The 228,507-nt window shown below is 68.6% G+C and carries 180 protein-coding genes and 1 pseudogene (2 of these 181 only partly in view); 95 read left to right on the top strand and 86 right to left on the bottom strand.

Translation table 11 applies throughout. The annotated features are described in order from the left end of the window. The 3 genes from ACJMK0_RS01395 to ACJMK0_RS01385 form a co-directional block, all read right to left on the bottom strand. A protein-coding gene (locus tag ACJMK0_RS01395; protein ID WP_405235025.1) for a Na+/H+ antiporter subunit E crosses the window boundary here: on the bottom strand, nt 1–430 show its 5' portion. It extends 92 nt beyond the left edge of the window; 430 of the gene's 522 nt are visible here — the first part of the coding sequence; its start codon is at nt 428–430; its stop codon lies beyond the left edge, outside the window. A gap of 261 nt (nt 431–691) precedes the next feature. Next, nucleotides 692–1,078: a hypothetical protein gene (locus ACJMK0_RS01390; protein ID WP_405235024.1), complete on the bottom strand. Its 387-nt coding sequence runs from the start codon at nt 1,076–1,078 to the stop codon at nt 692–694. Nucleotides 1,079–1,275: 197 nt separating this feature from the next. Next, complete coding sequence (locus ACJMK0_RS01385) at nt 1,276–3,546, bottom strand: patatin-like phospholipase family protein (protein ID WP_405235023.1); 2,271 nt, start codon at nt 3,544–3,546, stop codon at nt 1,276–1,278. Between the two features lie 211 nt (nt 3,547–3,757). On the opposite strand from ACJMK0_RS01385, the gene ACJMK0_RS01380 reads away from it, so the two are divergent. Then, on the top strand, nt 3,758–4,840 hold the full coding sequence (locus tag ACJMK0_RS01380) for an NAD/NADP octopine/nopaline dehydrogenase family protein (protein ID WP_405235022.1): 1,083 nt from the start codon (nt 3,758–3,760) through the stop codon (nt 4,838–4,840). Between the two features lie 52 nt (nt 4,841–4,892). Here ACJMK0_RS01380 and ACJMK0_RS01375 read toward each other — a convergent pair whose 3' ends face one another. Together ACJMK0_RS01375 and ACJMK0_RS01370 are read right to left on the bottom strand one after the other, a co-directional pair. Next, complete coding sequence (locus tag ACJMK0_RS01375) at nt 4,893–8,183, bottom strand: WD40/YVTN/BNR-like repeat-containing protein (RefSeq protein ID WP_405235021.1); 3,291 nt, start codon at nt 8,181–8,183, stop codon at nt 4,893–4,895. Nucleotides 8,184–8,270: 87 nt separating this feature from the next. Beyond that, nucleotides 8,271–8,723, bottom strand: coding sequence for a nitrous oxide-stimulated promoter family protein (locus ACJMK0_RS01370; RefSeq protein ID WP_405235020.1), 453 nt, complete (start codon nt 8,721–8,723; stop codon nt 8,271–8,273). A gap of 175 nt (nt 8,724–8,898) precedes the next feature. Here ACJMK0_RS01370 and ACJMK0_RS01365 point away from each other — a divergent pair, with 175 nt between their 5' ends. Continuing rightward, nucleotides 8,899–9,636 (top strand): DUF748 domain-containing protein, encoded by a 738-nt coding sequence (locus ACJMK0_RS01365; RefSeq protein ID WP_405235019.1) that lies wholly within the window; start codon nt 8,899–8,901, stop codon nt 9,634–9,636. A gap of 39 nt (nt 9,637–9,675) precedes the next feature. Here the strand turns inward: ACJMK0_RS01365 and trhA are convergent, their stop codons facing one another. Next, the gene (gene trhA, locus ACJMK0_RS01360; RefSeq protein WP_405235018.1) at nt 9,676–10,353 is read right to left on the bottom strand and encodes a PAQR family membrane homeostasis protein TrhA; all 678 of its coding nucleotides are present in this window, start codon (nt 10,351–10,353) and stop codon (nt 9,676–9,678) included. Nucleotides 10,354–10,416: 63 nt separating this feature from the next. Beyond that, entirely contained in the window at nt 10,417–11,700 is a 1,284-nt protein-coding gene (locus ACJMK0_RS01355) for a thioredoxin family protein (RefSeq protein ID WP_405235017.1), read from the bottom strand. Nucleotides 11,701–11,850: 150 nt separating this feature from the next. Between ACJMK0_RS01355 and ACJMK0_RS01350 the strand changes: the two genes are divergently transcribed. Further along, nucleotides 11,851–13,311: a protein adenylyltransferase SelO gene (locus ACJMK0_RS01350; protein WP_405235016.1), complete on the top strand. Its 1,461-nt coding sequence runs from the start codon at nt 11,851–11,853 to the stop codon at nt 13,309–13,311. Between the two features lie 38 nt (nt 13,312–13,349). Then, nucleotides 13,350–14,570 carry a mechanosensitive ion channel family protein gene (locus tag ACJMK0_RS01345; protein ID WP_405235015.1) on the top strand — a complete coding sequence of 407 codons (1,221 nt, stop codon included), beginning with the start codon at nt 13,350–13,352 and terminating at the stop codon, nt 14,568–14,570. Nucleotides 14,571–14,600: 30 nt separating this feature from the next. Here ACJMK0_RS01345 and ACJMK0_RS01340 read toward each other — a convergent pair whose 3' ends face one another. Beyond that, complete coding sequence (locus ACJMK0_RS01340) at nt 14,601–15,098, bottom strand: DUF4920 domain-containing protein (RefSeq protein ID WP_405235014.1); 498 nt, start codon at nt 15,096–15,098, stop codon at nt 14,601–14,603. A 103-nt stretch (nt 15,099–15,201) separates the two neighbouring features. Here ACJMK0_RS01340 and ACJMK0_RS01335 point away from each other — a divergent pair, with 103 nt between their 5' ends. Further along, entirely contained in the window at nt 15,202–15,423 is a 222-nt protein-coding gene (locus ACJMK0_RS01335) for a hypothetical protein (protein ID WP_405235013.1), read from the top strand. Between the two features lie 43 nt (nt 15,424–15,466). On the opposite strand, the gene ACJMK0_RS01330 is transcribed toward ACJMK0_RS01335, so the two are convergent. Both ACJMK0_RS01330 and ACJMK0_RS01325 read right to left on the bottom strand, forming a co-directional pair. Then, the gene (locus tag ACJMK0_RS01330; protein ID WP_405235012.1) at nt 15,467–16,600 is read right to left on the bottom strand and encodes an META domain-containing protein; all 1,134 of its coding nucleotides are present in this window, start codon (nt 16,598–16,600) and stop codon (nt 15,467–15,469) included. An 84-nt stretch (nt 16,601–16,684) separates the two neighbouring features. Further along, nucleotides 16,685–17,095 (bottom strand): ectoine synthase, encoded by a 411-nt coding sequence (locus ACJMK0_RS01325; RefSeq protein ID WP_405226280.1) that lies wholly within the window; start codon nt 17,093–17,095, stop codon nt 16,685–16,687. Nucleotides 17,096–17,294: 199 nt separating this feature from the next. On the opposite strand from ACJMK0_RS01325, the gene ACJMK0_RS01320 reads away from it, so the two are divergent. Beyond that, complete coding sequence (locus ACJMK0_RS01320) at nt 17,295–18,518, top strand: ATP-grasp domain-containing protein (protein ID WP_405231071.1); 1,224 nt, start codon at nt 17,295–17,297, stop codon at nt 18,516–18,518. A 9-nt stretch (nt 18,519–18,527) separates the two neighbouring features. On the opposite strand, the gene ACJMK0_RS01315 is transcribed toward ACJMK0_RS01320, so the two are convergent. Together ACJMK0_RS01315 and ACJMK0_RS01310 are read right to left on the bottom strand one after the other, a co-directional pair. Then, nucleotides 18,528–19,652, bottom strand: a complete 1,125-nt coding sequence (locus tag ACJMK0_RS01315) for a histone deacetylase family protein (protein WP_405235011.1) — start codon at nt 19,650–19,652, stop codon at nt 18,528–18,530. Further along, nucleotides 19,639–21,651 carry a hypothetical protein gene (locus ACJMK0_RS01310; RefSeq protein WP_405235010.1) on the bottom strand — a complete coding sequence of 671 codons (2,013 nt, stop codon included), beginning with the start codon at nt 21,649–21,651 and terminating at the stop codon, nt 19,639–19,641. Before ACJMK0_RS01310 ends, ACJMK0_RS01315 begins: the two co-directional genes overlap by 14 nt. Before the next feature lie 137 nt (nt 21,652–21,788). Here ACJMK0_RS01310 and ACJMK0_RS01305 point away from each other — a divergent pair, with 137 nt between their 5' ends. After that, nucleotides 21,789–22,547 (top strand): hypothetical protein, encoded by a 759-nt coding sequence (locus ACJMK0_RS01305; RefSeq protein WP_405235009.1) that lies wholly within the window; start codon nt 21,789–21,791, stop codon nt 22,545–22,547. 68 nt (nt 22,548–22,615) lie between these two features. On the opposite strand, the gene ACJMK0_RS01300 is transcribed toward ACJMK0_RS01305, so the two are convergent. Continuing rightward, the gene (locus ACJMK0_RS01300) at nt 22,616–24,142 is read right to left on the bottom strand and encodes a mechanosensitive ion channel family protein (RefSeq protein ID WP_405235008.1); all 1,527 of its coding nucleotides are present in this window, start codon (nt 24,140–24,142) and stop codon (nt 22,616–22,618) included. Nucleotides 24,143–24,583: 441 nt separating this feature from the next. On the opposite strand from ACJMK0_RS01300, the gene ACJMK0_RS01295 reads away from it, so the two are divergent. Further along, nucleotides 24,584–26,218: a tetrathionate reductase family octaheme c-type cytochrome gene (locus tag ACJMK0_RS01295; protein WP_405235007.1), complete on the top strand. Its 1,635-nt coding sequence runs from the start codon at nt 24,584–24,586 to the stop codon at nt 26,216–26,218. 226 nt (nt 26,219–26,444) lie between these two features. Beyond that, complete coding sequence (locus ACJMK0_RS01290; protein ID WP_405235006.1) at nt 26,445–27,740, top strand: alkaline phosphatase family protein; 1,296 nt, start codon at nt 26,445–26,447, stop codon at nt 27,738–27,740. 188 nt (nt 27,741–27,928) lie between these two features. On the opposite strand, the gene ACJMK0_RS01285 is transcribed toward ACJMK0_RS01290, so the two are convergent. From ACJMK0_RS01285 to ACJMK0_RS01270, 4 genes are read right to left on the bottom strand one after another with little or no spacing between them, the layout of a single operon-like run. Beyond that, nucleotides 27,929–29,170, bottom strand: coding sequence for an NAD(P)/FAD-dependent oxidoreductase (locus tag ACJMK0_RS01285; protein WP_405235005.1), 1,242 nt, complete (start codon nt 29,168–29,170; stop codon nt 27,929–27,931). Then, entirely contained in the window at nt 29,158–30,108 is a 951-nt protein-coding gene (locus ACJMK0_RS01280; RefSeq protein ID WP_405235004.1) for an ATP-binding protein, read from the bottom strand. Before ACJMK0_RS01280 ends, ACJMK0_RS01285 begins: the two co-directional genes overlap by 13 nt. A gap of 10 nt (nt 30,109–30,118) precedes the next feature. Then, the gene (cooS, locus tag ACJMK0_RS01275) at nt 30,119–32,032 is read right to left on the bottom strand and encodes an anaerobic carbon-monoxide dehydrogenase catalytic subunit (protein WP_405235003.1); all 1,914 of its coding nucleotides are present in this window, start codon (nt 32,030–32,032) and stop codon (nt 30,119–30,121) included. After that, on the bottom strand, nt 32,019–32,648 hold the full coding sequence (locus tag ACJMK0_RS01270; protein WP_405235002.1) for a 4Fe-4S dicluster domain-containing protein: 630 nt from the start codon (nt 32,646–32,648) through the stop codon (nt 32,019–32,021). The genes cooS and ACJMK0_RS01270 overlap by 14 nt, the downstream gene beginning before the upstream one ends. Nucleotides 32,649–32,883: 235 nt before the next feature. On the opposite strand from ACJMK0_RS01270, the gene nqrA reads away from it, so the two are divergent. From nqrA to ACJMK0_RS01235, 7 genes are read left to right on the top strand one after another with little or no spacing between them, the layout of a single operon-like run. Further along, the gene (gene nqrA / locus ACJMK0_RS01265) at nt 32,884–34,239 is read left to right on the top strand and encodes an NADH:ubiquinone reductase (Na(+)-transporting) subunit A (RefSeq protein ID WP_405235001.1); all 1,356 of its coding nucleotides are present in this window, start codon (nt 32,884–32,886) and stop codon (nt 34,237–34,239) included. Further along, a complete protein-coding gene (locus ACJMK0_RS01260) occupies nt 34,239–35,384 on the top strand; it encodes an RnfABCDGE type electron transport complex subunit D (RefSeq protein ID WP_405235000.1) in 1,146 nt (381 codons plus the stop codon). The genes nqrA and ACJMK0_RS01260 overlap by 1 nt, the downstream gene beginning before the upstream one ends. Then, the gene (locus ACJMK0_RS01255) at nt 35,381–36,172 is read left to right on the top strand and encodes a Na(+)-translocating NADH-quinone reductase subunit C (RefSeq protein ID WP_405234999.1); all 792 of its coding nucleotides are present in this window, start codon (nt 35,381–35,383) and stop codon (nt 36,170–36,172) included. The genes ACJMK0_RS01260 and ACJMK0_RS01255 overlap by 4 nt, the downstream gene beginning before the upstream one ends. After that, the gene (locus ACJMK0_RS01250) at nt 36,169–36,825 is read left to right on the top strand and encodes an NADH:ubiquinone reductase (Na(+)-transporting) subunit D (protein ID WP_405234998.1); all 657 of its coding nucleotides are present in this window, start codon (nt 36,169–36,171) and stop codon (nt 36,823–36,825) included. The genes ACJMK0_RS01255 and ACJMK0_RS01250 overlap by 4 nt, the downstream gene beginning before the upstream one ends. Next, complete coding sequence (nqrE, locus tag ACJMK0_RS01245; RefSeq protein ID WP_405234997.1) at nt 36,825–37,433, top strand: NADH:ubiquinone reductase (Na(+)-transporting) subunit E; 609 nt, start codon at nt 36,825–36,827, stop codon at nt 37,431–37,433. The genes ACJMK0_RS01250 and nqrE overlap by 1 nt, the downstream gene beginning before the upstream one ends. Then, on the top strand, nt 37,433–38,662 hold the full coding sequence (gene nqrF / locus ACJMK0_RS01240; protein ID WP_405234996.1) for an NADH:ubiquinone reductase (Na(+)-transporting) subunit F: 1,230 nt from the start codon (nt 37,433–37,435) through the stop codon (nt 38,660–38,662). Before nqrE ends, nqrF begins: the two co-directional genes overlap by 1 nt. Before the next feature lie 15 nt (nt 38,663–38,677). Beyond that, nucleotides 38,678–39,082, top strand: a complete 405-nt coding sequence (locus tag ACJMK0_RS01235; protein WP_405234995.1) for a CBS domain-containing protein — start codon at nt 38,678–38,680, stop codon at nt 39,080–39,082. A 21-nt stretch (nt 39,083–39,103) separates the two neighbouring features. Here ACJMK0_RS01235 and ACJMK0_RS01230 read toward each other — a convergent pair whose 3' ends face one another. Then, nucleotides 39,104–39,652 (bottom strand): glutathione peroxidase, encoded by a 549-nt coding sequence (locus tag ACJMK0_RS01230; protein ID WP_405234994.1) that lies wholly within the window; start codon nt 39,650–39,652, stop codon nt 39,104–39,106. Between the two features lie 286 nt (nt 39,653–39,938). Here ACJMK0_RS01230 and ACJMK0_RS01225 point away from each other — a divergent pair, with 286 nt between their 5' ends. The 4 genes from ACJMK0_RS01225 (at nt 39,939) to ACJMK0_RS01210 (ending at nt 44,591) form a co-directional block, all read left to right on the top strand. Next, the gene (locus ACJMK0_RS01225; RefSeq protein WP_405234993.1) at nt 39,939–41,315 is read left to right on the top strand and encodes an MBL fold metallo-hydrolase; all 1,377 of its coding nucleotides are present in this window, start codon (nt 39,939–39,941) and stop codon (nt 41,313–41,315) included. A gap of 66 nt (nt 41,316–41,381) precedes the next feature. Further along, nucleotides 41,382–43,616 carry a phospholipase D-like domain-containing protein gene (locus ACJMK0_RS01220; protein ID WP_405234992.1) on the top strand — a complete coding sequence of 745 codons (2,235 nt, stop codon included), beginning with the start codon at nt 41,382–41,384 and terminating at the stop codon, nt 43,614–43,616. Beyond that, the gene (locus ACJMK0_RS01215) at nt 43,613–44,317 is read left to right on the top strand and encodes an endonuclease/exonuclease/phosphatase family protein (protein WP_405234991.1); all 705 of its coding nucleotides are present in this window, start codon (nt 43,613–43,615) and stop codon (nt 44,315–44,317) included. Before ACJMK0_RS01220 ends, ACJMK0_RS01215 begins: the two co-directional genes overlap by 4 nt. A 79-nt stretch (nt 44,318–44,396) precedes the next feature. After that, a complete protein-coding gene (locus tag ACJMK0_RS01210; protein WP_405234990.1) occupies nt 44,397–44,591 on the top strand; it encodes a twin transmembrane helix small protein in 195 nt (64 codons plus the stop codon). A gap of 15 nt (nt 44,592–44,606) precedes the next feature. Here ACJMK0_RS01210 and ACJMK0_RS01205 read toward each other — a convergent pair whose 3' ends face one another. Genes ACJMK0_RS01205 through acsA form a run of 6 tightly spaced genes read right to left on the bottom strand, consistent with a single transcriptional unit; the run spans nt 44,607 to nt 50,328 of the window. Then, a complete protein-coding gene (locus ACJMK0_RS01205; protein ID WP_405234989.1) occupies nt 44,607–45,044 on the bottom strand; it encodes a CBS domain-containing protein in 438 nt (145 codons plus the stop codon). Nucleotides 45,045–45,088: 44 nt separating this feature from the next. After that, complete coding sequence (locus ACJMK0_RS01200) at nt 45,089–45,337, bottom strand: acyl carrier protein (protein WP_405226360.1); 249 nt, start codon at nt 45,335–45,337, stop codon at nt 45,089–45,091. Beyond that, nucleotides 45,334–46,518 carry a dihydrolipoamide acetyltransferase family protein gene (locus tag ACJMK0_RS01195; RefSeq protein ID WP_405234988.1) on the bottom strand — a complete coding sequence of 395 codons (1,185 nt, stop codon included), beginning with the start codon at nt 46,516–46,518 and terminating at the stop codon, nt 45,334–45,336. The genes ACJMK0_RS01200 and ACJMK0_RS01195 overlap by 4 nt, the downstream gene beginning before the upstream one ends. After that, nucleotides 46,511–47,500: an alpha-ketoacid dehydrogenase subunit beta gene (locus tag ACJMK0_RS01190; RefSeq protein WP_405234987.1), complete on the bottom strand. Its 990-nt coding sequence runs from the start codon at nt 47,498–47,500 to the stop codon at nt 46,511–46,513. The genes ACJMK0_RS01195 and ACJMK0_RS01190 overlap by 8 nt, the downstream gene beginning before the upstream one ends. A 52-nt stretch (nt 47,501–47,552) precedes the next feature. Then, on the bottom strand, nt 47,553–48,554 hold the full coding sequence (gene pdhA, locus ACJMK0_RS01185) for a pyruvate dehydrogenase (acetyl-transferring) E1 component subunit alpha (RefSeq protein WP_405234986.1): 1,002 nt from the start codon (nt 48,552–48,554) through the stop codon (nt 47,553–47,555). After that, on the bottom strand, nt 48,547–50,328 hold the full coding sequence (acsA, locus tag ACJMK0_RS01180) for an acetate--CoA ligase (protein ID WP_405234985.1): 1,782 nt from the start codon (nt 50,326–50,328) through the stop codon (nt 48,547–48,549). The genes pdhA and acsA overlap by 8 nt, the downstream gene beginning before the upstream one ends. A 145-nt stretch (nt 50,329–50,473) precedes the next feature. On the opposite strand from acsA, the gene ACJMK0_RS01175 reads away from it, so the two are divergent. Further along, on the top strand, nt 50,474–53,152 hold the full coding sequence (locus tag ACJMK0_RS01175; RefSeq protein ID WP_405234984.1) for a bifunctional acetate--CoA ligase family protein/GNAT family N-acetyltransferase: 2,679 nt from the start codon (nt 50,474–50,476) through the stop codon (nt 53,150–53,152). A gap of 96 nt (nt 53,153–53,248) precedes the next feature. On the opposite strand, the gene bchE is transcribed toward ACJMK0_RS01175, so the two are convergent. The 5 genes from bchE to ACJMK0_RS01150 all read right to left on the bottom strand — a co-directional run bounded on the left by bchE (nt 53,249) and on the right by ACJMK0_RS01150 (nt 59,135). Continuing rightward, nucleotides 53,249–55,024 (bottom strand): magnesium-protoporphyrin IX monomethyl ester anaerobic oxidative cyclase, encoded by a 1,776-nt coding sequence (bchE, locus tag ACJMK0_RS01170; RefSeq protein ID WP_405234983.1) that lies wholly within the window; start codon nt 55,022–55,024, stop codon nt 53,249–53,251. Between the two features lie 2 nt (nt 55,025–55,026). After that, complete coding sequence (gene bchJ, locus ACJMK0_RS01165) at nt 55,027–55,674, bottom strand: bacteriochlorophyll 4-vinyl reductase (RefSeq protein ID WP_405234982.1); 648 nt, start codon at nt 55,672–55,674, stop codon at nt 55,027–55,029. Nucleotides 55,675–55,838: 164 nt separating this feature from the next. Further along, on the bottom strand, nt 55,839–56,705 hold the full coding sequence (locus ACJMK0_RS01160) for a transposase (RefSeq protein ID WP_405234981.1): 867 nt from the start codon (nt 56,703–56,705) through the stop codon (nt 55,839–55,841). A 135-nt stretch (nt 56,706–56,840) separates the two neighbouring features. Next, complete coding sequence (locus ACJMK0_RS01155; RefSeq protein ID WP_405234980.1) at nt 56,841–58,346, bottom strand: BCCT family transporter; 1,506 nt, start codon at nt 58,344–58,346, stop codon at nt 56,841–56,843. A gap of 93 nt (nt 58,347–58,439) precedes the next feature. Next, a complete protein-coding gene (locus ACJMK0_RS01150) occupies nt 58,440–59,135 on the bottom strand; it encodes a hypothetical protein (RefSeq protein WP_405234979.1) in 696 nt (231 codons plus the stop codon). 143 nt (nt 59,136–59,278) lie between these two features. Here ACJMK0_RS01150 and ACJMK0_RS01145 point away from each other — a divergent pair, with 143 nt between their 5' ends. Together ACJMK0_RS01145 and ACJMK0_RS01140 are read left to right on the top strand one after the other, a co-directional pair. Continuing rightward, on the top strand, nt 59,279–60,856 hold the full coding sequence (locus ACJMK0_RS01145; RefSeq protein ID WP_405234978.1) for a long-chain-fatty-acid--CoA ligase: 1,578 nt from the start codon (nt 59,279–59,281) through the stop codon (nt 60,854–60,856). A gap of 122 nt (nt 60,857–60,978) precedes the next feature. Further along, nucleotides 60,979–61,629: a class I SAM-dependent methyltransferase gene (locus tag ACJMK0_RS01140; protein WP_405234977.1), complete on the top strand. Its 651-nt coding sequence runs from the start codon at nt 60,979–60,981 to the stop codon at nt 61,627–61,629. Nucleotides 61,630–61,724: 95 nt separating this feature from the next. Here the strand turns inward: ACJMK0_RS01140 and ACJMK0_RS01135 are convergent, their stop codons facing one another. The 3 genes from ACJMK0_RS01135 to ACJMK0_RS01125 all read right to left on the bottom strand — a co-directional run bounded on the left by ACJMK0_RS01135 (nt 61,725) and on the right by ACJMK0_RS01125 (nt 66,027). Continuing rightward, a complete protein-coding gene (locus ACJMK0_RS01135; RefSeq protein ID WP_405234976.1) occupies nt 61,725–62,504 on the bottom strand; it encodes a superoxide dismutase family protein in 780 nt (259 codons plus the stop codon). A gap of 344 nt (nt 62,505–62,848) precedes the next feature. After that, a complete protein-coding gene (locus tag ACJMK0_RS01130; protein WP_405234975.1) occupies nt 62,849–63,925 on the bottom strand; it encodes an SMP-30/gluconolactonase/LRE family protein in 1,077 nt (358 codons plus the stop codon). Between the two features lie 101 nt (nt 63,926–64,026). Then, the gene (locus ACJMK0_RS01125) at nt 64,027–66,027 is read right to left on the bottom strand and encodes a tetratricopeptide repeat protein (RefSeq protein ID WP_405234974.1); all 2,001 of its coding nucleotides are present in this window, start codon (nt 66,025–66,027) and stop codon (nt 64,027–64,029) included. Nucleotides 66,028–66,168: 141 nt separating this feature from the next. Here ACJMK0_RS01125 and ACJMK0_RS01120 point away from each other — a divergent pair, with 141 nt between their 5' ends. Together ACJMK0_RS01120 and ACJMK0_RS01115 are read left to right on the top strand one after the other, a co-directional pair. Beyond that, the gene (locus tag ACJMK0_RS01120) at nt 66,169–66,459 is read left to right on the top strand and encodes a DUF5640 domain-containing protein (RefSeq protein ID WP_405234973.1); all 291 of its coding nucleotides are present in this window, start codon (nt 66,169–66,171) and stop codon (nt 66,457–66,459) included. 22 nt (nt 66,460–66,481) lie between these two features. Then, nucleotides 66,482–67,117 (top strand): hypothetical protein, encoded by a 636-nt coding sequence (locus ACJMK0_RS01115; protein WP_405234972.1) that lies wholly within the window; start codon nt 66,482–66,484, stop codon nt 67,115–67,117. A gap of 70 nt (nt 67,118–67,187) precedes the next feature. On the opposite strand, the gene ACJMK0_RS01110 is transcribed toward ACJMK0_RS01115, so the two are convergent. From ACJMK0_RS01110 to ACJMK0_RS01100, 3 genes are all read right to left on the bottom strand, one after another. Further along, the gene (locus ACJMK0_RS01110) at nt 67,188–69,080 is read right to left on the bottom strand and encodes a hypothetical protein (RefSeq protein ID WP_405234971.1); all 1,893 of its coding nucleotides are present in this window, start codon (nt 69,078–69,080) and stop codon (nt 67,188–67,190) included. A 193-nt stretch (nt 69,081–69,273) separates the two neighbouring features. After that, nucleotides 69,274–70,920: a hypothetical protein gene (locus ACJMK0_RS01105; RefSeq protein ID WP_405234970.1), complete on the bottom strand. Its 1,647-nt coding sequence runs from the start codon at nt 70,918–70,920 to the stop codon at nt 69,274–69,276. A 255-nt stretch (nt 70,921–71,175) separates the two neighbouring features. After that, nucleotides 71,176–73,350 carry an ATP-binding protein gene (locus ACJMK0_RS01100; RefSeq protein ID WP_405234969.1) on the bottom strand — a complete coding sequence of 725 codons (2,175 nt, stop codon included), beginning with the start codon at nt 73,348–73,350 and terminating at the stop codon, nt 71,176–71,178. Between the two features lie 175 nt (nt 73,351–73,525). Here ACJMK0_RS01100 and ACJMK0_RS01095 point away from each other — a divergent pair, with 175 nt between their 5' ends. From ACJMK0_RS01095 to ACJMK0_RS01075, 5 genes are all read left to right on the top strand, one after another. Continuing rightward, nucleotides 73,526–74,248 (top strand): response regulator, encoded by a 723-nt coding sequence (locus ACJMK0_RS01095; protein ID WP_405234968.1) that lies wholly within the window; start codon nt 73,526–73,528, stop codon nt 74,246–74,248. 214 nt (nt 74,249–74,462) lie between these two features. After that, on the top strand, nt 74,463–75,041 hold the full coding sequence (locus ACJMK0_RS01090; RefSeq protein WP_405234967.1) for a hypothetical protein: 579 nt from the start codon (nt 74,463–74,465) through the stop codon (nt 75,039–75,041). 16 nt (nt 75,042–75,057) lie between these two features. Next, nucleotides 75,058–75,864 (top strand): hypothetical protein, encoded by an 807-nt coding sequence (locus ACJMK0_RS01085; RefSeq protein ID WP_405234966.1) that lies wholly within the window; start codon nt 75,058–75,060, stop codon nt 75,862–75,864. Nucleotides 75,865–75,987: 123 nt separating this feature from the next. Next, the gene (locus ACJMK0_RS01080) at nt 75,988–77,322 is read left to right on the top strand and encodes an ATP-grasp domain-containing protein (protein ID WP_405234965.1); all 1,335 of its coding nucleotides are present in this window, start codon (nt 75,988–75,990) and stop codon (nt 77,320–77,322) included. Continuing rightward, on the top strand, nt 77,319–79,340 hold the full coding sequence (locus ACJMK0_RS01075) for a CocE/NonD family hydrolase (protein WP_405234964.1): 2,022 nt from the start codon (nt 77,319–77,321) through the stop codon (nt 79,338–79,340). Before ACJMK0_RS01080 ends, ACJMK0_RS01075 begins: the two co-directional genes overlap by 4 nt. Nucleotides 79,341–79,697: 357 nt before the next feature. Here the strand turns inward: ACJMK0_RS01075 and ligD (ACJMK0_RS01070) are convergent, their stop codons facing one another. The 3 genes from ligD (ACJMK0_RS01070) to ACJMK0_RS01060 are packed head-to-tail and all read right to left on the bottom strand — an operon-like array spanning nt 79,698 to nt 82,255. Then, a complete protein-coding gene (gene ligD, locus ACJMK0_RS01070; RefSeq protein ID WP_405234963.1) occupies nt 79,698–80,612 on the bottom strand; it encodes a non-homologous end-joining DNA ligase in 915 nt (304 codons plus the stop codon). A gap of 21 nt (nt 80,613–80,633) precedes the next feature. Continuing rightward, nucleotides 80,634–81,581: a non-homologous end-joining DNA ligase gene (gene ligD, locus ACJMK0_RS01065; RefSeq protein WP_405237864.1), complete on the bottom strand. Its 948-nt coding sequence runs from the start codon at nt 81,579–81,581 to the stop codon at nt 80,634–80,636. 56 nt (nt 81,582–81,637) lie between these two features. Then, nucleotides 81,638–82,255 carry a DNA polymerase ligase N-terminal domain-containing protein gene (locus ACJMK0_RS01060; protein ID WP_405234962.1) on the bottom strand — a complete coding sequence of 206 codons (618 nt, stop codon included), beginning with the start codon at nt 82,253–82,255 and terminating at the stop codon, nt 81,638–81,640. 114 nt (nt 82,256–82,369) lie between these two features. On the opposite strand from ACJMK0_RS01060, the gene ACJMK0_RS01055 reads away from it, so the two are divergent. Beyond that, on the top strand, nt 82,370–84,001 hold the full coding sequence (locus tag ACJMK0_RS01055) for an FMN-binding glutamate synthase family protein (RefSeq protein ID WP_405234961.1): 1,632 nt from the start codon (nt 82,370–82,372) through the stop codon (nt 83,999–84,001). Nucleotides 84,002–84,005: 4 nt separating this feature from the next. Here ACJMK0_RS01055 and pyrB read toward each other — a convergent pair whose 3' ends face one another. Next, nucleotides 84,006–84,998: an aspartate carbamoyltransferase gene (pyrB, locus tag ACJMK0_RS01050; protein WP_405234960.1), complete on the bottom strand. Its 993-nt coding sequence runs from the start codon at nt 84,996–84,998 to the stop codon at nt 84,006–84,008. 132 nt (nt 84,999–85,130) lie between these two features. Between pyrB and ACJMK0_RS01045 the strand changes: the two genes are divergently transcribed. After that, entirely contained in the window at nt 85,131–85,991 is an 861-nt protein-coding gene (locus ACJMK0_RS01045; protein ID WP_405234959.1) for an MlaA family lipoprotein, read from the top strand. A gap of 78 nt (nt 85,992–86,069) precedes the next feature. On the opposite strand, the gene lon is transcribed toward ACJMK0_RS01045, so the two are convergent. Both lon and ACJMK0_RS01035 read right to left on the bottom strand, forming a co-directional pair. Then, nucleotides 86,070–88,463: an endopeptidase La gene (gene lon, locus ACJMK0_RS01040; RefSeq protein ID WP_405234958.1), complete on the bottom strand. Its 2,394-nt coding sequence runs from the start codon at nt 88,461–88,463 to the stop codon at nt 86,070–86,072. Nucleotides 88,464–88,585: 122 nt separating this feature from the next. After that, nucleotides 88,586–89,332 (bottom strand): rhomboid family intramembrane serine protease, encoded by a 747-nt coding sequence (locus ACJMK0_RS01035; RefSeq protein ID WP_405234957.1) that lies wholly within the window; start codon nt 89,330–89,332, stop codon nt 88,586–88,588. Nucleotides 89,333–89,519: 187 nt separating this feature from the next. On the opposite strand from ACJMK0_RS01035, the gene ACJMK0_RS01030 reads away from it, so the two are divergent. Continuing rightward, nucleotides 89,520–90,221, top strand: a complete 702-nt coding sequence (locus ACJMK0_RS01030; RefSeq protein WP_405234956.1) for an NADPH-dependent F420 reductase — start codon at nt 89,520–89,522, stop codon at nt 90,219–90,221. A gap of 28 nt (nt 90,222–90,249) precedes the next feature. Next, the gene (locus ACJMK0_RS01025) at nt 90,250–91,983 is read left to right on the top strand and encodes a thiamine pyrophosphate-binding protein (RefSeq protein ID WP_405234955.1); all 1,734 of its coding nucleotides are present in this window, start codon (nt 90,250–90,252) and stop codon (nt 91,981–91,983) included. 63 nt (nt 91,984–92,046) lie between these two features. Here the strand turns inward: ACJMK0_RS01025 and ACJMK0_RS01020 are convergent, their stop codons facing one another. Further along, the gene (locus ACJMK0_RS01020) at nt 92,047–93,645 is read right to left on the bottom strand and encodes an FAD-binding dehydrogenase (RefSeq protein WP_405234954.1); all 1,599 of its coding nucleotides are present in this window, start codon (nt 93,643–93,645) and stop codon (nt 92,047–92,049) included. A gap of 283 nt (nt 93,646–93,928) precedes the next feature. Here ACJMK0_RS01020 and ACJMK0_RS01015 point away from each other — a divergent pair, with 283 nt between their 5' ends. Together ACJMK0_RS01015 and ACJMK0_RS01010 are read left to right on the top strand one after the other, a co-directional pair. After that, nucleotides 93,929–95,113 (top strand): efflux RND transporter periplasmic adaptor subunit, encoded by a 1,185-nt coding sequence (locus tag ACJMK0_RS01015; RefSeq protein ID WP_405234953.1) that lies wholly within the window; start codon nt 93,929–93,931, stop codon nt 95,111–95,113. Continuing rightward, the gene (locus ACJMK0_RS01010; protein ID WP_405234952.1) at nt 95,110–98,316 is read left to right on the top strand and encodes an efflux RND transporter permease subunit; all 3,207 of its coding nucleotides are present in this window, start codon (nt 95,110–95,112) and stop codon (nt 98,314–98,316) included. The genes ACJMK0_RS01015 and ACJMK0_RS01010 overlap by 4 nt, the downstream gene beginning before the upstream one ends. Before the next feature lie 16 nt (nt 98,317–98,332). Here ACJMK0_RS01010 and ACJMK0_RS01005 read toward each other — a convergent pair whose 3' ends face one another. Further along, the gene (locus tag ACJMK0_RS01005; protein WP_405234951.1) at nt 98,333–100,357 is read right to left on the bottom strand and encodes a LysM peptidoglycan-binding domain-containing protein; all 2,025 of its coding nucleotides are present in this window, start codon (nt 100,355–100,357) and stop codon (nt 98,333–98,335) included. A gap of 199 nt (nt 100,358–100,556) precedes the next feature. On the opposite strand from ACJMK0_RS01005, the gene ACJMK0_RS01000 reads away from it, so the two are divergent. Next, on the top strand, nt 100,557–101,975 hold the full coding sequence (locus ACJMK0_RS01000; RefSeq protein WP_405234950.1) for a WS/DGAT/MGAT family O-acyltransferase: 1,419 nt from the start codon (nt 100,557–100,559) through the stop codon (nt 101,973–101,975). Between the two features lie 6 nt (nt 101,976–101,981). Here the strand turns inward: ACJMK0_RS01000 and ACJMK0_RS00995 are convergent, their stop codons facing one another. Together ACJMK0_RS00995 and ACJMK0_RS00990 are read right to left on the bottom strand one after the other, a co-directional pair. Next, complete coding sequence (locus tag ACJMK0_RS00995) at nt 101,982–102,989, bottom strand: isoaspartyl peptidase/L-asparaginase family protein (protein WP_405234949.1); 1,008 nt, start codon at nt 102,987–102,989, stop codon at nt 101,982–101,984. Nucleotides 102,990–103,011: 22 nt separating this feature from the next. Further along, entirely contained in the window at nt 103,012–104,076 is a 1,065-nt protein-coding gene (locus ACJMK0_RS00990) for an energy transducer TonB (protein WP_405234948.1), read from the bottom strand. 146 nt (nt 104,077–104,222) lie between these two features. On the opposite strand from ACJMK0_RS00990, the gene ACJMK0_RS00985 reads away from it, so the two are divergent. Continuing rightward, on the top strand, nt 104,223–104,657 hold the full coding sequence (locus ACJMK0_RS00985) for a VOC family protein (RefSeq protein WP_405234947.1): 435 nt from the start codon (nt 104,223–104,225) through the stop codon (nt 104,655–104,657). Between the two features lie 7 nt (nt 104,658–104,664). On the opposite strand, the gene ACJMK0_RS00980 is transcribed toward ACJMK0_RS00985, so the two are convergent. Continuing rightward, nucleotides 104,665–106,047, bottom strand: a complete 1,383-nt coding sequence (locus ACJMK0_RS00980) for a nicotinate phosphoribosyltransferase (protein WP_405234946.1) — start codon at nt 106,045–106,047, stop codon at nt 104,665–104,667. A gap of 16 nt (nt 106,048–106,063) precedes the next feature. Next, nucleotides 106,064–106,666: a nicotinamidase gene (locus tag ACJMK0_RS00975; protein WP_405234945.1), complete on the bottom strand. Its 603-nt coding sequence runs from the start codon at nt 106,664–106,666 to the stop codon at nt 106,064–106,066. Between the two features lie 64 nt (nt 106,667–106,730). Here ACJMK0_RS00975 and ACJMK0_RS00970 point away from each other — a divergent pair, with 64 nt between their 5' ends. Then, nucleotides 106,731–107,711, top strand: coding sequence for a ribose-phosphate diphosphokinase (locus tag ACJMK0_RS00970; protein ID WP_405234944.1), 981 nt, complete (start codon nt 106,731–106,733; stop codon nt 107,709–107,711). On the opposite strand, the gene ACJMK0_RS00965 is transcribed toward ACJMK0_RS00970, so the two are convergent. Then, nucleotides 107,708–108,787 carry a hypothetical protein gene (locus ACJMK0_RS00965; protein WP_405234943.1) on the bottom strand — a complete coding sequence of 360 codons (1,080 nt, stop codon included), beginning with the start codon at nt 108,785–108,787 and terminating at the stop codon, nt 107,708–107,710. The two genes, ACJMK0_RS00970 and ACJMK0_RS00965, sit on opposite strands and share 4 nt — an antisense overlap. 92 nt (nt 108,788–108,879) lie before the next feature. On the opposite strand from ACJMK0_RS00965, the gene ACJMK0_RS00960 reads away from it, so the two are divergent. Genes ACJMK0_RS00960 through ACJMK0_RS00950 form a run of 3 tightly spaced genes read left to right on the top strand, consistent with a single transcriptional unit; the run spans nt 108,880 to nt 112,147 of the window. Then, a complete protein-coding gene (locus ACJMK0_RS00960; RefSeq protein ID WP_405234942.1) occupies nt 108,880–109,542 on the top strand; it encodes a phosphoribosyltransferase in 663 nt (220 codons plus the stop codon). Beyond that, nucleotides 109,505–110,926, top strand: coding sequence for an amidase (locus ACJMK0_RS00955; RefSeq protein ID WP_405234941.1), 1,422 nt, complete (start codon nt 109,505–109,507; stop codon nt 110,924–110,926). Before ACJMK0_RS00960 ends, ACJMK0_RS00955 begins: the two co-directional genes overlap by 38 nt. A gap of 45 nt (nt 110,927–110,971) precedes the next feature. Beyond that, nucleotides 110,972–112,147: a site-2 protease family protein gene (locus ACJMK0_RS00950; RefSeq protein ID WP_405234940.1), complete on the top strand. Its 1,176-nt coding sequence runs from the start codon at nt 110,972–110,974 to the stop codon at nt 112,145–112,147. Nucleotides 112,148–112,155: 8 nt separating this feature from the next. Here the strand turns inward: ACJMK0_RS00950 and ACJMK0_RS00945 are convergent, their stop codons facing one another. Continuing rightward, the gene (locus tag ACJMK0_RS00945; protein WP_405234939.1) at nt 112,156–112,575 is read right to left on the bottom strand and encodes a universal stress protein; all 420 of its coding nucleotides are present in this window, start codon (nt 112,573–112,575) and stop codon (nt 112,156–112,158) included. A gap of 18 nt (nt 112,576–112,593) precedes the next feature. Then, on the bottom strand, nt 112,594–114,201 hold the full coding sequence (locus tag ACJMK0_RS00940; protein WP_405234938.1) for a GMC oxidoreductase: 1,608 nt from the start codon (nt 114,199–114,201) through the stop codon (nt 112,594–112,596). A 119-nt stretch (nt 114,202–114,320) separates the two neighbouring features. Between ACJMK0_RS00940 and ACJMK0_RS00935 the strand changes: the two genes are divergently transcribed. Beyond that, the gene (locus ACJMK0_RS00935; protein WP_405234937.1) at nt 114,321–115,985 is read left to right on the top strand and encodes an acetolactate synthase large subunit; all 1,665 of its coding nucleotides are present in this window, start codon (nt 114,321–114,323) and stop codon (nt 115,983–115,985) included. On the opposite strand, the gene ACJMK0_RS00930 is transcribed toward ACJMK0_RS00935, so the two are convergent. From ACJMK0_RS00930 to cysK, 4 genes are all read right to left on the bottom strand, one after another. Continuing rightward, on the bottom strand, nt 115,957–116,607 hold the full coding sequence (locus ACJMK0_RS00930; protein ID WP_405234936.1) for a lysoplasmalogenase family protein: 651 nt from the start codon (nt 116,605–116,607) through the stop codon (nt 115,957–115,959). The two genes, ACJMK0_RS00935 and ACJMK0_RS00930, sit on opposite strands and share 29 nt — an antisense overlap. Nucleotides 116,608–116,644: 37 nt before the next feature. Further along, a complete protein-coding gene (locus ACJMK0_RS00925) occupies nt 116,645–118,051 on the bottom strand; it encodes a YfcC family protein (RefSeq protein ID WP_405234935.1) in 1,407 nt (468 codons plus the stop codon). A 94-nt stretch (nt 118,052–118,145) separates the two neighbouring features. After that, on the bottom strand, nt 118,146–119,039 hold the full coding sequence (locus ACJMK0_RS00920; protein ID WP_405234934.1) for a fructose bisphosphate aldolase: 894 nt from the start codon (nt 119,037–119,039) through the stop codon (nt 118,146–118,148). Between the two features lie 97 nt (nt 119,040–119,136). After that, the gene (gene cysK, locus ACJMK0_RS00915; protein WP_405234933.1) at nt 119,137–120,114 is read right to left on the bottom strand and encodes a cysteine synthase A; all 978 of its coding nucleotides are present in this window, start codon (nt 120,112–120,114) and stop codon (nt 119,137–119,139) included. Between the two features lie 127 nt (nt 120,115–120,241). On the opposite strand from cysK, the gene ACJMK0_RS00910 reads away from it, so the two are divergent. After that, a complete protein-coding gene (locus ACJMK0_RS00910; RefSeq protein WP_405234932.1) occupies nt 120,242–120,802 on the top strand; it encodes an ECF-type sigma factor in 561 nt (186 codons plus the stop codon). A gap of 145 nt (nt 120,803–120,947) precedes the next feature. On the opposite strand, the gene ACJMK0_RS00905 is transcribed toward ACJMK0_RS00910, so the two are convergent. From ACJMK0_RS00905 to ACJMK0_RS00890, 4 genes are all read right to left on the bottom strand, one after another. Beyond that, nucleotides 120,948–122,240 carry a DUF1302 family protein gene (locus ACJMK0_RS00905; protein ID WP_405234931.1) on the bottom strand — a complete coding sequence of 431 codons (1,293 nt, stop codon included), beginning with the start codon at nt 122,238–122,240 and terminating at the stop codon, nt 120,948–120,950. Between the two features lie 22 nt (nt 122,241–122,262). Further along, nucleotides 122,263–125,430, bottom strand: a complete 3,168-nt coding sequence (locus ACJMK0_RS00900) for an outer membrane lipoprotein-sorting protein (RefSeq protein ID WP_405234930.1) — start codon at nt 125,428–125,430, stop codon at nt 122,263–122,265. Beyond that, entirely contained in the window at nt 125,427–126,008 is a 582-nt protein-coding gene (locus ACJMK0_RS00895) for an acyl-CoA thioesterase (protein WP_405234929.1), read from the bottom strand. Before ACJMK0_RS00895 ends, ACJMK0_RS00900 begins: the two co-directional genes overlap by 4 nt. Before the next feature lie 124 nt (nt 126,009–126,132). Further along, nucleotides 126,133–127,311 (bottom strand): aromatic ring-hydroxylating oxygenase subunit alpha, encoded by a 1,179-nt coding sequence (locus ACJMK0_RS00890; RefSeq protein WP_405234928.1) that lies wholly within the window; start codon nt 127,309–127,311, stop codon nt 126,133–126,135. Between the two features lie 99 nt (nt 127,312–127,410). Between ACJMK0_RS00890 and crtD the strand changes: the two genes are divergently transcribed. Both crtD and ACJMK0_RS00880 read left to right on the top strand, forming a co-directional pair. Then, entirely contained in the window at nt 127,411–128,904 is a 1,494-nt protein-coding gene (gene crtD / locus ACJMK0_RS00885; protein WP_405234927.1) for a 1-hydroxycarotenoid 3,4-desaturase CrtD, read from the top strand. Between the two features lie 125 nt (nt 128,905–129,029). Further along, nucleotides 129,030–129,680, top strand: coding sequence for a hypothetical protein (locus ACJMK0_RS00880; protein ID WP_405234926.1), 651 nt, complete (start codon nt 129,030–129,032; stop codon nt 129,678–129,680). Nucleotides 129,681–129,959: 279 nt separating this feature from the next. On the opposite strand, the gene ACJMK0_RS00875 is transcribed toward ACJMK0_RS00880, so the two are convergent. Together ACJMK0_RS00875 and ACJMK0_RS00870 are read right to left on the bottom strand one after the other, a co-directional pair. Next, a complete protein-coding gene (locus ACJMK0_RS00875; protein WP_405234925.1) occupies nt 129,960–131,480 on the bottom strand; it encodes a phytoene desaturase in 1,521 nt (506 codons plus the stop codon). Further along, entirely contained in the window at nt 131,477–131,755 is a 279-nt protein-coding gene (locus ACJMK0_RS00870; protein ID WP_405234924.1) for a hypothetical protein, read from the bottom strand. The genes ACJMK0_RS00875 and ACJMK0_RS00870 overlap by 4 nt, the downstream gene beginning before the upstream one ends. 164 nt (nt 131,756–131,919) lie before the next feature. Between ACJMK0_RS00870 and ACJMK0_RS00865 the strand changes: the two genes are divergently transcribed. The 11 genes from ACJMK0_RS00865 to ACJMK0_RS00815 all read left to right on the top strand — a co-directional run bounded on the left by ACJMK0_RS00865 (nt 131,920) and on the right by ACJMK0_RS00815 (nt 141,400). Further along, nucleotides 131,920–132,768, top strand: coding sequence for a choice-of-anchor H family protein (locus ACJMK0_RS00865; protein WP_405234923.1), 849 nt, complete (start codon nt 131,920–131,922; stop codon nt 132,766–132,768). 85 nt (nt 132,769–132,853) lie between these two features. After that, nucleotides 132,854–133,096: a hypothetical protein gene (locus tag ACJMK0_RS00860; protein WP_405226534.1), complete on the top strand. Its 243-nt coding sequence runs from the start codon at nt 132,854–132,856 to the stop codon at nt 133,094–133,096. 157 nt (nt 133,097–133,253) lie between these two features. Beyond that, nucleotides 133,254–133,622 (top strand): hypothetical protein, encoded by a 369-nt coding sequence (locus ACJMK0_RS00855; RefSeq protein WP_405234922.1) that lies wholly within the window; start codon nt 133,254–133,256, stop codon nt 133,620–133,622. Next, nucleotides 133,603–134,310: a hypothetical protein gene (locus tag ACJMK0_RS00850; protein ID WP_405234921.1), complete on the top strand. Its 708-nt coding sequence runs from the start codon at nt 133,603–133,605 to the stop codon at nt 134,308–134,310. The genes ACJMK0_RS00855 and ACJMK0_RS00850 overlap by 20 nt, the downstream gene beginning before the upstream one ends. Beyond that, the gene (locus ACJMK0_RS00845; RefSeq protein ID WP_405234920.1) at nt 134,307–136,142 is read left to right on the top strand and encodes a V-type ATP synthase subunit I; all 1,836 of its coding nucleotides are present in this window, start codon (nt 134,307–134,309) and stop codon (nt 136,140–136,142) included. The genes ACJMK0_RS00850 and ACJMK0_RS00845 overlap by 4 nt, the downstream gene beginning before the upstream one ends. Continuing rightward, nucleotides 136,139–136,495, top strand: a complete 357-nt coding sequence (locus ACJMK0_RS00840; protein WP_405231243.1) for an ATP synthase subunit C — start codon at nt 136,139–136,141, stop codon at nt 136,493–136,495. Before ACJMK0_RS00845 ends, ACJMK0_RS00840 begins: the two co-directional genes overlap by 4 nt. A 1-nt stretch (nt 136,496) precedes the next feature. Next, nucleotides 136,497–136,790, top strand: coding sequence for a V-type ATP synthase subunit F (locus ACJMK0_RS00835; protein ID WP_405234919.1), 294 nt, complete (start codon nt 136,497–136,499; stop codon nt 136,788–136,790). 7 nt (nt 136,791–136,797) lie between these two features. Continuing rightward, nucleotides 136,798–137,484 (top strand): hypothetical protein, encoded by a 687-nt coding sequence (locus ACJMK0_RS00830; protein WP_405234918.1) that lies wholly within the window; start codon nt 136,798–136,800, stop codon nt 137,482–137,484. Continuing rightward, nucleotides 137,481–139,382: a V-type ATP synthase subunit A gene (locus ACJMK0_RS00825; protein ID WP_405234917.1), complete on the top strand. Its 1,902-nt coding sequence runs from the start codon at nt 137,481–137,483 to the stop codon at nt 139,380–139,382. Before ACJMK0_RS00830 ends, ACJMK0_RS00825 begins: the two co-directional genes overlap by 4 nt. Beyond that, nucleotides 139,372–140,793, top strand: coding sequence for a V-type ATP synthase subunit B (locus tag ACJMK0_RS00820; protein WP_405234916.1), 1,422 nt, complete (start codon nt 139,372–139,374; stop codon nt 140,791–140,793). Before ACJMK0_RS00825 ends, ACJMK0_RS00820 begins: the two co-directional genes overlap by 11 nt. Beyond that, nucleotides 140,786–141,400, top strand: coding sequence for a V-type ATP synthase subunit D (locus tag ACJMK0_RS00815; protein WP_405234915.1), 615 nt, complete (start codon nt 140,786–140,788; stop codon nt 141,398–141,400). The genes ACJMK0_RS00820 and ACJMK0_RS00815 overlap by 8 nt, the downstream gene beginning before the upstream one ends. On the opposite strand, the gene ACJMK0_RS00810 is transcribed toward ACJMK0_RS00815, so the two are convergent. Further along, nucleotides 141,381–143,327, bottom strand: coding sequence for a winged helix-turn-helix domain-containing protein (locus tag ACJMK0_RS00810; RefSeq protein ID WP_405234914.1), 1,947 nt, complete (start codon nt 143,325–143,327; stop codon nt 141,381–141,383). The two genes, ACJMK0_RS00815 and ACJMK0_RS00810, sit on opposite strands and share 20 nt — an antisense overlap. Before the next feature lie 189 nt (nt 143,328–143,516). On the opposite strand from ACJMK0_RS00810, the gene ACJMK0_RS00805 reads away from it, so the two are divergent. Then, nucleotides 143,517–144,476 (top strand): TolB-like translocation protein, encoded by a 960-nt coding sequence (locus tag ACJMK0_RS00805; protein ID WP_405234913.1) that lies wholly within the window; start codon nt 143,517–143,519, stop codon nt 144,474–144,476. 88 nt (nt 144,477–144,564) lie between these two features. Here ACJMK0_RS00805 and ACJMK0_RS00800 read toward each other — a convergent pair whose 3' ends face one another. Then, nucleotides 144,565–145,977, bottom strand: coding sequence for an amidohydrolase family protein (locus ACJMK0_RS00800; protein WP_405234912.1), 1,413 nt, complete (start codon nt 145,975–145,977; stop codon nt 144,565–144,567). A gap of 227 nt (nt 145,978–146,204) precedes the next feature. Between ACJMK0_RS00800 and ACJMK0_RS00795 the strand changes: the two genes are divergently transcribed. Next, nucleotides 146,205–148,193 (top strand): S9 family peptidase, encoded by a 1,989-nt coding sequence (locus ACJMK0_RS00795; RefSeq protein ID WP_405234911.1) that lies wholly within the window; start codon nt 146,205–146,207, stop codon nt 148,191–148,193. Between the two features lie 37 nt (nt 148,194–148,230). Next, a complete protein-coding gene (locus ACJMK0_RS00790) occupies nt 148,231–149,697 on the top strand; it encodes a WS/DGAT/MGAT family O-acyltransferase (RefSeq protein WP_405234910.1) in 1,467 nt (488 codons plus the stop codon). A gap of 29 nt (nt 149,698–149,726) precedes the next feature. Here ACJMK0_RS00790 and ACJMK0_RS00785 read toward each other — a convergent pair whose 3' ends face one another. Together ACJMK0_RS00785 and ACJMK0_RS00780 are read right to left on the bottom strand one after the other, a co-directional pair. Beyond that, nucleotides 149,727–150,686 (bottom strand): MBL fold metallo-hydrolase, encoded by a 960-nt coding sequence (locus ACJMK0_RS00785; protein ID WP_405234909.1) that lies wholly within the window; start codon nt 150,684–150,686, stop codon nt 149,727–149,729. 81 nt (nt 150,687–150,767) lie between these two features. Beyond that, nucleotides 150,768–153,320 carry a protein kinase domain-containing protein gene (locus ACJMK0_RS00780; RefSeq protein ID WP_405234908.1) on the bottom strand — a complete coding sequence of 851 codons (2,553 nt, stop codon included), beginning with the start codon at nt 153,318–153,320 and terminating at the stop codon, nt 150,768–150,770. 265 nt (nt 153,321–153,585) lie between these two features. Between ACJMK0_RS00780 and ACJMK0_RS00775 the strand changes: the two genes are divergently transcribed. Continuing rightward, nucleotides 153,586–153,984, top strand: coding sequence for a PH domain-containing protein (locus ACJMK0_RS00775; protein WP_405237862.1), 399 nt, complete (start codon nt 153,586–153,588; stop codon nt 153,982–153,984). A 603-nt stretch (nt 153,985–154,587) separates the two neighbouring features. Here the strand turns inward: ACJMK0_RS00775 and ACJMK0_RS00770 are convergent. From ACJMK0_RS00770 to ACJMK0_RS00760, 3 genes are read right to left on the bottom strand one after another with little or no spacing between them, the layout of a single operon-like run. Then, a complete protein-coding gene (locus ACJMK0_RS00770) occupies nt 154,588–156,006 on the bottom strand; it encodes a wax ester/triacylglycerol synthase family O-acyltransferase (RefSeq protein WP_405234907.1) in 1,419 nt (472 codons plus the stop codon). Next, nucleotides 156,003–157,853, bottom strand: coding sequence for a 1-acyl-sn-glycerol-3-phosphate acyltransferase (locus ACJMK0_RS00765; protein WP_405234906.1), 1,851 nt, complete (start codon nt 157,851–157,853; stop codon nt 156,003–156,005). The genes ACJMK0_RS00770 and ACJMK0_RS00765 overlap by 4 nt, the downstream gene beginning before the upstream one ends. Continuing rightward, nucleotides 157,832–159,277, bottom strand: a complete 1,446-nt coding sequence (locus ACJMK0_RS00760) for an HAD-IB family hydrolase (protein WP_405234905.1) — start codon at nt 159,275–159,277, stop codon at nt 157,832–157,834. Before ACJMK0_RS00760 ends, ACJMK0_RS00765 begins: the two co-directional genes overlap by 22 nt. 217 nt (nt 159,278–159,494) lie before the next feature. Between ACJMK0_RS00760 and ACJMK0_RS00755 the strand changes: the two genes are divergently transcribed. The 8 genes from ACJMK0_RS00755 (at nt 159,495) to ACJMK0_RS00720 (ending at nt 171,286) form a co-directional block, all read left to right on the top strand. Further along, on the top strand, nt 159,495–160,280 hold the full coding sequence (locus ACJMK0_RS00755) for an alpha/beta fold hydrolase (RefSeq protein ID WP_405234904.1): 786 nt from the start codon (nt 159,495–159,497) through the stop codon (nt 160,278–160,280). 13 nt (nt 160,281–160,293) lie between these two features. After that, the gene (locus ACJMK0_RS00750; protein WP_405234903.1) at nt 160,294–161,742 is read left to right on the top strand and encodes a WS/DGAT/MGAT family O-acyltransferase; all 1,449 of its coding nucleotides are present in this window, start codon (nt 160,294–160,296) and stop codon (nt 161,740–161,742) included. Further along, nucleotides 161,739–163,337 carry an AMP-binding protein gene (locus ACJMK0_RS00745; protein WP_405234902.1) on the top strand — a complete coding sequence of 533 codons (1,599 nt, stop codon included), beginning with the start codon at nt 161,739–161,741 and terminating at the stop codon, nt 163,335–163,337. Before ACJMK0_RS00750 ends, ACJMK0_RS00745 begins: the two co-directional genes overlap by 4 nt. Then, a complete protein-coding gene (locus ACJMK0_RS00740) occupies nt 163,334–164,284 on the top strand; it encodes a patatin-like phospholipase family protein (protein ID WP_405234901.1) in 951 nt (316 codons plus the stop codon). Before ACJMK0_RS00745 ends, ACJMK0_RS00740 begins: the two co-directional genes overlap by 4 nt. A 101-nt stretch (nt 164,285–164,385) precedes the next feature. Beyond that, nucleotides 164,386–165,069, top strand: a complete 684-nt coding sequence (locus ACJMK0_RS00735) for a zinc metallopeptidase (RefSeq protein ID WP_405234900.1) — start codon at nt 164,386–164,388, stop codon at nt 165,067–165,069. Between the two features lie 652 nt (nt 165,070–165,721). Next, on the top strand, nt 165,722–168,451 hold the full coding sequence (locus ACJMK0_RS00730; RefSeq protein WP_405234899.1) for a TonB-dependent receptor: 2,730 nt from the start codon (nt 165,722–165,724) through the stop codon (nt 168,449–168,451). A gap of 118 nt (nt 168,452–168,569) precedes the next feature. Beyond that, complete coding sequence (locus tag ACJMK0_RS00725) at nt 168,570–170,645, top strand: tetratricopeptide repeat-containing sulfotransferase family protein (RefSeq protein WP_405234898.1); 2,076 nt, start codon at nt 168,570–168,572, stop codon at nt 170,643–170,645. Continuing rightward, nucleotides 170,642–171,286 (top strand): sulfotransferase family 2 domain-containing protein, encoded by a 645-nt coding sequence (locus ACJMK0_RS00720; RefSeq protein ID WP_405234897.1) that lies wholly within the window; start codon nt 170,642–170,644, stop codon nt 171,284–171,286. The genes ACJMK0_RS00725 and ACJMK0_RS00720 overlap by 4 nt, the downstream gene beginning before the upstream one ends. Before the next feature lie 36 nt (nt 171,287–171,322). Here the strand turns inward: ACJMK0_RS00720 and ACJMK0_RS00715 are convergent, their stop codons facing one another. The 3 genes from ACJMK0_RS00715 to ACJMK0_RS00705 all read right to left on the bottom strand — a co-directional run bounded on the left by ACJMK0_RS00715 (nt 171,323) and on the right by ACJMK0_RS00705 (nt 175,086). Then, entirely contained in the window at nt 171,323–173,140 is a 1,818-nt protein-coding gene (locus tag ACJMK0_RS00715) for an adenosylcobalamin-dependent ribonucleoside-diphosphate reductase (protein WP_405234896.1), read from the bottom strand. 16 nt (nt 173,141–173,156) lie between these two features. Beyond that, nucleotides 173,157–173,825 (bottom strand): dienelactone hydrolase family protein, encoded by a 669-nt coding sequence (locus tag ACJMK0_RS00710; RefSeq protein WP_405234895.1) that lies wholly within the window; start codon nt 173,823–173,825, stop codon nt 173,157–173,159. A 115-nt stretch (nt 173,826–173,940) separates the two neighbouring features. After that, complete coding sequence (locus ACJMK0_RS00705) at nt 173,941–175,086, bottom strand: CapA family protein (protein ID WP_405234894.1); 1,146 nt, start codon at nt 175,084–175,086, stop codon at nt 173,941–173,943. Nucleotides 175,087–175,223: 137 nt separating this feature from the next. Between ACJMK0_RS00705 and ACJMK0_RS00700 the strand changes: the two genes are divergently transcribed. Next, nucleotides 175,224–175,766, top strand: coding sequence for a flavodoxin domain-containing protein (locus ACJMK0_RS00700; protein ID WP_405234893.1), 543 nt, complete (start codon nt 175,224–175,226; stop codon nt 175,764–175,766). Between the two features lie 11 nt (nt 175,767–175,777). Further along, a complete protein-coding gene (locus ACJMK0_RS00695; RefSeq protein WP_405234892.1) occupies nt 175,778–176,179 on the top strand; it encodes a GFA family protein in 402 nt (133 codons plus the stop codon). Here the strand turns inward: ACJMK0_RS00695 and ACJMK0_RS00690 are convergent. Continuing rightward, on the bottom strand, nt 176,176–176,880 hold the full coding sequence (locus ACJMK0_RS00690; protein ID WP_405234891.1) for a glutathione S-transferase family protein: 705 nt from the start codon (nt 176,878–176,880) through the stop codon (nt 176,176–176,178). The two genes, ACJMK0_RS00695 and ACJMK0_RS00690, sit on opposite strands and share 4 nt — an antisense overlap. Nucleotides 176,881–176,994: 114 nt before the next feature. Between ACJMK0_RS00690 and ACJMK0_RS00685 the strand changes: the two genes are divergently transcribed. Beyond that, nucleotides 176,995–178,767, top strand: coding sequence for an ABC transporter transmembrane domain-containing protein (locus tag ACJMK0_RS00685; protein ID WP_405234890.1), 1,773 nt, complete (start codon nt 176,995–176,997; stop codon nt 178,765–178,767). Between the two features lie 92 nt (nt 178,768–178,859). On the opposite strand, the gene ACJMK0_RS00680 is transcribed toward ACJMK0_RS00685, so the two are convergent. The 3 genes from ACJMK0_RS00680 to ACJMK0_RS00670 all read right to left on the bottom strand — a co-directional run bounded on the left by ACJMK0_RS00680 (nt 178,860) and on the right by ACJMK0_RS00670 (nt 180,609). Further along, entirely contained in the window at nt 178,860–179,129 is a 270-nt protein-coding gene (locus ACJMK0_RS00680) for a DUF2061 domain-containing protein (protein ID WP_405234889.1), read from the bottom strand. 105 nt (nt 179,130–179,234) lie between these two features. Then, nucleotides 179,235–180,137, bottom strand: coding sequence for an alpha/beta fold hydrolase (locus tag ACJMK0_RS00675; RefSeq protein WP_405234888.1), 903 nt, complete (start codon nt 180,135–180,137; stop codon nt 179,235–179,237). A gap of 121 nt (nt 180,138–180,258) precedes the next feature. Then, nucleotides 180,259–180,609, bottom strand: a complete 351-nt coding sequence (locus tag ACJMK0_RS00670; RefSeq protein WP_405231300.1) for a helix-turn-helix transcriptional regulator — start codon at nt 180,607–180,609, stop codon at nt 180,259–180,261. Nucleotides 180,610–180,753: 144 nt separating this feature from the next. On the opposite strand from ACJMK0_RS00670, the gene ACJMK0_RS00665 reads away from it, so the two are divergent. After that, nucleotides 180,754–181,419 (top strand): Bax inhibitor-1/YccA family protein, encoded by a 666-nt coding sequence (locus ACJMK0_RS00665; RefSeq protein WP_405221801.1) that lies wholly within the window; start codon nt 180,754–180,756, stop codon nt 181,417–181,419. A gap of 50 nt (nt 181,420–181,469) precedes the next feature. Here the strand turns inward: ACJMK0_RS00665 and ACJMK0_RS00660 are convergent, their stop codons facing one another. Beyond that, complete coding sequence (locus tag ACJMK0_RS00660; protein WP_405234887.1) at nt 181,470–181,787, bottom strand: sodium:calcium antiporter; 318 nt, start codon at nt 181,785–181,787, stop codon at nt 181,470–181,472. Between the two features lie 220 nt (nt 181,788–182,007). Here ACJMK0_RS00660 and ACJMK0_RS00655 point away from each other — a divergent pair, with 220 nt between their 5' ends. The 6 genes from ACJMK0_RS00655 (at nt 182,008) to ACJMK0_RS00630 (ending at nt 189,954) form a co-directional block, all read left to right on the top strand. Then, nucleotides 182,008–184,488 carry a Lon protease family protein gene (locus ACJMK0_RS00655; RefSeq protein WP_405234886.1) on the top strand — a complete coding sequence of 827 codons (2,481 nt, stop codon included), beginning with the start codon at nt 182,008–182,010 and terminating at the stop codon, nt 184,486–184,488. Further along, entirely contained in the window at nt 184,472–185,263 is a 792-nt protein-coding gene (locus ACJMK0_RS00650; RefSeq protein WP_405234885.1) for a hypothetical protein, read from the top strand. The genes ACJMK0_RS00655 and ACJMK0_RS00650 overlap by 17 nt, the downstream gene beginning before the upstream one ends. A 95-nt stretch (nt 185,264–185,358) precedes the next feature. Then, nucleotides 185,359–187,365: a protein-L-isoaspartate(D-aspartate) O-methyltransferase gene (locus ACJMK0_RS00645; protein WP_405234884.1), complete on the top strand. Its 2,007-nt coding sequence runs from the start codon at nt 185,359–185,361 to the stop codon at nt 187,363–187,365. Nucleotides 187,366–187,472: 107 nt separating this feature from the next. Beyond that, complete coding sequence (locus ACJMK0_RS00640) at nt 187,473–188,456, top strand: DnaJ C-terminal domain-containing protein (protein ID WP_405234883.1); 984 nt, start codon at nt 187,473–187,475, stop codon at nt 188,454–188,456. An 18-nt stretch (nt 188,457–188,474) separates the two neighbouring features. Next, the gene (locus ACJMK0_RS00635; protein WP_405234882.1) at nt 188,475–188,807 is read left to right on the top strand and encodes a chaperone modulator CbpM; all 333 of its coding nucleotides are present in this window, start codon (nt 188,475–188,477) and stop codon (nt 188,805–188,807) included. A gap of 91 nt (nt 188,808–188,898) precedes the next feature. After that, nucleotides 188,899–189,954: a c-type cytochrome gene (locus ACJMK0_RS00630; RefSeq protein ID WP_405234881.1), complete on the top strand. Its 1,056-nt coding sequence runs from the start codon at nt 188,899–188,901 to the stop codon at nt 189,952–189,954. Between the two features lie 6 nt (nt 189,955–189,960). On the opposite strand, the gene ACJMK0_RS00625 is transcribed toward ACJMK0_RS00630, so the two are convergent. Further along, nucleotides 189,961–190,617, bottom strand: a complete 657-nt coding sequence (locus tag ACJMK0_RS00625; RefSeq protein ID WP_405234880.1) for an outer membrane beta-barrel protein — start codon at nt 190,615–190,617, stop codon at nt 189,961–189,963. Between ACJMK0_RS00625 and ACJMK0_RS00620 the strand changes: the two genes are divergently transcribed. Both ACJMK0_RS00620 and ACJMK0_RS00615 read left to right on the top strand, forming a co-directional pair. Then, on the top strand, nt 190,616–191,611 hold the full coding sequence (locus tag ACJMK0_RS00620; RefSeq protein ID WP_405234879.1) for a DMT family transporter: 996 nt from the start codon (nt 190,616–190,618) through the stop codon (nt 191,609–191,611). The genes ACJMK0_RS00625 and ACJMK0_RS00620 overlap by 2 nt on opposite strands. Before the next feature lie 111 nt (nt 191,612–191,722). Then, entirely contained in the window at nt 191,723–191,938 is a 216-nt protein-coding gene (locus ACJMK0_RS00615) for a hypothetical protein (RefSeq protein WP_405234878.1), read from the top strand. 97 nt (nt 191,939–192,035) lie between these two features. Here the strand turns inward: ACJMK0_RS00615 and ACJMK0_RS00610 are convergent, their stop codons facing one another. The 3 genes from ACJMK0_RS00610 to ACJMK0_RS00600 are packed head-to-tail and all read right to left on the bottom strand — an operon-like array spanning nt 192,036 to nt 198,623. After that, the gene (locus ACJMK0_RS00610; protein ID WP_405234877.1) at nt 192,036–195,110 is read right to left on the bottom strand and encodes an efflux RND transporter permease subunit; all 3,075 of its coding nucleotides are present in this window, start codon (nt 195,108–195,110) and stop codon (nt 192,036–192,038) included. Beyond that, the gene (locus ACJMK0_RS00605) at nt 195,110–196,252 is read right to left on the bottom strand and encodes an efflux RND transporter periplasmic adaptor subunit (protein ID WP_405234876.1); all 1,143 of its coding nucleotides are present in this window, start codon (nt 196,250–196,252) and stop codon (nt 195,110–195,112) included. The genes ACJMK0_RS00610 and ACJMK0_RS00605 overlap by 1 nt, the downstream gene beginning before the upstream one ends. Then, entirely contained in the window at nt 196,239–198,623 is a 2,385-nt protein-coding gene (locus tag ACJMK0_RS00600; RefSeq protein ID WP_405234875.1) for a TolC family protein, read from the bottom strand. The genes ACJMK0_RS00605 and ACJMK0_RS00600 overlap by 14 nt, the downstream gene beginning before the upstream one ends. Before the next feature lie 38 nt (nt 198,624–198,661). On the opposite strand from ACJMK0_RS00600, the gene ACJMK0_RS00595 reads away from it, so the two are divergent. Continuing rightward, complete coding sequence (locus tag ACJMK0_RS00595; protein WP_405234874.1) at nt 198,662–202,117, top strand: mechanosensitive ion channel domain-containing protein; 3,456 nt, start codon at nt 198,662–198,664, stop codon at nt 202,115–202,117. 15 nt (nt 202,118–202,132) lie between these two features. On the opposite strand, the gene ACJMK0_RS00590 is transcribed toward ACJMK0_RS00595, so the two are convergent. Further along, a complete protein-coding gene (locus ACJMK0_RS00590; RefSeq protein WP_405234873.1) occupies nt 202,133–202,702 on the bottom strand; it encodes a thioredoxin family protein in 570 nt (189 codons plus the stop codon). Between the two features lie 184 nt (nt 202,703–202,886). Between ACJMK0_RS00590 and ACJMK0_RS00585 the strand changes: the two genes are divergently transcribed. The 9 genes and pseudogenes from ACJMK0_RS00585 (at nt 202,887) to feoB (ending at nt 215,300) form a co-directional block, all read left to right on the top strand. After that, on the top strand, nt 202,887–204,185 hold the full coding sequence (locus ACJMK0_RS00585; protein WP_405234872.1) for an NAD(P)/FAD-dependent oxidoreductase: 1,299 nt from the start codon (nt 202,887–202,889) through the stop codon (nt 204,183–204,185). Beyond that, a complete protein-coding gene (locus ACJMK0_RS00580) occupies nt 204,154–204,909 on the top strand; it encodes a DUF1365 domain-containing protein (protein WP_405234871.1) in 756 nt (251 codons plus the stop codon). The genes ACJMK0_RS00585 and ACJMK0_RS00580 overlap by 32 nt, the downstream gene beginning before the upstream one ends. A 94-nt stretch (nt 204,910–205,003) precedes the next feature. Next, nucleotides 205,004–206,281: a class I SAM-dependent methyltransferase gene (locus tag ACJMK0_RS00575; RefSeq protein ID WP_405234870.1), complete on the top strand. Its 1,278-nt coding sequence runs from the start codon at nt 205,004–205,006 to the stop codon at nt 206,279–206,281. Nucleotides 206,282–206,312: 31 nt separating this feature from the next. Beyond that, nucleotides 206,313–208,322: a DUF1329 domain-containing protein gene (locus ACJMK0_RS00570; RefSeq protein ID WP_405234869.1), complete on the top strand. Its 2,010-nt coding sequence runs from the start codon at nt 206,313–206,315 to the stop codon at nt 208,320–208,322. Nucleotides 208,323–208,390: 68 nt separating this feature from the next. Further along, nucleotides 208,391–209,509: a YCF48-related protein gene (locus ACJMK0_RS00565; RefSeq protein WP_405234868.1), complete on the top strand. Its 1,119-nt coding sequence runs from the start codon at nt 208,391–208,393 to the stop codon at nt 209,507–209,509. Continuing rightward, nucleotides 209,506–211,935: an efflux RND transporter permease subunit gene (locus ACJMK0_RS00560; protein WP_405234867.1), complete on the top strand. Its 2,430-nt coding sequence runs from the start codon at nt 209,506–209,508 to the stop codon at nt 211,933–211,935. Before ACJMK0_RS00565 ends, ACJMK0_RS00560 begins: the two co-directional genes overlap by 4 nt. A gap of 558 nt (nt 211,936–212,493) precedes the next feature. Continuing rightward, nucleotides 212,494–212,577 (top strand): annotated as a pseudogene (locus tag ACJMK0_RS00555) (50S ribosomal protein L17); the annotation flags it as partial. 279 nt (nt 212,578–212,856) lie between these two features. Continuing rightward, on the top strand, nt 212,857–213,108 hold the full coding sequence (locus tag ACJMK0_RS00550) for a FeoA family protein (RefSeq protein WP_405234866.1): 252 nt from the start codon (nt 212,857–212,859) through the stop codon (nt 213,106–213,108). Next, nucleotides 213,105–215,300, top strand: a complete 2,196-nt coding sequence (feoB, locus tag ACJMK0_RS00545) for a ferrous iron transport protein B (protein WP_405234865.1) — start codon at nt 213,105–213,107, stop codon at nt 215,298–215,300. Before ACJMK0_RS00550 ends, feoB begins: the two co-directional genes overlap by 4 nt. A 36-nt stretch (nt 215,301–215,336) precedes the next feature. Here feoB and ACJMK0_RS00540 read toward each other — a convergent pair whose 3' ends face one another. From ACJMK0_RS00540 to ACJMK0_RS00515, 6 genes are read right to left on the bottom strand one after another with little or no spacing between them, the layout of a single operon-like run. Continuing rightward, nucleotides 215,337–215,813, bottom strand: coding sequence for a TspO/MBR family protein (locus tag ACJMK0_RS00540; RefSeq protein ID WP_405234864.1), 477 nt, complete (start codon nt 215,811–215,813; stop codon nt 215,337–215,339). Between the two features lie 10 nt (nt 215,814–215,823). Then, nucleotides 215,824–217,014 (bottom strand): geranylgeranyl diphosphate reductase, encoded by a 1,191-nt coding sequence (locus tag ACJMK0_RS00535; RefSeq protein ID WP_405234863.1) that lies wholly within the window; start codon nt 217,012–217,014, stop codon nt 215,824–215,826. A gap of 13 nt (nt 217,015–217,027) precedes the next feature. Continuing rightward, entirely contained in the window at nt 217,028–218,374 is a 1,347-nt protein-coding gene (locus ACJMK0_RS00530) for a BCD family MFS transporter (protein ID WP_405234862.1), read from the bottom strand. Continuing rightward, nucleotides 218,371–219,285 (bottom strand): chlorophyll synthase ChlG, encoded by a 915-nt coding sequence (gene chlG, locus ACJMK0_RS00525; RefSeq protein ID WP_405234861.1) that lies wholly within the window; start codon nt 219,283–219,285, stop codon nt 218,371–218,373. The genes ACJMK0_RS00530 and chlG overlap by 4 nt, the downstream gene beginning before the upstream one ends. A 3-nt stretch (nt 219,286–219,288) precedes the next feature. Then, complete coding sequence (gene ppsR, locus ACJMK0_RS00520) at nt 219,289–220,755, bottom strand: transcriptional regulator PpsR (RefSeq protein ID WP_405234860.1); 1,467 nt, start codon at nt 220,753–220,755, stop codon at nt 219,289–219,291. Continuing rightward, a complete protein-coding gene (locus ACJMK0_RS00515) occupies nt 220,755–221,657 on the bottom strand; it encodes a cobalamin B12-binding domain-containing protein (RefSeq protein ID WP_405234859.1) in 903 nt (300 codons plus the stop codon). The genes ppsR and ACJMK0_RS00515 overlap by 1 nt, the downstream gene beginning before the upstream one ends. Before the next feature lie 307 nt (nt 221,658–221,964). On the opposite strand from ACJMK0_RS00515, the gene bchF reads away from it, so the two are divergent. The 4 genes in view from bchF to ACJMK0_RS00495 are tightly spaced (at most 1 nt apart) and all read left to right on the top strand, a layout consistent with a single transcriptional unit that may run on beyond the window. Then, nucleotides 221,965–222,483 (top strand): 2-vinyl bacteriochlorophyllide hydratase, encoded by a 519-nt coding sequence (gene bchF / locus ACJMK0_RS00510; RefSeq protein WP_405237860.1) that lies wholly within the window; start codon nt 221,965–221,967, stop codon nt 222,481–222,483. Beyond that, nucleotides 222,480–223,763, top strand: coding sequence for a ferredoxin:protochlorophyllide reductase (ATP-dependent) subunit N (locus ACJMK0_RS00505; protein WP_405234858.1), 1,284 nt, complete (start codon nt 222,480–222,482; stop codon nt 223,761–223,763). The genes bchF and ACJMK0_RS00505 overlap by 4 nt, the downstream gene beginning before the upstream one ends. Before the next feature lies 1 nt (nt 223,764). Then, a complete protein-coding gene (bchB, locus tag ACJMK0_RS00500) occupies nt 223,765–225,351 on the top strand; it encodes a ferredoxin:protochlorophyllide reductase (ATP-dependent) subunit B (protein ID WP_405234857.1) in 1,587 nt (528 codons plus the stop codon). Then, a protein-coding gene (locus tag ACJMK0_RS00495; RefSeq protein WP_405234856.1) for a magnesium chelatase subunit H crosses the window boundary here: on the top strand, nt 225,326–228,507 show its 5' portion. 541 nt of this gene lie beyond the right edge of the window; only the first 3,182 of its 3,723 coding nucleotides appear in the window; the start codon lies at nt 225,326–225,328; the stop codon falls past the right edge of the window. The genes bchB and ACJMK0_RS00495 overlap by 26 nt, the downstream gene beginning before the upstream one ends.

Below are 228,507 nucleotides of genomic sequence, written 5' to 3'. Positions count from 1 at the left end.
GCGCGTGGACCACCAGTGCGTTGCCCTCGAGATCGGCGCTGAGGGTGCCGGGCAGCATGCTGATCACGTTGGCGAGCGCGATGCGCGACGCCCCCTCCGGCAGCCGCAGTTCGTGCCGGACCGTGCCGGGGTAGAGCGGCATGGCGGGATGCAGGGCGCGTACGGCCACGTCCACGGCCCCGGCCAGGGACTGGCGGGCAAACCAGGGCAGGAACCGGAGCAGCCCGCTCAGGGACAGCAGCGGGCCCTGCCAGAGCCGCAGGCTCAGCAGCGTCGCTGCGGCAACCGCCGGCGCGCCCACCGTCCAGCTGGCCGCGCTGCCGCCGCCGAGAAAGACCCACAGCAGGCAGAAGAAAGCCGCGCGCCGAGCCCCGCGCAGCCAGCGGTTGCCGCCGGCGATGTGCACTGCGGGACTCGGACGCTCGGGCATCGGTATTCCCTCGTATCCCCCGAAAAGTCTATCGTCACCCCGGTGCCCCGGACAGCGCGGTTTACCGCAAGTTTCTAGGGCCTGTTAGCGTGATGAGAGCGCAGAAAAAACCCGGCCCGCGGACTGCCGCGACCGGGTTTTTCGCCGGCGCGTGCCGACGGGGATCATCGGACGGAGATGGTCCGACGGCGATGGTCCCACGGGTTCCTGCGGCGAGAGCCGGGCGTCGCCCGGTCTCGCGCAGCGCCGGATGCCCGGACATCAGTTCATGGTCTGGACTTCGGCGCGGATCACCGCATTGGTGTCCAGCCTCTTGGCCGGCTCGAGGGAGATCTCCTTCGCCTCGACCCGCATGCAGTCGCCGCTCTCGATCATCGCGCTGCTGTCGTCATACTTCACCTTCAGCGGCACGAGATGACGGCTGTCGCCGGTGCAGATGCGGACGATGTGCTCTTCCTTGTAGTCGAGGATCTGTTTGCTGTCGTCCTCGAAGAAGTAGTACTCGTCCGGGGCCGTGTACATCCAGGCCCGGTACTGGAGGATGGACTCGTAGTTCTCCGCCTCGGCCTGCGCCAGCGCGGGAGCGGCGGTGAACGTCGCTGCCACAGCGATCAGGAATGCAATTGCGGTCGCGGTTGCGTATCTCATGCTTCCTCCTTGTTGCGTCGGTTTCTCTCTCCCGGAATGAGGCAAGAACCGTACCGGGTTGCCGCAAAGCGCACGCGCCGGGGCCTGCGGCGCGACGCGTGCGGCGGGGACGACCGGCGGCGGCGCAGTCGGGAGTGGGGGGAGGGAAAATGCTGCAGGGGTGCGCTGCAGAATCTGCAGCGGCGCCGGCCCGGCGCTCAGTGAGTCTCGTCGAGGAGGGAGCCTTCGGAGACGGGACGGCCCAGGCTGAACTGCAGCTGCCAGCGGCCGTCGTCCGCGAAGCCGAGCGACAGCAGCACGGGACCCACGGGCGTGCGTCCGGCCAGGGAGCCGGCCAGGCCGTACAGCGTCTCCTCGTTAATGCCGTCCACGCGGCCCTCCGGACGCCCGGCGTGCAGTCGCAGACCGGCGTACAGCGCCTGACCGAAAACGGGCGAGATCTCGGCGACCCGCCAGTAGTAGCTCGCGCCGGCGAACCAGTAGCCGCTGCCCCGCAGCTCCCCCGGCCGCAGGCCCGGGAAGGTGCGGATGCCGCCGAGCCGGAACTGGCGGTTGGGCGGGAGCTCGCCGGACAGGCCGGCGCCACCGCCGAGCGTCAGGCTGAGCGAGTCGCCGCGCCAGTCGAAGGCCCGGCTGTAGACGCCCTCCACCAGTTCGTAGTTCTGTTCGCCGCCGAGCCAGTCGCCGGAATGGAGATAGCGCAGGTTGACGTAGGTGCCCCGGGTGGGCAGTGCCACTGCGTCCCGGGTGTCGTAGATGCCGCCGAGCACGATCGCCGAATCGCCGAGATCGTCGATTTCCGGCAGGAACGAGAGGCCCGTGTCGATGTCCACATCCAGCTGGCCGTGGTGCAGCCCGGCGCGCAGCTGCGCGCGGGTACCGAGGTTCACGCCGAAGTCGAGCTGGCCCCACGTCTCCGTCAACTGGTAGGTGGCGATGCGGTTCTCGCCCAGGAACACGTCCTGCAGGTCGCTCTCGATGCGGGCGATGGCCTGGAGGAAGAAACGCTGCCGGATGTCCAGCGGCTGATGGAAGTCCGTATGCAGCAGACTCTGCTGGCCCACCTGCAGCGCGCTGTGCCACTCGCCGCCCCGCCGGTTCAGCCAGGTGCGGGTGTAGTCGGCCCGCACCAGACCCTGAAGATCGTCGGGCTCGTTGGCGGTCAGGCCGAGGTCGAAGCGGAGATAATCGGGACCCCAGGACTTTTCCACCGGGCCGATGGTGAGCACACTCGCGCCGGGCGGGCCGTTTACCTCGTAGCTCACCCGTTCGAAGTCGTCGAGGGCGAATATCCTGTCGGTGTCTTCGGCGATCTGGTCCATCGTCACCTTCGCGCCGGGAGTAGCATGCTGCAGCTGCGCTCGCACGTAGCTTGCGTTCACCCGCTCGAGACCCTCGATCCGGACTTCCGCCAGTTGCAGCGTCCGGCTGCCGCCGCGGCTGATCGATCTCCGCCAGTGCGCGTACCGTGCCTCCGTGACCGCATAGCGCTGCAGTGATTCCCGCATGCGTTCGGCCGCGGCCCTGCCCGCATCGATGGCCTCCGGCACCCGGTGGAAGTCCGCGGCCGTGATGTCTCCGATTGGTATCTCGATGCCGACGTCGCGCTGCGTCAGGCTCGCGATCTGCTGGTTCTGGTTGGCGACCACTGCCACGTCCAGGGCGCGTCCCAGCAGCGAGATCGCCGAGCCGAGTTCGTCCGGCTCCGGCTGCGGCGTCGACAGCCAGACGGCGATCACCACGTCGGCGCAGAAGTCGCGGGCGATGTCCACCGGCAGATTGCGCATCATGCCGCCGTCGGCCAGCACCTGCCCGTCCCGACTGACCGGAGCGAAGACTCCCGGCACGGCCATGCTTGCGCGCAGGGCGAGCGACAGGTCGCCGCTGCCCAGCACCACCATCTCGCCGGCCACCATATCGGTGGCGATGGCGCGGAACGGGATGGAGAGATCGTCGAAGTCCGTGGTAAGCCGCCCGGAGGAGACCAGCTTCCGGATCATCTCCTCGATATTCTGTGTGCGCAGCAGGCCGCCGGGCGTTGTGAGTCCGCGGCGGCTGACGCCGATCTCGAGGGAGTTGGTGTAGCTGCGCGTCGCCAGCTTCTCCTGGATGGGCGTGCGCCGGCGCAGCCCCTTGCCGCCGACGGTCCGCGACCAGTCGGTGCCCCGCACGATGCTCTCGATGCGCGCCGGCGGCATGCCGGCGGCGAGCGGCGCCCCCACCAGCGCGCCCATGCTGGTGCCGACGATGCAGTCCACCGGGATGCGCAACTCGTCCAGCACGCGCAGCACGCCGATGTGGGCCGCGCCCTTCGCGCCGCCGCCGCCGAGCACCAGCCCGATGCGGGGGCGTCCGGCCGGCAGTGCGTCGTCAGCCGTCGCCGCCGGCTCTGCCGCGGACACGCTCGATGGCAGCGCCGCGACGATAATCATGGCAATTGCCATGGCGGTCGCCATTCCGCTTGTCATGACCGCCGCCGCAATCGTCGCCTTCGGGACGCGCAAGATGCGAAATACGTTGTGATTCGGCTTCCTCATCGCTACCGGGACAGGGGCCACGCAGGGCAATCCGGTATCGTAGCATCGGCCCGGGGCGGTCAGAGCGGACCGCGTGATATGCGGATATCGGCCGCCGGCCGGAGCCGGCAGAATGGGCGCCGATACGGATCGGGAGTCCAGGATGAGAATTGCGGTACTCGGCTCGGGCGCCGGCGGCACGGCCGTCGCCTTCGATTGCGCCTTCCACGGTCACGAGGTGCGACTGTTCGACTTCCCCCGCTTCGCGGAGAACATCGACGCCGTCGCGGGCGCGGGCACCATCACGGCGGACGGCGATATCGCCGGAACCGCGCCGGTGGCTTATGCGGGTCACGACATCGGCGAGGCGCTGGACGGCGCCGATCTCGTCTACGTCGTCGGCCCGGCCTATTCCACCGAGCCCTTCGGCGAGGCCGTGCGCGGTAGGCTCACGGCCGGCCAGACGGTAATCGTTTCACCGAGTTCCTGCGGCGGTGCGCTCGCCTTCCGCCGGGCGGCGCGCCTCGGCCGCGGGCATGATGGCGTGCGTCTCGCCGAGACGTCGACGCTGCCCTACGCGGTGCGGGTCGTGAAACCCGGCAGCATCCGGGTGTTCCTGAAACTGCGCGCAGGCAATCTGCTGGCGGCGCTGCCGGGTTCCGAGACGGCTGCCGTGCTGGAGAGCATCGCCGACGTCTATCCGGGCATGGAACCCGCGCGCAACGTGCTGCAGACGAGCCTGCAGAACGCCAACCCGGTCATCCACCCGGCCGTGACGCTGGCCAATGCGGCGCGCATCGAGGGCACCGGCGGCGACTTCCTGTTCTACGAGGAGGGCGTCACCGATTCGGTGGGCCGGCTGATCGCGGCCCTGGACGGCGAGCGCATCGCCATCGGCCGCGCGCTGGGGCTGGACATCCGGCCGGACCCGGAGATGGGCGTACGCCAGGGCTACATGCGGGAGGCCAACTACGGTTCGGGCTACCGCGAGGCGCCGGGCTTCCGCGGCATCGGCGCGCAGCCCGCGCTGGACCACCGCTACCTGAACGAAGACGTGGGCTACGGGCTGGTGTTCATGGCTCGCCTGGGCGACCAGGTGGGCGTCGCCACACCGATGATGGACGCCGTCATCCGGCTGGCCTCCGTACTGATGGCCCACGATTATGCGGCCGAAGGCCGGCGCACGCCGGAGACGCTCGGCATAGGCGCACTCGGCCCCGACGAGCTGGGGAAGAAGCTGGGCTAGACGGGCATCCCGCGCCGGCGTCGGTTCTCGTGCCGACGCCGGCGCGGGACATTCACCGCGTCTGCCAGTCCGGCAGCCGGCCCGGCGTCCAGGGCGCGCCCAGGCCTTCCAGCCGGTTCTCGATTGCCTGCAGCTCGCCCCGCACGGCCTCGAGTTCCGACAGGGCAGCCGAGAACTCCCGTGCCGCGATGTCGTAGGACGTCTCGTACTGCGCCGGCACCGGGAACTGAGTCCATACCTGGGAGGTGTAGATGGTGTTGACCCGGCTCGCCACCGGCATGGCCACCGGCTCGTTGCGCGAGGCCACGGTGGTGTCGCCGGTGAGGGCGACGGCTACGTCGGCCAGCCGGTTGGACAGCCGCACCAGTTCCTCGAAGTCGGCCGGCGACCGGGCAGGTGTCTCCAGCAATGCCGCCTGCAGGTGGTCGATGCGCGCGCGGTATTCCTCCACGGCCTGCACCGCACCCTTGACCGCCCGCTGCAGCTCGGCGGCCTTCAGCTGGAAGGCCTGCAGGGCGCGCCGGTCGTCGGTGATCTCCGGGCTGTTCTCCAGCGGTTTCACGGTGAACGCCTCGGGCAGGCCGACCGTGGTCAGCTCGCCGTTGACGAGCCGCGCCAGCTGCACGCTGTACTGACCGGGCAACGCCAGCGGCCCCACCGGGTCGGACTCCCAGTACATGCGCTGCTCGGGCTCGCCGAGCACGATAGGATCCGGCGGCGGCAGGCGCAGGTCCCAGGCGCTGCGGTGGAAGCCCTCGGCGGTGTCGCCGGCTATCTGGCGCACCAGCCGGCCCTCGGCATCGCGCACCAGCAGGAGCAGCCGGGGTTCCTCCTCCCGGTCCTCGGCGCGCAGCACCTCCCAGTCCGGGTAGGGCGTGTCGCCGCCCTCGATCTCCACCTCGATCTCCCGGCGACGGCGCTCCTTGCGCGCGGGCAGGAGCGGCTCTTCCAGGTGGTAGCTGAACACCGCGCCGTAGGGCGGGTTCGGCGCGGCATAGAAGCCGCTCCCCATCGAGCCCTTCTCCCGGTCGTCCCAGATGTAGCCCTCGATGTAGAGCCAGGGGTCGCGCACCGGGAACAGCTCGGCATCGCCGAGTTCGCCGGCCGGGGTCCTGAGCGGCGTGTAGTCGTCCAGGATCCAGATGCCGCGGCCGAAGGTACCCACCACCAGGTCGTTCTCCCGGCGCTGGATCTCGAGATCGCGCACGGCGATGGTGGGGAAGCCGCCGCCGGCGAGCTCGTGCCAACTCTCGCCGCCGTCCTGGGTGAAGTACAGGCCGAACTCGGTGCCGACGAACAGCAGGTCCGGGTTCACGTGGTCTTCGGCGATGGTGTGGGCGGAGCCCCGGGCCGGCAGGTCGCCGGTGATTGGCCGCCAGCTGCGGCCGCGGTCCGTGGTCTTCAGGACGTAGGGCTTGTAGTCGCCGCGCTTGTGGTTGTCGAAGACGGCGTAGGCCACGTCCGGGTCGTGCACGGAGGCGACCACGTCCTCGATCAGGGACATGTCCGGCACGCCCGGGAAGCTGGTCGTGCGTCTCCACGTCTCGCCGCCGTCGCTGGTGACGTTCATGACGCCGTCGTCCGTACCCACGTAGATGACGCCCTCCAGCACCGGACTCTCGCTGAGGCCGATGGCGGCGCCGTAGATGGAGGTGGAGTCATTCTTGGCGATGGTGTCCACGCTCCAGACCCGGCCCATCACCTCCAGCTGGTTGCGGTCGAGCTGGCGGGTGAGGTCCGGGCTCACCTTCTCCCAGCTGTCGCCGCGGTCGTCCGAGCGGAACAGGTACTCCGCCGCGTAGTACAGCCGGTGCGGGTCGTGGGGGCTCACCAGCAGCGGCGTGTTCCAGTTCCACTTGTAGTTCTTCTCGCCGCTCTCCGGCAGGGGCGTGATGGCGATGCGCTCGCGGGTGCGGCGGTCGTAGCGCACCAGCCCGCCGTACTGGTACTGGGCGTAGATGATGTTGGGGTCGTTGGGGTCGAACTGGGGCTTGTAGCCGTCGCCGCCGAGCACGAAGGTCCAGTCGGAGTTGGTAATGCCGTGGATGACGTCCGTGCGTGACGGTGCGCACAGCGAATTGTTGTCCTGGGTGCCGCCGCAGACGTTGTAGAAGGGCTCGGCGTTGTCCGGGTGGATGCGGTAGAACTGGGTCACGGGCAGGTTGCGCACGTGGCGCCAGGTGGTGCCGCCGTCCCAGGTCTCATAGATGCCGCCGTCGCCGCCGATGTAGAGGTGGTCGGTGTTCTCCGGGTCGATCCACAGGGCGTGGTCGTCGACGTGGCGGAACTCCATGCCCAGCTGGCGCCACGTCTTGCCGCCGTCCTCCGAGACGTGGGTGACGGTGTCCAGGGCGTAGACCTTGCCGGCGTCCAGCGGATCGATCACCAGCTCGTTGTAGTACTGGGGGCTGGTGGTCATGTGATCCGAGCGCTTCTCCCAACTGTTGCCGAAGTCAGTGGAGCGGTAGACGCCCTTCTCCTCGTCGTTCGCCTCGATGATGGCGTAGAGGATGTCCGGCGCCGACGGCGCCATCGAGATGCCGATCTTGCCCATGTTGTCCTCGGGCAGGCCGGCGGTGATCTCCGTCCAGGTCTCGCCGCCGTCGCTGGTCTTGTGGATGCCGCTGCCAGGGCCACCGTTGATCAGCGTCCAGACGTGGCGGCGGCGCTGGTAGGTCGCGGCCACGATGGTGTCCGAATCCGCAGGGTCCACCACGAACTCGTTCACGCCGGTGTGCTCGTCGATGGCCAGGATGCGGGTCCAGGTCTCGCCGCCGTCCGTGCTGCGGTACAGGCCCCGGTCGCCGCCGTCGCTCCAGAGCGGCCCGTGAGCGGCGACGAGCACGATGTCGCTGTCGTCCGGGTGAATCCAGATGTGGCCGATGTGGCCGGAGTCCTTCAGGCCCATGTGCGTCCAGGTGTTGCCGCCGTCGATGGACTTGTAGACGCCGTCGCCGTAGCCGACGCTGCGCTGGGCCTTGTTCTCGCCGGTGCCGATCCACACGGTCTCCGGGTCCTGCGGGTCGCGGGCGATCACGCCGACCGCATAGGCGCCGTAGTCGTCGAATACCGGGGTCCAGGTGATCGTGTCGTCGGTGGTCTTCCAGAGATTGCCCGAGGCGACCGCCACCAGGAACTCCTGGGGTTTGTCCGGGTGGAAAGACAGATCCGAGATGCGGCCCGAGCTGATGGCGGGGCCGATGGTCCTCAGCGGGATGGAGGCAAGCGGATGCGCCTGCTGCTCGTCGGCGGCCTGCACGCCCGGCGGCACGGCCAGAGCGGCGGCGAGGGCCAGGACGAATGCGGTGGCAGATCGGCGTGAGCGAGGGATTCGGGGATGCATCAGGGTTTTACTCCTTTGCGAATGCGGCGTGCGGCAGCCGCGGCCGGACCGCCGGTCGAAGAGGCAGGAGTATAACCGCCGCGCCGCTCAGCGGCCGGCGGAGCGCTTGCGGCGGAGTTCGAGCGGATGGGGGACGCGGCGGCGTCCGTCCACGAGGTGCATCAGCGCCAGCCAGGGGTGGCGCCACATCATGCGCGGTCCCGAATAGCGCATCACCGTGCGGGCGAACTCCCGGGGCTCGCGCTTGTAGCAATGGATCGGGCAGTTGGCGCAGGTGGGCTTGTCCACGCCGTAGGGACATTTCTGCAGCCGCCGTGCCGCATAGTTCAGAAAGTCCCTGCACTCGGCGCAGGGTGCGCCGCTCCCCGGCGGACTCCCGGACTGACGCCCGGACTGACGCCCGGTCTGACGCCCGGTCTGACGCCCGGTCTGACGCCCGGTCTGATGATGGTCGCGGCAGTACAGGGCCACCATGTGGCGCATGGTTTTCTGCTCCCGGCCGAGGCGGCCGCGGAGCTGTGTCTGTTCGCGCTGTGTCATGGCAGTGGCTCCCCCATGGCGTGTGATGATGACAGCCGCGGCGGGCGCGCCCGATCCGTAGTTGCCACTATCTTCGGCCGCCGACCGCGCCCGGCACCCGACTTGAGTGGCGTGCCGTCGGCGCGTAGCCTGCGGTGACGGATCGAAGCGCAGTAATACCGACAAGGGGACCGAAATGAGCAGCGCAGCAAGGAAGACCCTGATCGCCGTCGCCGCCATCGTGGTCGTGATCGCGGCGGGACTCGTCTATGTCTACACGCAGCTGGATACCATTGTCGCCGGCCTGATCGAGGAGCAGGGTTCGGCGGCGACGGGGACGCCGGTGCGGGTGAGCGGCGTGTCCATCGATCTCGGCGAGGCCCGGGCGGAGATCGCCGGGCTCACCGTCGGCAATCCGGAGGGTTACGGCGGCGACGCGATGTCGCTGGGCCGATTCGTGATCCGCATCGACCCGGCCACCGTCACCGAGAACACCATCGTGCTGAAGGAGGTCACGGTCTCCGGCGCCACCGTGAACCTGATCCAGCGGGCGACCGGCAGCAACCTGCGCGAGCTGATGAAGACCCTGGAATCCGCCGGCGGGGGTCAGCACCAGGCCGACGAGGCAGGCCCGGGCCGCAAGCTGATCATCGAACGATTCGTGCTGGAGGACGCCAGCGCTTCCGTGTCTTTGCCGGATCTCGACGAACAACGCTCCGTCGACATACCGCGCATCCAGCTCACCGACATCGGCCGCGCGTCCGGCGGCGCCACCGGCACGGAGGTCGCGCGCCAGGTGCTGGAGCCGGTGATCGAGCGTGTGCTGCAGTCGGCCGCGACGGAGTCCTTGAAGGACCGGGCCAAAGAGAAGCTGGATCAGTTCAAGGAAGGGCTGATGAACCGCCTCGGCGGCGACGAGGAGGAGTCCGGCTGACCCGGCGGGCCCGACCCACGTTCCCGGCCGCAGGCCGGATCAGGCGGTGCTGACTTCCGGCAATACGTACAGTGCCACCGCCAGGAAGTGGCAAACCCCGCCGGCGAGCACGAACAGGTGCCAGATGGCATGATGGTAGGGGATGCGTTTGGCGGCATAGAAGGCGGCGCCGAGGGTATAACTGAGGCCGCCGGCTACCAGCCAGGCGATGCCGCCGGCCGCTACCGTATCGAGCACCGCGGGCGTGGCGAGCAGCACCAGCCAGCCCATGGCCAGGTAACCGGCGAGTGACAGCCGCGGGAAACGGTCGCGGAACCAGAGCTTGGTGATGATCCCGGCCATCGCCAGCGTCCAGATCGTGCCGAACAGCCACCAGCCCACGCTGTCGCGCATCGCCACCAGCAGGAACGGCGTATAGGTGCCGGCGATCAGCAGATAGATCGCGCAGTGGTCGAGCGTGTGGAACAGGTTGCGGGCCCGCGTCGCATATAGGGCGTGATACAGGGTGGAAGCGAGGAACAGGGCCACCAGACTGGCGCCGTAGACGGCGCTGGCGACGATGCGCCACGGGTCGGCGATCACCGCCGAGACGTAGAGCATCCAGGTGAGTCCCGCGATGCTGAGCAGGGCTCCCACGCCGTGGGTGACCGCGTGGACGACCTCTTCGGCGAGGGTATATTGGTGCGGGGTGGCATCCATGTCTGGCGACCGGGTCATACGTATATGCACGGTGACACAGGCCGGTCGACTGCGCCAGCGCGGCGAGCGGTCGGGCCGCGGTCAGATCAGACCCCGCCTCTTCATGACTGCGTGTATCAGGGAGGTGACGAGCACGGCCGCGGCCAGCAGGCCGATGGCGATGCCGGCGTTATTCAGCGACATCGGCGCGAACAGCATGACGGCGCCCAGCCCGAGCATCATCATGCCGGACATCAGCTTCAGCAGCCGTCCCTCGCTCTCGCCCAGCTTGCGCGAGCCAAACTTCATCACGAACAGCCCCACGATGGCCAGCAGAGGGATCACGTACACCACGTTGTAGAACACGAGATACATGTAGAAGACGAAGCTGTCCGCCTCGCGCAGGGTCAGGATGCGGGTATAGACCATGGGCAGCCCGGCGGTGCACAGGAGTTCGTAGCTGTTCACCACGATGGCCAGTACGGCGGTGCCCGCCAGCATCGCCAGCACGCTCGGGGCGGCGACCAGGTTGCGCATCCGCTGATACATGCCCGGTTTCTTCGAATCCGGGATGGACAGCGAGGGGCCCGACTTGAACCAGAAGTAGTCCTTGATGTTGACGGCCGCCAGCGTCACGGCGACCAGGCCGGCGATCATCGTCACGATCCGGAGCTCGCCGATCCAGAGGAACACGTTCAGCCACGCCGCCATGAACACGAAGTAGATGAGGCCGGAGAAGAGCACGAACGTACCGCCCACCAGCAGCATGCGCGCCCGGCTGCGCGCGTGGACCATCAGGCTGAGCAGGAACAGCAGGACGAAGAAGGCGCAGGGGTTGAAGGCGTCGAGCCCGGCGATGACCGCGGTCAGTATGGGCAGGCCCCAGTTGGACGGGTCGATGGTGCCTACGAGGGGTAGCTGCAGGCCGCTCACCTCCGCGGGCTGCGGCGTCGCCGTCTCCTCGGCGGGCGCGAGGTAGCTGTCCGGATCCGCCCGGCAGGCGCGCAGCTGCTCGAGCAGGCGGGCGCCGGTGGTCTCGGCCTTGTCATAACCCGTCTCCAGGGTCCCGCAGAACAGGAACCCGGGGACGCTGCGGGCCTTCTCGCCGATGCTGGCGGCGATGTCCCGGTAGAGCAGGCCGTTCTCCCGGTTTTTGGAGATCTCGTACTGGCGCAGGTCTATCCACTCCATCTCGCCGAGCCCGGCGACGAAGGGCTTGGCCTCCTGGCAGTGGGGGCAGCTGTCGGAATAGAAATAATAGAGGACGAGGCCCGGCTGACCGTCCGGGCCGTCGGTGAGCCATTGCACCTCCGTCGAGGCGGACGCGGGCGCGCAGAACAGAGCTGTGAGCAGCGCGACGGCGCGCGCCAGACGGACTGGGGACATGGAACCTCCGGAGGGTCAGACCGCGAAAATTTACTGTCGGTTCCCCGTGGCGGCAATCGTGGTAATCCCCAGCACCGGCGGCGGTCAGCGCCGCTCGGCCGGAACGCCCGCCGCCTGGACTCCCGCGCCTCATCAGGTAATCTTCGCCGGATGAACGCGGACACCGCCGACATCCGGCTCGAGAACTCCTACGCCCGTCTGCCCGGGCACTTCTACGCCCTGGTGGAGCCGGCCCCCGTGCCCGCGCCCGTGCTGCTGGCGTGGAACGGGCCGCTGGCCGCCGAACTGGGGCTGGAGGAGCTCGGCGGCGACGAGGAGCGCCTGGCGAGGCTGTTCGGCGGCAACGAGCTGCCGCCGGGCGCGGAGCCGATCGCGCTGGCCTACGCCGGCCATCAATTCGGCCGGTTCGTCCCGCAGCTCGGAGACGGCCGGGCGGTGCTGCTGGGCGAGCGCGTGGACATCTCGGGCCGGCGCCGCGACATCCAGCTGAAGGGCTCCGGCCGCACCCCGTTCTCCCGCATGGGCGACGGCAAGTCCTCGCTGGGTCCGGTGATCAGGGAGTACCTGGTCAGCGAGGCGATGCATACGCTCGGCGTACCCACCACCCGGGCGCTGGCGGCGGTGGCCACGGGCGAGCGGGTGTTCCGGGAGGAGGCCCTGCCCGGCGGGGTCTTCACCCGGGTCGCGGCCAGCCACGTCCGGGTGGGCACCTTCGAGTACTTCGCCGCCCGCGGCGACGCCGACGCGGTGCGGACCCTCGCCGACTACGCCATCGATCGTCACTACCCCAAGGTCCGCGAAGAGGAGGAGCCCCTGCGCGCGTTCTACCGTGGTGTCGTCGAGGCCCAGGCACGGCTCGTGGCTCACTGGATGGCGCTCGGCTTCATCCACGGCGTCATGAACACCGACAACACGGCCGTCTCCGGCGAGACGCTGGACTACGGCCCCTGCGCCTTCATGGACGAGTTCCATTACGACAAGGTCTTCAGCTCCATCGACCACTACGGACGCTATGCCTACGGCCAGCAGGCGTCCATCGCGCAGTGGAACCTGGCGCGCCTGGCGGACTGCCTGCTGAGCGCGGGCGGCGACAAGGCGGCGCTGGAGGAAGAGCTGGGCCGCTTCCCCGGGCTGTTCGAGGAAGAGTGGCTGGGCCGGATGGCTCGCAAGCTGGGTCTCACCACGGCCGGGCCCGACGATGCCGACCCGAGTGCCGATTTGATCGCCGACCTGGTAGGCGACTGGCTCGCCCACCTGCAGCGCGAGGGACTCGACTACACGCTCAGTTTCCGCGAGCTGGCCGCCCGCGCCGGTGCGAGCGACGAGCCCCGGTTCGGGGAGTTCGAGCTGCGCTGGCGGGAACGGCTGGCACGCCAGCCGGGGACGGCAGACGAGGTGCGGGCCTCGATGGAGGCGGAGAACCCGCTCTACATCCCCCGCAACCACCAGGTGGAGCGGGCCATCCGGGCAGCCATCGGCGGCGACCTGTCGGTCTTCCACGAACTGCGGGGGGTGCTCGAGCGGCCCTTCGAGGAACAGCCCGGCCGTTCCGGCTATGCCGAGCCTCCGGCCCCGGAGGAGCGCGTGGTCCGCACCTTCTGCGGCACCTGAGCCAAAAAGGATGAGCGAGACGCGATGAAAGAGAAACGATGTTAGAGCGGCTCGAATCCGTCCATCCCCTGGCGCCGCCGGCCCTCGGGCTCGTCCTGCTCCTGGTCGTCGCGGTGACGGTCGACCTCGTGGCCAAGCGCGTGCTGGTCAATGCGGCGCGGCGCGTCGCCGCCCGCTCGCGGGTCACCTGGGACGACGCGCTGGTGGCGCACAACGTCTTCGGCCGGCTGGCCCAGGTGTTGCCGGCACTGGTCGTCTTCCTGGCCATCCCCTTCATCCCGGGCCTGCCCGAGACGGTGGTGCGCCTCGCGCGTAACGTCGCCACCGGCTACATGGTGCTGATGCTCACCATGACGCTGACGTCGCTGCTGAGTGCAGGGAACACGATCTACTCGGCGCTGCCGGTCGCGAGAGAACGGCCGCTGAAGGGCTTCGTGCAGCTGGTGCAGATCGTGGTCTGGGTGCTGGGCGGCGTGCTGATCGTCGCCGCCGTGCTCGACCGCTCGCCGCTGCTGCTGATCAGCGGCTTCGGCGCAATGACCGCCATCCTGCTGCTGGTGTTCAAGGACACCATTCTCTCGCTGGTGGCGAGCGTCCAGCTCACCGCCCAGGACATGGTACGGGTGGGCGACTGGATCACCATGCCCCAGTTCGGCGCCGACGGCGACGTGATCGACGTGCAGCTGCACACCGTGAAGGTGCAGAATTTCGACAAGACCATCACCACCATCCCCACCCATCGGCTGATTACCGACTCGTTCCAGAACTGGCGGGGCATGAGCGAGTCCGGCGGGCGGCGGATCAAGCGCGCGCTGTATTTCGACGTCTCCTCCATCCGCTTCCAGAGCGACGAGGAGATCGAGCACTTCAGGCGCTTCGTGCTGCTGACCGACTACGTCGACGCCAAGCGGCGCGAGCTCGAGGAGTACAACGCTCGGCTGCAGGGCGTAGTGGCCGCGGACGTGAACCGCCGCCGGCTGACCAACATCGGCACCTTCCGGGCCTACGCGTTCAATTACCTGAAGAACCACCCCCGCATCCGCCAGGACCTGACGCTGATCGTGCGTCAGCTGCCCGCCGGGCCCGACGGCCTGCCGCTGGAGATCTACTGCTTCACGGACACGACGGCCTGGGCGGAATACGAGGGCATCCAGTCGGATATCTTCGACCACCTGATCGCCATCGTGCCCGAGTTCGGGCTGCGGCTGTTCCAGCAGCCGGCGGGGGCCGACGTGGCGGCGCTGCGCTCGAACGACTGACGGCCCTCGGGACCGGGCGCCGCGGGCGCCTCAGCCTCTGGGGATGCGGACCGCCGTTGCCACGATGTGGTATTCGGGGCCGGCGGCGGGCCCGGCTTGCGCCGAGTCGCCCAGATCCTTGCGGTAGTGCTCCGCCTGGGCCGCGCTGATCTCGCGCCGCTCGAAGGTACCGTTCAGCAGCACCTCCTTGCCGGCCGAGTCGGTCGGGATGAAGAAGCCGTAATCCTTGAAGGTGATGCGCGCCATCGCGTCGCCGTCCCGGGCGATGAAGAAGCAGCCTTTCTTGCGGCACACCTTGGCGATGCGGGTGGTCAGCGTGATCTCGCGGCCGAGGTACTCCTCGCCGGCGCCCACGAGTTCGCCCAGCGGAATCGCCGACTCCGCGGCGACGACCGGGGCGCCGAACTCCTCGTAGTCGTCCGTCACGGTCACGGGCTCCGACAGGCGCACGGCGCCTTCGTCGCCGGCCGTCGCCAGCGCGAACGGAGCAAAGGCGAGGCAGAGCAGGAATCGGGCAAGTCGGGTCATGGCGGGTCTCCTTCCGTGGTCCGGCGGATTCTATCGCCACGGTGCCCCGCACGGGAAGTTCGGGGTCGCGCTATCATGAGCCGGGGTAGAAAGGAGAAGCAAGATGATGAACGGAGATATGGTCGGCGGCGGTTACCTGATGATGCTGGTGTGGGCCGCGATCGTGGTCGTCCCTTTCTGGCGCATCTGCCAGAAGGCGGGTTACCCGGGAGCGCTGGGCCTGCTGATTATCGTCCCCGTGGTGAATATCCTATTCCTCTACTATCTCGCGTTCGCGGCCTGGCCGGCGCACAAGGGTGCCCCGCCGAGCGGGGGCCCCGTCTGAGCCAGACGAATCAGGGGCCGACTGCGGCCGCGGCGCCCGCCGTTCAGGGCAGGTACACGGCCTCGAAGACCGCGATGCTCGTCCCTGTCCGGCCGAAAAACTCGAGCACCTGGCCGTTGATGCGCCAGGTGTGTGTGTCGGCCAGCACGTTCTTCAGTCGCGTCTCCCGCGCATCCAGCGGCGGCGGGCAGGCCATCAGCGTGGAGGCGCCGCCGGTGAATGTCAGCCGGTCTCCCTCCACGTCCCAGGTACCGATGAGCTGATTGCAGCCGACGGTGGCGGCGTAGCGACTCTCGCCGCCGCGCAGGATCAGATGGGGTTCTCGTCGGTCGTCGACCACGGGCACGGGCTCGCCTTCCAGCTTCACGATGCGCCAGTAGGTATTCGGCAGGGCGGCCTCGCTCATGGCTCTCTCGCAGCTCTGTGACGGAAACAGGCCGATGAAGCGCCGAACCACCACGGTGGGTATCAGACGCTCGCCCTCCATTGCCGGCCGTTCCGTGATCGCTCCCTCCAGCGCCGCCAGGATCGGAGCGCCCGGACCCAGCTTGTCCGCCGCGAGATAGGCGCGCTCCAGTTCGATATAGGCGCCTTCCATGGCCACGGGGTAGGAGCGTCCGGTGAGGCATTCCTCGAAGCGCGGCGCGTCCGCCAGGTAGGTGAACATGCCGCGCAGCGGCAGCTCTAGTTCCAGGCGTTCGAGCTTGCCCGCGCTCGTGAGCTCGTAGGGCAGGTCGGATTCTATGGGGCGGCCCTCCACGTCGAGCTGACGCAGCGTACGCGGACCCTGCACCGAGAACTGCATCGGAATCTCGTGGCCGCCGTAGAGCAGGATGGCGTTCCTGGCCGGGTCCTTGCGCCAGCGGCCGACATCGGACTCCGCGAAGTCCCGGTCGAGCCACGCCCGGTGCAGGTGGAAGACACCGTCCGGCCAGAGGTTCAGTCGGTGACGGATGCCCGGGCAGTCGGCGCAGGGCAGGGTGCCCGCGAAGGTGGCCGGAAGCTCGAGCCCGGCGGCGAGTTCGCCCGCCGGAGTCGCCGTGCGCGTTGAGTCCGGCATTTCCGCCGCGGCCGCCCCGTCCGTCGATGTGGGCACGCCGGCATCCGGTCTGCCGGTCACGGTCGTACAAGCCGTCGCGCCGAAGGCGAGGAACGCGAATACGACGATCCTGGTCATGGCGGTCTCCCGCATTGTCCGCATGTTGTTCACACGGCCGGGTCCGCGGAGCGTGCCGCCTGCCGAGCGCCCGTTCCGCTCCGGTCAGTCCTGAGGTTCGATGGCGTCCTGTGGATTGAGGATGTAGGCGCCTTCCTCATCGTGAATCTCACGACCGGTTACCGGCGGGTTGAATGCGCACACGAGCTTGAGTTCCTCGATGGCCTTCAGCGTGTGCTTGTCGTGCTTGTCCAGAGCGTAGAGCGTGCCGGGCTCGATCGTGAACTTCTCGCCGGTATCCCGGTTCGTCAGCTCCCCCTTGCCCTTGTAGCAGTAAACGGCCTCCAGGTGGTGCTTGTACCACATGTCGAACTCGAGCCCCGGCGGGAAAGTGGTCTCGTGGAAGGAGAAGCCCATGCCGTCCTTCGCCAGGAGGAAGCGCACGCTGGTCCACCCGGCGGGGCTCTTCACCTCCTGATCAGTACCTTCGAGGTCCTTCAGACGCACGATCTTCATGTTGTCTCCTTTCTGTTCCTGAGCGGTTTCCGCGCCGGCAGGTCGCCGTCATGGTGGCGCGAAGCGGCTTTCTATCCTGTCACACGCGAGCCCGGTCTTCAAAAGAGCTTGCCGGGATTGGTCGCAATCTGGACGCCAAAATCAGCCATTTAGCGGATATGTTAGGGTAATAGACCCCCTTTGGCAGCATGGAGGATTCGTGGAAAAGAACCCGGAAAAAGGCTACGTGGCGCTGCTCGGCTGGAGCCTGGGCGCCGTCGAGGCCGCAGACCGCTTCGACCGCCGTTATGTGGTCGTCGCGCCCGACTGGGCCGAGGACTACTGCAAGAAAAACGACATCCCCTACATTCCCTGGAATTTCGAACGGCTGAACGATCGCTCGCTGGAGATCGCCGAGCGCCTGAAGGAGGAAGGCGTGGACGTGGCCATCCCCCTGTTCGAGGAGACAGTGGAGTGGGCCGGCGCCATCAACTCGGTGCTGATGGGCAGTCCGCGGCTGCATGGCCAGGCCGTGCTGTTCCGGGACAAGGCGCTGATGAAGCGACGCGCCCAGCTGGGCGGAATCCGCGTGGGCATCTTCGAAGAAGCCCATGACAAGGATGACGTCGTGCGTTTCCTGCGCCGGGTGAATCAGACGCTGCTGAAGCTGGACGGCGACCCCGACGACCCCATCCACCTGAAGGCCTTCGACAAGGCCGGCTGTCTGGGACACCGGGTCATCCGGACACCGGAGGAAGTGGACGCTATCCCGGAAACCGAGTTCCCGCTGCTGATGGAGAGCCATCTGGACGGCTGGGAGTTCGCGGTGGAGGCATGGGTACACGACGGCAAGATCCGCTTCCTGAACATCTCCGAGTACGTGACGCTCGGCTACTCCGTGTTCGTGCCGGCGACGCCGGAACTCGAGAGCTGGCGCGCCGCCATCACCGAGCAGATCGAGAAGCTGATCAAGACCTTCGATATCAAATTCGGCCAGATCCATCCGGAGTACTTCGTGACCAGCGACGGCACCATGTACTTCGGCGAGGTCGCCTACCGGCCGCCGGGGTTCAAGGCCTTCGAGCTGATCGAACGGGCCTACGGTTTCAACGCCTACCAGGCCTCCATCCTCGTCTTCGACCCGAAGAGCACCGAGGAGGAGATCCAGGCGTTTTTCCCGAAACCGGTCGAGGACGCGAAGGGCTATGCCGGCTGCTTCGGTGTCTATCCGCGCCGCCGTGTCGTGAGCAAGCTCGAGATCCCGCGGGAAACCGAGGAGCACCCCTACTTCGACTATCACGAGCTGACGCAGCCGATGGAGGAGACGGTCACGAAGCGGACCGCATTCGGCACCCACTGGGGACTGGTGTTCTTCTTCGGCGACGACCCGCACAAGCTGCGGGATCTGCTGAAACACCAGGAGGAGCTGGACTTCTACGTCTGAGCGGACTCGTCAGCGTCCGGCGGCCTGCCGGTGGAAGGCCGCGGCGGCATCGACGGCGGCGATGCCGGGGTCCTCTGCCAGCGTGTTCAGGGTGTCGGGCAGCGATCCGGCAAGGGCCGCGACGGTGGCGTGGGCGCTTGCCGCCAGCGCGTCGGCGTTGTAGCCGCCTTCCAGGCACAGGATCAGACGGCCGCCCGCGTGCCGGTCCGCGATACCGCAGAGCCCGGCCGTGAGCGCGGCGAAGCCGCCTTCGTCCATTGCGAAGGTCTGATCGTGCCAGTGTCCGTCGAAGCCGGCCGAGACCAGCACCAGGTCCGGTCGGAAGGCCTCGGCCGCCGGCACGATGATCGTCTCGATCGCCCGCAGCATCGCGGCATTGCCGCTGCCGGGGGGTAGTGGGATGTTGACGGTGGCCGCCGATCCGGCGCCCGTCCCGGTTTCCTCGAGGGCGCCGGTACCCGGATAGAACGGCGCCGCGCAGTGGGTGTCGACGAACAGGACGTCGCCTTCGGGATAGAAGATATCCTGGGTGCCGTTGCCGTGGTGCAGGTCCCAGTCGAATATCAGAACGCGCTCCATCCCGAGCGTGCGGGCATGGGCGGCCGCGACCGCGACGTTGTTGTACAGGCAGAAGCCCATGGCGCGGGCGGCGCTCGCGTGATGGCCCGGCGGCCGCGTGAGGCAGAAAGCGCGCCGGGCCTCGCCCCGGGCTACGCACTCGACGGCGGTGATGCCTGCGCCGGCGGCCAGCTTGGCCGCCATGACGCTGCCCGGTGAGACGGCGGTGGTGTCCCGGTCCAGCCAGCAGGCGCGGCCGATCAGGCTCTCGATGAAGGCCACGTGTTCCGCTGTATGCACGCGTTCGAGTTCCGGCGGCTCCGCGGGCTCGGTGGCCAGCCACCGGGTGCCGGGCACGGGCTGCTCGGCGAGCCGCCCGGCGATGGCCGTGATCCGTTGCGGGCGCTCCGGATGCACGTAGCCCTCCTCGAAGTCCTTGTCCGGGTACTGCTCGGCGAGCAGCGCTTTGACGGAGCTAGTCCAGTCCGGGCGTTCCGGGTCCCACCCGGTCGGGTCGTGGGCCAGCATCCGCTCGTCGTGGACAAGCAGCACGTCTGCGGCCTCAGCCGTGGCCACGGCTGATCCAGTCGCGCTCCCCGGCCCAGCTTTCGGCGATGCCGTCCAGGATCGCCGCCACCGTCTGCTCCGGCACGCTTTCCTCGTCGCCGAGCTCACTGCGCTTGTAGTGGAAGACGTAGAGGCGCATCAGGAACTGCTCGAAGGGCAGTGAGGACTCGCCCTCCCATTCGCCGTTGTTGGACGTGGACGTCACGATGCCGTGGCCCCAGTTCTGGCCCTTGTCCCGGTTCGGGTTGAAGAAGTAGACGCGCCAGACGCCCGCGGGGTCTCTGGCCACCCGCTGGATGGACACGGCGTGCCAGCCGACGAACTCGCCGGCGGCGCTTACCGAGACCACACCGCAGGGCTGTGCGTACACCAGGTCCCTGCCGCCGTTGTAGTCGGGATGATAGGCGGCATGGAAGCGGCGGACGAAGCCCTCGGCATCCTGGATGGCCTCGGTCGCGGGATCCACCAGCGAGGCGAAGCCGCGGTAGACCCACCAGCCGTGGAATTCCGGGTTCACCCACTTGTGGCCGTCGCCCTGGCGGCCGATGGTGCGCCGGCTCATCTCCATATAGATGCGGTCGAGATGCGGCGTCAATACCAGCGAGACGGCGTCGAGCTCCGTATGCAGTTCTCCGGCCAGGCCGGCGGGCAGGTCCGAGGAGCGAATGGTGTCGCCCTCGAAGTGCATGACCACCTCGTTCTCGCCGGCGGCGCGCGCGATCAGCTCCAGCAGGTAGCCCACGTCGTTCAGCGACCACAGGCTGATCCCCCGGGCGGCCTGGCAGGTGGGGTTGTGGCCCTGGTCCACGCCCCGGGGCTGGCCGATGACGCTCAGCGTGGCCGCTAGCAGGAGCGCGTTCGCGGGAGGGGGATCGTCCAGCTGGCTCGCGGAGCGCAGCAGTTCCGCCACTGCCGGGTCGATCGTGAGGACGGTCAGGTGCTGCAGCCCCGGCGCCACGGGCTGGAAGAACAGGATGCCCCGGTTCAGCAGCCGCGACAGCCCGTAGATGCACCGCGCCGTATCCGGCAACACGGCATGCTGGATGACGAGGCCGATGAGATACCGGAACTCGGCGAGACACGTCCGGCCGATACGGTTCAGCGCGAGGGCGTCTGCGAGGAGATCGTCGCTGCTGTCCGCCAGCTGGCGCAGCAGCACCGCGTGATGCCGGCTCACGAGCCCGGTGCGGTCCATACGCTCGCCGAAGACCCCGGCCTCGGCCTCGAGCGACTCCTCGTCGAGGTCGGCGAGGGCGACGGCGTAGTCCTCCGGATCGGGATGCCGGCGAGCGAGTTCCGAGGGGCCCCGCAGCGCCTCGATCAGCCAGCGGGTAAACCGGATCGACGGCGACTCCTCCGCTGCCGGCGGCTCCGGCAGCACGTGCTCCGCGGTATGCAGCATCTCCTCGGCGCGCTGCACCATGATAGGCCGCTGCAGGAGTATGCGCTCGCACTCGGCGACCAGCGCATCCAGGATGCCGTCCATGCCCAGGTGCCCGAGCAGGAATCCGTAGAAACGCTGCAGGCGCTCCGTCATCAGGCTGTCCTGGCGGGTGAACTCCGTCGCTTCCGGGAACGGGAAATCCAGGTTGCGCGCCAGCACATCCTCCAGGAACGCGCGCGCGTCCGCCGGGTCGAGGGCGGGGTGCGTCACGCGGCCGGAGGCGATGGCGAGAAAGCGCAATTCGCTGAGGCACTCCAGCGCAGGGAAGTCGCCGCCGGCCATCAGCGTATCGCGGACGAGGGACGGCTCGAGCTTGTCGGGCTCGTCCCAGTCTCCGCCCATGAACAGCCCGGCGCTGTCGAAGCGCGGCGCGTAGCCGTATAGCGCCTCGATGCCCTCGGCGGTGTTCAGGAGCTTGCGTGCGATGGACAGCAGGCGCTGCTGATGCAGTGCCTTGCCGAAGGGGCGGGCCTGCTCGAGTTTCTCCAGTGTCCGCTCGAATTCCTCCGCAGCCGGCGCATAGAGCGCCGGATCCGACGGTGTCTGTGGCGAGGATGTGCTCAAACCGTGTTCAGGCCTTCCGATTTCCAAGAGGAGACCCTAACATGCGGGGCCGGAAGCGGCGCGGTGCACCGAGCCTTTGCCAACGGCGGGCGGCTGCCCGGCGACCCCCCCCCCTCATTGCCTTCAGGAGCGAATCGATGCGCTTGCCCGGCTTCATCCCCGAAGAACTCCGCCAGCTGGCCCGCTTCGTGCCCACCACCGGGTGGGACGCCATCGAGTGGCGGCCCATGCTCTCCGCCATGCGGCAGGTGAGCTGGCAGTTCATGACCGGCCGGGGCGTGCGCAATCTCCGCCGGGTGACCGCCGGGACGGTCTCCGCGGTCACGTTGACGGACGACCTCTACGACGCCGAGCCCCTCCAGGACGTGCAGGATCCGGACCGGCTGCAGGCGCTGGGCGACGACATCCTGCATCTGTACTTCGGCCAGTGGCTGGTGGACGACGGCCTGTTCCTGGATCTGCGCCCGGCGCGTTTCGGCGTCCGCGACGACGAGCTGCTGTACGAGCCCAACGGCCTGTGGATACGGCTGCGGAGCGAGTTCCGCGAGGGCATGGTGGCGCTGTACCGTTCGTTCTACAGCGACGACGACTCCGCCTTCGAGGACGCGCTGCGGCAGATGGGCATGCTGAAGCCCGGGCTGTCGCCGTCCGCGGAATCGGAGCTGAAGGAACTGCTGCACGCGCACTTCGGCGTCGACCAGAGCGCCCAGGTGTTCCGCATCGACGACTTCAAGGCATCCTTCGACGAGCTGTTCGCGTTCTTCATCGGCAACGACTACAAGCTGCACAGCGACTTCGTATTCGTCGGCTTCTATCTGATCACGCTCTATCTCACGCTGGAGCAGGGCGGCCAGCCCCACGATACCCAGCGCATCTGCTCCGACGTGATGCTGTAGGCACCACGGGCCCTGCCCGTCCTGCCGGTATTCCCGGTCCTCCGGGGCACGCGGGGGCAGTGCGGCCGTCAGTCGCCGGCCGCCTCGCCCGCCGGCGCGTCCCGCGCCACGTGCAGCGGCGGCGGCATGCCCTCCTTCGGCTCGCCGAAGTACAGCGTCGTGTGCGGGAACGGGATCTCGATGTTGCGCTCGTCGAAGCGCTTCTTCATGCGCCGGTTGAACTCCCGGCCGACGGCCCACTGGCGGATCGGCTTCGTCTTCATGCGCGCCTTGATGATCACGGCGCTGTCGGCGAACTGATCCACGCCCAGGATCTCCAGCGGCTCCAGGATGTCCGGGCCGTAGTCCTCGTCCTGCTGCAGCTCGTCGCTGAGCTCCCTCAGTACCTCGCAGACTTCGTCCGTGTCTTCCCGGTAGGCCACGCCGATCTCGAACAGGTAATAAGAGAACTCCTTGGTGAAGTTCTTTATGGTGGTGACGTCGCTGTAGGGCACCAGGTGGACGTTGCCGGCCAGGTCCCGCAGCTGGATGACCCGGATGCGCATCTCCTCCACCACTCCGGCATGCCCCGCCACCTCGACGACGTCGCCCACGGTGGCGCCGTCCTCCAGCAGGATGGTCACGCCGGTGATCAGGTCTTTCACCAGCGTCTGGGCGCCGAAGCCGATGGCGAGACCGAGGATGCCCGCGCCGGCCAGCAGAGGGCCGATGTTCACGCCCAGTTCGGAGAGCAGCAGCAGCGCGGCCAGCACGCCGATGGTGGCCTGCAGCACGCTGCGCAGCAGCGGCACGAGGGTGTCCAGCCTGCGCGCCGTGCGCTCCCGGTCCAGGCTGCGGGTGGCGACCCGCAGCAGCCGCTGAATTACCAGGTCGGCGGCATTCCAGAGCACGGCGGTGACCATCAGGATCAGCCCGATGGCGACCGCCGTCTCGGCGAGCCTCGAACCGATATCGGTGGCCAGCAGTCCGCCGATGCCGGCGCCCCAGGTCTCGGCGATCAGGATCACCGCGGCGACCCCGATGATCAGCGTCAGCAGGCGAGTGAGGGTGCCGGGCGGCTCCACCCGTTCCGCCTCGGCGGCTTCCCGACGCTTCTCGTCCCCGGCTCGCTCCGTATCCGCTTCCTCACCGGTGGCCGACGACGATGCGGTTTCCACGTCAGTCCTTCGGCCGGAGCCGGTGAGCCTCGCGTAGAGCTTGCGCATGAGCACGAGCAGCAGCCAGCGCAGCAGGAAAGCACCGATCAGGATCGCGGCGCTCACGGTGCCGGCGATCAGCGCACGACGCGGCTCGATGGCCAGCACCCGGTCCCGGACGTCGGCGAAGATCTCGCCCGCGAGGTCGACGAGGCTCGCCGGCTCGGGCAACGGCCCTTCCGACTGCTGCTTCTGCGCCTCGAGCAGGACCTTCAGCTGACCGATGAGTTCTTCCCGTGCCTGCGGATCCTCCAGCGTCCTGACCAGTTCCTCGATGTCCTCGGTGTCGGCCGGGGCCTGGTCCACGACGGTCTCCGTCGCCGCAGACGACTGTGCTGCGGCCACGGCGCCGGCGAGCAGGCACCAGGCGGCGAAGAGTACGGGCAGGAATCGGGACATACGCTCTCTCCGGTGGCTGGCATCCACCCATAGCCGGAGACCGGGGACCCTGTCAAACGGCGTGCCCGCGCGGCCTGGTATACAAGACTGTGTATAAGAGGCCCCGAATATGCAGGAAAACCGATTTAGAATTAAGAGCTGGTATACCATCTAAATAAAGCAATCTTTCACTACCAAAATAATTAAAGCTAGGATATTTACCTACCTAATCCGTGCTCCTAACGTATATATTTCCTTGCCGCAATGCACAACACTTGCCCCTGAAGAAGCCGGAATCCGATCAATGCGGGGGCGGTCCATGACAGTCTCGATTCTCGACAGCGCGGCTCGTCCACATTGCCCGCCTCTGCGGCGGTCGGCTCCGGTTCTTCGCGAGGAGGGTCCGGCTGCTTCGCGCCGATTCAGCCGCCCGGATGATTATCCGATCAGGAGGCACAAAGGATGAACGCACTGACGCACGGGAAAACCCGGCTCTTGGCCGTTCTCTCCATGTTCATGCTGGCATTCGCGATGGCGGGCTGCGACGGGGACGACGGAGCCCCCGGCGCCGACGGCGCGGATGGCGCTGACGGAGCAGACGGCATCAGCTGCTGGGATCTGAACGAAAACGGCGTTGCGGATCCGGAAGAGGATCTGAACGGCGACGGCGTGGTGGACGCCACGGACTGCAACGCACTCGCCAGCGACGCCTATGCCCCGGTGCAGCTGCACAAGGGCTACTTCGCCGAGAATCCCTACGAGGGCACCCAGTCGTGCCTGAACTGCCACGGCACCATCGGCGACGACATGATCGACAGCGCCCACTTCAAATGGGAAGGCCTGGCGACCAATCTCGTCGGCTTCGAAGGGGAGATCCACGGCAAGAACGACATCATCAACAACTTCTGTGTGGCAGTGCCCAGCAACGAGGGCCGCTGCACGCAGTGTCATACGGGCTATGGCTACGCCGACAACACCTACGATTTCGGCAACCCCGAGAACGTGGACTGCCTCGTCTGCCACGACCAGACCGGTACCTACTCCAAGGCGCCGACCACCGCGGGCCTTCCGGCTGCTGGCGTCGACCTGAACCTGGTCGCGCAGAGCGTCGCCGAGAACGGCGGTGTGCCGACGATCGACAACTGCATCGACTGCCATGCCGGTGCGGGCGGCGGCGACAACGTGAAGCACGGCGACCTCTCGCTCTCGCTGGCCAACACCACGCGTGAGTACGATGTGCACATGGGCACCGACGGCGCCGACTTCGAGTGCACGGCCTGCCATACGGTGAAGAAGAACGTGGACGGCGAGGCCATCGACCACGGCATCGGCGGCATGCCCTACCACTCCGTGGACGAGGGCACACTGAGAGCCTGCACCGACTGCCACGGCGACCGCTTCAACATCCACGTGGGCACGGATGTGCAGAACATCGTCGAGACCCACACCACGCTCGCCTGCCAGGTCTGCCACATCCCGACCTTCGCGCGTAACCAGTCGACCAAGACCGAGTGGTACTGGGAAGATGCCGGTCAGGACATCGACCCGATCCCGGTCGATCCGGCGACGGGCCGCGCGACCTACGACAAGAAGAAAGGCACCTTCGTCTGGGCCAACAACGTCCGGCCGACGCTGCGCTACTACGACGGCAAGTGGAACAAGGTGCTGATCAACGAGAACGACCGGTACACCTCGCTACCGGCGGTGCTGGCCGAGCCGGTCGCAGACCACACGACCCAGGGCGCGATGATCTATCCGTTCAAGAAGATGATCGCAAACCAGCCCGCGGATGCGAACAACAACACCATCCTGGTGCCGCATCTGTTCGGCCCGAACGGCGGCCCGAACGCCTTCTGGGCGAAATACGACTGGAACCTCGCCCTGGAGGAGGGCGCAGCCTATGCCGGCCAGACCTACACGGGCGACTACGAGTTCGTCGACACCATCATGTACCTGACGGTGAACCACGAGATCGCCCCCGGCGAAGCCTCGTTGGGCTATGACGGCAACTGCGTGGACTGCCACGGCGGCAACAAGTACGACTGGACCGAACTCGGCTGGACCAGAGACCCGGTCGAAGGCGGAACCCGCCCGTAGGAGGTGTAGGAGGTGCCGGACCGAACTTTCGGAACTTTTCCAACTTATGGGGTATCGCCGGGACACTCCCCCCGCCCCGGCACCCGGCGCCCGCAGGCGAGTCCTGCGGGCGCCTTTTCTTATCCGCGCCGGTCTGGCATAACCTGACCCGCCATCGGGGAAGCCCTGCGCCGCCGGCGCTCCCGGCCGTCCCGACCGGCATCCACCCGCGCCCGAGGTTACCGACTTGAGATTCGCCCGAACCCGTTACGCAGCCGCCCTCCGGATAATCGCGATAGTCCTCGCCGCCTCGCTGGCCCAGGCAGGCAGCTTCAATGCGCCGGAGCATGCCGACAAACCCTACGTGGTCCTCGTCTCCATCGACGGTTTCGGGCGCGACTTCCGGGACAAGACCGAAACCCCGGCGCTGGACGAACTGACCGCCACCGGCATCAGCGCCACGTCGCTCGTGCCCGTCTATCCCACACTGACCTTCCCCAATCACTACTCGATCGCCACCGGCCTCTATCCCGCCGATCACGGCCTCGTCGCGAATCACTTCCCGGCGGCCGACGGCGGCAGCTGGTACCGCATGTACGACCGGGACGCGGTGCAGGACGGCAGCTGGTACGGCGGCGACCCGCTCTGGGTGGTGGCGGAGCAGAATGACATGCTGACCGCCGCCTTCTTCTTCGTGGGCACGGAGGCCGACATCGAGGGCATCCGGCCCACCTACTGGTACCCCTACGACGGCTCCGTCCCCGGCGAGACCCGGGTGGACCAGGTACTCGACTGGCTGGCCCTGCCGGCGCCGGGCCGTCCGCACCTGGTGACACTCTACTTCGACGAAGTGGACCTGGCGGCGCATCGCAGCGGCCCGGATTCGGCGGAGACCCGCGCGGCGATACGGCGGGTGGACGGGCACCTCGGACGGCTGCTCGAAGGCATCGAGCGGCTGCCCGTCGCAGATCGGGTCTTCGTCATCGTGGTCTCGGACCACGGCCAGCTCGCGACCGATCGGACGGCGCTCCCCTATGTGCTTTCCGATCACGTGGACCTGACGGGGGTGACCACTCGCGACGGCAGCAGCCACCTGAATCTCTGGCTCGATGCACACGACGCCGCGCGGGCCGCTGCGATCCGCGATCGGGTGAATGCCACGTGGGAGCACGGCCGCGCCTGGCTAAGGACGGAGAGCCCGGCGCACTGGCGCGTGCCGGACGACGACGCGCGCTTCGCCGATATCGTCCTGATGGCCGAACCGGGTCACACGGTGGTTTCGCGTCCGGACCGGGTGGCGAGGATCAAGGCCGGCAACCATGGCTGGGACCCTTCCGTACCGGCCATGCACGGCATCTTCGCGGCCCGCGGGCCCGGACTGCCGGCGGGCGTCAGCGTCGGCGAGCGGCACGTAACCGACGTCTACCCGCTGGTGACGGCCATCCTCCGCCTGCCGGATGCGCGCGGCGAGCTGCCGGTCATCCGCGACCCGCGGATCGTGGTGCAGCGCTGGCGGGAGGCAGCGGCCGACGGTACCGATTAGTTGCCGTAGTCAGGTGCCGGACCGAACTTTTCCAACTTTTACAACTTATTGAGCTTCGAAGGCCCGACGGCGCCTTACGGGGCCCCGGGTTTACCTCTTCAATGGAGAATCGTGCAGGAGTTCTTAGCCTGTCGAATCCTGCAAACAAGTTGGAAAAGTTGGAAAAGTTCGGTCCGGCACCCCCCCCTTCAGGCGGCGGTCTGGAGGAAGGGGTCGGCCAGCCGGCGATCGATGAAGGCCGGGTCGGCCAGCCCCTCTCCGTAGGCGCCGACGTCGATGCGGCGCAGCATGAGGGAACGATAGACGCCGGCGCCCCGGATATCTCCTGCGAGCCTGAAGCCGACGATGCAGCCGTCGCGGAGCACGATCCGGCGCAGTGAGTCCGCCGTCGAGCGCACGGCCTCCGCATCGCCCGTCAGCTCGCCCATCGCCATCACGGGTACGCCCAGGTGGCGGAGGCTGTTCATGGTCTCGGCACCCTCGTACAGGGTCTCGAAACCCATGAGCTGCTCGGCCACCACGCGCCCCTGATTGATCGCGTTCGGGAAGATCGCGTGCACGAACCGCTCTCCGGTCATCCGGTCCCGCGTCTCCGCGCAGTCCCCGGCGGCCCAGACGTCGGCGACGCCGGTGTGCAGGCGATCGTCCACCCGCACGCCCCAGCCCACGTCGAAGCCACCGCCGTCGACGTAGTCGATGTTCGGCTTCACGCCGGTGGCCGCGATGCAGGCGTCCGCGGTGATCACGTCGCCGCTGGCCAGCACCACCGCCCGCGCCCGGCTGTCGCCGGCGAAGGCACTCGCCTCGGTGTCGGTGAGGACGCGGACGCCGCGCGCGACCAGCGCCCGCCGTACGATCTCCGCCGTCTCCTCGTCCAGCATGCGCGGCATCACCCCCTCGTCCTGCTCGACCAGCGTCACCTCCAGCCCGAGGTCGGCCAGCACCAGCGCCACCTCGACGCCGATGAATCCGGCGCCGACGATGGCGGCCTTCTGCACCTCGCCACGGCGAGCGTGCTCGACCAGCTCCCGTGCCGCCGACAGCGACTTGAAGTTGTACACGCCCGGCATCGTTGCGCCCTCGACGGGGGCGTGCAGGCGGCTGCCGGTGGCGATCACCAGCCGGTCATAGGCGAGCGGCTCGCCCGCGGCCAGGCTGACGCGATGGGCCTCCGCATCGATCCCGGTCACGATGCTGCCCGGGTGATAGTCGACCTGCAGCCGCTCGCAGATGTCGCTTCCCTTCCAGTACAGCCGCGACTCGTCACCGGTCAGGAAGTGGTCCGCCATGGCCGGCGGCGAATAGGGCGGGAAGGGTTCCGCCGAGACCATCGCTATCTCCGGCGTGCAGCCGGCCAGGTCCTGCAGGTCACGGATGTTCTCCGCCACGGATATGCCGGCCGGTCCGGCACCCAGTATCAGGATGCGCATGTTGCCAGTCCTCGTCTCGTTCTCGTCTCGTCACCGACCAGCGCCTGCAGCAGGCCGTCCACGGCCGCCGCGAGCGCGGGGTCGGTTGCCTCGTCCAGCGCCGGAGCCACCAGGGGCTCGGAGCGCCGCAATGTCTCGTCCCAGGGCAGCCGGTGGCTGCTCGCGAAGTCGAATCCACCCGCCTCGTCGACCCTCTCCAGGGCATGTCGGTACTCGTCGTCGTCACGTACACCATTGATCACCAGGTGGATCGCGCCGATGTCCAGTTCGCGGGCCAGCCGGGCCGCGTGCAGGGCGGCCTGCACGCCGTTGAAGGTGGGATCGGCCACCACCACCGCGTGGCGGAAGCCCCGCGCCAGCGCCCGGCCGAAGTGCTCGAAGCCCGCCTGGGTGTCCATCAGGATGGCCTCGCCCTCACGGAGTCCGATCGCGTTCACCACGGCGGCCAGCAGCGCATTCTCGGGGCACAGGCAGCCCGCCGCGGGCTGCACGGTGTTACCCATCACCAGCAGCCGTATCCCCTCGGGCGTCACGGTGCCGTACCGGTCCACCACGTCGTCCACCTTCGGGTTCAGGCGGAAGAACAGACCCCAGCCGTCGCCGGGACGCGCACCGGTGGTCTCCTCCACGTAGTCCGCGTTCTCCGACAGCGGCGTCAGCGCCTGCGCCTCCTCGGCGGGCAGACCCAGCGCCCACGGCAGGTTCACCTGGGGGTCCGCGTCCAGCGAGAGCACCCGCAGGCCGCGGCGTGCGAGGCGCAGCGCGAGCAGGGCGGTGAGGCTGGTCTTGCCCACGCCTCCCTTGCCCGTCACGACGACACGGAAGTCCTCGGCCTTCGCGTTCGCCGGCAGGTGCGAGTGGCCGTCCTCATGGCCATGAGAGTGGCCATGAGAGTGGCCGTCCGAATGGGTATGCGCGTGTCCGCATGTCTCGCACATGGCTGCCTCCTCAGGCCGCTGCGCCGATCTCGGCATCCTCGAGGTGCGGCAGGCCGAGCCCGGCCCGCTTGTGCTCGATGTGCCGGCGGATCAGCAGCGCCGCCTTTTCGGGATCGGCCTCGACGGCGAACTTGGCCCCGACCACGTCTTCCAGGCCGTCGGCCAGCAGGTTCACGACGTTGGGGCTGCCGAAGATCGCCGGCTGCACGCCGAGCACCGTGTAGATGCCGCTCGCCACCACGTAGGCGCCGATGGAGATGGCCTTCTCGGAGTACCACTCCGGCGCGGCGCCCGCCAGCGGCAGCTGCGCGATATCCACGCCCAGGTAGTTGCCGAGCGCGGCGGCCAGCGCGAGCACCCGCGTGTTGTCCACGCAGGAACCCATGTGCAGCACCGGCGGGATGCCCAGCGCCTGGCAGACGGCCTTCAGACCCGGGCCGGCCATCTCGGCCGCCTCCGGCATCATCTGGCCCGCCTTGCCGTTGGCGACGGCGGAGCAGCCCGTGACCAGCACCAGGATGTCGTTCTCGATCAGGCGTTTCGTCAGCGTCACGTGACCGTGGTCCTGTCTGATCTTCGGGTTGTTGCAGCCCACCACCGCGGCGGCGCCGCGGATGCGCCCGTCCTTGATGGCCTCGACCAGGGGCTCCGGCGTGCCGCCGAGGGCGCCCAGGATCGCCTCCACCGAGAAGCCGGCCATCATCTCCACCGTGCCCTCCGGGATGCGCACCCGTTCCGGGTTGCGGTTGCCGTAGGCCTCGATGCCGCGTCCGATGATCTCCTTCGCGATCTCCAGACCGCGCTTCGGATCGAACGAGATGTGGGTGGCGCCCGTGAACTTGGCCTTGTCCGCCGTGGAGATGACCTCCGTGTGGAAGCACTTCGCCACGTCGGTGACCGACGGCATGATGCACTGGTAATCCACCACCATCGCGTCGAGCGCGCCGGTGAGCAGCACCAGTTCCTGCATCAGGTGGTTGCCGGCCATCGGGATGCCCTTGCGCATCTGCAGCTCGTTACCGGTGCAGCACAGGCCGACCAGGTTGATGCCCTCGGCCCCTTTCTCCTTTGCCAGCGCCACCAGCTCGGGGTCGTCGGCCGCCTGCAGGATCACGTCGGAGAGCACCGGGTTGTGTCCGTGCAGGGCGATGTTCACGCACGCTTCCTTCAGCGTGCCCAGGTTGATGCGCGAGGTCACCGGCTTCGGCGTGCCGAACATCACGTCGGAGAGTTCGGTGGCCACCATCGAGCCGCCCCAGCCGTCGGACAGGCTGGTGCGCAGCCCGTGCAGCAGCGTGTTCACGTAGTCGTTGTCCACGCCCATGTGGGTGCGGTGCAGCATCTCCACGTTCTCGCGGTCGATGCCGCGCGGCGCGATGCCGAGCTTCTTCCACAGCTCGCTGCGGGCCTCGGGCACCCGGTCGGCGAAGCTGAGATGTCCCTTGGCCGTGCCGTACTCGTCCATCATGGCAGCGGCCAGATCCCGGGCCACCTCGTCGCGCGGACGGCCGTCCGTCTCGATGCCCCATTCCCCGGCCAGGGCGCGGAGCTTGGTCTCGTCACGCAGCTCGTAGCCGGAACTCTCGCCTTTCGCCAGCTCGGCGAACACCTCGAGGATGTCGCGGCCGTGATCGGAATGGGCCGATGCCCCGGCGGCGATGCTGCGGCCCAGGTTGCGGGCCACGATGATGTCGGCATCCGCGCCGCAGACGCCTTTCTGCGGACCGTCGCCGAACGGATCCACCCGGCAGGGGCCCATGGAGCAGTTGCGGCAGCTCACGCCCATGGCGCAGTAGCCGCACTGGGGTTCCTGGGCGGCGAGCCGGTCCCACACGGTCTCTATGCCTTCTTCCCGCGCCCTGGCGATCATGGCGAGCGCGTCGTTGTTGATGCTGAACTGCTTCACATTGTCATGAGCGGCCATGAGCCACCTCCCGGTTTACGTGTGCCGCCTCCCGGCCCCAGGCACGCCAGCCGGTCACGCCGGCGGGCGCGGGCAGGGTCCCGGCCGAAGCGGCGGCGGAGAGCATCGCGCTCGCCTGCGTGGCGCGGCCCGCCGCGATCAGATCGTTCAGTTCGCCGTAGACCAGTGCGCCGACCTTGCAGGCCTCGACGCAGGCCGGCTGCCTGCCCTCCCTCACCCGGTCTATGCAGCCGTCGCACTTGGTGGCGACCAGCCGTGCCGGCGCCCCGTTTCCGTGCACGTGGAAGTCCACGGCATCGAAGGGGCAGACCATGGCGCACATGGCGCAGGTGATGCAGCGCTCCGGATCGACAAGCACCACTCCCTCGGCCTCGTCGCGGCCCATGGCGCCCGTCGGGCAGACGCCCACGCAGGGCGCCGGATCACAGTGCCGGCAGCGCGACGGGAAGGAAGTGTTGAATGCAGGTCCGGGCAGTACGTGGATACGGGTATGGGGTGCGGGCTGTTCGCCTATGGCTGTGGCCGGATCGTGGCTTCTCGAGTGCGCCACGGCACATGCGAACTCACATTGCCGACAACCGATACACCGCTCGGGGTTGATGAAGACCGTCTTCATGCGACGCCTCCCCCGGGGATCCCGGATTGTCTGTCGTCTCTGCGACCCCGTAGGAGGGGCTTTAGCCCCGATGCGCCGGGGTTGGTCGGGCCTGAAGGCCCTCCTACGTGTCACCAAAATCCTCGCCGCATCTCGTCACGGTGACAATTCTGGGATGTACCTAAGATGCAGCGTTCGAGCGCGATAGTGGAAGCTGCGTATACATGCCTGCGGGGTGCACCATAGAATTCGGTTAATGCCAGGCGCGCCCAGAGAAATTAGAATACGCCGGGGTTACGATCTGCCTATTGCCGGAGCCGCCGGTGATCGGCTGGAGCGCGGCCCCGCGGTGCGACGCGTCGCGGTGCTCGGCACGGATTTCCCCGGTGTGCGGCCGTCGCTGTCGGTGTCGGAAGGAGACACGGTCGCGATCGGCGAGCCGGTGTTCGTGGATCGCAAGCGCGAGAGCATTCGCTTCTGCTCGCCGGGCAACGGGCGGGTGACCGCGATCCGGCGGGGCCGTCGTCGCGTGCTGCTCGCCGTGGTGATCGAACTGGAAGACTCGGTGACCACCCGCTACGTGGACGTTCCCGGCGGCGCCATCGAGGCGAAGCGCCCGCAGGCCATCCGCGAGACGCTTCTGCGCTACGGTCTCTGGCCCGCCTTCCGAACCCGGCCCTACGGCCGCATACCGGACCCGGACGCCGAGCCTCACGCCTTGTTCGTCACCGCCATCGATACCGAGCCGCTGTCCGCCGAGCCGGCCGTGCTGATCGAGCCGCGGGCGGAATCGTTCCGCGCGGGCCTGCGGGTTCTCGCGCAGCTGCACGGCGGTCCGCTGTACGTGTGCACGTCGCCGGAGTTCTACATCGACCTGCCCGATGCCGCCGGTCTGCAGCACGTCCGCTTCCGCGGGCCGCACCCGGCCGGCCTCGCCGGCACGCACATCCACCATCTCTCGCCGGCTTCCGAAGCGCGGCCCGTCTGGCATATCGGTTATCAGGATGTGGTCGCCATCGGCCGCCTGTTCGTCGACCGGGTCATCGACACCGGGTCCACCATCGCCGTTGCCGGCTCGGCGCTGGGGCGTCCGGGCCTGATCGAAACACGTCTGGGCGCGAGCCTCGATGCGCTGGTGCGGGATCGCGGGCTGGCCGCCGACGCGCGCGTGATCTCCGGCTCGCCGCTGTCGGGCCGGGAGTGGACGACCGAGCAGCCGTTTCTCGGCCGCTATCACCGTCAGGTCAGCGCGCTGATGGAGGCGACCGCGCCGTCCGAGGGCAACGGCGAGGGGGGCGAGGGCTTCTCGGTGACGAGTCCGGTCACGAAACTGCTCGCACGGCGCCTGCGCCGGCTCGATACCCGCCGGGTGGGCCGCCCGGCCGGTCTGATGCCGTTCGAGGTCTACGAGCGGGTCTTCCCCTACGACCTGCCGGTGATTCCGCTGCTGCGCTCCCTGGTCGCGAGCGACGCCGAACGGGCCATCGAGCTCGGCGCCCTCGAACTCGAAGCCGAGGATCTCGCGCTGCTGAGCGCGGTCTGCCCGGCGCGATACGACTACGCCGACGCCTGGCGCGTCTTCGCGGCCGGCGAGCAGCGGGGCGGCGGATAATGGGCCGCTGGACGCCCCTGCTGCAGAGGTACGGCCCGCGCTTCGGGCTGCAGCCGCCGCTGGCGGCCACGCGCGTGACGACGCGCGCACCGTATGTGCGGGAGGCGATGTCGGTGCCGACGGCGCTGTTTCTGATCGTGGTCGCCACCCTGCCGGCCTGGGCCGTCGGCCTCTGGTTCACGGGCACGCAGATCGTCGCCGCCGCCGGTGCGGACCTGGCCGCGGCCATCGGGCCCTGGCGGGCCGCGTTCGCCGCCGCCGCGCCGGAGGCCGCCCTGCCTGCGGCGGTGGGTCTGGCTTACTTTCTGCCGTTGTTGTTCGTGGCGCTGGCCGCCGGCCTTGTCTGGGAGACACTGTTCGCCCGGCTGCGCAGCCGGCCCGTGGACTGCGGCATATTCCACACGGCGTGGCTGCTGGTGTTGCTGCTGCCCGCCGGCGCCTCGCCCGCCACGGTCGCGGTCGGTGCGAGCTTCGCCTTCGTGGTCGGCAGACTGCTGTTCGGCGGCACCGGCCGCTACCTGGTGAGTCCGGCGCTGCTGGGGCTGGTCTTCCTCCACTTCGCCTATCCCGGGACGCCGGAACCGGCGCTCGCGTTCCCGGTGCCGGGTGCCGAGATCGAGAGCGCGCTCGACGTGGCTCTCGCCGGCGGTACGGATGCGCTCGAGGCGGCCGGCCACAGCCTCGTGGCGGTGGCGGCGGGCGACGACATCGGTGCCTTCGGCACGACGTCGGCGCTGGCCTGCGCACTCGGCGCCGTGCTCCTGATACTGGGCGGGCTCGTCTCCTGGCGCATCATTGCGGCGGCCCTCCTCGGCAGTCTCGCGATGACGCTCTCGCTGAACGCCTGGGGGCCGGAGGATCCTGCGTTCGACCTGCCGTGGCGCTGGCACCTGGTCACCGGCAGCTTCGCCTTCCTGATCGCGTTCATCGCGACGGATCCGGTGGGTGCCTCGGTCACGCGTGCCGGGCGCTGGATCTACGGCTTCGTGATCGGCGCGGCGGCGATACTCTTCCGCGTCGCGAACTCGAGTCATCCGGAAGGCACGATCTACGCGGTGCTGCTGATCAGTCTCGCCGCGCCCGCGATCGATCACGCGGTGATCGCCTGGCAGATGCGCCGCCACCGCAGGAGGCTCGCGTCGTGAGCCGCAATTCCCTCACGCATACCACGGTATTCACGCTGAGCATCGCCATCGCCTGCTCGCTGATGGTATCGGCGGCCGTGGCCTGGCTGCGGCCCGTGCAGGAGCGCTATGCCTCCATCGACCGCGACCGGCGCGTGCTGGTGGCCGCGGGGCTGATCGAGGCCGGCGCGGACGCCTCCGCCCGCGAGGTGGCCGAGCGGTTCGAGGCGATTGAAGTGCGCCTGGTGGACCTCGACACCGGCCGTTACACCGACGCGGCCGACCCCCGGGAGTACGACTACCTGGCGGTCGCCGAATCGGAGACGCAGAGCGTCGAGATACCCCGTGCGGAGAACGCGGCGCGGCTGGGCCGCCGCGCACCCTACATGCCCGTGTACGTCTACCGGGACGAGGGGAGCCTCGAGCGCATCGTGCTGCCGGTCTATGGCCGCGGCATGTGGTCGACGCTGAAAGGCTATCTGGCGCTGGAGAGCGACCTGGAGACCGTCGCGGCGCTGACTTTCTACGAGCACGGAGAGACCCCGGGCATCGGCGATTTCGTGGAGCAGAGAGACTGGCAGGCACGCTGGCCGGGCAAGCAGGCCTACGACGAACAGGGTCGCCCGGCACTCGGCATCGCGCGGGAGTCGCTGGCGCCGGATGACCCGGCCCGCCGCTACCAGACCGACGCGATGAGCGGCGCCACGAAGACGGCGCGGGGCGTCACCGGCCTGCTGCAGTACTGGCTGGGCGACGACGGCTACGGGCCGCTGCTCGCGCGGCTGCGAGAGGAGGGAGACGCCTCATGAGTGACGGACGCACACTCGTCGATCCCATCGTGGACAACAACCCGATCACCATGCAGATCCTCGGTATCTGCTCGGCGCTGGCGGTCACGCGGACACTGTTCCCCGCGCTGGTCATGAGCGCCGCGGTAATCGCCGTGCTCGCGTTCAGCAACGTCGCGGTCAGCCTGCTTCGCCGGCAGATGCCCCATGCGGTGCGCATCATCATCGAGGTCACCATCATCGCCAGCGGCGTCATCGTGGTGGACGAGTTCCTGCGCGCCTATCTGCCGGACGTCTCGCGCATACTCTCCGTATTCGTGGGCCTCATCATCACGAACTGCATCATCCTCGGTCGCACCGAGACCTTCGCGATGGGCCACGGCCCCTGGCAGAGTCTGCTGGACGGCGTCGGCAACGGCCTGGGCTACAGCGTGGTGCTGATCGCCGTGGCCTCGGTGCGCGAACTGCTGGGTGCCGGCACGCTGCTCGGATACCCGCTCATTACCGTCTCCGAAGACGGCGGCTGGTATCTGCCGAACGAGCTTATGCTGTTGCCGCCGAGCGCATTCTTCATCATTGCGGCGATCGTCTGGTGGATACGAGTCGTGCGGCCGATGCAGCGCGAGCACACGGTCATGTCGGCGCCTCCCTCCAAATTCCAGGAGGGCGACTGATGGGTGAGTTGGCCGGTATCTTCCTGAGCGCGGTCTTCGTCGATAACCTGGCGCTGGCCTTCCTCCTCGGCATGTGCACGTTCCTGGCGGTGTCCAAGCGCGTCGGCACGGCGGTCGGTCTCGGCATCGCCGTCGTGGTCGTGCAGACCATCACGGTGCCGATCAACCACCTGATCTTCGACAACGTGCTGAAGCCCGGGGCTCTCGCCTGGCTCGGCATGCCCGACACCGATCTCACCCACCTGCGGCTCATCAGCTTCATCGGCGTGATCGCGGCGCTCATCCAGATTCTGGAGATGACGCTGGACCGCTTCCTGCCGGCGCTGCATCAGGCGCTCGGCATCTTCCTGCCGCTGCTCACGGTCAACTGCGCGGTGCTGGGCGCGTCGCTGTTCATGGTGGAGCGCGAGTACGGCCTGGCCGAGAGCACGGCCTACGGTGCCGGTGCCGGCGTCGGCTGGGCCGTGGCCATCATCCTGTTCGCCGCCATTCGCGAACGCCTGCATTACAGCGACATACCGGAGGGCCTGCAGGGGCTCGGTCTCGCTTTCGTGGTCACCGGCCTGCTCTCTCTCGGCTTCGCCGGACTCTCGGGGCTCGCGTTCTGATGGGGAGCGTTCTGCTCAGCGTCGCGACCTTCACCCTGCTGGTGATGGCGATGATGTACATCGTCCTGCTGGCCCGCCGGTGGCTGGCGCCGGGGGGCAGTGCGGAGATCACCATCAACGGACAGCGGACCATCGAGGTGCCGATCGGCACCCATCTGCTGACCGACCTCGGCAACAACGGCCTCTATCTGCCGGCGGCGTGCGGCGGGCGCGGCACCTGCGGCCAGTGCAAGCTGAAGGTGCTGGAGGGCGGCGGCGACCTGCTGCCGACCGAGCAGAACCACATAGACCGGCACGAGGCGGAGGAGGGCTACCGGCTCGCCTGTCAGGTCAAGGTGCGCGGCGACATGAGCGTGCGGGTGCCGGATCAGCTGTTCGGCGTGAAGCGCTGGACCAGCACGGTGCGCTCCGCGCGTCACGTGGGCACGTTCCTGAAGGAGATGGTGTTCTCCATGCCGGAAGGGGAACGCCTCGATTTCGAGGCCGGCGGCTATATCGTCCTGGAGGCGCCGCCCTACGACGTGAAATTCGCCGATTTCGACATCCCGGAGCAATACCGCGCCGACTGGGAGCGATACGGTCTGCTGCAGCTCGAGTCACACGCGGATTCGACCACGACCCGCGCCTATTCGCTGGCCAACCACCCGGGCGAGGACGACGTCGCCATGCTGGTCGTGCGGATCGCCGTGCCGCCTCCGAATGCGCCGGAGGGAACTCCGCCGGGCAAGGCATCGTCCTGGATCTTCAGCCTGGCGCTCGGCGACGAGGTAGTGCTCTCCGGCCCGTTCGGCGAATTCCATGCCAACGAGTCCGATCGCGAGATGGTGCTGATCGGCGGCGGCGCCGGCATGGCGCCGATGCGCTCCATCATCTTCGATCAGCTGGTGAACCGGCGGAGCGGCCGGCGCATCCGCTTCTGGTACGGCGCGCGCAGCCTGCGCGAGCTCTGCTACCAGGACGACTTCGACCGGCTCGCCGCCGAACACGACAACTTCGACTGGCAGGTGGCGCTGTCCGACCCGCTGCCCGACGACGACTGGGACGGCCCGGAGGGCTTCGTGCACAAGGTGGCCTATGAGCAGTACCTGAAGGATCACCCGGCTCCCGAGGAGCTGGAATACTATCTCTGCGGACCGCCGGTGATGACCGCGGCCGTCATCCAGATGCTCGACGAGCTGGGCGTCGACCGCGACAGCATCTTCCTGGACGACTTCGGCTCCGGCCGCTGAGGAGGGGGGAACGCGATGGAGACGATGAAAGTGCGGGACTACATGACCCGCAACGTGCTGACACTGCGCCCGGACATGGAGATTCTCCGCGCGCTGTCCATCTTCGTGGACAACGACGTGGCCGGTGCGCCGGTCACCGACCGCAGCGGGCGGCTCGTGGGTATCCTGACCGAGGGCGACTTCATGAAAGTCGCCCTGCACGGGGCCTACCACGGGGAGCCGGGCGGCCGGGTGGACGAGTACATGCACACCAACGTGGAGACGGTGCGCCCCGGCGACAGCATCTTCTCGCTGGCGGAGCACTTCCTGGAGTCTCCCTACCGGCGCTACCCGGTGGTGGACAGGAGCGGCCGGCTCGTCGGCATCATCGCCTGGCGCGACGTCCTGCGGGCCCTCAAGTCCCGGATGGGCCAGTACTGAGGGCTCCGGCCGGCGCTCGCCTCATCCGGCGGGTTCGGCCAGCGCGGATTTCAACGCCGCAACGACGCTCTCGTCGTAGGGCTTAGTGCGCGGGCTGAACTCGGCGATCAGCTTGCCGTCGCGCCCGATCAGGTACTTGTGGAAGTTCCACTGGGGATAGGTGCCCGCTTCCTCCGCCAGCGCGCGGTAGAAGGGATGGGCGTTCTCCTCGCGCACCGTGATCTTCTCGAACATCGGGAATTTCACGCCGTAGGTGGAGCGGCAGAACTCCTGGATTTCCTCCTCGGTGCCCGGCTCCTGGCCCATGAAATCGTTCGAAGGGAAGCCCAGCACCACCAGGCCCTCCTCGCCGTATTCGTCGTAGAGCCCCTCAAGGCCCTCGTACTGGGGCGTGTTGCCGCATTTGGACGCCGTGTTCACGACCAGGACGACCTTGCCCTGGTAGGCCTCGCACAGGTTCACTGATTCGTCGGATGCGAGGCGGCGGAAGTCCTGGTTCAACAGGGAGCCATCGCAGGCCGTTGCCGGTGCGGCGACAGCGAGGAAAGCGGCGATCAGAAGTGTGCGCATGGTCTGTCTCCGTCGGGTGGGCTTGGATATTCGGATGACGGCCTCATACGGATGCCGGCAGCGCGAGCAGGATGGCGACTACGAGGCTGACAGCGGGCAGGGCAAATCCGGCCTTTGGTTGCGTCTATCTTTCGTCGCGAGCATGATTACACATTGTCTCTACATCCGGCAGCAAGTCCGGGACCCCGGCAATCATTGCCAGCCGGCGTTGATATCCCGCATTGATTCCTGCACGGCACGGCCTAGTTTAGAGGCAGTACAGGCGGATAAGGGCAAGGAGACCGGGATGTTTCTGGAGAAAGTCAAAAGCGAAGGCCTGGCGCACCTCTCCTGGGTGATCGGCAGCGACGGCGAGGCGGCCGTCATCGACCCCCGCCGCGACTGCGATGTGTACACCGACATCGCCGCCGGCAACGGGTGCCGTGTCACACGCATCTTCGAGACCCATCGCAACGAGGACCTGCTCTCGGGGGCGGCCGTGCTGGCGGAGCGCACCGGCGCCACCGTGTTCCACGGTCCGAACGCCGCCGGCGACGTGGTTTATGCGGAGACGGCGAGGGAGGGCGACGAGTTCCGCATCGGCAGCATTCTCGTCCGCGTGCTGGAGACCCCCGGCCACACCGACGACAGCCTCTCCTTCGCCTTCTATGACCCGGCGTTCGGCGACGATGCCGTCGGCGTGTTCACCGGCGACGCGCTGTTTATCGGAGACGTGGGCCGCACCGACTTCTATCCGGACCGGGCGCGCGAGGTGGCAGGCCTGCTGTACGACAGCCTGCAGAAACTCTGCGCACTCGGCGACCAGGCGGTGCTCTATCCCGCCCACGGCGCGGGCTCGGTCTGCGGCAACGCCATGGCCGACCGGGAGGTGTCCACCATCGGTTACGAGCGCCGCAACAACCCGCGCCTGCAGATTACCGACCGGGGCGAATTCATCGAGGCGAAGGTCGCCGAGCACCACCGCCAGCCGCCCTACTTCCGCTATATGGAGGCATATAACCTGGAGGGTGCCTCCGCCATGCCGGAGCCTCTGCCGCCGCAGGCGCTGGCCACCGAGGAATTCCTCGCCGCGGCGGCCCGGGCCACGGTGCTGGACGTGCGCAGCGCGTCCGCCTACCTCGGCGCGCACCTGCCGGGCAGTATCGCGATCCCGGAGCACATGCTCGCGAGTTTCGCCGGCTGGTTCTTCGAGCCGCAGGACGAGCTGGCCCTGGTGGCCGAGGATGCCGACCAGGCCGCCCGCGCCGCCACGGCGCTCGCCCGCATCGGCTACGACCGCATCGCCGGCTTCCTCGCCCCGTCTCTGGCAGGCTGGGCCGCTGCGGGGCAGGCTTTCGGCAGCCTTGCCGTTGTCGACACCGACGCCGTGAAGGACCGCGTCAATTCCTCGCCCGACGACTGGCTGCTGCTGGACGTCCGCGACGACGACGAAGTGGAGGAAGGCCGCGTGCCGGGCGCGAGGCATGCCTACGTGGGCGACCTGCCGGAGGCGCTGAAGACGTTCGACCGCAGCAGGCATTACACCGTGATGTGCGGCAGCGGCAGCCGGGCCACCATCGCGGCCAGCGTGATGCGGCGCGAGGGTTTCGAGCACATCGACCTCTACCTCGGCTCCATCTCCGCCTGGACCGGCGAGGATCTCGGCCTCGAAGTGGCGTCCTGACGGGCGCGGCCTGACCGGCGCGCCGCCCCCCGGCCGAGGCCGCCGGCTCTGCGCTATAGTGGCCGCATGACGAACGGTGATGACGACGCCGGTGATGAGGACGCCGGCGAGGCCGGCCCCGGGAGCCTGTTTACTCCCGGCGGGAACGTCTGGCGTGCCGCCCGCGCCGAACGCTTCGGCTGGCTGATCGACGGCGAGGATTATTTCCGGGCCGTCCGCGAGAGCATGGAGGCGGCCGAACGCGAGATCCTCATCGTCGGCTGGGACATCGACAGCCGGCTCGAGCTGATTCGCGACGAGGACCACCCGCTGTACCCGAGTCCGCTCGCCGAGACGCTGCAGGACCTGGCGGAGCGCAGGGACGGCCTGCAGGTCTATGTGCTGTCCTGGGACTTCGCCATGGTCTACGTCCTGGAGCGCGAACTGCTGCCGGCGGCCCAGTTCGGCTGGCAGGACCACGACCGCCTGCATTTCCAGCTGGACGGCGAGCACGCCACCGGCGCGAGCCAGCACCAGAAGTTTATTGTCATCGACGGGCAGCTCGCCTACATTGGCGGGTTCGATCTCACGAAGAGCCGCTGGGATACCCGGGCACACGCCGTGGACGACCCCCGGCGGGTCAATGAGGCCGGCGGCAGCTACCGGCCCTTCCACGACGTGCAGGCGCTGGTCACGGGCGAGCCGGCCCGCCACCTCCGCGACCTCGGCTCCTTCCGCTGGAAGAACGCCACCGGCCATGCGCTGCCGACGCTGGATGCCACGGGGGGCGATGCCGCGGAGGCGCTGTGGCCCGCCGCCTTGCCGGTGCGGGCGAGCGATGCGCCCGCCGCCCTGGCACGCACCTGGGCGGAGCAGGACGGCAGCGAACTCATCCGCGAAGTGGAGCAGCTGTTCCTCGACATGATCGCGGCCGCGGAATCCTCCGTCTACATCGAGAACCAGTACTACACGTCGGGCGCCGTCACGCGCGCCCTGTGCGAGCGGTTGGCGGAGGCCGACGGGCCGGAAGTGGTCATCGTCCTGCCGGGGGAGACCTCCGGCTGGCTGGAGCAGGCCACCATGGACGTGCTGCGCAACCAGGCGCTGCAGCGATTGCGTGAAAATGACGGGCACGGCCGCCTGCGCATCCTGTCGCCGGTCTCCGACGAGCTCGGCGATACCTGTATCAACGTGCACGGCAAGGTGATGGTCGTGGACGAGCGCTGGGCCCGGATCGGCTCGGCCAATCTCAGTCGCCGCTCCATGGGGCTCGACAGCGAATGTGACCTGGTGATCGAGGACGCCGAGGCGGCCGCCGGCCTGCGCGCGGACCTGCTGGCCGAGCATCTGGGAGCGGAGGTGGATGAGGTGGCCGCCGGCATCGCGGAGCATGGCCTGATCGCCACGCTGGACCGGCTGGGCGGCGGGCCACGGCGGCTGGAGCGTCTGGACAGCGACAGCAGCGATATCGACGGCATGCTGGAGCCCATCGCCCGGATCGCCGACCTGGAGCAGCCCGTGGAGCAGGCCTGGGACGAGCTGCTCGACGGCGTGACCGGCTCGGGCTCCCATGACGCCGGCACCGGCGGGGCCGATGCGGACGAGGGGGCCGAACCGGAACCCGGCACGGCGCGGCGGCGTTATCTGCAGGTGCTCACGCATCCCTCGGTGGGCTGGGGTTTCCTGGCCGTACTGATACTCCTCGTCGGCGGCCTGGCCATCTGGCAGGCGCGCACCGCCGGCGAAGGCTTCGACCCGATGGCGCTGCTCGCCACGCTGCGCGAGAGCGCGACGCATCCGCTCGCGCCTTTCGCGGTGATCCCCGCCTTTATCGCCGGCAGTCTGGTGGTGGCGCCGGTCACCGGCATGATCGCGCTCTGTGCGCTCCTGTTCGGTCCCTGGGTGGCGTCGGTATCGGCCATCGCCGGCACGCTGGCGGCCACCGTCGTCAACCATGCCATCGGCCGTCGCCTGGGCCGGGCGGTGGAGGGTCGCGCGCCCCGCGCGGTCACCGTACGCATGAAGGCACTCGGACGGTCCTCCGATCCCTGGTCCCTGGCCGGGCTGCGGCTCATCCCGATCGCGCCGTTCACCGTCATCAACCTGCTGGCGGGCGCTTCGCAGGTGAAGCTGAAGGACTTCCTGCTCGGCACGCTGCTCGGCATGGGGCCGGGCACCGTGCTGATCTGCTTCAGCGTCGACCGGGCCCGTGCCGCCCTCGCCGGCGAACCGGTCTTCGAGCCCTGGGTGCTCGCGGTCATCGCCGCCGCCGGCATTACGCTGATTGCCCTGCGCGTGCTGCAGCAACGAAGGAAGCGATGACGGATCGGTCGATCCGTATCGTGAGCTACAACGTGCATGCCTGCGTCGGCCGGGACCGGCGCTTCGCGCCTGATCGCATCGCGGCGGTGCTCGAAGACGTGGATGCCGACTTCATCGCCCTGCAGGAGGTGGAGGATCGGCCCTACCGGGAGACGACGGTCACCGACTACCTGGCCGGGCGCCTCGGCATGCACGCTCATCGCGGGGCCACGCTGTACCGCGGCGATGCCCGTTACGGCAACCTGCTGCTCGCCCGGGAGGCCGCCGTCGCACACCGGCTGCACGATCTCTCCGTCGGCTCCCGGGAGCCGCGCGGTGCCATCGAGGCGGACTTCGTCGTCGGCGGCCGGACGCTGCGGATCTTCGTCACCCATCTCGGCCTGAATGCCGGGGAGCGGCGCAGGCAGATTGGCCGGCTGCTGCCGGAGGTGGATCGGGACGATGCTGACGTGCGGGTGCTCGCCGGCGACATCAACGAGTGGCGGCCGGGGGCCGCAGCGAGCCGGCTGCTCGCCCGGAGTCTCGGCCGGGCGCCGGGACCACGCACCTTCCCGGCCGCTGCCCCGGTCTTCGCCCTGGATCGCTTCTACGTGACCCCTCGGGACGTCGTCGCCCGCGTGCATCCGTTCAGGTCGCCGGCGTCCCGGCAGGCCTCGGATCACCTGCCACTGGTCGCGGACCTGGAGATACCGGCAGGCTGATCCGTAGTTGCCGCCATTGCCTCCCGGCCGGCTCGCTCCTAATCTGGATGCGACCATTCCGCAGACGCAGGAGGGGTCGATGAGTCTTGTGAACCTGATCGTGTTCGTCGCGCTATTGGCCGTGGTCGTGACGCTGGTGCTGGGCCTGCGCTCGATGGGCCGCGGCGGCGAATACGACGACACTCACGCCGAGAAATTCATGTGGGAGCGAGTCGGCCTGCAGGCGCTGGCCGTCGTGCTGCTCCTCGCGGCGTTACTGTTGATGAACGCCTGACCCCGCGCCGGGGTCTCAGGCCTTGTCGCCGGACTCCTTCACCCGCTCGTGGAGTCCGACGAGCAGATCCGTGCGCGCGATGATGCCGACGACCCGGTCGCCGTCCACGACCGGCACGGCCTTCAGCCGGCGCGGCACCATCTTCTCCAGCACGTGACTGAGCGGCTCGTCCGGGGCGACGCTCACGCAGTTCTTCGTCATGACGGCGCTCACCGGCATGGCCAGGATCTCGTCGAAGTGGGGGATCATGGAGGTCGGTCGCAGCAGGCAGGCCTCCAGCAGGTCGAACTCGCTGACCATGCCCACGAGCACGTCGTTGGCCACCACGGGGAACGAGCCGAAGTGGGTCTCCTCGAAGCGCCGGCGCAGTTCGGCGAGGGTGAGCGAAGGGTCCACGGTGACCGGGTCCGGGCTCATGACGTCGCGTGCGCACAGGGAAAGGAAAGGGACCATGCGGGGCTCCTGGTTTGCCGGGCAGAGTATATCGGGCGGGGCGGCTATTCGCCCACACGCGTCTGCAGGTACTTGACGGCGCTGGCGAGCGTGGCCAGCCGCGGATAGTCACGGGGCGGGATGTCCACGCCCAGGGTCTCGTGCAGGCCGATGGCGAAGTTCAGGAAATCCATGGAGTCGAAGTCGAGCTGATCGCGGAAGCTCACCAGCGGATCCAGTTCCACTTCGGCCGCTTCCGGGGCGATGCCGGTCAGGACCTCCAGAACGGTCCTGCTGAGTTCCTGCTCGTTCATAGCTGCTCCGGTGACTGCAGGCATGCGGCCAGCTTCTCCAGGAATAACGCGCCCCGGCGGCCGTCGCTGACCCGGTGATCGCCCGCCAGCGTTGCGGTGATCGTCCGGCGGGCCACCACGGCGTCGCCGTCGACCCGGGGGCGCTTCGTCAGCTGACCGAAGCCTACCATGGCTGCCTGGGGCGGCTGGATAATCGGGTAGACCCAGTCGACGGCCCGGTCCCCGAGGCTCGTGACGGTGAGGGTGCCGGCGGTGATCTCCGAGCTGCGCAGCCGGCCGGTGCGCGCCCGCATCACCAGCTCGCGGAAATGGCGCATGAGCTCGCCGAGCGGCAGGGTCTCCGCGGCCGCGATGGCGGGCGCCACCAGGCCGCCGCCGTGGCGCAGCGCGATGGCGACACCGAGGTCCACCGATGCCGCCGGGTGGAACTCGCCGTCTTTCCAGCGCCCGTTCAGCTCCGGCACCTGCAGTACCGAGACCGCGACCGCCTTCAGCAGCAGCGCCGGTGCGATCAGTTGCCGGTCCGGCGTCCGGTCCCGGTTGTACTCGTCCAGCCACCGTGCGGCGGCCTCGAAGTCGATGGTGCTGCCGAGATAGTAGTGGGGTATCTCCCGGTTGGCCCGGCTCATGGCGCTGGCGATCGCGCGGCGCATGGGTTCGGGGCCCTCCTCCCCCTCGCCGGCCGGCGAGGCGCCGGCGGCCTGCTCGACGTCCTCCACCGTCACGCTGCCCTGCACGCCGGTGCCGTGGACCGTGGCCGGGTCGATGCCCAGCTCCCCGGCGCGCCGGCGAGCGGCCGGGGAGATGCGTACGCGCCGATGTGCCTCTTCGGCCGCCGGAGTGACGGCCGCGCCGGCTTCGGCCGAGGATGCCGGCGGCGTTGCACGCGGCTCGATGGCCGGTTCGCCCGAGTCGCCGGGTTCGCCGGGTTCGCCCGGCTCCTCACCCGCCACGTCGATGATCGCCAGCGGCGTGCCGACGGCGGCCTCCGTCCCGGGCTCCACCAGGAACTCCCGCACCGTCCCGCTCTGGTGGCACTCGACGTCGATGGCGCCCTTGTCGGTCTCCACCACGGCGATGACGTCGCCGCGCTCGATGGGGTCGCCGGGCGACACCTCCCAGGAGACCAGCGTGCCTTTCTCCATGTCCGCGCCGAGCGACGGCATCCGGAACTTACCCATTGCCCATCAACCTCCGTGCCGCTGCCACGATCTTCTCCGGCTGGGGGATGGCGGCATCCTCCAGGTGTTTCGGGTAGGGGATCGGGACCTCCTCGGAGCAGACCCGTGCGACGGGCGCATCCAGGTCGAAGAACGCCTGCTCCATGATTCGCATGCCCACCTCGGCGGCCAGGCTGCCGGTGCGCCAGCCCTCGTCGACGATCACCGCCCGGCGGGTGCGCCGCACGGCCGTCATGAGGGTCTCGTCGTCCAGCGGCCGCAGGGTGCGGAGGTCGATCACCGTCGCCTCGATGCCTTCGCCCGCCAGCGTGTCCGCCGCCTCCAGGGTCTTGTACAGGCTGCCGCCGTAGGTGATGAGCGCAATGCTGTCGCCTTCACGGCGCACCACGGCCCGGTCGATGTCCGTGGCGCCCGCGTCCGCCGCCAGCTCACCCTCCCGGTTGTAGAGGTTGGCGTTCTCGAAGATCAGCACCGGGTCCGGGCAGGCGAGTGCGGTCGCCAGCATGCCGCGGGCGTCTTCCAGCGTGGCGGGTGTGACGATGCGCAGGCCCGGGATGTGGGCATACCAGCCCTCCAGGCTGTGGGAGTGCTGGGCGGCGAGCTGGCGGCCGGCGCCGGTGGCCATGCGGATCACCAGCGGGATCTCGAACTGGCCGCCGGACATGTGCCGGATGGTCGCCGCGTTGTTCATGATCTGGTCCAGCGCCAGCAGGCTGAAGTTCACCGTCATGATCTCGACGATGGGCCGCATCCCGCCGAGGGCGGCGCCGATGCCGGCGCCCACGAAGGCGGACTCCGACAGCGGCGTATCCCGGATGCGCTCCTCGCCGAACTCCTCCAGCAGGCCCTTGCTGACCGCGTAGCAGCCGCCGTAGCGGCCCACGTCCTCGCCCATGAGAAACACCCGCTCGTCGGCGATCAGCGCTTCCCGTATGGCCTCGCGGACGGCCTCCCGGTAGGTGATCTTCCTCGTCCCGTTCATCGCCTCTCGCTCATCGCCTCTCGCTCATCGTCTCTCGCTCTTTGTCTTTCGCTCAGAGGCTCGCGTAGACGTTATCGGCCAGCTGCTCCACCGGCTCCAGGGTGCCCTGTTCGGCGAAGTCCACGGCCGCCTCCACCTCGGCGGCCACCTCGCGCTCGATGCGCTCCAGCGTCCCGTCGTCCAGGTGTCCGCGCTCACGGAGTACCGCGGTGTAAGTGACGATGGGGCAGCGTTCCCGCCAGCGCTCCACCTCGGACTTGTCCCGATAGAGCTGGGCATCGAACATCGAGTGGGCGCGGAAGCGGTAGCTGCGGCATTCCAGGAAGCACGGCCCCGCCCCGGAGCGAACGAGCGCGGCGGCCTCGCCGGCGGCAGCCAGCACGGCCTCCACAACCATGCCGTCGATCGCGCGGGCGGGTACGCCGTAGGAGGCGGCCTTGGCGGCGATGTCCTGCACGGACTCCGAGCGCTCGAGTGCCGTGCCCATGGCATAGAGGTTGTTCTCGCAGACGAACAGCACGGGCAGTTTCCACAGCGCGGCAAGGTTCATCGACTCGTGGAACTCGCCCTCTGCCACGGCGCCCTCGCCGAAGAAGCACGCGGTGACCGAATCCCGGCCGAGCATGCGGTCGGCGAGTGCGAGCCCCACGGCCAGCGGCAGGCCGCCGCCGACGATGGCGTTGCCGCCGTAGAGCCGTTTGCCGGCGCTGTAGAGGTGCATGGAACCGCCGCGGCCCCGGCTCACGCCTTCCCGGCAGCCGTAGAGCTCGGCCATCACCTCGCCCATGGAGATGCCGCGGGCGATGGCATGGCCGTGCTCCCGATAGGTGGCCACGATGGCGTCGCCGGCCCGCAGGTTCGGCATCACGCCCGCCGCCACGGCCTCCTCGCCGTCGTAGAGGTGCAGGAAGCCGCGGATCTTCATCTGCGTGTACAGCGCCGCGGCCCGCTCCTCGAAGCGGCGGATGCGGATCATCTCCCTGAGCAGGGCCAGCGCTTCTTCCCGGCCGGGTGTCATCGGCCGCGTCATCGGCTGCGTCTTCGGCTCATTCATCGGCCAGGTCCCCGGTTCGGTCCTCGGCTTCCAGCGTGGAGGTGTCGCCCTCCGGCAGGCCGAGTTCCCGCGCCTTCAGCAGCCGGCGCATGATCTTGCCGCTGCGGGTCTTCGGGATGGTGTCCACCACGTCGATGGCGCGCGGCGCCACCGCGGCGCCGAGCCGCTTGCGGGCGTAGCCCAGCAGCTCGCGCACCAGGGCGTCGTCGGCGGTACGGCCCGGCGCGAGGCGCACGAACGCCTTCACCACCTCCATGGCGATCTCGTCCGGAACGCCAATCACCGCCGCCTCGGAGACGGCATCGTGTTCCATGAGTACGCTCTCCACCTCGAACGGGCTGATGAGGTGGCCGGCGGACTTGATGACGTCGTCGCCGCGGCCGACGAACCAGAAATAGCCGTCGGTATCCTGGCGGGCCAGGTCGCCGCTGAGATACCAGCCGTCGGCGAAGCAGCGCTCGTAGCGCTCCCGCTGGCCGAGATAGCCGCGGAACATGGACGGCCACCCCTTGCGCAGCGCGAGTTCGCCCTCGGTGTCGGGATCGTGCAGGACCGCGACGCCCCCTTCCTCCTCGCGCCGCGCGATCGCGGCCTCGATGCCGGGCAGCGGCTTGCCCATGGAGCCGGGACGGATATCCAGGCAGGGCAGGTTGGCGATCATGATGCCGCCGGTCTCCGTCTGCCACCAGTTGTCGTGGAAGGGCGTGCCGAAGGCATCCCGGCTCCAGACCACCGCCTCCGGATTGAGGGGCTCCCCCACGCTGGCGAGATGACGCAGCGACGAGAGGTCCCTGCCCGCCATCGGCTCCTCCCCGTAGCGCATGAGGATGCGGATGGCGGTGGGCGCGGTGTACCAGATGGTGACCCGCTCCTCCTCGATGATGCGGTACCAGCGGGCCGGCTCCAGCTCTTCTTCGTCCACGACGACGGTCACGCCGTTGGTGAGCGGCGAGATCACGCCGTAGGAGATGCCGGTCACCCAGCCCGGGTCCGCGGTGCACCAGTAGACGTCGCCGGCATGGAAGTCGAGGGCATAGCGGCCGGTGACGTGATGCGCGGCCACGGCGCCATGCACGTGCAGCGCGCCCTTCGGCGGGCCGGTGGTGCCGCTGGTGAAGTGCAGCAGGGCCACCTCGTCCGCATCGGTGAGTTCGGTGCGGTGGTCGGCGGCAGCCGCGGGCATGAAGGCGGCGAGGCTCATGGTGCCTTCCGGGGGATGCTCGCCGCCGTCGATCAGGATGACGTGCGCGAGGCCGGGCAGCTCGCCGCGGATGGACGCGACCTTGCGCCGGTAGAGCCGCTCGGTGGTGACCAGCACCTTGCCGGCGCCGCGGCTGAGTCGCGAATGCACCGGCTCCGGGCCGAAGGCCGAGAACAGCGGACAGAACACGCGCCCGCCCTGCAGGGTGCCGAGGACGGTCACGTAGAGTTCCGGGCAGCGGCCGAGCAGCGAGAACACCGCGTCGCCGCGCGCCACGCCGAGGGCGTCCAGCCCTGCCGCGAAGCGGTGACTCAGTTCACAGAGGTCGCGGTAGCTGTAGTCCCGGCGCTGCCAGTCCCGACCGATGAAGCGCAGTGCCGTCCGCTCGCCCTGTCCTTCCAGCACGTGCCGGTCCAGACACTCGTAGGCGATGTTGACCCCGCCGCCGGGCAGGCCGTGCAATGCGTCACAGGCCTCGCACCAGGAGAAAGCGTGCCGCTCTGCATCGTAGTCCGTGACGATCGGCGGTGGCTGCCGCCCTTCGAGCCGCTTGTGGATGACGGGCCAGGGCATGCGTCATCTCCATTGACCATTTCATCGTCCGTCGGCGGTGCGGCAACATCAATACGCAGTTGCGCCTATCCGGCCCACCGGTACCGGATTTCCGGCCGTGCAGCGGTTACCATTGGCATCAGGCCCATGGCTTCAGGAAGTAGCCGTGACCATCCGCAACCTCGACTACCTGTTCGAGCCGCGTTCCGTCGCGCTGATCGGCGCCAGCGGCGAGGACGGCAAGATCGGCCATGTCATCGCCCGCAATCTCCTCGGCTCGGGATTCGAGGGGCCGGTGTATTTCGTCAATCCCCACCGGGATCGGCTGCTGGAGCAGAAGGTCTGGGCGAGTGTTGCCGACCTTCCCGAAGCGCCGGACCTGGCGGTGATCGCCACGCCGCCGGAGACTGTGCCGGGCATCGTCGAGGAGCTCGGCAGCGCGGGAACCCGGGCCGCCATCGTGATCACGGCCGGGTTCGGCGAACTGGGAGACGAGGGGCGCGAGCTGCAGCAGCGGATGCTGGACGCCGCGCGGCCACACCTGCTGCGCGTGCTGGGGCCCAATTGCCTGGGCGCCGTCGTGCCCGGCCACGGGCTGAATGCGAGCTTCGCCCACCTGCGGCCGGAGCCCGGCAAGCTCGCCTTCGTCACCCAGTCCGGGGCGGTGGTGACCTCGGTGATCGACTGGGCTCAGGCGCGGGGCATCGGTTTCTCCCACCTGGTGTCGCTGGGCGGCGCGGCCGACGTCGACTTCGGCGACATGCTGGATTACCTGGCCAACCAGAAAGACACCACCGCCATCCTGCTCTACGTCGAGGCCATCACCCACGCCCGCAAGTTCATGTCGGCGGCGCGGGCCGCGGCGCGCATGAAGCCGGTCATCGTGGTGAAGGCGGGGCGCTACGAGGCCAGCGCCAAGGCGGCGGCCAGCCACACCGGCGCGCTGGCGGGCTCCGACGACGTCTACGATGCCGCGTTCCGCCGCGCGGGACTGCTGCGAGTGGACGAGCTCAGCGAGCTGTTCGGTGCCACCGAGATCCTGAGCCGGGTGCAGCGGGTGCGCGGCGAGAGACTCTGCATCGTGACCAACGGGGGCGGGGTGGGCGTGATGGCCACCGACGAGCTGATCGGGCAGGGCGGCGAGCTGGCCGAATTGTCCGAGGAGTCGCTGGCGGCGCTGGACGAGGTGCTGCCGGCCACCTGGTCCCGGGGCAACCCGGTGGACGTCATCGGCGACGCGGACGGCGAGCGCTACGGCCGGGCGCTGGACATCGTGCTGAAGGATCCCGGCGTGGACGCGACCCTGGTGCTGAACTGTCCAACGGCCGTGATCTCGGGCCGGGATGTCGCGGAGCGGGTGGTTTCGACCTGGGAGGCGCATGACCATCCGCTGCTCCTGACGAGCTTCGTGGGCGAGGTTTCTGCCGGGGAGCCGCGGGAGATCTGCGCCGAGGCCGGTGTCCCGACGTTCTCGACGCCCGAGCGGGCGGTGAAGGGCTTCATGTACCTCGTCAACTACGACCGCAACCAGCGCTCGCTGATGGAGACGCCGCCGAGCGTGCCGCGGCGCTTCACCCAGGATACGGAGGCCGCGCGGAAGATCATCGATGCGGCTCTCGCCGAGGGCCGGGAGTGGTTGCCGGAGGTCGAGGCGAAGGCGCTGCTACGCGCCTACGACATCCCGGTGGTGGAGGCCGTGAGCGTGGCGACGCCGGAGGCGGCGGCGGCGCGGGCGGCGGAACTGGACTGCGCGGTGGTGCTGAAGATCCAGTCGCCGGACATCGTGCACAAGAGCGACGTGGACGGCGTGGCCCTGGACCTGGAGGGGGAGACGGCCGTGCTGGAGGCCGCCCGCTCGATGCTGCGGCGGGTGGAGTCGCAGCGGCCGGAGGCACGGGTGGACGGGTTCGTGGTGGAGCCCATGGTGTCGCGGCCCGACGCCTTCGAGTTGCTGGTGGGCGCGACGGAGGACGCGCAGTTCGGGCCGGTGATACTGTTCGGCCACGGCGGCGTGGCGGCCGAGACCATCGCCGATACGGCCATTGGCCTGCCGCCGATGAACATGCGCCTGGCCAAGCGCGTGATGGAGCGCACCCGGGTCTGGCGGCTGCTGTGCGGGTACCGCAACCACGCGGCCGCCGATCTGGAGGCGATCGGCACGGTGCTCCTGCAGGTGGCCCAGCTGGTGGCGGACTTTGCCGAGATCGCGGAGCTGGACATCAATCCGCTGCTGGCCGATGCCGACGGCGTGGTGGCGCTGGATGCCCGGATGCGCCTGCAGCGCGAGGAGCGCGACGCGCGGGATCGCCTGGCCATCCTGCCGTATCCGAAGTCGCTGGAGGAGGAGGTGGAACTCTCGGACGGCCGCAAGCTGCTGCTGCGCCCGATCATGCCCGAGGACGAGCCGTCGTTGCACCGGGTGTTCGAGACCCTGAACGCCGAGGAGCTCCGGTTGCGGTTCCACGCGCCCATCAAGGTGCTCACCCACATGATGGCCGCGCGCTTCACCCAGCTGGACTACGACCGGGAGATGGCGCTCGCGCTGACCGAACCGGGTATCGCCGGGAAGACGCCCATATACGGGGTAGCCCGGCTGTTCGCCGACCCGGACAGGGAGCACGCCGACTTCGCGATCATCGTGCACCACGAGATGACCGGTCAGGGACTCGGCGTCTACCTGATGGAGCGCCTGATCGACTACGCGCGCAGCGTTGGCATCCGGAAGCTGGGCGGCGATGTCTTGAACGACAACAAGGTCATGCTGCACATCTGCAAGGCACTCGGTTTCCGCATCGCGCCGAAGCTGGAGGAGCGGGGGGTGAAGCGGGTGACGCTGGAGTTGTAATCACCCGCCACGCCGGCCTGTCGCCGCCGGGGGTGTTGCAGCCCGGGCCTCAACAAGTTGCGAAAGTTGCAAAAGTTCGGTCCGGCACCTATTTCACTATTTCACGGCTGAGAGCCGCTTTGCCCGGGAACGCTGTTTCGCGAAGCCGCGGGGGTCGAAGAACTCGTCGATGGGGGCCTCGCCCAGGAGGGCCGCCGGGTCCACGATCTCGTCTTCCTTCGGCGAGTAGGTGAGCACGTCGGCCGTCAGCGGGTCCGCGCCGTTGCCGTTGTGCCCGTTCTTGCCATTCGTCGCCGGGCCGCCGCCGCAGGCCAGTGCCGCGGCGCCCTTGGTCCCCATGGCCTGCTGGTAGCTGCTGCCCACCCGCTGGCGGCTGCTCTCGGCCAGCGCCAGCTCCTCTTTCGTGAGCACCCGGGACTGGTCGAACTTGAAGTCGATCTCCTTCTGGCCCCGGTAGTTGATGCGCCCCAGGTCGTAGAAGCGGCGCTCGAAGCCGGACTTCATCGCCGCCTTCAGGCAGCCGAGCATGTACTTGCGCTTGTACTTGTCCTTCAGCCACGGGTAGCTGAACAGGCTCTTGCGCATGTAGAAGCGGCGGTAGTTCTTCATGACCCCGTTGAACACTTCGCTGCGGGTCATCGCCTCCGGCTTCATGATGGGGGTGACGAAGTTGTAGCGGGCGTAGTCGCGCACCTCCACCTTGTCGCCGAGTTCCTCGAAGAGATCCGAGAACGGCCAGGGCGTGTACATGATCCAGTTGGCCATGTCGCAGTCCCAGTCCATGGCCCACTTGTAGGTGTCCTCGATGCTCTCGGCCGTCTCGTTCTCCAGCCCGATGATGAACTGGGCCTCGGCCACCATGCCGTTGTCGCGCAGCAGTTTGATGGCGCGCTTGTTCTCCGCGACGGTGGTCTCCTTGCGGAAGCGCTCCAGGTTCAGCTGGGCGGAGGCCTCCGTGCCGAGAGAGACGTGTACGAGGCCGGCTTTGCGGTACAGCGGCAGCATGTCCTCGTCGCGCAGGATGTCGGTGACGCGGGTGTTGATGCCCCACTCGATGCCCAGGTCCCGGTCGATGAGTTCCTGGCACAGGTCGATGAACTTCTGCCGGTTGATGGTGGGCTCCTCGTCCGCGAGGATGAAGAAGCCGATGTCGTGGTCGCGCACCAGCTTCTCGATCTCGTCGACGAAGTTCTTCGGCGAGCGCATGCGGTAGGAGCGCCAGAACTTCCACTGGGAGCAGAACGAGCAGGTGAACGGGCAGCCCCGGGCGAAGTTCGGGATGGCGACCCGCTTGCCCAGCGGCAGGTAGATGTAGTCATCCCACTCGAGCAGGCTCCAGTCGGGCTCGAGGTCGTCCAGCTTCTTGATCGGCGGATGGGCCGGCGTAGCCACGATCTCGTCGCCGTCGGCGAAGGCGATGCCGCGGATGCTGCGCCGGTCGCGTTCCAGGGAGCCGTTCTCGACGGCCTGGACCAGGTTCACGAGCACCTCTTCGCCCTCGCCGCGGGCGATGACGTCGATGTGCGGGGCTTCCTTCAGCACCTGCTCGTACATGAAGGTGGCGTGGATGCCGCCGAGCACCGTGACGGCGTCGGGGAAGACGGATCGGGCGATCTCGAGGGTTTTTTCGGCCTGATAAATGCTCGGGGTAATACAGGTGCAACCGACGAGATCGGCCGACCCGATCTGTGCCAGACGCGCACGCAGGGCCTCGTCGTCCAGGTGTCCGGTCATGGCGTCGATGAAGTGGATGTCCGTGTAGCCGTGCTTCTTCAGCGCCCCGGCCAGGTAGGCGACCCAGGCGGGCGGCCAGTTGCCGGCGATCTCGGCGCCGCCGGAATGGTAGTTGGGGTGGATCAGCACGATACGCATGGTTACTCTCCGCGGGCGCTCGCGCCCTCGATCTCGATGGAAAAGCGGCAGCAGGGGTCGCCGCAGGCCTCGCAGGCCGTCTCGTGTACCCGGACCCGGTCGGCCGCGAGCCGCAGCAGGCCCTGGAAGGCAGCTTCGTAATACGCGCCGGCCGCCGTCGCCTCAGGGGCGGTGCGGCAGGTGGGGCAGCTCTTGAGGATGATGTCGGCGGGGTGGCCGCCGGCGGTGTCGAAGCGGCCGCCGCCCGCGAACGTCCAGGCGTGGCGGCGGAACGCGGCCAGCAGCAGCGGCACGGCCAGCCTGGGCGGCAGTGCGTGCAGCAGCCGCCGGAAGAACTGCGGGATGCGGTTGGCGGCAACGTAGTCGGCGGTGTATTCGCCGGCCAGTCGCAGCACGGCTTCGGAGCGCGCCCAGGGCAGCGTGCGGCGCAGGCTCTCGACCAGCCGGATGAACAGGGCCTCCGGGATCATGTGGTCGGGGTCGGTGGCCGGGAGCGCGGCGCCGCGAGCGACGGCCTCGTAGCAGGCCGTGCCTTCCAGCTCGGCGATGGCACGCAGGGTCTGCAGCACCGCGTTCGGGCCGATCATGGCCCCGGGCGCGGTTGCGTCCGCGCGCGGCTCGGCCGGGCGGGAGAGTGGAATGCTCAGCATCCGTTTGCCTGTTTACCCCGAATGTCAGTCAAGCATGACAATCACTATGCCAACTCAAGTTGACACATTAGAGGATAACGGAGGGCCTGACGATTGCGGCAAACCGAAACGCTTTGAGGTGCCGGACCGAACTTTTGCAACTTTTCCAACTTGTTGCCGTGCCCTCAGCCCCTCAGCAACCGGGCGACGGCCGAGTCGGACCGATTGAGGCGTCGGGCGATCTCGGCGACGCTGGCGACGCCGCCGTCCCGCGCCTGTCGGGCGATCTCACGGCGCACGCGCACGAGGCGGCGCTCCCGGCTGGGTCCCGTGATCGCGGCCACCTCGTAGCCGTGACGCTCCGCGGCGGCGGCGATCAGGCTGTCGAGATCGCCACAGGCGAGCCTGGTGTCGACGGAGTCCTTCGGCTCCGACAGCAGCCGATCCGCGCCGGTCAGCCGTTCGTCGTCCGGGTCGCCCGCCAGGAGCTCCTCCGGCAACTCCGCGTCAGGATCGACGCCGACGAAGCGCCGATAGGCGGCGCGCGCCGGGATCCGGCGGCGTCCGAACATCGCGAGTATCCAGTCGGTCCGCAGCCAGGCTGGCGCATCCTCGCCGAGGTAGTAGCGGTGGCTGCTCCAGGGAAAGTCCGCCGGATCCCGGACGAGGCCGGCCTTGACCGGGTTCAGGTGGATATAGCGGACCAGCTGCAGCGTGTAGGCATCCACGTCCACCAGCAGCGCACGGTAGCGGCGCTCGAAGAGATGGCCGGTCGCCTCGCGCTGACGGTTGACGCGGAAGGCGTAGCGCGAAGCGATCCACTGCATGAGCCGGCCGAGCGGCGCCTCGCCAACCCGGATCGCCATGTGGATGTGGTTGGGCATCCAGCAATAGGCGTGCACCTCCGCTTCCAGGCTTGCGGTGGCTCGCCCGACCAGCTGGTCGAGATAGATGCGATCGGCCGGAGAGAAGAAGATCTCCTGCCGGTTATTGCCCCGCAGGATGACGTGGTACAGGCTGCCGGGCACGTGGAGTCGCCGTGGTCGGGTCATCGGGCATCCTCGGTCGCTGCCCGTGAAAGCTAGCGCGTCGGCGCCCGTCCTGCCTGCTCTAAAACTCCCCTTTCCCGATCAAAACCCCAAACAAGTTCAGAAAGTTGCAAAAGTTCGGTCCGGCACCTACTCCACCTACTCCTCCGACCGCAGCGCCCGCTGCAATCCGTACGCCGCCACCAGCAGAAAGATGGCGATGGGAATGCCGGTAGTGAGTGACGCCGTGCGCAACGCCGTCAGCCCGCCGGCGTAGAGCAGCACCGCCGCAACCGTCCCTTCCGATACCGCCCAGAACACCCGCTGGGCCTTCGGCGGGTTCGGGTGGCCGCCCGAGGTCACCATGTCGTCCACGAACGAACCGGAGTCCGACGAGGTGACGAAGAACACGATCACCAGCAGCGTCGCCGCGGCCCAGGTGACCTCGTGCCAGGGCAGCGCCTCCAGCACGGCGAACAGCGCGAAGGCCTCGTTCTCCTGCACCGCCTCGGTGATGCCGCCGCTGCCGAATATCTCCATGTGCAGCGCGGTTCCGCCCAGCGCGGAGAACCACAGGAAGCTGCCCAGGCTCGGCACCAGCAGCGCCGTGAGGATGAACTCCCGCAGCGTGCGTCCCTTCGAGATGCGGGCGACGAAGATGCCGACGAACGGCGACCAGGAGATCCACCAGCTCCAGTAGAACAGCGTCCACTGCTCGTGCCAGCCGTCCGTCGACCCCGGCTCGGTGTGGAAGCTCGTCGCCGGCAGCTTCTGCAGGTAGTAACCCAGCCCCTCCAGGAACAGCTCCAGGATATACACCGTGGGTCCGGCCAGCAGCACGAAAGCGAAGATCGCCGCCGACAGCCCGATGTTGAACTGGCTCAGGAACCGGATCCCCCGATTCAGGCCGGAGACCACGCTGATGGTGGCCACCAGCGTGATCCCGCCGATCAGCGCGAGCTGGGAGCCGATGCCCTGAGGCAGCCCGAACAGACGCTCGAGCCCCGCGTTGACCTGGATGGCCCCGAGGCCGAGCGAGGTCGCCACGCCGAACAGCGTCCCCACGGTGCACAGCACGTCCACCGCGTGGCCGATGCCGCCGTAGATGCGATCGCCGATCAGCGGGTAGAGCAGCGAGCGGGGCGCCAGCGGCAGGTTATGGCGGAAGTGGAAATAGGCGAGCGGCAGGGCGAGGGTCGTGTAGATCGCCCAGGGGTGCAGGCCCCAGTGATAAAAGGTGAAGCGCATCGCCTCGCGCAGTGCCTCCGGCGTGCCCCCTTCCATGCCCGGCGGATCCAGATAATGAAGTACGGGCTCGGCGGCACCGAAGAACACGATGCCTATGCCCATCCCCGCGGCGAGCAGCATGCTGAACCAGGCGAGATAGCCGAATTCCGGCTTCGCCTCGTCGCCGCCGAGACGGACCCGGCCGTAGGGGCTGACCAGGAGCCAGAGCACGAAGCCGAGCAGCGTCGTGGCCGAGAGGATGTAGAACCAGCCGAGCTTCTCGACGATGGCGTTCTGCAGCGCGCCGAAAAGGTCGCGGGTGGTGTCCGTCCACACCGCCCCCAGGACGACGAACAGGATGACCACCGCCGCGGCCGGGAGGAACACCCAGGGTTCCATGCCCTGGACGAAGCGCTGCAGGAAGGTCTTCCTGCTCACCCGTTGCGCGGACGCCTACCGGCCTTGTCCGGCCGCAGCAAAAGGTTCAAAAGTTGCAAAAGTTCGGTCCGGCACCTATTTCCACCTATTTGCCTATTTGAGGGTGGTGTGGCAGGCGGCGCAGTTGGCCAGGAACTCGGCGTAGATCTCCGCTTTCTCGTTGCCGTCGCTCGCCATCATGCCGTTGCCGGCCAGCTGGTGGACACGCCGCGCCATCCTCTTGACGTCCTCCGGCTGATCGGCGCCGCCCTTCAGTTCGTGGGGCGTGAGCGGGGCCTCCAGCATCGCGTCGATGCCCCTGGACCAGGCCACCTCCGAGGGGCCGACGATGCCTTCCCACATGCGGTCGGCCGCCCACTGGTGGCGGGCCATGTGGGAGACCGTGTCCGTCTCGAAACCCGGCGGGTCGGAGATGTCGAAGCCCACCTCGATGCCGTTGTCCAAGTGGCAGCTGCCGCAGGCATTGCCCATGAGGCTCGTCGCCGTGGCCGCGGCGGTGAAGTCCTTCGCTTCGACGGCGGCTCGTGCCGCCGCGCGCATGGAGTCCACGTATTCCTCCCACTGGCCGGGCAGCGCCGCCGGCGTGGGGTGCGTGGCCAGGTATTCCGCCGGCTCGCGCACGGCGGCGAGGTCGCCGCGGATCAGTGCGGCCTGGATCTCGGTGATGCGCTCCCAGTGCTCGTGCATGTGCTCGGAGAGATTGCCGTCGCGCAGGTCTGCCGTTGCGATGCCGGCGGAGGCGCAGGCGAGGGAGGCGGCGAGGAGTCCGAAAAGTTTTCCCGATTTCATTTGAAGGAGTCTCCGTGGCTGGGCGTGATTCGAAAACCCCCGTTTTGCGGTAAGGTCCCGTGACGCCCTGGCGTCGATGCCGTCCATACCGCCGACGGCGGGATCGGTATACTCTGCGTCCGGATTCCAACGGGGGAGAAACTGTGAAGGAACTCGTCTACCACCAGCAATTCTTTCCGGCGCTGCGCCTGTACGGCGACCGGCACGTGATCGCCGACGGTGCCTACAGCGCGACGCTGGAGACGCATGCCGACCGGGTGTTCCGGCTCGGCCACGGACTGCGCAACCGCCTCGGCATCGGCAAGGGCGACCGCTACGCCGTCATGTCGATGAATTCCCATCAGTTCATAGAACTTTACCACGCCGCCTTCCTCGGTACCGGCGTGATCAACCCCCTGAACCTGCGTCTCGCCGGGAAAGAGCTCGACTACATCCTGCGCGACTCGGGCACCCGGGTGGCGTTCGTGGACGCCACCTTCGCGCCGCTGCTGGCCCAGGCCCGCAAGATCGGCGGCGCCGACTGTCCCGTGGAGCAGGTGGTGCTGGTGGGCGAGCCCGGCTCGACCGAGGCCCCCTACGACCTCACCTACGACGAACTGCTGGAGGCCTCCGAGCCGGAGCTGCCGCCCGAGCCCGAGGAGACGGACCCGGTCGTCCTGATGTACACCGGCGGCACCACCGGCCTGCCGAAAGGCGTCGTCTGCTCCCAGCGGGCGGAGATGCTGAACACCTACCACGTGGCCATGGTGATGGGGCGCCGTCCCGACGAGGTGAACCTCATGCAGACGCCCGTCTTCCACGCCGCCTCCATCGTCGGCTGCCTGGCCACGATCACCTCGGGCAGCAAGCTGGTCACGATGCCCATGTTCGAGCCGGGCGCCGTGCTGAAGCTCATCGAGGCCCACCAGGTCACCCAGACCACGATGGTGCCGACCATGGTCGGCATGATGCTGCAGCACCCGGAGTTCCGGCCCGATGCGTTGAAGAGCCTGCGCCAGCTCACCTACGGCGCCTCGCCGATGCCGGCAGCCATCCTGGACACACTCCTTAAAATACTGCCGGACCTGGAGATCCAGCAGGGCTACGGCATGACCGAGTGCTCCTCGGTCCTGTGCATGCTGACCACCGACGACCACCTGAAGGGCGGGCCGCGGCTGCGCTCCGTCGGCCGGGCCGTCCCGGGCGTGGATCTCTGCGTGCAGGACGCCGAGGGCAACGTGCTGCCGCCGAACGAGGTGGGCGAGGTCTGCGCCCGCGGCGGCAACTTCATGGAGGGTTACTGGAACAAGCCGGACGCGACGGAAGAGGCATTCCGCGACGGCTGGTACCACACCGGCGACGCCGGTTACCTGGACGAGGAGGGCTATCTCTTTCTTGTGGACCGGGTGAAGGACATGATCGTGACCGGCGGCGAGAACGTCTACTCGGCCGAGGTGGAGAACGCCATCTCCACCCATCCGGCCGTGGCCCAGGTGGCGGTCATCGGCATCCCCCACGACCTGTGGGGCGAGCAGGTGCACGCCATCGTCGTGCCCAGGGAAGGCGCCGAGGTCACCGAGGACGACATCATCGCCCACGCCCGGGACTCCATCGCCGGCTACAAGGCGCCGAAGTCGGTGGAGTTCCGTGCCGAGCCGCTGCCGCTGTCCGGCGCCATGAAGGTGCTGAAGCGCGAGCTGCGCGAGCCCTACTGGGAGGGGCGCGAGAAGCGGATTCAATAGCGGTCATCGCCGGCGGGGCGGGGGAACGGCGCTCGCCGGTCGGCGGCAACGTCTGTAGACTCTTTCGCCTCGGCGCGAGAGGAGGGCAGCGGCCCGCCGCGAGTCACCGACCCGGAGGCGCCATGTCCCTGATCCGCTACCGCTACCAGACGCTCGAGTTCGGCGAGCGGGACATCCACGTTCGCACGCTGCGGGACGTGCAGCAGTTCCACGACGAGGGCGGCGAGGCCGAGAAGCTGGGCATCTCCTCGGCGCTGTGGCCGTTGTTCGGCATCGTCTGGATCTCCAGCGAGGTGCTGGCCTCGCTGATGCAGGACTACGACGTCGACGGCAAGCGCATCCTCGAGGTGGGCTGCGGCATCGGGCTGGCCAGCCTGATGCTGGGCTACCGCCACGCCGACATCACTGCCACGGACTACCATCCGGCCGCCGCGCATTTCCTGAAGGAGAACGAGCGGCTGAACGGGCTCGATCCCATCCCGTTCCATCGCGCGAGCTGGTACGACGAGGAGACGGGTCTCGGCACCTTCGATCTCGTCATCGGCAGCGATCTGCTCTACGAGCGCCAGCACATCGATGCGCTGGCCGGCTTCATCGACCGCCACGCCCGTGAGCACTGCGAGGTGATCGTCGTGGACCCCGGCCGGGGCAACGCCACCCGCTTCACCCGGGCCATGCAGGAGCGGGGCTACACGCATCACCCGTCGCCGAAGGTCGCGCAGGAGTGCCCGAGCGGGCCGTTCGTGGGCTACGTCCTGCGCTACACCCGCTGATTGGTGTAGGAGGGCCTTCAGGCCCGATTCGTTTAATGAATCGGGGATAAATCCCCTCCTACATGCCCATCACGGCATCGGGCCTGAAGGCCCTCCTACTGCGCCTCGGGAGGGTCCGTGCGCGGCACCTCGACGATTACGCCGCAGGCAAGGCGGGCTCCCGCAGCGCCGGTGGGCTGGGTCTCGAAGTCGTCGGCGCCGGCGTGCACGATGACGGCACGGCCGAGCACGCTCTTCGGGCCGTCGTCCAGAGTCATCTCCGCGTCCACCACGTTCACCAGGGCGTAGCCTTCCTCGGTTGCCTCGATGTTGCCGAGGTCGCCCACCTGGTGCTGTGCGGGCGGGCTGTCCGGCGAGCCGTGCGGGTCGCCGTCGGGCGCGAAGTGGCCGCCGGCGGAGGTGCCGTCCGGCGCGGAGCAGTCGCCCTTTTCGTGGATATGCAGGCCGTGGAGTCCTTCCGGCAGGCCCATCAGCTCGCCGTCGATGACCACGGCGCCTGCCGCTCTGGAGAAGATCATCGTGCCGCGTGCCTCGTTGCCCTCGGTGGGCTCGAGCTCGGCACGGGCGACCAGCAGCGGTTTGCCCGTATCGCCGTCGGTCATGCCGGGCTCCGTGCTCAGCACGGCGCCCTGCTCGCCGGTCCCGGTATCCTCCGGCGTCGGTACGTCCGCCGGCTCGTCGTAGCCGCGGCGCTCGTCTTCCGGTGTCGGGACCTCGACGGGCTCGCGCCCGTCGTCGGGGTCCGGTACGTCCACGTCCACCGTCTCGTCGCCCGGGCCGCAGCCTGCGATCAGCAGCACTGCGGTCGCCAGCGCGGAAGCGATGAGGCGTGAATGTTCGCGTATCTTGCGTGTCCTGATCCGGTTGGTCTGCATGGCTGACTCCGGCGATTCCTCCCCTGTCTCTCTGCTAAAAAGTATCCGGACAGCGGCTGTGAATGCTGATGGGGGGCGGGGATGGGCGCAGGGTCACAGCCGCCGTCCGGGTACCCTTCTGCCTTGTCAGGCGCGCGTCCGGGCCGCGCGGGTACACGGGAGGTCATGCAACAGTGATGCCAGGATGGCCGCGACCGCGTGGCGAGGCTCAGGGAGCGGCGGCGGGGGCCGGGCGTGCAACCCTTACACGGCGGATGGAAAATCCTGCATGTAGGGGGGCCATGTAGGAGGGGCTTTAGCCCCGATTCATTTTTGACCGATCGCAATCGGGGCTAAAGCCCCTCCTACCAGTCGCGTTCGATTTTGCCCAGCGCCGTGCCGAACAGCGAGGTGAGGTAGAGCGCGTCCGGCGTTTCCAGGGCGCCGGTGACCGCCTGCAGCCGGGTGCCGTCGCCCTGGAGGTTTGCCACCACGTTGCCATCGGCGTCGATGGCGAAGACGTGGGCGAAGGGCTCGGCGGCCGGGCGCATGGCCTCGGGCAGCCGCTGCACGACCTTGCGGATGAATGGCTTGTCGGAGAGCGAGTCCAGCTGGGCGCTGCGCGGCGACACCAGGCCCACCCAGAAGCGGCCGTCCAGCCCCGGATTGATGTTGTCCGGGAAGCCGGGGAGGTTGTCGATGAGGATCTCCGTCTCGCCGGCGCTTGGCCCTGCCAGCCAGTGCTTCAGCACCCGATAGGTGCCGGTCTCGACCACCAGCAGGAAGCGGCCGGCGGGGTCCACCGCCACGCCGTTGGCGAAGTCGAGCCCCGCCATCACGGTGCCGGTCTCGCCGGTGGCGGGGTCGTATACCAGCACGCGGCCGTGGCTGCCGTGCTCCAGGATGTCCAGCAGGCTCGCGCCGTAGGTGCTGCCGTAGTCCGCCGCGCCGAATTTGGTGCTGGCATCCGAGAAGTAGATGCGCCCGTCCGGTGCGGCGTCCACGTCGTCGGCGTAGCGGATGGGCGAGCCGTTCACCTCGTCGGTGAGCAGCGTGACGGCACCGCCGGCATCCACGCTCTGCAGGCCCAGGTAGGCGTTGGCCACCAGCAGGTTGCCGTCGCCGTCGAACTCCAGGCCGAGCGGGCGCCCGCCGGTTTCGGCGAAGACGGATATCGAGCCGTCTTCGGCGGCGATGCGCAGTATCCTGCCGTCCTCGGTGCCGGTGTAGAGATTACCGACCCGGTCGATCACCGCGTCCTCGGGCCCGTGGTACGGGGCGATCTCCAGCCGCTCGAGATCGGCCAGCGCGTCGTTGGCTGCGAAGTCGCCGGTGTAGCCGGCGTCTTCGGGCGCCTCCCAGGCGACGGGGTCCACCGGCACGGGCCAGGTGAGCAGGTAGAGCGCGGCGGCCGCCAGCAGCACGAGCAGTATTCGGAGCATGGGATCCCCCTTCCCGTAGAGCCGCGGCCAGTATAACGCCGTTGATGTAGGAGGGCCTTCAGGCCCGATTCGTGTGTAATGAGTCGGGCCTGAAGGCCCTCCTACAGTTCTTTGAAATCCGGGAAGCGGGCATAGCCCGGGCACGTGGCCGTCGCCTTCGACAGCGCCTGCCGTGCCCGTTTCTTCTCGCCCCGGGCGAGCCATACCTGCGCCAGTCGGCGGTAGGCGGTGGCGTCGTTCAGGTCGTCCGTCATGGCCTCCAGGCTGGCGTCGATCTCGTCCATGACGGTATCCGGCACGGCGTCGGGGTCCAGCCGGCCGAGCATCGTGTAGTAGTACGCCCGCGCCGCCTGGTCGGCCGCCGGGGCGGTGCCCCGCAGATGGTCGCGTTCCAGAATCTCGGCGGCGCGCAGGTAGGCTTCCCGCGCCTTCCCGGTCTCGCCCGAGTGCCGGTAGGAATCGGCGAGTGCGCCCCACATCTGGTGGATCTCGGGCTCGCCGGTGGCAATGGCGTCGATGGCCCGCTGCCTGAGTTGCGCGGATTGCCGGTAGTCGCCGAGCACGTAGTAGACCAGGCCCAGAAACTCGTCGCCCACGTAGGATTGGGGTGCGAGCTCGCGGGCGCGGAGATAGGCGTCGCGACCGCGCTCGAAGTCGCCGCGGCAGACGTACCAGGTGCCCAGGTTGCTCAGCACGTATTCGTTCTCGTCCCGCGCGATCGCCTCTTCGCTGGCCGCGATGGCGCCGTCCAGGTCACCGGCGAACCAGCGCATGGTGGCCAGCGAGAACAGCGGCTTCCACACGGCCGGATCGCTGTCGGCGGCCGCGCGCGCGGCGGTCATCGCGCTCTCCAGCATCGCCTCGTCTCCGTGCTGACGGTAGGCCTCCAGCCGGCTCGCGGCCAGGCCGGCCAGCGCGTCCGTGTAGCCCGGCCGATCGGTGAGGATCTCCTCGTACAGCGCCATCGCCCGGTCGTTGCGCCCGGTGCGGCTGAGGAAGTGGGCATGGGCCGTCCGCACGGCCGGGTCGTCCGGCGCGAGCTGCAGCGCCTGCCCGCAGGTGCGCGCGGCGTCCTCCAGCGCCCGTTCCTCGTTGCCCATCCAGTGTTCGGTCAGCAGCGCCTCGCACAGTCCGGCGTGGGCACGGGCGTAGTTCGCGTCCTGGCGCAGCGCGGCCTCGAAGTGGCTGCGGGCGCGCTTTACGTTGAGTTCGTTGGCGGGGCGATCCAGGAAGTACCGGCCCTGGAGGTAATCGTCCTGCACCGGTGCCAGCGGGAAATGCGCACTAGCCGGGTCTCCCTCGTCTGCCCCTCCGACCGCCCGGCGCACGGCCACGGCCACACGCTCGGCGACTGCCGGCAGCGAGGCTTCCACTTCCGCCGCCGGCAGGCTCTCCGCCCAAAGCTGATGGCGCACGCCGTCGTCGGCCACGATCCCGAAGCGCAGTCCGGCCAGGCGACCGACGCGGACGATCTCGCCGTCGATGGCGGCATCGGTGCGCAGGCGTTCGGCGGCCTCTGCCGGGTCGAGGGCGCGCACGAGCACGGTGGCACTGCCCTCGGCGACGGCGAAGTATTCGCTCAGAAGGTCACGCAGCAGGTTCGCCAGCCGGGCATCCGTATCGCCCCCGATGGGCATCACCACGAGGCTCGCGGCGCCCAGCGTCAGCGGGGGCGGCCCCGACGCGGACGGCGCATCGCCGGGCGTGGAGTCGCGCTGCATCAGCAGCCAGCCGACGCCGGCCAGCGCCGCCATGGAGAGGATCACCGAGAGCGCGAGCCAGGCCGGCCGCGGAGCGGCCCGGGCATCGGAGCCCGCCGACGGTTCCGGCAGCGCTTCCTCGTCGGCGCTCCGGTACAGCGTCCATGCCTCCACCTCCAGCGCGCGGGCGATACGCTCCAGGGTCTGGAGCTCGACGGGGAGTTCGCGGAACGCGCGGCTGACCATGTCCTTTGGCGCGGAATCGAGCCCCTCCAGGTCCGCGATCCGCTCCGCCAGCGCCGCCTGTGTGCGCAGCCCGGCATCGGTCAGCGCCCGGGTCAGCCTGGCCCGGGAGGCGCGTATGCCCCGCCTGCGCTGGATTTCCTGTCCGGATGAAGTCACCGCTCTCGTTCTTCGTTATGGCGCGGTTTCGGCCTTATCCGCCCTCAATCGCCTCTATTTGACCCAAAAAGCCGTTAGCTGTCGATGCGGCGGCGAGGGTGCCGGGGCCACGATCCATGCTGGTTCCGTGGAGGGAGTGTGATGCAGCGAGCCCTGACGACGCTTTGCCTGCTGCTGGCGCTGGGGGCCGGCGGCTGCCGGGATGCCGCCATCAGCGGTACCTGGCAGGACCGCCAGGCGGAGACCATCTATCACTTCCGCGACGACGGCCGCGTCACCGTCTCGGTGCTCGATGCCAGCGTGCCCGCCGAATACACCGTGGACGGCGACCGGGTGCTGGTCACCAGTCCCCAGGGAACCGTCGTGCTGAAAAAGCGAGAAGACCGGCTGTACGGCCCTATGGGCCAGGAACTCGTACGGCAGGCGGACTAGACCGAGGAGAGGAGGAGACGATATGTCGAAACAGGTAGCACAAGGCCAGACCCTGGGGGCGTCCTGGGAGATACGCGTGCGCACCGGCACGGTGGACAGCACGGATACCCGCTCCGAAACGGAGGTCAGCGGGTCGTTCGGCGGCGGCGGTGGCATGACCGTGGGCGGAACCGGCGGCAACATGCCGGTCTCGGGCCAGGTGCAGTCGAAGACCACACGGTATCAGAACATCTATCTCACGGACGAGGAGGGGAAGGAGCATGCCATCGAGCTCGTCGACTTCCTCGTGCCGTGCAAGCAGGGCCACAAGCTGAGTCTGTACCTGCTGTTCACCGGCGGTTCCGACTGGGGCTCCTACTTCCGCGCCTACAACCACAATACCGGGCAGCACTACGAATACACGAAAGCCGCCAGGGACGAACTATTCCCCAAGCGGTTGTTCCTGATCGCCAGTGGCGCTCTGGGGCTGCTGTTTTTCCTGCTCGCTTACGGCGAGGACGGCACCGGCTTCGGCGAGGCGCTGTTCACGGCGGCGATAGCCGGCGGCCTCACCGCCGGCGTGTTCTGGGTCATCTGCAAGATCATTGCATATGCCCGTTCGTTACCCGTACGAAAGAACCCGACCTTCACGCGCCATCTCGCGGAAATGAGCCGGTAGGGCCATGTAGGAGGGCCTTCAGGCCCGATTGCTTGTTGAATCGGGCCTGAAGGCCCTCCTACAGTTGCCTCTAGCGGATGGGGCGGCGGCCGCGGAGATCGGCCAGATAGATGCCGGCCCAGCCGGCCTCTTCCGTGCCCATGCTCGCGGTCACGGCGAGCCAGCCGTTGCGGAAGGCCTCGCGTTCCAGCGCGAGACCCGAGATCGGCAGGGTTTCACCGGAGTCCGGATCCACGGCCTGCGGATCCAGCAGCGTGCCTGCCCATCCTGTCTCGAGCAGTGTGACGGTGCTCGCGCGCGATGCGCCGAGCGCCTCCGCGAGGTAGATGCCGTCCACCGGTTTCGACCCTGCGCGGCGGCCCTGGAACGCGACGCGGAACGTCGCGCCGGCCCGCTCGGACACGGATACGAACGCGGCGGAACGGAAGCGCGGCGGTTTGCCGCAGCCCTCGCTCTCGCCGGCACCCGGCGGGGCGCCCGAGTAATTCCAGTAGATGAAGTCCTCGTAGTCCTCGCCGGCACCGGCCCGGGCCATCAGCCGCAGCCGCCGGGTGCGGGTGTCGTAGACGAAGATGCCCTGGTTCACGGATACGGCCTTCTCCTGGTAGCAGCGCGGGTACAGCGGATCGTCGGTGTCGTCGCAAATGCTGTGCACGTCGCCGTTGATCTCGCCGTCCGGGCCGTCCGCGAAGTCGCCGGCATGGTTGCAGTAGTCGCGCCGGATGCGGTTGCCTTCCTCGGGGCAGTACAGCCGCAGCATCCGGGTCTCGTCGCCCCAGGCGCCCCAGAAGGCGACGAAACGGCCGTCGAAGGACAGGCCTTCGCCGATGCGGGTGAATCGGCCCGCGCCGCGTACAGGCACCCGGTCGTCGAGTCCCACCAGCGTGCGCAGCGGCGCCGCCGGCCGGCCCAGCTCGGACTGGTAGATGCCGCCGCAGCTGGGGTCGTCCTCGTTGTCGTAGCCCACGAAGACCACGCGCCCCCGGGCCGCGCTCGGCGGCGCGGTGGAGTCGAAGGTGATGTCGCCGCGGCAGTAGCGGTGATTCGGGATGACCGTATCGGAGTTCGCGATCAGCTCGATCGGCTCGAGCCCGCCGGCATAGTCGTCCGCCACCTTGCGGTAGAACACGCCGGTCTTGTCTTCGCCGTCCGACGGATCGGTGTAGTTGCCCTTGAAGGCGATGTAGCCCTCGTCCGTGACGGCGGGCGAGCCCGGGAACACCTCGAATCGGGTGGTGGCGGCCAGATCCGGCACGGCGAACAGATACGTGAGATCCACGTAGTCGGATGGGCCGACCTCACCGAGCAGGCTGGCGCCGGTGCGCAGCTCGCTCGCAGGATTGCCGGCTGCCGGGTTGAAGTACACGCCGGTGGTGCCGGCGCGGGACTCGTCCTCTTCCTCGCCGTACGTCCACACGGGCGGATGGTTGCCGCGGGTGGCCACGGCGTCGCGGTGCAGCGCGATGCGGGGGATCGACGGGAACTCGTTGAAGGTGGCCAGGAGCCAGTCCGGGCCGCCTCCGCCCTCGTCGCCGTGCCCGCCGCCCGCGCCGCCATGGGTGTCACCCGCGCCGCCGTGGCTGCCGCCGTCGTCGCCGTGGCTGCCGCCGCCGCCCGCCGGATATTCGGTATTGTTCGGGTCCGGCACCGCGGTGTCGCGGTCGGCGATCAGGCGAATTGCCGAGCCTGCCGTGCCCATGTCGCGGACGTAGATGCCGCTGATCGGCCCGCGCTGCCTTCCGGTGCTGCGGGCGCGGAACACCACCAGGGCGTTGCTGTTCACCGAAGGCGGGTTGTAGCTGTTGTAGGTACGGTTCGGATGGCCGGGGATGGCGTCGCCGTTGTTGACCACGACCTGCCAGGACGGGTCGGAGCGGTCGCCCGCCAGGCCGGTGCCCGCGAGGGCGGTCAGCACGGTGACGGCTCCGGCCAGCATCATTATGTAAAGCTTGTGTGTTCTCATTGTGGGGTACCCCTTGCCGGCATCATTGCCGCGTAGACCGGCCGGGGAGGGTCTGTGACCGCTCCCCGGCCGTCGGTGAGGTCAGCTGCAGGGCTCCTCCCTGGCCCGGCTGACCCTCACCTGGAGCCCCGTCCCTGGAGCCGCCTTCCCTGGCCGTGCCGTCCCTGGCAGTTTCGTTCCCGGGAGAGGCCGATCAGCGGTTGCGGCCTCCGCCGCTGCCGCCACCGCCACCTCCACTGCCGCCACCGCCGCCGCCGGCCTTCACGGCCGTTACGACGGTGGTCTCCGTTACCACGTCGTTCGATGCGTTGACGTCTTCCTCTGCCATGACTTCGGCCGTCCATTCGATGGTCGTGGCGTAATCCATGCTGAAGAAGAACGTCCAGCTGGTGGAGTAACCGGCCGCCAGAGTGAACGGTTCGGTGTACTCGGTTCCGGCGAACACTTCGGTCTCGGTGACGATCCCGCCTTCTATCAGGTACAGCGGTCCTACCACCGCGCCTTCGCTGTCGATGCCGGTGAGCTTCACGAAGCCGGTCGCATCAGCGGGTCCCGCGTTGGCGACGGTCAGCGTGCCTTCCCGGCCTTCGGTGTCGGCCACCATCCGCTTCGGCACCTGCAGCCCGGAGTCGGCGCTGATCGAGACGTCGTAGTAGACGTCCGCGGTGACCTCGCAGGGTACCGGTGTGGCGTAGTCGCCCGGCACCGGCCATACGTGCATGTAGTCGATCACCGCCCGGCTGTCGTCGGCAGCCGTAGCGAACGCGCCGACGTTCTCGCCGGGATAGCTCCCTGCGAGCTCGGGAACCACGTCGAGGATCGGTGCTTTCGCAATCTCGAAGTAGTGGTTCTGGGTATCGAACTCGTGCAGGTATTCGAAAATGCCGACATCCGTCCCGTAGGTATCCGAGTAGATGTAAGCCGGTGCCGGGAGGGCGCCGAATGTGGCGTTGCGGTCGTAGGTGTAACCGAGGACACCGCTTCCGTCATCGTAGCTCGAAAAATCCAGGAAGCACTTCTGGACGTGCTGGATGGCTCCCATCACCTCCTCTTTCACGCTAATGCATATCCTGTCGAGCACTGCACTTTCCGGAGTCTCGGTGAGGCCGAGGATCTCGTTCAGATAAACGACAAGATCTACTCCGACGAAACCGGACTTGTCCGACGCCGCGCCGAGGCTGGTCGCTGCCGCGTCGATCCAGGACCGTCCGAGGTCGATGTTATCGCCGAGCGCGCCGTTCATCATGAGCGCCTGGTACATGGCCAGGTGCTGCAGCGGGGAGTCGATGGTGGAGGTCTTCACGTAGCTGTCCTCCACGACCGGTGTCTCCGGGTTGTCACCGATGATCACACTGGACGCGACCGGCCGTCCGGCAGGGTCCAGGCTGATACAGCCAGCGGTCGCGAGGGTCAGGCTTGCTTCCTCGAGCTGAGACTCGAACACGGAGTCCGGCGATCGCGACTCGTTGATGCGGCCGAAATCGACTTCCTGTGTGTAGATGGAATAGGGCCCTTCCGCGGAGCAGGTAGCAGGATCAACCGGAATCAACAGGCACTCGCCATCCAGCGGGTGGCCGGGATTCTCGATCATCCCACAGCCATCGAATGTCTCCGCTGCCAGCGGCTGCTGGCAATCGTCGGCCGTCAGGATGGGAACGCCCCACGCATCCCGGTACAGGATGAACAGGTCGCCGTAGTCCGGCGGCTCGTTGCCGCTGTCGTGACCTCCGCCGTTGCCGCCGCCGACGCCCGGTGGCCGTTCGGCCATGGCGCCACTGCTGAATGCGAACAACCCGACGAGGATTGCTGCCAGCACGTAACACATTCCTTGTTTCTTCATGACAGGCTCCTCCTGCCCCCAATGCATGCCGCGGGCGGTTGCTGCGGGGCGCTGCAGCTGACGTCCCCCGAAGGGGGCGGAGCACCGCGGCCGGAGGTGAAGCGAGGAAGTGGTCGTGTCGCGCCGTCTTTTTCGGTTCTCGCGCATGGCACCTTCTCCTTGCCTCCTGGGTTCCATGCTAGGGCCCGCGTTTAAAGGGCTGCGTCACCGTCGGTAAACGGCACGTAATTCCGTTGTGAACTTTTGTAAGCGCCGTCAACCGGGCGCGGCGACGGAATGGGAATCGCTCAGCGCTTGCCGGACGGCGGCGAGGAGACCGGTCTCGCCGTAGGGCTTCGCCAGGATGGAGTAGCCGCCGTCGACGGCGCGGGAGGCCTGGTCGCTGTAGCCCGTGGTGAGCAGGATGCCGGTGCCCGGGTAATGACGGCCGACCCAGTCGGCGAGTTCGAGGCCGCTCGTACCGCCGGGCATGACGATGTCGGTGAACAGCAGAGCGACTTCCGTGTGCTTCATCAGCAGTTCCCGGGCCGCGACGACGCCGGATGCTTCCAGTACCCGGTAGCCGGCAGCGGACAGCGTGCGCGCCGCGTAGCGTCGCAGCCTGGCCTCGTCTTCCACCACCAGGATCGTCTCGGCGGCCGGCGCCTGCGGCGCCGCCGCCCGTACGGCGTCGTCATCCAGTTGCGTTTCCGCCGCTGCCGGGAAGTACAGGGTGACGGTCGTGCCGCCGCCAGGCTCGCTCTCCATGCGCAGGTCGCCGCCGGACTGGCGGACGAAGCCGTAGACCATGCTGAGGCCGAGTCCGCTGCCCTTGCCCGGGCCCTTGGTCGTGAAGAACGGCTCGATCGCTCTGGCCAGCACTTCGGCACTCATGCCTTCGCCGGTATCGGTGATACTCAGCGTCACGCAGGGACCGGCGGCCATGTCGAGGCTGCTGCCGGCGCGGATCTCCTCCCGCCGTGCCGCGATCCGGAGTCCGCCGCCGCCCGGCATCGCGTCACTGGCGTTGATGGTCAGGTTCAGCAGCGCGCTCTGCAGCTGCTGGGTATCCGCCTGCACGGGCAGCGGCCCGGTGTCGGTGTCGAGCGCAATCTCCACGCCGTCTGCGGCCACGCGCTCGAGGAAGCGGCGGTTGTCGCGCAGGAAGACGCCGAGGTCGATGGTCTCCGGCTTCAGGGTCTGTTTGCGGGAGAACGCCAGCAGCTGCTGGATGAGGCCGCTGCCGTCCTCGGCCGCCGAAATCGCGTCGTCGATCAGCTCGGCCGCTTCGCCATCGCCGGACCGCACGCGGCGCTGCAGCAGCCGCAGGTTGCCGAGTATGACGGTGAGCAGATTGTTGAAATCATGCGCGATGCCGCCGGTGAGCCTGCCCAGCACCTCCATCTTCCGGGCGTGCGCGAGCTCGAGTTCCCGCTCCCGGCGCTCGGTCGTGTCCACGAAGCTGACCACCGCGCCGATGATCTCGCCGTCGCGGCGCATGGGCTGCGTACGGTACTCCGCCGGGAAGCCGGTGCCGTCGGCGCGCCACAGCATCTCGTCGTCGAGCCGCAGCGATTCGCCGTGGGAGATGGCGCGGGCCGCAGGGCATTCCTCCCTGGGGTGGGGGCTGCCGTCGGGGTGAGTGTGGTGGATCAGCTCGTGGATGTCGCGGCCCAGGAGTTCGGCCTCGCCGCCGTAACCCAGCTGGTGCACGGCGGCCCGGTTGGCGAAGGTGCAGCGGCCATCCAGATCCATGCCGAAGATGCCCTCGCCGGTGGAGGCGAGGATCAGGCGCAGCCGCTCCTCCCGCTCGTGCAACGCGCGCACCATCGGACTGCCGAGGCGCAGGAACAGGAGGGTGGCGGCCCCGATCAGCGCCAGCGCGACGGTGAGGACGAGGGCGCCGGCGCGGAAGAACGGGGCGCGGATCTCGGCCAGATCGATCTTGGCGACCACGCCCAGGCCCAGGGCCTCCACCGCATCGTAGGCAGCCAGCACGCGGGTGCCGTGATAGTCGTTGCCGATCATCGTGCCCCTCTCTCCAGACAACGCCCGATGCATGGGCTCGGAGAAGGGCGAGCCCCAGCGTACCGGGGCCGGCGGGCGGCCCACGGCGTGGTGATGGCGCATCAGGAACACGATGTCGTCGCCTGCGCGCCGCCCGAGAGTCACCTCGGCGGAGCCGCGTATGGTGTGCTCGTGAGTGAAGGCCTGCCGGATCTGGGCCAGGGTGGCCTCCGCGGCGGAGCCCGGGTAATCGTGCCTGTAGCGCTGGTCGAACTCGCTCATCTGCTCGATCAGCCGCGCCAGCGTGTGGGCGCTGTCCACGAGCTGCTGACGCTGGCGCTCGAAAGCGGTGTCGTAGAGCACGCCTATGGAGACTGCCGTGGCCACCGCAACGACGACGGTCATCGTGAGTATCAGCAGGGCTATACGCCTGTATTCCGCCACTGCGGGGTCCTGCGGTGTGTCTCCGCCCTCCGGCCGGTTCGGCAGTCGAATTTGCGGTCAGTCTGAACCCGGTGCCGGTCCCGCGCCATCCGCAGGGTCCGCATAAATCGCGATAGAAATCCCATGCCGATGGGCCATACTGGATTCCCATCCCACGGAGCCGGGAGACGGTCCTATGGTCAGGACGAGCAGTATCCTCGTCGTGGACGACGACCCCCGTCTGTGCCGGTTGTTGTCCCGCTATCTGACCGCCGAAGGCTACACGGTGCATACCGCCGGCTCCGCCCGGGACATGCGCGAGATGATGGCGCTGGAGGAGCCGCGGCTGGTCATCCTGGATCTGATGCTGCCGGACGAGGACGGGCTGAGCCTGGCGCGGGAGCTCCGCGCGCGTTCGGATATCGGCATCCTGATGCTGACCGGCAAGCGGGATCCGGTGGACAGGATCGTGGGACTGGAGCTCGGCGCCGACGACTACATGACCAAGCCCTTCGACGAGCGCGAGCTGCTGGCCCGGGTGCGCAGCATCCTGCGGCGCGTCACGCCGTCGCCGTCCGAACATCACGACTCCGGCAACGGCTCCGTGCTGACGTTCGACGGCTGGACGCTGGATCTCGCGGCATGGGAGCTGACCGATCCGGCAGGAAGGCCTGTCGAGCTGACCAGCCACGAGTTCGAACTCCTGGCGGCACTGGCATCTCATGCCGGACGCGTGCTCAGCCGCGATGCGATCCTGGAGATCGTGGCGGGACGGGACTGGACGCCCTACGACAGGAGCGTCGACGTGCTGGTGGGCAAGCTGCGGCGCAAGCTGGGCGACGACCCCCGCGCACCGCGCATGATAAAGACCGTTCGTGGCGCGGGGTACAAGCTGACGCCCCACGTCGACACGATGTAGGAGGGCCTTCAGGCCCGACTCGGTTAGGGGGTCGGGGCTAAAGTCCTCATGAGGAATCGGGGCTAAAGCCCCTCCTACATGCTTCGGTAACGCATCAGTGTTCCTTGCGTTGACATGGTCGACCCTTCCAATTCTACGTATTCACGGATGCCCGGTTGAGGCGTTCAATGGAGCCTGCGAGGGAGCACGGAAGAGTGACATGGAGGGTTGAATCATGCGTACCAGGAATCTTCTGGTTGGACTCGCCACCACGGCGCTGCTCGCCGGATCCGCCATTGCGGCGGCCGACATGCAGGGCGCCGGCAGCGGCGGGCAGGGTTCGGGCGCGGAACGCGGCGCTGTAGCGCGCGATGCGCAGATGGACCGGGATCGGACCATGGACCGCGATCGCCTGATGGAACGTGACCAGTTGCAGGACCGCGACTACGCGATGGCCGGCGACAAGGATCAGGATCGCGACCGCGACAAGGACCAGACCCAGGATCGTGACCGTGACATGGATCAGGCCAAGGATCAGGACAAGGATCAGGACAAGGATCGTGACCGCGACATGGATCAGGACATGGATCAGGATCAGGACCGCGATCGCGATCGGGACCGGATTCACGTCGATGACGAGGGTCAGCCCATCTACGGCGATTCGCTCATGACCGAGCAGGAACGCGAAGGCTATCGCGCCCGGCTCAACAATGCGGAGTCGGAGCAGGAACGCGAACGCATCCGCGCCGAGCATCGCGAGCAGATGATGGAACGGGCCCGCGAACAGGGCGTGACGCTGCCCGAGACCGAATAAGCAACGGAGTGCCGTTATGAATGCCAAGCACGCTGAGTGCCCGGGCCGGACGGCGGTGGTGTCGACGATGCTGGTGCTGGCGACGCTCGCTGTGGCGGGCGCCGCCGGCACGGCGCTGGCGGAGGAAGGTCGCACGACCCTCACCGTCGGCGCCGAGTACACCACCGGCGACTACGGGGGCGGCAGCGATATCGACGACATCTACGTGCCGGTCACGCTGTCCTGGACGGGCGAGCAGTTCTCGCTGCGCGCGACGGTGCCATACGCCTACGTGAGTGCGCCCGAAGGCTCCATCATCGGACGCCGCGGCGACGTGATCGTGGGCAGCGGCGACGACGTATCCGACAGCGGCATCGGCGATGTCCTGCTGTCGGGGACCTGGCTGGGACTCGCAGAGAGCGACAACGCCGTGCTCGACGTCACGGCCAAGGTGAAGCTGGGTACGGCCGATGAGGACAAGGGGCTGGGTACCGGCGAGACCGACTATTCGCTGCAGCTGGACGGCTACGTGTTCCAGCGGGACGTCATGTGGATGGGTACGGTCGGCTACAAGTGGCGGGGCGATCCCGCGGGACTGGACCTGGACGACACCTGGTTCGTCGCCGGCGGCGTTGCCCTGTGGGCGGGCCGTGACAATCGCATCGGTACGCTGGTGAGCTACCGGCCGGAGCTGATCGACGGCGGGGATGCCGCCACCGAGGTCTCCGTGTTCTTCGACACCGAGGTCTCGCCCCGGCTCGGCGCCCAGGTCTACGCCCTGGCCGGCCTGTCCGACGGCAGCCCCGACTGGGGCGTCGGCGGTTCGGTGAGCTGGTCGTTCTGAAGACGATGTAGGAGGGCCTTCAGGCCCGATTCGGTTGGGAAATCGGGGCTAAAGCCTTCATGAGGAATCGGGGCTAAAGCCCCTCCTACATGTCATCGTACGTGGTCTCCACGGTGGTGTCGTATGCGCGCCGGGGTCCACAGTGAAGCCATGCGCAACGTCTTCGTCCTCGGGCTCGACGAGTTCAACAAGCGCGAGCTGCAATCCATCCGCGCGGCGGACGCCTGCCGGTTCGTCGGCCTGCTCGGCTACGATGAGATCGTGCGGCCGGCGAGCGGCGAGTTTCACTTCGAGGCGCTGCGGCGCCAGGCCGAGGAGCAGCTGGACGGCCACGGCGGTTCCGTCGACGGCATCATCGCCTTCTGGGACTTCCCCGCCAGTGCCATGGCCGGGGTGCTGCGCAACGCCCGCGGTCTGCCGGGGCCGAGCAACGAGGCGATCGCGCGCTGCGAGCACAAGTACTGGTCACGCATCGAGCAGCGGGCGGTGGTGCCGGAGCTGGTGCCCGCGTTCCAGGCCGTGGACCCGTTCGCCGACGACCCGGCCGCGCTGATCGAGCTGGACTACCCGTTCTGGATCAAGCCGGTGAAGGCTCATTCGTCGCGGCTGGGATTCCTGATCAACGGACCCGAAGACCTGCGTGCCCACCTGCCGGAGATCCGCGAGAAGATCGGTTTCTTCGGCCGGCCGTTCGACGAGTACCTGGAGCACGTGGAGGTGCCGGACGAGATCCGGCCGGTGACCGGGCATTGGTGCATCGCCGAGGCGATCATCTCGGCCGGCCGCCAGTGCACGCTGGAGGGCTACGTCTACCAGGGGGCCGTGCGGGTCTACGGCGTCGTCGACTCCATCCGCACCGGCCGCCACCGTTCCTGCTTCTCCCGTTATCAGTATCCGTCCGGCCTGCCGCGCCGCGTCCAGGCGCGCATGATCCACGCCGCGGAGAAAGTGATGCAGCGGTTCCGCTACGACTGCGGCGCCTTCAACATGGAGTTCTACTGGCACCCGGAGACGGACCGGATCAGCCTGCTGGAAGTGAATGCCCGCATCTCCAAGTCTCACTGTCCGCTGTTCCGGCTCGTGGACGGCACCTCCCACCAGTCCGTGGCGGTGGCCCTGTCTTTGGGTGAGGACCCCCGCTTCCCGCAGCGGCAGGGCGAGTATCGGATAGCCGCCAAGTTCATGGTCAGGACGTTCTGCGACGACGGCATCGTGCGCGCCATGCCGACGGCGGCGGAGCTGGACCGCGTGCGCGCCCGTTATCCCGAGGCGCGGTTCCGGCCGCTGGCCGAACCGGGCGAGCGTCTGAGAGACTCTCATCATTACGACAGCTACAGCTACGAACTCGGCGACCTCTTCCTGGGCGCCGGGAACCAGCGCGAGCTGCTGGGCAAGTACCGTGACTGCATGGCCATGATGAGCTTCGAGGTGCAACCCACAGGACAGGACGCTGCATGAGATTCGTCGACGAACTGCCCCATCGGGTACGCGAGCTGGAGAACGTGGAGGTGCCGATGCCGGACGGCGTCCGTCTGGCGCTGCGCATCTGGATGCCGGAGGATGCGGCGGAGCGCCCCGTGCCGGCGATCCTCGAGTACATCCCCTATCGCAAGCGCTACGGCACGGCGGCGCGGGATGCGCTGGCCCATCCCTACATGGCCGGCCACGGCTACGCGTGCATCCGCGCCGATCTGCGCGGCAGCGGCGAATCGGAAGGCGTGCTGGAGGACGAGTACCTGCAGCAGGAGCTGGACGACGGCTGCGAGCTCATCCGCTGGATCGCCGAACAGCCGTGGTGCGACGGCAACGTGGGCATGATGGGCATCTCCTGGGGCGGCTTCAACGGCCTGCAGATCGCCGCCATGCAGCCGCCGGCGCTGAAGGCCATCGTTACGCTGAGTTCCACCGACGACCGCTACGCGGACGACGTCCATCACATGGGCGGCTGTCTGCTGGGCGATAACCTGTCCTGGGCGTCGACCATGTTCGCCTACAACACGATGCCGCCGGACCCGGAGCTGGTGGGCGAGCGCTGGCGCGACATGTGGTTCCAGCGGCTGGAAGGCAGCGGCCTGTGGCTGGCGAGGTGGCTGCGGCACCAGCGCCGCGACGCCTACTGGCGCCACGGCTCGGTGTGCGAGAACTTCGGGGCCATCCGCTGTCCGGTCTATGCCGTCAGCGGCTGGAGCGACGGCTATTCCAACGCCGTATTCCGGCTGCTCGGGAATCTGGACGTGCCGCGCAAGGGTCTCATAGGTCCCTGGAGCCACAAGTATCCCCATATCGGCATGCCCGGGCCCGCCATCGACTTCCTGGGCGAGATGCTGCGTTGGTGGGACCAGTGGCTGAAGGGGGTGGACACCGGCATCATGGACGAGCCCATGCTGCAGGCCTGGATGCAGGACAGCGTGCCGCCGACGACGAGCTATCTGGAGCGCCCCGGGCGCTGGGTGGGCGAGCCCGCCTGGCCGTCGCCGAACGTGGCCGAGCGCCGCTATCGTTTCACCCGCCATCACCTGCGGCCGCCGGAGACGGAGGTGGAGCCCTACGCGATCGGACTGCAGTCGCCGCTGACGGTGGGGCTGTACGCCGGCAAGTGGTGTTCCTATGCGGCCGGGCCGGATCTCGCCCACGACCAGCGCCACGAGGACGGCGGCGCTCTCGTATTCCAGACCGACCCGCTGGAACAGGACGTGGAGATCCTCGGCCAGCCGGTCGCCGAACTGGAGGTCTCCGCCGACCGCCCCGTGGCCATGCTGGCCGTGCGCCTCTCCGATGTGCTGCCTGACGGCAAGGTCACCCGGGTCACCTACGGCCTGCTGAACCTGACTCACCGCAACGGCAGCGAGGAGCCGGAGCCGCTGGAACCCGGCCGGCACTACCGGGTGCGGGTGAAGCTGAACGAGGCGGCCCACCGTTTCCCCGCCGGCCATCGGCTGCGGGTCTCCGTTTCCACCTCCTACTGGCCGCTCGCCTGGCCGGCACCGGAAGCGGCGCGCATCGAGCTGCACGTGGCCGGCAGCAGCCTGTCGCTGCCGGTGCGTCCGCCGCGGCCCGAAGACGACGAGCTGCACGGCTTCGGCGAGCCGGTGGGTACGCCGCCGCTGGAACGCCGGGTGATCGACGGCGGCCATCACAACTGGATCGTCCACACCGATCTGGCCCGGGACGTCTCCACCCTGGAGGTCATCAACGACTCGGGCCGCTACGTGATGCGGGACATCGGTCTGGAGGTCGGCGCGAAGGCACTGGAGTGGTACAGCTCCCGCGCGGACGACGTCGCCACGGCCCGCGGCGAAACCTACTGGGAACGCACCCTGGCCCGCGGCGACTGGCGCATCCGCACGGAGACCCGCACCGTGCTCACTTCCACACCGACCCACTTCCACATCACCGCCACCCTGGACGCCTGGGAAGGCGACAAGCGGGTGTTCAGCCGCAATTGGGACGAAGCCATAGAACGCGACCTGGTCTGACTGCCTGTAGGAGGGCCTTCAGGCCCGACCCGGCTTTCTGCTGGCGTAGGCCCGTCATCGACTGGGGTGGGCTGCTGGGGACGCTCATGTGGGAGGGCCTTTAGGCCCGATCGATCGCGGCTGAAGCCGCTCCTAACATTGTCTATCGGCTCCAGTCGGCCCGGACGACCCCAGCAGTCCACCCCAGCCACTGACGGGCCCGCAGCCGTGAGGTCTGGCGCGTGTCAGTGGGCGTCTCTGACTGGCAGCTCCGTCACGCTACCGCGAGCACGGCCGTCATGCGGGGGTATCCATCGCCGCGACCTTTTGTCGGGAGCAAGATGGATACCCCTGCAGGGCGGCCAGGAAAGAACGGCGTCAGAGTCTGGAAAGAGCTTCGTCGGCGGCCGCGATGCCGGCGGCGTGGCGCTTCATGTCCGCCCAGGGGTCCTCGATCTGGCCGAGCCGGCGGAACAGGTTGCCGATGTGATAGCGCTGCGCCGTGAGGTCGCCGGCGCCCAGTTCGTCCCAGGCCAGCGGCGTCGCCACCGGCGCACCGGGCTTCGCGCGCAGGCTGTAGGGCATCACGGCCGTCTGGCCGTACGCGTTGCGCATGACGTCCAGGTACAGGCGGCCCTTGCGCTTGTCCTTGCGCTGCTCCGCCGTGAGGGTGTCCGGGTGGCGTTCGGCGAGCAGGTCGGCGGCGCGGCGCGCGAAGTCCCGGACCGCATCGAAGTCTGCGCTGCGGTCCAGCGGGACCACCACATGCAGGCCCCGGGAGCCGGTGGTCATGACGTAGGGCGTGAGCCCCAGCTCGCGCAGGAAGTCGGCGGTGATTCGGGCCGCGTCGCGCACGGGCCCGAAGTCGTCGTCGGGCGGGTCCAGGTCGATCACCATCCGGTCCGGGTGGTGCAGCCGGTCGCGCCGGCTGAGCCAGGCGTGGATGGTCAGCGTGCCCTGGTTGGCCAGGTAGACGAGCCCGGCGGCGTTGCGAACGACGATGTGTTCCACCTCGCCGCCGCCCACCCGGTCTGCCGTGACGCCCTCGACATAGTCGGGGAAGTACTCCGCGCGGGCCTGCTGGTAGAAGCCGTCTTCGCCCAGGCCGTCCGGGAAGCGCTGCAGGGTGAGGAATCGGTCCGCCGCCCAGGGCAGGGCGTATTCCGCCACGTTTCTGTAGTACTCGATCACGTCGCCCTTGGTGATGCCGGCGTCCGGATAGAGCACCTTGTCCTCGCTGGAGGTCTCCACCACGAGGCGCCCGAAGCTCAGTCGGCGGCTTTCTTCAGACATGGCTCGTCTCAGACATCCTGGTCAGACACTTTGGGGGCGCTCCCGCCGCACCTTCTTCGCCGGCTTGTCCTCGCGCAGGCCGATGTAGCGCGGGTGGCGCAGCTTGCCGTCGTCGGTCCACTCGGTGAAGCCGAATTCGCCGACCAGTTCGGGCTTCACCCAGTGCGGGTTCTTCTCCCGCACCTCGTCGTCGAAAGCCGGTTCGTCCCGTTCGATGTCCTGCATCCGGCCGTGCAGATCCTCGAGCGTCTCGTCGTCGAAGCCCGTGCCTACCTTGCCGGCATAGCGCAGCTCGTCGTCTTCGTAGTAGCCGACCAGCAGCGCGCCGAAGCCCTTGCGCGAGCCCTTCGGGTCCGTGTAGCCGCCGATGACGAGTTCCTGGCGGTTGACGCACTTGAATTTCAGCCAGTCGCGGGAGCGGGAGTGAACGTAGCGGCCGTCTGCCTTCTTCGCGATGACGCCCTCCCAGCCTTTCTTGCAGGCCTCCTCGTAGTACGCCTCGCCCTCGGTGTTGCGATGGCGGGTGTAGCGCAGCCGGCCGCCGAAATCGAAGGCATCGCGCAGCAGACCCTTGCGGCTGCGCAGCGGTAGTTCGTCCAGCAGGTAGCGGTCGAGGTAGATCAGGTCGAAGAGATACAGCCAGACGCCGATGCCGGTGGCGCGCGCCTCGTCCGGGTCGCTGATGCCGATGCGCTGCTGCAGCCGGCTGAAGCTCGTCACCTTGCCGTCGAAGGCCACGATCTCGCCGTCGGCGATGAAGCGTTCCGGCCCGGCTTCCTCCAGTGCTTCGACCAGTTCCGGGTAGGTGTCGTTCAGCTTCTTTTTATTACGCGACAGGATGCGCAGCCCGCGCCCGTCGCGGAACACCAGGCAGCGTTCGCCGTCCAGCTTGCGCTCGTAGATCCAGTCTTCCGAGGAGAAATGGTCGTCGGTGAGGGTGGCGAGCATGGGTGCCGTCCAGTCCGGCATGCCCTCGCGCTGCAGTTTCTCCCGGGAGGCCTCCGGGAGCGACGCGAACGGCTCCTTCACGAGTCTTCCTCGCCGCCCTTCGCGATCTGATGCAGGGTACGGCCGGTCTTCACGGAACGGTTCTCGGTATTGGTCGGGTTGCGGCGGGCGTCGGCCTCGTCGTCGTCCATCTTGATCAGCAGCCACTGGGACTTCTCGCCCGCCTCGATACGCTTCAGCGCATAGCCGCCTTTCAGTTTCTCGCCGTCGAGCCATACCTCGATCAGGCCGCCGCGCAGCGAGCCCGGCATGTCCAGCGAGTCCTCGCCCTTGTCGGCGCGCAGGTTGCGATAGGTGCCGGCGTCCCAGACCATCACCGTGCCGCCGCCGTACTCGTCCTCCGGGATGACGCCCTCGAAGTCCGCGTAGTCCAGCGGGTGATCCTCGGTGCGGATCGCCAGGCGCTTCTCGCGCGGATCGGTCGAAGGCCCTTTGGGTACGGCCCACGACTTCAGTGTGCCGTCGAATTCCAGGCGGAAGTCGTAATGCAGGCTGGATGCGTCGTGTTTCTGGATCACGAAGCGCCGGCTGCCGTCGTCGTCACCATTTCCGCTGCCGCCGGTCGCCGGCTCCGGCGTCCTGGAGAAATCCCGCTTCTTCCGATACGGGCCGAGGCTGTTCTTGTCCGAAGGCATGGATTCAGACTGACGCAGGGAAAACGGCGGCGCAAGTCGCACAAGTCGCAACCGCCCTTGTAACCGGGACGGACTCGCGCCAGCATCGGGCACTCCGACCGCCGAGGAGATCCCATGGTTCGTAACTGGTTCTACGGCCTGTCCCTGACGGTGCTTACGGTCATCGGCCTCATGGCACTGCGCTGGCCCGGTGCGCTATGGGCGCTCGTGCCCGTGCTGCCCCTCGTAGCGCTGGGGCTGCGCGACGCGCTGCAGACGCGGCACACCATCCTCAGAAACTTCCCGCTCATAGGCCACTTCCGCTATCTGCTGGAGGGCGTGCGGCCGGAGGTCCAGCAATATTTCATCGAGTCGAATATCGATGCCTACCCCGTGGAGCGCGAATTCCGCAGCGTCATCTACCAGCGGGCCAAGGGCGATCTGGAGACGCAGCCTTTCGGTACCCAGCGCGACGTCTATCGGGTCGGCTACGAGTGGGCCGAGCACTCCATCGCCGCGTTGGAGCCGCCGGCGGAGGTGCCCCGCGTGACGGTGGGCGGCCCGGATTGCACCCGCCCGTACGCGGCTTCGCTGCTGAACGTCTCGGCCATGAGCTACGGCTCGCTCTCCGGCCGCGCCATCCTGGCGCTCAACCGGGCGGCGAAGGCGGAGGGTTTTCTGCACAACACGGGCGAGGGCGGTCTGTCTCCCTATCATCTCGAGCCCGGCGGCGATCTGGTCTGGCAGATCGGCACGGCCTACTTCGGCTGCCGCACGGGGGACGGACGCTTCGACGACGAACTCTTCCGCAGCCAGGCCGCGCGGGAGAGCGTGCGCATGATCGAGTTGAAGCTCTCCCAGGGCGCCAAGCCGGGCCACGGCGGCATCCTGCCCGGCGTCAAGGTGACCGAGGAGATCGCTGCCATCCGCCGCGTGAAGGTCGGCGAGACCGTGTTCTCGCCGCCGAGCCACCGGGAGTTCTCGACGCCGGCCGGCCTGATGGAGTTCATCGCCCGGCTGCGCCGGCTGGCCGATGGCAAACCGGTCGGCGTCAAGCTCTGCATCGGCCGGCGCAGCGACTTCTTCGCCCTGTGCAAGGCGATCCTGGAGACCGGCATCAAGCCCGACTTCATCACGGTGGACGGCGGCGAGGGCGGCACCGCCGCCGCGCCGCTGGAGTTCTCGAATTCGGTCGGCATGCCCGGGCGGGATGCCTGGATACTCGCACACACTGCGCTCGTGGGCGCCGGCCTGCGCGACGACATCCGGCTGTTCGTCAGCGGCAAGATCCTTACGGGCTTCCATATGATCCGCGCCCTGGCACTGGGCGCGGACGCCTGCAACTCGGCGCGCGGCATGATGTTCGCGCTCGGCTGCATCCAGTCCCTGCGCTGTAACACGAACCTGTGTCCGACAGGCATCACCACCCAGAAGCCGTCCCTGGTCTACGGACTGCACGTGGAGGAGAAGAGCCGCCGGGTCGCTCGCTGGCACCGGGAGACGCTGAAGGGGATGCTGGAGTTGCTCGGCGCCATGGGCTTCACGGACCCCCGTGACCTGCGCCCGGAGCACATCTTCCGCCGGGTCGACGACCTGCGGGTGCGGAACATGAAGGAACTCTACGACTTCCTGGAGCCGGGGCAGCTGCTCGAGGACCGGGACCTGCCCCGCGGCATGCGCGACGAATGGGACGCCGCGCGGCCGGATCGCTGGAGTCTGCAGCCGGAGGCCGGCCAGCACGGCGGCGGAAAGATCCGCGAGGAGTGAGCCCTCAGGCGTCGCGGTATTTCGGCAACGCCTCGGTGATGAGATCGCTCACGCCGAAGATCTTCGCCATCAGCGCCACCCGCATCCACATGCCGTTTCTCTCCTGGCGCCAGTACATCGCGCGCGGGTCCCGGTCGACCTCGGGCTGGATCTCGGGGCCCCTCGGCAGCGGATGCATGACGGCGGTGTCCTTCTTCATCAGGCCGAGCTCCCGTTCCCCTACCGTGAAGGGGGCGAGGTTTACGCCGGAGGACTCGTCCGCCACGTCGTGCTCGAACTGCATGCGGGTGACATAGAGGGCGTCCAGCTCGGGCAGTATCTCGTGCAGGCGCCGGGTCTCGTGAAACTCGACGCCGTGTTCGGTGAGGAAATCCTTGATATCCGGTTCCATCTCGTAGGCCGGCGGCGCGATGAAGATCAGCTTCACGCCCTCGTAGTAACGCATCAGCCGGCTCAGCGAACGCACCGTGCGGCCGCGTTTCAGGTCGCCCATCATGCCGATGGTCTTGCCGTCGATGCCGCCCCGCTGCTCGAAGCTGCGCTCCAGGGTATAGATGTCGAGCAGGGCCTGGGTGGGGTGCTGGTCCTTGCCGCTGCCCGCATTGATGATGGGCACCGGGCGCGGAATGCTGTTCATCAGGGCGGCAGCGCGGGCGGCGTAACCGGCCTCGGGCGTGCGCATGATGATCAGGTCCACGTAGGAGCTGAAGGTGCGGATGCTGTCCTCGAAGGTCTCGCCCTTCACCTCGGAGGAGACCTCCGGGTTGCGGATCTCGCTGGTGCGGATGCCGAGCACGTGGCAGGCGTTGTTCATCGACAGGAAGGTACGGGTGCTCGGCTGGGTGAAGTAGAGCATGGCCCGCCGGGTGGGCAGCAGGTGCTGCAGGAAGCGGGCGCCCTCGGCCGGCTTGGCGACGGTGCGCACCGCGGTGGTCAGTTCGCAGAGTTCGTCCAGCAGCGGACGGTCGAAGATATCGGTATCGACGATATGGAACATGGTCTACTCCGGCGGCCGCGGCGATTATCGGCAAAGCCGCCGGGGCTGTCGATGTCGGTAATCCACCATGGCGTCCTCCCCGGGGGGGGCGGGCAGCCGGGTTTCGGACGATATCCGGCGTCGGACTGGACTATGCCGCCATCGGCCTTCTATAGTCCCGACGAGTCGCTGCAGGATCCGGTGCGCGTCGCAGCGTCCCGATCCGGCGAGCAGCCCGAGAACCCGACAGTCCTTGAGAGCCACCCTATGCAGCCCTGCCGGCAGAGCCTGGTCCGCCCATTCCTGCTGACCGTCCTCCTGGTCCCGTTCCTGGGTGGGTGCGCGTCGCAACCCGAATACCCCGGCGCCACCCCGGATCCGCTGGAGCCGGTCAACCGGGTGACCTACCAGTTCAACGACACCTTCGATCGGGTGTTGCTGAAGCCGGTGGCGAAGGGCTACAGGAAGGTGACGCCGTCCCTGGTACGCCGGGGCGTCGGCAACTTCTTCGGCAATCTCGGTTATCCCTTCGTCATCTTCAACAACCTGCTGCAGGGCAAGCCGGGGGCCGCCCTGTCGGACACCGGCCGGTTGCTGGTGAACAGCACGGTCGGGCTCGGCGGGCTGATCGACGTGGGTTCGGACATCGGGCTGGAGGAGCACAACGAGGACTTCGGCCAGACCCTGGCCGTGTGGGGCGTGCCGGCCGGACCCTATGTGGTCCTGCCGTTCCTGGGGCCGGCGACGCTGCGCGACGCGATCTCGCGGCCGGCGGACATCGGCTTCAACGGCCTGTACTACATCGACGAGTCCGCCATCCGGGACAAGCTGTTCGTGCTGGAGATCGTCGATATGCGCGCCCGGCTGCTCTCCGTCGATTCCCAGATCGAGGCGTCGAACGACCCCTATCTCTTCGTCCGCAGCTCCTACCTGCAGCGCCGGGAGTACCTCATCTACGACGGCAATCCGCCGATGGACGACTTCTTCGAGGACGAATTCCTGGACGAGGAATAATGTAGGAGGGCCGGTAGGAGGGCCTTCAGGCCCGATTCCTTTAAAAAATCGGGCCTGAAGGCCCTCCTACACGCCCGTTCAGGCCGCCTGCGGTTTGTCTTCCGCGCCTTCCGGTTCCAGCGCTGCCTCCAGCGCCTGGTCCACGTTCTCCAGCCAGATGAACTCCAGCTGTTCGCGGGCGGATTCCGGCACGTCCTCCAGGTCCTTGCGGTTGCGTGCAGGCAGCAGCACGGTGTTGATGCCCGCGCGCAGCGCCGCGAGCACTTTCTCCTTGATCCCGCCCACCGGCAGCACCAGTCCGCGCAGGCTGATCTCGCCGGTCATGGCCACGTCCTTGCGCACGTTGCGGCCGCTCAGCAGTGAGGCGAGGGCGACGAACATCGCCACGCCGGCGCTGGGCCCGTCCTTCGGGATGGCGCCTGCCGGCACGTGGATGTGGATGTCGTTCTCCTCGAACTCCTTCACGGCGGCGTCGAGCCGGTTCGCGCGGCTCTTGTTCAGGCTGAGCGCCGCCTGGGCGCTCTCCTTCATGACGTCGCCGAGCTGGCCGGTGAGGATCAGCTTACCCTGACCGGGAATGCGGCTCGCCTCGATGAACAGGATGTCGCCGCCCACCGGGGTCCAGGCGAGACCCGTGGCCACGCCGGGCACGCTGGTGCGCAGGGCCACCTCGCTCTCGAACTTCGGCGCGCCCAGGATCGACTGCAGGTCGTCCGCGGTCACGTGCACCGAGTCCGCCGTGCCTTCGGTGATCTGCATCGCGGCATGGCGCAGCACCGCGCCGATCTGGCGCTCCAGGTTGCGCACGCCCGCCTCGCGGGTGTAGCCGTCGATCAGCTTCTCGATGGCATCGTCGTCGATGGCGGCCTGTTCGGCTTTCAGGCCGTTCGCCTCGAGCTGGCGGCCCACCAGGTAGCGCCGGGCGATCTCCAGCTTCTCCTCCTGGGTGTAGCCGGGCAGCTCGATCACCTCCATGCGGTCGCGCAGCGGTCCCGGGATGTTGTCCAGCACATTGGCCGTGCCGACGAACAGCACCTTGCTGAGGTCGAAGGGCACGTCCAGGTAATGGTCCTTGAACGTGGAGTTCTGCTCCGGGTCCAGCACCTCCAGCAGCGCCGACGACGGGTCGCCGTGGAAGCCCACGCCGAGCTTGTCCATCTCGTCCAGCATGAACACCGGGTTGCGGGTGCCCGCCTTGACGATGCTCTGGACGACGGAGCCGGGCATGGAACCGATGTAGGTGCGACGATGGCCGCGGATCTCGGCCTCGTCGTGCACGCCGCCGAGGCTCGCGCGCACGAACTCCAGGCCCAGCGCGCGGGCGATGCTCTGGCCCAGCGAGGTCTTGCCGACGCCCGGCGGGCCCACGAAGCACAGGATGGGGCTGCGCCCGGTCGGGTTCAGCTTGCGCACCGCCAGGTACTCGAGGATGCGGCGCTTCACCTTGTCCAGGCCGTAGTGATCCTCGTCCAGAATATCGCGGGCCCGGGCGATGTCGATGTTCTCCTCGTCCTCCTTCGACCAGGGCACGGATGTCAGCCAGTCGAGGTAGGTGCGGATCATGGAGTGCTCCGCCGCGGCTTCCGGCATCGCCTTCAGGCGCTTCAGCTCCTTGCGGGCCTGCTTCTCGGCCTCCGGCGGCATGCCGGCCTCGTCGATGGCCCGCTCGATCTCCTCCGCCTCGGGCGCGCCCTCGTCCTCGCCGAGCTCCTTCTGGATGGTCTTCAGCTGCTCGCGCAGCAGGTATTCACGCTGGCGCTCGTCGATCTTGTCCTGGGTCTGCTCGTCGATCTCCTTCGAGAGCTTCAGCACCTTCAGTCGGTGGGTCAGGAACTCCGCCAGCCGCTCGAGGCGCTCGCGCACCTCGACGGTCTCCAGGATGAACTGTTTCTCCGCCGGCTTGATGTCGATGAGGCCCGCGACCAGGTCGGCCAGCAGTCCCGGCGACTCGATGCTCGCGAGCGCCGTCGGCAGCTCCGGCGGCACCTGGGGCAGCAGCTGGATCAGCTCGCCGGCCTTCTGCTTGACGTGATTCGCCAGGGCCTCGGCCTCGGGGCTGGTGCCCTTCGGCTCAGGGATGGTGTCGTAGCGTGCCGCCATGAACGGCAGACCGGGGACGAAGTCGAGCGCCCGGAAGCGCTCCTCGCCCTGGCAGATGAGGTGGTGCATGCCGTTGGGCGCGGTGATATAGCGCACCACGCTGACGACGGTGCCCACCTGGTAGAGGTCTTCCGGACCCGGCTCGTCCACGGCGGGATCGCGCTGCAGCACCAGGCCGAGCTTGCGATCGTTCTTCACGGCCTCCTGCGCGGCGGCGATGGAGATTTCGCGGCCGAGCGCCACCTGGGTCACGGCGCCGGGGAACACGATGAGGTTGCGCACGGGCAGGACCAGCAGCACGTCCTCGGGGACGCGGGATTCCGTGGTTTCCTCCTCGGCGCGGGGTTCGGTCTGTTGGTTGCGTTCGTTCACTGCGTTACAGGGATGATGGTTGCCTCCGGAACGCAGAGATGGTGCCGCGGCCGCGCCCTTTCAATCCCCGACGCTCGTCGCCGGCTGCGGCGCCGGCGGAGTTTTCCCGACCGGACGGTGACTCAGCCGCGGGGCTTCCAGCCGTGGTTGGGATGGCGTTTGACCAGGCGCGGGTCGCGGAACAGCAGGATCAGCAGCCCACCGGCGACGAAACCGCCCACGTGGGCCCAGAAGGCGACGCCGCCGCCCTGGGAGCCGATGGTGCTGAAGCCGCTGATCAGCTGCAGCAGGAACCAGTAGCCGAGCATGAACACGGCGGGCACGGCGATGGTGGTGATGTAGAAGCCGAACACGATCAGCATGTGCACCCGTACCTTCGGATACAGCAGGATGTAGGCGCCCATGACGCCGCCGATGGCGCCGGAAGCGCCCACCATGGGGATGGTGGAGTCAGGGTCGAACACGGTCTGCAGGGCCGCCGCCGCGAGGCCGCACAGCAGGTAGAAGATCACGAAGCGCCCGTGGCCCATGGAGTCCTCGACGTTGTTGCCGAAGATGTAGAGGAACCACATGTTGCCGATCAGGTGGAACCAGCCGCCGTGCAGGAACATGGACGTGATGGTGGTGTACCACGTGGAGCTGTCGCCCAGCACGCAGGTGATGCCCGGCCCCAGCGGCACCCGGGTGCCGGGCGCCGCCGTCTGCAGTACCTCGCCGGGGATCAGTGCCAGGTTGCACATGGAGCGCGACAGCGCCGGCTCCGTGCCGAGGCCCTGCACCAGCACCCAGGCGAGCACGTTCAGCCCGATGAGCCCCCAGGTCGCATAGGGCGTCAGGAAGTGCGGATTCTCGTCGCGTAGCGGAAACATCAATGGCTCTCGGTCGGCCTCGGGCTATCATGCAGGAGGGCCTCGTAGGAGGGGCTTTAGCCCCGATTCATTAAACAATCGGGGCTAAAGCCCCTCCTACAGGCACCTTGTAGGAGCGCCTTCAGGCGCGAAACGCGGTCGGGCCTGAAGGCCCTCCTACACGGTACAGGCAAACAGGATGGTGACGATGCCACAGCTTTTCAAAGTGATCACTGCAATATTCCTCATTGCGGGTGCGCCCGTGCAGGCCGCCACCGTTGCCGTCATAGGCACCGGCGACGTCGGCGGCGCGCTGGGTCCGCGGCTCGCCGCGCTCGGCCATACGGTGGTCTACGGCTCGCGGACGCCGGAGGCGGAACGGGTGCGCGAACTCGTCGAGAGCACGCCGGGCGAGGCCTCCGCGGCGTCCCCGGCCGGCGCCGCGGCGGCGGCGGAGATCGTGATCCTGGCCGTGCCCGCCGCAGTGGCGGTCGAGGTGACGGAGAGCCTGGGCGATCTGGCCGGCAAGCTCGTCATCGATCCCACCAACCCGTTCCGCTTCACCGACGAGCGGCTGGCGGTGCGGACCATCGACGACTCCATCACGGAGCGCATCCAGGCGGCCGCGCCGCGCGCGCGGGTGGTAAAGGCGTTCAACACGCTCTCCTGGCAGACCATGGCGGATCCGTCCATCGCGGGCGGGCCGGTGACCATCCCGCTGGCGGGTGACGATGCCGGGGCCAAGGCGCGGGTCGCCGAGCTCGTCCGCGAGCTCGGTCTCGAGGCGCTTGATGTGGGGCCGGCGCGCTACGCGCGTGAGATCGAGGGTATGCTGATACTCTGGATGAACGCGCGGCTGAACGGCCGGGGATTCGACTACCACCTGCGCCCGACACCCGGACGCCTGTGATCAACCATGTGATCAACGGAGAGCGGACATGAAACGCAGCGGCGCCTGGCTGGCGGCGAGAGCCCTGGAGAATATCGGTGTGCGTTACACCTTCGGCGTGCCCGGTGTGCACAACACCGAGATCTACGACGAGCTGAACCGCAGCGAGCAGATCACGCCGGTGCTGGTCACCCACGAGCAGGGCGGCAGCTTCATGGCCGAGGCCTGGAGCCGGGTCTCGGACTCCATCGGCTGCCTCGTGATCGTGCCCGCCGCCGGCATGACCCACGCCATGAGCGGCATCGGCGAGGCGTATCTGGACGGCGTGCCGCTGCTGGTGATCTCGGGCGGCATCCGGCGCGACTCCGGCCGGCATTACCAGCTGCACGAGCTGGATCAGCAGCAGGTCTTGGACGGCATCACCAAGGCAGCCTTCCTGGTGGACCGGCATGAGGACGTTGTACCGAAGATCTACGAGGCGGCAGAGATCGCCACCTCCGGCCTGCCCGGGCCGGTGTTCGTGGAGATCGCGAGCAACGTGCAGATGTTCACGGCCGACGTCGACGAGCCGCAGCCCTACCAGCCCTCGTACGAGCCGCCCCGGCCCGATGCCGCCCTGGTGGAGCGGGCGGCGGAGATGCTGCTGGCGGCGGAGCGGCCCGGTCTCTACCTCGGCTGGGGCGCGCGGGAGGCCACGGAATACAGCGTGGAGATCGCGGACCTGCTGGGCGCGCCCGTCGCGACGACGATGCAGGGCATCAGCGTGTTCCCCCACGACCACGCCCTGCACACCGGCATGGGTTTCGGCCCCTCCGCGGTGCCGGCGGCCCGCAACGCCTTCGCGAAGGTGGATTGCCTTCTGGCCGTGGGCGTGCGCTTCGCCGAGCTCGCCACCGGCAGCTACGGCATGGAGATACCGGAGCAGCTGATCCACGCCGATATCGACCCGCGGGTATTCGACAAGAACTATCCCGCCACCGTCGCCGTCGAGGCGGACGGCGCGAAGTTCATGCAGGCGCTGCGTGACGAGCTGAAGAAGCGGCGCGAGACGCCCGTGGCGCACAACGAACTGCGCCAGGGCATCCGCGAAGACAAAGAGGCCTTCTTCGCCAGCTGGCGGGCGAAGACCAGCGACGAGAAGGTGAGCCCCGGTATCTTCTTCCGCTCGCTGCGCGAGCAGCTCGACCGGGACTGCTACGTGGTGGTGGACGACGGCAACCACACCTTCCTCACCGCCGAGCAGTTCCCGGTGTACGAGTCGAGGCATCTCATCTCGCCCACCGACTTCAACTGCATGGGCTACTGCGTGCCCGGCACCATCGGCGTGAAGCTGGCGCATCCGGACAAGCAGGTCTGCGCCATCGTCGGCGACGGCGCCTTCATGATGACGGCGCTGGAGATACTGACCGCAGCCAGCAACGGCATCGGCGCCATCTTCTTCGTCTTCCACGACGGCGAGCTGGCGCAGATCTCCCAGTTCCAGTCGCTGCCGCTGAAGGAGAAGACCTGCACGGTCATCGGCGACCTGAAAGTGGAGGGCGTCGCGACGGCCACCGGGGCGGCCTATCTGACGATGGCGAACGACGGCGACGTGGACCGGGTGATCGGCGAGGCGCTGGCCATCGCCGCCGACGGGCGGCCCGTGATCGTGGATGTGAACATCGACTATTCGCGCAAGAGTGTCTTCACGGAGGGCGTGGTGAAGGTGAACCTGGGACGCTTCCCGTTCCGCCAGAAGGTGCGCTACATCGGCCGGGCGCTGAAGCGCCACACGATCGGCTAAGGATCGGCTGCCAGGAACCGGCTGCCAGGAACCGGCGGCCAGGGTCCGACGGCCAGGGTCCGGTCAGGCCGCGCGGCCGGCGAACCTGCCGCCGAGCAGGCAGCCGCCCAGGAAGGTCCCCTCCAGGCCGCGCTTGCCGTTCATGCCGCCGCCGCCGAAGCCGGCCGCCTCGCCGGCGGCGAACAGGCCGGGGATCGGTTGCCCCGAGGCGTCCAGCACGCGGGAATCGAGGTCCGTCTGCAGGCCGCCCATGCTCTTGCGCGAGATGATGAATTCCCGGATCACGACGAACGGGCCGGCTTTCGGATCCGCGATCTTCTGCGCGTTGCAGGTGCGCAGCCGGTCGCCGGTCCAGCGGCGGGCGAAGGCGATGCGGCGCAGCTGGTCGTCGTTGTGGAAACGGGGCCCGAGGTCGATCAGGCGGTCGTAACGGGTCACCGCGTCTGCGACCGCATCGAGTTCCACCGAGCCATCCCCGACCAGCTCGTTCATCTGCGCCACCAGCCCTTCGAGCGTGTCGGCGACGAGGAAGTCCGGGGAGTTCGCGACCAGCTCGTCGAACAGCCAGCGATTGCCCCGCAGCAGGTCGCGGGCCACGGCGAGCCGCTTCTTGTCGCGGAACGACGGATTGAACTCGGCACCGGAGATGGCCAGCTCCTTCAGCGCGATTTTCCGGTTCAGGAGCTGCCAGGAGTAGGCCCGCTCCTGTCTGCAGATCTGTGCGACCAGGTCGTGGGTGTCGTAGCCGGTCACCAGCGGCTGCGGGCCGATGCGCTCGCCCCGCCAGTTCAGCCACAGGGCGGATTTCGGCGGCACCAGCGACAGGCCGTGATGCGGCTTGCGGGGCTTCCAGTGCGGGATGCCGGCCGCATAGTTCCACTGCCAGTCCAGGTGGGTGATGGCCGCGCCGTGGGTGGCGGCCGCATCGTGCAGCATGCCGTCGGCGTACTTGTGGGAGCCGTTCAGGAGGACCTCGGGCGGGTCGCTCCAGTCCGCGTGCCAGTTCTGGCGCACCCGTTCCAGGTCGCCGTTGATGCCGCCGGCCGCGATGACGACGGACTCCGCCGTGGCCTCGAACGCCTCTCCGCCGTCCTCCGTGCGGCCGCGGCAGCCGGTGACGCGCCCTTCGTGGGTCGTCAGCGTACCCACCCGATGGCCGAACCGGCACTCCAGGCGCTCCTTGCGCGGGTGGTCGAGCAGCCTTCCGGCCAGCACCACGGCGAGTTCGTACCCGGTCCCCCAGACGATGTGCCAGCGGGGCACCGAGTTGCCCGGCACGTACAGGCCCCGCTCCACCCACAGCGGCATCGGCATGAAATCGACGCCCAGGCCGGTGAGCCATTCGTAGACGTCCGGCACCGAGCGTTCCACGTAGGCCTCGGCCCAGGCGCGGGGCCAGTGATCGTCGGCGCCGAGTTCGCCGAACGCCAGCCAGTCGTCCAGGCCGAGGGCCTGGCTGTCGCGGATGCGGTGCTTGCGCTGCAGGGGCGAGTCGGCGAACCAGATGCCGCCGAAGCTCTCCTTCGCCAGGCCGCCGAAGTTCTCCTCGGCATCACGGTCCAGGATCAGCACCCGCCGCCCTCGCTCCAGGGCCTCCCACGCGGCGGCGATGCCCGCGATGCCGCCGCCGATCACGATGACGTCTGCCTGGTAGCGGTGCATGTGCTCCCCTCCTGCCGGCGTTGCCGCCGGCTCTGGATTTCTGCCGGATGGCCCCCAATTATGGCGCCGCGTGGCCGGCCCGTCTTGCGGGCTGCCCGGATTCCCCCGCCGCGCAGGGATGCGATGTAATGAACGATTTGCCCCCGCCGGCATCGAATTTCTGGCCGCAGACGCCGGAGGCCTTGACTGATTTGGTGATATAGTTGACTATAACACCGAGTCCGGCGGCTCTTGCAATGATCGCCGGCAGATTAAGTGGCAATTCGCGAACCGACAGTTACCAATGAAACGAAAGATACTCCGCTTTGCCGTAATCGTCGCCATCCTCGCCACGGCGGTGGGCGGCACGCTGTTCATGTCCCGGATGAAGCCGCCGCCGCAGACCCGGGAGGTCGCGGAGATCGATCCGCTGGTGGAAGTGATGCCGCTGGAGGAGACCGCGGTGGACTTCCGGGTCACCACCCAGGGCACCGTCCGGCCGCGCACGGAGACGGTGCTGAGCGCCGAGGTCTCCGGGCCCATCGTCTGGATCTCGCCGAAGTTCGTCGCCGGCGGTGTCTTCGAGAAGGGCGAGGAACTGCTGCGCATCGACCCCACCAACTACCGGGCGGCCGTGGAGCAGGCGGAAGCGCTGCTGACACAGCGCGAGATCGAGTACGACGGGTCGAAGAAGCTGCGGCTGAGCGGTTACCGCGCCGAAGCGGACCTCGCCTCCGCGGCGGCGGCGCTGGCCACCGCCCGGGCCGAGCTGACCCGGGCGAAGCGGAATCTGGAGCGCACCCGCATCACGCTGCCCTACGACGGCATGGTGCGGGCCAAGGAGGCCGACCTCGGCCAGTACGTGACGCCCGGAACGCGGCTGGCCGTCACCTTCGCCACGGATTACGCGGAGATCCGCCTGCCGTTGACCGACCAGGACCTCGCGTTCGTGGACCTGCCCGAGCCTGGAGAGTTGACCGAGGGCGGCGCGGTCGAGGGTCCGCCCGTGCGGCTGACCGCCGTGCGCGAGGGCCGCGCGGAGAGCTGGCAGGCGCGCATCGTGCGCACCGAGGGCGTGGTGGACGAGACCAACCGGGTTACCTACGCCGTGGCCCGGATCCAGGATCCGTACGGCCTGGAGGCCGGCAACGACGAGCGCATGCCCCTGCCCATGGGCACGTTCGTGGCGGCGGAGATCGACGGCGTCACCATGGACGACATCATCCGCGTGCCACGGCGGGCGCTGCGGGCGAACAACCAGCTGTTGTTCGTCGACGAGGACAGCCGCCTGCGTATTCGCTCCGTCGACATCATCCGCGCCGACGCCGAGTACGCCTACCTGCACAGTGACTCGGTGAAGGGCCAGCGCATCACCCTGACGGCGCTCGAGTCGCCCATCAACGGGATGCGCGTGCGGACCGAGGCCGGCGACCGCGCCGAGAGAGAGCGTCTCGCCGCCGGCGCGGAACAGCAGGGCGGCGCGCAATGAGCAGACCGAAGCAGACCACTGATCATAAGGGCATCATCGCCTGGTTCGCCAGCAACCACGTTGCGGCGAACCTGCTGATGTTCCTGATCATCGCCTTCGGCATCGTCTCCGCATTCACCATCCGCAAGCAGACCACGCCGGACTTCGAGGTGGATACCGTGATCGTCCGCGTCCCCTACCTCGGCGCCGCTCCCCAGGAGGTCGAGGAAGGGGTGGTGATCAAGATCGAGGAGGCCATCCAGGACATCGACGGCATCATCGAGATCCGCTCGACGGCTACCGAGGGCATGGGCACCGTGCGCGCCGAGGTGGCCCAGGGCGAAGACCTGAACGAGGTGCTGAGCGAGGTGAAGACCCAGGTCGACGCCATCGCGACATTCCCGGCCCTCGCCGAGAAGCCGGTGATCTACAAGGAGGAGTTCCCCATCCACGTGGTGTTCCTCTCGATCTTCGGCGACATGGATGCCTACATGCGCAAGGAGGTCGCCCAGGAGGTCCGCGACGAGCTCATGCGCCTGCCGGCGGTGAACCAGATCCAGATTCTCGGCGACCGGGACTACGAGATCAGCGTCGAGGTCTCCGAATACGTGCTGCGCAAATACGGCCTCACGATGAGCGAGATCTCCCAGGCGATACGGGACTCCTCCGTGGACATGCCCGGCGGCGCCATCCGCTCCGAGGGCGGCGACATCCTGCTGCGCACCGAGGGTCAGGTGTATACGGGGCAGGAGTTCGCGCAGCTCGTCCTGCGCACCTACCCCGACGGCACCCGGCTCACGCTCGGCGACATCGCCAACATCGACGACGGCTTCGTGGAGACGGACGGCTTCGCTCACTTCAACGGCGAGCGCACCGCCGTGCTGCGGGTGCTGGCCAGCGGCAACCCGAACGAGCTGGAGACCGCGGCGGCGGTGAAGCGCTACGTCGAGGAGAAACGGGCGTCCCTGCCGGACGGCGTGGACATGGAAGTGTGGGTGGATCGGGCCTACTACCTGCAGGACCGCCTCGACCTCATGCTGAAGAACATGTTCCAGGGCGCGATCCTGGTCTGCCTGATCCTGTCGCTGTTCCTGCGCATGAAGGTGGCGGGCTGGGTCATCGTCGGTATCCCGGTCACCTTCTTCGGCGCGCTGTGGCTGATGCCGCACATGCCCTGGCCAGTGACGGTGAACGTGATCAGCCTGTTCGGCTTCATCCTCGTGCTCGGCATTGTCGTGGACGACGCCATCATCATCGGCGAGAGCATCTATACCAAGACCCGGGCGGACGGCCACACGCTGGACAACGTCATTGCCGGGGCGAAACGCGTGGCGGTGCCCGCCACCTTCGGCGTGCTGACCACCATCGCCGCCTTCGCACCGATGCTGTTCGTGGGCGGGTTCGCCGGGCCGTTCTTCGAGGCCATGTCGGTGGTGGTGATCCTGTGCCTGCTGTTCTCGCTGGTGGAGTCCAAGCTGATCCTGCCCGCTCACCTCGCCAACGCGAACATCAAGCCCATCGACGAGGACGACCTGTTCCGGCCCCAGCGCCACATCCACTGGCGCGAGCGGGTGCCGCGCTTCTTCCAGAAACTGCAGCGCCATACGCAGCACGGCCTGCGCTGGCTGGTCGACACGAAATATCTGCCCTTCCTGGACCGGGCGGTACGCAATCGCGGCATCAGCACGGCCGTGTTCGTGGCCATCCTCATCCTGACCTTCGGCGTCATGCAGAGCGGTATCGTGCGCACGGTGCTGTTCCCCGAGGTGCCCGGTGACTTCGTCCAGACCCGGCTCGAGATGCAGCGAGGCACGTCGCCGGACGCCCGCAATGCGGCCCTGTACCGCATCGAGAACGCCGTGTTCGAGATCAACGAGGAGTACACCGCGGCGAATCCGGGCGACCCCGAGCCCATCGAGCGGATCGGCATGTTCACCAGCGGCGAGACGGGCGGTGTCGCGGTGGTGGAACTGTTCCGCGGCGAGGACCGGCCGCTCGATGCCGAGACTTTCGCGGACATGTGGCGGGAGAAGGTCGGCGAGATCCCCGGTATGAAGGAACTCGATTTCATGACCGGCGACCACATCGGCGGCGGCGCCCCGCTGAGTTTCGGTCTCTCCGGCAGCGATTACGAGACGCTGGAGGCCGCGGCGGAGGAACTGCAGGCGAAGCTGGCCGAGTACGAGGGCGTCTTCGACATCCGTAACTCCGCCAGCTCCGGCGGCAAGGAGATCCGGCTGTCCATCAGGCCCGAGGCCGAGGCGCTCGGGCTGAACATGGCATCCCTCGGCCGCCAGGTCCGTCAGGCGTTCTACGGCGAGGAGGCCCAGCGCATCCAGCGTGGCACCGACGAGCTGAAGGTGATGGTGCGCTATCCCGAGGAGGAGCGGCGCTCCGTCGCGGACCTGGAGAACATGCGCATCCGCACTCCCGACGGCGCCGAGGTGCCGTTCCGTTCGGTGGCGGATATCGAGTTCGACGAGGCTTACTCGAGCATCACCCGGCTGAACAGGAAGCGCACGATCACGGTGTCGGCGGACATCGACCCGGGCCGGGTCGAGCCCGGGCCCATCATCGAGGAGATCAGCGAGGAGTACATCCCGGACCTGCTGGCGCGTTATCCCGGCGTGACCTACGGCCTCGAGGGCGCGAGCCAGGAGGAGCGCGACTTCGTGCGCAACATCTCGGTGGCATCCATCGCGGCTCTCTTCCTGATCTATGCGCTGATCGCCATCCCGCTGCGTTCCTATTCCCAGCCGCTGATCATCATGTCGGTGATCCCGTTCGGGCTCATCGGCGCGGTGCTCGGCCACATCGTCATGGGCGAGGCCATCAGCATGTTCTCGCTGTTCGGGATCATCGCGCTGGCGGGCGTGGTGGTGAACGACAGCCTGATCCTGATCGACTTCGTCAACCGGGCCCGCGCCGAGGGCATCGCACGGCTGCAGGCGGTGAAGGACGCGGCGCAGCAGCGCTTCCGGCCCATCATCCTGACCTCGCTCACCACGGCGGCGGGTCTCGCCCCCATCATGGCGGAGACCAGTACCCAGGCCCAGTACGTGATCCCGATGGCCATCTCGCTCAGCTTCGGCATCATCTTCGCCACGGTCATCACGCTGTTCCTGGTGCCCTGCCTGTATCTGCTGCAGGAGGATTTCGGCCGCGGCATGCGCGCGCTGCGGGATTTCCTGCTGGGCCGCGAGCCGGAGCACCGCTCGGCCTGATCCGGAATCGACGCCGCTATCGCTCGGCGTCGGCGATCTGCAGGACGTCGCCCGAATCCTGCAGGCGCTCCAGCACCGGGAACTGGATGCTCATGCCCGGCTGCACCCGGTCGAGCTGGAGGTCCGGGTTGTACTGGCGCAGCAGCCACACCGGCACGTCGTAATCGCGGCGGGCGAGCAGCCATACCGACTCGCCCCGCCGCACCCGGTGGGCCACCGCGTCGCGGATGCGGTACATGCGGAAGAAGCGCTCCTGCAGGTCCTGATGATAGGCGAGCCTCCGTTCCTCGAAGGCCTGCCGGTCCACGTCCTCGAACACCAGCCGCAGCCGGTCGCCGATGCGTACCGGGCGGCGGAAGCTGTAGCCGTTCGCGTCCCTGAGTCGCTGCGTGCGGATGCCGAGCCAGTCCGCGTAGTGGCCGAGGGTCTCCATGGCCTGGATCTCGATGGTGCCGTCCCCGGCCACGGAGTAGTCGGCCGGATCCGCCGCCAGCACGGTCTGGCTCGTGGCCAGGCCGGTGCCGGCCTCGTCTTCCGGCAAGTCCCCGGCGCCGCCCACGGGTTCGGGGCCTATCGGTCCAGGACCAGTGGTTTCGGGGCCGATGAGGGCGGCCGCCACCAGGGTGGTGTCGTAGCCGGGGGCGCCGCTGCCGCGGCCGGCCGGTGCCGGGGCCTCGGCGGTCGGCGGCGCGCTGGCGGCCGCGGCGGCCAGGCGGGCGGTGTCCTCGTCCGTGGGCAGCCGCAGGACCTGTCCGGCCCGGATATGGTGCCGGCTGCGCAGGCCGTTCATGGCGACCAGGTCGGAGACACTGACGTCGTAGAAGGTGGCGATGCCGGACAGCGTGTCGCCGCGGGCGACCGTGTGGATGACGTCCGGCAGCTGGCTGGGGAAGACCGCTTCCGGGCCGAGTCCCGCAAGCACCGTCCCCGCATCGCCGCCGAATGCGCCGGCCGGCAGGCGCAGGGTGAAGCCTCTGGGGATGTGCTTGTTGCCGCTCCAGACCGTGTGCTGCAGGGCGGGGTTGTGCCGCTCGAGCTCACGCACGCCGATGCCGAGCGCGCCGGCCAGGCCCCGCGCGCTGGTGTAGTGCTCCACCGTCAGCAGCTCGTGCCGCTCCGGCGGCTCGAAGGCGACGTCGCCGAAGTACTTCTTCGGCTCCTGATCCACCTGCAGCGCCGCCAGGAAGGCCACGTAGAAATTCCGCGAGGCGAAGCCGAAGGCGCGCCCCCGGTAGTTGCGCACGATGGTCTCGATGTCCCGGGTGCCGAGCTGGCGGGCTGCCCGGCGCATGCCGGCCACACCGTGGTTGTAGCCGGTCAGCGCCAGCGGCCAGCTGTCGGTGACGGCGTAGTTGTTCTCGAGCAGCCGCGCCGCCGCCACGGTGGAGAGGAAGGGATCGCGCCGCTCGTCCACCACGTGATCGATGCGCATGAAGCGCCGGCCGGTGGAGCGGGTGAACTGCCACATGCCCGCGGCACCCACCTTGGAGTAAGCCTCCGGGTTGAAGGAGGACTCGACGTGGGGCAGGGCGACGAGCTCCTCCGGCAGCCCCCGTTGGGCCAGCACCTGCTCGATGTAGGGGCGGTAGCGTCCCGAGCGCCGCAGCCCGGCCAGGAACCGGTCCGACTGGCCGAGCTGGAATCGCACCTCGCGCGCCGCCTGCGCCAGACGCTGGTTGCTGACGTCCTCAGGCCACAGCGCCAGCACGCGCCGCTCCTCGGCGGAGAGACCGTTGCGCTTGCCGCCGGCCAGTCGCTCCAGGATGCGGCGGTAGTGATCGCGGCGCTCGCGGATCTCCCGGTAGCGGGCGCCGCGGCTGCGGCCGTCGAAGTCCAGCGTCTCGTAGCGCACGGCCAGGTTGCGGGAATCGTGCAGTACGCCGCCGTCGCTCGACACGCCGGTGTAGATATGGGTCCAGAATGCGATGTCCGGCTCGAGGCCCGCCGGGCGCGGGAAGTTCTCGCTCGCGCCGGCGGTGGCGGCGAAGCAGAGGGCGAGGGCGACGAGGGCCCGGGTGTGGCGCCAGCGCGCTGTCGACATTCGGGGTCTCCGGGATCTCCAGGGCCGCCGGGGGCGGCGGCAGGGTGATACCTGCAGTGTGCCGTTCACAGTGTGCGAGTCGCTCCGCCGCCGTGGCAACGAAAGGCATCACGCTTTCTTGTTATTGCTGCGAGGAATACAGTATCGAACAGGGCGTTGCAAGAGGGCGCCGGACAGAGAGCAAGGGACGGGAGCCGAGATGAGAAGGCTGAGCATCGCAGACAGCAACTTCCTGCTGGCGGAGAACCGGGAGACGCCCATGCACGTGGGCGCGCTGAACGTCTACACGCTGCCGAAGGGTGTCTCGCAGCGCGGCTACATGAAGGAGCTGTTGTCCATACTGCGCCGCGACGACCCGCTGCTGCCGCCGTTCGGCGAGCGGCTCGACCCCGGCCTGCTCGGCAGGACGGGCCTGGTGCGGCACTGGGTGCCCGACGAGCACATGGACATGGAATACCACGTGCGCCACGCGGCCCTGCCGAAGCCCGGCCGTTATCGGGAGCTGTTCGCGCTGGCCTCGCGTCTGCACAGCACGCTGCTCGACCGCAACCGGCCGCTGTGGGTGATGTACGTGATCGAGGGCCTGAAGAAGCGCCAGTTCGCCACGTACTTCAAGGTGCATCACTGTGCCATCGACGGCACCCGGGGCGTGCACCTGATGCAGAGCATGCTGTCGGCCTCGCCGGAAGGCCACGTCGATTACTCGCCGTTGTCGCTGCAGGCCTGGGAGACCTACAAGCACCGGATCGGCAGCGAGAGCGGCGCCGGCGCGCCCTCGCCGACGGACCTGAAGGCCGTGGCCGGGGCGCTGCGCCAGCAGCTCGGCGTCACGGCGGACGTGCTGGGCGGGCTGCGCCGCTACGGCCAGGTGTGGCTGGGCATGGGTGGCAGGCTGGCGGCGCCGTGGCACCGGGTGCCCCACGGGCTGCTCACCCAGAAGATTTCCGGCTCCCGGCGCCTGGTGGCGGACTCCTGGCCCTTCGACCGGGTGTACGACGTGGGCAGGGCACTGGGTGCCACGCTGAACGACGTGGTGCTGGCGATGTGCGCCGGCGCCCTGCGGCGCTATCACGAGTCCCAGGGCGAGTCGCTGGACCGCCCGCTGAAGGCGCTGGCGCCCATTTCGGTGCGCACGGGCGGCGACATCGATTCGGCCAACGCCATCGGTTTCATCATCACCAGCCTCGCCACGGACGTCCCGGATCCGGAGCGCCGCCTGCGGGCCATCCAGGCCTCGATGCAGGCAGGCAAGGATCTGTACGCGACCCTCTCGCCGGAGGCCGCCAGCCTGTTCACGGCCGTCGCCTTCTCGCCCATGCTGCTCACCAACTTCCTCGGCACGGCGAACTGGTTCCCGGCCTACAACCTGGTGATCTCGAACGTGCCGGGACCGAAGCAGCCGATGTACTGGAACGGGGCGCCGCTGGACGGCATCTACCCCATGAACATCGTCGTCCACGGTCAGGCGATGAGCATTACGCTGGTCAGCTATGCCGGCAATCTCGACTTCGGCATCGTTGCCTGCCGCCGGTCGGTGCCGCGGGTGCAGCGCATGCTCGGTTATCTCGAGGAATCGCTGACGGAACTGGAGTCCGTCGCCGGCACCCGGGCCGCCTGAAGGCCGTCAGGGCGTGGCGTAGATTTCTACGGTCACCCGGCCGTCGGTGCCGATGCTGGCCCGGTACATGCCCGGGGTGTTGTGGGGCATGGCGATGTTGCCCGCGGCGTCCATGGCGATGACGCCGCCGTCGCCGCCGGCGGCCGGCAGCACCTCGTGGATCAGCCTGCCGGCGGCCTCGTCGATGCTCACGCCGTCGCGCACGTGCTCGCAGATGCTGTGGGCGACGACGTAGCGGATGAAGTACTCGCCGGTGCCCGTGGCGCTGACCGCGCACGATTCGTTGTTCGCATAGGTGCCGGCGCCGATGATCGGCGTGTCGCCCACCCGCCCCCAGCGCTTGTTGGTGAGACCGCCGGTGGAGGTGCCCGCCGCCAGGTTGCCTTCCCGGTCCAGCGCGACCGCGCCCACCGTCGAATACCAGCGCCCGGCCTCGCCGGTACGCGCCGCGGTCTCCGCCTTCTTCGCCTCCTGCAGCTGCCGCCAGCGCCGCTCGGTGTGAAAATACGCGGGGTCCACGAGCTCGAAACCCTGTTCCACGGCGAAAGTCTCCGCGCCTTCCCCGATCAGCATCACGTGCCGCGATTCGGTCATGACGGCGAGCGCCAGGTCGATGGGGTTGGCGATACGGCGCACCGCAGCCACCGCGCCGGCGTTGAGCGTGGCGCCGTCCATCACCGAGGCGTCCAGCTCGTTTTCCCCCTCGGCGTTGAATACTGCGCCCTTGCCCGCGTTGAAGAACGGCGAGTCCTCCAGGATGTTCACCGCGGCCTGCACGGCCTGGAGGCTGGTACCCCCCTCCGTCAGCACCCGGTGGCCGACCCGCACGGCCTGCTCCAGCTCGGCGCGGATGGTCGCATCCTGTTCCGGCGTGGTCTCCTCCCGGCTCATGGTGCCGGCGCCGGCGTGGATGGCGATGGCGACGGGGTGCTCGGCGGCGGGCAGCGCCGTCGGCGTCGCCATGCCGGCGAGCAGCGCGACGGTCAGCGTCAGTGCGCGGGCAGTCTGTCTCATGGTGTCTCGCGGTCGGTGCGGGTCAGGCGTCGGGCATCTCGTAGAAATTGAATCGTGTGCCCTTCTCGCCGGTCACGATAACACGGCAGTCGCCCCAGCTCTCCGGGATCTCCCAGGTGATTCCCTCGCGTACCCGGTCGCCGTAACGATGCCAGTCGCAGCGGATCTCCAGACGTTCGGCCGTGCCGTTCACTTCGTCGATGGAGAACGCCCGTCGCAGCGGCCGGTAGTGCCAGCTCGTGCGGCAGTCCGCGCAGGCCGGAGCGTCGCCGATGGCGGCCTCGACGAGTAGCGGCGCGTCCCCGGCGGCGCTGGCGCGGATCTGCTCGACGGCGTCGAGCAGGGGGCCGAGGCCTTCTTCGTCGCCGCCTGCAGCGAAGTACTCCTCGCCGGTCTTCAGGGCCGTGCCGTAGTCGCCGAGCCGGATCTTCAGCGCAAGTATGGCTCGGAGCAGGCCGGGGTACAGACTGTCCTCTATGTAGTCGCCGTCTCCCGCGGCGGCCCGCTTCAGCGCCGCGAGCTGGGCCCGCTCGTCGCCTTCCTCGCCGGCGACGATGGCCTTCAGCATCCACAGCCGGGCCACCTCGTACAGGTTGAGCCGCCCGTTCTCGGTCTCGGCGATCAACTGCTTCGCCCGGTCGAGCTCGCCGGCCTCCAGCAAGCGCGAGATCTTCGCGTGGATACGATGGAAGCGGGAAGTGGCGCCCAGCACCTTCGGGTCGATCGTGAAGCGGATCATGACCCGGGTCCGCGACTGCTCGATCGGTTCGCCGTCCCGGGTGGCGGGCTCGAAACGCCACTGGCGCGCAGCGTCCAGCGCGGCATCCTCGAACAGCGAACTGCCGCTGGAGTCCTCGACGATGGGGTCGACCACCTCGCCGGACTTCGTCACGACGAAACTGAGCTGCACCCAGCCCTGACGCTGGCGTTTCAGCTCGAAACGCGGGTAGGCCGGCGGCTGCCGCTCTATGGGCTTCGCGCGAGTCCCGTGAAAAGGCAGCGCCTCGTCATGGGGATGAGGAACGGCCGGGGCCGCCGCCAGGCACAGGGCCCCGAGCAGGGCCAGCGTCTTCCCGATCCTTGCCATCGACTTGCCCCGCGTGCCCGACCTCAAATGAGTAAAATAGACCAGATAAGGCAGGTATTTCAAATCGGGCCGCAAATCCGGTCGGGAGAGTCCGGGTTTCACGCCGGTGCTAGACTGCGTGCATCCCCAGCCAGGAGCACCGTGACATGACCGCGCAGCATCCCGTCAACATCCGCCTCATCGACCACGTGGTCATCCGGGCGCGGGACCCGCGCGCTCTGCTGGCGTTCTACGGGGAGGTGCTCGGCTGTCCGCTGGAAAAGGAGCAGACGGGCATTGGCCTGTATCAGCTGAGGGCGGGCGGCTCGCTGATCGACATCGTCGCCGTCGACGGCGAGCTCGGCCGCAACTTTCCGCAACCGCCGGCGGACGATGCCCCGAACATGGATCACTTCTGCGTGCAGGTGGAGCCGTGGGATGCCGACGCCATCCTGGCGCACCTGCGCGCCCACGGCGTGGAGGCCGGCGATGTCGTGCAGCGTTACGGCGCGCTGGGCTACGGGCCGTCCATCTACCTCCGCGACCCGGAGGGCAACACCGTGGAGCTCAAGGGACCGCCTGCGGACGCGGCCGGCGGCTAGCGGCCGCTTACTCCTTGCGCTCGACCCGCTCGTCCACCCGCTCGGCCATGTCGCGCAGGCCGGCCGAGATCTCCACCCGGTAGGGGTCGGCCGCCACCGGCAGCAACCAGAGGTCTCTGGGCAGGGCGGCCATCTGCGCCGCCGCCCGATCGCGGATGTCGGTCAGCGGCTCCGGCTCGCCGAGGCGTTCACCGGCCCGCATGACCGGCCCCAGCAGCGGTTCGCCGTCCAGTGCTTCGTCCACCAGGCCGATCACGTCGTGGTCGAAGCGGCCGTCGTCCCGGTAGTGGCGGAACACCTGCTTGCGGCCCGGCCAGGTGGCCTTGCCGGCCGATTTCTTGCGCCGCGGGATGCCGGCGTATTCCTGGATCTTGTAGACGCAGTCGAGATAGGGCGCGTCGGCGGAGACGTCCAGGTCCGTGCCCACTCCGTAGCCCGTCGCCGGTATGCCGGCGGCGGCAAGTCCTGCGATGCGGTCTTCGTTCAGACCGCCGCTGACCATGATCTCGATGTGCTCGCAGCCGCCCCCGTCGAGGATGCGGCGGACGGCCCTGGCGCTGGCATAGAGATCGCCGCTGTCGATGCGCACGCCGCGGATCGTGAAGCCTTCCGGCTCGAGCTTGCGGGCCAGCTCGACCACCTTGCGCGCGCCTTCCTCGGTGTCGTAGGTGTCGATGAGCAGCACGGTATTCTCCGGCTGGCTGCGGCAGAAGTCCTCGAACGCCTGCATCTCCGAGTCGTGGGCCTGGATGAACGAATGCGCCATGGTGCCGAAGACCGGGATGCCGTAGAACTCGTGGGCGAGCACGGTGGCCGTGCCGTCGAAACCGCCGATCCAGGCCGCCCGCGCGGCGAACAGGCCCGCCTCGGACCCGTGGGCCCGGCGCAGCCCGAAGTCGACCAGCCGCTGGTGGTCGTGGGCGGCGAGGCGCATGCGTGCCGCCTTGCTGGCGATCAGCGTCTGCATCTGCAGCAGATTCACCACGCGTGTCTCGATCAGCTGGGCCTCGGGCAGCGGCGCCACCACCCGGACGATGGGCTCGTTGCCGAAGAAGACCGTGCCCTCCGGCATGGCGTCCACGTCGCCGGTGAAGCGCATCTCCGCCAGCGAGTCGACAAAGGCGTCGTCCAGCTTCTCCGTACGCCGCAGCGCCTCGAGGTCACCCTCCTCGAAGCGGAAATCGACGAGATAGTCGAGCAGCTGCTCGAGACCCGCCGCCAGCATGAAGTTGCGATGGCCGGGGAGCTTGCGCACGAAGAACTCGAACACGGCCGTGTCGTCCATGCCGATGTGCCGGTAGGCCTGCAGCATGGTGAGCTGATAGAGGTCGGTCAGGTTCGGGCTGCCGAGGCGTTCGAGCCAGCGGGGGCGGCTCAGGGGCTTGCTCATCCGGGGATTCCTTCGCTCAGGCCGCTTCGAGATGCTCGAAGTCGGTCTTGACCGCGCCTTCCTTCTCCATGGCGGCCACGGCCTTCTCGCCGTCGTCCGGCTCGACGTTGACGGCCCTGACCGCGTCCTCCAGCAGCACGACCTCGTAGCCGTTCACCAGCCCGTCGCGCACGGTCTCGCGCACGCAGTAGTCGGTGGCCAGTCCGCCCACGAACACGCGCTTGACGCCGCGCTCCTTCAGCCACTGGTTCAGATCGGTGCCCTGGAAGCCGCTGTAGGCCTCCTCGTCCGGCGTCTCCGCCTTGGAGACCACTCTGGTGTCGCCGTGCAGGTCCAGTCCGGTGGCGAATGCCGCACCCTTCGTGCCGGCGACGCAGTGCGGCGGCCAGGGACCACCCTGCTCCTCGAACGAGCAGTGGTTCTCCGGATGCCAGTCCCGCGTGGCCACGATGGGCAGGCCCAGGTTCTCGAACAGCTCCGAGTATTTGTTGAGGACGGGGATCACCTCGTCGCCTTCCGGCACGCCCAGCGCGCCCCCGGGCAGGAAGTCGTTCTGTACGTCGACCAGGATGAGCGCGTCGCCCTTGTGCGGCTTCACCAGTGCGTCTCGCGTGGCCATGGAATCCTCCGGTCCGTTGATGTACCTACTGTAACAGTGGGCCCGCTCGACTAGCATCTCAAGGGTGAAGGTATTCGCGCCCGCCACCTCCAGCACCTTCGCCGAGGCGCTCTGCGACCGGCTCGGCACCGCGCCGGCGCGCCTGCGAGAGCGCGATTTCGACGACGGCGAGCACAAGATCCGCCCGCTGGAGCCGGTGCGCGGCGACGACGTCTACGTCATCCATTCCCTCTACGGCGAGCCGGGACAGAGCGTCAACGACAAGCTCTGCCGGCTGATATTCCTGCTGGGCGCGCTGCGCGACGCCGGCGCCGGCCGGCTCACCGCCGTCATCCCCTATCTCGCCTACGCCCGCAAGGACAGGAAGACGAAGAGCCGCGATCCGGTCACCACCCGCTACGTGGCGGGCATGCTGGAGTCCTCCGGGCTGGACCGCGTGGTCACGCTGGATGTGCACAACCTCGCCGCCTACCAGAACGCATTCCGCTGCCGGAGCGAGCACCTGGAGGCGAAGCGGCTGTTCGTCGAGCATATCCGGGAGCGCGTCGGCGACGAGCCCCTCGCCGTCGTTTCGCCCGACGTGGGCGGCGTCAAGCGGGCGACGGCATTCCGTGAGGCGCTCGAGGAGGCGCTCGGCCGCGAGGTGTGCGACGCCTTCATCAACAAGAAACGCAGCCGGGACGTGGTGAGCGGGGATACGGTGGTGGGCGACGTCGAGGACCGTGTGGCGATCCTGCTCGACGACCTCATCAGCACCGGCACCACTCTGGCCCGGGCGGCCGGCGCCTGCCGGGAGCTCGGCGCGCGCCGCGTGTTCGCGGCGGCCACCCACGGACTGCTGGTGGATCCGGCCAGCGAGAAGCTCGCGGTACCGGCGCTGGACGGCGTCATCGTCACCGACAGCGTGGCGCCGCTCGGCCGCATCACCGACGCCTTCGCGGGCCGGCTGACCACCCTGAGCGTGGCGCCCCTGATCGGCGACGCCATCCGCTGCCTGCACGAGAACGGCTCGCTCGTGCGGCTGCTGGGGGAGGAGGAAGACTAGGGTCGGTCCTGGTCGGCCAGGGCCTCGTCGATGAACTCCCGGGCCAGGGCCATGTAGCGGCGCGCCTCCGCGATGTAGTGCTCCCGGTCGAACGACGGATCTTCCAGATGCCAGGCCGAAAGCACGGCCCGTACCATCGCGCGGCGGCTGAAGTAATAGGACATCAGCGACGGCTCGGGCGTGTCGGCGCTCGCCGCCTGCCAGGCCGCCAGCAGTCGGTCGCGCAGCTCCCGCCCGCCGGCCCGCTCGCATTCCAGCGCGAGGAAGGCCACCTCCTCGGCGCTGTCCTGCACGCGCAGGTCTCGCGAGAATTCCAGGCAGTCGATGACGGCGAAGCGCTCGCCCAGGTAGACGTGCTCGGGCCGCAGGTCGCCATGAGCCTCTACGATACGCCCCGCCTCCGCGCGGGCGCCGAGCATCTGCCGATGGGCGCGCACATAGGATCGCTGGTCGTCGAGGATGCCGGGCCAGGGGTCGTCGGCCAGTGCGTCGTCGAGCGCTTCCAGATGCCGCCGTTGCTCGTCGTTCTGGGCCAGCAGGCGAGAGACGTAGGCCTCGGCCTCCAGGGGCTCCGGCACGAGGCCGGCGTAGAACCCGGCGAGGTGCCGCGCCACCCGGGTCAGCTGATCGTCGCCGAGCCGGCCGCGCTCGATCCGCTGCTCCAGCATCTCTTCTTCGGGCAGACGGCGCATCTTCACCAGCCAGTCCACCGCGCGGCCGTCGCCGCCCAGATGCAGGCGGCCGTCCGGGTTTTCGGTGAGGGGCACGACGTCGAGGTAGACCCAGTCCGCCAGGCGGCGGTTCAGCCGGAGCTCCTCCCGGCAGTAGAACTCCCGGTCTTCCAGTCGCCGGTAGTCGATCACCTGCGCCCGGATCGCCTTCTTCATCTTCCAGGCGTGGCGGTCGGTGAGGAACACCCAGGCGAAGTGGGTCTCGACCGGTTCCACGGCCGATACCGGTTCCGGATAGCTGGCGGGCGATGCCAGGAAGCGGATCTTGCGCCCGGCCTCGTCGGGGCGGTCGCCCGGCGCGTCCTGCGAGCGGGTGCCTTCTTCGTCCGGGGTGGAGGGGGTCACGGCGCCATTATAGGCCGGATCGCGGCCGTTACGGATTTGCAGCGCCGGCGCGCGGCGCCACACTTATGGGTGGACTCGGCAAGGAGAGCGAGATGACGGTATTCGCAGACCGGAGGGAGGCCGGCCGGGAGCTCGGGAAGGAGCTCCGCAGGCGCACGAAGGCCCGCTCACCGCTCGTGCTCGGGCTGCCCCGGGGCGGCGTCCCGGTGGCCGCCGAGGTCGCGATAGCACTCGAAGGGGAACTGGACGTGCTCGTCGTCCGCAAGGTCGGCGTGCCGGGCCAGCCGGAACTGGCCGCCGGCGCCATTGCGTCGGGCGGCGTGCAGGTGCTCTCGGACCGGGTCATGGGCATGACCGGGCTCGGCGAGGAGGACCTGCGCCCCGTCGTCGAACGCGAGCAGGCGGAACTCGAGCGCAGGGAGAAGGCCTACCGCGGCGACCGGCCGCCGCTGGCCGCGGGCGGGCGCGAGGTGATCCTGGTCGACGACGGCATGGCGACCGGCTCCACCATGCTCGCGGCCGTGAGAGCCGTGCGCAAACTCGGCGCCGAACGTATTATCGTCGCGGTGCCAACAGCATCCAGCGAGGCTGCGGCAGACATGGGGCAGGAAGCCGACGAAGTCGTCTGCCTGGACACCCCGTCGCCCTACATGGCCGTTGGCTACTGGTACAGCGATTTCGGCCAGACCAGCGACGAGGAAGTCCGGGAGCTGCTTCATGAGACCACGACCGCAAGTACACGCACCGACCGATGACGTCCTCGGCGATCTCGACGCCGTCGGTGTCGCCGAACGGATAGCGGCCGGAGACATCAGCGCGGCCGATGCGGTGGCGGCGGCCATCGCGAGACTCAGAGCCGTCGAGGGGGTGCTCAATGCGGTGGCGGCTCCCCGTTACGACCAGGCCAGGCAGGAGGCGGCCGGCGCGGTCGGCGGCGGCTTGCTCGCCGGCGTGCCCTCCGCGATCAAGGACAACGTGGATCTCGCCGGTATGGCGACCCGCCACGGATCGCGTGCCACCCCGGAGCGCAGCTACGACGCCGACAGCCCCATCACCGCCCAGTTCCGCTCGACCGGACTCCTCGCCATCGCCAAGACCGCCCTGCCGGAGTTCGGCCTCACGGCCACGACGGAGCGCACCTGGGGTCCGCCGACGCGCAACCCGTGGAACACGCGCCATTCCGCAGGCGGCTCGTCGGGCGGGTCGGCGGCGCTGGTGGCGGCGGGCGTCGTCCCCATCGCCCACGGCAACGACGGCGGCGGGTCCACGCGCATCCCCGCGTCCTGCTGTGGTCTCGTCGGGCTGAAGCCCTCCCGTGGCCGCCTGCTCACGGTGGAACTCGCCGAGCGGCTACCCGTCGACATCATCGCCGAAGGCGTGCTGACACGCAGCGTCCGCGACACCGCCGCCTTCTATGCGGAGGCCGAGAAGCATCACGCGGCCCCGGGATTACCGCCCATGGGCTACGTCGACGGCCCGTCCGCCACGCGGCTTCGCATCGGTTTTACGACGCGGCATCCGCTCGGAGCAGAGTGCCACCCCGAAGTCGTCGCGGCGGTCGAGAATGCCGCATCCGTCTGTCGCCGGCTGGGTCACCGGGTAAAGGAGATCCCCGCGCTCGCGGATGCCCGTATGGCCGGGGATTTCTTCCTGTACTGGGCCCGCCTGGCCACGGCCATCCGCTTCCTCGGCCGATTCGCGTTCGGCCGCGGCTTCGACCGGCGCGAACTCGAGCCGCTCACGCTGCAGTTGAGCCGGCATTATCTGCGGAACTTCTGGCGCAGCCCCGGCGCGATCCGCCGGCTGCGCCGCTTCGGCGAGGAACACCGGCGGCGCTATGCCGACTGCGACGTCATCGTGACCCCGGTGCTGGCGCGGCCGCCGGTGCCGCTGGGACACCTGGCGCTGGACATCGACTTCGACACGGCGGCGGAACGCCTGATGAACTACGCCGCGTTTACGCCGGTGCAGAACGTGGCCGGCACGCCGGCCATCTCGCTGCCGCTAGGGCAGAGCGTCGACGGGCTGCCCATCGGCGTGCAGTTCGCCGCCGGCATGGGCCAGGAGCGTCGGCTGCTGGAGCTGGCCTACGAACTCGAGGCCGCCGTGCCCTGGTCGTACCCGGATTCCGGTATGTAAGTGCCACGGCAGCGGCCGGCCGCCTGCATCTGTTAACGTGCAGGCATGGCAGAAAAGAAACCGCTGATCGCCCGCGGCTTCCCGTTGTTCACCATCTTCGGCTTCGAGGTGAAGCTGAATCTCACCTGGCTGCTGCTGGCGCTGCTCATCACCTGGACCCTCGCCGAGGGCTTCTTCCCGGAGCGTTACCCCGACCTGGCGACGCAGACCCGCTGGTGGATGGGCATCGCCGGCGCCTTCGGGATCCTGTTCTCCATCGTCTTCCACGAGCTGTCCCATTCCCTCGTGGCCCGCTACTACGGGCTGAAGATGGGCGGCATCACGCTGTTCGTGTTCGGCGGCGTGGCCGAGATGCGCCACGAGCCGAAGGAGCCGAAGGTGGAGCTGCTGATGGCCGGCGCCGGCCCGCTCTCGAGCCTGGTGCTGGCGGGCATCTGCTGGGTGCTGCATTCGGGCGCGGAGGCGTACGGCCTGCCGACGCCCGTCACCGGCGTGCTCTACTACCTCGCGGTGATCAACGTGGCCCTGGCCGTGTTCAACCTGATCCCGGCTTACCCGCTGGACGGCGGGCGCATGCTCAGGGCCACACTGTGGGCCTGGCGCAAGGACATCCGCGATGCGACCCGCATTGCCAGCAACATGGGCTCGGGCTTCGGCCTCATCCTGATCTTCCTGGGCGTGCTGTCGCTGATCCAGGGCTTCTTCGTGGGCGGCATGTGGTACCTACTGATCGGCCTGTTCGTGCGCGGGGCCGCCAAGGGCTCCTACCGCCAGCTCATCGTCCAGCAGTTGCTGGAGGGCCGCCGGGCGCGGGACGTGATGAACAGCGACCCGGTGACCGTGGAGCGGTCCCTGAGCCTGCGGGACTTCGTCGACGACTACGTGTACCGCTACCGCTCCCGCCTGTTCCCGGTGGTGCAGGAGGGGGAGCTGAAGGGCTGCGCCACGGTGGAGCGGGTGAAGGAGATCCCCGAGGAGCAGTGGGAGCAGACGGCTGTCGCCGACATCGTGGATGCCTGCTCCGACGAGAACACGGTGGGGCCGGACGAGGAACTCACCGACCTCGCCTCCAGCCTGTTCGGCGCGTCCGCCGGCCGCCAGCGCCTGGTGGTGGAGGACGGTCGCCTGCTGGGTGTCGTCTCCGTGGACGATCTGCGCGAGCTTCTGCAGCTCCGGCTGGAACTCGGCGACGACGCCGAAGCGCCGGGTACCCGCAGCTAGGCGTCGGCTCAGCGCACGACCATCACCGTGACCGGGGCGCTGGACGCCACGTAGGCGGCGTTGGAGGCGAACATGCGATCGTCCACGTCAGGGATATGGGATGCCATGACCACCAGGTCGGCACCGCTCTCCTCGAGCGCCCGCATGAGCGCTTCACGCACGTCCAGGCTGTCGTCTTCCGGTATGACCGCTCTCGCGGTCGCCTCGAAGCCGTGCCGCTCCGCCTGGTCGAGGGCGAAGGTGTCGAGCGCCTCCCGGAACTCGTCCACTTGCGCTGCGGTGAGGGGCGCCGCCCCGGGCGCCACGCTGACATAGCAAACCGGTATGCGATAACCCGCGGCCAGGTCGGCGGCGGTGCGCAGTGCCTTGTCGAGACTGTCGAGGTGGGCGAGGTCCACCGGCACCATGATCTTGTGATATGAGCCCATCGGGATGCTTCCGTCCGTTCAGGTGCTTCCCCGCTCGTGCTCGGGTACCGACGCCATGGCGTGCTCAGCCATGGCCGTAATCGTCAGCGACGGATTGACGCCCGGATTGGCGGGCACGGCTGCGCCGTCGCAGACCAGCAGATTGCGGTAACCGAATACGCGTTGCCGGCTGTCGATCACGCCGGTGTTCTCGTCGTGCCCGATGACGGCGCCGCCGAGGATGTGCGCCGTGGTCGGTATGTTGGCCGTGGCCTCCATCAGCATGCTCTGGGGCAGGCCCCGGGTTCGCTCCGCCAGCCATGCGGCCGCCCGGTTGCCGGCCTCGATATAGGTAGGGTTCGGTTTCTCGGGGTCCTGGGCGGTCTTCAGCCGAACCCCTGTTCCGAAGCGCTTCGGCACGGCTTTGAAACTGATGGCGTTGTCCAGCGTCTGCATCACCAGCAGCACGACGGTCCGGCGGGACCAGCCGACGGGCCAGAGCGATTTCAGGAAGCGCACGGGGTGGCGCACCGCCTGACCGACCAGCAGCAACGGCCTCGTGAGCCGGGTCCCTTTGCCGGTCAGCAGCGTGAACAGCGTGCCCATGAAGTCCCCCCGTCGCCCGTAGGTAACCACTTCGATGTGGGTGTCCCTGTCGACGTGGATACTGGCGCTGATGGCGACGGTGTTCCAGGTGTTACGTGACTCGTCAGGCAGCGTGACCGCGAGCACGGACTCGCTGTTGGTGCGCACCAGTTGACCAAGACGATCGCTGATACGTGGCAGTGACCCATTGTGCCTGCAATTGGCCAGCAGCCGGTTGGTGCCCAGCGCGCCGGCCGCCACGACGACACCGGCGGCCCGGTAGCGCCGCCGGTTGCGCCGCAGCCAGGCTCCCGGGCGCGCCGTGGTGAGCACGTAGCCGTTGCTGCCATCCAGCCGCCCGGCCGGGCGGATGTCGCTGACCTCGGTGTCGGGAATGATCGTGGCGCCGCCCTTCTCGGCGAGATGCAGGTAGTTCTTCACCAGCGTGTTCTTCGCCCCTTCCCGGCATCCCACCATGCAGGCGCCGCAGCGCGTGCAGCCCTTGCGGGCCGGCCCCTCACCGTCGAAATACGGATCGTCGACGGTCTTGCCGGGCTCTCCGAAAAACACGCCGACCGGCGTCCGGCGGAAGGTCTCCCCGGTACCGAATTCCCCCGCAATGGAGCGCAGCAGGTCGTCACCGGGACTCTCGAACGGTACGTCGTTCACGCCGAGCATCCGTTCCGCCGTATCGTAATGGGGTTGCAGTTCGGCGGACCAGTCGGCGAGATCGGACCACTGGGGATTGGCGAAGAACGGCGGCGCCGCCCGATAGAGCGTATTGGCGTAGACCAGACTGCCGCCGCCGACACCGGCGCCTGCCGCGATGAATACGTCGCTGAACGGGACGAGCCGCATGATGCCACGCAGCCCGATGGCAGGCGCCCAGAGGAAGCGGCGCAGATTCCAGGCAGAGGCGGCAAAATCCTCGTCCCGATAGCGCGGCCCGCTCTCGAGTACCGCCACCCGATAGCCCTTCTCGGTCAGACGCAGGGCGGCGACGCTGCCGCCGAACCCCGATCCGATCACAATCCAGTCGTATTCGTCGTCGGCCTCACGCATACGCCACCCCCCGCTGCGATTATGCTCCCAAGATGATGGTAGCGAGCTTCGCGTCTATGATGGCAGATCGGAAAACCGCAACACCACGAACAACAGTCATGGCAACAGGGAATCGATGAATGAAGGCGTCTGATCTGCTGGTACGTTGTCTGGAGGCCGAAGGCATCGAATACATCTTCGGCGTTCCCGGCGAGGAGAACGCGGACTTCATGCTCTCGCTGGAGGGCAGCGAGAGCATCCGCTTCGTGCTCACCCGCCACGAGCAGGGCGCGGCGTTCATGGCCGAGATCTACGGGCGCCTCACCGGCAACCCGGCCGGCTGCCTGGGCACGCTGGGGCCCGGCGCCACCAACCTCATCACCGGCGTGGCGGATTCCAACATGGACCGCGCGCCCATGCTGGTGCTGACCGGCCAGGGCTCGACACTGCGCCTGCACAAGGAGTCGCACCAGATCATGGACGTGGTCGGCATGTTCGAGCCGGTCACGAAGTGGGCCACCACCATCCACAACGCCCGCACCATCCCGGAGATCGTCAGGAAGGCCGTCCGGCTTGCACGCACCGAGAAGCCGGGCGCCGTGCACATCGAGCTGCCCGAGGACGTGGCCAAGCGCGACGTGGAGGCCGAGCCGATGGAGCCGCGTCGCTTCCGCCGCCCCGGCCCGGACGACAAGATCGCCGATCGGGCCTTCGCCATGCTGGCAGAGGCGAAGCGGCCGGTGATCATCGCCGGCAACGGCGCCATCCGCCGGCGGGCCTCGAAGCAGCTCAGGATCTTCTGCGAATCCACCGGCATCGGCGTGCTGAGCACGTTCATGGCCAAGGGCGCCGTGGACATGGACGCCGGGTACTGCCTCTACACCATCGGTCTCGGCGCCAAGGACATCCCCACGCTGGCCATCGACGAGGCGGATCTCGTGATCACCCTCGGCTTCGACATGGTGGAGTACCACCCGCGGCTGTGGAACCCGAACCGGGACAAGACCATCATCCACGCCGACTTCCTGCCCGCGGAGATCGACCAGCACTATCACCCCCAGGTGGAGCTGGTGGGCGACCTCGCCCACACGCTGTGGATGCTGAACGAGCGGGTGCGCGAGCGCGGCCTGCCGGACTTCGACCTGGCCTCCCAGCGGGCGGTGCGCGAGCGCATGACGGAAGAACTCGCCGTTTACGCCGATGACGATACCGAGGGCGTGATCCGGCCCCAGAAGATGCTCTGGGACGCCCGCCAGGTGATGGGCCCCTCGGACATCCTGTTATCCGACGTGGGCGCCCACAAGATGTGGATCGCCCGCCATTACCATTGCCACGAGCCCAATACCTGCCTGATACCGAACGGATTCTGCTCCATGGGCTCGGCCCTGCCCGGGGCCATCGCCGCGAACATCGTGCATCCGGATCGCAAGGTGCTGGGCATCGCCGGCGACGGCGGCTTCCTGATGAACGTGCAGGAGATGGAGACGGCACGGCGGCTCGCCAGCGACATCGTCATGCTGGTGTGGGAGGACGGCGGCTACGGCCTGATTAGCTGGAAGCAGGAGGACGAGTTCGGCCGCCATACCGCGCTGGGCTTCGGTAACCCGGACTGGCTGAAGCTCGCGGAATCCTTCGGCTGGGGCGGGCACCGGGTGGAGCGCTCGCGGGAGTTCCGCGCGACGCTGGAGGCAGCCTTCGCGGAGAAGGGACCGAGCCTGGTGGTGGCCCCGGTGGACTACCGGGAGAACCGGGAGCTGACCCGCCGCCTCGGTGAGATCATCGGAGCGGGGATCGTCGGAGGCTGATCGGGCCGCGGCCCGCCGGGCTCCAGGCGAGCATGAGCTGGCCGGCGTAGTAGAGCGGCAGGCTCCAGACGTACGGCGGAAACTCCGGCTGCAGGAACTGCCGCGCGGCGACGCCCAGATCCGAGAAGTAGAAGGCCATCGCGCCGACCGGCAGCAGCCAGGTGGCCCCTGCCCCGCGGGCGCCGACGGCGCCGATTACCATGAGATTGATGACGACGAGATAGGCGAGCACCGGGATGCGCATCCCGTCGCCCACGTGGGGCATGAGCCAGATGGCGACGCCGCTGGAGAAGAGCAGCACCGCGATCGCCGCACCCGCCACCCAGCCGAGATCGACGCCGCGCAGCAGGAACGCGGTCAGGTAGGCGAGGTGCCCGAGCAGGAAGGCGACCAGGCCGAGCAGGAACCAGGTGTCGGTGGTGCCCAGCAGAAACGCGTCGCCGAACCAGGACAGGCCCAGACCGGCGAGCAGCGCCCGACCCCACCCCGTCTCCGGCGCCCCTGCCGACACGGCGACGACGATGAATGCGGTGGAGGCCGTCAGCTTGGCGATGGCCGCCGCGATGACGAGCCCCTGCAGCTGGAAGCCGACCAGCGCCGCGCAGGCGGCCAAGGATATCATCGTCCACAGAGTCCGCCGGCGCATCATCCGGCGCCGCTCACGGATTGAAGCCAACGGCATCGCCGACGTGGATCGTCAGCACAAGGAAAGCAATGGCCAGCGCGAACAGCTTGACCAGCAGCGGCATGATGAAGCGCACCCAGGCGGTGTAGGGGATGCGCCCGAGCGCGAGTGCCCCCATCACCAGCGCGCTGGTCGGGATCACCATGTTGGTGAAGCCGTCGCCGAACTGGTAGGCGAGCACGGCGGTCTGCTGTGGCACGTCGGTGAGGGTCGCCAGCGGCGACATGATGGGCATGGTCACGAAGGCCTGGCCGCTGCCGGACGGAATGAAGAAGTTGCAGATGGTCTGCACGGCGAGCATGCCCACCGCCGAGGCCTCCGGCCCGAGTTCCGTCAGCACGCCGGCGATGGCATGGATCACCGTGTCGATGACCTGGCCGTCGGAGAGCACCACCTCGATGGAGCGGGCGAAGCCCACCATGAGCGCGGCCGCGGTCATGTCGGCGGCGCCGCTGATGAAGGTGCGGCTCGTCTCGCCGGCCGGGATGCGGCCGATGATCGCCGCCAGCAATCCTATACCGAGGAACACGGCGTTCAGTTCGGGGATGTACCAGCCGTACGCCTGTACGCCCCAGACGAATCCGACGATGCCGCCGACGAAGACCGCGAGCACGGCGATGCGGCTCGGTGAGAGCTCCACGTCGTGGGGCGGCTCGAAGCCGGTGGAGTAGTCCACGTGCGCCACCAGGCTGGTGGACGGGTCGCGCTGCACCCGGCGCGCGTAGCGGTAGAGATGGTGGAAGGCCACGGCCAGGAAGGCGGCCATCATCACGAGGCGGAACTGCCAGCCCGAGGTGATGGGGAGGCCGGCAATGTTCTGCGCGATGATGACGCCGAACGGGTTGGTGCCCGCACACGCCCAACCGATGCCGTAGGGGATCCACACCATGCCCATGGCGACGATGGCGTCCATGCGCATCGCCAGGCTCATCGTCACGATGATCGGTACCAGCGGCACGTACTCCTCGCCCATGCCGATGGTGAAGGCACCGAGACTGAACATCACCAGGCAGCCGGCGATCAGTATCCACGGGCTGGCGCCGAGGCGGGCCACCGACTTGTGCAGCACCGCGTCGATGGCGCCGGTGCGGCGCAGGATCGCTATGACGCCGCCGACGATGAAGATGAGGAAGATGATGTCCTGGGCGGCGGCCATGCCCTTCGGGATGGCCATGAGGAAGTGCCAGGGCGGTATCTCGGCGCGCTCGTCAGCGGCCACCCGTTCGTAGGTGCCCTCGACCACCATCGAGCGCCCCGGGTTGTCCGGATAGGGCTGGCGTTCGAACTGCCCCTGCGGGATGGCATAGACCAGCAGCTGGGCCACGACGATGATCGAGAAGATCAGTACCAGCGAATCGATGGACCAGCTGCGTTTGGTCATGCGTCTCCCTGTAGGAGGGCCTTGTAGGAGGGCCTTCAGGCCCGATCGAATAGTGAATCGGGGCTAAAGCCCCTCCTACCTGTATCCCCGGGTGTCAGGTCTTCGACGCGTCGAAGATGCTCTGGATGGCTCCGTCGAGCATCTCGTTGAACTCGTCTTCGCTCTGCTTGACCGACAGGCCCTCGGTGAGCGCCCGCGAGAAGCTCGCCACCATGCGGTGCTGCTTCTTCAGTCGCTCGTCCGCTTCCTCGCGGCTGTAGCCGCCGGACAGCGCCACCACCTTCAGCACGTTCGGATGGTCGATGCAGTCGGAGTACAGGTTGTCCACCTCCGGCAGCGTCAGCTTCAGCATCACGAGCCTGCCGTCCTCCAGCTTGTCGAGATGCTCGATGATGTGGCGGTGCAGGATGGCTTCGGCCTCCGTCTTCTCGGGGCAGTGGATGTCCACCTCCGGCTCGATGATCGGCACCAGACCGGCGTCGATGATCTGCTCCGCCACCTCGAACTGCTGCTCCACAATCGCCTTGATGCCGTCCTCGTTCGCCTGCTTGATCACCGAGCGCATCTTGGTGCCGAAGATGCCCTTGTCCTTCGCCTTTTTCAGCAGCGCGTCGAGGCCCGGGATGGGCTTCATGAGCTGGACGCCGTCCTTCTCGTCGGCGAGGCCCTTGTCCACCTTCAGGATGGGCACGACCCGCTTGACCTCCCACAGATACTCGGCGGTGGGTCGGCCCTCGATCTCCCGGTCCATGGTGTTCTCGAACAGGATGGCGGCCAGGATGCGATCGCCGCTGAAAGCCGGGCTGGTGATGATGCGGCTGCGCATCTGGTGAACGAGGTCGAACATCTGATCCTCGTTGGACCAGGCATTCTCGTCGATGCCGTAGAGGCGCAGCGCCTTCGGCGTGCTGCCGCCGCTCTGGTCCAGCGCTGCGATGAAGCCGTCTTCCTTCCTGAATTTCTCGAGTTGCTGATCGAAGTTGCTCACGGTAAGCCTCGTCCTGTGGTTGTTCGTAGGGTTATGCCGCCATTCTACGCCATGGCGGGCGCCGGGCGGAAAATGCGGCGGCTCGCGATACGGGGCGTCAGCCCGCGGCCGGCACGCTCAGGTAGCGCTCGCCGCGGTCGCACAGCACCGTGACGAGGGTATGGCCGGGGCCGAGTTCCCGCGCCACCTTCGTGGCCGCCAGCACGTTGGCGCCGGAGGAGATGCCCACCAGCAGCCCTTCCTCGGCCGCCAGCCGGCGAGCCGCGGCCTTGGCATCCTCGGTGGCGATGCGCACGACTTCGTCGATCTCGCCGAGATCCACGAGATCGGGGATGAAGCCGTCCGCGAGCCCCTGGATGCCGTGCCTGCCCGGCACGTCGCCGGACATGACGGCGGATTCGTTCGGCTCCACCGCGACGATGCGGGCCGGCACGTCCGCGCCGCGCAGCGCCCGGGAGACGCCCATCAGCGTGCCGCCGGTGCCCACGCCCATCACGAAGGCATCGAGCCGCCCGGCCGTCTGGCGCACGATTTCGGGGCCTGTCGTCATCTCGTGGGCCGCCGGGTTGTCCACGTTCTTGAACTGGCGCGGCAGGAAGACCCGGGGGTCCCGCGCCGCCTCCTCCTCGCTCTCGCGCACGGCGGCCTGGATGTCGTTGATCTCCTCCAGCAGCCGCAGCTCGGCGCCGAGCAGCTCGATCATGCGGCGGCGCTCCTCGCTCACGGTCTTCGGCATCACAATGGTCACCGGGTAGCCGCGGATCGCCCCTATCATCGCCAGCGCGATGCCCGTGTTGCCGGAGGTGACTTCCAGGATGCGCGAGTCGGGCCCCAGGTCGCCGCGCCGCTCCGCCTCCAGGATCATGTGCCGGGCGATGCGGTCCTTGATGCTGCCGCCGGGATTCAGGTACTCGGCCTTCGCGTACACCTGGCAGCCGGTCTCCTCGCTGGCGCCGCGCAGCAGCATCAGCGGCGTGCAGCCGATGGAATCGAGCACGCCGGAGGTCACGAGACAGGTCGGGCGCTCCCGTGGACAGGGGACGAACTGTACGGGCTCGCTGCTGACTGCGGACATCGGACTACCTCGTGTTCATGCGGGGCGCAGGCCCTATACCTATGACAGAACGGCCAATAGCGGACCATACGTAGTGGCCGTCGTCGGCGCGCCGAAATTGCATGCGCCCCTCGGGATACCGCAAGCTATGGCGATGGCATCCCAGATCACGCTTCTCCTCGAATCTCACCGTGCAGGTGATGCGGATGCGCTGAATCGCCTCGCCGCCGTCCTGTACCCCGAGCTCAAGGCCATGGCCCGCCGCCGCACCGCCGGCAAACCGGGCCTGGGGGCCACCACCCTGGTGCAGGAGACCTTCCTGAAGCTGCTCTCCGGCGGCGAGCTGCAGCCGGACGACCGGCGGCAGTTCTTCGCGCTGGCGGCGACGATCATGCGCCAGGTCATCGTCGACGAGGTCCGCTATGCCATGGCCGGCAAGCGCGACGGCCGCGAGGTGACGCTGACCGAGTCCGTCATGCCGGTTGAGTCCCAGGAGAAGGCCCAGTTCCTGCTGGAAGTCGACGAGATGCTCGGCATCCTGGAGTCGCAGGACGAACGCCTGGCGCGCGTGTTCGAATGCCGCTACTTCGCCGGCCTGACCACCGCCGAGACGGCCGAGGCGCTCGCCGTCTCCGAGCGCTCGGTCGAGCGGGCCTGGTCGTCCGCGCGTTCCCGCATCGCGGAGCTGATGGAGGACACGAGGGAGTAGAGCTGCCGGCGCCGCCCGGATGCCCCGTCCGCCGGTCGGGCGGCGCACTCCCGGAACAGTGCCTTGCCGCCGCCGGGCACGAGGCGCTCCCGCACGTCGCGCTCGTGGCCGTTACGCTCCCCCGTCTGCCGAGGGCGCCTGGGCATCAGTAGTAGTGCTCCAGCGAGAGGGTGATGCGGTCGCGGTCGGCGAACTGGCCGAACAGACCGTCGGTGTCGCCATGGAAGGCATCGAAGCCGACCCTGAGGCTGGTCTCGTCGCCGACCAGCCAGGTGAGCGCGCCCCGCAGCATGCCGTCGCCCTCGCCCACGTCGCCGTACCAGCGCAGCTCCGCCGACAGCCGGTCGTGGGCGAAGTTGCGCCGCAGGAACAGCGTGGCGAGGCGGTCCGTGGCCGGCCGCACCAGCCCGGCCGGCGCGGACTGCACATGGTCCACCAGATACTGCAGGCTGACGAAGGTGTCGAGGGGGCCGCGGAAGTCGACGCCGAGACCGGCGGTGTGCTGGTCCAGCGGTTCGGCGGTGAGAACGCCAGCGCGGCGCACATTGAACTCCCGGCCGGGCCGCAACGCGAGTTCCGTCCTCAGCACGAACCGCCCGAGGGAGTAGGCGGCGCTCAGTCCGTAGAGCTCGCGGCGCTCGTAATAGCGCTCGAGCACTGGCCCGGCCGGAGAGACCTGCACCCTTCCCAGGGGCTCGAAGTCGGAACCTGAGAGGGCGACCAGCGACAGGTCCCATCCGCCCAACATGCGCGACAGGCGGAGCCCGAACGCGGAGTCCTCGAGGCCGTGTTCCGGTTCCTCCGTGCGCACGGGCAGGCGTGGTGCGCCGGGCGGCGCGCCGTAACGGAAGCGCGGCGCGGTGAGCTCGAACCAGGCGCCTTCAGTCGGAATCTCGTGCCCGGTAGCATCCGGGATCCAGGCGAACTCCGTGCGCCACGGGCCGATAAAGAGGTCCGCATAGGCGCTCCAGAGGCCGATGCGGGAGTCCGCGAAGTCCGCCAGGATGAACTCGCGGAAGTGCTGGGGATTGAGCGAGTCCATGACCTTCAGGCCGTCGAGGACGCCCCAGACGATCTGCTGCCTGCCGAAGCGCAGCAGTCCGCCGGGCAGGAAGAACTCGACGTAGGCGTCACGGAGTTCCGCGATGACCTCGTCACCGATGCCTGCCGGCCGCGACAACGGGGCATAGGTGTCGGTATCCGGTTCGCCCGGCACGACGCGGTCGCGGCCGTCCCAGACGAGGCGCGCGGAGGTAACCAGCCGGGCGCCGTCGCCGAGTGCGGTCTCGACGGCCGGCGCCAGCTCCAGGCGGGTGGCCAGCGTGTCATCCGTGCTCGTCGCATGGCCGTAGTGCAGCGTCGTGCGCAGTTCCGCGTTGCCGGCGCCGTGGGCCGTGCCGGTCAGGACGAGCAGTACGAGCAGGGGCAGGCATCTCATGGCCGTCTCCATTGCCATCTCCCTAATAGCCAGGGAGCCCGCGCTGCAGGCTGCCTTGCCGGAACAGATGCTCGGGGAGGTCATCCAGGTACTCGACCGTCTCGAAGTCGAAGACGGTCCGCGACTCCGTCTGGTGGTTCACCGCCTCGATGCGGGTGGCTGTCCAGTAGCCGTCGATGTTCTCGACCGCTGCGACGGTGACGGTCTTCAGGGACCGGCCGTCGACGTCGGTGAAGTAGATCGACAGCGGCAGCCAGGTATTGGCATCGATGACGGCCTCGAAGCCGCCGTAGCCGAGCTCCTGCGCGATGGTGTCGGAGCGCGGGGTGCCGGAGAGGCGGTGGCGCACGCCGGCGGCCGTCTCCTCGCGGCCTTCATAACGGAACTCGTAGTCGGCGAGGTCGAACTTGAGCTCCGATTGCATGTCGCCGTAGCTGAAGTCCGTGCTCTGGAACGATTCCCAGCGCTCGCCTGCGGAGACACGTCGGGACTGCCGCGCGGCCGGGATATAGAACCAGCGATCATCCTCGGCGCCCTCGGCGTGCCGGTCGTGGACGAGGAACGCAGTCCACCTCCCTCTCTTCGGCGCGGTATAGGTGATGCGGGTGCGCCGCATCTCCTCGTCGTTGAGCTTCATGATCACCGCCGTGTGCTCGATCTTCCGGCCGCTTCGCGGCTCGACGGTGATCTGCACCACCCGTTCCGTCGCGGTGCCCTCCGGCCGCGCGGCGACCCGTTCGGCAATCTCCCGGCCGGTGGGCGGGTCGGCGCGCGACTCCGCCGGCACCGCCCCGAGTGCGAGACCGAGACCGACGATCGCTGCCGCGGCGCCGCCGGTGGAGACCGACGCGGCCCGCGGCAGCCGGCCGCGCAGCCGCTGTCTGACGGCGAACAGCGCGGGCACGATGAACAGCGCCGTGAGAAAACTCGCGAAGGCGGCCACCGTCACCAGGCCGCCGAAGCGCTGCAGGGTGGGCAGCTCGCTGGTGAGCAGTACCGCGAAACCCAGCCCGAGGGCGGCGGCGTTGAAGAAGCAGGCGCGAGCGGTGCCCGGCATCGCCGTTGCGATCGCCTCGCCGAGGTCCTCGTCGAAGGCCCGCAGAGCGTGCCGGATGCGGTCGATGAGGTGGATGGCGAAGTCCACGCCGACGCCCACCGATATCGCCGCGAACATGGACGTGGCGGGCTCGAGGAACACGCCGAGATAACCCATCACGCCATAGAGCACCAGCACCGTGAAGCTCACCGGCACGAGTGCGATCACGCCGGCCCAGATCCTGCCGAAGGTGAGGCAGGAGATGGCGAGCACCATCGCCAGCGATAACCCGACGCTGAGGAAATGGGAATCCTGCAGGCGGCTCATCCAGTGGTAGCCGATGTTGACGTCGCCGGCCAGCGTGGCCGTCAGTCCGCTGCCGTCGAACTCCTTCCGCACGTACTGCTGCAGAGCCTCGACGGTGGGCGCCGTCTGCGAGTAGTAATGGGCATCGAGCACGCCGCGCACGAGCGCCGTGCGGTAGTCGCCGTCGATCTCCTCGGCGAGGTCGCCCGGGTCGCCGGTCACCTCGTAGAGGAAGAGATACTGGCCCACGGCGTCGTCGCCGGCGGGCAGCACCCGGGCCGTGCCGGTCGCCTCGATGGCCCCGTGCAGCAGGCCGATGTAGTCCGCTACCGAGACCGTCTTCTGTACGTGGGGCAGCGACTCGAAGTAGTCCTGCAGCGCGAGGATCCGCTCCATCGCCTCGCCGGTCAACAGCCCCTCGGGCTCGTCCGCCTCCACGATCACGTCCAGGAACGCGGTGCCCGCGAAGCGCTCGTTGATGCGCTCGTCGGCGATGCGCAGGGGTTCGTCGGCGGCGAAGTTCTCTACCTGGGAGCGGTCGATGCGCAGCTGCAGCGCACCGGCGCCGGCCACGACGACGAGCACGGCGAAAGTGCCGAGTACCAGTGCCGGCCGCGCGGCGCTCCAGTGCCCGATGCTGGCGAAGAAGCGGCCGATCGGGTCGGGCCGGCGCATGCGCCAGTCGGCGAACGCGGGACTGGGCGCGGGCTTCAGCAGCACCAGCGCATTGGGCAGCACGAGTACCGAGAAGGCCCAGGCGAGGCCCACGCCGAGCATGGCATACCAGGCGAACGCCGTGATGGGCGGCATGATGGAGGCGATGCCGATGCCGGCGAATCCGGCCATGGTGGTCAGCGTCGTGAGTGTGATGGGCCGCGCCATCTCGACCATGGCGTGCACCACCTGCTCGCGCGCGTCGCCGTCCGGGTGCTGGGCGCGCAGTACGTAGTAGGCGGTGAGGATGTGGATGGCGTCGGCCACGGAGATCGCCACGAGGATCACCGGCAGGGCATTGGTGATGGCGAAATACGGCGTGCCGGCCCAGGCCATGATCCCGAGGGCGCCGCCGGCGGAGCCGAGTATCACGAACACGGGCCCCAGCAGCGCCGTCGCCCGGCGGAAGGCGAGGTAGATGAAGCCGAGTACCAGCAGGAAGACCAGCGGTTGCAGCTTGCGCGCGTCCCGGTCGATGTAGGCGCCGAGATAGCCGCTGACGGCGGCCGGGCCGGCAATCACGAGTTCCGCCGGTCCGCCGTCGTATTCGCGCACGAGCCGGCGTACCGCCTCGTAGGTCTCGGCAGCGAGATCGTCGTCGATCAGCTCCGCCATGATGACGGCGCCGGTCTCGTCGCCGCTCACCAGTGCGTCGACGTGCGGCGGCATGGACCGCCAGCGCTGCGCGGCGTCGGCGGCGGCGGTCGCGGCAGGCAGGCCGCTGCGCTCCACGTAGCGCTCCACGTACAAGGCGCCGTCCTCGCCGCGAATCGAGGATTCGGTGGCGATGCTCGCCACCCGGTCGGGGCGGACGTTCGGGATGCGCGCCACGCGCTCCGTGACCTCACGCACCAGTTCCAGCATCTGCGGGCGGAAGACCGAGCCGCCGTCGGTGGTCATGACGGCTATGGCCATCGGCTTCGAGATGCCGAAGAGTTCCTCGGCACGGTCGTTGGCGAGCACCGAGGGGTGATCGTCCGGGATGAAGGCCTCCACCGAGGTGTCCTTGACCAGCCGCGTGAGGCCGGCAACGCAGAGCGCGATGATCAGCAGTCCCGCCGCCAGCGTGACGGCTGGCCGGGCGACGACGCGCCGGAAGAAGCGCTCGGTGAATTCACGGTCGAGGAACATCATTCCGCTCCCGCGAAGCCGGGCGCGACGGCCCGGGCCTCGGCGGCGTGGGTCGCCGCCGTGTCGAAGATGCGCTTCTCGAGGGTCAGCCAGTCACGCAGATAGGCGGGCGGGCTGGGCCGCTCCGCTCCCGGGCGCACGGCGGTGACGACCTCGCCGGCGGGCACCCACTCGCCCCGGCGGCGCATGGCGGCCCGTGTCGTGCCGACGGCCACGCAGCGGTCTGCGGCGTCGATGAACGCGTGCTCCAGGAAGAACCAGCGATGGTCCCAGTACAGCAGGCGTGTGCGCACCCGGTAGAGCTGGAACACTCGCAGCGAATGGCGGAAGCGGACGACGCCGCCGCCGAGCAACGCGGCCCAGCCGTACTGGCGCATGGCGGCGACGACGCCCATGCGGGTCATCCACTCGGTGCGCGCGACGTCCATGATCTGGAGGTAGCGGCCGTTGTTCATGTGGCCGAAGGCGTCCAGGTCGTTGAACCAGACACGGAAACGGCTCTCGGCCGGTTCCTCGGGGTGTATGCCTGCGCCGAACAGGCCGTAGAGGTAGGCCCGCAGCAGACGGAAGTAGAGGTTCATTGTTCGTTTTTCCTCCGATCTCTCTCGCTGTCCGCCGTCGGGCGGACGCCGTTCATGACTTCCCTGTAGAGAGAGATCGGAAAAAGGACGAAAAACCCGCCAGACGGGGCGGGTGGGGAACGGCTCAGCCGTCCAGGCGGGCCTGCACCTCGGCGTGGAATTCGGCCACGGCGGCCTCGGCGGTGCCCAGCGTCAGCTCGGTGACGGCGCCGGTGGCGAGCCCCTCCTGGCCGAGGCGGGCGGCGCGGAAGTCCTCGGCCGCGAATACGGCGCCGTCGAGGAGTTCGAAGCTGCGGGCCCAGTGCTCCTCGGCCTGCGGGTCGGCCGGCGGCTCGGGGATGAGCATGAAGTCCTCCACCAGCGTGCGGTCCACGGCCCGGGGGTAGAGCAGCATGACGTTGATGTAGTCCGGGCTGACGATGATCACCGCGCCCGGGAACAGGCTGAACGAGAAGGTGACGTAGTGGCGGAGATGAGCCAGGGAATCGAGGTCGGCGGCGCGCAGGAATTCCTCGCGGCCGACGGCGCTGCGGAAGTGGGGCCCCACCCGGTCGCCCGCCGTTATGGAGTCGGCGAAGAACGGCGCGATGGTGTCCTTGTGCAGGCGCTGTACGTGGTAGGACTCCAGGAACGCGTCCATGATCAGCTTCCAGTTGCCCGCCACGTCGTGGGTGCGGTGCCGGTACAGGTGCATGCCGGGCAGGCCCAGCGCCTCGAAATCCGCGGGCAGCTCGCCGAGGAAAGCGTCGAAGTCGGGCGCGGCGTCATCCAGTGCGGTCCAGACGAGTCCGCCGGCCTCGTGGCAGGGCAGTGCCGCGAGGCCGTAGTCCCGCTTGTCCATGCCCGGGAACGTATCGGGCCGCGGCAGCCCGCGCAGGCTGCCGTCCAGGTTATAGGTCCACGCGTGATAGGGGCAGACGAGTGCGCCGGTGCGGCAGGCCTCGCCGCCCTCCACCAGCCGGGTGCCCCGGTGGCGGCAGACGTTCAGGAAGACGTGTGCCCTGCCGTCGCGGTCGCGGGTGATGAGCAGCGGCACGCCGTGGCCGTCGTGGGTTACCGCGTGTCCGGGCGTCGGCAGCAGGGCCGAGGGCGCCAGCGGCACCGGCAGCCGGCGGAACAGCGCGGAGCGCTCGGCCTCGAAGCGGTCCGGGTCCAGGTAGCCTGCCGCCGGGACATGCCGGATCCCGGTGCCGGCATCGTCGCCGCACCCGGCCGACTCGACGAGCTCGGCCACGAGGCCTCTCAGCGCGGGCGTCAGCGTCCCGCTGCCAGTCGCTGCGATGTCTGCGGTGTTGCTGGCCAAGTGCATCCCCCTCCGGCCGAAAGCTTAGCACCGTTCGGCGCCGGGAACAGGCGGCGCAATGGTCCATAATGTCGGCCGATTAACGGAGCGGGAGGTTAGATGGGCACGAGACCGCGGGTCGTCGTGATCGGCGCAGGCGTGGGCGGCCTGGCGGCGGCGCTGGAGCTCGCATCCGCCGGCGCGGCGGTGACCGTGCTGGAGCGTCACGGCGTGCCCGGCGGGAAGATGCGCGAGGTGCGCGTTGGCGGGACGGGGATCGACTCCGGCCCCACCGTGTTCACCATGCGCCGGGTCATCGACGAGCTGTTCGCCGCCGCCGGGCAGCGGCTCGACGATCACCTGGAACTCGACGCCGCGGATCTGCTGGCCCGGCATGCCTGGCCGGACGGCAGCCGGCTCGACCTGTACGCGGACGTGGAGCGCTCGGCCGCCGCCATCGGCGAGCTGGCCGGCGCGGCGGAAGCCGACGCCTACCGTCGCTTCGCCAGTCGTTCCCGGCGCGTGTTCGAGACGCTGGACGAACCGTTCATGCGGGCCGAGCGTCCCGGCATGTTCGGCCTCACCCGGAAGCTGGGCCTGCGCGGGCTGCCGGACCTGCTGGCGATCAATGCCTTCCGCTCGCTCTGGACGGAACTCGGCCGCCATTTCGCCGATCCCCGGCTGCGGCAGTTGTTCGGCCGCTACTCCACCTACTGCGGCTCGTCCCCTTTCCGCGCACCCGCAACGCTGATGCTCATCGCCCATGCCGAGCGCGCGGGCGTCTGGGTGGTGCGCGGCGGCATGCAGAGGCTCGCGGAGGCACTCGCCGGCACGGCGGAAGCCGCGGGCGCGGAGCTGCGTTACGGCTGTCACGTGTCGCGCGTGCTCACCGGCGGCGACGGCCGGGTCGCCGGCGCGGAGCTGGACGGCGGCGAGCGCGTCCCGGCGGAGGCGGTGGTGTTCAACGGTGATGCCGCCGCGCTGGCCGGCGGGCTGCTGGGCGAAGAGGCGCGCAGGGCCGTGCCCGGCCGCGTCGCGCCGCCGTCCTCGCTGTCCGCGCTGACGGTCTCGGCACGGGCGCGGGCGAGCGGTTTTCCACTCGCCTATCACACGGTTTTCTTCGGCGACGACTACCCGGACGAATTCGACAGCATCTTCGCGCGCCGCGCGATGACGAAGATGCCCACGATCTACGTCTGCGCGCAGGATCGGGCCCCGGGAGGGCGGCCCGGCGACGGCGCGGAGCGCATCTTCTGCCTCGCCAACGCGTCACCCGGCGACATGGATGCGGCCACCGTGGCGCGCTACCGCGACCGGGTCCTCGCCACGCTCGGGCGTCACGGGCTGGGTCTGGAGCCCGCCGACGGGGCCATGGTGACCACCGCGCCGCCGGACTTCGGCGCGCTGTTCCCGGCGACCGGCGGCGCCCTGTACGGCCAGCCCACCCACGGCTGGCGGTCGTCGTTCCTGCGTCCCGGCTCCCGCTCCCGACTGCGCGGGCTCTATCTCGCGGGCGGCAGCGTGCACCCGGGGCCGGGCGTGCCCATGGCCGCGTTGTCCGGGCGGCTCGCGGCCGCCAGCGTGCGCGCGGACCTCGGCCTCGAAGGCACCTGAACGGGGCGCCCCGGCCCACAGCTGTTTTTGACACGGCCCCGAGTCGGGCTGTTACCCTGCGCGACTGTTGCCGCGGCATCGACGGTGCCGTGCTTCCCTGACGAAACAAGGAGCGTACCGACGCCATGTCTATGAAGTCTCAGAATTTTCTACGTCCGCTGAACCTGCTGCGCGCCGCCGGAACGGCCGCCGTGCTGGTGCTCGGTGCGGTGAGTGTCAGCGCCCAGCAGATGCCGGAAGGGCATCCGGGCGGCATGATGGCGCCTAATTCCCAGGGCCAGGGCAACGAGCTCATCCAGCAGGTGCAGGCGAAGCGGGCCGAGATCCAGCAGCTCAACCAGCAGCTGATGCAGATCCAGGAGAGCACCATCGAAGCGAACCCGGAACTCGCGCAGCAGCGCGACGACCTGATCTCCTTCGTCGACGAGAAGATGGCCGAGACCGGCTACGACGCCGAGGCGGCCCGCGGCCGCATCGAGCAGCTGCAGGGCGAGATGCAGAGCGGCGAGCTGTCCACCGAGGAGCAGCAGCAGCACCGCCAGCAGCTGCGCCAGGAGATGACCTCCATGCAGCAGGCCCAGGGCCAGATCATGCAGGACGAGGAGTTCCAGGCGAAGCGCGAGGCGCTGAACGAGAATCTCGTCGCGGCGATGCAGGAGCAGAACCCGCAGACCGACGAGCTGATCTCCCGGCTGCAGTCCGCCCAGCAGGAGTACCAGCAGCTCGCCCAGCAGGCCATGCAGCAGCAAGGCGGCGGCATGGGCTCCCCCAACTAACAGGTCGTAGGAGGGCCTTCAGGCCCGACTCTTCCTGCCAGATCCCCTTCTATTGTGGCCGCCCTGCGGGGGTATCCATCTTGCTCCCGACAAAAGGTCGCGGCGATGGATACCCCCGCATGACGGCCGTGCTCGCGGTGGCGTGAAGGAAGCGCCAGTCAGTGTCGCCTACTGACTGATGCCAAGCCTTTCCGCTACGGGCCCGCCATCGACTGGGGCGTGCCAAAGCCGATAGAAGGATGCCGCAGCCAGAAGAGCGGATCGGGGCTAAAGCCCCTCCTACCTTGGTTGTGGGTCCGGGACGATCTCGTCCAGTACCTTCGCCGACGAGATGACGCCCGGCAGCCCTGCGCCCGGGTGGGTGCCGGCGCCCACCAGGTAGAGGCCATCGAGTTCCTCGCTGCGGTTGTGAGGGCGGAACCACGCGGTCTGCAGCAGGATCGGCTGCAGGCCGAAGGCAGCGCCCTTCACCGACCAGAGGCGGTCGCGGAAATCCGCCGGCGTCATCATCCGTGACGTGACGACGTGCTGCTCGAGATCCGGCAGCACCGTCTCCGACAGGCTCTTCGCGATCGCCGCCCGATAGCGCTCCGCGGTCTCCGACCAGTCGATGCCGCTGTCCAGATGCGGCACCGGCGAGAGCACGTAGAAGGCGTCGCCGCCCGGCGGCGCGAGCGACGGGTCCGTGGCCGTCGGCCGGTGCAGGTACAGGCTGAAGTCGTCCGCCAGCCGCTGGCGGCGGAAGATGTCGTCCAGCAGTTCCCGATAGCGCGGCCCCAGCAGGATCATGTGATGGGGCACGTCGTCGTAGCGCCGGTCGGTGCCGAAGTACCAGACGAACAGGCTCATCGAGTAGCGGGCGCGGGAGAGCTTGCGCTCCGTCCAGCGCCGCGGCCGCACGTGTTCGGGCAACAGATAACGATAGGTTGCGGCCGAGTCCGCGTTGGAGACGACCACGTCGGCAGCCACCGTCTCGCCGTCGCGCAGCCTGACGCCCGCCGCCCGGCCGCCTTCCACCAGGATCTCGCGCACCGGCGCGTTGTAGCGGATCTCCCCGCCGAGGGATTCGATGAGTCCCACCATGCCGTCCACCACGCTGCCGGTTCCGCCCATGGCGAAGTGCACGCCGTGGCGGCGCTCCAGCTGGGCGATCAGCGCGTAGACGGCGGTGGCGGTAAACGGATTGCCGCCGACCAGCAGCGGATGGAAGCTGAATACCTGGCGCAGTTTCGGGTGCGAGATGTAGCGCGAGACCAGCCCGTACACCGAGCGGTAGAACTGGGCGCGGAAGAGATCCGGCAGCGATCCGAACATGGAGCCGAAAGAGTCGAAGGAGGCCGCCATCAGTTCGTCGAAGCCGATATCGTAGAGCTTCGCGCTCGCCGCCAGGAAGCGCTCGAACCCCGCTACGTCGGCCGGGTTGAAGCGGGCGATCTCCCGCTTCATGGCCTCGTCGTCGCCGTTGTAGTCGAAGTGGTCGCCGTCCGCGAAACGGATGCGGTAGTAAGGGTCCATCGGCACGATCTTCACATCGTCCTCGAGCCGCCGGCCGGCCAGCTGCCAGAGTTCCTCCAGCAGGAACGGCGCCGTGATGATGGTGGGCCCGGCATCGAAGGTGTAGCCGTCCTGGCGGAACACGTAGGCGCGCCCGCCCGGGGCGTCGAGTTTCTCGAACAGCCGCACGCGATAGCCCCGCGCGCCCAGGCGTATGGCAGCGGCGAGCCCGCCGAAGCCCGCACCGATGACCACGGCGGTGGACCCTGCGGTCGAAGGAGGATCGTGCGACGGACGAGTGCTCACCGTGCCGTCTCCCGCGACCAGCGGCGCGCCAGATCCGCCGAATGAAAGACGAGCGCGCACAATAACCAGACGGTGATCCACTGCCAGCCGCCGCCGGTCAGCGCCGCCCGCAGCGCGAGTGCGAGACTGCCGCCGGCGCCCGCGTTCAGTACGGCGGGCAATGCGGCGATACCGCGGCCGGTGCGCCGATGCCAGAACGCGAGCAGGAACACCTCGAGCACGAGCACCGCCAGCACGATGTCGACGATGCGGCCCGACTCGATCAACGACTGCACGTGGTGCTCCTCCCCTGTCCCGTTCGCGAAAGGGCATGAGAATAGCGGACCGGATTGCGGCGGGGAATCTCGGATTGCCGGCGTGCCGGTTCAGCCAGCGTTCAGCGCGACGACGTTCCAATGTACCCACGTCATCGGTAATGGCTGGAGCAAGGGAGACGGACATGGAACGCACATCTCACACGGCGAAGAGACACGCAGGCCGGCGGCCATCGCGCGCGCTGCCCGACTGGCCCGCCCGGTGGTTCCCCGTACTGGTGGCAGCGGCGGCCCTCACGGTGGCGGCCGGGGCATTCGCCGCGAGCGCCGACGGCATGGAGCCGCAGACTCGCACCGCCGACGGCTTCGCTGCGGAGCGCGGTGACAACGAGCGCCGCCCGGCCTCGGCCCTGGAGGAGTTCGAGGGTGTGGGCGCGACGGCGGAGCCTCTCGATTCGGCGCCCGCGAGCGCGCGCAAGACCGCGCCGACCTCGCCGGAGCAGCGTGCCGTCTCCTGTTGCGGGTTCCGCATCTACGACGCGCAGACACGTCTGTTCGACGACCTCGACCGGGACGGCTACTACACCTGGCTGCAGGTGACCTTCGACGTGGATACCGATTACAGCGAAGCGGAGGTCTATGCCGACATCTGGCTGCACGAGCCGGGCGGCACTTACACCCTCATTCACGAGACCGACGTCTTCACCATCCGCGGCTCGTCGTCCAGCGACGACTACGAGGTGGAGGCGGAGCTGGTGGCCGGATTCCCGCCGGGACTCTACGACGTGCTCATCGAGGTCTACGACGCCTGGGACCACCGCTTCGTCGCCGACTTCGACGCCCGGGATTCTTCCGACCTCGGCCTGCTGCCGCTGGAGGACATCTCCTTCGACGGCGACATCCCGCCGCCGGTCGTGTACTCCGACGGCAGCGGCGGCTCGGGCTCGTTCTCGCTGGCGGGACTGGCCGCGCTGGCCGGGCTGGGACTGTGGCGCCGACGGCGTCACAGTTTCCGCGGCCAAGTGGTCCGGTGATGCCGCCGGTGAGAAACGGATCACAGCCGCTCCGCCGGGTAGCGGCTCCAATCGCAGGTCAATGCCACAGAACCTGCGACCTGTCATGCCCGGAGCCGACATCATCCCGTTTCCGCTGGAGCGCCGGCGCCCGATCGGCTGTCCCCAGTGCGGCACCTACAGCGACGTGCAGCCGGTGGGGCGGCTCACCTGGGCCTGGTGCGACCGCCACGGCGTGCGCTGGGTCGTGGCCGACCGTCCGCTGCCGGGACCGGCGGCCTTCGACCGCCGGCGCCTGCGCCGCATGGTCGAGTTCCTGGCGGAGTTCACCGAAGTCTCGATGACCTGACCGGCGCGCCCTCCTGCGCGCGAAAACCCTGATCCGGTAAGGGCTTTTCCCGATGACGGCTGCAGATCGGCTGCGGCTACCATGAGTTGTGCGGCGCGCGGATTCCGTTCCGTGCGCTGGCCCGGCCACGGCGTCGGAGCTGCGGGAGGTCAGGGCGATGCAGAAGAAGTCTCCTGTCTCCGGACGCGAGACGAGTTTGAAGAGCGCGATGGATCATGTGCTGGAGGCCGAGCAGGCCGCCCGTGATGCTATACGCGCCGGCGAGCGCCGTGGCGCCGCCATCATCGCCGACGCCAACGAGCAGGTCCGCCGTATCGAGCAGCGTGCTGCCGAACGCATACGGCGTGCGCACGATCTGTGCGCCGATGCCGTGCGCCGGGAAACCCGTCTTGCCGAAGAGCGCGGCGAGGCGGACGAAGACCCCCTTAATCTCAGTGATGAGGAACGTGAGCGGGTGCGTCGCGCGGCCGATCGCCTGGCCGCGCATCTGTGCGGCGGAAGCGAAGATGACCGGCGCGGGCTTTAGCTATGTGCAGGCACGCATACAGGCGCGTCATGGCAGGCGCCCGGACGAGTCCGACTGGAGCCGGCTCGAATCCTGCGATTCCACCCACGCTTACCTGGAGGCGGCCCGCACCGGCGTGCTTTCTGCGTGGGCGGAGGGGCTGAACGCCGAAGACGGCATCCACCGCCTCGAGGCGTCGATACGCCGCTCCTGGCGCCATTATCTGGACCAGGTCGCATCCTGGTCGCCGGAGCCCTGGCGGGATGCGATCGAGTGGTGCGGCAGCCTGCCGGACGTGCCGACGGCCGCCCAGGTCGCCGCCGCCGAAGAGCCGCCGGAATGGCTCTTGTCCGAAGAGCAGAGCGAGGCGGTGGCGCCCGGCAGCCTGGATGCGTGGCGCGAAGGGTGGCGGGCGCGCATGCCGTCCCCGGACGCCGACCAGCGGGCCGGGCTCGCGGCGCTGGAGGCGGCCGTCGATGAGTGGATCGGGGCGAACCGGGATCCGGAGCAGGCCTCCGTCTCCCGCGCGGCCCGTCTGCGCGAGCGCCTCGAGCAGCGGGTGACGACCGTGTTCCGACGCCACGCCCTGGGTCCCGCCGCCCTGTTCGCCCATCTGTTGCTGACCGCGCTGGACGTGCAGCGCTTCCGGGGCGGGCTCGCGCGGCGGCAGGCATTGTCCGGACGGGGGGTGGTGGGAGCCGCCGCATGAGCTTCCGTTCGCGCCCCGCTCGCTGGTTCGAAGTCCTCACCCCGAGGTCCGAGGCCACCACTGCGCTGAAGGCGCTCGCCGATACCGGCGCGGTGGAACTGCAGTCCCACAGCACCAGCGCGGAGAGTATTGCGACGCCCGAGCTGCAGGCCGTGCTGGCCGAGTACCGGGAGCTGGCGCGGAGCTACGGCCGCCACTGGCCCGAACCGCCGCCCGCCACGCCGAACCTGGACCCCCGGCACGCCGAGGACTCCATGGCGGTGCTGCGGGGCTGGGCCGACGATGCGCAGCCACTCATCGCCCGGCTGGAGGAACTTCGCAGGGAGCGCTCGAGGCTGGCCTGTCTCGAGCGCCTCCTGAACGAGGCGCCCGAGGCGCTGCCGAGCCCGGCCGGGCTTGCCGCGGCGGGCCCCACCATCGGCTGCGGGCTGTTCCGCATGCCGGCGGAAACCTGGCCGGAAGGCGTGCCGGCCGGTGTCATCGTCGAGCGCATCGCACTGGACGACGAGACCTATCTGCTGGCCGTCGGGCCCAGGGGGGAGTACGAATCCCTGGCCAGCGCCCTGACGGGCATGAAGGCGGAGCCGGTGGCACTCCCCGAGGGGCTCGCCGGCGAGCCGGACGCCGCACTGGCCGAGCTACGCGATCGCCTGGCCGAACTCGGCCGCGAAGACGAGCGCCTGGGCGAACGGCTCAAGTCGCTGAATGACGAGCACGGCATCGCGCAGATCATCGGTTCCTTCGAGCTGCTCGACTGGATGGCCCATCACGTGCCCAGTTTCCCGAGCAGCGAGACTTTCGCCTGGATCACCGGCTGGACCAGCGATACCGACGGCGACGGCATCCGCGCCGCGCTGGAGGAGGCGGGCGTGCGCTACCTGATGCGCTTCTGCGAGCCGCCGGCGGGCTACCCGATACCCATGCTGCTCAGGAACCCGTCCTGGGCCCGGCCGTTCGAGTTCTTCGCCCGCCAGCTGGGCACCCCCGGCGGCGAGGAGACCGACCCCAGCATGATCGTGGCCTTCCTCGCGCCGCTGATGTTCGGTTTCATGTTCGGCGATGTCGGCCACGGCGCCGTGCTGCTGGTCGCCGGCCTCTTCCTGTACCGGAAGATCCCCCAGCTCGGCATCCTCATCCCGGGCGGCATCGCCTCGATGGGTTTCGGCGTGGCCTTCGGCAGCGTGTTCGCGCGGGAGGACATCATCCCGGCGCTGTGGCTGCATCCGCTGGAGCACCCGCTGACGGTGCTGGGCACGTCGCTCGGCTTCGGCATCCTCGTGCTGCTGCTGGGTCTGGTGCTGGATGCGGTGCAATGGCGCTGGATGGGGCAGTGGTCCATCTGGTGGCATCGGCGCGTGGGGCTCATGGTGGCCTTCCTCGCGCTGGTGGCGAGCTTCTTCGACGTGCGCTTCCTGTATGTCGCGGTGGCCGGTTCCCTCTGGTACGTCTTCGGTGAGACGTTCGTCAGCGCCGGGGAGAGAACGCCCGCCGCCCTGGGCCAGGCCGCCGGCGAGTTCGTCGAGTCCCTGTTCCAGTTGGCCGTGAATACGGTTTCCTTCGTCCGTGTCGGTGCCTTCGCGCTGGCCCACGCCGGCCTGGGCGTCGCCGTGGTCGGCATGGCCGAAGCCACCGGCAACGTGACCGGGATGGTGATCGTGCTGGCGCTCGGCAACGCCCTGATCATCGCCCTCGAAGGGCTCATCGTGGGCATCCAGACCACCCGCCTGCTGCTGTTCGAATTCTTCATCCGATTCCTGAAGGCGACCGGCCGTCCGTTCCGGCCGCTGCCGCCGCCCGAAACCCGCACACCCACCAAAGGGAGTAAAGCATGACCAGTATGAAGATGATCCTCGCAGGACTCATCGGCCTTGCCCTGATCACCGTCGGACTCGGCGCGTTCCTGATGATCACCAGCCTGCCGTTGCTGGCTGTCGAGGAAGGCGTCGCCGGCGCCGGCATCGGCGAGGGCGCCCTGCGCTGGGGCTTCGCCGCAGCAGCCGCGTCCGCAGCCCTGTCCGCTGCTGCAGGCGGCTATGCCGTGGCCAAGGTGGGCAGTGCCGCGGTCGGCGCGCTGGCGGAGAAGCCGGAGCTGTTCGGCCGAATCATCATCCTGGTCGGCCTGGCCGAGGGTATCGCCATCTACGGGCTCATCGTCGCCATCCTCATCCTGAACCGACTCGGCTGACGTGCTCGGGGCGGTCTTCATCGGCGACGAGGTCACCGGCGCGGGCTACCGGCTGGCGGGCCTGCGTGTCGTCGCCGCGGGCCCCGACGAGGCGGGCGAAGCGCTGGCGTCGGCGCGGGAGGACGCCGCGCTGATCCTGATCGGCGCCGGCAGCGCCGGCGGCATCGACGGCGACGAACTCGAGCGCGTGCAGCGCGAGGGCGCGCCCCCGGTCGTGGTGGTGCCCGACGCGCAGGGCGCCGAGCCGCCCGATCTCGCCGCGGTCATCAACAGGGCATTCGGACTGGAGCAATGAACGGACAATGAACGACACAGGCGGCATCGTCGAGAGGCAGGTCGACAGCATGGTCAGGCTGGTGCGGCGCTACGAGGCGGCCGAGATCGAGAAGATCCTGGATCGCGCCTACGACACGGCGCTGGAGCGGGTACGCGCCGCGCGCCGCGATGCGCGGCAGCGGGTGCACGAGGCAGTCGGGGAGTTGCGCGGCGAGGTCGACGCCGCTATCACGCGGGTGCGTGCGGGCGACGAGGCGCGGGCACGCCGCTGCGAACTCGGCAAGGCCCGCCTCGTGCTGGACGCGGGCAGGGAACTCCTGGCCCGGTCGCTGCAGGCGCGCTGGCAGGAGCCGGCCTCGCGGCAGGCATGGACATCGTCGCTGCTGGAGCAGGCGGCGGCCGTGCTGCCGTCCGGCACCTGGGACGTCGAATATGCCGCCGGCTGGCCGGAGGCGGAGCGCGAGGCGTTCTCGGCGCGCGCGCGCGAGGCGGCCGGCGAGCCGCCGCGCCTGAGCGCCCGGGATGACATCGCCGCGGGTCTGAGGATCGGGATAGCCATCGAGGGCGCCGGCGCGAGCCTGGACGGCACCCTCGACGGCCTGATGGGTCGCGGTCCCGAGCTCGAGGCCCGGCTGCTGGCGGAGTACTACGCCCTGGCCGGCGGCCCGGACGGGCAGGACGGGCAGGACGGACCGGGCGGAGGCGCATCATGAGTGTCGCGACCATCCAGTGGATCGGCGGACCGGTGCTGCGCGCGCGCATGCAGCAGCCCTTCCATGTGCAGGAGGCCATCCACGTCGGCCCGAACAAGCTGCTCGGCGAGGTCATACAGCTGCGGGGCGATACCTTCACCGCACAGGTCTACGAACGCACCTCGGGGCTGAAACCCGGCGACCGCATCGAGGGCACGGGCCGGGCGCTCAGCGTCGGCCTCGGTCCCCATCTGCTCGGGCAGATATTCGACGGGCTGTTGCGCCCCCTCGGCGACGAGGACGAGCTGTTCGTGCGCGCCGGCATGACGGCGCAGGGCGCGGAGACGCGCCGCTATGCGTTCGAGCCGGCCGTCGCCGCGGGCGACGAAGTGGCACCCGGACAGAGCATCGGGCGGGCCGGCGAGCAGGCCCATGCGGTCGAGTGTCTGGTGCCGGCGGGTGCCGGCGGCCGTGTCGCGGAGGTGGCGGAGGCCGGCGACTACGGTCTGGAGGACGTGGTGTGCCGCATCGAGCCCGAGGAGCGCACGGGCGGCAACGGCGGCAACGGCAGCAACGGCGGCAGGGGCGGCGACGGCGTTGAGATCCGCCTCAGTCAGCACTGGCCCGTGCGCCGGCCGCGCCCGGTGGCCGACAGACTGCCGGTGGGCGCGCCGCTGATCACCGGCCAGCGCATACTCGACACCCTGTTCCCCATCGCCCGTGGCGGGCGCGGCATGCTGCCGGGCGGCTTCGGCACCGGCAAGACCATCCTGCAGGAGGCCCTCGCCAAGTGGTGCGACGCCGACGTGATCGTCTACGTGGGCTGCGGCGAGCGGGGCAACGAGATGGCCGAGGTGCTGGACGAGCTGCCGAAGCTGGAGGACCCCCGCACCGGCCGTCCGCTCATGGAGCGCACGGTCATCATTGCGAATACCTCGAACATGCCGGTGGCGGCGCGGGAGGCGAGCATCTACACCGGTATCACCGTGGCCGAGTTTTTCCGTGACCAGGGCCGGCACGTGGCGCTCATGGCCGACTCCACCAGCCGCTGGGCCGAGGCCCTGCGGGAGGTCTCGGGGCGCCTCGGCGAGCTGCCGGCCGAGTCCGGCTACCCGGCCTATCTCAGCTCCCGGCTGGCGGATTTCTACGAGCGGGCCGCGCGGGTGAAGACGCTGGGCGGCAAGGAAGGCTCGGTGACCATCATCGGTGCCGTGAGCCCGCCCGCCAGCGACTTCTCGGAACCGGTGACCATGCATACCAAGCGCTACGTGCGCTGCTTCTGGGCGCTGGACCGGGAGCGGGCCCAGGCCCGGTTCTACCCGGCGGTGCACCCGCTGCATTCCTATTCCGAGGACGCCGTAGAACTCGCCCGCTGGTGGAAGAGTCAGGGCGACCCGGACTGGGACCGCAAACGCCAGCGGGTGCTGGTGCTGCTGGAGGAGCAGCAGAGCCTCGAGCGCATGGCGCGCATCATCGGCAAGGACGCGCTGCCGCCGGTGCATCAGGTGACGCTGCTGAACGCCGAGCTGGTGAACGATGGCTTCCTGCGCCAGTCCTCGTTCTCCGAGACCGACCGCTACTGCTCGCCGGCCCGTCAGCAGGCCATGCTCGACCTGCTGCTGAAGTTCATCACGCTGGCCGAACAGGCGCTCGCGGCCGGCGCGAGCCCGGCGGACATCGCCGCCGTCCCCTCGCTGGTGCGCCTGCGCCGCCTCGGTGAGGAGGTGGGCGAGGACGAGCTCGAGAAGATTGACGAACTCCGGCGTCAGGTGGAGGCGGAATTCCACGTGCTGGAAGAGGGTGGCGGCGACGGCGACGAGAAAGCGGCCGCGACCCGGGAGGAGGCGGTGGCGGAAGTCGAAGGCCATGGCCAGGGCAACGGCGAGGGGAGTGACGAGGGCATCGACAATGGAAGCTGAAATCACCCTCACCGGCGCCGCCCAGCGCCTGGAAGGCCCGCTCCTGTTCCTGCAGCGCACGGTCAGTGTGGGGCTGGATGCCGCCGTGGAGGTCATCGGCCGGGACGGCACGCTGCGCTACGGGCGGGTGGCCGCGCTGGGCGACGAGGAGATCGTGGTGGAGATCCTCGGCGCGACCGAGGGTCTGAGTCTCGGCGACACCCGGGTGCGCATCCGCGAGAAGCCGCTGGAACTCGGCCTCGGGCCGGGCCTGCAGGGGCGCATCCTGGACAGCCTCGGCCGGCCCATCGACGGCGGCCCGCCGATTCCCGCCGAGCGCTACCTGCCGGTGGACGGCTCGGCCATCAACCCGGTGGCGCGGCACCGGCCGCAGGACTTCATCGAGACCGGCGTCACCGCCATCGACCTGATGAACAGCCTCGTGCGCGGCCAGAAGCTGCCGCTGTTCTCCGGTGGCGGCCTGCCCCACGACCGCCTCGCCATCGACATCGCCAGCCGCGCGCGGCTGCTGGGCGAGGAGGCGGGCGCGTTCGCGATTGTCTTTGTCGGCATCGGCGTCTCCCACGACACCGCCGAGCGCTTCCGCAAGGCGATGCAGGAGACCGGCGCGCTCGAACATACGGTCATGTTCCTGAACCGGGCCAGCGAGCCCAGCACCCAGCGCCTGCTCACGCCCCGCTACGCGCTCACCGCGGCGGAATATCTGGCCTTCGTCGAGTCCCGCCACGTGCTGGTGATCATGACCGACATGACCAACTACTGCGAGGCGCTGCGCGAGGTGTCCGCCGGCCACGGCGAGATCCCCAGCCGCAAGGGTTATCCCGGCTACCTGTACTCGGACCTGGCCACCATCTACGAGCGCGCCGGCTGCCTGCGGGCGCGGCAGGGGACGCTGACCCAGCTGCCCATCCTGACCATGCCCGGCGACGACATCACCCACCCCATCCCGGACCTCACCGGCTACATCACCGAGGGCCAGATCGTGCTCAGCCGCGAGCTGGACCGTCGCGGCGTGTACCCGCCCATCGACGTGCTCGCGAGCCTGTCCCGGCTGATGGACGACGGCATCGGCAAGGGCGTCACCCACGCCGACCATCCGGCGCTCGCCCACCAGCTCTTCGCCGCCTATGCGCGCACCGCGAAGATCCGCGTGCTGGCGAGCGTGATGGGCCATGAGGGTCTCACCGACACCGACCGGCAGTATCTCGACTTCGGCGACGCCTTCGAGCAGAAACTCATCGCCCAGGAAGGGCCGCGCCGGCTGGACGAGAGCATGAAGGTGGGCTGGGAGATCCTGAAGGGCCTGCCGCGGGCCGAGCTCTCGCGGCTGAGCGAGGCGCAGGTACGCGAGCACCTCGGCGAGCCGGAGCAGGCCGGGTACGACGAGGACGACGAGGGCACGAATGGCTGACTTCCGCCGCCAGCAGTCGGCCAGCCGCGGTCAGCTTCAGGAGCTGCGCGACGAGCAGAAGGTCGTGCGCGAGGGCTTCGAGTTCCTGGAGCAGAAGCGCATGCTGATCGCCGCCGAGATCATGCGCGAGCTGCGCCGGCATCAGGCGATCTACGAGGAATTCTCGGCCGGCCATGCGGATGCCGTCACGGCGCTCGGCCGTGCCATCGGCTTCCACGGGCTGGAGGGCGTGCAGGTCTATCCGCCGCGGCCTTACGAGGACGGCTCGCTGTCGTTCGACGAGCGCCGCTTCCTGGATCTGCGCCTGATCGATGCGGGGACGGGAGGCGCGGCAGTGGATCGCTCACGGCCGGCGGTGCTGCCGTCCATCGAGGCCGAACTCTGCGCGGAGGCCTTCCGCGCGCTGATCGACGGCGCGGCCCGGATGGCGGCTATCGCCACCAGCATCGCGCGCCTGCTGGAGGACTATCGCAAGACCGAGCGGCGCGCCCGCGCGCTCGAGAACGTCATCCTCCCCGAAATCGACGACACGGTGAAGGACTTCGAGGACCAGCTGGAAGCGATGGATCAGGAGGATGCGATCCGGGTCAGGATGCGTCGGGCTTAGGGCGCGGCGGAGCGTATTCGTCCAGCGAGTCACGCCACTGTGCTGCCAGTGACCGGATGGTCTCCTGCCAGCGCTGATTGTCGTGGGCCTCGCGGAGATAGGGCGCGAAGCGGAGCTGCAGCAGGGTCATCATTGCATCGTCCGCCTGCGGTATCGTCTCCGGTCGCTGGCGGGTGAGCCGCTTCAATTCCTCCAGGGCACGGAACGGCGCCTCGGCGTCTCCGAACCAGGCCTCGACATGCGCGACCTGCAGAATGGAACGGGGTGTTTCCAGCGACGCGAGTCGTTGCAGAGCGCTCGCCGATGCTGCCTCCTGCCCGAGTTCGCGCAACGCGATCGCCTCGATGGCATAACGGTCGGACGGATCGGCGAACTCCTCCACCAGACTCGCTGCCGCCTCATAGCGCCCCTGATGGAGGCGGGCCAGCGCGATCAGGAACGTCGGCTTCATGGCCGGGTTCAGCGCGGTCGCCTGATTCAGCTCCGCGATTCCCTCCTCGGCGCGGCCCGCGAGGATCAGCACATGCCCCAGGTTGTAATGGTAGGAAGCGGCGAGGGGGTTGACCGCAATCGCCCGCCGCGACAATTCGATCGATTCCTCGAAATCGCCGGTCCAGATTCGATAGCCCGCCTCGAGTGTCAGCACCAGCGGGCTGTTGGGGGCGAGTGCCCGCGCGCGTTGCATGTGCCTCCGGCCGGCCTCGGGTTCTCCCAGCGACCAGAGCAGCGAGCACAACCGTGCATGGGCCTCCGCCAGGTTCGGGTCGAGTGCGAGGGCGCGGTCGAGCGCGTGGCGCTGCGCACGCACCGCCTCGGCGAGCGAGCCCCGGCCCTCGTCGTAGAATCCGGCCATCGCCACGGCGGCCAGTCCGACCCAGGCCGCTGCCAGCCGTGAATCGATGTCCAGCGCCTTCCGGTAACTCGCTTCGGCACGGTCGACGTCGCCGGCCGCACGCCGGTTCCAGAAGAACTGACCGCGCAGGTAGTGGCGGTAGGCTTCAGGGTCGGTGTCGGCCGAAACGGCGTTGCGATCGGTCAGCTGCAGCTCGAGGGTATCGCCGATCGACGCCGCGATGTCCTGCTGAACGCGCAGCACGTCGCCCAGGGTCGCTTCGTAGGCCCGCGACCAGACCTGGGTGTTCTGTCGGGCGTCGACCAGCTGGGCGGTGACCCGCAGCTCGCCGTCGGCCTCGCGAACGCTGCCCTGCAGGACGTAGCGGACGCCGAGCCGCGCGGCGATCGCGGGGATTTCCAGGCTGGTATTCCGCAGCGCGAACGAGGAGGTCCGCGCAATCACCAGCAGATCCTCGGACTGGTTCAGCCGATGCAGTACCTCGTCCGCGATGCCGTCGCCGACATAGTCGAGGCTGCTCCCGGCGCTCATATCCTCGAACGGCAGTACCGCGATGGACTTCTCCAGCGGAATAAGTTCGGTGTAGTCCGGCTCGGCTGACTGATCGATCGAAACCAGTTTCGGCAGGTAGGCCAGCGCGGTCGCGGCCACTGCCACCAGGCCGAGCGCAAGCAAGGCGGGTCGGCGTCTGCCGGCGCTGTCTTGCCCGGGCTCCGGGGTGGCCCCGGTCCCGAGCCTGTCGACCGGTTCCACTTCGGGCAGCAGGCGGTATCCGTGACCGCGCACCAGCGCGATGTACTGCGGATTCCGCGCATCGTCGCCCAGGCTCTGCCGCAGCAGCTTGATGCGCTGCGTCACCGTCTCCGGGCTGACGACCCGTCCCGACCAGATCCGCTCCGTGATCTCGTCCTGGCTGACGACCGCCGGTGCCCGCTCGGCCAGCAGCAACAGAAGTCGATACGAGAGCCCTGGGAGTTCGAGCACCGTGTCGCCGCGGCGCAGCTCACGGGTATCCGTATCGAGGGTCAGGTCCCCGATGCAAAGGTATCTCCGGGGCTGGTCATTCTCTCCCATGCGAGTCCTTCGCGGGCCCGGTAGTGCGGACTTCCAGTGTCGGACGAGTCGCCGGGAGAATCAACTTCACGCTTTCTTCACATCGCCTTCATGCGCCCGGAGGCGGCTCGCCCTACCGTCTGAAGCACGCGGCCCGACGCCAGGGACGGCCGCCGCAACAAGTCGATAACGAGAATGGAGGAGAGAGCGATGCCAATCACGAAGAGGATGACGCTTTGCAGCATGCTGCCGGCGGCGGCCCTCATGCTGACGGGACTGTCGGTGACCGCCGAGGCCGGCTATCGGCACGGGGGTCAGGCGGGCTGGAGTCCGAACGAGCCCGCCATGCGCACCGATGGGTCGCAGGTTCCCGGCGGCTGCCCCATCGAATCGCCGACGGGGCGGTTCCTGTTCACGGCGCGGAACCCGGACGACGATCCGGACACGGGCCTGGACATCTGGGTCAACGAGCGCGCGGGTCATGGCCCGGCCTTCGCGCCGGGCGACCGGCTCCCCGGGCCCGTCAACGTGACGGCGAACGACTTCTGCCCGACGCCACTGCAGGACGGCGAGTTGTTCTTCGTTTCGAACCGGGACCCGCAGGACAACTGCGGCAGCAGCGATATGTACCGCCTCGTCAATAACCCGGCCACGGGCTGGGCGGAACCCGAAAACCTGGGCTGTCATCCGGACGGCCCGAACACGCCCGGACTGGAGCTGAGTCCCGCGGTCATCGAGACCGTGTTCGGCACGTTCCTGTTCTATTCGACGGACTATCACACCGGCAATCAGGACATCTACGTCAGCTACCAGCGCGGTGACGGCACGTTCAGTCCCGGCGAGCGGCTCGGTTATCCGATCAACACGGAATACGATGACCGCCAGCCTAACGTGAGCCAGGACGGCCGGGAGATCGTCTTCGCCTCCAATCGACCGAGCCACTCCGGTGACGAATCCGGCTTCGACGTCTTCACGGCGAAACGGCACTTCGTGTTCTTCCCCTGGCGCCGGGTCGTGAATCTCAGTGAATCCGTTCCGTTCGATACGGTCGGCGGCGACGAGACCAGGCCCTCGCTGTCCTGGGACGGCGAGCGGCTCTACTACGGCATCGGCGGTCTGGTCTACGTCAGCGAGCGCAACGACTACCGCCGGCCATTCTGGGCCCGCTGAGCCCGGTCCGCGTCCGCCGCTTTCCCCAGACCGGCGGCATACGGCAGCCCGCGGCGCATCGCGTCGCGGGCTGCATTCCTGCCGCGCCTCAGCCCATGAACTTCAGGAATTCCCGCCGCGTCTTCGGCCCGAAGGTCAGGTGGTGGGGATCGCGGCGCTCGGAGTACTCAGCGCGACGCTGTTCCACCAGGTCGTTCCCCGCCCGCATTCGTGCCTCATCCAGCGAGATGCCGTAGGGCTTCATCGCGTTCAGACCGAAGATCTTCGCCCGCAGCCCGTCGGTGATCTCCGGGTAACGGTGCTCCTCGCGCACCGCCGGCGCGATCTGGAAGGCCCGGAAGGCCTGGATCTGGTCCTGGGGCGAGCCGTACCAGATCGAGTCCGTGCCCCACAGCACGTTGTCCTCGCCGAGGTGCTTCACCAGCTTGCCGATGCCGTGGGCGGCGCTGTCGGTGTCGCGCATGAGCCCGCGCCAGGTGCTGCCCAGTTCGGCGTAGACATTCGAGCCCTTGCCGATGCCGGCTTCCTCCAGCGAGCGGATCAGGCCATCCAGGCCCTCGCCCCGGTCGGGGTCGTAGGGCCCCTCCGGCTGGCCGGGGATCCAGCCGGAGTGATAGATGAGGAAGTTCACGTCCGGGAAGCGCCTGGCGGCCGGACCGATGTCGGTACACAGGGAGTGCTCGTAGGACTGGCGGCCGAATGGGATGCCCTTGTGGATGCAGATGTTCTTCACCCCGAGTGAGCGGGCCTTCTCGATGAAGCGGATGCCCACGTCGTCGGTGAGATAGAAGCCCTCGCCGTCCGGGCCCCACTGAGTGTAGGTCTTCCACGCAGAGACGCCGTATTTCTCGGCGAGTTCGTCCATGTCTTCGAGGTCGCCTTCCTGGTTCGGGTTGACCCGGCCGTGGATGAGCAGGCGATGGGTGCCTTCCAGTTCGTCGACGATGCGGCGGGTGGCGTCGGCCTCTTCGACGGTTAGCGGCTCGGCGTCGCGGCGCGAGGGCACGAAGGAGAGCACCATCATGTCGGTGTCGGCGTCCAGGAACACATCCTTCACAAAGTCGTCCGCGCCGAGGCAGCGCATGTAGTCGCGGCTCACGTAGTCGAACTTCGCGCACTCTTCCTTGCGCTCCTGCGCGACGCTCGGCGGCACGTAGTGGCCCTGCACGTCGAAGATGAATTCCTTTTTGCCGATGTTGGCCTCGGCGAGTTGCACGTCCAGTCCGGCTTCGTCGTCGAGCGCGAAGAAACCGGCGCCCTTGCCGGCGGCCGCGTTCGCCCGGTTCATGGCGAGCAGAGAGGTCGCGGCGCCGGCCGCGCTGATCAGGAAGGCGCGCCGCGGCATGCCGAGGCGCTTTGCGTTCTCGCTCGCGTCCTGCTGTGCAAGAGCATTGGCGTTTTCGTTGCGCGGCTCCAGCGGGATGGGCGCGTACTCGGCGTTGGACGTCGAGTCGAGTTTGACGGGCAGGCGCTGGCCCTCGGGGTCGAAGCGATATTTCATGGCGGGCTCCTCTCGGCGTCCCGCCAATTTGCGGCGTCGGGAATCGGCTGTAAAGCGGCGTTGCGGCATTTTCCTTGAGCGGGTGACCAATATGCGTGCCTTCGGTTGTGCCCGACCGGGGGCATGGCTAACCTCTGCCGCGCCCTATTCCGAAGACAACCCGTCCGAAGACAACCAGTCCGAATAAGACCAGTCGCAACAAGACCAGGAATGACAAGGACGAGACCATGACGAGAATCGCCGCCTTTCTTTGCGCGTTGCTGATCGCAGCGCTGGCGCAGCCCGTGCAAGCCGAAGTGGAGCGTCGGACCCTGAACGACGGCAACCTGATACTCGAGGATATCCCCGCGATCCCGCAGACGATCGTGGACGACCTGAACCGCTATCAGAACGTGCGCTCGGCGAGCTTCCTCGACTGGACGGCGGACGGCGAGAGCCTCTACGTCTCCACCCGCTTCGGCGAGGTCGAGCAGATCCACCGTGTCGACATGCCCGGCGGCGCCCGTCATCAGCTCACCTTCTTCGACGAGCCGGTCTCCCAGGTATCGCGGCAGCCCGAAGGCTCGCACCTGATCTTCGCCATGGATGCGGGCGGCAACGAGTTCAGCCAGCTGTTCCTGTTCGACCCGCTCGTCTCCCGCTCGCGCATGATCAGCGACGGGGAGTCGCGCAACGGCGGCGTGGTCTGGACGCGGGACGGCGAGCGCATCGCCTTCCAGAGCACCCGGCGCAACGGCGCCTCCAACGACGTCTGGATGATGCCGCTGGATCAGGCGCTGGATCAGGCCGACAGCGAGCCCGAGGCGGCACGCCTGGTGCTCGCCGCGCCCGATGGCACCTGGTGGGGGCCGGCGGATTTCGACGAGGCCGGCGAGCGCCTGCTCATCCTGAACTACGTGAGCATCACCGATTCCCGTATCCACCTGCTCGATCTCGACTCCGGCGAGACCACCCTGCTGGCCGGCGGCGACGACGATCCCTCCAGCAACTGGGCCCTCGGCTTCGATCACGCCGGCGAGGGCTACTGGTTCATCACCGACCGGGGCGGTGAGTTCAAGCAGCTGGCCTGGCAACCGCTCGAGCCCGGCGCCGAGCCGGTCATCGTGACCGCGGACATCCCCTGGGACGTGGAGGGCATGGCATTCAGCAAGGACCGGCGCCGGGCGGTGTTCGCGGTCAACGAGGACGGCCTCAGCCGGCTCTACCTGCTGGACCCGGCGAGCCGGCGCTACCGCGCGGTAAGCGGTCTGCCCACCGGCCTGGTCGGCGGTCTCGGCTTCAGCCCCGATGGCAGCCGGCTGGCGATGACGCTGAACACGCCGCAGACGCCGAGCGACACCTTCGTGCTCGAGCTCGGCGAAGACCCGCTCGCCCATGGCGTGCTCACACGCTGGACCCACAGCGAGGTGGGCGGACTGGACACCGACACCTTCGTCGAGCCCGAACTGGTGCGCTTCGAGAGCTTCGACGGCCTGAGTGTGCCTGCCTGGGTGTACAAGCCCGAGGGGGACGGCCCGTTCCCGGTGGTGGTCTCGATACACGGCGGACCCGAGAGCCAGGCCCGGCCGGCATTCAGCAGCACCTACCAGATGTGGCTCGCGAAGCTCGGAGTCGCCGTGGTGGTGCCGAACGTGCGCGGCTCCGCGGGCTACGGCAAGTCCTACCTGGCCATGGACAACGCCTACAAGCGGGAGGACTCGGTGCGCGACATCGGCGCGCTGCTGGAGTGGATCGGCACCCGGCCGGACCTGGATGCCGACCGCGTGGCCGTGTTCGGCGGCAGCTACGGCGGCTACATGGTGCTGGCCAGCGCAGTGCACTACAGCGACCGGCTGAAGGCCGCCGTGGACATCGTCGGTATCTCCAGCTTCGTCACCTTCCTGGAGAACACCGAGGACTACCGCCGGGATCTCCGCCGGGTGGAGTACGGCGACGAGCGCGACCCGGAGATGCGGGCGCATCTCGAGAAGATCAGCCCGCTGAACAACGTGGAGAAGATCGCCGTGCCCATGCTGGTGGTGCAGGGTGAGAACGACCCGCGCGTGCCCGTCACCGAGGCCGAGCAGATCGTCGAAGCCCTGCGCGAGAAGGGCGAGACGGTGTGGTACATGAACGCGCTGAACGAGGGCCACGGCTACCGCCGGAAGGAGAACCGGGACGTCTACCAGCAGGCGGTGGTGCTGTTCTTCCGCCGCCACCTGCTCGACCAGGACTGATTGGCGGGGGCGGCCGGCCCGGAGGTATGCTGGCGGCATGCAGAAGCTCAGCCTCCTCGATGCCACGTTCCTCTACGCGGAGACCGACAACACGCCCATGCACGTGGCGGGGCTGCAGCATTTCGAGCTGCCGCCCGGCCAGGATGCCGACGCGTTCTACGAGTCGCTGAAGCGCTTCGTCGAGGCGCGCGCTCACCTGGTGCCGTTCATGATGCGGCGCCTGCGTCCCTCGCCGCTGGGCATGGATCATCCCGTCTGGGTGCTCGATACCACCTTCGACATCGACTACCACGTGCAGCGGGTCACCCTGCCGGCGCCGGGCACGACGGAGCAGCTGGAAGAGGCCGCCGCCGAACTCCACGCCCGGCCGCTCGACCGGGCCCGCCCGCTCTGGCGATGGTGGCTCATCGACGGCCTCGAGTCCGGCCGCGTGGCCTGGTACACCCAGTACCACCACGCCTGCTTGGACGGCATGGGCGGGCAGGCCATCTTCGAGATCTTCTTCGGTCCCACGCCGGAGCCGCCGCCGGTGCCTGTCGGCCCGGAGGAGCTGGACGAAGACGACCCGGGCACCTGGGGCATGCTGCGGGATACGGCGCTGCGCTTCGGCGCCAATCCCTTGCGCTTCGCCCGCATGCTGCCGGACCTCGCGCGCACCACCCAGGACCTGGCGACGAGGGCGTTCCGCTCGGTGGGCGGCATGGGGGCCGTCATGCCGCGCGTGCCGCGCACGCGCTTCAGCGTCGCCATCGGCCCCGAGCGGGCTCTGGCGCTCGGCTCCATCCCGCTGACGCCCCTGAAGGCCATCGGCAGGGAGCACGGCTGCACCGTCAACGATGCCTTCATGGCCGTGTGCGCCGGCGGGCTGCGCAGCTACCTGGAGCAGCTCGGCGAACTGCCGGAGCGCTCGCTGGTGGCGGGCACGCCGGTGTCGGTGCGCAAGCCCGGCGATACCAGCCTGCACAACCAGGTGAGCATGCTGATGTGCGACCTGGCCACGGACCGCGAGGATCCCGTCGAACGGATGAAGGCCATCCGCGAGTCCATCGACGGCGGCATCGGGGTGGTGCGCCAGCTCGACAACGTGCATCTGGGCGATCTCACCGTGCTCGGGCTGCCCATCGCGTTCCAGGGTGTGGCCACGCTCGCCAACCGGCTCCGCCTCGGCAGCATCATCCGCCTGCCGATGAACCTGGTGATCTCCAACATCCCCGGCCCCCGGCAGACGCTGTATCTGAACGGGGCCCGCCTGCTCACCCACTATCCGGTGTCGATCCCGAGCCACGGCAACGCGCTCAACATCACCGTGCAGTCCTACGGCGAGCGCATGGACTTCGGTCTCGTGGCCTGCCGGCGGACCGTGCCGGACGTGCACACGCTGCGGGATCACATCCTGCAGGCCTGGGACGAGCTGCAGCGGGCGGCCGGCAGGGAGCCCGCGCCGCCGCTGCCCGTCGAGCCCCCTGGCCGCGCCGCGCCCGGGCCGCGCCAGACCGTCGCCTAGTGTCCTGTCACTAGCCCGCGCGGCGCCGTTCAGCTCGTCTGCGCCTCCCGTGCCTTGCGGCGCCGCTTGTTCGCGGCGAACGCCAGGCCCTGGGCGTTGATGTCGAGATCGAGCGCCAGCAACTCCCAGGTCTCCCGCCGCCGGCCCAGCTCGCCGAGCCCGTCCAGCAGCCCGGCGTAGTAGTCGCGAAGGCGCGGCAGCACGTAGTCGTAAAGCCGGTCGTCGGGATGCTCGGAGCGCTCGGCGTCGAGCATCAGCGCCTGGGCGAACTCCAGGTGGCGGATCAGCTGGCCGGCGGTCGTCTCGATCGCCGTGACCTCGCCGAAATGGGTGGGATACACCCGCGAGGGCTGCAGGCCGACGATGCGCCGCACGGCCTCGATGGCGAGCTCGCCGTCGAAATCGGTCGGCGTCGTCGAGGGAAAGGCGAACGGCCCGGCGGCCTGCAGGGCGGGGTAGTGCAGGCCGAACGCGTCGCCGCTGAAGATGCTGCCCGTGGCGCTGTCGGCGATGCAGAAATGGTGATTGGCGTGGCCGCGGGTGTGCAGGAAGGTGAGTTCACGGTTGCCGAACTGCAGCCCCTCGCCGTCGGCCATCTCAAGCACGCGGTCTTCGGCCACCGGGCCGATGGTGCCGTACAGACGCTCGAACTCGGCCTCGCCGTAGACCTTGCTGGCGCTGGCCACCAGCTTCGACGGATCGATCAGGTGGGGCGCGGCGCGTGGGTGGGCGATCACGGTGGCGTTCGGGCAGGCCCGGGCGAGGGCCGCGGTGGCGCCGGCATGATCCAGGTGCACGTGCGTGACGATGAGATAGCGGACCTGTTCCGGCCGCAACGCCGCCTCGTCCAGCGCGCCCAGCAGATGCGGCATGGCGTGATTGGTGTTGTTGTCCACGAAGGCGGCCTCGTCGCCCTCGACGATGAGATACGCGGCGGCCAGCTGCGGGCGGTCGAGATAGTGGCAGTCGATGGTGATGACGTGGTTCATGGCGTCAGCTTCCCGGCTTGTTGCCATCATGGCAAGTGCCGGAGGTGCCCGCAGCCCGGCTGCCGCGCTGCTCGCTCCGGCTTACCCTCTGTCCGCGCCGGAAACCGAGCGGCTGGTGGTGCGGGGCTCCGGGCGAGCCCCGGCGAGGAGATCACGGGCCGTTGCCGTCTCCCGATGATCCTCGCCGAGCGCGTAGACCAGATGGGGCAGCGCGGACTCGAGGTCCGCCGCCGCTCCGGCCCGATCACCGGCCCCCAGAAGGATCTCGGCGCGTTGGACGAGCGCGCGCCCGAGATAGATGCTCCCCGCGGAGTCGGGACGGGTGTGTTCCTGCAGCCGCTCGATCAGCCCGTCGACCAGTTCCCGCGCCGTGGCGTAGTCGGCGCGCTGGCGGTAGACCTCCGCGCCCTCGATCAGCGCTGAGACGAGGCCGGGGGTCTCCCGGGCCTGCGGATAGCCGGCATCGGCCAGCAGCGCGTCGATCTCGCGGGCCGCCGTCTCGAGGTTGCCGAGGCCGCGGTGCACCTTCACGCGATTCACGCGGATACTCATGGCGAGTGCCCGGTCGGCTTCCGGGTTTTCCAGGAGGGCCTCGGCCGCATCCAGGCTCTGCGTTGCACGCTCGAAGGCCTCGGCGGCCATGTGGATGGTGGCCATCCCGAGGTTCACGCGCGCCGCCACGAGTTTATTGCCGTCGGCCTCGGCCAGCGCCAGGCTCTGGGTGTAGACGGCCTCGGCCTTGTCGAGGCTCCCCACGGACACGAGCAGACTGCCGTACTGGGCGATCAGCGGTGCCGCGCCGCGTCCCGCAAAGCCGCTGGCGCGCATGCGGTCGACGAGGTCGTCGAACGCCTCGAGCGCCTCGGGTATGCGGCCGAGATTCTTGAGCACCACCGCCTTGTTGGCGGCGACCCGCTGGTAGCCGAGGGTCGCTCCCCGGCCCGTCGACTCGAGCAGCTCGAGCACCTCGTCCAGATACCGGATGGCCTCGTTCGGTCTGCCTTCGTTGAAATGGCGGAACGCGATGTCGTTCAGCACGAGCCCGCGCAGGTTGGTACCCGGCGCCGGGTGCGCGTCGAGCAGGCGTTGCGCGGCGAACATGGTGGCCAGCGCTTCGCCGTTCCGGCCCGCCTGAACCTCGGCACGCGATCTTGCGCGCAGGCACTCCACGCTGGTGTCGATGTCGGGAGCCGTGAGCGACGCATAGAGAGCCAGGCCCTCGGCGAGCCGCTCGGCCGAGCGGTCGGGGTCCTGCATCATGGTCGTACGGGCCCGTCGGCACAGCACCGCGGCGAGCACGTCGGCCTCGCCGTGGTCACGGGCAATGCGCTCGGCTTCCTGCAGCAACTCGGCTTCGCGCTGCCGCTCGCCCAGGCTGGAATACCGGCGCGATACGTCGAACAGCACGGACGCCATGAACGGCTGATCCGTGCCGAACTGGTTCTCGAGAAGGCTGCGGCCCCGGTCCAGGAGTTCGACCGATGTGAGCGCGCCGTCGCCCATCTCCTCCATCAGCAGGCTGTAGAACTCGTTGCTGGCCTGGACCCGCTGCTGCTGGTTTACGGCGATGCCCTGCTGCCGTTTGGCCTCCACCATCTGCCAGCTCGTGACGAGCGTGGCGGCAACGAGCGCCACCACAGTCAGCAGCGCTCCGGCCACGCCGCCCCGATTGCGCTGGACGAATTTCCGCAGCCGATACCCGGAGCGCTGACCGGCTGCGCTGACGGGATAGCCGGACAGATAGGCTTCCAGGTCTCTGCGCAGAGCGTTCGCGTCGCGGTAGCGGTCACCCGGGTCCACACGCAGGCACTGCTCGACGATCATCGTGACTTCGCGCGGCAGGGACTGCCGCACAGCACCCGGCAGGGTGAGCGGCCGGCCGTCGACGGAACGCTGGATGGCGTCGGTGAGCGTCTCTCCTGCGGTCGGCAGGCTGCCGCCGAGCACTTCGGCCATCAGCAGCCCGAGCTGGTAGACATCGGAGGCGATCGAGATGGGCTTGGCCAACAGCTGTTCGGGGCTCGCGTACCGGGGCGTCATGGCGCCCGCGCGGGTCAGGTTGCCGGGCTCGTCCTCGAGCAGCTTGGCGATGCCGAAGTCCAGCAGCTTGACCCTGCCGTTCGTCGTGACGAGCACGTTCGAAGGCTTGATGTCGCGATGCACGACCAGATTCGCGTGCGCGAAAGCGACGGCGTCGACGACGTCTATCAGCAGGCGGATCCTGTCGGCCAGCTTCAGCGAGCGCTCGTCGCAATAGCGCGTGATCGGGCTGCCCTCGACCAGCTCCATCACGATGTAGGGCCAGCCTTCGGCCGTCAGTCTCGCGTCGTACAGCTGCGAGATGTGGGGATGATTCAGGCCCGCGAGGACGCTCTGCTCCTGCATGAAGCGTTCGCGCATGGCCGGGCTGAAGCCGCTGATCGTGGACAGCTTTATCGCGACGTCCCGTTCGAAGCTGCCGTCGATGCGGGAGGCGCGGTAGACGCGGCTCATGCCGCCTTCGGCAATGAAGTCGGTGATCCGGTAGCCGTCGAGTTCGCGGTCGACCAGAGTTTCCTGCTCCCCGGCCGACAAGTCCGAAAGTATCCCGAGTCCCGCTCCTGTCGAGAACGGGTCTTCGTCAGAGCCTCTCATCGCCGATCCTGCTCCTTTCCGTCGTTCGCGCAGGGGGCGTTATACACTGCTCGGGCCGGAGAGACGACATGCTCGCGCCGGTGGTGACCAGCGCGCGGCGGCGGGCCGTGTGGCTGTCGCCTTCGTCCATGCTCGACTGACGACAACCGTGCCCCGATAGAAAGCGCTTCGCTCGAAAGCGGCCCTCTTCGCTTGTTGCGGTATGATTTCCGCAGTCGCCTCGAAGGTGACACTCAACGTTGGATGAACGGCAGGTGTGAATCTGATGGCGTTTCGATCTGCAGTAGATACCTGGTTCTATCTGGTTGTCATCGCCGCAGCCGCTATCGTCATTGCAGCCTTGTTCCCGGTTATGGAGACAGGAAGTCCGGGAGTGATGGCGGCGGCTGTGGTGAGTGCTGTTGTGGCCATCGGGCTTCCCCTATGGCTTCTTGCATCCACCGGATACACCGTTACTCATGAATTGCTGATCGTCAGATCGGGACCGTTCCGCTGGCATATACCAAGGTCCGAGATTTCGCAGATTCAGCCGTCTCGCTCCTTCCTGTCGTCACCTGCGCTATCTCTGGATCGGCTCGAGATAAGGTACGGCGCCGGAAAGTCCATACTGGTGTCGCCGGCTGACAAAGAGGCGTTCATCAGGGCGCTCGGATTCAATTCCTGAGATTGTCCGTCCATCGTCGCTGCCTTTCAGTCCTGGAAGCAGCGACCTGCTCACGGCTCCTTCTAGTCGGAAAGCGGCCATTGCAGCCCTCTGATGTATGATTTCCGGAGTCGACCCGTGACGGTCTGCTACTGCATGCTCTGATCCGGGTCTCTTGATTTCAGCGGAGGCCATCTCATGCAGCGACAGCGAGAGCCTTGGTACGTCCAGGTCTTTTTTGGGACGGGTATATTGGTTCCGACGCTAAGCGCGCTTGCCTGGCTGGGCGGTCGTCTTGACCCAATAGTGCCTAAGTTTGTTTTTGCCGTTTTTGGGTCGGTGTGTCTCGGCGTCGGCATCTCTCGCTTCGTACAAGCCGTGTTTTTTCGTCGATCGAAGTCGCAGCAGATTGACTGAATCCGACTACATTAACGGCGACAAACGGGACCAATAGTGGCTCGCACGCTTCCGCTCTTGGCCGATCGCTGACCAACAGATCGCTCAAGACGTTACGGCGGCAAGTCCGCTTGGTCCTTCAAAGCGGTCATTTACCGAACGAATCGGAAGACTCCCGGGTTTAGCCCAAACGCTGCTGCAGCGGACCGATTCCCGAACAAGGGTCGGTCACTCGAGCGTTTCGATAACTCCCTTCAGCTCCCCGAACGCCGCCTCCAGACATTCTGCATAGAACGCGGGGTCCGGCATCATCTTGCGGTCGCTGACGAAGGCGATGGCCAGGCGGCCGTCGTAGCTGGTCACGGTATGGGCGAGGGCCAGGTCGTCCATGATGCTGGCCATGCCGGTGAACGCGAGTAGCCGGGCGCCGCATAAATGGAGCGGTCGCTCGGGGCCCGGCGTGATGCTGACCACCAGGTTGTGGTTCTTGCGGTACTGGCGCCCCGGGCCCAGGTTCGCCGAGATGGTGCGCGCGGCCAGATTCATGGTGGTGGCCGGCAGGATGTCCTGCAGTTCGCTCATCTCGTCGGCGTCCACGGCGCTCTCCACGCGGGCGTTCTCGATCTCGCCGTGGATGCCCGCCAGACGAGTCTCGGCGTCGGCGACGTGAGTCATGAGCTTGATGCGGGCGAGCTGGACCCGGTGGCCGGGCAGGCCTTCCTCCGATTTCTCCTGATGGTGGAGCGGCAACAGCGCCCACAGGGAGGCGGCCGGCAGCTCCTCCTTCGCCTCCAGGTAGCGGCGCACCGCGCCCGCGCAGACGGCCACCGCCACGTCCTCCGCGGTGCCGCTCGCCAGGCTGGCGGCGATCTCCCGGACGGTTTCCATGTCGAAGAAACGGGCGTCCCATACCCGGTGGGGCGTGATGCGGTGGTCGAAACGCGTGACCGGCGCCGGGCCGTGCTCGGTGCGCAGCAGGTCCTGCGGCTTGCTGCGGCTGCTGCCCACGATGGGCAGCCGGTCGATCAGGCTCTGGCCCGTCTCCAGGATCTTCGTGGTGTTGTTGAACCAGGAGAGCAGCAGCAGCTCGCCCAGTCCCGGCTCCTGTTCGGGATGCCAGCGCGCCCCGGCCGGCGCAGCCGGCGAATGGGGCGCGAGGTCGTGCAGCGCGATGGTGAAGTCTTCTTCGGTGACGTCGTCAATGGCCGCGTGGTGCACCTTGGTCATGACGGCGAAGGCGCCGGCGGGGAGACCCTCCACGCTTTCCAGGCCTTCGATGACGTACATCTCCCACGGCGGCCGCGTGAGGTCCAGGGGGCGCGCGTGCAGCCGGGAGAGCTGTATGCAGAGATGGCGCCAGTCGCCCGGCTCCGGCAGCGCGATGTGGCGCAGGTGGAAGTCGAGCTCGAAGTGGGGGTCTTCGATCCACCAGGGGTAATCCAGGTCGAGGGGCACGCGCACCAGGCGCTGGCGGAACAGGCGCGAGCTATCGAGGCGCTGCTCCATGTGGCGGCGGATGGTGTCGAAGCGCACCTCGCCGCCGGCGGCCGTGGCGGGATCGTAGATGTAGACGGTCGAGACGTGCTGGTGCCGGCCCGGACGGTCGGAGTAGAGGAAGAAGGCGTCGGATCCGCTGAGTTGTCTCATGCTTGGTTCTCGCCGGCCATTGTACCCCCGATGGCGTGGTCGTAGCGCCGCTGCAGGCGGGCGAGCGCCGTGGTGAGTGCTGCCGTCTCCGCCGCGAAGCGCTCGCGGGCGGGCCGATCAGCCATATCGGCGCCGCCCACCAGGCCGCGGTGACGAGCCAGCCGTACCGCATTGGCGAAGAGGGGCTTCGATAGCGCGGTCTCGCTGCCGATCCGCCCGCGCAGCAGCATCTCGCGACCGATGGCCAGGCAGTCGTCCACCAGCCGCTCTTCGTCGCCGGACTCGGCGGCGCGGAACAGCACCTCCGCGAGCACCCGATACGCTTCGATGAAGGAACGCAGGATGCCGTGACCGAACAGCGGCGGGCGGTCGGCGAAGGGGTCGGGCGCGGCCTGCCAGCCCGGATAGCGGGCGTCCAGATACGCGACGGCCTCGTCCGCGAATGCGCCTTTACGGCGGAAGAAGAACTCGAACTTGAGGAGATCCCGCAATGCCGGCACCGCTGTGCGCAGGGCGGCGGGGCGATCGTCCGCGCCCATGACGTCGTCCCGGGCCAGCGCGGTCTCCGCGACGGCGCTGGCCAGGAAATAGTGGATGACGGTGTTTCGATAGTACGCGGCGGCGAGCTGCTTCCCCGGTGCGATGCGCCACACCGGCTCGGAGCCCTCGTCGTAGGATTCCAGAAGGCCGGTGCGCGTCAGCGCGGCCAGCGTCTCCGCCAGGCCGTCGTCGAGTTCGCGCGCCAGTGCCCGGCTCCGCGGCAGGTTGCGGGCGTCGATCAGCCCCAGCACGTCCGCGGCGAGCCCGCGTATCTCCTCGGGACCGAGCGCCCGCCCGGCGGCGCCGAGCAGGACCAGCGTGAGGAGGTCCGTGCTCTTGATCGGCGTGGCGTGCTCGATGCGGCTGCAGACCTCGAAGGCGAGTTTCCGGACGCGGATGCGCTCGGCCGGGTCGTCGGGGTCGAAGAGACGCTCGGTCAGGTCCACCTCCTCCGATAGCGAGAGCGGTTCCGCGAAGCGCACATAGATGCGCCCGCCGGTCGCCTGCATGCCGCGGATATAGCCGACGAACCAGCCGAGCGACTCCTTGCGCTTGGGCAGCCCGCGCTGCATGGCGGCGTAGTCGTCGATCTCGGCGATCTGGTCGAAGCTGATGGACACCGGCACGAGCAGGGCGTCGTCGCTGCCCGTACGTCGGCAGGCGTCCACCACCCACTGGATCAGGCCGAGCTTCGGCGGGTTCAGCTTGCCGGTGCGCGAGCGGGTGCCCTCGATGGACCAGGACAGGGGCAGACGCCGTTCCACCAGGTAGTCGATGTAGTGGCGGAAGACCAGGCGGTAGATATCGTCGTCGCGGAAGCTCCGGCGCAGGAAGATGGCACCGGAGCGCTTCGCCAGCGAGCCGAACACCGGAAAGTTCATGTTGATGCCGGCGAAGCTCAGCGGCTGGGGGCGGAAGTCGTGGTCGTACAGCGCGCGCATGAAGACGAAGCTGTCGAGGTGCGACTTGTGCGACCAGAGGAAGATCAGCGGGTGGCGCTCCGCCAGCGATTTCAGCTGCTCGAGGCCGTCCGTGTTGATATCCAGCGCCGGATCGTAGCTGCGGCTGATCATGAAGCGGGCGAGACGGGCCACCCGGTCCAGCTGCCGCTCCTCCGGGTGTACGGCCATCTCTTCGAGGCACCTGGCCGCATACGCTTCGGCCTCGGCGCGGGGTTGGCCGAGCCGGTCTGCCGCCTCGGCCAGTGCTGCGCGGAAAGCGGGACGGCCGAGGATCTCGCGCTCGGCGAGTGCGGCCACCCGGGAGCGGGGGCCGGCCGGTGTCGTCAGCCCTCCGGAGGCTCCCACTGCCCGAGCTCGTGCAGGAAGAGTTCGCGGATGCGGCGGGTCTGCGGCGCGATGCTCCGCAGCGTCCAGCCCTCCGTCGATACCGGCGGCAGCACCGTGACCTTCACCTCGGCCGGGCGCACGACGAGGCTGCCGTTCGGCAGCGCATCCTGCGCGTTGTGGATGACGACGGGCACGATCGGCACGCCAGCCTGCCGGGCCAGGTGGAAGGCGCCGCGCCTGAACGCCCCCAGTCGGCCGTCCCGGCTGCGGGTACCCTCCGGCGCGATGGCGACGGAGCGGCCTTCCGCAAGGGCGGCGACGGCGGGTTCCAGCGCCTTCTTCGCATCGCCCACGTTGTCCCGGTCGATGAACACGGTCCCGGCGAAGGTGAGCGCAGGGCCGAGGAAGGGCTGGCGCTGCACCTCCTTCTTCGCGATGCCGACCACGTCCTCCCTGAGGAGCTTCGCGACGATGAGCACATCCATGGCGCTCTGGTGATTGAAGACGAATACCGCGGGTCGGTCGGACCAGAGGTGTTCCTCGCCCTCGATGATCAGACGGAGGCGGGCGATCAGCGGAGCGAAATTGGTCCACGTCGCCAGCGACAGGTTCAGCGCGTCCTGCGCGCTCGCTCCCAGCAGGCGCAGCGGCAGCCCGGCCGCGAAACTCGGCAGGATGCTGCCGAAGGTGGTGAGCGTACGCGCGACGTCCAGCGGCCCGATGCCTCCGCGGCTGTCGAAATCATGCACCGGCCAGCCCTGGCGCTCGGCGACGGGGCGTAGACGGCGGTCCGGGTTGACGGCGACCGGGTGGCCGACCGCCTCCAGCAGCGGCAGGTCTTCGCTGCCGTTGGAGTAGAAGTAGCTTTTCTTCAGGGAGATCCTGCGCGGGCGGGCGAACGCGCGGGCGGCCGTGAGTTTGTTCGCACCGTAGCAGGGCTCGCCGCGGATGGTGCCGGTGAACCGCCCGCCGGTCACGCCGAGTTCCGTGCACAGCACGTGCTCGATGCCCAGGTGCCGGGCCAGCGGCTCGGCCTGATAGCGGGTGGCCGAAGTCACGATGGCGACGGTGTGGCCACGGTCCCGGTGTGCGCGCAGCAGGGCCTTCATCTCCGGGAACACCTGGGGCACGAGGCGCTCCAGGCCCACCTTCTGTCCCAGCCGGATCAGCTCGCCCTCATGCTGGCCCCGCAGGTTCGCGACGGAGGCCGCCATGCCGTCCTCGAAATCGCCGGTCTTCGTGAGATAGCGCGCCGACATCGTGACCAGGTCGCGGAACTCGTCGACGCCGACCTGGCCGGCCTTCAGTCGCTCCACGAAGAAATCGCCGACCGAGTGGCCGGCGATGATCGTGCCGTCCAGGTCGAAGAAGGCGGCGACGCTGCGGCCGCCGACGCCGTCGCGCACGCTGCGGGTCACCGCCGCATAGGGCTCCCTTTTCATGCCCCTCGGCATGCCCGTCGCCATGTCGCTCGCTCCCTGTGCACTCGCTGCCGGTGGATACGGCTGTCATATTAGGCCGGGCCCGGTCCTGCCGCCACTCGGCGCCGTCCGCGCAGGGGGTCGACGGGCCCTGACCGTCGCGGCTCCCGCCGGGGGGCGCCGCGGGTACAATGGGTCGGGGGATGCACCGGTACGAGGATTGCTACGAGGATAGCTGATGCCGGATGGCGAGGACGCAGATACCGGGCGGGTACAACCGCCTTTTCTCGGATACGCCTTCGCCGAGCTGCCGCGGGCGATCCTGGAGTTCATGTGCCTGCTGCCGGCCCATCCGCTCGTGCTCACCGCGCCGCGGGGAGACGGCCATCCGGTCATCACCGTGCCCGGTTTCCGCGGCAACGATACCTCCATGCTGATCCTGCGCCGTTACCTGAAGCACTGGGGCTACGACCCGCATCCCTGGGGGCTCGGCACCAATCTCGGCATCGGCTACGACCGCACCGAGTACGAGGAGCGCTTCGTCGCCCAGCTGGAGCGCGTCGCCGGCAAGACCGGCCGCAAGGTCACCCTGATCGGCTGGAGCCAGGGCGGCGTCATCGCGCGCCAGGCCGCGAAGATACGCGGCGATCTCGTGCGCCAGCTGATCACGATGGGCAGTCCCATCGGCGATACGCCGGAGGCCACCACCATCTGGCGGATCTACCAGCGCACCTCGCCGGAGGACATCACGCCGGAGCTGCTCGCCTTCCTGCGCGAGGTGGCAACGCCCGTTCCTGCCGTGCGCTGCACCTGCATCTACAGCCACACGGACGGCGTGGTGGCACCGGCCATCGCCCAGGACCGCGTCTCGCCGCTGGCCGAGAACATCAGCGTGGTCGCCAGCCACTTCGGCATGGCGGTGAACCCGGCCGTGCTCTATATCGTGGCCGACCGGCTGGCCCAGACCGAGGACGGCTGGCGCCCGTTCAATCCCAATCCCGTCGCCCGCTTCCTGCACGGGTGAAGGAGGAGCAGACATGCTGAAGCAGTTATCCGGTCTCGATTCCCTGTTCCTCTACGCGGAATCGGAGCGGGCGCCGCTGGAAGTCAGCTCGCTGCAGATCTACGACCCTTCCACGCACCCGGCGGGGCGAGTGAAGTTCACGGAGATCCTGGCCACCTTCGCGGCACGCATCGACCGCTCGAAGGTGTTCCGCCGGAAGCTGCTGCCGGTGCCGTTCGCGCTCGACTATCCCTACTGGGTGGAGGACGAGGACTTCGACCTCGAGTACCACGTGCGCCACATCGCCCTGCCGAAGCCCGGCGACTGGCGCCAGCTCATGGACCTGGTCGCGCGTCTCCAGGCCCAGCAGCTCGATCTCGCCAGGCCGCTCTGGGTGGTCTACATCATCGAGGGACTGAACGAGGTGCCCGGCGTGAAACCCGGCTGTTTCGGGATGTTCATGAAGATGCACCATGCCACCATCGACGGCGTCAGCGGCCAGGAGATCCAGGCCGCCATCCACGATTTCGAGCCGGTGCCGGCGGACGGCTCCCGCTACGAGCCGGCGCCGGGCCGCACGCAGCCGGCGCCCGGCGCGGCACGGCTGCTGCTGCGCAGCCCGGTCAGCAATCTCGCGAAGTCGCTGCGCCTCGGCGGTGCGGTGGCTGCCGCCCTGCCGGGTCTGGTGAGAGCCGGCCTCGCCAGCCGCGGCCGCGAGCGCACGCCCGTCCCGAAAACGGTCTTCAACCGGGGGCGGGTCTCGCCGAGCCGGGTGGTGGACGGCCACGTCTACGACCTGGCCGAGGTGAAGGCGGTCTCGAAGGCCCTGGACGGCACCATCAACGACGTGGTGCTGGCCGTCGTGGCGGGGGCGCTGCGGCGTTACCTCGCGGCCCGCGACGAATTGCCGGAGGAGACGCTGGTGGCGGCCTGCCCGATGAACGTGCGGGGCGAGGACGACCACGGCCACGAGGTGGACAACCTGGTGAGCGCCATGCTGACGCCCCTGCACACGGAGATCGCCGACCCCGTGGAGCGGGTGCGGGCCATCCACCAGGGCACCGAGGACGCCAAGGCGGTGATGGAGGCAATCGGCCCGCGGCGGATGGCGGAGATACCGATGAACCTGCCGTCGCCCGTCGCCCGGGGATTGTTACCGCTGCTGATGGAGCTCACGGTGCGCTCCGGCACGGTGGCATTCAATACGATGGTGACGAACGTCGCCGGCATACAGAAGCCGGTCTACCTGGCCGGAGCCGAGATGGTGGCCATGCTCGGCATGGGTCCGGTGGTGCACCAGGCCGGTTTGTTCCACGCCGTGTTCTCCTACAACGGCGTCATCTCCGTCATGTTCACCGCCTGCCGGCAGATGCTGCCGGACCCGGAGTTTTACGCGGAGTGCATCGATGCGTCCTACCGCGAGGTGCGTGACGCTGCGCTGTCGGGCGAGGGGCGTCGCCGCAAGACCGGGGACGAGGCATGAGCATGGAGCGTATGGCGGCCCTCGCCGATCAGCCCGAACCCTCCATCCGGGACGAGTTCTCCGTCGACTGGCTGGACTATCACGCACGCTACGACGCCGACGTGGTAGCCGCCGTGGACGTGGATACCGGCCGCAGCTTCACTTATGGAGAGTTCAACGACCGGCTGCGGCGGCTCGCCGTGGGTCTGAAGTCCACCTACGGGCTCGAGAAGGGCGACCGCATCGCCATGCTCTGCCAGAACTCGACGGATGTGTTCGAGACCCTGTTCGCCGGCTGGGAGCTGGGCGCGGCGCTCATGCCGCTGAACTGGCGGCTGAGTGCCCGCGAGATCGCGGCCATCCTGAACCACGGCGAGCCGAAGGTGGTGATCTGCGACGAGGAGTTCAGTCACCTGGTGGAGGAGGTGCGGCTGCCGATACTGGAGCGCAGGAGCGAGCCGGCAGACAGCGAGTACGAGCGGCTGATCGAGTCCGCGAGCGGCGATGCGCTCGAGAAGGTGCATCTCACCATCGACGACCTGGCCACGCTGCTCTACACCTCGGGCACGACGGGCATGCCGAAGGGCGTGATCGGCACCTTCCGGATGATGCGCGACACCATCATCCACGCCGCCCTGCACGGCGATCTCACGGGCAGTTCCCGCTCGCTCACCTGTGCGCCCATGTTCCATTCGGCCGGCCTGTACGGGTTCTCCATGCCGGTCTTCCACTACGGCGGCACGCTGTGCGTCATGAAGAAGTGGGACCCGCGCCGCTTCCTCGGCATGCTCACCGATGCCGCGGCCGGCATCACCCACTGCCTGGGCGTGCCCGTGCAGTACGCCATGATGGCCGAGCTGCCCGAATTCGCCGAGGCCGAATTCCCCACCCTGCGGGTGGCAGGGGTCGGCGCCGCCCCGGTCTCCACGGACCTGCTGGAGGCGTGGGCGGCGAAGGGCGTCCATCTGGCGCAGTCCTACGGCCTCACCGAGGCATTCAGCGTGGCGATCCTGCCGCCCCGGCAGGCGGCGGGGCGCGTGGGCTCGGCCGGGCACCGGATGATGCATACCCGGCTGCGCATCGCGGACGAGGCGGGCTGCGAGCTGCCGGACGGCGAGGTCGGGGAGATCCAGATCAAGGGGCCGGCGGTGACACCCGGCTACTGGAAGGCGCCCGAAGAGACGGCCAGGGCCTTCGTGGACGGCTGGTTCCGGACCGGGGACGCGGGCCGGCTCGAGCCCGACGGCACGTTGTACATCGTGGACCGCTACAAGGACATGTATATCTCGGGCGGCGAGAACGTCTATCCCGCCGAGGTGGAGAACGTGCTGTGCGAGCGGGCGGAGGTGGCGGCCGCCGCGGTGGTCGGCGTGGACGACGAGAAGTGGGGACAGGCGGGCCTGGCCGTGATCCGGCTCCGCGCCGGCGCGAACGCGGACCCGGACGAACTGCTGGCCCATTGCGCGGACCGCCTGGCAAGGTACAAGCTGCCGAAGTACCTGCGCTTCGTCGATGCGCTGCCGATGAGTGCGCAGGGCAAGGTGCTGAAACAGGAACTCAGGCGCCTGTACGATCCTGCGGCAAGTGCCGATGGGACAAGTGAACGGAGGAAATGAGCGTGAGCAGTGACAAGAGCGAGATCTCGCTGGTGCTGGGCAGTGGCGGCGCCAGGGGCTACGCCCACATCGGCGTGATCCGCTGGATCGAGGAACACGAGCTGGAGATATCCTCCGTGGTGGGCGCGTCGATGGGGGCGCTCATCGGCGGCTGTTATGCGGCGGGCAAGCTGGACGAATACGCCGAGTGGGCCTCGGCCATCCGCAAGAGCGATATCGTGCGTCTGCTCGATTTCACGCTCAGCAAGTCCGGCTTCGTGGACGGCACCCGCATCATGAACGTGCTGAAGGACTTCGTGGGCGACCACGAGATACGGGACCTGCCGGTGCGCTTCACCGCCGTGGCCTCCGACATCGCCCGCGAGAAAGAGGTGTGGATCAGCTCCGGCTCGCTGTTCGAGGCCATCCGGGCCTCCATCGCCCTGCCGTTCTTCTTCGTGCCGTTCCGCAAGGACGGCCGTCCCCTGCTGGACGGCGGCATCCTGAACCCGGTGCCCATCGCGCCCACCTTCGACGATCCCACCGACTTCACCGTGGCGGTGAACCTCAACGGCCCGCCGGACGAAAACCTGCGCCTGCCGGGCAAGCGCCAGGCGCCGTCCGAGGAGGACCGGAAAAACAAGCAGGGTCTCATCGATCGCTTCCTCGATCGCCTGCACGACCAGTTCACCCGCGAGAGCTCGGACGGCTGGAGCATGCTCGACATCGCCCAGCAGACCTTCGACACGATGCAGAGCACCATCGCCCGCACCAAGCTCGCGGCCTATCCGCCGGACGTGGTCATCTCAATCCCCCGGGACGTGGCCAGCATCATCGAGTTCGACCGCGCCGACGAACTCATCGAACTAGGCTACCAGGCCGCCGACCGCCAGCTCAGCCGCTTCCTGAAACGCCGCGCCCGCCTGGAGAAGGAAGAGGAGGAGGCCGCCGCCCGGGAAAAACAGTAGGAGGGCCTTCAGGCCCGATCCTTCTCTGTTCGACCTCCCTGAGGAAACCACCACCCCGCCGGCATTGTCTGATCCGGTAGTCGAGAACGTCGCCCGCACCCATGCACATCATCCTGCTCATCGCCATCGGTATCGCCGTCCTGCTGGGACCCGGTCTCTGGGTAAAGCGCGTGATGGAGCGCTACAGCCGGCCCGCCGACCGCTATCCGATGACCGGCGCCCGGCTGGCGCGGGACCTGCTGGACGGCGCCGGCCTCGAGCGGGTGCGCACCGAGAAGACCGAGCAGGGCGATCATTACGACCCCATCGAGAAGGTGGTGCGACTCAGCCCGGACAATTACGACGGCCGCTCGCTCACCGCCATCACCGTGGCCGCCCACGAGGTCGGTCACGCGTTGCAGGATGCGGGCGGCTTCGGGCCGCTGCGCTGGCGTACGCAACTGGTGCGCTGGATCTCGCCGATCGAGCGCGTGGGCGCCGGCCTCATGATGGCCTCGCCGGTGATGGTCGCCGTGACCCGGGCGCCGGTGGCCGGCCTGATGATGTTCCTGGGCGGTCTGCTCACGCTGGCCTCGGGCATCCTAGTGCATGCCACAACCCTGCCGACGGAGTTCGACGCCAGCTTCCGCCGGGCGCTGCCGCTGCTGGCGGAACGCCGCGTGCTGCGCGACGGCGACGAGCGCCATGCGCGTAAGATCCTCCGGGCCGCCGCCATGACCTACGTCTCCGCATCGCTGATGAGCCTGCTGAACGTGGCGCGCTGGTGGGCGATATTGCGCCGCTGACGCGAAGCCGCAGGTAGGAGGGCCTTCAGGCCCGACCCGCCGGCGACCCGCCGGTCAATTGCCGACAATAGCCGGTCGCTCGCCACTCGATGCCGGTCAATCACCAGTCAATTCCCCTTCAATCGCCAGACAATCGCAGTCAATCGCGGTTAATCGGGCCTGAAGGCCCTCCTACATGGGTTCTGTCTGCCGTTCTCGTCTTGTGCGGGCGCGGCCGGGTGTTTCATCAGTGCAACGTAAAGCCTATTGACTGTCATTGGACCGGTATTGGGGCCGGAGTCCGGTGGTGCGTTATAAATAATTGACAAATTTACTAAAAACCTCCGATATCGCTACTCAGTAAGTAGAGCGATTGGCATAAAAGCAACAATTTATTTCGAGCGACTTTGCAATGCAGCATCAGTCTAGGCACACTGGTTGCTTAACGGACACAGCATTGCTGCTGGCGCGGTGCGGCGCTTTCCTGCAGCACCGCCCGATCCGTGAAGCGTCTGAGGGAGATTCGAGTCGGCACCCGGCATGGGTGGCGTCGTCCGGGCGCTGCGGATATCCGCAAGCTGCCGGCGCAAAGCCGCAGCAGAAAAAAGCAGAACAGAAAGGCCGGCATCGACGTTGGCCGCAACGAAATCGAAGCGACAAACAGGAAGAGGTTATGAGACGGAACACGAAGATTCGCGCGGCTGTCGTATCGGCCCTGGCGGCCGGCGCCGGCTCGACAGCAGTCACGGCGGTCCAGGCGCAGGAAGCTCCCGCCGCCCCCAAGAAGAGGGCCATCGAGGAGATCGTCGTTACGGCGACGAAGCGCCAGGAGTCCATGCAGGACGTCCCGGTTGCGGTCTCGGCCCTCCAGGGCGACAACCTGGAGGAACTGCGTATCAGCAGCTTCCAGGACTACGCGCTGTATCTGCCCAACGTGACCAGCCAGGGCACCGGTCCGGGCCAGCAGGAGATCTACATCCGCGGCGCCGCGACTTCGCAGACAATCCTCACGCTGTCTTCGGTCCAGGGCCTGCAGCCCTCCGTCGCGCTGTACCTCGACGAGCAGCCCGTGGCTCTGCAGGGCCGTAACCTCGACGTCTACGCCACCGACCTCGCGCGCGTTGAGGTCCTGCCGGGGCCGCAGGGCACGCTGTTCGGCGCGAGTTCCCAGGCCGGCACGGTGCGGCTGATCACCAACAAGCCGGATCATTCGTCATTCCAGGCCGGGTTCGATACCAGCATCTCGAACACCACCGGCGGCGAGATGAGCAACTCCGTCGAGGCGTATTTCAACCTGCCCATCTCGGATACGCTCGCGTTCCGTCTGGCTGCCTACAACGACAACCAGGGCGGCTGGATCGACCACATCCTGAACGATCCGGACAACGGCGGCTGGAACGGCAGCACCGTCGTCATCGACCGCATCTCGGGCGGCCCGCTGCCGGATCCCGAGAATCAGGAGATCCCGATCCCGCGCAACGATCAGCTGGTCGAGGGTGATTTCAACGACGCCACCTATACCGGCGGCCGCTTCGGCCTGTCCTGGCTGATCAACGACCGCTGGGACCTGCTGGTGCAGCACACCCAGCAGACGCTGGACACCGAGGGCGTCTGGGCCTACGACCCCAACCTCGACGGCGAGAGTTCGGTCAACCGCTTCGCGCCGGACTCGAACGAGGACGACTTCGGCCTCACCACCTGGACGCTGAACGGCCGGCTGGCGATGCTGGATGTCGTCTACACCGGCGGCTATCTGGACCGGCAGGTGAATTCCACCGTCGACTACACGTTCTACACGAACGGCGGCCTGTTCTCGGCCTACTACGTCTGCTCGGACTTCTCGGACACGACCGGCACCTACTATGACGAGTGCTTCAACCCGCAGAAGTTCTACAAGGAAGACACCGAGAACACGCGGATGACCCACGAGTTCCGCGTCAATACGCCGGATGCCAATCGCTGGCGCCTGACCGCGGGCGTGTTCTACGACGACCAGGAACTGGCCAGCACCGGCTGGTTCAAGATCGCCTCCACGGACAGCCCATTCTTCGAGAACGTGGGCGCTGCGCGGAGCATCCCGCAGGTCGAGGGCACCCGTTATGGCGGCCAGGACATCCCCGGTGAGGTGAGCTTCGTCAACGACGTGACGCGCACGACGGATCAGATCGCCGTGTTCGGTCAGGCCGAGTTCGACATCACCGACCGTCTGACGGCCGCCTTCGGTGCACGCTGGTACGAGATCAACGACGAGTACAAGGGCGCCACAACCACGGTCAATGTGACCGAGCGGTTGCGTGCGCTCGGCATCGGCACCGAGCAGGCGCTGGCGGACGCGGGCTTCACGGACGGCGACGGCAACGGCACCATCGACGTCTTCGAGGCCATCCAGAGCGGCCAGCTCGACGTGAGCGACCTGGACAGCGACGGCGTACTCACTCAGGACGACGTGATCGTGCGCTTCTCGCTGGACTGGCGTGTCACCGACCGTATCCTGCTGTTCGGCAACTACGCCGAGGGCTTCCGCCCACCGGTGACGAACCGGGTCGGCGGTGGCGCCGCAAGGTCGGGTAACCCCACCTTCGAAGGCTTCCGTATCCCCGTCTACTCCCAGACGGACGATCTGCAGAACTACGAGCTCGGCTTCAAGGGCGACTTCTTCGACGACACGCTGCGCCTGAATGCGACCGCGTTCTACTCGGAGATCACGGACCTGCAGACCTCGCGATTCGATCCCACGAACATCAGCTTCCTTTGGTTCGCCGATAACGTGGGTGACGCCGAGATCACGGGTATCGACGGCGACTTCATCTGGCAGCCGACGATGAATCTCACGATCGCCGGTGCCTTCAGTGTCCTCGACACCGAGATCACCCGCCTGAACGAGGAGCTGCAGGGCATCGCCGCCCCGGTGGGCAGCGAGCTGCCGTTCTCGCCCGAGTTCTCCGGCAACATCCGGGCCCGCTACGGGTTCGACCTGCCGGCCATCGGCGAGGTCGAGAACCTGCGCGGCTACGTGACCGGCGGCGTCGCCTACACGGGCGAGAGCAAGGTCGGCCTGAAGATGGACGCCTACGTGGTCGAGGACACCATGCAGCGCGTGTATCAGGTCTCGGGCTCGGGCCTGGAGATCGAGCGGGAGGCGGATGCCTTCGTCGGCGCCGCGCCGGGCACCGAGCTGCTCGACCAGGACGGCATCCCGGGCGGGCGCTACGTTCAGGAGGCCTACACCATCGCCAACCTGGCGTTCGGCGTGGAGAAGGACACCTGGACCGCGGAGTTCTTCATCGACAACGTGTTCGACGAGAACGCGCAGGTGTACATCGACACCCAGCAGTTCACGCCCCACGTGGTGACGAACCGGCCGCGGACCTACGGCATCCGCCTGTCCTACGACTTCCTCTGAAGCATCAGGCAAGTCCGAACGAGGGCAGGCCCGCGTTGCGGGCTTGCCCTCTTTTCGTTCAGGGTTTAGAAGATGAGATCGGTGGAACAGCGGACCCGGCGCGGGTCGGGGTCGGAGCGTGACTGAGGCAGCGGCACAGGGAAGACGGACGGCGCACGAGCGCGCGCTCGCGGGCGCACGGCAGCTCATCCAGGCGGCGCGCTTCCAGGAGGCCGAAGCCGCCATGCTCGACGTACTCGGCGAATCGCCGGCGCCCCGCCTGGAGGCCGAGGCCCGCTATACGCTGGCTGTTGCCAGACGCTACGCGAAGAACTACGAAGGCGCACTGCAGGCGGCGGACGAACTGCTGGCCCTGCGCCCGGAGTACGGACGGGCCTGGCAGGAGAAGGGTTACACCTGGCTTGCCATGAACCGCCCTGCCGAGGCGGCCGCCGCCTTCGCCCACGCCACCGAGCTGAATCCGGGCCTGACCGGCAGCTGGAAGGCACTGGTCAACCTGTACGGCAATGCCGGCCGGGAACAGAGAGCCCGGCATGCGCAGAACCAGGTGGAGTACCTGGCGTCGCTGCCGCAGGAGCTCCTGGCGGTGATCGACCTCATCCACGAGGGCAAGCTGTACAAGGCGGAGCAGCTCTGCCGCCGGTTCCTGCAGCAGCACAAGCACCACGTCGAGGCCATGCGCCTGCTCGCCGACATCGGCGTGCGCCTGAAGGTGCTCGACGACGCCGAGTTCCTGCTGGAGACCGCGGTCGAGCTCGAGCCGGAGAATACGCGGGTCCGCATCGACTATCTCCGGGTCCTGAACCGCAAGGGGAAGTTCCGACAGGCCCGGGAGCAGGCCGGCATCCTGCTGGAGCGGGAGCCGGACAATCCGGTCTTCAAACTGGCATCGGCCAGCGCCCTGACCGGACTGGGCCGCTTCGAGGAAGGTTTGGAGCAATACCGGGAGTGCCTCGGCAGGACCACCAACAAGGCGGGCATCCACGTCATGATGGGCCATGCCTTCAAGGCCATCGGCCGGCTGGACGATGCCATCGGTGCGTACCGGGAAGCCACAAAGCTGCGCCCGGACTACGGCGATGCCTACTGGAGCCTCGCCAACACGAAGACCTACCGGTTCGCCGCAGACGAGATCGAGGAGATGCGCCGCCGCGAGGCGGAGCCGGGCGTGGCCGCCGACGACCGCATCCACCTCTGCTTCGCCCTCGGCAAGGCCCTGGAGGACCGGGCGGAATACGAGGAGTCCTTCGGCTACTACCGGCGCGGCAACGCGCTCAAGAAGGAACGCTCGGGCTACGATGCGGACAAGACCGAGGCCATGATCCAGGCCCAGATCGATGTGTGCACGGAGCGCTTGTTCGAGCAACGCTCGGGTGTGGGCTGTGAAAGACCCGACCCGATATTCATCGTCGGGCTGCCCCGCGCCGGCTCCACGCTGCTGGAGCAGATCCTCGCGTCCCATTCCATGGTGGACGGGACGATGGAACTCCACGACATCCTGGCGCTGGCGCAGCGGCTGCGCGGCCGGGCCGCCGGCGACGAGGAGCGCTACCCGGGCATACTCAACGAGCTCGACGACGACTATTTCCGCCGCTTCGGCGAGAAGTTCATCGAGGACACCCGGGTCTACCGGGGCGATGCGCCGTTCTTCACGGACAAGATGCCGAACAACTTCATGCACATCGGCCTCATCCGCCTGATCCTGCCGAACGCGAAGGTGATCGACGCCCGGCGCCACCCCATGGCCTGCTGCTTCAGCGGTTTCAAGCAGCTGTTTGGCGAAGGCCAGGACTTCACCTACGGGCTGGAGGAGGTCGGCCGCTACTACCGCGACTACGTGCGGCTGATGGATCACTGGGATACCGTGCTGCCCGGCTTCGTGCTGCGCGTGCACCACGAGGACGTGGTGGAAGACCTGGAGACCCAGGTGCGCCGCATCCTGGATTTCTGTGGACTGCCCTTTGAGGAGGCCTGCCTGGAGTTCCACAAGACCGAGCGCAGCGTACGCACGCCGAGCTCGGAGCAGGTGCGCCAGCCCATCTACCGCAGCGGCCTCGAACAGTGGCGCCACTACGAGCCCTGGCTGGACCCGCTGAAGGAGGCCCTGGGCCCCGAGGTGCGGCGCCGCTACGGCATCGGTGAGGGCATCGACCAGGAGGTTGACCAGGACGTTGACGAGGACCGCCCCGATTGATCATCTCCCACCGGCACCGCTACATCTTCATCGCCGTGCCGAGAGTCGCCACCCGCGCGCTGCGTCAGGCTCTCACCATGCAGCTCGATGCCATGGACTGGCAGCAGCAGAACCTCTTCGCCGAGTATCGGCTGCCGGTGCCGGATCTCGCCGCTGAGGAGCACGGGCACCTGGCGGTGCGCGACATCCGGCCCCGGCTGCCGGACGACCTGTGGAGCGCGTACCTCAAGTGCGCGTTCGTCCGCGACCCTTTCGAGCGTTTCGTCGACACCTTTCTGTCCCTCGACAAGGGCGAAATGCCGTCGCCCGCGGAGGCGAGGCCGAGGATGAAGCGCGAGCTCGCGACGGAGCGTTTCCGGCGCCGGCGCCTCACGCTGCCCCAGTCCCACTTCCTGATAGACGAGGAGGGCGCGCTGGCCACGGACTTCATTGGGCGCTTCGAGACGCTGCAGCCGTCCTGGGAGTCGCTCTGCGGCCGGCTCGGTCTCGAGCCGATGCCGCTGGAGCGCCGCCGCGTGCCGGAACGCCGCGACTGGCTGCGCTATTACGACGACGAACTCGCGGAGATGGTGGCGGACTACTACCGGGACGACCTGGCGAACTTCGGCTATCCGGACCGGCCGGAGCCGCCGCACCGATGATCCGGCGCGGCGGGGGGCGATTGCCCCCGCCGTCTTCTAGTCCGCCTCCCGCTCGATATCGCAACAGAGCACCCGGTCGGGCGGCCTGCCGGCTTCCGTGCTGAGCACGGCGCCGCGCACCGGGTTCGGGCGGAACACCGTGCAGCCCTTCAGGCCCAGCTGCCAGGCGCGGCTGTAGATCTCCTCGAACTCCCCGCGGGAGCAGTCCTCCGGCACGTTGATGGTCTTGGAGATGGCGTTGTCCACCACTCCCTGCAGGGTTGCCTGCATGGCCAGGTGCTCCCGCGGCGCGATGTCCCTGGAGCAGCGGAACGAGTCCGGCACGGACTGCGGCCGGCCGTGATGCTCGCGCCAGTGCGCGTAGGCATAGTCGGTGACGTCGAAGTTGCGGTAGTCGCCGGACTCGTCGAGCACCTGGCGGTGGCCCTCGAGCGCGAAGATGGGCTCGATGCCGCTGGAGACGTTGCCGGCCAGCAGGCTGATCGTCCCCGTAGGCGCGATGGCCAGCAGATGGCTGTTGCGGATGCCGTGCTCCGCGATCGCGTCGCGGATGTCCGCGGGCAGGCGCTGGATATAGGGACCGTCCAGGTACGGTTCACGCTCGTAGCAGGGGAAGGCCCCCTTCTCCCGCGCCAGTTCCACCGAGGCCCGATAGGCGGCGTCGCGGATCACCGTGAGCCACTCGCGGGCCTGCTCGCGGCCGGCGTCGCTGTCGTAGGCGATGCCGAGCATGGCGAGCGCGTCGCCAAGGCCGGTAACGCCGAGCCCCACGCGGCGGCTGGCGCGCGCCTGCTCTTCCTGGGCGGCCAGCGGGAAACGGGAGGCGTCGATCACGTTGTCCAGGAAGCGCACGGCGACGGGCACGGCATCGCGCAGCGCGTCGGCATCCAGTCCGGCGTCGCGGCCGAACGCGTCCCGCACGAAGCGTGTCAGGTTCATCGACCCGAGGTTGCAGGCGCCGTAGGGTGGCAGCGGTATCTCGCCGCAGGGGTTGGTGGTGGTGATGCGCTCGCGATAGTGCAGGTTGTTCTCCCGGTTGACGGCGTCGGTGAACAGCACGCCCGGCTCGGCGGACTCCCACGCGGCGTTCATGATGTGGCGCCAGAGTTCCCGGGCGGCGATCCGTCCCTGCACCCGGCAGGCCACCGGCTCGATCCCGCCCGTCCAGAGCCGCTGCACGGATTCCGCGCCGCCGTCCTCCGGGAAGCACAGCGGCCAGTCGTCGTCGTGCTCCACGGCCAGCATGAACTCGTCCGGCACCTGCACCGAGACGTTGAAGTTGGTGAGCACGCCCGCCTCGCGTTTGGCATCCACGAAGGCGAGGATGTCGGGGTGGTCGCAGCGCAGCGTCCCCATCATGGCGCCCCGGCGCGCGCCGGTGGACAGCACGGTGGCGCACATGGCGTCCCACACCCGCATGAACGACACCGGGCCGGACGCGATGCCGCCGACGTGGTCGGTGCGGTGGCCGGCCGGGCGCAGGGTGGAGAAGTCGTAGCCCACGCCGCCGCCCCATTGCATGGTGATGGCGCCCTGCTTCACGTGCTCGAAGATGCTGTCCAGCGAATCCTCGATGACGCCCATCACGAAGCAGTTGAACAGCGTGCGGTGCCAGGCCGTGCCGGCGCCGGCCAGGATGCGTCCGGCCGGCAGGAAGCGGAAGTCGTCCAGCAGCGCCTCGAACTCGCGGGTGCGGGCCTCGCGGTCCGCCGTCTCCGGTGCCGCCACGGCCGCCGCCACCCGCCGCCAGGTATCGCCGATGGTCTTCTCGGCATGGCCCCCGGGCGGATGGTAGCGGTACTTCGAGCGCCAGATGTGCTCGGCGAGGCGTGTCTGGAAGTAATGGCGGGTCATCGCCGGGGCCTCCGTCTCAGTCCTGTGCCTGCGCGAAGCGCTCGAGGAACCAGTCCCGCGCGAGGCGTTGTACCTCCTCCAGGGCGCCCGGTTCCTCGAACAGGTGGGTCGCGCCCTCGACGACCGCGATCTCGGCCGGGCAGTGCATCCGTTCCCGGGCGCGGCGGTTCAGTTCGAGCACCTGCAGGTCGGCACCGCCGACGATCAGGAGCGTGGGCGCCTGCACCCGCGGCAGCTCGTCCCCGGCCAGGTCGGCGCGTCCGCCCCGGGAGACCACCGCAGCCACCCGCCCGGGTTTCCTCGCCGCGGCGATCAGCGCGGCCGCGGCGCCGGTGCTGGAGCCGAACAGGCCGGCCGGCAGGGCGGCGGCCCCGGGCTGCTCCGCCAGCCAGTCCAGCGCGCCGCCGAGGCGCCGGGCCAGCAGTCCGATGTCGAAGCGGAATTCCCGGGTGACGTCGTCGATCCGTCCTTCTTCGGCGGTCAGCAGATCGAACAGAAGGGTGCCGAGTCCGGATGCGCGCAGGTAGTCGGCGACGGCGTTGTTGCGCCGGCTGTAGCGGCTGCTGCCGCTGCCGTGGGCGAAGACCACCACCCCGGCGGCGTCCTCCGGCATCTCGAGCCAGCCGGCGAGTGTGGCGTCACCCGCCCGGATGGCCGATTCGGCCCTGGGTCTCCGGTTCTCCATACCGACTGCCACCTCCGCTGTGCGCTGCGGCGGCACCGGCGGCACGGTCTCTCGCCGGCGCCCTGCCGTTCCATGCTAGGCCGGCCCTCGGCGGACCTTGAATCAGAAGATATACCTAAGGCGCTGCGCGGCCCGACCAGTCCGGGACGAGCCGGCCGGCCTGCACCCGGATGCGCGTGGCCTCGCCCGGGGTGGCCTTCTCCAGCTGGCGGGCGAGCCATTCCGCGTCTTCTGGCCGGGCCCTCGCGAGGCGCAGGCGTTCGATCGCCAGCGGCACCATGCTGAGCGCCGTGGCGCGGCCGCTGGCGGGATCCACGGTGACGAAGTACATCAGCGAGAGCCAGGGGCGGAACGCCTCGTGGCCGCCGATGCCCTCGTAGTCGTTCAGGAAGTCGCCGCAGCCGTAGAGGATCAGCTTGCCCCGGTGACGCTCCATGCCCTTCGGGTGATGGGAGGAATGGCCGTGGACGATGTCCGCGGCGCCGCTGTCGACCAGGCGGCGGGCGAAGTGCCGTTCGTCCCGGGTGATCTCATAGCCCCAGTTCCCGCCCCAGTGGATCGACGCCACGGTGACGTCGCCCGCGTGGCGGCCGGCGAGCATCGCGTCGGCGACGGCATCGGCGGTCTCGGGGGCCAGGTCCGACAGCCGGTTGACGCCCGCCCTGGCCCGGCCGGCGGCCCATTCCTCCGGCACGCCGCTGGAGCCGAGGGCGAACCCGTGCACGACCACCCGGCAGTCGCCGGCCAGCGTGAAGACCGCCGGTGCGGCGGCCGCGGCCGCGTCCCTGCCGGCGCCCGTCACGGCGATGCCGGCCCGCTCCAGCGTCGTCAGGGTCTCCTCGAGTCCCCGGTAGCCGAGGTCCATGACGTGGTTGTTCGCCAGCGTGCAGCCGTCGATGCCCGCCGCCCGCAGGCAGGCCACGTTGCCCGGGTGCATGCGGTAATGGATGCCCTTGGACGGCCAGAAGTCGTCGCTGGTGGTGATGCCGGTCTCGAGATTGACGAAACGCAGGTCGTGCGGCGTCCCGGCCCACACCGGGAGCGCCTCCCCCCAGACGTAGGCGGGATCCACCGGCTGCGGCACCGGGCCGTTCTCCCGCTCGGCCAGACGAACGTAGTCCATGGCGTTCTTCACCCAGGGCTCGTGCAGCTCCGGCGGAACGGAGCGGGCCTGGATCTGGTCGATGCCGCGGCCGGTCATCACGTCGCCGCACAGGAACAGTGTCGGGCTGGACCGGGATTCGCCGGCATCCGCCGTCATGGTTGCGTCCCTCGCGCTACGAACCTCCCTCCAATATGGAACGTCGCGGGCAGGCGCTGCATCCGGGGAAGTGACTACCGTCGCGCCACGGGTCCGGCCGCTGGCGTTCCCGGCTCGCGGGCGCAAGAATAGGAGCGATGAAACGCATTCTCGTGCTCTACGCGACCCGGGAGGGTCAGACGGAGAAGGTCGCCGGGCGCCTCGCGGAACATCTGCGCGCCGACGGCGCCGAGGTCAGCCTCGTGGATGCGGCGAACAGGCTGACCACGGATGCGCTGGATCTCGCGCGCTTCGACCGGCTGGTATTCGGCGCGTCCATGCACGCCGGCGGCCTGGAGAAGGAGCTGGTGGGCTTCGTCAACGGCCACGCGGACGGGATACGGCGCCAGGCGCGTTCCCTGTTCGTCGTCCTGCTGAGCGCGGCGGCGAAAGACCCCGCCCTGCGGGAGGAATGGCTCGGCGATGCGCGCGACAAGATCGAGTCACAGCTGCGCGTGCCCTTCGAGCACGTCGAGATGATCGCGGGCGCGCTGCGCTATTCGAAGTACCCGCTGCCGCTCAGGTGGATGATGCGGCGTATCGCCGGCAAGGCGGGCGGGGACACCGATACCAGCCGGGACTACGAGTACACGGACTGGGAGCAGGTGCGCCGTTACGCGCAGGCGCTGCTGGAGGAGTGAAGGAGGACGCCGTGGCGGGCGAGACCGGTCAGTGGTTCGAGGGCGGCTGCCATTGTGGCCGGGTCCGCTTCCGCGTGCGCGTGCGGGAGCCGCGCGCGATCGCCTGTAACTGCTCCATCTGCGCGAAAAAGGGCATGATCAACCTGATCGCGCCGCCGGAGGACTTCGAGTTGCTGCAGGGCGAACAGGCCCTGGCGACCTATCGCTTCAATACCGGTAACGCGGAGCACCGCTTCTGCACCACCTGCGGCATCCATCCGTTCAGCCGGCCGCGCTCGCATCCGGGCAGCTACGACGTGAATGCGCGCTGCCTGGACGCGGGCTTCGACTTTCTCGCGATCACGCCCTTCGACGGCCGCAACTGGGAGGAGAACGTGGCCTCGATCCGGGGCGAGGCCGACGACGAACGCTAGCCGTTGAACTTGCCCGCGTTGCGCACGGGCGCCGGGACCCGGGGCTCGAACTCGCGGGCGTCCGCGAAGGCCTTCGCGAAAGCCGGCCGCTTCGCCAGGCGGGAGAGATAGGCGCGGAAGATTTCGTCCCGGCACAGGCCGTAGCCCCGGGCCCAGGTGACGTTGTGACCCACCACGCAGTCGGCCGCCGTGAACACGTCGCCGCAGACGAAGTCCTGCCGCCCGAGGCGCGCCGTGAGCTGCGGCTCCACCTCTGCCTCGAACTTTTCCCGGTAGCGCCGCGCCGTCCGCGGGTCCTGCTGGTCGTCCGCGAGCACGTGTTCGTGGATGCGGATCTGCCACAGCATCATGTCCATGGACGAGGCGCCGAAGTGGAGCATCTGCAGGTAGTCGGCGCGCTGGCGGGACAGGGCGTCCGGCGGCGGCGCGAGCCCCTTCTTCGGGAAGGCGTCGGCCAGCCAGGCCACCATGGCGCCGCTCTCGAGCATGTTCATGACCGACCCGTCGGCGAAAGTGACCTCGAGTGCGGGTACGTTGTGGTGCGGATTGCGCGCCAGGTACTCGGGCCGGTACTGACCGCCGCGGTAGAGATCCACCACCTCCACCTCGAAGTCGTCGCCCAGCACTTCGTGCAGCATCCATTTCACGCGGGCGCTGCGGGTGGCGGGGAAGTGGAACAGCTTGAAGCGGACGGGTGCCATGGGTTCTCCTCGTGCGGGTGGTACTGCGCTCCGGGCGCAAGCGCGATCATAACGCGCCCGGCTTTCTCCGGTGCTGCCATTGACATCCGCCGGCGATGGGGCGGCAATACGCGCATGGATTCCGAGGAACGCCCGAAAGGCCGCTCGTTGCGGCCGCTGGCCACGCTGTGGCCGTTCATCCGCCCCTACTCTGCAACGCTGATCGCCGCCCTGGCGGCGCTGCTGGTGGCGGCCGTCGCGATGCTGGCGCTGCCCGTCGCGCTCCGTTATCTCATCGATCAGGGCTTCGCGCAGGGCGGCGACGTCGGCACCATCAACCGCTATTTCGGCTGGTTTATGGCGGCGGCGGGGATTTACGGCGGTTTCGCGGCACTGCGCTTCTACCTGGTGACCTGGCTCGGCGAGCGCGTGATCGCCGACATCCGCAGCACGGTCTACGACCGGGTCATCCGCATGGACCCCCTGTTCTTCGAGGTGACCCGCACCGGGGAGGTGCTGTCGCGGTTGACCACCGACACGACGCTCGTGCAGAGCATCTCCGGTGTGAGCCTTTCAATCGTGCTGCGCAGCAGCCTGACGCTGCTGGGCGCACTGGTTATGCTGATGCTCACGAGCTTTCAGCTGGCCGGCTACATCCTGCTGCTGATCCCGCTCGTGATCGTGCCGCTGATCGCGGTGGGCCGGCGCATCCGGCGGCTGTCACGCACAGCGCAGGATCGGGTGGCGGATACCAGCGGCCTGGCCGGTGAGACTCTGAACGCCATACAGACGGTGCAGGCGTTCTCGCTGGAGGAACTGGCGTCACGGCGATTCAGCGAGGCGGTCACCGACAGCTTCGATGCGGCCGTGCTCCGCACGCGGGCGCGCGCCGGCATCACCGCCATGGGCGTGATCCTGGTGTTCGGCGCCATCACCTTCGTGCTGTGGCTCGGTTCGCGGGCGGTGGTGGCAGGCGAGATGACGGGCGGCGAGCTGGGGCAGTTCCTGCTGTATGCGGCCTTCGTCGGCTCATCGGCGGCGGCGCTGAGCGAAGTCTGGGGCGAGATCCAGCGGGGCGCCGGCGCCATGGAGCGGCTGTCCGAGCTGCTGAACGCCCGGCCGGCCATCGCGCCGCCGGCCGATCCGCTGCATCTGCCCGGCCGGGCCAGCGGGCGTATCGCGTTCCAGGACGTGACATTCCATTACCCGTCGCGGCCGGAGACCCCGGCGCTGGCCGAATTCTCGCTGGCCATCGAGCCCGGCGAGACCGTGGCCATCGTGGGGCCGTCCGGAGCGGGCAAGAGCACGAGTTTCCAGCTGCTGCTCAGGTTCTACGACCCGCAGACCGGGCGCATCCGCTTCGACGGCGTCGATATCGCCCGGGTCGACCCGCGGGAGTTGCGCGGCCAGATCGGCCTGGTGCCCCAGGAGACGGTGCTGTTCGGCGCGAGCGCCATGGAGAATATCCGCTACGGCCGCTCCGGCGCCGACGACGAGGCCGTGATGGCGGCGGCGAAGGCGGCGGCCGCCGACGAGTTCATCCGCGAGCTGCCGGAGGGCTACGACACCTTCCTCGGCGAGCGGGGCCTCAGGCTGTCCGGGGGGCAGCGTCAGCGCATCGCCATCGCCCGCGCCATGCTGAAGGACCCGCCGGTGCTGCTGCTGGACGAGGCCACGAGTTCGCTGGATGCGGCCAGCGAGCGCCTGGTGCAGCAGGCGCTGGAAGAGCTGATGCGCAACCGCACGACGCTGGTGATCGCCCACCGGCTGGCCACGGTGAAGCGCGTCGACCGCATCGTGGTCATGGACCGCGGCCGCATCGTCGCGGTGGGCAATCACGAGGAACTGGTGGAGAAGAATCCGCTGTACGCCCGCCTGGCGGAACTGCAGTTCGGCACGGAGGAGTAGGAGGGCCTTCAGGCCCGATCAGTTCAGGCCCGACCGGACGCGCGGATCGGGGCTAAAGCCCCTCCTGCCGGCGCGCGTCGCGGCTGAAGCCGCTACTGCAGGTCGTCGGCGACGCTGCGGTGCAGGGTACGGCGTATCGTGCCTCTCGGCACGAGCTGCCATGCCCGCTCATGCAGGTAGTAGATCAGCAGTTTGACGACCGGTTCCACGGTGCCTATGGCGAGCGCCACCGCCAGCTCGCCGGTGACCGCCAGCGCGATGAGGGCGGTGGTGACGGTGCCGGTGATCCGGTAGGTGACGGCCTTGAGGATGCTGCGGAGCGGGGATTCCCTCTCCGTCGGCGGTGCGACTGACAACCACATGCTGCGGCGCCTCCGGGACGCCAGTCCAGACGGACGCCGCGGATCATGCGCCCGGTCGGTTCGCTACGCAAGAGGCGGCGGTCGCGGTCACCCGTCTGCGCGCGATCAGGGTTGTCCGTGCCGCGATTGTCGTTCCAGGAAACCGGACCAGGCGACGAAGAACTCCGCCGGACACTCGAAGTGAGGCAGGGCGCCGGTGTCGAAGGGGTGTACCGTCCAGTTGTCCCGCCCGGCGGTCCAGTCGGCGCCGCTGAAGTCCCGGAAGTCGCCCTTCGTGCCATGGGCCAGCCATACCGGCTGTCGCAGGCGTTCGTACACGTCGCGGATATCCTTGCTGAACAGGCGCCCGCTCAGGAAGGCATAGGGGGCGTGTTCGGCGCCCGGCTGGTGGGTGGTGAGATCGTCGTAGGCGGCCAGGCCCTCGTCGTAGTCCTCAGACCCCCAGGTGCGCTTCAGGAAGTAGCGGATGCTCTTCGGGCTGACCAGCAGGGTGTACAGGCCCCGGCGCCAGAGTGGCACGGTAAGCACGGCGTGCAGCGCGGGCACCTCCCGGTTGCTGCCCTCGGGCTGCCGCAGCCGGTCCGCATCGGCCGTGAAGCCCGTGGGCGTGATCAGCGCCAGCGTACTGAACCGTTCCGGCGCCTCGTCGGCCGCTCTGGCAAGGAACTCCGAGGCGAGCGACAGGGCCAGCGCGTCCACGGGCGCGTCGCCGCAGTCGGCGGCGATGCGCTCCAGCATGTCGTGCACGGCGTCGGTGTAGAGCCTGGCATCGTAATGGCGCCGGGAGCGTTCCGAGAAGCCGAAGCCGGGCAGGTCCGGGGCGTATACGCGGTGAGTGCCCCGGTAGTTCTCGAAGACCGGCTTCACTTCGTAGACGGACCCTGCCGCGTTGATGCTGTGGATCAGCAGCATCGGCGGCCCGTCGCCGGCGACGTAATAGCTCAGCCCGCCGGCGCGGCCGCTGAACTCGATGCGCTCGGCGTCGACGGCTTTCGGCAGCTCTGGCACGTGATCCCTCCGGGCTAACTGACTTCGTCGAGGGTACACGAGCGGGCCCGGCCATGCGGCGGTCGCGCGCCGTGCGCGGGGAGGGATCGCAGCGCCCTGGCAGCGGCCCGCAGGCGCGGGCTCAGCGCTGGTTGTCCACCAGCAGCTCCGGATTGCGCCGCTGCATGTCGAGTTCGCGGACCTTCTCCGGGCTGAGGATGAAGGCGAGCATGTCGCCGACCGTGCAGTGGGCTTCCAGCGGATGGCGCAGGTGCTGGCCCGTGTCGATCACGTACATGTTTCGCCGCCCGTCCTTCACTCGCGTCAGGATGCCCGCACGGTCCAGCTCGCTCACGAGGCGGGATGCCGAGCGTTCCGTGATGCCGACCCGCTCGGCCACGTCACGCAGCCTGGCATGGGGGTCCTCGGCGAGGCATACCAGTATGTGCGCGAAATTGCTGAAGAAATTCCAGTGGCTGGGCGAGTCGTTCATCGCTGTCGTCCGCGGTGCTGGACACGGTTATGGTAGGGCCGAAATAACGCGAAAGCAATTTCTGGTCTTTTCGGTCTGGTTTGCGGGCGTGACGGTGTGATACCGTCCGCTGAACGTCCAACGGCAACCGCAAAGGAAGCATCGATGAATACACCTGTCAGCACCATATCGAGGACACGTGAGAGCACTCTCGCGACCAACCGCGTGCTGCGCAACACGTACGCCCTGCTGGCGATGACGCTCGCGTTCAGCGCGCTGACCGCCGGCGTCTCCATGGCGCTGAATCTGCCCCACCCGGGACTCATCATCACGCTGGTGGGCTACTTCGGCCTGCTGTTCGCGATCACGAAGTTCCGTGACCGCGATTTCTCCGTGCTGCTGGTATTCGCCCTCACGGGTTTCATGGGTTACACCCTCGGGCCGATCCTGAACGCCTATCTCAGCATCCCGAACGGCGGCCAGGTGGTGGCCATGGCGCTCGGCACCACTGCCGTCGCATTCCTCGGGCTGTCGGGCTACGCGCTGAAGTCCCAGCGGGATTTCAGCTTCATGGGCAGCTTCCTGATGGTGGGCATCCTGGCCGGTTTCTGTGCCGGGCTCGGCGCCATCTTCTTCAACATGCCCGCGCTCTCGCTGGCCGTGTCCGGCCTGTTCGTGCTGCTGATGGGTGGCCTGATCCTGTGGGAGACCAGCAACATCATCCGCGGCGGCGAGACCAACTACGTGATGGCGACCGTCACCCTGTACGTGGCCATCTTCAACCTCTTCACCAGCCTGCTGCACATCTTCGGCGTCATGAGCGACGAGTGACCCGTCCCGGGGTCGGTTGACTCGACGACCGCGAGGCAACCGACCCCGAGTCAGGCGGCCAGCTTCAGGGTCACGTAACCCGCGTATAGCCCCAGCAGCAGTGCGGCCTCCGGCCGCTGCAGTCCCCTGCGGCGCACGAGAAACAGGAACAGCACCAGAGCGGTCAGCCCGAACAGCCAGGGCAAGTCGAACGTGAGGATGCCGCGGTCGAAGGCCAGCGGTGCGATGAGTCCGGCGGTGCCGATGGGTACCAGCGTATCGAAGATGTTGCTGCCCACGATGTTGCCCACCGACAGCGAGACGCGCTTTCGAAGCACCGCGTTCACCGAGATGGCGAGTTCCGGCAGACTGGTGCCGAGCCCGATCACGAGCGCCGCGGCAGGGTGAGATAAGTGAGCACGCCCGCCGTGCCCAGCACCAGGCCCGCGATACCGAGTATCAGCAGCAGGAAATCCATACGCGCTCTGCAGCTGCTTCCGCCGCACCCTAACTGAGTCGATGGGCGCGCCGGCCGCCCCCGTAATTTCCGCTATGGCCCCGTCGCAGACGCTGGGCGAGACTGGACCGGCAGGCAGGAGCCCGACATTTATGGCCGGTCACGGCGCCACAGGGACAGAGCGATTCCGCATCTCGGCGGAGGCACTGCATGTGCGCTCCGAGGTGCGCGACCGCGATTTCGACAGCACCGACGACCTGCCCGTCCGCGAGCAGGTGGTGGGCCAGAGCCGCGCCCTCGGCGCCGCCCGCCTCGCCGTCGCCGTGGACCGCGACGGCTACAACCTCTATGCCCTGGGCGAGCCCGGCAGCGACCGCCACGGCGCCATGCGTCAGCTCCTGGAAGAGGCGGCCGCGCAGCGCGAAGTACCGAGCGACTGGTGCTACGTGCACGCCTTCGACGATCCGCAGAAGCCGCGGGCGCTGGAACTCCCCGCCGGCGAGGGACGGCGGTTGCGCGAGCGCATGAAACAGCTGATCGACGACGTCTGGTCGTCGGTGCCGGCCGCCTTCGAGAGCGACGAGTACCGGCATCTGCGCTCGGAGATCGACGAGGAGTTCGAGGAGCGCCACCGCCACGCCCTGGCGGAGATGGCGGAGGATGCCGAACGCAACGGCCTGCGGCTGCTGCAGACGCCCGGCGGTTTCGCCTTCGCGCCGGTGCGTGACGGCAAGGTCATCGACGAGGAGGCCTTCGGCGAGCTGCCCGAGGACGAGCAGGAGGAGATCCGCCGCAAGATCGCCGAGTTCGGCGAGCGGCTCGCCGCGCACCTGCGCCAGCTGCCGGCGTGGCAGCGGGAGCACAACGAGCGTGTGCGCCAGCTGGACCGCCAGGTGGGGGTCTCCGCCGTCGGACCGTTCCTGGAGGAGCTGAAGGAGCGCTACCGGGCGCTGGAGAACGCGAGCGCCTACCTGGAGGGCGTGGAGCAGGACCTGCTCGCCCACCTGCCTGCCCTGATCAACCCGGAGCCTTCGCCGCCGTTCATGCCGCAATCCGGCCGGCGCCAGCGGCCGAAGTTCCTGCAGCGCTACGAGGTCAACGTGGTGGTGGACAACGCCGGGCTGGATGCCGCGCCGGTGATCTACGAGCAGCACCCCGTGTACCACAACCTGGTGGGCCGCATCGATCATTACGCGGAGTTCGGCTCGCTGGTCACCGACCATCGGATGATCCGCGGCGGTGCGCTGCAGCGTGCCGGCGGCGGCTTCCTGGTGATGGACGCCGACCGGCTGCTGCGCGAGCCCTTCGCCTGGCAGGCGCTGAAGCGCGCGCTGTCCGGGCGCGAGGTCACCATCCAGAGCCTGCAGCAGATGCTGAGCCTGATGACGACCGTGACGATCGAGCCCGAGCCGATACCGATGACGGCGAAGATCGTGCTGGTCGGCGAGCGCTGGCTCTATTACCTCCTGAGCGAGTACGACCCGGAGTTCTCGGAGCTGTTCCGCGTGGCCGCCGACTTCTCCGACGTGATCGACCGCGACGGCGGGCACAGCGAAGAGCTGGCCGCGCTGATCGCCGGGATGGTGCGCCGGGACGGGCTGGCGCCGTTCAGCCGCGACGCCGTCGCCCGGGTGGTGGAGCACAGTGCCCGGCTGGCAGGCGACGCGGACAAGCTGTCGGCGCGCATCCGGCCGCTCGGCGACCTGCTGGCCGAGGCGGGTCACTGGGCCCGGGAAGCCGGGCGGCGGCGGGTGGACGAGGAAGACGTCGAGCGGGCCCTGACGGAGTACGAGCACCGTCACGACCGCATCCGCCAGCGCTACCGCGAGGCCATCGCCCGCCGCTCGATACTGGTGGACGTCACCGGCGAGGCGGTGGCGCAGGTCAACGGGCTGTCGGTGCTGCAGCTGGGCAGATACGCCTTCGGCCATCCCACCCGCATCACGGCCACCGTGCGCGTGGGCGACGGCAGCCTGCTCGACATCCAGCGCGAGGTGGAGCTCGGCGGCCCCATCCACAGCAAGGGCGTGCTCATTCTCGGCTCCCTGCTGGGCGCGCGCTACTCACGGCAGGTGCCCCTGTCCCTGTCAGCCAGCCTGGTGTTCGAGCAGACCTACGGCGGGGTGGAGGGCGACAGTGCCTCGGTGGCGGAGTTCTGCAGCCTGATATCGGCGCTGGCCGAGGTGCCGGTGCGCCAGGCCATCGCGGTCACCGGTTCCGTGAATCAGCACGGCCGGGTGCAGGTGGTCGGCGGCATCAACGAGAAGGTCGAGGGCTTCTTCGACGTCTGCAGCGACGCCGGCCTGACCGGCGAGCAGGGCGTCATTATCCCGGCCGACAACCGCAAGCACCTGATGCTGAGGCGCGACGTGCGCGAGGCCGTGGCGGCCGGGCGGTTCCACGTCTACGCGGTGGATACGGTGGACGAGGCCATCGAACTGCTGACCGGCGAGAGCGCGGGCATCGCCGACGGGGACGGCAAGTACCCGCCCGGAACGGTCAACGGGCGCGTCCAGGCGACGCTGTCGGATTTCTCCGAAGGCCGGGCCCGGTTCGTGCAGCGCCAACTCGATACCGTCGGGAAGGCCGGCAGTGGCAATGGCGACGGCAATGGCAATGGCGAGCGGGAGTGACCGCAGGCTCAGCGTCGCCGTCGCGCTGGATCCGGCCGCGCCGCTGGAGAGCGTGCTCCGGTCTGTGCTGTCCCTGGCGGGGCCGTCGGCCAGCCTGATCGGCGTCTTCGTCGAGGATACGGAGACCGCGGAACTGGAACGCTCCGCACTCGCGCGCGAGGTGACGACGCTGGGTGAGACCCGGTCGATCGGCGGCGGGCGCCTGACCCGGCAGCTGGCCGTGCGCTCGCGCGCGGTGCGGCTGTCGTTCGAGCGCGGCGCGGCCAGCCTCGGGGTGCAGCACTCCTTCGAGGTGCTGCGCGGGCCTGGCATCGAGGGTCTGCGCCGCCGGCTCGAGCAGCTGGACGCGCTGGTGATCTCGCGGGCGTATCGGCGCGCCGGCGTGCGCAGCTGGTACGGGCTGCCCGTCCACCGGCTGGTCGGCAGCGCCCGGCGGATGGTGCTGTTCGTGCAGGAGGAATGGTCCAGCGGCCGGCGCGTGGTCCTGCTGGCTGCCGAGGGCGAGCGTGCCCCCGAGCTCCGGGCGCTGGCCGGCCGGATCGCGGCCGCGGAGGGCCTGGAGGCCGTCCTCCTGTGCGGGCCGGAGACGGGCGCACCGGCGCCGGCCGGTTTCCGCTCCCGGCCGCTCGCCCGGGCCACGCCCGCGGAGGTGGCGGCGGCACTCGGCGCCGAAGACGCGCGGGTGCTGATCGTCCCCCGGGAGCACCCGTTGGCCGCGCCGGGCGCCTTCGCCGAGCTGCTCCGGCGCACGGATGCCTCGGTACTGCTCGCCTGAGTTCGGTAAACCCCGGTGTCGCAAGCGTCGCCGGCGGGCGTAGATTCGGAGGGAGACGGACGGACACCGGCTGTCGGCGGCCGGGAGGAGAGCGAATGGATACCGCCGCTCACGCCCGCGCGGACGAACTGCGCGAGGAAAGGGACCGGATGGTCGCGCGCCAGATAGAGGGCCGGGGCGTACGCTCCGCTGCGGTGCTGGAGGCGATGCGACGGGTGCCCCGGGAGGCGTTCCTGCCCGAGCATCTGAGGGAGTTCGCCTACGACGACAACCCGCTGCCGATCGGCGAGGGCCAGACCATCTCCCAGCCCTACATCGTGGCGATGATGATCGAGGCGCTCGCACTGGAAGGCGGCGAGAAGGTGCTGGAGATCGGCGCCGGCTCGGGCTACGCCGCCGCGGTCCTCGGCGAGATCGCCGGCGAGGTGTACACCATCGAGCGCGTGGGGGCGCTGGCCGAACGCGCCCGCGAGGCCCTGGCTACCCTCGGCTACGACAACGTCCACGTGCTCCATGCCGACGGCACGCTGGGCTGGGCCGATGCCGCGCCCTTCGACGCCATCGTGGTGGCCGCCGCCGGCCCGGCGGTACCGGATTCGCTGAAGAGCCAGCTGAAGGTGGGCGGCCGCCTGGTGATCCCGGTGGGGCCGCGGCCCTATGCCCAGGAGCTGGTCCGGGTCACCCGCGTCTCGGAGTCCGACTTCGCCACCGAGGATCTGGCCGACGTGCGCTTCGTGCCGCTGGTGGGCGAGCAGGGCTGGGAAGGCGGCGATAGCGAGCCCGCGGCGCAGGGCCGGCGCCGGCCGGCGACGCTGGAGGCCAGCATCGCGCAGCGGGCGGAGCCCTTCGACGACATCGACGCCGCCGGCCTCGACGGCCTCATGGCCCGCATCGGCGATGCGCGCATCGTCCTGCTCGGCGAGGCGAGCCACGGCACGTCGGAGTTCTACCGGATGCGCGCGCGCATCACCCGCGAGCTGATCGAACGCAAGGGCTTCGGCTTCATGGCCATCGAGGGCGACTGGCCGGACGCCGCCCGTATCGACCACTACATCCGCCATCTGGAGTATCCGCCGTCGGAGTGGACCGCCTTCGCCCGCTTCCCCACCTGGATGTGGCGCAACGCCGAGGTGCGCGAACTGGTGGAGTGGCTGCGCCGGCACAACGGCGGACTGCCCGAGCCGGAGCGCTTCGCTTTCTACGGGCTGGACCTCTACAGCCTCTACACCTCCATCCGGGCCGTGCTGCGCTACCTCGACGACGTCGACCCGGACACCGCTGCGCTGGCCCGCCGGCGCTACGGCTGCCTGACCCCCTGGCAGACGGACCCGGCCACCTACGGTCACGCCGCCCTCACCGGCTCCTATCGCAGCTGCGAGGAGGACGTCGTGCGCATGCTCACCGACCTGCTGGAGCGGCGCGAGGAGTACGTGGCCGCCGACGGGGAGCGCTTCCTGGACGCCATGCAGAATGCCCGGCTGGTGGCCAACGCCGAGCGCTATTACCGCAGCATGTACTACGGCTCGCGCACTTCCTGGAACCTGCGCGACACCCACATGTTCGACACGCTGTCGCTGCTGCTCGAGCACCACGGCCCGGACGCCAAGGCCGTGGTGTGGGCGCACAACTCGCACATCGGCGACGCCGACGCCACCGAGATGTCCGCCCGCGGCGAGACCAACATCGGCCGCCTCTGCCGGGAGGCCTTCGGCGAGGGTGTCTACAGCATCGGCTTCGGCACCCACGGCGGCACGGTGGCAGCCGCGTCCGACTGGGACGGGCCGATGGAGGTGAAGATCGTGCGGCCGTCGCTGGCCGACAGCTACGAGCGTCTGATGCACGACACCGGCGTCGGTCGCTTCCTGCTGGATCTCTCCGACGACGGCGAGACCGAGCTGCGCGAGGCGCTGTCGCGGCCGCGCCTGGAGCGGGCGATCGGCGTAATCTACCGTCCGGAGACCGAACGCATGAGCCACTACTTCGAAGCGGTGCTGCCGCGGCAGTTCGACGAGTACGTCTGGTTCGACCGCAGCCGCGCGGTCACGCCGCTCGCCACCGACGAGCTGGAGGGCATGCCGGATACCTATCCGTTCGGCCTGTAGGGTCTGCAGGGCGGCCGGCGATACCCGGGTCGGATGCTTGAAAAAGGGCGTCCCGGCCACGATCTATAGCGTGTCGGACAGCGAGTCTCGCGGATGAAGCAGCGCGTATGAAGTACAAGGACTATTACAAGATCATGGGCGTGGACCGGGATGCCACCCAGGACGAGATCAAGCGCGCCTATCGCAAACTCGCCCGCAAGTATCACCCGGACGTCAGCAAGGAGGCCGACGCCGAGGCCCGCTTCAAGGAAGTCGGCGAAGCCTACGAGGTGCTGAAGGACCCGGAGAAGCGCGCCGCCTACGATCAGCTCGGCGCCGACTGGAAGGCGGGGCAGGACTTCCGGCCGCCGCCCGACTGGGACGCCGGCTTCGAGTTCTCCGGCGGCGGCTTCACCGGCGGCGACGCCTCGGCGTTCAGCGACTTCTTCGAGTCGCTGTTCGGCGGCCGCGGCATGGGCGCCGGCATGGGCAACTTCCGCCAGGCCCGCGGCGGCGGCTTCAGCGCCCGGGGCGAAGACCACCACGCGAAGATCCTGATCGACCTGGAGGAAGCCTTCGAGGGCGCCACCCGGGCAATCAGTCTCACTGCGCCGTCCGTGGACCGGGAAGGGCACGTGCGCACCCGGCAGCGCACGCTGAACGTGCGCATACCGAAGGGCGTGCGGCCGGGCCAGCACATCCGCCTGGCCGGCCAGGGCACGCCCGGCATGGGCGGCGGCAGCGCCGGCGACCTTTACCTGGAAGTGGAGTTCCGCCCCCATCCCCTGTACCGCGTCGACGGCGCCGATCTGCACCTCGACCTGCCGCTCGCGCCGTGGGAAGCCGCCCTCGGCGCCAAGGTGGAGGTGCCGACGCCGAAGAGCACGGTGGACCTCACCATCCCGCCCAACACGTCGGCGGGACGCAAGCTGCGCCTGAAGGGTCGCGGGCTGCCGGGCAAGAATCCGGGCGACCTCTACGCCACGGTGCGCATCGAGACGCCGCCGGCCGAGACGGAGGACCAGAAGGCCGCCTACCGCCGCTTCGCCGACCAGTTCGAATTCGATCCGCGCGCTCGCATGGCCGGGCGCGGCACGGAGGCGGGCCGCTGAGCCGCCCGGGACGGAGTCATGAGCGATCGTCACAGCAGGGACACGGGCACGGAGATCACCGGTTTCATCCTGGAGGAAACCACGACGCTGGGGCTGCGGGAACTCAGCAGCGCCTGTGCCGTGCGGGCCGAGCACATCATCGAGCTCGTGGAGGAGGGCGTGATCGAGCCGGTCAGCTATCGCCGTCGCAAATGGCAGTTCACGGGCGCCAGCCTGACCCGCGCCCGGCGCGCCGTCGCGCTGCAGCGTGATCTCGGCCTGAATATCCAGGGCGCCGCGCTGGCGCTCGACCTCATCGACGAACTGGAGCGCCTGCGCTCTCGACTGCGCGCCGCCGATCCCGGCTCCTGAGTCAACCCCCGGACGTTAGGTAATTGCCGGCATGGGGCCGGCCGGTGTCCTGCGTTACGGTCATCCCATGGTCCTTTGCAAGGAGAGTGTCATGAGGCGCGCGTGCGTGCTGCTGCTCTGCTGCCTGGCCGTGGTCTCTGTCCGGGCAGCGGATATCGAAGAAGGGAAGCGAATTTTCGAATCGGTCTGCGCATCCTGCCACGGCCCGCAGGGCATGCCGGATCCGGACAGCCCGGTGGTGCAGGCCCTGGACCCCGAGCCGGCGGATCTGTCGGACCCGCTGTTCAACAGCCGGGAGCCCCGCGCAGACTGGGCCATGGTGGTCGAGCACGGCGGTCATGCGATGGGTCTGTCCGCACAGATGCCCGCCCAGGGCGCGAATCTTTCGGATGAGGAGATCGAGGCCGTGGTCGCCTACGTGAAGACGCTGGCGGACACCAGCGAGTATCCGCCGGGCGAGATGAACCTGTTCCTGCCGGTGCGCACCAAGAAGGCCTTCCCGGAGGACGAATGGGTGTGGAAGTCCCGTCTGGAGAACCGGGACGGGGAGGACGTCTTCCGCAACGTGATCGAGTTCGAGAAGCGGGTCGGCAAGGCGGGCCAGACGATACTCGAGATCATCCATGCCGACGACGGCGTCGACTCCGAGTTCGAGGAGGTGGAGGTCGGCTACAAGCACGCCTTCGCCTGGAGCCTGGAGAACCGCTCGCTGTGGTCGGCAGCCTTCGTCGTGGCCGTGCCGCTGCAGAGCGAAGGCGAGGTGGAACTCGCGCCCTACCTGGCCTACGCGAAGCAGTTGAACGACGCGGCCATCTTCCAGGGCAGCGCCCGCGTGAAGCTGCCGGTGGATGACTTCGATCAGGGCGAGCTCGAGCTGGCCGGCATCGTGCACTACACCTGGAGCCCGTGGCCCCGCCGCGTGTTCCCGGCGCTGGAGGTCACGGCCACCGCGCCGTTCGACCGCAACGGGGAGGACGCCGTGCAGTTCACCGCGCTGCCGCAGGTGCGTATCGGCCTCACGCGGGGCGGCCACGTGGCCCTGAACCTGGGCGTGGAGTTACCGCTGAGCGATCAGGCGTACGACACCCGTTATCACCTGACCCTGCTGTGGGACTTCGCCGACGGCGGGTTTTTCAAGGGCTGGTAGCGCCGCTCAGAATTTCAGCGTCAGGCCGGCCGTCGCCTGCCACTGGGTGACGGTGCTGCCGTCGGCCTCCAGCAGGCAGACGTTGTCGCTGCCGCCGGCAACGCAGAACAGGTTCGAGTCGCTGTCGACGAAGCTCGTGAAGGCGCGGGCTTCCAGCCGGAAGGCCATGCGCTCGCCGGCGGCGATGCGCAGGCCTGCGCCGAGGGAGGCCGAGAAGAAGGTCTCGTCGTCGAGGTCGGCGTCTTCGGCGTCGGCCGGTGCGAAGCGCGAGATGCCCAGCGTCATGACGACGTAGGGCCTGACATTGCCGCCCTGCACGATGTAGGTGCCGCCGCCGTGGAAATAGTCGACGTCCACGTCGACCACCGGCGTGCCTGCGAACAGGTCGCCCGTCGTGAACTCGCTGCTCTGGCGCGAGTAGTAGACCTCCCACTGGGTGTTGGCCTCGGCGCGGAAGTTCGCCGTCAGCGCGTAGCCGCCGCCGTCCTCGATGTCCAGGTCCCCGCCGTCCGCGCGGTCGAAGCTGCCGCCGTAGCGCCAGGCGGCCGAGGCGGTCAGTTCGATGTCGCCGGGTTGCTCGTCGGCGGCCGCGGGCGCGGCAGCCAGGGGCGGGAGGCCGAGCAGTGCGAGCAGGGCGGCCGTGGCTGCACGCTGAGGCGTCATGATCGGTCTCCTGTCCATGGCTCCCTTCCTCAATTCTTGTCCATCGGGTCTTGCCCATGAGCCTTGCCCATGGAGAGGGTGCGCGTATGGTAGCGTACGACGCCACCCCCGGAAGGATTCGCCCATCCGCAAAGGCTTCAGACTCATCGGCGACGTCGCCCTGGCCGCAGGCTGCCTCGGCCTGGCGCCGCTGGCCAAGAAAGCCGCGCTGACGGCCGGTGCGGCGCCGTTGCCGCTGTCTGTTGCCACGACGGCCGTGGCGGCGGCGGTCGCGCTCTCGCCGCTGCTCGCCGCCGGTCCGGGGCGCACGCTGGTCGGCCACGGCCGCGGGACCTGGCGGCATGTATTCCTGGTGGGAGCGATGGGCTCCGGGGCGGTCGTGCTCCTGAGCGTGCTCGCCATGACGGAGACCACGGCCACCAACCGCAGCCTGTTCCAGTCCATGTATCCGGTGGCCACCGCCGTGGCGGCCCGCTTCCTGCTGGCCGAACGCCTGAGCCGGATCGCCTGGCTCATTATCGGTGTGATGAGCGCCGGGCTTTTCCTCATGAATACGGGGCCCGGGGGCATCGTGATCGGCTGGCCGTTCTGGGCACTGGCGGCGACGCTGCCGCTGATCGGTCTGGCGGACGTCTATGCAAAGCGCACGCTGCGGGACGCGGATCCCCGCTTCGTGGCCGCCGGAAGGCTCTTGTTCGGCACGGCGGTACTGCTCGCCGTGCTGCCCTGGACGGCAACGGCGCAATGGTCCGCGCTGAGCGCGGTGTGGTGGTGGGTGCTCGGCGCGGGCGTCGCGATGGCCGGCGGCGTGCTCGGGCTCTACCGGGCGATGCAGACCGCCGGCGCCAGCGTGGCCGCCGCGTTCGTCGGCCTGGCTCCGGTGCTTACCGCCACTGCGGAATGGCTGCTGCTGGGCACCGCCTTCGCGCCCCTGCAGCTCGCCGGGCTCGCCCTCGTCGTTGGAGGGGCCGCGGCGCTGGCATTCCGGGTGTAGCGGGCGGGGCCCGTCGCGGGCAATTGTATTGCCCGGCCATACCCGATAGGGTGAAGAAAGAGCCGCAGGCAAGTCCCTGCCGACAACCTCCACGTAACGACGCCCATTGGTATGAATCTCGAACACGCACTCGCAGACCCGTCCAGCGAATTCGAAACACCGGAAGCCGTTCTGGCCGCGAAGGAGCTGTCGCCGGAGCAGAAGAAGGCCATCCTGGAGCGCTGGCGCCAGGATGCCGAGCTGCTGCAGCAGGCCGAAGGCGAGAACATGGCCGGCGGCGAGCCGAGCATGCTCGCCCGCGTGCAGCAGGCGCTGGCGCAGCTCTGACCAAACGCTCCGTCGGCCGCCGTCGGTCGTGCAGGGCGGTCCGGCAGGGCAGCCGGGGCCACGGCGCCTGGCCCGGGTGGCTGGCCAGGGCGGCCGACTAGGGCGGCGCCGGGTCCCCCGTGCGGTACAGCACCCGATAGAGCACCGGCACCACGCCGAGGGTCAGCACCGTGGCGAAGGCCAGGCCGAAGATGATGGCGATGGCCATCGGTTCCCACATGGGCCCGCCACCGATCCACAGCGGGATCAGTCCGCCGATCGTCGTGGCCGCGGTCAGCAGTATCGGCCGCGCGCGCTGGCGCGCCGCCGCCACGACGGCCTCCGCCTGCCCCAGTCCGTTCTCTTCCTGCTCGATCCGGATCCGGTCGAGCAGGACGATGGCGTTGTTGATCACGATACCGGCCAGCGATATCACGCCGAGCAGTGTCATGAAACCGAAGTAGGAGCGCGCGATCAGCAGCCCCGCGATCACGCCGATGAAGGCCAGCGGGATGGTGGTGAGGATGATGGCGGGCTTGCGCACCGAGTCGAACTGCAGCACCAGCAGCAGGACGATCAGCATGATCGCGAACGGCAGCTTCTCCATGATGGAGGCGTTGGCGTCCGCGGAAGTCTCCGCCTCGCCGCCCAGGCTCCAGCTGACGCCGTACGGCCAGTCGGCGGAGGCCTCCCGCAGCCACGGCTCGATGTTCTCGATGACCTCGCTGGAGGTGTAGCCGGGCTGCAGCAGCGCCTCCGCGGTCATGGTGCGCTGCCGGTCGCGGCGCTTGATCACCCCCGGCTGCCAGACGATATCCGGCACGGCCACCTGGCTCAGCGGCACCGTGCGCGAGCCGCCGTGGGCATACACGGCGATGTTGCCGAGGCGGTCCGGATCCAGACGCTCCTCGCTCGCGGAGCGCAGCACGATCGGGATCAGGTCGTCGTCTTCCCGGAACTCCGTCGTCTCCAGGCCCGAGAGGTAGGTCTGCATGGCGATGGCCACATCCTGGTTGGTGACGCCGGCCTGCTGGGCGCGGGTCTCGTCGATGCGCACCTCAACCTTCTTGGTGCGTGCCCCCCAGTCGTCGGTGACCTGGGCGGCGCCCGGCGTCTCGCGCAGCCTCGCCTTGACCTCGTCCAGCAGCTCGAACAGCGTCTCCGTGTCCCGTCCCTTCAGGCGGATGGCAATCGGCGGCCAGGCAGGTTCGCCCATCGGCAGGGGGCGCACGGTGACCTTGGCGGGCGGGAAGCGCTCCAGCACGAAGGACTCGATCTCGGGCACCACCAGCCGGTCGATGGTCGCACGCTCGCCGGTGTGGCCGAGGATCAGTGCATAGCTCGGATTCGGCGGCTCGGGGCTGTACGACAGGATGAAGCGCGGCGCGCCCTCGCCGACGAAAGCCGCCCACTGCTCGATGCCGTCCCGCTCGTCGCTGTCGGCGAGTTCCGTCGCGATGAAACGCTCGAGCTCCGCCGTCATGGCGTCCGTGGCCTCGATCGGCGAGCCCACCGGCAGCTCCAGCTCGGCGGTGAACGTGGTCCGGTCGTTCGGCGGGAAAAAGATGTCCGGTACCCAGCGCAGCGCATAGAGCGACAGGGCGAATACGGCGGCGACGGCAGCGAGCGTCATCCCCGGACGGGCGAGGACGGCGCGCAGCACGGCATCGTAGCGGCGCATCGCGGGCCCGTCCGCCGCGTCCGGATCCCGTTCTCCGACCCGCAGGAACGTGATGCACAGCAGCGGTATCAGCGTCAGCGCCATCACCCAGGAGGAGAGCAGGGTGATCGTCACCACCTTGAACAGCGGCGCCGTGTACTCGCCGGTGGACGACTCCGCCAGGTAGATCGGCAGGAAGGCGGCGGAGGTGGTGAGCGATGAGATCAGCAGCGGCAGGCGCAGTTCCCGGGCCGAGGCCAGCGCTGCCTTCTTGCCCTCCTCGCCGTCGCGCATGCGCACCATGATGGACTCGGACATGACGATGGCGTTGTCCACCAGCATCCCGAGCGCGATGATCAGCGCGGCCAGCGACACCTGGTCGAGGCCGATATCGAACAACCCCATGAGCGCGAAGCTGGCGAGGATGGCGGCCGGCACCAGGCTGGCCACCACCAGGCCGGTGCGCACGCCGAGGAAAGCCAGCATCACGAGGCCGACGACGAGGACGGCCTGCACGAGGTTGGAGACGAAGTCGTCGATCTTGTCCTCGACCACCTGCGGCTGGAACTGGAGCACGTCCAGCTCGAGGCCGATGGGATAGTTGCCGCGCACCCGCTCGAGGACCTCGCGAACCGAGCGGCCGAGGTCGATGATGTTGCCGCCTTCGCGCATCGAGACGGCCAGTATCAGGCTGGGTTCGCCGTTGTAGCGCACCCGCTGGTCGGGCGGGTCGATGTAGCCGCGGCGGACCTCGAGCACGTCGGACAGACGCACGATCTCGCCGCTGGTCGGGATGCGGATGAGCGTGTTGCGGATGTCGTCCACCGAGGCGAAGCTGCCGCTCGGCTCCAGCACGATCTTCTCGTATTCGGTGGTGATGTCGCCGCCGGGCAGCACGATGTTGCGCGCCTCCAGGGCCTCGCGCAGCTGCAGCGGGGAGAGCCCGTATTCCGACAGCACGGTGTTGTCGAACTCGCCGAAGATGCGCTCCTCCTGCGCGCCCGCCACCTCCACCTTGGCGGCGTCGGGGATCAGCAGCAGCTCGTCGCGCACCTCGTCGGCCACTTCCTCCAGTTCCCGGTAGCTGTAGCCGTCGCCGGTGACCGCAATCTGGATGCCGTAGACGTCGCCGAACTCGTCGTTGACGAACGGGCCGCGCACGCCGTCGGGCAGGTCCGGCGCCACCCGCTCCACCTTGCGGCGCAGGTCGTCCCAGATCGGCTGCATCTCCTTGTATTCCTCGCGGATGTCCACGTAGATGACGGAGACACCCACCTTCGAGCTGCTGCGCACCGTGTCCAGCTCCGGCATCTCCTGGATCACCCGCTCGAGCTTGTCGGTGACCAGCATCTCCACCCGTTCGGGGCTCGCACCGGGGAAGACGGTCTGCACCATCGCCGTGCGCACGATGAAGCCCGGATCCTCCGCCCGCGGCATCTCGCGGTAGGCGAGGCCGCCGGCGACGAACAGGATCAGCAGCGAGACGACGGTGATGCGTCGCTTCTCGAGCGCGATGCGGGTGATATCGAGCATCAGTCCCGGTCCAGCAGGCGCACCTTCTGGCCGTCGGCGATGCGTCGCACCCCGGCGGTGACCACGAGCTCATCCGCTGACAGGCCGCGGGTGATGACCATGCCGTCCGGGTCGGGGCGGCCGGTCTCGACGGCGCGCCGGCGCGCCGTGTAATGGCCGGATCCGTCTCCGGCCGGCTCCAGTACGAAGACGAATCGCCCCTGCCGGTCCTCGCCCACCGCCACCGTCGGCACCATCAGCTCGCCCCGGTCGCCGGTGGCGGGCAGCAGCAGTCTCGCCTCGGCGGCCATGCCGGAGCGCACGACCCCGCAGCCGCCACCGAGGGCGATGGTGACCGGATAAGTCGCGCCGCGGGGGCCGGTGGCCACGCCCACCTCGGAGACCGTGCCGGCTATCTCCGGCAGGTCGACAGCGTCGATGGACACCGTCGCGTCCATGCCGCTGCGGATGCGCTCGATGTAGGTCTCGGGCACGTTGACGACCACCTCGGCGCAGTCGCCGCAGTTCACGCGGGCGATCGGCTGGCCGGCCTGGACGTTCTGATTGACCTCGGCGACGAGTCTGGCCACGGTGCAGTCGGCGGGCGAGTACAGGCGCGTGTAGGAGAGCTGCAGCCGCGCCGCCTCGAGCTTCTGGCGGGCCGCGTTCACGGAGGCCCGGGCGGATTCGAACGCGGCGCGGGCGCTGTCCAGGTCGCTGCGCGAGGCGTTGCGGTTCTCGTACAGGCCGCGCACGCGCTCGTAGCTGGCCGCCGCATTGCGCTCCTGTGCGCGGGCCTGGGCCAGACCGGCCTCGGCTTCCTCCAGCCGCACCCGGTAGTCGGTGGGGTCCAGCCGGCCGATCAGCGCCCCGGCCTCCAGCCCGTCGCCGAGCGCCACCGGCAGCTCGACGAGGGTTCCGCTCACCTTGAAGGAGAGGTCGGTCTCCATCTCGGCCTGGGCGACGCCGGAGAAGGTCTCGGCCTCCTGCGTACCGGCCGCGACGACGCGGCTGTAGCGCACCGGCCGCACCTCCGGCTCGGTGGGCGGAGGCGTCGCCTCGCAGGCGCCGAGCAGCGCGAGGCACATGGCAAGGCACATGGCAAGGCACAAGGCGCGGGCAATCGTGGCCACGTCTCCCCGCGGCGATTCAGTTCTCTTCATGGGCGCTCCCTCTGTCGCTGCCGCCGTCTTCGACGAACGCCAGCGCGCGGCGCAGGAATTCCTCCCGATATGCCGGCTCCAGCACCAGGCGGAAATCCGCCGTTGCCCGCAGTACGTCCATCACGTCTATGAGGTAGCGGAAGCGGGCGTTCTCCGTGCCCAGCTCCGCATCGAGCAGGGCGTCCTGGGCCTCCAGCAGGTCGGTGATGGAAGCGGCGCCGCGGCCGTAGGCGTCCGAGACGATGTCCAGGTTCTCACGCGCCGCCCGGGCGGCTCCCTCGGTGAGGCCGATGGACTGGAACGAGGCACCGGTCGCGTGCAGCGCGATGCGCATCCGAGCCTCGATGTCCTCTTCCGCGGCGAGCCGCTCGGCCTGCAAGCGGCCGAGTTCCAGTTCGGCCGCCGACAGCCGCGCCCGCAGGGCGCCGCCGCTGAATATGGGCCAGGAGGCCGTCAGGGCGACGTTCCATGAGCGGTCGTCCTGCTGGATGAGGCCCTGGAACAGCGACGAGCCGGAGCCCGCGCCGCTCGCCTGGATGCGCTCGCCGGCTCCGGCCTGGAGCGCGATCTCCGGTATGTAGAATTTGCGGCGGGCCGCGAGTCGCTGGCGCTCGCCGGCGGCGATGCGCTCGTCCAGGCCGGCCAGCTCCGGCGAACGCTCCAGCGCTTCGCGGACCAGAAATGCGCGGAACCGGTCCCAGGCGCTCTGGGAGTCGATGAGGCGGCCGAAGCGTTCGGAGCGGAAGTATCCCAGCGTGGTGTCCACGCTGTCGTCGGCCGGTCGGGGCGGCTCCTCCTGGGAGGCGCCGAGTAGCTGGCCGAGGCGCACGCCGGCCTGGTCCAGCGAGCGTTCCGCGTCGATCAGGTCCACCCGGTCCGTCGCCAGGCGGCTCTCCCAGCGCAAGACGTCGGCGCGGCCCGAGTAGCCGATGGATTCCCGCACCCGGGCCAGCTGCAGGTTCTCACGAGTGATCTCCAGGTTCGCCTGGCGCACCTCGTAGATGGCTCGGGCGCGCAGTACCTGCAGATAGGCCTCGCCCGCGGAACGCATGACGTCGAGTTCCCGCGCGCGGTAGTCCAGGATGCTGGCATCGACCCGCCGGCCCGCGGCGCGCCAGTCGGCGACCGCGTCGTCCGAGTAGACGACCTGGCGGGCGCTCAGCTGCAGGTCGGTGCTGCGCTCCGGCTGCAGCAGTGCCCGGTCGGCATCGATGTGGGTGCGGGCCGCCTCCAGGCCCAGCTGCGGCAGCAGCCGCGAGCGCGCCGAATCGAGTTCGGTGGCGGCGAGCTCGGGGCCGTAGGCGGCGGCCTGCAGCCGACGATTGCGCCGCACGGCGATGGCCAGCGCCTCGGTGAAGGAGAGCCGCTCTCCCCACTGGCCGGGCTGCGCATTCAGCAGGCGGGCGTCGGCCATGACGGAAAAGTCGGGCTCGTAACCCAGCCGGTCCGCCACCGCCATGTTGATGGTCAGCCACTGCGCGTAGTTCAGCGCCACCGGGATGCCGGCGGCATCGTCGCCGAGCAGGATGCGCTGGACGTTGAGCGCGATGCGCCGCGCGGCGACGATGTCGGCCTGCTCGCCACCGCCCAGGTTCATCAGCAGGCCGTGGTCCAGTTCCTCGCCGCCCAGCATCGAGAAAGAGGGCAACTCCATGGCGATCAGCCGGTCGGCGAGCCGACGCACGTCGTCTGCGCTGAAACGCAGCAAAGGCGTTACGTAGACGGCGTCCGCGTCCGTCAGGCGGCTGAATACGGACTCGGGCGAGGGGCCCGTCTGCACGATCTCCACCCGGATGCCGAACCGCTGCTCGATCTCGGCTTCTTTCTCGCGGCGCAGCCGCGGCATCGCCGCCAGGATGTCGGCATCGACGAGGATGGCGAGATCGTCGAACTCGACGGCGCGGCGGAAGCTGCGCACCTGCTCGCCCATGCTGCGGAAGTCGGTCAGGTAGGTGAAGTTCCGCTTCCCGCTGGCGCCGTCCGCCAGCGGGAAGCCCTGCAGCTCCGGGTCCGCCACGATCGCGGCCACCACCGGTTTCGGCAGGGTATCGATGTCGGCGGCGGCCTGGCTGGCGAGGACGCCGAGGGTGATCACCACGTCGATGCGCTCGTCGGCGAGCTGCGCCTTCAGCGCGGCGCGGGCGCCGGCGAGGGTCCAGTCGCCGAGCCGCGTGGTCTCCTCCCCCATCTCGAGCTGCCATTCGCCCTGCAGCAGCGCGGCGATCTCGTCACGGACCCGTTCGCGGCTGAATATCGGTCGGCTGAGCGGCCCGTCCAGCACGACGCCGACCCGCGCGACCGGCAGCTCCTCGCCGAGGCCGGTTGCTGCCAGCGCGAGCAGTAGTGCGAGAGTGAGGCCGCGTGCGATCATACGCGCCATACTATGGGCGGCTGAGAGCGGAGGCCATTGTGCGTGTTACGCATGTGCAGGCGGTAACGCCACGTCTGGCGGCGATCCGCTGCTCGATTGCGGCTGTCGGTGCGGCCATTCTGACCGCGATCGGTCTGTTCTCCACCGCGCCATCGCACGCCCAGGCGGCTGCGGATTCGCCGGCCACGGAGGTCACCGCGGCCCTGATCCAGTCACGGCTGGAGCAGGTGCAGGCCTCGGCGGCCTACGACGACGAGACGAAGGCGGCGGCGGCGGAGTTGTACCGCCGCGCACTCGCGAACCTCGAGGCCGCAGAGGCGCACCGGCAGGCGGCGGCGCGTTTCGAGCAGGCGCAGGTGAGTGCCCCGCAGCAGACCGAGGAGATCCGCCGGTCGCTCGCCGCGACCGCTCGCCGCGATCCGCTGGCCGGACTGGATTTCGGCGAGGATACGCCGGCGCGGGAGATCGAGCAGCGCCTGCAGCAGGAGCGGGCCGCGGTAGCCGCGGCCCAGGCGAAGCTCGCCGAGCTGGAGCAAAAGCTGGCTGCGGCACAGACCAGACCCCAGGCGGTGCGCCAGAGGCAGGCGGGCGTCGCACAGGAGACGAGGGAGGTTGCGGCCCGGATGACCCAGGCCGCGCCCGCCGGCGAGAGCGATATCGTTACCGAGGCCCGCGCGTGGACGCGGCAGACTGCCGTCCGCGCGCTTGCCGAGGAGGGCCGCAAGCTCGACCTGGAGCTCCTCAGTCTGCCGATGAGAGTGGAGTTGCTCGAGGCACAGCGCGGCGAGACCCGCCGCACGCTGGAGGCCGCCCAGGCAAGGGTGCGCGAGTTGCAGTCGGCGCTGGGCGAGCGGCGCCGGAGCGAGACGGCGCGGGTGATGGCCGAGATCGCCCCCGGCGAACTGGGCGAGGCCGCGGAGCACCCTCTGGCCCGGGATCTGCTGGAAGGCAACCTCGCGCTGGCGGAGGAGCTCAGGGAGCTGAGCCGGCGCCTGGATCAGCTGACGGGCGACGACGAGAGTGCCCGGGCGCGGCTGCAGTCGCTGGAGCGCCGTTTCCAGAACGCGCGCCAGAAGCTGGAGGTGGCGGGCGTCAGCCCGGCGATGGGGCGCTATCTGGGCGCGGAGCGGCGCGACCTGCCGGCGCTGGCCGACTACCGCCGCGATTCCCGCGAGCGGGAGGAACGGATCGCCGAGGCCGGGCTCCGCGACATCCGGCTGGAGGAGGCGCTGCAGCAGTACCGCGACGTGGACGCGCGGGTGGAGGAACTCCTGCAGGGGCTGCCGCCGGTCGAAGCCGAGACGTTGCGCGGATCGCTCGAGCGGCTGGCCGGCGTGCGTCAGGATCTGCTCCGGCAGCTGTCCGAGGTGAACGACGACTACATCCGTCTGCTGTCGGAGTACGAGTACACCGAGTCCCAGATCTATCGTGTGGTACGGGAATACCGGGACTTTCTCTCCGAACGCCTGATGTGGGTGCGCAACCGGCCGACGCTGGGGCCGGCCGGGCTTATGGCACTGCCGGGGGAAGTCGCCGCCTTCCTGGCGCCCGGGCAATGGCTGGAGGCTGCAGAGGTCTTTGTGCTGCGGCTCACTCGCTCGCCCCTGCAGATGCTCGCGGTGCTGGTGCTGCTGACTTTCTGGTGGCGTCTCGGCGCGCTGCGGGCCGCGCTGAGGGCGAGCGCGGCGAAGGTCGGCAAGCCCTCAGAGGACACGTTCGCGAGTACGCTGCGGGCGGTCGGCATCACTCTGGTGATGACCGTACCCTGGCCTCTGTTCACCGGGGTCACCGGTTACGAACTCAGCGCTTCGTGGCAGGCGACACCGGCGTCCCGCGCCGTGGGCACCGCGTTGCTGCAGATCACGCCCCTGCTGTTCTTCCTGCGCGCATTCCGGATCCTGTGCACGCCGGGCGGCGTGGCGGAGGGCCATTTCCGCTGGGCGCCCGAGGGGCTCGCGCGGCTGCGCCGGCAGATGGATCAGCTGATGCTCACCCTGCTGGTGCCGGGCTTCGTTCTGGTGACGGCCATGGGATTCCACCAGGCCGCCTCCGTCGGCGCCCTGGTCCAGGTCGTGTTCCTGGTACTGATCGGCGGTCTGATGGTGTTCCTCTATCGGCTGCTGGTGCCCCGGCGCGGGATCTTGAAGGCCCTGCAGCGTCGGGAGGGCGACGAGCCGGTCCTCTCCTGGCCCTGGTTCTGGCCGCTGCTGTCGCTGGCACTGCCCGCCGCCCTGGGACTGATGGCGCTGGCGGGCTTCCTGTATTCCGCCGGCACTCTGCTCGGGAAGCTGATCAATACCCTGTGGCTGGTCTTCGGCCTGGTGCTGCTGCGCGAGCTGGTAGTGCGCTGGCTGCTGGTGATGCGCCGCCGCCTGCTGTTGCGAGAGGCGCTGCACCGGCGCGAAGCCGCCCGCGCCGCGCGGGAGGCCGAGGGAACCATGCCCGCGGCATCCGACGAGTCGGCAGCCGTGGCCGTCGAAGCCCCGGTGGATATCGGCTCGCTCGACGCCGATACCCGCAAGCTCGTCAACGTGGCGCTGGCCGTGACCGCGTTCCTCGGATTCGGCGGGATCTGGTCGGGGATGCTGCCGGCGCTGGGCGCCTTCAGCGACATCACCCTGTGGCAGTCCGTGCAACAGGTCGGCGGCGAGGAACGCATCCGTGCGGTCACGCTCATGGATATTTTCGCGGCAGCGCTCGCCGTCCTGCTGACCGTGGTCGGCGCCCGCACCGTTCCTTCCCTGCTGGAGATCGTGCTGCGCCAGCGTCCCTCCGTGACACCGGGCAGCCGGCTCGCCTTCGCCACGCTCGCCCGCTACAGCATCGCCGGCATCGGCCTTACATTCGTGCTGGCCACCATCGGGGTGGACTGGTCGAAGCTGCAGTGGCTGGTGGCGGCGCTGGGTGTCGGCATCGGCTTCGGTCTGCAGGAGATCGTGGCCAACTTCATCAGCGGACTGATCATCCTGATGGAGCGGCCCGTGCGGGTCGGCGATATCGTCACGGTCGGCGATACCAGCGGCGCCGTCACCCGCGTGCAGATCCGGGCCACGACGATCCGCACCTGGGACCGGCAGGAGTTGCTGGTCCCGAACAAGGAGTTCATCACCGGCCGCGTGCTGAACTGGTCGCTCTCGGACGAGATCATCCGCATCCACTTCATGGTGGGCGTGGCCTACGGCAGCGACGTCGAGAAGGCGCTGCTGCTGATCGAGGAGGCGGCACGCGAGCACCCGAAGGTGCTGGACGACCCGGCACCGCTGGTGACCTTCGAGTCCTTCGGTGACAACTCGCTGAATCTGGGTCTGCGCTGCTTCGTGCCGGCACTGGATGTGCGCCTGGAGACGAGCACGGACCTGCACCGGGCCATCAACCGCAAGTTCAACGAGGCGGGCATCGTGATCGCCTTCCCGCAGCGCGACGTGCACCTGGACACGACGAGCCCGCTGGAGATCAAACTGATGCGCGGCGCCGACCTGCCGGCAGCCGAGTGATGGTCGGCCGGGGAATCAGTCCGGCTCGTTGCCCGGCTTCCACTTGATGTTGCACCCGATGCTCGGCTTCTGCGGCTCGGGCACCCGCCGCCCCTCCAGCACGGCGTCCAGGGCGGCGCGGAGATCGGCGCCGGTCACCGGCTCGTCGTTGCCGGGCCGGCTGTCGTCCAGCTGGCCGCGGTAGGCCAGGCGACGGTCGGCGTCGAAAACGAAGAAGTCGGGCGTGCACGCGGCGCCGTAGGCCTTCGCCACCGACTGATCCTCGTCCACCAGGTAGGGGAAGCTGTAGTCCCATTCGGCTGCCTCCTCGCGCATCTTCGCAGGGCTGTCGTCCGGATGCGTGGAGGCGTCGTTGCTGTTGATGCCGAATACCGCGACGTCGCGCAGCGTGTAGTCCCGCGCCAGCCGGGCGAGCTCCCCGCGCACGTGCTTCACGTAGGGGCAGTGGTTGCAGATGAACATGACCAGCACGGCGGGCGCGTCCGCGGCATCCGCCAGCGAGTGCTCGGCCCCCTCGCAATCCGGCAGGGTGAAGGCCGGGGCCTCGGTGCCCAGGGGGAGCATGCGGGATTCTGTCAGCGCCATCGCTCGTGTCTCCTGTCAGGGTGCCATTACGGCGTACCCGGTCATGGTAGCAGTGCCGCGACCTGCATCCGAAGCCCGCGGCGGCACGAAACACTCCCCTGCACGCCGTACGTGCGTGAACAAGGTCGGGTTGGCTCGATCGTGTTATCTGATCGGCTTATCTGTTGAGAGGGCGACGCAGGACATGAGGATAGCGGTCATCGGTGCGGGCGTGTCCGGACTGGTCGCGGCACGCGGACTTGCCGCCGAGCACGAGGTGGTGGTGTTCGAGGCCGCGGACCGGCCCGGCGGGCATACCCATACGGTCGACGTGGAGGCGCCCGAGGGCGCGATCGCGATCGACACCGGGTTCATCGTCTACAACGAGCGCAATTACCCGGAGTTCGTGAAGCTGCTGGCCGAACTGGGCGTGGAGAGTCAGCCCACCGCCATGAGCTTCAGCGTGCAGTGCGAGCGCAGCGGACTGGAATACTGCGGCAGCTCCATGAACGGGATCTTCGCCCAGCGCAGCAATCTGCTGCGTCCCGGCTTCTACCGTATGCTGCGCGACATCCTGCGCTTCAACGAGGAGGGCACGGCGCTCGCCCGCTCGGCCGCGCCGCAGGGCGAGGAGCTGACCGTCGGCGAGTACCTGGAGTACAACGGCTACTCTTCGGCGTTCCGTGAGCAGTACCTGCTGCCGATGGCAGCGGCCATCTGGTCCGCCTCGCCGGAGCGGGTGGGCGACTTCCCGCTCACCTATCTCGCCCGCTTCTTCGACCACCACGGCCTCATGCAGCTGTCGGATCGGCCGAGCTGGCGGGTCATACGGGGCGGCTCCCGGCAGTATCTGGAGCCCCTGACGCGGTCGTACGCCGACCGCGTCCGGCTGGCGACGCCGGTGCAGCGCGTCGCCCGGGACCGCGACGGCGTCACGGTGACGCCGCGGGGAGGGGCGCCCGAGCGCTTCGATTACGCCGTGCTCGCCTGCCACAGTGACCAGGCGCTGGCCATGCTCGCGGACCCCAGCGACGCGGAGCGGGAGGTGCTGGGCGCCATCGCCTATCAGCCCAACGAGGCCGTGCTGCACACCGACGATCGCCTGCTGCCGCGCCGGCGCCGTGCCTGGGCCGCCTGGAACTATCACCGGCCCCGGCAGCCGCAGCGCCGCGTCGCGGTAACCTACAGCATGAACATCCTGCAGTCCCTGCCGACGGAGACCCAGTATCTGGTGACGCTGAACCGCAGTGCCGAGATCGATCCCGCGAAGATCATCCGCCGCATCGATTACGATCATCCGGTGTACGACGTCCCCTCCGTCGAGGCCCGGGGACGGCGGCGCGAGATCAGCGGCGTCAACCGGACGGCCTACTGCGGCGCCTACTGGGGTTTCGGGTTCCACGAGGACGGCGTGCAGAGCGCGCTGGCGGCGGTAGAGGACGTGCGCGGCAGCCGCCGGGAGCAGATGAGCGATGCAGAGCTGTATTTATCGCGGGTGGGTTAGGCACCGCCGCTACGGCGAGCCGGAGCACGATTTCCGCTACCGCCTGTTCATGGTGTTCCTGGACCTGCAGGAGCTGGACCGGCTGCGCGGGCGTCTCCTGCTCTGGTCGGCGCGCCGCTTCGCCCCCGTGCGATTCCGCCGGGCCGATCATCTCGGCGATCCGTCGCGACCCCTGGACGAGTGCGTGCGCGAACTCGTCGCCTCGCGCACGGGCCGCCGGCCCGGGGGTCGGATCTTCTTGCTCTCCCATCTCGCCTACTTCGGCCATTCCTTCAATCCGGTCAGCATTTATTACTGCCTGGACGAGGCCGGCGACGAGATGGAAGCGGTCGTGCTGGAGGTGAACAACACGCCCTGGGGCGAGCAGCACTGCTACGTGCTGGCCGGCGATTCCCTGCGCCCCGCCGCCGGCGGCCGGCGCGCCGGTTTCGACAAGGACTTCCACGTGTCCCCCTTCCTGCCCATGGACATGCGCTACCAGTGCTACTTCTCGCGCCCGGGCGAAATGCTGTCCGTGGCCATGAACGATTTCCAGGACGGCGAGCTGCGCCTGCAGGCCTCGATGGTGCTGCGGCGCCGGCCGCTCACCGGGCGCGAGCTGGCACTGGCCCTGTTGCGCTATCCTTTCATGACGCTGAAGGTCGTGGCCGGCATCCACTGGGAGGCGCTGCGCCTGTGGCTGAAGCGGGCCCGCTACATCCCGCACCCCGGAAAAACGGTATAAATGTAGGAGGGCCTTCAGGCCCGAAACCGAAAAAAGAATACCGAGACCGAAAACCGAAACCCGAAACCCCAAAACCAAACCCCGTCACCCACGCATGAGACACCACGACATCGCCATCGCCGCCGAGGACCGCCGGGAACGAAAACTGCCCTGGAGCGACTCGCTGGCCCGCCGCGGTCTCCTCGGCCGCCTGAACAGCATCCGCCGTGGCCGCATGGTCGTGCGCGAGGGCGGGCGCGAGCACCGCTTCGGGATGACGTCGGAGCGCTGGCCGCTGGATGTGACGGTGGACATCGTGGACCCGCGCGCCTGGGCCGAGATCGCGCTGGGCGGTGCGCTCGGCGCGGGCGAGGCCTACATGCGCGGCTGGTGGAAGGCCGACGATCTGACCGACGTGGTCAGGCTGTTCCTGGTGAACCGGGACGTGCTGGAGAGCATGGACGGCGGTGCCGCCCGGCTGCTGCACCCGGTGTTCCGGCTCGCGCACCGGCTGAATCGCAACACCCGCCGCGGCAGCCGCCGCAACATCCAGGCTCACTACGACCTGGGCGACGAGCTGTTCCGCCTGTTCCTGGACGACACCATGATGTACTCGGCGGCGGTGTTCGACGAGCAGCATACCACGCTGGAGCAGGCCTCGCGGAACAAGATCCGCCTGCTGTGCGAGAAACTGGATCTCGCGCCCGGGCATCGTTTGCTGGAGATCGGCAGCGGCTGGGGCGCGCTGGCCGTGCACGCGGCGAAGGAGTATGGCTGCCGGGTCACCACGGTGACCCTGTCGGACAACCAGCTGGCCGCGACGAAGCGGCGCGCGGAAGCGGAGAGCGTCGCCGACCGGGTCGACGTGCGGCTCTGCGACTACCGGGACCTGGAGGGCACCTGGGACCGGATCGTCTCCGTAGAGATGCTGGAGGCCGTGGGCCACGAGTACTTCGCGACCTATTTCCGCAAGGTGGACGACCTGCTCGCCGACGACGGGCTGATGGTGCTGCAGACGATTACCATTGCCGACCAGAACTACGAGCACGCCCGTCGCTCGGTGGATTTCATCAAGCGCTACATCTTCCCCGGCGGCGGCCTGCCCTCGGTCACGGCCATGCTCGACATCCTGACCCGGGCCACCTCGCTCAGGCTCTATGACCTGCAGGAGATCGGCTTCGACTATGCCCGCACGCTGGCCGAATGGCGCCGGCGCTTCATGTCTAACCTGCCCGCCGTGCGCGAGCTGGGCTATTCCGACGTGTTCATCCGCATGTGGGAGTACTACCTCTGTTATTGCGAAGGCGGCTTCCGCGAGCGCGCCATCGGTGACGTCCAGATGGTGCTCGGCAAGCCGGGCAATCGCAGCCCGGTCGGCGGCTACCGCCCGTGACGCGGCGCCGGGATCCCGGGCAGAGAAACCCATGGCATTGAGGAAACGACGCATCGTCATCGTCGGCGCGGGTTTCGCCGGACTGGCCGCCGCCACTGCGATCTCCCGGCGCTATGCCGTGACGGTGGTGGACCCGAGCGCCGCGTTCGAGTGGACGCCGAACATCCACGAGATCCTCTCGGGCCTGAAGAGCCGCCGCGACGTGCTGCTCGACAGCCGCGCGCTGGTCGAGAGTGCCGGCCACCGCTTCCTGGAGGACGCGGTGGATCGCGTGGACGCCGGCGCCCGCCGGATCCATACGGCGGCGGGCGCAGCGCTGGACTACGACGCCTGTCTGCTCGCCCCGGGCGGGGCAAGGGCCCACGGCGGCGTAGCCGGCGCCGCGCAGCATGCCGTCGACTTCCGTCATGCCGACGATGCCGCCTTCATCGAGGAGCGGCTGACCGCGATTGCCGGGCGCGGCCGTGGTTCGCCGGCGTCGGTGGTGATCGTCGGCGGCGGCGTCTCCGGCGTCGAGGCCCTCGGCGAGGTACTGCGCCGTCACCGCGGCGACGAAGGTCTCACCGTCCACGTGGTCGAGCGCGAGCCGGAGATTCTGCCCGGCCTGCCGGCGGCGCTGGCCGCAGACGTACGCGCGCGCTGCGCCGGACTGCCGGTCCGCTGGCACACCGGCGCGGCGGTCTCCCGACTCACAGCGAAGTCCGTCGTCCTTGCTTCCGGCGAGCGTCTCCCTGCGGATCTCGCCATCTGGTCGGCGGGCCTGGCGCCGCCGTCCTTCCTGTCGGAGTCGGAACTGACCCCGATGGGCGCCGAGCGCGCGGGCAACGAAGCGGGCACGATCCCGGAATGGACCGGTGGTCTCACCGAGCCGCCGGCGAACTACGTCGACGGCGGTCCGCTGGTGGATCCCTTCCCCGGGGACGAGCCCCTGTTCGTCATCACGGCGGAGAACTACCAGGAGTACGAGGAGAACCTGTCTCCGGGCCAGATCGCCGTCCTGAAGCGTTACCCGGATACCTACCGGATGCCGGTCTACAAGTCCCGGCGGACCGCGGGTTATCCCCAGGAGGTGTATGACCAGGTCAAGGCCGGCGCGGTGGACGTCGAGCTCGTCGCCGGCGGCAACGGTCTGGAGAACCTCGCTTCCGACTTCCCGTTCCCGATTCCGGAGAGCGGCATCGAGATCGTCTGGAACCACGTGATGCGCTACCGGGGCGGCAGCTTCAAGCGCACCTATGCCCAGATCCCGGTGCAGGCCAACGGCGCCTTCAGCCCGGTGATCTTCGAGGACCAGCTCACCTACGCGCGCTACCTGGAGGACGCGCCGGAAAACCGGCTGTTCTACTACAAGCAGCGCATCGTCGCGCCCGCCCGACTGGAGGGCGACGTGCTGCTGGTGCACGAGAACATCAACCAGGTGAAAGAGCCGCGGGCGGCCTGGGTGTACAACGCCGGTCAGCGCCGGGTACGCCGGGCGCCGGACGTCGCCTACGACGGTCCCGGTACCGCTTCCGACGGTCTGCGCACCGCGGACGATCTGGACATGTATAACGGTGCGCCGGACAAGTACAACTGGAAGCTCATCGGCAAGAAAGAGCTCTACATCCCGTACAATGCCTACCGGCTGGCCGACAAGAGCCTGTCCTACGAGGACATCGTCATGCCGGGACATCTGAATCCGGAGTACCTCCGTTACGAGTTGCATCGGGTCTGGATCGTCGAAGCCACGCTGAAGGAAGGCGAGCGTCACGTCTACGCCAAACGCGTCTTCTACGTGGACGAGGATATGTGGCAGATCGCGGTGGCCGACCAGTACGACGGTCGCGGCGAGCTGTGGCGGGTCAAGGAGGCCCACCAGATCGTCCACTACCAGGCGCAGGTGCCCTGGGCCATCGCCACTTCGTCGTACGACCTGATCTCCGGCCGCCATCTGCCGATCGGCCTCGACAACGAGGTGGAAGGTTACAGCTACGTGTGGGGCTACGAGGCGACCGAACGCGAGTACACCCCGGCGGCTCTCAGGAGGTCCGGCATCCGGTAGTCAATCGACAGCGCGGCCGGCCGCCCGGGTGAGCGCGGCCGGCCGCGATCTCTGCAGAGGGGGAGTCTTTGAAGAAAGCGATTGCAGTGCTGCTGTGCCTGTGGAGCGTGGCGGGCATGGCGCAGGAGCCGTTCGCCTATCGACCGGCAATCCCGTCTCCGGACGCCGAGCATGCCCTGCTGGTCGACCTCGACCGGGCGGGGGACCGACTCGTCGCAGTCGGTGAGCAGGGCCACATCATCTATTCCGACGACGGCGGCAACGCCTGGCAGCATGCGGATGTGCCGGTCTCCCTCATGCTGACGGCCGTCGATTTTCCGCGCGCCGACGCCGGATGGGCGGTAGGCCACGAGGGTATAGTGCTGACCAGCGCCGACCGCGGCGAAACCTGGTCCGTCGCCCTCACCGGAGAAGATATTGCCGAGCTGCAGATCGCTGCGGCGAAGGAGCTCATCGACGAGGCCCGCGCGAGGCTGGAGAACGCAGCGGACGATGAGCGCGAAGACGCCCAGTGGGCTCTGGAAGAGGCCGAGTTCGCTCTCGAGGACGCCGAACGCGTCCGGGAGGAGGGCATCACGCACCCGGCCCTGAACGTCTGGTTCCAGAACGAGCGCAGCGGCTATATCACCGGCGCCTACGGGCTGCTGCTTCACACCGGCGATGGCGGCGAGGCCTGGAAGCTGCGCTCACACCGACTGGACAATCCCAACGGCTATCACCTCTACGACATCGGACTCAGCGAGTCCGGCGCGCTGCTGATCGCGGGCGAGGCCGGCCAGCTGCATCGCTCCAGAGACAACGGCGATACGTGGGAGGCGCTGGACTCGCCCTACGAGGGTTCCTTCTTCGGCATCGTGACGACGGAGCAGGGCAGCGTGCTGATCTTCGGGCTGCGCGGACGGATCTTCCGCTCCGAGGACGACGGCGATACCTGGACGGCCATCGATGCGCCCGGCGAGAGTACGCTGTTCGGCGGACGGGTGTTCCCGGATGGCCGCATCGTGCTGGTCGGTGCTGCAGGCACCATCCTCGAGAGCCGGGACGACGGGCAGACATTCTCCAGCGTGCCGCTCGAGAGCCGAGCTTCGCTGGCCGCCGTCGAGCGGGCCGGGAACGGGCGCATGCTCATCGCCGGTTTCGGCGGCGTCCGCACCGATCTCGACACGGCTGAGGATGCCGCACCATGACGGAAGACAGAAATCAGGAGTCGCACGGCGGCGAGGACGAAGAAAGCCGCAGTCGCCGGTTGCAGGAGCAACTCGCCCGCGAGGCGCACGTCGCGCCGCTGCTGTTTTCCAATCGCCCCATCATCCTGCTGCTCTTCGCGGCGGTGACGGCGTTCCTCACCTTCCAGGCGAGTCAGCTGCGTCCGGACGCGAGCTTCGAGAAGATGATTCCGGTCTCGCATCCCTATATCGAGAACTATCTCGAGAACAAGCAGGATCTGGCCTCGCTCGGCAATTTCGTGCGCATCATCGTGCAGACGACGGAAGGCGATATCTTCGATGCGGAGTTCCAGGAGACACTGCAGGAGATCACCGACGAGGTCTTCTACATTACCGGCGTCGACCGCTCGAAGCTCGAATCGCTGTGGACGCCGAACGTACGCTGGAGCGAGGTCACCGAGGAAGGCTTCCGCGGCGGCGCGGTCATCCCGGACGACTATGACGGCTCGCCGAGAGCGCTGCAGCAACTGCGGGAAAACATAGACCGATCCGGCCAGATCGGCCGGCTCGTGGCGAACAACTTCCGTTCGGCGGCAATCATCGCGCCGCTGGTGGATGTGAATCCGGAGACCGGCGAGAAGCTCGATTATTACGAGTTCTCCCAGGATCTCGAGCGCCTCGTGCGGGACAAGTACGAATCCGACACGATCAAGATCCGCATCACCGGCTTCGCGAAGGTCGTCGGCGACCTGATCGAGGGCGCCACGCTGGTGGCTTCGTTCTTCGGCATCGCCTTCCTGATTACGCTCGTTCTGCTCTACTATTACTCTCGTTGCCACTGGGCGACGATGATGCCGCTGGTCTGCTCGACCATGGCGGTGATCTGGCAGCTCGGGCTGCTGAAGACACTCGGTTACGGCCTGGACCCTTACTCCATGCTGGTGCCGTTCCTGGTCTTCGCCATCGGCATCAGCCACTCGGTGCAGATCATCAACAACGTCGCCAACCGGTTCAGTGCGGGCGCCACGGCGGAGCAGGCCGCGCGCGGCACCTTCCGGGTGCTGTTCGTCCCCGGCATGGTGGCGCTGGTCAGCGACGGTATCGGCTTCCTCACGCTGATGGTGATCGACATCCCGGTTATCCAGGAGCTGGCGCTGACCGCCGGCATCGGCGTCGCCGTCATCATCTTCACCAACCTGTTCCTGCTGCCGGTGCTGCTGTCCTACACCGGCATCTCGAAGCACGGCGTGCGTCACCTGCAGAAGCGCCGGGAGAAGCCGCATCCCACCTGGCAGTTCTTCGGCAATTTCGTCCTGCGCGGTCGGGCTACGCTGGCTATCGGCGTGGCCATCGTGCTGGGCGGGCTGGGCTTCTACTTCAGCCAGGATCTGCGCATCGGCGACCTCGATCCGGGCGCGCCGGAGTTGCGACCGGATTCGCGTTACAACCTGGACAACGCGTTTCTGACCAGGAACTTCTCGACCGGCACCGACGTGTTCGTGGTCATGGTCGAGACTCCGCCGCAGCAATGCGGGGAGTACGAGACCCTGGCGGCGATCGATCGCTTCCAGGAGGTGATGAGCGACACCAGGGGCGTGCAGTCGGTGGTCTCGCTGGTGAACGTCTCCAAGCTGGTCATCCAGGCGATGAACGAGGGCAATCCGCTCTGGCACACGCTGAGCCGCAACCAGTACATCCTGAACAACTCGCTCTCCCGGGTGCCCTCGAATCTGATGAACGTGGACTGCAGCATGGTTCCGGTGCTGCTGTTCCTGGAAGACCACAAGGCCGAGACGCTGCAGCGGGTGGTCGCCGACGCCGAGGCCTTCGCCGAGGCGAACAACAGCGACGACGTGCGTTTCGTGCTGGCCGCCGGCAACGCCGGCATCGAGGCGGCCACCAACGAGGTGATCGCCACGGCGCAGTACCAGATGCTGGCGCTGGTGTACGGTGTGGTCAGCTTCCTCGTGCTGCTCGCCTTCCGCTCCTGGCGCGCCGTGATCTGCATCATCCTGCCGCTGGCGCTCACCTCCGTGCTGGCGCAGGCGCTGATGGCCTTCCTCGGCATCGGCGTCAAGGTAGCGACACTGCCCGTGATCGCACTCGGCGTCGGTATCGGCGTGGATTACGGTATCTACATCTTCAGCCGCCTCGACTCCCATCTGCGCGACGGCCTCGGCCTCAAGGCCGCCTACGACCGGACGCTGCAGACGACCGGTCAGGCCGTGGCCTTCACCGGCATCACTCTTGCGGTGGGCGTCGCCACCTGGATCTTCTCTCCCATCAAGTTCCAGGCGGACATGGGTCTCATGCTGACCTTCATGTTCCTGTGGAACATGCTGGGCGCGCTCGTGCTGCTGCCGGCGCTGGCACGCTTCCTGATTGGCGCCGGGCCGGACGACGAGGCCGAGCCAAGGCTGTCCGGTGCCGCCGGCACGGCGAGCTGAGTTTCCAGGGGCCGCATCGTGCGGCCCCTGGTTTTTGCGGATGACGGTACCCGGGCACTCGGGTAGCATCCCTGCGGAGGGCTGAATGGAAGCGGTCTCCGTAAGAGCGTTTGATGGAGTACGATCATGATCGAAGAAGTCAGGAAGCAGCAGCGCGCATTGCAGGACGCCAAGAAAGAATTCCGCAAGGCAGCAGAGTCTGCGACGAAACGGCTCGGCCGGGAGCGCGACCGCTTGATGCGCGAGATCAAGAAGGCCAACAAGCGCGTCGAGAAGGCCCGCAAGGACATGCAGAACAAGGCGGAGAAGCTCGCCAGGACGACCAGTGAGAAGGCACGCAAGGAACTGAAAGAGCAGATCGAGAACCTGAAGAAGACGGTCGGCGAGGCGCGGGAAGAAGCCGCCGACATGCGCAAGGATCTCAAGCTGGTGCGCGACGATCTCAATTCGGCGCGCAAACACCTCACCCATGCGCTGCGCATCGACAAGGCGATAGACCAGGTCGAGAAGCAGATCGAGAGGATGACCGGCAGGAAGAAGAAAAAGAACAAGGCCGCCGCGAAGAAGACGGCAGCGAAGAAGACTGCGAAGAAGAAGCCCGCAAAGAAGAAAGCCGCGAAGAAGAAGGCCGCGAAGAAGAAGGCCGTCACGAAGAAGGTAGCGAAGAAGAAGGTGGCCAGGAAGAAGACCGCCAGGAAAGCGGCGACGAAGAAGGCTTCCGCGAAGAAGGCGTCCCGGAAGAAAGCCGCGAGCTGAGTCCCGTCGGCGCGGCGTCCGACCGCTACCGGCGGCCGGATGCCGCAGCCCGGTGGGGCCGGTTGGCCCCGCGGTGCGTGGCAGATCGCGGGAGAGTACGCGCTTCCCGCAATGGCTAGCAAAGACGCAAACGATTATCATTCGGCTCCGAAACAGAGAGCTGAAATGACCCTTAAAGACCTCAAGAACGGCGATCGCGTCCGGATTGCGGCGGTCGATCCGTCAGATCCGGGCGTCCAGCGCCTGATGACCCTCGGCCTGGTGGAAGGCGCGGAACTCACCTTCCTGCACCGCTCCCTGGGCGGCGACCCGCTGGAATTCCGTCTCCACGGCACGTCCATCTCGCTGCGCCAGGACCAGGCCAGGCGGTTCCGCGTGGAGCACCTGGAAGGGAACAACGCCCCCGAAGGGGAATGAGCGACAACCGGGAAATAGCCGTCCCCCTCTCGTCAGTCGCGATGACCCGCCGGGCGGCGGGCACCATCGCGCTGGTCGGTAATCCCAACGCCGGGAAGAGCACCGTCTTCAACCGGCTTACCGGCATGCGCCAGCATACGGGCAACTATCCCGGCGTCACCGTCGAGAAGAAGTCCGGTCGCGCCTCGCTGCCGGAGGGCGAGTTCGACCTGATCGACCTCCCCGGCACCTACGGCATGAGCCCCTACTCCGCGGACGAGCGCATCGCCGTGGATGTGCTGCTCGGCCGCATGCCGGGCACCCCGCCGCCGGACGCCATCCTGGCGGTCGTCGACGCCACCCAGCTTTACCAGAGCCTGTACTTCCTGCAGCAGCTGGTCGAGCTGGAACGGCCGCTGCTGGTCGCGCTCACCATGACCGATATCGCCAGGCGCAACGGCACGCTCATCGACGTGGAGGCGCTGTCCGCGAAGCTCGGCGGCATCCCCATCGTCCCCGTTGTGGCCACCACGGGCCGCGGCTTCGGCGAACTGAAGAGCCGACTGGCGCAGCTGGCGGAGACGGCCCCGCCGCGCAGGGTCGGCTTCTGGCCGGCGCTGCGGGAGACGGCCGAGCGCCTGAGAGAGGAGCTGGCGGACCTGCCCCCTCATGTCGGCATCGTCGACATCGAGCGTGCCCTGGTGGACGACGACCCGGCCACCGTGGCGTGGCGGCAGCAGACGCTGGACGAGCGCGGCCGTCAGGCGCTGGCAGACGCCAGGCGAGAGCTGTTCGGCGAGGAGCCGCCGCGGGCCGTGGAGGCGCGGGAGCGTTACCGCTGGATCCGCGCGACGCTGGCGGACGTTCAGCAGGAAGGCTCGGCCATCGAGCGCCAGGGGGCGCGGCTGGCCGCCTGGTTCGCCCGGCCCTGGCCCGCCACCGGCCTGTTCATCCTGTCCATGGCCGTGGTCTTCCAGGCCGTATTCGCCTGGGCGACGCCCATGATGGATCTGATCGACGCGGCCGTCAGCGGCGCCGGGGGGTTCCTGCAGGCCCGGCTGCCGGATGGCTTCCTCGCGAGCTTCCTGGTGGACGGCGTGATCGCCGGCGTGGGCAGCGTGGTGATCTTTCTGCCCCAGATCATGATCCTGTTCCTGTTCCTGATCCTCATGGAGGATACGGGCTATCTCGCGCGTGCGGCGTTCCTGGTTGATCGTGCCATGCGCAGCGTCGGGCTCTCCGGCCATTCGGTGATCCCGCTGCTCTCGGGGTTTGCGTGTGCCGTGCCGGCCATCATGGCGACCCGCGTGATACCGAATCGACGCGACCGCATCGCCACCATCCTCGCCGCGCCGTTCATGACCTGCTCGGCCCGACTGCCCGTCTATGCGCTGCTGATCGCGGCCTTCGTGCCGGACCGCGGCGTGGGACCCCTGAATCTGCAGGGCCTCGTGCTGTTCGGCCTGTACCTGCTCAGCATCTTCGGCGGGGTGGGCACCGCGCTCCTGCTGAAGCGCTCTGCGCTGCGCGGCGAGCGTCCCACCTTCATGCTGACGCTGCCCGAGTTCCGTTATCCGAACCTGCGCACGGTGGCGATAAAACTGCTCGACCGGGCGCGCATCTTCCTGCGCCGTGCCGGCACGGTCATCTTCTCGGTAGCCGTGATCGTCTGGGCGCTGGCGTATTTCCCCCGCTCGGAGGCGGTGGAGCAGGCGGCCGGGGAGGCTGCCGCCCGGGCCGTCGCAGCCTACGAGGGCGAGGCGCTGGAGGAGCGGCTCCGTCAGATCGAGAACGAAGCCGCTGCCGCCCAGCTCGCCCAGAGCTGGCTCGGGCGGGCCGGCGAGACCATCGCCCCGGTCTTCCATCCGCTCGGCTGGGACTGGCGGGTGTCCGCGGCGGTGCTGGCCGGGTTCCCGGCGCGGGAGGTGGTCGTGGCCGTGCTCGGCACCATCTATGCGGTCGGCGCCGAGGCCGACGACGAACGCCTGTCGGAGCGGCTGAACGCGGCGACCTGGCCCGACGGCAGTCCCGTGTTCACGCTGCCGATGGTGCTCGGCCTGCTGGTGTTCTACGCCTGGTGTCTGCAGTGTGCGGCGACGCTCGCCGTCATCCGCCGGGAGACCAACAGCTGGCGCTGGCCCGTTTTCGCCTGGTCCTACATGACCGCGCTCGGCTATCTCGGCGCCTTCACCGTCTATCAGGTCTTCAGCTGAGTCGGCGTCCGGCTGGACGCGACGGCAGGAGGATCTCTAATTGAGCTGCACGATGGCGTAGTTCAGGAAACCGGCGAACGTCACCCAGGCGAGATAGGGGACCATCAGCAGGGAGGCCGCCAGCGAGAGCCGTCTCAGGCCGACGATCAGCGCCACGATCGACAGCCACAGCAGCACCAGCTCGGCGAGCGCCCAATCCGGGCGCTTCACCTGGAAGAACGCGACGCTCCAGCCCAGGTTCAGGAAGGCATTGACCCCGAACAGCGCCAGGATGCGGCGCCGGTCGGCGGTGCCGTCGGCGGCCGACCAGGCCAGCACGCCGCCGATGCCGGCCAGCACGAAGATGCTCGTCCAGACCGGCCCGAAGGCGACGTCGGGCGGCTTCCAGTCCGGTTGCACCAGGTTCTGGTACCAGGGGCCGAGATCGGTCAGCAGCCCGCCGCCGGCACCCATTGCCAGGACGGCGAGGGCGGCGACCAGGATCGGCAGCGGGCGTACGGCTCTTACGCTCAAGGACAGGCGCTCACGGCGAGACGATACCCAGCAGGTGGGCGAGATCCTTGAAGAAGATGCGCACGTGGGTGACCGGCTTCGCGCGCACGAGACGCTTGTTCATGTACGCCTCCCAGGTCAGGCGCTGGACGTCCGGATCCTCGCAGATGCTGACGAAGCGCTCGCGCCGCTTGTCCGACGAGTACCAGAAACGCTGCAGCAGGCCCAGCACCCAGAACACCCGTCCGTGCTCCTTCAGGAAGCGCTTGCGCGCCTTCTTCAATGCCTTCGCCTTGCCGGTGGCGCAGAACTCCGCCACGGCCTCCGCGGCGTACTGGCCGCCGACCATCGCGTAATAGATGCCCTCGCCGGAGGCCGGCGCCACGATACCGGCGGCATCGCCCGCCAGCAGGACGTCGCGGCCGTTATCCCAGCGCTTCAGCGGCTTCAGCGGTATCGGCGCACCTTCGCGCCGCACGGTCTCGCACTCGCTCATGCCGGTGGCGGCGCGCAGTTCGTCCACAGCACCGCGCAGGGAGAAGCCCTTGTTGGCGCTGCCCACGCCCACGCTGGTGTGCTCGCCGTGGGGGAAGATCCAGGCGTAGAAGTCCGGTGACAGGTGGCCCTGGTAGTACACGTCGCAGCGCTTGCCGTCGAAGTCTCCCTGGCCCTGGGCGGGCGAGCGGATGATCTCGTGATAGGCGGCGACGTAGGGGATGGCGTCGCCGCCGGGCACCATCTGCTTCGCCACCCGCGAGTTGGCGCCGTCGGCACCGATGACGGCCCGGGCACGGACCGCCCGCGGCGCCGCGTCGCGGCCGTCCTCGCGGGCACGGTAATGCACGACCGCCGTGCCGTCGGCGTCCCGGGTGATCTCGCGGAAGGTGCCCTGGCGCCGGTCGGCGCCCGCGGCGGCCGCCCGCACCCGCAGCCATTCGTCGAATTCCTCCCGGTCCACCATGCCGACATAGCCGCCCTCGATGGGCATGTCGACGCCGCGCCCGGAAGGCGCCACCATGCGCGCGGAGTCCACCTTCGCCACCAGCAGCGCGTCGGGTATCTCGAAGTCCCGGATCAGGCGGGGCGGGATGGCGCCGCCGCAGGGCTTGATGCGTCCTTCCCGGTCCAGCAGCAGCACGGAGCGGCCCTGGCGGGCGAGAGTGGCAGCGGCAGTGGCCCCGGCGGGTCCGCCGCCGACGACGACTACTTCGAATTCTTCCATGTCGTTTCCTCTGTCATTGTCTGCCCGTCTCCGTCGCCAGTCGCACGGGTCCCGTCTGTGGCGTCTCGCTGCCGCGTTCTCCGGTGTGGCCGACCCGCGCCGCCAGCACGGTGGCCAAGAGGAACATCACCGCCTGGCTGGCGAACACCGTGCCGTAGGCGGTGGCCGGCAGGCTCACCAGGCTGCGCATCACGTCGACGCCCATGGTGCCGAGGAAGCCGCCCGCGCCGAACGCCACGGCCTGGGCGGCGCCCCAGAGACCCATGCGGACTCCTTCCCGGCGCTCCCTGCCCGCTGCCACCAGCGCCATCATCGAGCCGATGGCGGCCACGGCGAAGGCGCCGTTGGCCATGCCGAGTGCGAAAATGCTGGCCCTGAGCGGCCACTCGTCGGCGAAGAAGCCGCCCGCCGCCAGGGCCACCAGGGCGACGGCGGAGGCGATGCAGCCGCCGATGGTCCAGCCGCTCAGCGTGCCGAAGCGCCGGGCACCGACGGCCACCAGGATCATGCCGACCAGCATGCCCGTGTTCTGGACGCCGGCGAGCTGGGTGGACTGGCCGGGCGTCAGGCCGAAGACGGTGCCGGCGAAGGGCTCGACGATCAGCTCCTGGCCGCTGTAGGCGAGCATGGAGACGAAAACGAAGATCGAGAACCGCCGCGCCCGCGGCTCGGACCAGACCTCCGCCAGCGCATGGCGGAACGGCGGTCCGGGTTCCTCGCCCGCGGCTGCGGTGCCGGTGTCCGCCGCCGCGGAAGCCGCACTTGCGTGGCCCTCCACATTGCGGATGGCGACCAGCGTCAACAGGAAAGCCGCGCCGCAGACGATACTGGTGACGGTGATCAGCCGCGGCATGGAGAAGGGGTCCAGGAAATGACCCGCCACCCCGGCCGTCACGGCGAAGCCGGCGATCATCATCAGCCAGACGGTGGTGGCCGCCGGGGCGCGTCGCTCCGGCGTGACCCGCTTCGCGAGCAGCACCAGCAGCGACGTGCCGGCGGCGCCGACGCCGACGCCGATCAGCAGGAATGCCAGCGCGGCCAGTGCCGCGCCGGCGACCGGGTCGGTGGCCATCCAGGCCGTGGCGCAGGACGCGGTGATGCCGCCGATGCCGAGCACCGCCATGCCGCCGATGATCCACGGCGTACGCCGGCCGCCCAGGTCCGAGCCGTAGCCGAGCCGCGGCCGGGAGACCTGCACGGCATAGTGCAGCGCCACCAGCGCGCCGGGCAGCATGGCGGCCAGGCCCAGCTCGACCACCATCACCCGGTTCAGGGTGGAGGTCGTCAGCACGACGATGGCGCCGAGCGCGGTCTGCACCAGGCCGACGCGGAAGATGCCGAACCAGCCCAGCGGCTTCACGGCGCGAGCTCCAGGGCGCGCAGCCCGAAGGCGCTGATCATCATCCCGGAGACGTACAGCGTGATGCCCGTGCCGTTGTACCAGGCGGCCTTGCCGCGCGGGTCTTTCAGCAGCCGCGGCATCAGCGCGAGCTGGCTGACGAGCACGGCGGCGACGCCGAGGGCCCAGGGCGCGAGTCCCCACCACCAGAGGCAACCGATGACCGCCACCTGCGGCACTGCCATGGTGATGCAGGCCAGCATGGCCGCCCGTTCGGGCCCGATGCGGGCCGGGATGGAGCCCACGCCCATGCGCAGGTCGCCCTCCACGGACTTGAAATCGTTCAGCGTCATGATGCCGTGGCAGCCCGCGCTGTAGAGCGCGGCCAGCACGAACACGCGCCCGTCAGGCATGGCGCCGCCGATCATGACGGCCGCGCCGGTGATCCAGGGCAGCCCCTCGTAGCAGGCGGCGACGGCGCTATTGCCCCACCAGCCGTTCTGTTTCAGGCGCAGCGGCGGCGCGCTGTACACCCAGGCCAGGATCAGCCCGACCACCGCGGCGCCGAATACCCAGGTGCCGAGGACGGCGGCCAGGGCCAGCGACAGCATCGTCCAGGCGATCGCGATGTAGAGCCCCCAGCGGCCGGGGATCCTGCCCGAGGGGATCGGACGGTTCGGTTCGTTGATGGCGTCCACGTGGCGGTCGAACCAGTCGTTCGCCGCCTGGCTGGTCGCGCAAACCAGCGGGCCGGCCAGCGCGATGCCCGCGGCGATCAGCAGCCAGTTGCCGGACAGCGGCACGCCGGAGGAGACGACCCCGCACATGAAGGCCCACATCGGCGGGAACCAGGTGATGGGTTTCAGCAGTTCGAGTACGGCCCCGGGCGCCGGGGCCGGCGCGTGGACGCTACCGGTGGCCTGTCCGCCCATGGGTCAGGTATCGGTGTCGGGTCCCAGGTCGCCGAGCCCGTAGCGTCTGAGTTTGACGTACAGGCTCTGACGGCTCAGCCCGAGGAGTTCGGCCGCGGATGCGCGGTTGTCGTCGGTCAGCTCGAGGGCGGCCTCGATGCAGAGCTTCTCGATGAGGTCGGTGGCCTCGCGCACGAGTTCCTTCAGCGGCACCCGGCCGACGAGATCCTTCAGCTGCTCCACCGAACGCGGCAGGGCCTGCATGGTCTGGGCGTCGGTCGTGAGCCGCGGGCCCACGTCCCGGATCACGAAGCCGAAGCGCAGCCGGTCCTCGCTGCGGATGGCGACGGCGGAGATCTCCACCTCGGTGACCGTGCCGTAATTGCCCTGCACGGACGTGGAGAACAGGCGCACCGAACCGTGCTGGCGCACGTTGGCGATGAGTACGTTCAGGTCTACGCCCGGCCGCCCGAGCCACTGGTCCAGCGACTCGCCCTTGGCTTCGTCCTCGCCGGCGAGCTGCGCCAGCTCCAGGAAGGCCGCGTTGGCGCTGACGATGCGCCCGTCCTGGCTCGTGACCACGATGCCGTCCGGCGCGCTTTCCACGATGCTGGCGAGCTGTCGCTTCGCCTCGGAGAGCGACGAGTCCGCCTCGCTTCCGTCCAGCGTATGCAGGCGCACCAGCATGAGCATTCCGCTCTCCTGCCGCAGCAGAGCGGCCCGCAGAGTGAGGCGGCGATCGTCGGGCAGCTTCGCCTGTATGTCCTCGGCGCGCCCGGCCGCCCGCACCTCGGCCAGGAAGTCATGGATCGCCGCCGTGCTCTTCTTCGCGAAGGCATCGGCGAGCGGCCGGCCGACGATCTTCTTGCCGCGCTCGCCCAGCAGTTTCTCCGCCACCGGGTTCACTTCCAGGACCTTCTGGCTGCCCGCATCGACGATCAGCACGGCCTCGGAAGCGGTCTGGAACAGGAAGCGGTAGCGGGTCTCCAGCTGGCGCAGGTTCCAGTAGTCGCGCTCGACGGACTGCTGGGCGTCCACCAGCCGCTGCTGCAGATTCGCGATGGCCTGCAGGTCGCGGCCCACCGCCACGATGTTGCCGTCCTTGCGCAGGCGCACGGTGCAGTAGCGCACCGGTATGTTCCGGCCCTCGGTGGTGAGATGGTTGACGTGCCGCCAGCGCGGGCTCTCGCCCCGAGCCGCATCCTCCAGCAGCGCCTCCACCTTCGGCCGACTGTCGAGAGCGACGGTCTCGAGCCACGGCTTGCCCAGCCAGTGGTCGCCGAGCTCCGGCGACAGGTCGCTGCCGCCCAGGGACAGGTCGACGATGACGCCCTTCGCGTCGATCACCAGTGCGATGTCGGCGCTGGCCGCAATCAGGGTGGCAATGGTATTGGCGGTCAGCTGATCCAGCGTGCGGGCCGCGGAGCGGAAGGCCCTGGTTATCGCCGTGTGCCGGTTGCCCCTTGCGCTTACCTGATGCGGATTGGTCACTAATGCCTCTTCAGTTGACGGGGCAGCTCCAGCGCGTCGAGTGCTGCCTGTCGCCCGTCCAGGGCCGTCGCGTCGGCGCCGACTTCGCGCACGAGCTCGGGGTTATCGATGAATACCCGGCCGCCGACGAGCACGCCGATCTCCGGGTTGCGGGATTGGTTGCGGATGGTCTGGATCCACTGGGTCAGTTCGTCCAGCCGGTCGTCGCAGCTCACCGAGAAACCGACCACCGTGAACTTCTCGGCATTGACGACCTGCAGGACGTCGCTGTGGCTGGCGGAGGGGCCGCCCCAGACGTCCCAGCCCTCGCGGCGGAAGAACTCGGTCACCATGAGCAGGCCGAAGGTATGCTGCTCGCCGGGTACCGGCGCCAGCAGCGCGCGCTTGATCTCCACGTCGTTGCCCGCGCGCATGAAGCCCGGGCTCATCTCGCGCACCAGCTGGTGCAGCCGGCACAGTCCGACCGTCACTTCGGTGAAATCGCAGAGGTCGTCTTCCCACAGGCTGCCGAGGTAGCGGGCCGTCGGGCCGAGCAGGTCGAGGAACAGTCGCTCCCGCCGGATGCCCTTGTCGCGCAGCGAGCGCACGTAGGTCAGGGCCAGCTCCTGGTCCGGCGACAGGACCAGCGCGGCGAGTTCGCGCACCGCCTCCGGGTCCACGCCGGGCCCGGCCTGTTCCACCTGGTCGTCGAGCGCGACCTCTTTCTTATGCGCCAGCACTAGTCTCGGGATGGTTTCGGATTCGATGATGCGAACCAGCTGGGCCAGACGGTCCCGCGGCACCTCGCAGTCGTCATCGTCCTCTCTCCATCGGTCCTCGTCCGTTTCGCCGCTCTTCGCCAGCGGATGATGGTTTGGTCCCTGGTCGTCTCCGGCCAGATGCCGAGCTCCCCGTTCGGGCATCGCGCGCCTCCTTCTTTGTCTTCTGCGGCCGGCCGAGATCCTTCGACCGGGCCGCTGCGGGCCCCTCCAGGCCCTGCTACGGCATCCACCGTCCTTGCCGCTCTCCGGCGGGTTGGCGGCGGATGCGCTCCCCTCAGGGGCAGCTTTTCCGACAGCCGGCGCGCGCCCTTATGGGGACGCGAGCCTCATCATCGAATTCTACCCCCAGTTTGTCAAGTCTTGTTTACGTCTGGTTTAGTTGACAGATCGAAACAAGGCGTCTAGATTCGTGAACAACGGCACCGAGACCAGCGAGACACGTGGTCGCATGACCCGGCACAAGAACAGAAAACCTCTCTACACCGAAGCGGAGCGCAAGAGGCGGGACGAGTCCCGCTGGACCCTGGTGCAGGGCATCCTCGCGCCGCTCCAGTTCCTGGTATTCCTGGTGAGTTTCGCCCTGGTGATCCGTTATCTGGGCACCGGCGAGGGCTATTACGCCGCGACCGTCTCCGTCGTCGTCAAGACGTTGATTCTTTACGCAATTATGGTGACGGGGTCGATCTGGGAGCGGGTGGTGTTCGGCCGCTGGCTGTTCGCGCCCAGCTTCTTCTGGGAGGACGTGGTCAGCATGCTCGTCATGGCGCTGCATACGGCTTATCTCGCGGCTCTTGCCTTTGGAATTATTGAGGCGCGCCATCAGATGCTCCTTGCGTTGGCAGCCTACGCGGCTTATGTCGTCAACGCAACGCAGTTCCTGCTGAAGCTGCGTTCCGCGCGGCTCGAGCAATCGGCGCCGCGGGCGGGCCCGGGGCACGGTGCGGCGGCGGGGTACGCGGTCGAATGAACCGGAGCGCGGCAGCCACCAGCCTCCCCGGCGGCTGCTCCGAGCGGCCGGTGCTCCGCGAGCGGGGCCAGCGGGAGGTCTTCTGCGGACTCACGGGCATCGTGTGGCTGCACCGCAAGATCCAGGACGCTTTTTTCCTGGTGGTGGGCTCGCGCACCTGCGCACACCTTATACAGTCGGCCGCCGGCGTCATGATCTTCGCCGAGCCGCGGTTCGCCACGGCCATCCTCGAGGAGCGCGACCTCGCGGGCCTGGCCGACTGCAACGACGAACTCGACCGCATCGCCGGCCAGCTGCTGGAGCGGCGGCCGGAGATCCGCACCCTGTTCCTGGTGGGCTCCTGCCCCTCGGAGGTCATCAAGCTGGACCTCGCCAAGGCGGCCGAGCGCCTGTCCCACGCCCACCGGGGCCGGGTCCGCGTGCTGAACTACTCCGGCAGCGGCATCGAGACCACCTTCACCCAGGGCGAGGACAACTGCCTGCAGACACTGGTGCCGGAGCTGCCGGCGCTGCCGGCGGGCGAGCGCTCGCTGCTGGTGGTCGGGACCCTGGCCGACGTGGTCGAGGACCAGTTCGGCCGGCTGTTCCGCGAGATCGGTATCGACGACGTGGGTTTCCTGCCGCCGCGGGCCGCGGCGGAACTGCCGCCGGTGGGTCCCGGCACCGACGTGCTGCTGGCCCAGCCTTTCCTCGGCGAGACGGCGCGGGCGCTGGCGGCGCGGGGCGCGCGGCTGATCGACGCCCCCTATCCCTTCGGCGTGGAAGGTACGCTGGCCTGGCTCGAGGCGGCCGCCGCCGCCAGGGACATTCCCGCCGAGCGGGTCCGTGCGGCCACCGAGGCGCCGGCATCGCGGGCGCGCCGGGCCCTGGAGCGCTACCGGGAGAAACTCGCCGGCCGGCGCATCACCTTCCTGCCGGATTCCCAGCTCGAGATCCCGCTGGCCCGCTTCCTGCACGAGGAATGCGGCATGGAGCTGGTCGAGGTGGGCACGCCCTATCTCGACCGCCAGGTGGTGGCGGCCGAGCTGGAGCGCCTGCCGCGCGACGTGCGCCTGTCGGAGGGCCAGCACGTCGAGCGGCAGCTGGACCGGGTCCGCGAAGACGCGCCCGATCTCACGGTCTGCGGCCTCGGGCTCGCGAATCCGCTCGAGGCGGAGGGCTTCCGCACGAAGTGGTCCATCGAGCTCGTCTTCACGCCGGTGCACGGCTTCGAGCAGGCGGCGGATCTCGCCGAGCTGTTCGCCCGGCCGCTGAACCGGATGGAAAGGCTGGCGGTGTGACATGCAGCTGACCCTCTGGACATACGAAGGTCCGCCCCACGTCGGGGCCATGCGCATCGCCACTTCGATGGAGGGCGTGCACTACGTGCTGCACGCGCCCCAGGGCGATACCTACGCAGACCTGCTGTTCACCATGATCGAGCGGCGCCCGACTCGCCCGTCGGTGACCTACACCACCTTCCAGGCCCGCGACCTCGGTGCCGACACCGCGGGACTCGTGAAGGACACGCTCAGGGAAGCTTACGAACGTTTCCGTCCCCGGGCGATGCTGGTGGGCGAATCGTGCACCGCCGAGCTGATCCAGGACCAGCCCGGCTCGCTGGCGGAGAGCATGGATTTCCCGGTGCCGATCGTGCCGCTGGAACTGCCGTCCTACTCCCGCAAGGAGAACTGGGGCGCCAGCGAGACCTTCTATCATCTGGTGCGCACGCTGCTCACCGGCCGGATACCGGCGCCGGGCAGCGAGCCCGCGCCCCGGCCCGAGGGACGCCGGCCCAGCGCCAACCTGCTCGGCCCGTCGGCGCTGGGCTTCCGCTGCCGCGACGACGTGCGCGAGATCACCGGCCTGCTCGCGAGCCTCGGCGTGGACGTCAACGTGGTGGCGCCGGAGGGCGCGACGCCGGAAGACCTCCAGCGCATCCCCGACGCGGACTTCAACGTCTGCCTGTATCCGGAGATCGCGCACACCACCTGCGCCTGGCTGGAGCGCATGTTCCGCCAGCCGTACGTGAAGACGGTACCCATCGGCGTGGGCGCCACGCGCGACTTCATCGCCGAGGTCGGCGAACTGGCCGGCCTCGACGTCAGCGACGCGCTGGCCACCTCCGCCTCGCGCCTGCCCTGGTATTCGCGCTCCGTCGACAGCACCTATCTCACCGGCAAGCGGGTGTTCATCTTCGGTGACGCCACCCACGCGGTGGCGGCGGCGCGGATCGCCAGAGAAGAGATGGGTTTCGACGTGGTCGGCCTCGGCACCTACAGCCGGGAATTCGCCCGCGAGGTGCGCCAGGCCGCGAAGGAATACGGCGTCGAGCCGCTGATCACCGACGACTACCTGGAAGTGGAGGCGAGGGTGGCCGAACTCGAGCCGGAACTCGTGCTCGGCACCCAGATGGAGCGCCACATCGCCAAGCGCCTCGGCATCGGCTGTGCCGTCATCTCCTCGCCGGTGCACGTGCAGGACTTCCCCGCGCGCTACTCGCCGCAGATGGGCTGGGAAGGCGCCAACGTCATCTTCGACACCTGGGTGCACCCCCTGATGATGGGCCTGGAGGAGCACCTGCTGACCATGTTCCGGGACGACTTCGAGTTCAACGACGAGGCCATGCCGTCCCATCTCGGGCACGGCCGCAAGCCCGCCGCCGGTGAGCGCACCGCGGAGGCAGCCGCCGCCGGCCATGACCTCGGCGACACCATCGACCATACCGGCGCGGTGTGGACCGAGGACGCCGAGCAGGAGCTGAAGAAAATCCCGTTCTTCGTGCGCGGCAAGGCCCGCAGGAATACCGAGCGCTACGCCACCGAACGGGGCGTGGCGAGCATCACCGTCGAGACACTGTACGATGCCAAAGCACACTTCGGCCGCTGATCGGACACCGGTCAATTTCGTCATGGTGACGCTCGACAGTCACATGGCGAGTGCCGTCGAGCGCGCCCATCGTCAGCTGCGCCGCGAGCTGCCCGGGCTGTCGATGCACCTGCACGTGGCCACCGAATGGACGGCGGACGAGGATGCGCTGGCCCGCTGCCGCGAGGACATCGCCCGGGCCGACATCATCGTGGTCACCATGATGTTCATGGACGACCACATCCAGCCCATCCTGGAAGACTTGCGCGCCCGCCGGGACGGCTGCGACGCGCTGGTGTGCTGCATGTCCGCCGCCGAGGTGGCGCGGCTTACGAAGCTCGGCAATTTCCGCATGGACGGCAGCCAGAAGGGGCCGCTCGCCTTCCTGAAGAAGCTGAAGCCGAAGAAGACCGAAGGCGGCGGCAGCACCGCCGGTGCGCGCCAGATGGCGATGCTCCGGCGCCTGCCCCAGATCCTGCGCTTCATCCCCGGCACCGCCCAGGACGTCAGGGCCTACTTCCTGACGCTGCAGTACTGGCTGGCCAGCTCCGACGACAACGTGGCGAACATGGTGCGCTTCCTGATCGGCCGTTACGCGGACGGCCCGCGGCGCGGGCTGCGCGACCGGGTGAAGGCCGCGCTGCCGGCCGAGTACCCCGAGGTGGGCGTCTACCATCCGCGCCTCAGACAGCGCATGGGCGAGGACGCGCGCCGGCTGCCGAAGACGGACGGGCGCAACGGCACCGTGGGGCTGCTGGTGATGCGCTCCTACGTCCTCGCCGGCAACACGGACCATTACGACGGCGTCATCGCCGCGCTGGAGGCGCGCGGGCTCAGGGTGATACCGGCGTTCTCCAGCGGCCTCGACGCCCGTCCGGCGGTCGAGCGCTTCTTCCGCCGCGACGGCGAGACCCTGGTGGACGCCGTCGTCTCGCTGACCGGCTTCTCGCTGGTCGGCGGGCCGGCCTATAACGACTCCGCGGCTGCCGAGCAGTTGCTGGGCGAGCTCGACGTGCCCTACCTGGCCGCCCACGCCGTCGAGTTCCAGTCCCTCGAGCAGTGGGAGGATTCCACGCTCGGCCTGATGCCGGTGGAGTCCACCATGATGGTGGCCATCCCCGAGCTGGACGGCGCGACGGCGCCGATGCTGTTCGGCGGACGCTCCACGGCCGCGGCGGAAGACCGCAAGCGCGACATGCATCCGCAGCCCGAACGGGCCGCCGCCCTCGCAGCCCGGGTGGAGCGCCTGATCCGCCTGCGGCGCACGCCGGTGGCCGAGCGCCGGGTGGGCCTGGTGCTGTTCAACTTCCCGCCGAATTCCGGCGCCACCGGCACGGCGGCGCACCTCTCGGTATGGGCCTCGCTGCTGCACACGCTGCGCGCGCTGGCGCGCGACGGCTACGACGTGGAGGTGCCCGAGAACGAGGATGCGCTGCGCGAACGCCTGCTCGGCGGCAACGCCCGCCGGTACGGTGCCGACGCGAACGTCTGCGCCCGCATCGGCACCGACGATCACGTGCGCCGCGAGACCTGGCTCGCCGACATCGAATCCCAGTGGGGGCCGGCCCCGGGCAAGCATCAGACCGACGGCAGCTCGATCTTCGTGCTGGGCGAGCACTTCGGCAACGCCTTCGTCGGCATCCAGCCCGCCTTCGGCTACGAGGGCGACCCCATGAGGCTGCTGTTCGAGCAGGGCTTCGCGCCCACCCATGCCTTCTCCGCCTTCTACCGTTACCTGCGCGAGGATTACGCCGCGCATGCGGTGCTGCACTTCGGCACCCACGGTGCGCTGGAATTCATGCCGGGCAAGCAGACCGGCCTGTCTGCCGCCTGCTGGCCCGAGCGTCTCATCGGCGACCTGCCCAATCTGTACCTGTACGCGGCCAACAACCCGTCCGAGGGCACCATCGCCAAGCGCCGCGCCGCCGCCACGCTGATCAGCTATCTCACGCCGCCGGTGGCCCAGGCCGGCCTCTACCGAGGCCTGGCCGACCTGAAGGCCAGCATCGAGCGCTGGCGCGCACTGCCGCCGGAGTCGGGCAGCGAGGGTGCGGAGCTGGCCGCCCTGATCCAGGCCCAGGCGGCCGAGCTGGATCTGGCCGCACTCGAGCCCGAGTGGCCCGCCGACGCGGCCGAGGCCGAGATCGCACGCCTGAACGAGGCGATGCTGGAACTCGAATACGCCCTCATACCCCACGGCCTGCACGTTGTGGGCGAGGCCCCCTCGGAGGCCGAGCGGGCCGACATGCTGGCCGCCATCGCCGAGGGCGCCACCGGCGAGCGGCCGCCGGCGGCCGCGATGGAAGCGCTCGCAGCCGGTGCATCGGCCGCCGAGGCACTCGCCGCGGGCGGCATGGAGAAGAACGAGACCAGTCTCGAGGTGTTCGGCGAACTGGCCACCGCAGCGGCGCTGCTGTCCGAAGACCACGAGATAGACGCCATACTAAAGGCGCTGGACGGACGCTTCGTCCGGCCGGTGCCGGGCGGCGACCTGCTGCGCACCACCGACATCCTGCCGACGGGCCGCAACCTGCACGGCTTCGACCCGTTCCGCATGCCGAGCGCGTTCGCGCAGGCCGACGGTGCCCGCCAGGCCGAGCGGCTGCTCGAGCGCCACCTGGCCGAGGGCAACCGCCTGCCGGAGACCACGGCGCTGGTGCTCTGGGGCACGGACAACCTCAAGAGCGAGGGCGCGCCGGTCGCCCAGGCCATGGCGCTGATGGGCGCGCGGCCGCGCTTCGACAGCTACGGCCGCCTGTCCGGCGCCGAACTGATCCCGCTGGCCGAGCTGGGCCGCCCGCGCATCGACGTGGTGGTGACGCTGTCCGGCATCTTCCGCGATCTGCTGCCGCTGCAGACCCGCATGCTCGCCGAGGCCGCGTGGCTGGCGGCCGGCGCGGACGAGCCCTGCGAGCAGAACTTCATCCGCAAGCACGTGCTCGCCTACCAGGAAGCCCACGGCTGCGACCTCGACACCGCGGCGCTGCGCGTGTTCAGCAACGCGGCCGGCGCCTACGGCTCGAACGTGAACCACATGATCGACAGCGGCTGCTGGGACGACGAGGACGAACTGGCCGACACCTACACCCGGCGCAAGTGCTTCGCCTACGGCCGCAGCGGCCGGCCCATGCAGCAGGCGGAGCTGCTGAAAAACGTGCTGGGCGGCGTGGAGCTGGC

The sequence above is a fragment of the Lentisalinibacter orientalis genome (assembly GCF_040706535.1).
GTDB lineage: Bacteria > Pseudomonadota > Gammaproteobacteria > Steroidobacterales > Woeseiaceae > Lentisalinibacter > Lentisalinibacter orientalis.
Note: the sequence above shows the minus strand (reverse complement) of the source record. Positions and strands in the feature narration are given on the sequence as shown.

Excerpts from the sequence above, each read along its gene's own strand:
- ACJMK0_RS01390 (WP_405235024.1), bottom strand. The coding sequence starts at position 1,078 with ATGAGATACGCAACCGCGACCGCAATTGCATTCCTGATCGCTGTGGCA.
- ACJMK0_RS01385 (WP_405235023.1), bottom strand. The coding sequence starts at position 3,546 with ATGACAAGCGGAATGGCGACCGCCATGGCAATTGCCATGATTATCGTC.
- ACJMK0_RS01380 (WP_405235022.1), top strand. The coding sequence starts at position 3,758 with ATGAGAATTGCGGTACTCGGCTCGGGCGCCGGCGGCACGGCCGTCGCC.
- ACJMK0_RS01375 (WP_405235021.1), bottom strand. The coding sequence starts at position 8,183 with ATGCATCCCCGAATCCCTCGCTCACGCCGATCTGCCACCGCATTCGTC.
- ACJMK0_RS01370 (WP_405235020.1), bottom strand. The coding sequence starts at position 8,723 with ATGACACAGCGCGAACAGACACAGCTCCGCGGCCGCCTCGGCCGGGAG.
- ACJMK0_RS01365 (WP_405235019.1), top strand. The coding sequence starts at position 8,899 with ATGAGCAGCGCAGCAAGGAAGACCCTGATCGCCGTCGCCGCCATCGTG.
- trhA (WP_405235018.1), bottom strand. The coding sequence starts at position 10,353 with ATGACCCGGTCGCCAGACATGGATGCCACCCCGCACCAATATACCCTC.
- ACJMK0_RS01355 (WP_405235017.1), bottom strand. The coding sequence starts at position 11,700 with ATGTCCCCAGTCCGTCTGGCGCGCGCCGTCGCGCTGCTCACAGCTCTG.
- ACJMK0_RS01350 (WP_405235016.1), top strand. The coding sequence starts at position 11,851 with ATGAACGCGGACACCGCCGACATCCGGCTCGAGAACTCCTACGCCCGT.
- ACJMK0_RS01345 (WP_405235015.1), top strand. The coding sequence starts at position 13,350 with ATGTTAGAGCGGCTCGAATCCGTCCATCCCCTGGCGCCGCCGGCCCTC.
- ACJMK0_RS01340 (WP_405235014.1), bottom strand. The coding sequence starts at position 15,098 with ATGACCCGACTTGCCCGATTCCTGCTCTGCCTCGCCTTTGCTCCGTTC.
- ACJMK0_RS01335 (WP_405235013.1), top strand. The coding sequence starts at position 15,202 with ATGATGAACGGAGATATGGTCGGCGGCGGTTACCTGATGATGCTGGTG.
- ACJMK0_RS01330 (WP_405235012.1), bottom strand. The coding sequence starts at position 16,600 with ATGACCAGGATCGTCGTATTCGCGTTCCTCGCCTTCGGCGCGACGGCT.
- ACJMK0_RS01325 (WP_405226280.1), bottom strand. The coding sequence starts at position 17,095 with ATGAAGATCGTGCGTCTGAAGGACCTCGAAGGTACTGATCAGGAGGTG.
- ACJMK0_RS01305 (WP_405235009.1), top strand. The coding sequence starts at position 21,789 with ATGCGCTTGCCCGGCTTCATCCCCGAAGAACTCCGCCAGCTGGCCCGC.
- ACJMK0_RS01300 (WP_405235008.1), bottom strand. The coding sequence starts at position 24,142 with ATGTCCCGATTCCTGCCCGTACTCTTCGCCGCCTGGTGCCTGCTCGCC.
- ACJMK0_RS01295 (WP_405235007.1), top strand. The coding sequence starts at position 24,584 with ATGAACGCACTGACGCACGGGAAAACCCGGCTCTTGGCCGTTCTCTCC.
- ACJMK0_RS01285 (WP_405235005.1), bottom strand. The coding sequence starts at position 29,170 with ATGCGCATCCTGATACTGGGTGCCGGACCGGCCGGCATATCCGTGGCG.
- ACJMK0_RS01280 (WP_405235004.1), bottom strand. The coding sequence starts at position 30,108 with ATGTGCGAGACATGCGGACACGCGCATACCCATTCGGACGGCCACTCT.
- cooS (WP_405235003.1), bottom strand. The coding sequence starts at position 32,032 with ATGGCCGCTCATGACAATGTGAAGCAGTTCAGCATCAACAACGACGCG.
- ACJMK0_RS01270 (WP_405235002.1), bottom strand. The coding sequence starts at position 32,648 with ATGAAGACGGTCTTCATCAACCCCGAGCGGTGTATCGGTTGTCGGCAA.
- nqrA (WP_405235001.1), top strand. The coding sequence starts at position 32,884 with ATGCCAGGCGCGCCCAGAGAAATTAGAATACGCCGGGGTTACGATCTG.
- ACJMK0_RS01260 (WP_405235000.1), top strand. The coding sequence starts at position 34,239 with ATGGGCCGCTGGACGCCCCTGCTGCAGAGGTACGGCCCGCGCTTCGGG.
- ACJMK0_RS01250 (WP_405234998.1), top strand. The coding sequence starts at position 36,169 with ATGAGTGACGGACGCACACTCGTCGATCCCATCGTGGACAACAACCCG.
- nqrE (WP_405234997.1), top strand. The coding sequence starts at position 36,825 with ATGGGTGAGTTGGCCGGTATCTTCCTGAGCGCGGTCTTCGTCGATAAC.
- nqrF (WP_405234996.1), top strand. The coding sequence starts at position 37,433 with ATGGGGAGCGTTCTGCTCAGCGTCGCGACCTTCACCCTGCTGGTGATG.
- ACJMK0_RS01235 (WP_405234995.1), top strand. The coding sequence starts at position 38,678 with ATGGAGACGATGAAAGTGCGGGACTACATGACCCGCAACGTGCTGACA.
- ACJMK0_RS01230 (WP_405234994.1), bottom strand. The coding sequence starts at position 39,652 with ATGCGCACACTTCTGATCGCCGCTTTCCTCGCTGTCGCCGCACCGGCA.
- ACJMK0_RS01225 (WP_405234993.1), top strand. The coding sequence starts at position 39,939 with ATGTTTCTGGAGAAAGTCAAAAGCGAAGGCCTGGCGCACCTCTCCTGG.
- ACJMK0_RS01220 (WP_405234992.1), top strand. The coding sequence starts at position 41,382 with ATGACGAACGGTGATGACGACGCCGGTGATGAGGACGCCGGCGAGGCC.
- ACJMK0_RS01215 (WP_405234991.1), top strand. The coding sequence starts at position 43,613 with ATGACGGATCGGTCGATCCGTATCGTGAGCTACAACGTGCATGCCTGC.
- ACJMK0_RS01210 (WP_405234990.1), top strand. The coding sequence starts at position 44,397 with ATGAGTCTTGTGAACCTGATCGTGTTCGTCGCGCTATTGGCCGTGGTC.
- ACJMK0_RS01205 (WP_405234989.1), bottom strand. The coding sequence starts at position 45,044 with ATGGTCCCTTTCCTTTCCCTGTGCGCACGCGACGTCATGAGCCCGGAC.
- ACJMK0_RS01200 (WP_405226360.1), bottom strand. The coding sequence starts at position 45,337 with ATGAACGAGCAGGAACTCAGCAGGACCGTTCTGGAGGTCCTGACCGGC.
- ACJMK0_RS01195 (WP_405234988.1), bottom strand. The coding sequence starts at position 46,518 with ATGGGTAAGTTCCGGATGCCGTCGCTCGGCGCGGACATGGAGAAAGGC.
- ACJMK0_RS01190 (WP_405234987.1), bottom strand. The coding sequence starts at position 47,500 with ATGAACGGGACGAGGAAGATCACCTACCGGGAGGCCGTCCGCGAGGCC.
- pdhA (WP_405234986.1), bottom strand. The coding sequence starts at position 48,554 with ATGAATGAGCCGAAGACGCAGCCGATGACGCGGCCGATGACACCCGGC.
- acsA (WP_405234985.1), bottom strand. The coding sequence starts at position 50,328 with ATGCCCTGGCCCGTCATCCACAAGCGGCTCGAAGGGCGGCAGCCACCG.
- bchE (WP_405234983.1), bottom strand. The coding sequence starts at position 55,024 with ATGCGTATCGTGCTGATCCACCCCAACTACCATTCCGGCGGCGCCGAG.
- bchJ (WP_405234982.1), bottom strand. The coding sequence starts at position 55,674 with ATGCTGAGCATTCCACTCTCCCGCCCGGCCGAGCCGCGCGCGGACGCA.
- ACJMK0_RS01160 (WP_405234981.1), bottom strand. The coding sequence starts at position 56,705 with ATGACCCGACCACGGCGACTCCACGTGCCCGGCAGCCTGTACCACGTC.
- ACJMK0_RS01150 (WP_405234979.1), bottom strand. The coding sequence starts at position 59,135 with ATGAAATCGGGAAAACTTTTCGGACTCCTCGCCGCCTCCCTCGCCTGC.
- ACJMK0_RS01140 (WP_405234977.1), top strand. The coding sequence starts at position 60,979 with ATGTCCCTGATCCGCTACCGCTACCAGACGCTCGAGTTCGGCGAGCGG.
- ACJMK0_RS01135 (WP_405234976.1), bottom strand. The coding sequence starts at position 62,504 with ATGCAGACCAACCGGATCAGGACACGCAAGATACGCGAACATTCACGC.
- ACJMK0_RS01130 (WP_405234975.1), bottom strand. The coding sequence starts at position 63,925 with ATGCTCCGAATACTGCTCGTGCTGCTGGCGGCCGCCGCGCTCTACCTG.
- ACJMK0_RS01120 (WP_405234973.1), top strand. The coding sequence starts at position 66,169 with ATGCAGCGAGCCCTGACGACGCTTTGCCTGCTGCTGGCGCTGGGGGCC.
- ACJMK0_RS01115 (WP_405234972.1), top strand. The coding sequence starts at position 66,482 with ATGTCGAAACAGGTAGCACAAGGCCAGACCCTGGGGGCGTCCTGGGAG.
- ACJMK0_RS01110 (WP_405234971.1), bottom strand. The coding sequence starts at position 69,080 with ATGAGAACACACAAGCTTTACATAATGATGCTGGCCGGAGCCGTCACC.
- ACJMK0_RS01105 (WP_405234970.1), bottom strand. The coding sequence starts at position 70,920 with ATGAAGAAACAAGGAATGTGTTACGTGCTGGCAGCAATCCTCGTCGGG.
- ACJMK0_RS01095 (WP_405234968.1), top strand. The coding sequence starts at position 73,526 with ATGGTCAGGACGAGCAGTATCCTCGTCGTGGACGACGACCCCCGTCTG.
- ACJMK0_RS01090 (WP_405234967.1), top strand. The coding sequence starts at position 74,463 with ATGCGTACCAGGAATCTTCTGGTTGGACTCGCCACCACGGCGCTGCTC.
- ACJMK0_RS01085 (WP_405234966.1), top strand. The coding sequence starts at position 75,058 with ATGAATGCCAAGCACGCTGAGTGCCCGGGCCGGACGGCGGTGGTGTCG.
- ACJMK0_RS01080 (WP_405234965.1), top strand. The coding sequence starts at position 75,988 with ATGCGCGCCGGGGTCCACAGTGAAGCCATGCGCAACGTCTTCGTCCTC.
- ACJMK0_RS01075 (WP_405234964.1), top strand. The coding sequence starts at position 77,319 with ATGAGATTCGTCGACGAACTGCCCCATCGGGTACGCGAGCTGGAGAAC.
- ligD (WP_405234963.1), bottom strand. The coding sequence starts at position 80,612 with ATGTCTGAAGAAAGCCGCCGACTGAGCTTCGGGCGCCTCGTGGTGGAG.
- ligD (WP_405237864.1), bottom strand. The coding sequence starts at position 81,581 with ATGCCGGACTGGACGGCACCCATGCTCGCCACCCTCACCGACGACCAT.
- ACJMK0_RS01060 (WP_405234962.1), bottom strand. The coding sequence starts at position 82,255 with ATGCCTTCGGACAAGAACAGCCTCGGCCCGTATCGGAAGAAGCGGGAT.
- ACJMK0_RS01055 (WP_405234961.1), top strand. The coding sequence starts at position 82,370 with ATGGTTCGTAACTGGTTCTACGGCCTGTCCCTGACGGTGCTTACGGTC.
- pyrB (WP_405234960.1), bottom strand. The coding sequence starts at position 84,998 with ATGTTCCATATCGTCGATACCGATATCTTCGACCGTCCGCTGCTGGAC.
- ACJMK0_RS01045 (WP_405234959.1), top strand. The coding sequence starts at position 85,131 with ATGCCGCCATCGGCCTTCTATAGTCCCGACGAGTCGCTGCAGGATCCG.
- ACJMK0_RS01035 (WP_405234957.1), bottom strand. The coding sequence starts at position 89,332 with ATGTTTCCGCTACGCGACGAGAATCCGCACTTCCTGACGCCCTATGCG.
- ACJMK0_RS01030 (WP_405234956.1), top strand. The coding sequence starts at position 89,520 with ATGCCACAGCTTTTCAAAGTGATCACTGCAATATTCCTCATTGCGGGT.
- ACJMK0_RS01025 (WP_405234955.1), top strand. The coding sequence starts at position 90,250 with ATGAAACGCAGCGGCGCCTGGCTGGCGGCGAGAGCCCTGGAGAATATC.
- ACJMK0_RS01020 (WP_405234954.1), bottom strand. The coding sequence starts at position 93,645 with ATGCACCGCTACCAGGCAGACGTCATCGTGATCGGCGGCGGCATCGCG.
- ACJMK0_RS01015 (WP_405234953.1), top strand. The coding sequence starts at position 93,929 with ATGAAACGAAAGATACTCCGCTTTGCCGTAATCGTCGCCATCCTCGCC.
- ACJMK0_RS01010 (WP_405234952.1), top strand. The coding sequence starts at position 95,110 with ATGAGCAGACCGAAGCAGACCACTGATCATAAGGGCATCATCGCCTGG.
- ACJMK0_RS01005 (WP_405234951.1), bottom strand. The coding sequence starts at position 100,357 with ATGTCGACAGCGCGCTGGCGCCACACCCGGGCCCTCGTCGCCCTCGCC.
- ACJMK0_RS01000 (WP_405234950.1), top strand. The coding sequence starts at position 100,557 with ATGAGAAGGCTGAGCATCGCAGACAGCAACTTCCTGCTGGCGGAGAAC.
- ACJMK0_RS00995 (WP_405234949.1), bottom strand. The coding sequence starts at position 102,989 with ATGAGACAGACTGCCCGCGCACTGACGCTGACCGTCGCGCTGCTCGCC.
- ACJMK0_RS00990 (WP_405234948.1), bottom strand. The coding sequence starts at position 104,076 with ATGGCAAGGATCGGGAAGACGCTGGCCCTGCTCGGGGCCCTGTGCCTG.
- ACJMK0_RS00985 (WP_405234947.1), top strand. The coding sequence starts at position 104,223 with ATGACCGCGCAGCATCCCGTCAACATCCGCCTCATCGACCACGTGGTC.
- ACJMK0_RS00980 (WP_405234946.1), bottom strand. The coding sequence starts at position 106,047 with ATGAGCAAGCCCCTGAGCCGCCCCCGCTGGCTCGAACGCCTCGGCAGC.
- ACJMK0_RS00975 (WP_405234945.1), bottom strand. The coding sequence starts at position 106,666 with ATGGCCACGCGAGACGCACTGGTGAAGCCGCACAAGGGCGACGCGCTC.
- ACJMK0_RS00960 (WP_405234942.1), top strand. The coding sequence starts at position 108,880 with ATGACGGTATTCGCAGACCGGAGGGAGGCCGGCCGGGAGCTCGGGAAG.
- ACJMK0_RS00955 (WP_405234941.1), top strand. The coding sequence starts at position 109,505 with ATGAGACCACGACCGCAAGTACACGCACCGACCGATGACGTCCTCGGC.
- ACJMK0_RS00950 (WP_405234940.1), top strand. The coding sequence starts at position 110,972 with ATGGCAGAAAAGAAACCGCTGATCGCCCGCGGCTTCCCGTTGTTCACC.
- ACJMK0_RS00945 (WP_405234939.1), bottom strand. The coding sequence starts at position 112,575 with ATGGGCTCATATCACAAGATCATGGTGCCGGTGGACCTCGCCCACCTC.
- ACJMK0_RS00940 (WP_405234938.1), bottom strand. The coding sequence starts at position 114,201 with ATGCGTGAGGCCGACGACGAATACGACTGGATTGTGATCGGATCGGGG.
- ACJMK0_RS00935 (WP_405234937.1), top strand. The coding sequence starts at position 114,321 with ATGAAGGCGTCTGATCTGCTGGTACGTTGTCTGGAGGCCGAAGGCATC.
- ACJMK0_RS00930 (WP_405234936.1), bottom strand. The coding sequence starts at position 116,607 with ATGATATCCTTGGCCGCCTGCGCGGCGCTGGTCGGCTTCCAGCTGCAG.
- ACJMK0_RS00925 (WP_405234935.1), bottom strand. The coding sequence starts at position 118,051 with ATGACCAAACGCAGCTGGTCCATCGATTCGCTGGTACTGATCTTCTCG.
- cysK (WP_405234933.1), bottom strand. The coding sequence starts at position 120,114 with ATGTCCGCAGTCAGCAGCGAGCCCGTACAGTTCGTCCCCTGTCCACGG.
- ACJMK0_RS00910 (WP_405234932.1), top strand. The coding sequence starts at position 120,242 with ATGGCGATGGCATCCCAGATCACGCTTCTCCTCGAATCTCACCGTGCA.
- ACJMK0_RS00905 (WP_405234931.1), bottom strand. The coding sequence starts at position 122,240 with ATGAGATGCCTGCCCCTGCTCGTACTGCTCGTCCTGACCGGCACGGCC.
- ACJMK0_RS00900 (WP_405234930.1), bottom strand. The coding sequence starts at position 125,430 with ATGATGTTCCTCGACCGTGAATTCACCGAGCGCTTCTTCCGGCGCGTC.
- ACJMK0_RS00895 (WP_405234929.1), bottom strand. The coding sequence starts at position 126,008 with ATGAACCTCTACTTCCGTCTGCTGCGGGCCTACCTCTACGGCCTGTTC.
- crtD (WP_405234927.1), top strand. The coding sequence starts at position 127,411 with ATGGGCACGAGACCGCGGGTCGTCGTGATCGGCGCAGGCGTGGGCGGC.
- ACJMK0_RS00880 (WP_405234926.1), top strand. The coding sequence starts at position 129,030 with ATGTCTATGAAGTCTCAGAATTTTCTACGTCCGCTGAACCTGCTGCGC.
- ACJMK0_RS00865 (WP_405234923.1), top strand. The coding sequence starts at position 131,920 with ATGGAACGCACATCTCACACGGCGAAGAGACACGCAGGCCGGCGGCCA.
- ACJMK0_RS00860 (WP_405226534.1), top strand. The coding sequence starts at position 132,854 with ATGCCCGGAGCCGACATCATCCCGTTTCCGCTGGAGCGCCGGCGCCCG.
- ACJMK0_RS00855 (WP_405234922.1), top strand. The coding sequence starts at position 133,254 with ATGCAGAAGAAGTCTCCTGTCTCCGGACGCGAGACGAGTTTGAAGAGC.
- ACJMK0_RS00850 (WP_405234921.1), top strand. The coding sequence starts at position 133,603 with ATGACCGGCGCGGGCTTTAGCTATGTGCAGGCACGCATACAGGCGCGT.
- ACJMK0_RS00845 (WP_405234920.1), top strand. The coding sequence starts at position 134,307 with ATGAGCTTCCGTTCGCGCCCCGCTCGCTGGTTCGAAGTCCTCACCCCG.
- ACJMK0_RS00840 (WP_405231243.1), top strand. The coding sequence starts at position 136,139 with ATGACCAGTATGAAGATGATCCTCGCAGGACTCATCGGCCTTGCCCTG.
- ACJMK0_RS00830 (WP_405234918.1), top strand. The coding sequence starts at position 136,798 with ATGAACGACACAGGCGGCATCGTCGAGAGGCAGGTCGACAGCATGGTC.
- ACJMK0_RS00825 (WP_405234917.1), top strand. The coding sequence starts at position 137,481 with ATGAGTGTCGCGACCATCCAGTGGATCGGCGGACCGGTGCTGCGCGCG.
- ACJMK0_RS00820 (WP_405234916.1), top strand. The coding sequence starts at position 139,372 with ATGGAAGCTGAAATCACCCTCACCGGCGCCGCCCAGCGCCTGGAAGGC.
- ACJMK0_RS00815 (WP_405234915.1), top strand. The coding sequence starts at position 140,786 with ATGGCTGACTTCCGCCGCCAGCAGTCGGCCAGCCGCGGTCAGCTTCAG.
- ACJMK0_RS00810 (WP_405234914.1), bottom strand. The coding sequence starts at position 143,327 with ATGGGAGAGAATGACCAGCCCCGGAGATACCTTTGCATCGGGGACCTG.
- ACJMK0_RS00805 (WP_405234913.1), top strand. The coding sequence starts at position 143,517 with ATGCCAATCACGAAGAGGATGACGCTTTGCAGCATGCTGCCGGCGGCG.
- ACJMK0_RS00800 (WP_405234912.1), bottom strand. The coding sequence starts at position 145,977 with ATGAAATATCGCTTCGACCCCGAGGGCCAGCGCCTGCCCGTCAAACTC.
- ACJMK0_RS00795 (WP_405234911.1), top strand. The coding sequence starts at position 146,205 with ATGACGAGAATCGCCGCCTTTCTTTGCGCGTTGCTGATCGCAGCGCTG.
- ACJMK0_RS00790 (WP_405234910.1), top strand. The coding sequence starts at position 148,231 with ATGCAGAAGCTCAGCCTCCTCGATGCCACGTTCCTCTACGCGGAGACC.
- ACJMK0_RS00785 (WP_405234909.1), bottom strand. The coding sequence starts at position 150,686 with ATGAACCACGTCATCACCATCGACTGCCACTATCTCGACCGCCCGCAG.
- ACJMK0_RS00780 (WP_405234908.1), bottom strand. The coding sequence starts at position 153,320 with ATGAGAGGCTCTGACGAAGACCCGTTCTCGACAGGAGCGGGACTCGGG.
- ACJMK0_RS00775 (WP_405237862.1), top strand. The coding sequence starts at position 153,586 with ATGGCGTTTCGATCTGCAGTAGATACCTGGTTCTATCTGGTTGTCATC.
- ACJMK0_RS00770 (WP_405234907.1), bottom strand. The coding sequence starts at position 156,006 with ATGAGACAACTCAGCGGATCCGACGCCTTCTTCCTCTACTCCGACCGT.
- ACJMK0_RS00760 (WP_405234905.1), bottom strand. The coding sequence starts at position 159,277 with ATGAAAAGGGAGCCCTATGCGGCGGTGACCCGCAGCGTGCGCGACGGC.
- ACJMK0_RS00755 (WP_405234904.1), top strand. The coding sequence starts at position 159,495 with ATGCCGGATGGCGAGGACGCAGATACCGGGCGGGTACAACCGCCTTTT.
- ACJMK0_RS00750 (WP_405234903.1), top strand. The coding sequence starts at position 160,294 with ATGCTGAAGCAGTTATCCGGTCTCGATTCCCTGTTCCTCTACGCGGAA.
- ACJMK0_RS00745 (WP_405234902.1), top strand. The coding sequence starts at position 161,739 with ATGAGCATGGAGCGTATGGCGGCCCTCGCCGATCAGCCCGAACCCTCC.
- ACJMK0_RS00740 (WP_405234901.1), top strand. The coding sequence starts at position 163,334 with ATGAGCGTGAGCAGTGACAAGAGCGAGATCTCGCTGGTGCTGGGCAGT.
- ACJMK0_RS00735 (WP_405234900.1), top strand. The coding sequence starts at position 164,386 with ATGCACATCATCCTGCTCATCGCCATCGGTATCGCCGTCCTGCTGGGA.
- ACJMK0_RS00730 (WP_405234899.1), top strand. The coding sequence starts at position 165,722 with ATGAGACGGAACACGAAGATTCGCGCGGCTGTCGTATCGGCCCTGGCG.
- ACJMK0_RS00715 (WP_405234896.1), bottom strand. The coding sequence starts at position 173,140 with ATGACCCGCCATTACTTCCAGACACGCCTCGCCGAGCACATCTGGCGC.
- ACJMK0_RS00710 (WP_405234895.1), bottom strand. The coding sequence starts at position 173,825 with ATGGAGAACCGGAGACCCAGGGCCGAATCGGCCATCCGGGCGGGTGAC.
- ACJMK0_RS00705 (WP_405234894.1), bottom strand. The coding sequence starts at position 175,086 with ATGACGGCGGATGCCGGCGAATCCCGGTCCAGCCCGACACTGTTCCTG.
- ACJMK0_RS00700 (WP_405234893.1), top strand. The coding sequence starts at position 175,224 with ATGAAACGCATTCTCGTGCTCTACGCGACCCGGGAGGGTCAGACGGAG.
- ACJMK0_RS00690 (WP_405234891.1), bottom strand. The coding sequence starts at position 176,880 with ATGGCACCCGTCCGCTTCAAGCTGTTCCACTTCCCCGCCACCCGCAGC.
- ACJMK0_RS00685 (WP_405234890.1), top strand. The coding sequence starts at position 176,995 with ATGGATTCCGAGGAACGCCCGAAAGGCCGCTCGTTGCGGCCGCTGGCC.
- ACJMK0_RS00680 (WP_405234889.1), bottom strand. The coding sequence starts at position 179,129 with ATGTGGTTGTCAGTCGCACCGCCGACGGAGAGGGAATCCCCGCTCCGC.
- ACJMK0_RS00670 (WP_405231300.1), bottom strand. The coding sequence starts at position 180,609 with ATGAACGACTCGCCCAGCCACTGGAATTTCTTCAGCAATTTCGCGCAC.
- ACJMK0_RS00665 (WP_405221801.1), top strand. The coding sequence starts at position 180,754 with ATGAATACACCTGTCAGCACCATATCGAGGACACGTGAGAGCACTCTC.
- ACJMK0_RS00655 (WP_405234886.1), top strand. The coding sequence starts at position 182,008 with ATGGCCGGTCACGGCGCCACAGGGACAGAGCGATTCCGCATCTCGGCG.
- ACJMK0_RS00650 (WP_405234885.1), top strand. The coding sequence starts at position 184,472 with ATGGCGAGCGGGAGTGACCGCAGGCTCAGCGTCGCCGTCGCGCTGGAT.
- ACJMK0_RS00645 (WP_405234884.1), top strand. The coding sequence starts at position 185,359 with ATGGATACCGCCGCTCACGCCCGCGCGGACGAACTGCGCGAGGAAAGG.
- ACJMK0_RS00640 (WP_405234883.1), top strand. The coding sequence starts at position 187,473 with ATGAAGTACAAGGACTATTACAAGATCATGGGCGTGGACCGGGATGCC.
- ACJMK0_RS00635 (WP_405234882.1), top strand. The coding sequence starts at position 188,475 with ATGAGCGATCGTCACAGCAGGGACACGGGCACGGAGATCACCGGTTTC.
- ACJMK0_RS00630 (WP_405234881.1), top strand. The coding sequence starts at position 188,899 with ATGAGGCGCGCGTGCGTGCTGCTGCTCTGCTGCCTGGCCGTGGTCTCT.
- ACJMK0_RS00620 (WP_405234879.1), top strand. The coding sequence starts at position 190,616 with ATGATCGGTCTCCTGTCCATGGCTCCCTTCCTCAATTCTTGTCCATCG.
- ACJMK0_RS00625 (WP_405234880.1), bottom strand. The coding sequence starts at position 190,617 with ATGACGCCTCAGCGTGCAGCCACGGCCGCCCTGCTCGCACTGCTCGGC.
- ACJMK0_RS00615 (WP_405234878.1), top strand. The coding sequence starts at position 191,723 with ATGAATCTCGAACACGCACTCGCAGACCCGTCCAGCGAATTCGAAACA.
- ACJMK0_RS00610 (WP_405234877.1), bottom strand. The coding sequence starts at position 195,110 with ATGCTCGATATCACCCGCATCGCGCTCGAGAAGCGACGCATCACCGTC.
- ACJMK0_RS00605 (WP_405234876.1), bottom strand. The coding sequence starts at position 196,252 with ATGAAGAGAACTGAATCGCCGCGGGGAGACGTGGCCACGATTGCCCGC.
- ACJMK0_RS00600 (WP_405234875.1), bottom strand. The coding sequence starts at position 198,623 with ATGATCGCACGCGGCCTCACTCTCGCACTACTGCTCGCGCTGGCAGCA.
- ACJMK0_RS00590 (WP_405234873.1), bottom strand. The coding sequence starts at position 202,702 with ATGGCGCTGACAGAATCCCGCATGCTCCCCCTGGGCACCGAGGCCCCG.
- ACJMK0_RS00585 (WP_405234872.1), top strand. The coding sequence starts at position 202,887 with ATGAGGATAGCGGTCATCGGTGCGGGCGTGTCCGGACTGGTCGCGGCA.
- ACJMK0_RS00580 (WP_405234871.1), top strand. The coding sequence starts at position 204,154 with ATGCAGAGCTGTATTTATCGCGGGTGGGTTAGGCACCGCCGCTACGGC.
- ACJMK0_RS00575 (WP_405234870.1), top strand. The coding sequence starts at position 205,004 with ATGAGACACCACGACATCGCCATCGCCGCCGAGGACCGCCGGGAACGA.
- ACJMK0_RS00570 (WP_405234869.1), top strand. The coding sequence starts at position 206,313 with ATGGCATTGAGGAAACGACGCATCGTCATCGTCGGCGCGGGTTTCGCC.
- ACJMK0_RS00560 (WP_405234867.1), top strand. The coding sequence starts at position 209,506 with ATGACGGAAGACAGAAATCAGGAGTCGCACGGCGGCGAGGACGAAGAA.
- ACJMK0_RS00550 (WP_405234866.1), top strand. The coding sequence starts at position 212,857 with ATGACCCTTAAAGACCTCAAGAACGGCGATCGCGTCCGGATTGCGGCG.
- feoB (WP_405234865.1), top strand. The coding sequence starts at position 213,105 with ATGAGCGACAACCGGGAAATAGCCGTCCCCCTCTCGTCAGTCGCGATG.
- ACJMK0_RS00535 (WP_405234863.1), bottom strand. The coding sequence starts at position 217,014 with ATGGAAGAATTCGAAGTAGTCGTCGTCGGCGGCGGACCCGCCGGGGCC.
- chlG (WP_405234861.1), bottom strand. The coding sequence starts at position 219,285 with ATGGGCGGACAGGCCACCGGTAGCGTCCACGCGCCGGCCCCGGCGCCC.
- ACJMK0_RS00515 (WP_405234859.1), bottom strand. The coding sequence starts at position 221,657 with ATGCCCGAACGGGGAGCTCGGCATCTGGCCGGAGACGACCAGGGACCA.
- bchF (WP_405237860.1), top strand. The coding sequence starts at position 221,965 with ATGACCCGGCACAAGAACAGAAAACCTCTCTACACCGAAGCGGAGCGC.
- ACJMK0_RS00505 (WP_405234858.1), top strand. The coding sequence starts at position 222,480 with ATGAACCGGAGCGCGGCAGCCACCAGCCTCCCCGGCGGCTGCTCCGAG.
- bchB (WP_405234857.1), top strand. The coding sequence starts at position 223,765 with ATGCAGCTGACCCTCTGGACATACGAAGGTCCGCCCCACGTCGGGGCC.